The sequence below is a fragment of the Pseudomonas sp. MM211 genome (genome assembly GCF_020386635.1).
Classification (GTDB): domain Bacteria; phylum Pseudomonadota; class Gammaproteobacteria; order Pseudomonadales; family Pseudomonadaceae; genus Aquipseudomonas.
This window is the reverse complement of record NZ_CP081942.1, coordinates 4,629,410-4,860,095: the sequence shown is the minus strand read 5'-3', so window position 1 is coordinate 4,860,095 and position 230,686 is coordinate 4,629,410. Positions and strand designations below refer to the sequence as shown.

Here is a 230,686-nt window from a genome sequence, read left to right as displayed (position 1 = left end):
CAGTCGCGACCACCTGACGCGCAGTGCATTTGCCCGCCCGCACCTGCCCGACGACCGCTCGGTGGACATGTGCATCAGTCGCCTGCGTCAGCACCTCAAACAGGCTGGCGAGCGGCTGCAGATCCTCACCATCCGCAACGAAGGCTACCTGTTCAGCGTCACCGCCAACGACGCGGTGAGCTGATATGCCTGCGCTGCCTGGCGTGGCCCAGCTGAAACGCCTGTGGCCGCAAACCCTGTTCGCTCAGTTGCTGATGATCATGGTGTGCGGCGTGCTGGCCATCCAGTTGCTGTCGAGCAGCATCTGGTTCGACGTGCGCTTCGCCCAGGTACTCGAGGCGCCGGCACGCCTGGCTGCCAGCCGCACGGCAGCATGGGTCGAGCAGGGCTGCAGCACTGACAGGCCCCTGCAGGCGCCTGCGGGTTACCAGGTGCGCTGCGTGCAGGAAGAGCCGGTAGCCGAGGCAGGAGACAAGCGCGGCCGCCGGCGGGTCGAGCTGCTGCTGCGCCAGGCCCTGGCCCATGAGCTCGGCCATGAGCAGGCGGTCAGGTTGCTGGAAGCACGGCTGACCGATGATCAGGGCCAGCCGATTGTCTGGCGCAGCCTGTTCGGCCTCAGCACTGCGCTGGCCCATATTCATTTCGCCATTCCATTGGCCGATGGTCGCTGGCTGGAGGTCGACGGCCACGAGCAACAGGGCTGGAGCGGCGAATCCGCCTGGGCGCTGATCGCCGACTACGTGCTGCGCATCTACGTATTGCGCATCCTCGCGGTGCTCGGTATCTGCTGGTTGGCGGTGCGTCTGTGCCTGCGCCCATTGCAGCGCCTCAGCGAGGCAGCCCGCGGTTTGGGCAACAACCTCGACCAGCCGGCGTTGCCCCTGAACGGCCCGCTGGAGGTGCGCGAGGCGGCGCATACGTTCAACGTGATGCAGCAGCGCCTGATCGCCATGATGCGCGATCAGGCGTATTTCCTCGCCGCTGTTTCTCACGACCTGCGCACCCCGCTGACCCGCATGCGTCTGCGCATCGAGCGCCTTGATGATGAAACCCAGCGTGAGCGCCTGAAGCACAACATCGCCCAGATGGACGCCATGATCGCCCAGGTGCTCGACTTCCAGCATGCCGCCGAACCCGGTGTCGCCGAGCCGGTGGATGTCGAGCAGATGATCGCCTGCTTGTGCAGCGAACTGGCTACGGTAGGCGAGCCGCTGCCCGTTAGCGGCAGCGCAGCACCGATCCTCGGCAGCCCGGTGTTGCTGCAGCGCTGCCTGCAGAATCTGCTGGAAAACGCGCTGCGTTATGCCCGCGATGTAAAGGTTGTGCTGGGCGATACGGAGCAGGGCGTGAGCATCCGTGTCGAAGATCGCGGCCCAGGTATCGATCCCTCGCTGCTCACCTGCATCACCGAACCCTTCGTGCGTGCCGAGGCGTCACGTAATGCACAATCCGGTGGTTACGGCCTGGGCCTGAGTATCGCCAGGCGCATCGCGCAGGGGCATGGCGGCTCGCTGACGTTGGAGAATCGCCAGGGCGGCGGGCTGTTGGTTACTGTATTCCTGCCCAAAGGCGACTGAGGCGCGGGTCGATTTCATGGGCAGGGAGTGGGGCGCTCACTCGGCACGCCGGCTGCCGCGCAGGCGCCACAACAGTGCCTGGCGGGCATGTGCGACGCGCGGCTGGCGCAGGGCGCTGGGCGTCCATAACAGATGGTATTCGCGGGTCGCATGGCCGACTGGCGCCGGTATTTCCTGCAGTTCGCCGCGCTCGATAGCGGCCTTGCACAGGTAGGCCGGCAATGTGCTCCAGCCAAACCCGTCGATCAACAGGGTGCGCAGGGTGCGCAGATCCTGGCCGACCATTGCCGGGACGGCCGACTCCATCTCGATCTTGTTGATGGCCAGCCACGAATCGATCAGGGGTAATTCCAGGCTGTAGGCCAGCACGGGCTCGGCTTGCAGCGCACGGCGAAAATCCTTCGCTGTCGTCAAACGCTGCACCACGGCGGGGGCTGCCACGGCGATAACGTCATCGGTGTACAGCAGTTCATTGCGCAGGCGGCTGTCATTCGGCGCAGACGCCGCCACGCCCAGGTCGCAGTTGCCCTCCAGCAGCATGCGGCAGATCAGTTCGTGATCGCCGTGCTGCATGCGGATACGGATGCCTTCTTCCAGTAGCGGTTTGAGCTGTCGGGAAACCACCTCGGCGAGGAAGTCGGCATGGCCAATGATCTGCAGCGCGCCAGCCAGTTCTATCGAGCGGGCGCGTGCCGAGGCCAGTGCGGCCTCCGCGGAGTCCAGCTTGTCGCCGATGTCGGCCGCCAGTTCCCGTGCTGCAGACGTCGGCTCCACGCCGCGCGCCTGGCGCTCGAACAGGCTTCTGCCAATGGCCGTTTCGAGGCCCGAGATATGCTGTGAAACCGCTGGCTGGGTGAGATTCAGCGTGCGCGCCGCGCCACTGATAGAGCGCTGGCGGTAAACCTCGATGAAGGTCCTCAGGCGAAGCAGAGACATGGCTCATCCATAAAAATATTTATGTGTTGGGTAAAATACCCTGTCTACTCCTGCCTGGGCCAGCCCCCTAACATGGCGTCATTGTTTACAGACGACATCGAGGAGAAGGGCGATGAACGACCAGCTCAATACACAAGACCTGCAGGCCATTCTGCGCAGCATGAAGCGCGCGCACCTGAACGCTGGGCCTGTCGATGCGCAGCTCCGTCAGGATCGACTGCAGCGCAGCGCCAAGCTGATTCGCGACAACCATCAGGCGATCAGCGATGCGATGAGTGCGGATTTCGGCAACCGCAGCATCTACCAGTCGATGGTTGCCGATCTGGTTACCACCATCAAAATGCTTGAGCACTCGGCCGCACAGGTAGAGCAGTGGATGCAGCCCGAGCAGGTAGAGAGCCCCGGCCCCGGCATGCAGGCCTGGATCGAGCAGCAGCCGCTGGGGGTGGTGGGCATCATCAGCCCCTGGAATTTCCCGATCAACCTGGCCTTCGGCCCGCTGGCCGGCGTGTTCGCGGCGGGTAATACCGCGATGCTCAAACCGTCCGAATTGACGCCCCGCACCTCTGAGTTACTCGCCGAACTGGTGGCCCGTTATTTCGACCCGAACGAGCTGACCGTGGTGCTGGGCGATGCTGGCGTCGGCCAGGCATTCAGCGCGCTGCCCTTCGATCACCTGATCTTCACCGGCAGCACCGCGGTGGGCAAACACGTGATGCGTGCAGCGGCGGAAAACCTCGTGCCGGTCACGCTGGAACTGGGCGGCAAGTCACCCGTGGTGGTCGCCGAGGATTTCGACATTCGCACTGCCGTGCAGCGCACGCTAACCATCAAGTCGTTCAATGCCGGGCAAATCTGCCTGTCGCCCGACTACATGATGGTTGCGCAGAACGCTCTGGAACCCTTGGTGCAGGCCAGCAAGGCCTTCGTGGCCGAGAGCTTCCCCAGCCTGATCGGCAACCCCGAATACACCTCGATCATCAATCAGCGCCATTTCGAGCGTCTGGCTGGCTTGCTCGAAGATGCCGAGCGCCAGGGCGCCAGGGTGATCAGCCTGGCTCCAGACGGTGAGCCTTCGCTCGATGTCAGGTCGCGCAAGATCGCGCCGCATCTGGTTCTCGATGTCACCGATGAAATGGCCATCATGCAGGAAGAAATTTTCGGCCCGCTGCTGCCCGTCAAAACTTATGCGCATGTCGATGAGTCCATTGCCTACATCAACGCCAATCCGCGTCCGCTGGCGGCTTACTATTTTGGTGATGATCCGTTGCAGCAGCAGCGCTTCAGCGCTCAAACCACATCGGGAGGCCTAGTGATCAACGATGTCATGACTCACGTCTCCGTGGACAGCTTGCCATTCGGTGGCGTAGGTGCCTCGGGTATGGGCGCTTACCACGGCATACACGGCTTCCGCCGCTTCACCCACGCCAAGCCCGTGGTGGTGCAAAGCCAGGACGGCGCCTCCAACCTGCGACTGCGTGCGCCGTATGCGGGCAAAACTCAGGCACTCGAAGCTTTCCTGAACGACTAATTCAACGTCCTACCGCTATCAGAAGGTATTCAAAATGAAAGTATTGATGGTGCTGACCTCTCACGATCAGCTTGGCAACACCGGCGAGAAAACCGGCTTCTGGCTCGAAGAGTTCGCGGCCCCGTACTACGTGTTCAAGGACGCTGGCGCCGAGGTGGTGCTGGCTTCGCCGGCTGGCGGCCAGCCGCCGCTGGACCCGAAAAGCGACCTGCCGGATTTCCAGACCGAGCACACTCACCGCTTCAAGGCCGACCCTGCCGCACAGCAGGCCCTGGCCAATACCGTCAAGCTGGACACCATCCGTGATGCGGACTTCGACACCGTGTTCTACCCAGGCGGCCACGGTCCACTGTGGGATCTGGCCGAGTCGAAGCTGTCCATCAGCCTTATCGAGGCATTCGAGCGCGCCGGCAAGCCCATCGGTTTCGTCTGCCACGCCCCTGGCGTGCTGCGTCACGTCAAAGCCGCCGACGGCTCGCCGCTGATCAAGGGTCGCCGCGTCACCGGCTTCACCAACGGTGAAGAGGCTGCAGTGGAGCTGACCGACGTGGTGCCGTTCCTGATCGAGGACGAGTTCCAGAAGCTCGGTGGCCTGTACGAAAAAGGTCCGGACTGGGCGCCCTTCGTGATCGAAGACGGCAAGCTGATCACCGGCCAGAACCCTGCCAGTTCGGAAGATGTCGCCAAGGCGCTGCTCGCGCAACTCAAGTAACCGCTGATTGAGGCTGAATCGCCTGTGCAGATGCTGCACGGGGACTCAGCCTTTTCCGGTCAGTGCCCGACTACCGAAGGACCTCCGATGATCACGCTTCACCACCTCAACGCCTCGCGCTCGTTGCGCATCCTCTGGCTGCTGGAGGAAATAGGCGAGCCTTACAGGCTGGTTCGCTATCAGCGAAACCCCGCCACCCATCTGGCCCCGGACTCTCTCAAGCAGATTCACCCGCTGGGAAAATCGCCGGTTATCGAAATCGACGGGCAGTTGCTGAGCGAGTCAGGGGCTATCGTCGAATACCTGATCCGTCGCTTTGCGCCACGGCTGGAGCCGGATTTCAACTCGCCGGCTTATCTTCACTATCTGCAATGGCTGCACTTCTCCGAAAGCTCGGCGATGGTGCCGGTACTGCTGAAGATCTTCACCCGCTTCGAGCAGGATGCCGGCACCACCTTGTCGTTTCTCGGCGGCTATACCCAGACCGAGTTCGACAAGGTGCTGGGTTACCTGGATGAGTTTCTGGCCGACAAGCATTTCGTGCTCGGCGATACGCTTTCCGGCGCGGACTTCATGCTGGCCTTCGTGGCGATCACCGTGGTGGAGCAGTTGGCCCTGGGCGAGCGGTATCCCGACCTCGCCGCCTACTTGCAGCGCCTGACCGCACTGCCAAGCTGGCAGCGAGCAGTGGCACTAGAGGGGCAGCAGGGCTGAGCCATCAGCCGCCAACGCCGCTGGCGGCTACTTCCGAGTGAGCGTGCGGCTGCCAGCCGCCGCCCAGCGCGCGGAATGCCGCTATCGCGGCGCGGGCCGACTCCGTTTGCGCCTGGGCTCGGGCATCGGAGGCCTGAAGCAGCGTCTCGTCGGCGTTGAGCACATCGATCAAGCTGGCCGTGCCGTTTTGGTAAGCGATGAACGAAGACTGCCGGGCCCGCGTCAGCGATGTTTCTCCCGCCATGAGGGTCGAGGCTTGCGCCTCTCGGTTCACCAAGGCAGAGAACGCGTTCTCGACGTCTTCTGTCGCGCGCAGCACGGAGAGGCGATAGCTGGCGAGCGCCTCGGCTTCCTGGCCCTTGGCCTGATCGATCTGGGCATTGATGCGGCCGAAGTCGAAGAGCCTCCAGCGCAACCCCAGAACGCCCGCCGATTGACTGGCTCCGCTGCTGAACAGGTTGCCGCCCGAGGTGGTCGCGCTGCCGATCAGCGCACCGAGTGAAAACTTTGGGTAATACTCGCTGATCGCCACGCCGATGCGCGCATTGGCAGCCTTGAGTTGGCGCTCGGCGGCGATGAGGTCCGGGCGGCGACGCAACAGGTCGGCCGGCGAGCCGGTTTCCGAAATCTGCGGTGCCCGTGGAATTGCGCTGGCTGCAGACAACTCGTCACGGTGCGTGCCTGGCGGTGCGCCGAGCACCACATCCAGCGCGTTCATGGCTGCATCCAGCCCTGCCTGCAGCACCGGCACGCTTGCCCGAACCTGCGACAGTTCGCCCTCGGTCTGATGCATCTGGAACTCAGCGGCAAGGCCTCTGCTGTGCAGCAGGCGAACTTTGTCCAGCAAGTCCTCCTGGGTTTTAACCTGACGCTCGGCAATCTCCAGGCGGGCCTGCAAGCCACGAATGGCCGTATAAACATCCGCAGTCTGTGCGGCGATGGCCAGCCGGGTGGCGACCGCGCCAGCCTCGGATGCCTGGTACTCGGCGACTGCGGCCTCGCGGCCACGACGCAAGCCTCCGAATACATCCAGCTCCCAGCTCGCTTCGAGGTTGGCCTCATAGCTATTACCATAGCGGTCATAGCCAGGCGTGGAGTCGAGCACCTGGCCCAGTGGCGTTTCCACTGACTGGTAGGCGCGCGCCGCTTGTCCGTTGATGCTGCCGGAAGGGAGCAGCGCCGCATTGGCTGCACCGAGCCCGGCGCGTGCCTGGGAAACACGAGCCTGTGCCTGTGCCATATCCAGGTTCTGCTCCAGTGCCTTGGCGACCAGACTGCTCAGCAGCGGGTCACCGAAGCCTTCCCACCACTGTGCAAAGTTGGCGGGCTTGGCGTCTGGCCGTTGCTCGACGGCGGCTTGGCCGAGATAACGATCAGCCAGCGGAGCATCCGCTCGCTGATAGTCCGGGCCGACCGCGCAACCTGCGACCAGGCTGGTGCTCACCACGAGAGCAAGAATACGGAAGGGAGGCATGGCGTTTCTCTCAGGCGAGATATAGGGTGTGACCATATTATAGATTGGTCACTTGCTGTCAATCAGCTCACCATGGAGTTAAGCTGCAGGCATGAATGAAAATATGAATACGCCAGCCCCCCGTGGGCCTTTGGATCACGACGTCCGCGATCAGGTCATCAACGCGGCGACCAAGCATTTCGGCCACTACGGTTACGAGAAGACCACCGTGTCCGACCTGGCCAAGGCCATCGGTTTTTCCAAGGCCTACATCTACAAGTTCTTCGATTCCAAGCAGGCCATCGGTGAGGTGATCTGCTCGAATCGACTGGCCATGATCATGGAGGTCGTCGATGCCGCCATCGTCGATGCGCCCACGGCATCCGAGCGCTTCAGGCGTCTGTTTCGCTCCATTTCAGAGGCAGGCAGCGATCTTTTCTTCCATGATCGCAAGCTTTACGACATCGCCGCCGTGGCCTCGCGTGACCAATGGCCTTCGGTCAAAGGCCACGAAACGCGCATTCGCGGGATCATTCAGCAGATCCTTCTCGACGGTCGCGAGGCCGGCGAATTCGAGCGCAAGACGCCGCTCGACGAGGCCGTCAACGCGATCTATCTGATCATGCGGCCCTACATCAATCCGGCACAGTTGCAGTACAACCTCGACGGGGCTCCCGAGGCTGTCGTGCATCTGCCTGCTTTGATATTGCGTAGCCTGGCGCCGTAGATAATCTTTGTGACCATTGACAATATTGGTCACAAGTCAAAGAATGTGGTTCCCGTATTGCTCTTGAGTAATGGAACCCATGCGCCTCAAGCCCGCCACCTTCGTCGTTTGTTTATTGCCTGTCGTCCTGGTGGCGTGCGGCGATTCTTCCGTCAGCAAAGACCCACGTAACAAGCCGCCCCTGGTCAGGACGGCATCGGTCGAGCGTTCGGCCGATGTCGCTCGCACGTTCACCGGGGTCGTCGTTGCTCGTACCCAGAGCGATCTCGGCTTTCGCGTTTCCGGGAAGATACTCGAGCGTCTGGTCGATACCGGGCAGACGGTCAAGCGCGGCCAACCGCTGATGCGCCTCGACCCGGTCGACCTGAAATTGCAGGCGCGCGCGCAGCAGGAAGCGGTTGCCTCCGCCAAGGCACGAGCCAAGCAGACGGCTGATGACGAGGCGCGCTATCGCGGTCTCGTCGCCGCAGGTGCGGTTTCGGCATCGGCTTACGATCAGATCAAGGCAGCCGCTGATTCCGCGAAGGCGCAGCTCAGTGCGGCTCAAGCCCAGGCCGACGTCGCGCGCAATGCCACGGGCTACGCGGCACTGCTGGCCGACGCCGATGGCGTGGTGATGGAAACACTGGCCGAGCCCGGGCAGGTGGTGAGTGCCGGGCAGCCGGTGGTGCGCCTGGCGCGGGCAGGGCAGCGCGAAGCCATCGTGCACCTTCCCGAGACGCTGCGCCCGGCTCCAGGGTCAAAGGCGCAGGCCACCTTGTATGGCAACAGCGGCAGTGCAGTTCCTGCCAGGCTGCGTCTGCTTTCCGAGGCGGCAGATTCGACCACCCGTACGTTCGAAGCCAGGTACGTGCTTGAGGGCGCGCTGGCGAATGCGCCGCTCGGCTCGACCATAACCTTGGGCATCGCCGAGGGAAAACACCTGAGCAGGTTCTGCAGGTGCCGATTGCCGCCCTTCATGATCCAGGCAACGGCTCGGGTGTATGGGTGATTTCCGGCGAACCGGCGAAAGTGTCCTGGCGTCCCGTTGAGGTGCTGGCCATTGGTGACGATGCTGCGCGTGTCGCCGGCAAGCTGGTATCCGGTGAGCAGGTCGTGGCATTGGGCGCGCACCTGTTGCGCGACGGTGAGGAAGTCAGGGTTGCCCCGACTCAGAACGCCCGTGTAGCCGGGAGTCAGCCATGAGCGAAGGGCGCTTCAACCTTTCTGCACTTGCGGTACGCGAGCGCTCCATCACGCTGTTTCTCATCTTGCTGATCGCCTCGGCCGGGACGCTGGCGTTCTTCCAGCTGGGGCGCGCGGAAGACCCGCCGTTCACGGTCAAGCAGATGACGATCATCTCCGCCTGGCCGGGCGCCACCGCGCAGGAAATGCAGGATCAGGTCGCCGAGCCGCTGGAAAAGCGCATGCAGGAGCTGAAGTGGTACGACCGCACCGAAACCTACACGCGCCCGGGGCTGGCATTCACCATGGTGTCGCTGCTCGACAGCACGCCGCCTTCGCAAGTCCAGGAGGAGTTCTACCAGGCCCGCAAGAAACTCAGTGATGAAGCCAAGACGCTGCCCGCCGGTGTCATCGGGCCCATGGTCAACGACGAGTTTTCGGACGTGACCTTTGCGCTCTTCGCGCTGAAGGCCAAGGGCGAACCCCAGCGGCAACTGGTACGTGACGCCGAATCGATGCGTCAACGCCTGCTGCATGTTCCGGGCGTGAAGAAGGTCAACATCATCGGTGAGCAAGCCGAGCGCATCTTCGTGTCCTTTTCTCACGACCGGCTGGCCACGCTGGGCGTCGCGCCGCAGGACATCTTCGCTGCACTGAACAGCCAGAACGCATTGACGCCTGCCGGCTCCATCGAAACCAGCGGGCCACAGGTGGTGATGCGCCTCGATGGCGCTTTCGACAAGCTGGAGAAGATTCGCGACACGCCGATTAGCGTGCAGGGGCGGACGCTGAAGCTGTCCGATGTCGCCACGGTGGAACGTGGTTACGAAGACCCGGCAACCTTTCTGGTTCGTAACGCCGGTGAGCCTGCGCTGTTGCTGGGCATCGTGATGCGCGAGGGCTGGAACGGTCTCGATCTGGGGCAGGCGCTCGACGCTGAAACGGCATCCATCAACGAAAGCATGCCATTGGGCATGACGCTTACCAAAGTCACCGATCAAGCGGTCAATATCAGCTCGTCCGTCGATGAGTTTATGGTCAAGTTCTTTGTCGCGCTGCTGGTGGTCATGGTGGTCTGCTTCGTCAGCATGGGCTGGCGCGTCGGGGTTGTGGTCGCAGCAGCGGTGCCTTTGACACTGGCCATCGTCTTCGTGGTGATGGCAGCCACGGGCAAGAACTTCGATCGCATTACCCTGGGCTCGCTGATTCTTGCCCTCGGGCTGCTGGTGGACGACGCCATCATCGCCATCGAAATGATGGTGGTGAAAATGGAGGAGGGCTACGACCGCTTCAAGGCGTCGGCCTATGCCTGGAGCCACACGGCCGCGCCGATGCTCTCCGGTACGTTGGTCACCGCTATCGGCTTCATGCCTAACGGTTTCGCACAGTCCACAGCCGGCGAGTACACCAGCAACATGTTCTGGATCGTCGGCATCGCCCTGATCGCCTCCTGGGTGGTCGCGGTGGCGTTCACCCCCTACCTGGGCGTGAAGCTGCTGCCGCAGATCAAGCAGGTCGAAGGCGGCCACGCGGCCATCTATGACACCCGCCACTACAACCGCTTTCGCAAGGTGCTGGCCGTCGTCATCGCTCGCAAGTGGCTGGTGGCGGGCGCAGTGGTGATGTGCTTCGTCGTCGCCGTGGTTGGCATGGGCCTGGTGAAGAAGCAGTTCTTCCCGACCTCCGACCGCCCCGAGGTGCTGGTCGAAGTGCAAATGCCTTACGGCACGTCCATCGAGCAGACCAACGCCACCGCGATCAAGGTCGAGAGCTGGCTGCGAGGACAGGAAGAAGCCAAGATCGTCACCTCTTACATCGGCCAGGGCCCACCACGCTTTTACCTGGCGATGGCGCCCGAGCTGCCTGATCCGTCCTTTGCCAAAATCGTCGTGCTGACGGACAGCCAGGAGGCGCGCGAAACGCTCAAGCAGCGCATACGTGAAGCGGCATCCGAGGGCCTGGCCCCGGAAGCACGGGTGCGCGTCACGCAACTGGTGTTTGGCCCGTACTCGCCATTCCCGGTCGCTTATCGGGTAATGGGGCCTGACCCCGTTCGGCTGCGCGAAATCGCCGCCGAGGTTCAGGGCGTGCTGCAGGCCAGCCCGATGATGAGAACGGTCAATACCGACTGGGGCCCACTGGTGCCGACGCTGCACTTCTCGCTGGATCAGAATCGCTTGCAGGCGGTGGGGCTGACCTCCAACGCGGTTGCGCAGCAGTTGCAGTTCCTGCTGTCGGGCGTGCCGATCACGGCAGTGCGCGAAGACATTCGCTCCGTGCAGGTGGTGGGGCGCGCAGCGGGTGATATCCGCCTCGATCCGGCCAAGATAGAAGGGTTCACGCTGGTCGGGGCTGCCGGTCAGCGCATCCCGCTCTCGCAAATCGGCGAGGTCGATGTGCGCATGGAAGACCCCATCCTGCGCCGCCGCGACCGTACGCCCACCATCACCGTGCGTGGCGACATCTCCGAGGAGCTGCAGCCGCCAGACGTTTCCGCAGCGCTCAGGAAAGACCTGCAGCCGATCATCGACGGACTTCCCGGCGGTTATCGGATCGAGATGGCGGGCTCCATCGAGGAATCGGGCAAGGCCAGCCAGGCGATTCTGCCGCTGCTGCCGATCATGATCGCCCTGACGCTGCTGATCATCATCCTGCAAGTGCGCTCGATCTCGGCCATGGTCATGGTGTTCCTCACCTCGCCGTTGGGGTTGATCGGCGTGGTGCCGGTGCTGCTGCTGTTCCAGCAGCCGTTCGGTATCAATGCCCTGGTTGGCCTGATCGCGCTATCGGGCATTCTGATGCGCAACACGCTGATCCTGATCGGGCAGATCCATCACAACGAAAGCGAGGGGCTCGACCCGTTCAATGCCGTCGTCGAGGCCACGGTACAACGAGCCCGGCCGGTATTGCTGACCGCGCTGGCGGCCATCCTCGCCTTCATTCCGCTGACCCATTCGGTGTTCTGGGGCACGCTGGCGTACACGCTGATCGGCGGGACGTTCGTCGGCACCATCATGACCCTGGTGTTCCTGCCGGCGATGTATTCCATCTGGTTCAAGATTCGCCCCCACACCGCCAATGCCCAAGCGCCAGCCTGATGCCAAACGAGGCGGGCGCATACCGAGCACGAGGAGGCTGTAATGATCGATTTCCAAAGACATACACGCATCGTGGTAACCGGCACCGGTATCGTCGGGCCGCTGGGTTGTGGTGTAGACGAGGTCTGGCGCCGGCTGCTGGCCGGGCGCTCGGGCATTGCCACGCTGCCGACAGAGATAACCGAAGGCACCGGTGTAACCGTGGGCGGGCAAGTGCCGACGCTGGAGGACGATGCCATCGCCGGGTATCAACCCGAGCTGATCATCCCCGGCAAAGAACGCAAGAAGATGGATCGCTTCATCGAGTTCGCCCTCGTCGCCGCGCATGAAGCGCTGCAACAGGCGGGCTGGCACCCGACCAGCGAAGCAGAACAGCAGCGAACGGCGACGATCATCGCCTCGGGTGTGGGTGGCTTCGGTGCCATGGCTGAAGCCGTGCGGATTACCGATTCGCGCGGGCCGCGCCGGCTCTCGCCGTTCACCGCGCCGTCGTTTCTCGCCAACATGGCGGCGGGGCACGTCTCGATCCGTCACGGCTTCAAAGGGCCGCTCGGCGCGCCGGTGACCGCTTGTGCTGCTGGCGTGCAGGCCATTGGCGATGCTGCTCGGCTGATCAGAAGCGGCGAAGCGGATATCGCCATCTGCGGCGGTACGGAAGCGGCCATCGATCGCGTGACCCTTGGCTGCTTCGCGGCGGCCCGTGCGCTTTCGACCGGCTTTGCCGAGCGGCCGCAAGAGGCGTCGCGGCCCTTCGACCGTAACCGCGATGGTTTCGTGATGGCCGAAGGCGCCGGGTTGTTGGTGATCGAGTCGCTCGAGCATGCCCTGGCACGCGGCGCCACGCCGCTGGCCGAACTGGTGGGCTACGGCACCAGCGCCGACGCCTACCACCTGACGGCTGGCCCGGAAGATGGCAGCGGCGCCCGCCGCGCCATGCAGCAAGCGCTCGCCCAGGCAGGCCTGAGCGCCGTCGATGTGCAGCACATCAATGCCCACGCGACATCGACCCAGGTTGGCGACAAGGGTGAACTGGCGGCCATCCGCTCGCTGTTTGGCCATGATTCGTCCGTCGCGATCAGTTCGACCAAGTCCGCCACCGGCCATCTACTGGGCGCGGCAGGTGGTATCGAAGCGATCTTCACGGTGCTGGCATTGCGTGATCAGATCGTGCCGCCGACCTTGAACCTGGGCGAGCCAGATGAGAGCGCTAGAGGGCTCGATCTTGTCGCGCTCAGCGCCCGTAAGATGTCGATCACCCACGCGCTCTCGAATGGCTTCGGGTTTGGCGGCGTCAATGCCAGCGTGCTTTTCCGCCGCTGGGAGGCAACGCCATGAGCGTCGACAGCCAACCGGTAGCAATCGATGCCGCAACGACCCGCGAAGGCAGCCCGGCATTGACGGGCAAAATCGTCGCCTTGCTGGCGAGCCTCTCTGCGATCAGCATCCTCTCCACCAACATTATCCTTCCCGCGTTCCCGGAAATCGGCCAGCAGCTTGGTGTTTCCTCTCGCGAATTGGGGCTGACCCTCTCCAGTTTCTTCATCACCTTCGCATTCGCTCAATTAGTGGTGGGGCCGCTGGCAGATCGGTACGGGCGCAAGCGGCTTGTTCTGGGTGGGCTTGCGCTATTCGTGATCGGCACATTGGTCGCAGGCTTTGCCAGCAGCCTCGACGTGCTGATTGCCGGGCGTGTCGTACAAGCGCTCGGGGTGTGTGCTGCCGCCGTGCTGGCGCGGGCCATTGCCCGTGACCTGTTCGAGGGCGAAACCCTGGGGCGCGCGTTGTCGCTGACAATGATCGCCACCGCGGCAGCACCCGGATTTTCGCCATTGCTCGGCAGCGTGTTGACCACTGCTCTGGGATGGCGGGCGATCTTCTTGATGGTGGGAGTTGCCGCCGTTGTCATCGGATTTTTCTACGCCCGCGGCCTTGGCGAAACGCTGCCCCGTGAACGCCGAGTCGCGCTCTCGGCACCACGCGTGGTCGCCGCTTACGGCAGATTGCTCCGCGACGGCAAATTCATCCTGCCGGCTGCCTCGGTGAGCCTGTTGATGAGCGGCTTGTTCGCCTCCTTCGCTGCCGCACCGGCGATCCTGATGAGCGGGATGGGCCTGTCCTCACTGCAGGCCGGGCTGTACTTCGCCGCCACCGTGTTCGTGGTGTTCGCTGCCGGCATGGCTGCCCCACGCCTGGCCCACCGCTTTGGCGGCCGCACGATCACCACCCTCGGCCTTGCCACCGCATTGGTGGCCGGCAGCCTGCTGCTTATCGGGCCAAACAACCCCGGTTTGGGCTGGTACTCACTATCGATGGTGATCTTTCTCTGGGGCATGGGCCTCGCCAACCCACTGGGCACCGCAATCACCATGGGCCCCTTCGGCAAGGAAGCGGGCCTGGCCTCCGCGCTACTCGGCTTCCTGACCATGGGCGCTGCCGCGATCACCACCTGGCTGGTATCGGTACTGGAGTTCGCGCCGGTAACGACGCTGGGCGCAACCCAAGTGTCGGTTTGCTTTGTTGCTGTGGTGTTGTTCACGCTGAGTAGTAGAGCTGTCAGAGCGTCAAACTAGGAACTTCTGGAGAGAGTGTGGGGGATGTTCTTTGCGAGTTAGCGAGACTTCGGTGGGCTATCGCCACCCTTGAACATCGCCCACAAAAAAGCCCTGTAAAAACAGGGCTTTCATGTTTCTGATCTAGAACGGGCTTAGGGAATCGAACCATTTTCCAGCTCCCGCAAAGCCCCTGCGTTGCTTGCCTGGACGCGACCTCTACACGCTTTAATCCGCTTTTCCTTGAAGTGCTTTCGACACGGAAATTTCCAGATATATGCGCTCCATTTATAACTTACGCAGTATTTTTCCATCTTCTGGCGGGAATGAATACAGGGTATGTGGACTGCCTTCAAGCGCCATAACTAATGCATCTTCATCCTCGGACGTAGCCAAGATAATTTGCCCTTTCCCATTACTGGCAATAGAGGCTGCTTTTAATAAAGCAGTAAAACTTACTTTCTTCGCTTCCTGCTGGCGTGGTTCATCAAAAATCAATATACGCGGATGGTTCGTATTGAATTCGCATCCTACCTGAAATAGTCCTATCAGATAGCTCCAGATGATTCTGATTCCGTCACTTGCTGACGTATCAAAGCCGAGGTCGAAGCCATCCCGAGTGGGTAGGTAGGTTTCTTCAGATATACGAATTAAATCGGGCTTGAAGCTTGAAAAGCCAAAGCTTGATAGTAATGAAACTACATTTGATCGCAGCGTGTTTAGCTTGTGGCTGTCTGTTGTCGAAAGTATATTCTGAGGTAGTTTTCTTCTTTGCTCGATCAGGGACTTGTAGTTCTTTAAGTGAGAGTCCAACTCTAACCTTGCCTGCATGATAGCTGAGATGCCATCGGCATATGTCTTTATGAGGTTTTCAAAGTCTATCTTTTTGCGTAAGTTTTCTTCCATTACTAAGCTATCAAAAGGAAGAATGTTCTTCTGTAATCTATTGATTTCCTCAATGAGTTTTGTGATTTGTATATTTATTTTGTTGCACTCTGCCTCTTTTAAACTTTTTTGTTGTATCAAGCCACTCTTAACGCTCTTGAATACTTTTCCCTGCTCTTTTATGTATTCAAGGCTTTCATCAAGAGACATGAGTGGCGACGTATTACTTAGATTTGCGAGGTTCTCAGAAATGTTTTGGGTGCAAGTTGGACATGTGTTAATTTCTAATTCACTTCCAGCAATTATTTCAAGTTGACCTATTTTTGTAAGGTCTTCGTATTTTCGCTGGTCTTCTTTTAATGTGTTTATTCTGATGTCGGTTGAATTTATTTGCTGATTACAATAGCTGATATCTTCTTCGATGCGATTTGAACTGTAGGAAAGTTCTTTTAGTTCAGCTTTGCAGGTGTCAATTCTATCGTTTATTGCATGGTCTTCTGTTGCTGCGGAAACAGTTTCCTTAAGCTTTTTTATAAAGATGTCGAGCTCGGCCTCAGTTTCACTTTTTAAAAACTGTATTGATCTCCACTTTTCTTTATGTTTAACCCCTATGTCAATCTTAAAAGGGTCGAAGTTCACCTCCGGCGCATCAGGCACGCCGCTGATCTCGCCTCCAATTTTTGCCGCAGCCGTTGATAAACTTTTTTTACAAAATTTCCAGGCGTAGTTAATATCGTCCAATGCAGTCTTTATTTTAAATTTTTTATTTACGATTTCATTCGTTTCTAGACTTAACATGAATTCAATGGAGCGTTTCTTTGCCTCCTTTATTTTTAGGAAAAAAGGCGTTGTGGCTTGTATAGATGTCCACCCTTTTTTTTGCTCAACGAACCATGTTGGAAAAAATACGGCTGGGTATAGGTTTGCCTCTCTACCATCAAGTCTAGGGACTATGGGTAATTCCCAGCCTACGAATTTACTAAGCCAATAGTAAAATCCCAGCGCCCTAGTGGTATCGCCTTCTCTGTGTAGGAATAGTTTCTGGCTTAAGGTTTCATTGATTCTATCCATTTCGGTGGGATATACAAATGCTACATTGTCCTCAGTAACCCCCAGAACCTGCCGCTTAATGGTAGCTATTGAACCTTTGCTGTTCGATATCTCCAGAAATACCATAGATGATATAACTGGCAGCTCAATTCCATTCTCATCTTCTATCTCTTTAGTGAGAGATGGAGGGAATGGTACTTTTGCATCTGCTAATCCCAATGCTCTTTCCATGCCCAATGCATAGGCTATGGCGTTCATGCAAGTTGACTTTCCGTGAGTGTTTTCGACTCTAAGGATAAAGAGACCATTCTTGAATGGAATGTCGACTCCGAAGTCACCAGCCGAAGTCTTTGCGATAATTTTTAATCTTGTTATTTCTAGCATGGCTTAGTACGCCTTAAAAATCCGTTCGACCGCTGCTTCAGAGAGGTGTTTTTTTGAAGCTTTGAGGGCAGTTTTTTCTTGCTCCATTACTTCTTTATCTGCCACCAACTGCTCGAAAAAATCTTTTCCTTTGGGAGTCAACTCAATTTTCCCATCCGATTTACATGCATAACCAGAAGCAGCTATTAGCTCGATAGCTCGGTCGACGAACGGGTCAAGCCTAATATTCGGAGCAAACAATAGTTCCGATTGTGACCAGTCTATGATTTCTTTAAGGTGATATGGAGATTTAGTCAGCCAGTTTGCTGTATGGATTTTCTTTAGCGAGCATCGTTTGTCCCGGCCAACTAGGCCAACGATTAACACTACCAGAGAACATTTCCATAAAGGTCGTGTTTCACATGGAGTGAAAGCTTTCCTTTGCTGGAAAGAGAACGGACTGTTTAGGAGTTCTTCTAGTTTCATTAGAAATCCAACGGGCAGCGGATTAGCCAGTCAGAAACAACTCCCCATTTGATAAGCTCTATATCAGTTCTTTTTAGTGTGCGTATTTCTCTGGATAAGTCGTCGTCGAGCTTCTGTAGTTCCTGCTTTATAACTTCGTTGGGGAGCAAGTCTGGCGAGACCAAGAAGCGAGTTTCTAAATAGTTTTGCCTGTGTTGAACTGAGGTTACGATAATTTCGTATATGTCTGCCCAGTCCTGCAAGAGTCTATTTAAAAGGTTCTGATAGTCTAGATATTTATTGACTAGGTCGTTTTTTATTCTTTTAACCTTTTCTTCATCGCCGATTATTTTTGGCAGTTTTTTGTCCAGCTTGCTCAGGAAAGTGAGATTCGTATCTATCCAGCTCTCTACCTTTTCTGCGCTGTGTTTTTCAAAGTCAATATTAAGCTGATATGCTTGCTTGCTTAAAGCTTCTGCTTCAAGTTTGTAGTCTTCTTCGGTGTGGATTAATACTTGAAAGTCGCTATCAATATAATTCAGGCCTAGGTTTCTTATTTCTAGTGATTTTTGTGCGCAAAATGCCGTTATCTCAGCTGATTTGTGTGCAGATGTCGCGAGTATCCATCTACATATCTTTGTTGAGCCAAAAAGGCGCTCTAGCTTATCTTTTTTGTCTGATAGCTTTTTGGTGTCTTTATTTATTTTTGCTTTCTGAGCAGCAACCAGTTTAGCTATGTCTGTTGTTTGCTCTGGCAGATAACATTGAAATGCATGGCCGGATATCGTGTAGCATTCAATGCCGAAATCTCCACCTTGATTATCAGGCACGTCTCTATAATTGGCAGGCGAATAATGAAGTTTAACGATATCTTTGAAGTATCGTTCAAAGGCTTTCGGATCGGTGTCCTTGCTTTTTATCATCCTTGAGAATCCTAAAGCACTGCTACTAGTTGAAGTGTTAAGAGCACAGTGGGACGAATTGATTTATTTTTATTTCGCCCGCCTGCCTCGGTGTGGGATTTAAAATAAATCTGTCACCTTTTCCTTTTGATATATTCTGGTATCAACTGGCTATCAGTCAACTGCTTGCTTCAATTAAGCGACAGGTACAGTACCTTTTGCTTGGGCTCCGTAGCCCTTTCAGCTACGTCCGGCGCTTTCCTGAGCCTAAGAGCACTTGGTAAAAATTCCTGCTTGAACTGCGGCTACCTATCTAACTGCTAAATTCCAGACACAAAAAAGCCCTGTAAAAACAGGGCTTTAGTGTTTCTGATCTGGAGCGGGCTAGGAAAAGGGGACAGATTTATTTAATTCATGGCGAGTGACGCCTTCAGTTTTTCAGGCCACTGGCCCAGCGAATCTAGCGCATGAGAATCCCAAACACCAGATACAAAAAAGCCCCGCAAGAGCAGGGCTTCGATGTGTGCGATCTGGAGCGGGCTAAGGGAATCGAACCCTCGTCATGAGCTTGGGAAGCTCAGGTAATGCCATTATACGAAGCCCGCTTTTGCGTGCGCCTTTATACCGGAAGTCGCCTGCGAAATGAAGCCCGCGTCGGCCAGAAATCTCCCTGAAGCGGTATGCGGGCTTTGTTTTGTGCTGCTCATACGGCCATGGCGTGCTGCAGATCTGGGTAGCGGGCGTAGCGCCGGCTGCCGGCGGTGCTGCCTTGCAGAAAGCCGAGCAGGGCGTTTTGGGTATGCAGCCAGGCGCCTTTGTGTTCCATGTCGATGAAGTGGCCGGCGTTGTCGACGGTGGCGAACTGGCAGTCGTGGATGTGCCGGGCGAACAGGCGGGCGTCGGTGGTGCTGGTGTATTCGTCGTGTTCGCCGTTGATGAACAGCAGCGGGATGTCGATGCGGCCGAGGCGATCCGTGTGGCAGTGGGCCTGCATGCGTAGTACCTGCCGGATGTGCGCGGTCATCTGCCGGTATTCGTGGTGGCTCAGGCTGCTGATGTGTTTGTGGTTGTAGCGCTTGAACAGCGAGGGCAGGTATTTGCCGATGGTGTCGTTGACCAGGTGGCCGACCTTGTCGCTGTCTTGCTGGTTCAGGCACGCCAGGGCACGGCCCAGGTAACCGAGCATGGGCGCATTGAGCACTGGCGAGAACGAGGCGAACACGGCTTTTTCCAGGCTGCTCGGGCGTTCGCAGAGGGCGAGCATGCTGGCTATGCCGCCCCAGGAAAAGGCCATCAGGTACTGCGCCTGGTAGTGGTCGATGAGGTCCATCAGGATGGCCGCTTCGTCTTCCTTGCTGATGCAGTGGTCGTTGCGGTTGTGTGCTTTGGAGCGGCCCGCGTAGGGCTGATCGAAGAGCACCACGTTGAACTGGGTGCCGAGGTATTTGACCGTTTGCGCGAAGGAGGCCGTCGTCGACAGCGAGCCGTTGACCAGGATGATGGTCTTGCTGGCTGCGGGGTTGGTGTGGAATTCGGTGTGTACCTTGTACGTCCCGTGGACATTGACGACAGCGGTTGCTGGCTTCATGGGGATTCCTCCTGGCGCAAGGATGAATGGGGCTGACGGCGATGCCGTTAGCCGTACACGTCGAATGCATAGGAAAGCGCCACGGCATGACAGGCCGATGTCAGCCAGGAGAATCTTGTTGTTTATAAGCCAGACGGTCAGGACTTGGATTAGCCGTCCCGTCGTTGATCAGACGCTGTCGATTTCCGCCTGAGTGAGTGGCCGGTAGGCGCCCGGCGGCAGGGCAGGGTCGAGTTCGATGGCGCCAAGGCTCTCGCGGTGCAGGCCGATGACTTTGTTCTGGAAGTGCCCGAACATGCGCTTGATCTGGTGGTAGCGACCTTCGTGCAGGGTCAGCCTGGCGCGGTGCGGCGCTTCGATCTCCAGCAAGGCAGGGCGGGTGGTCAGGTCCTCAAAGGCGAAGTACAGGCCGTTGGCGAACACCTCGATGGCTGCCGGGTCGATGACCTGCTCGGTTTCCACCTTATAGACCTTGGCGTGGCTGCCGTCGGGGGCGGTGGCGCGACGCGACCAGAGGCCGTCGTTGGTGATCAGCAGCAGGCCGCTGGTGTTGAGGTCGAGGCGCCCGGCGAGGTGCAGCTCGTGCTTGTCGGGCTCGTCCAGCAGGTCGAGCACGGTGCGGTGTTCCGGGTGGCTGGTGGCGCTGACCACGCCGACCGGTTTGTGCAGCATGAAATAGCGCGCCGCCTTGCCGGCCTGGAGAACCTCGTCATCGAGCTCCACGCGCTGGAAGTCACGTACCTCGGCGCGGCTGTCGCGGCAGACCTGGCCGTCGATCCGAACCCGCCCTTCGGCGAGCAGCAGGCGGGCGTGCTGGCGGTTGAAGCGTGGCAGGTTGCTGAGCAGGCGGTCGATGCGCATGGGCCGCTCAGCTGTTTTCCGCAGGCAGGGCCTGGGCACAACGCGGGCACAGGCAGGCGCGATCCAGTGCTTCGGGCGGCAAGTCGCGCAGCGCCTGCGGTTCGACCTTCACCTCGAAGCACCAGCAGTGGCTGACTTCAGAGTCGCTGTCGGCCTGGGCGCAGCGGTTGAGCTGGCCACAGGCGGGGCAGAGGCTGGTGTTCACTGGGTTTCTTCGCACATGCGGTTGCGCCCGGCCTGTTTGGCCCGATACAGCGCGCGGTCGGCGCGGGCGATCAGTGCCTGCAAGTCGTCGCCTTCCTGCAGGGTCGCCAGGCCGATGCTGGTGGAGGTATGCAGGTGCTGGCCGGCGAATTCGAAGTTGCTGCTGGCGGTCTGCTGGCGGATCTTCTCGCCCAGCTGGCGCGCAGCGTCGAGGGCGGTGTCCTTGAGCAGCAGGATGAATTCCTCGCCGCCCCAGCGGCAGATGATGTCGGATTGGCGCAGGTTCTGCTGCAGGTGGCGAGCGAAGCCGCGCAGCACGGCATCGCCAGCCAGGTGGCCGTGGCTGTCGTTGAGCTGCTTGAAGCCATCGAGGTCGAAGAGCAGGGCGCACAGCGTGCTCTGGCTGCGCCGCGCTTCCTGAATGGCCTGGTTGGCCAACAGTTCGAAGCCGCGGCGGTTGGGCAGTTCGGTCAGCGAGTCGGTGGTCGCCAGTGCGGTGATGCGCGCCTGGTAGCGGCGCAGTACCAGCGTCACCAACACCAGCACGATCAGGGTGACCACGCCGCAGATCAGCAGGTTGAGGTACAGCGACTGACGAATGCCGGCCACGGCGCCGGTCTCGTGTTTGTCGACGAACAGGTACCAGTCCAGCTCGGGAATGAAGCGCACGTTGAGGAAGTGACCGCGGCCATGTTCCTGGTAGAAGAAGTCGCCGCTCTGCGGGTGCGGCAGCTTGCCGTGCAGGTCTTCGAGGCCCTCCACCTCGCTCAGCTGGTCACCGATGCGCGCGCCCATGGGGCCGCCGCTGGCGCCGGTCAGCACGATGCGCCCGTTGGTGTCGACGAAGTACACGCTGCGGTCGTAGCGCTGTTGGTACTGGTCGATCAGTTGCACCACTGCGTCCACGGTCAGGCCGACGCCGGTGGCACCGATGAAACGGTGCTGGTAGTCGAAGACCTTGTAGTTGATGAACACCGTCATGCGGTCCTCGTTGGCCATGTCGATATCGACATTGATCTCGTAGGGCTCCTTCATGTCGCGCAGGCGGTAGTACCAAGCATCACGGCTGGCCTGTTCGTCGATCTGCTTCAGCACGCCTTTGGCCTGGTAGTAGGTCTTGCTGTGTTCGGAGACGAAGAAGCTGGTGACGGTGCCGTAATGGCTTTGCACTTCCTGCAGGTAGCGGGTCATGGGCTCAAGGTTCTGCTCGCCGCCGAGCACCCAGTCACGCAGGAAAGTATCGCGGGACATCATCGAGGAGATGAGGATGGGGCGCACCAGATCCTTCTGGATTTCCGAATAGACGTTGTCCGAGGTCAGCGGCAGCTCGGTGTTGACGATGTTGTCGCGTATCGAATCGAGGGCCGCGTAATAGCTGGCCAGCGAGGTGGCGATGAAACCGCAGCCGAGCAGAACGAGGAGCAGAAACACCAGCGAGCGTGGGCTGGCAGTTTTGGGTGACGGTGATGGCATCGTGCTGGCTTCTTGGTGAGTGCCGCAATGCTAGGCGTGGTGCCGCTCAGGCGCAAGCCAGGAGGAGCGAAGACGGCGCTTTCGCTCCTCCTGGCTTGCGCCTTTACTCAACCCGTATGGGCTGCAGCCTCGATGACCGCCACACGCTGGCCGGCCCGCACGGGCGAGCCGGGTTGTACGTGGATGTCTCTGACCACGCCGGCGAAGGGCGCGAGCAGGGGGATTTCCATTTTCATGGATTCGAGGATGACCAGCACATCGCCCGCCTGGACGTGGGCGCCTTCCTCGACCTGAACTTGCCAGAGATTGCCGGCGATGTGGCTGTCGACGCTGTGCTGGCCGGCGCCCAATGGCGCGTTTTCGCTGGGCTCGGCCACGCCTTCGTCACTTTCGAAGTGCGCCTGGCCGGAGTCGATCCAGCGCTGGCGCTCGGCGGCAAAGGCGCTGCGTTGCTGGTCGCGGAAGGCGGCGATGCCGTCTGCTTCGTCCGTGAGGAAGCGTTGATAGTCGGCCAGGGCCAGCTCGCTGTGTTCGATGCGCAGGTCGAAGCGGCCCAGGGGGAAGTCGCGGCGAATGCGCAGCAGCTCGTCCGGGCTGACCGGGTAGAAGCGGATCTGGTCGAAGAAACGCAGCAGCCAGGGTTTGCCGTCGAAGGCGGCGACTTCACGGTAGCGGTTCCACATCTGCAGGGTACGGCCGACGAACTGGTAACCGCCGGGGCCCTCCATGCCGTACACGCACATGTAGGCGCCGCCGATACCCACCGAGTTTTCGGCCGTCCAGGTACGCGCGGGGTTGTACTTGGTGGTGACCAGGCGGTGGCGCGGGTCGAGCGGCGTGGCCACCGGTGCACCGAGGTAGACGTCGCCCAGGCCCATCACCAGGTAGCTGGCATCGAACACCGTGCGATGCACTTCGTCGAGGTTGGGCAGGTCGTTGATGCGGCGGATGAATTCCAGGTTACTCGGGCACCAGGGCGCGTCCTTGCGTACGGTGGTCATGTACTTGTCGATGGCCAACTGGCAGGCCGGGTCATCCCAGGACAGTGGCAGATGAACGATGCGCGACGGCACCTTGAGGTCGCCGGTGGCGCACACAGCGTCCCACTCGCCAGCGACGGTATCGAGCAGGTGCTGCAACGGCAGAGTTTCCGGCTGGTAGTGCACCTGCAGGGAACGGATGCCGGGCGTCAGGTCGATCACCCCGGCGATGTCCTTGGCCTGCAGTGCCTGCATCAGCGCATGGCCACGGAAACGCAGCACCAGATCCAGCTCGGGCTGGCCGATTTCCAGCAGCAGGTGCGTGTCGCCAGAGAGGCGTGCGACCAGCCGCGTGTCGTCCCGGCCGATATCCAGAATGATGGGAGACGCGAGCTTTTCCGTAGGAGCTGGCTTGCCAGCGATCAGGGGAGACAGTTGATCGCCGGCAAGCCGGCTCCTACCGAGGTCAGCGCACTCCAGATTGGCTGCTTTCGCCAGCTCCCGCGCCGTGGCGATATCCACCGGCACGAAGCGCACCTTGTCGCCGGCCTTGAGTTGGCCGAGCTGCCAGAGGTCGGCTTCGATGATCGTCACCGGGCAGACGAAACCACCAAGGCTGGGGCCGTCGGGGCCGAGGATCACGGGCATGTCGCCGGTGAAATCCACTGCGCCGATGGCGTAGGGATTATCGTGGATGTTGGATGGATGCAGGCCCGCTTCGCCGCCACTCTCGCGTACCCATTCCGGCTTGGGGCCGATCAGCCGCACGCCGGTTCGGCTGGAGTTGAAGTGCACTTCCCAGTCGGTGCCGAGGAAGGTGTCGATGTAGGCTGGGGTGAAGTATTCCGGTGCGCCGTGAGGGCCGTAGATCACACGGATTTCGCGCACGACGGGCAGGACAGTGCAGAGCTCGCCTGGTAGTTTCGCGCCGGCTTGCGTGGTGTCGAGCAGCGGCAGGTGCAGCACGTCTCCGGCACGCAGGGCACGGCCCGCGTGGCCACCGAACTGGCCGAGGGTAAAGGTGCTCTTGCTGCCCAGGTAGTCCGGCACCTGAATACCGCCACGTACGCTCAGGTAGCTGCGCGCACCGGCACCGGCGATGGTGCCCAGGGCGAGGGTGCTGCCGGCGCTGATCAGCAGGGTGGTGTTCAAGGGCTGGGCCACGCCATCGACGCTGAGCGGAATCTGCGCGCCGGTGACCGCCACCAGCGCGTCGATGTTGAAGCGCAGGGTCGGGCCGCTCATGGTGATTTCCAGGCCGGCGGCGCCTTCCGGGTTGCCGAGCAGGCAATTGCCCAGGCGCAGGGCGCGGCTGTCCATCGGCCCGGACGGCGGCACGCCGACTGCCCAGTAGCCGAGGCGACCGGGAAAGTCCTGGACGGTGGTCTGAGTTCCGGCGGAAAGCACCTCGAAGGTGCTGGCCTGATAGATCAGATTTTCCAGGCAACGTGTCCAGGGCGAGCCGCTGGCGAAGGGTGTGTCGGCGAGGATCTGGCGCAGGTAGTCGCGGTTCGACTCCACGCCGTACAGCAGCGATTCGCCCAGGGCGGCGTCAAGTGCACTGCTGGCTTGGTCTCGGGTTGGCGCCCAGGCGATCAGCTTGGCGATCATCGGGTCGAAGTAGGGTGGAATCTCGCAGCCCGCTTCGACCCAAGTGTCGATGCGCAGCGACTGGCCGTCGGCAGGCGGAAACTGCACGGCGGTAAGCAGGCCAGGGCTGGGCTGGAAGTCACGACCGGGATCTTCGGCATACAGCCGCGCCTGGATGGCATGGCCGCGGGGGCTCAGGCCCTCTGCCAGCTCATGCAGAGGCGGCAGATCGCCGGCTGCCAGCTCGATCATCCAGCGCACCAGGTCAACGCCCCATACCTGTTCGGTGACACCGTGCTCGACCTGCAGGCGGGTGTTCACTTCAAGGAAGTAGAAGTGCTCGGCCTCGCTGTCGTAGACGAACTCGACGGTGCCGGCGCTACGGTAGCTGACCGCCTTGGCCAGTTTGATCGCCGCCGCGCAGAGCTCATCGGCCATGCCGGCTGGCAGGTTGGGTGCCGGGGTTTCTTCCAGCACTTTCTGGTTGCGCCGCTGCACCGAGCAGTCGCGCACGCCGAGGGCGAGCACATTGCCCTGGCCATCGCCGAATACCTGCACTTCCAGGTGGCGGGCACGCTGGATGTACTTCTCGATGAACACGCCGCTGTCGCTGAAGTTGTTCTGCCCGAGGCGCCTCACCGTTTCGAAGGCCTCGCTCAGCTCCTCCGCCGAACGGCACACACGCATGCCGATGCCGCCGCCGCCAGCGGTGCTCTTGAGCATCACCGGATAGCCGACCTGCTCGCCGGCTACCAGTGCAGCGGCGAGGTTTTCCAGCAGCTCGGTACCTTCGAGCATGGGCACGCCGTGTTGTTTGGCCAGTGCGCGGGCGGTGTGCTTGAGGCCGAAAACGCGCAGTTGCTCGGGCGTGGGGCCGACGAAGGCGATGCCGGCCGCTTCGCAGGCCTCGGCGAAGGCGGCGTTTTCGGAGAGGAAGCCGTAGCCGGGGTGGATCGCCCTGGCGCCACTGGCCTTGGCGGCCGCGAGGATCTTGTCGACCACCAGATAGGTGTGTGCGGCAGGGCCGTCGCCGAGGGAGAAGGTTTCGTCGGCCTGCTGGATGTGCAGGCTGGCCACGTCCGCTTCGGAGTAGACGGCGACGCCTTTGACGTCGAGCGCGCGCAGGGTACGCAGGATGCGGCAGGCAATGGCGCCGCGGTTGGCGATCAGAAGTTTTTCGAACATATCGGCTCCCGAGGCCGTTCGAAGCTGCTGCGCTCCATCACGCGGCGTTGGCAGCCAGTTCGAAATGCTCATTTGCTACAGCAAACTCCGCTTTCTCACTGGCTGCCGCCTTGCCTGATGTTCGCTCGCGACGCTTCGCTCCGGCCTCGTTGAACGTGGCGGGCCGTCCCGCCGGTATTGGGTCTGCACCACGGTCGTCCGGGGTGGGGAATTCTTTTTGGCCTCACTCGGTTCCCGTGGAAGGGGCTTTAGCCGCGATGTTTTCAAGGTCAAGAGCGTCGCGGCTGAAGCCCCTCCCACAAAGGATTTCGTTTGTTAGGAGGCCGGTGTTTTGTCTCGGGGCGTAGGTTGCAGCACCTGCCCACTCCTGCTCTGGCACAGGGCGAACAACCAGCGTCTGATCATTCCCATACCAGCACCTCCGCAGGCGTCGGGTTCCAGCCGTTGCAGGGGTTGTTGAGCTGCGGGCAGTTGGAGATCAGTACGATCACATCGGTCTCGGCGCGCAGCTCGACGTATTTGCCGGGTGCGGAGATGCCGTCTTCGAAGGTCAGGCCGCCGTCCGGGGTGACCGGCACGTTCATGAAGAAGTTGATGTTGGCGCCGATGTCGCGCTTCTCCAGGCGGCCGTCGTGCAGGCTGGCGCGCAGGAAATTGTCGCGGCAGCTGTGCATGAAGCGCTTGTCCAGGGCGTAGCGCACGGTATTGCTCTCCTGGGCACAGGCGCCGCCGAGGGTGTCGTGGCGGCCACAGGTGTCGGCGACGATGGTCAGCAGCGGGTTGCCGAGGTTGGAATAGAGCACCGTGCCGGCAGTCAGGTAGACGTTGTTCTGCTTGCGCAGGGTGCGCTGCGGGTCGAAGCGCTCACGCGGGTTGCGGGCGCTGTAGAACAGCGTGTCGATGGCCTGGTTGCCTTCCAGGTCGTGCAGGCGCAGGGTCTGCCCGGCCTTGACCTCGAACAGGTAGGGTTCGCCCGCCGCGATGGTATGGCGGAATACGGCGGTCTCGGGATGCAGGTTGCTTTCGATCAGGCTCATGTCGGCACCCTCAGAGGTATTGGCGTTCGGTGTTGTGGAAGGCGCGGCCGTTTTCCGGGCGCGAGGTACGGCAGAGCACGCTGATGCCGTCGCTCTCCACCTTGCTCCAGCTCAGCTGCACCGGCTTGGGCGCGTACTGCGGGTTGGGATCCATCGGGTGTTGCAGGGCGGTGAGCACCACCAGGGTGTCCATGGGTGCATACAGCTCGATGTAGTCACCGGCCTGGCTGTTGTCGCCGTGAAAGCGGAAGGCGCCGTCGGCATCGGCGCTGACCTTGCTGAACAGGTTGAGGGTCATCAACAGGTCTTGCAGGTTGAGGTTCCACTTGCCCATTTCCACCAGCAGGTTGTCCACGCCGTTGCGGAAGAACCCGTTGCGCAGTTCCTGATAGCGCCCCTGGCCGTACTTCTCGCTCACCTCATCAGCCGAGAGCACGCCACCGAAACTGTCATGCCAGCCACAGGTGTCGGCGGTGATCGCCGCGAGCACGCGGCCCATGTCCGAGTACAGGCAGTGACCCGCGGTGAGTTTGGCGGTGTGCTGGCCCTTGAGGGTGTCGGGCAGGTTGAGTCGCTCGCTTTTCTCCATGGCGTTGAACAGCAGCAGGCTGACGTTGGCGCCGCCTTCGAGGTCGGTGATGCGCAGCAACTGGCCGCGCTTGAGCACGAACGAGGTGTGCCCGCCGCCAGGGACGGTTTCCTCGTAGAGGGTAGGGCGAAGGGTGAGGGCAGCAGTCATGGCAGTCTCCTTACAGGGCCGGGGCAAGATGCGCCGGCAGTGACGCGATGGCGCTTTTGCGATCGCTATTCAGGGGGATGTCGTAGGTGATGCGCGCGCCAAAGGCATTCGGTGCGTGCGGGTCGATACGGGTCTTGTCGAACACCATCAGGCGGGTGCCGAGGCTGAAGCCTTCGGCGAGATCGTGGGTGACCATGAACACCGTCAGCCCGGTTTCGCGCCACAGCTCCAGCAGCAGGGCGTGCATGTCCTTGCGGATGCCCGGGTCGAGGGCGCCGAAGGGTTCGTCGAGCAGCAGCACGCGCGGCTTCATGATCAGCGCCTGGGCAATCGCCAGGCGTTGCTGCATGCCGCCGGAGAGCTGGCTGGGGTACTTGCCCAGGGCATGGCTGAGGCCGACCTTGCCGAGGATCGCCGCCGCCTGCTCGCGAGCGTCGCGCTTGGCCGCGCCGAACAGGCGACCGAGGAATGGCGCGCGCGGCAGTTCCAGGCCGATGGCGACGTTGTCTAGCACGCTCAGGTGCGGGAACACCGAATAGCGCTGGAACACCACTCCACGGCTGGCATCCGGCTCGCCCACGAGTGGCTCGCCACCCAGCAGGATCTCGCCCTTGCTCGGCCGCTCCTGGCCCAGCAGCAGACGCAGGAAGGTCGACTTGCCGCAGCCGGACGCGCCGACCAGGGTGCAGAACTCGCCCTCGGCGATGGACAGGTTCAAGCGCTCCAGAACGATCTGGTCGCCATAGGTCTGCCAGACATTTTTCACTTCAATGAAGCTCATGCTTTGGCCCCCTCGTACCAGGGAAAGCACAGCCGCGTCAGCTGACGCAGGCCGAGATCCATCAGCCAGGCGAGTAAGGTGATCCACACCACGTAGGGCAGGATCACGTCCATCGCCATGTAGCGGCGCACGAGGAAGATGCGGTAACCCAGGCCATCGGTACTGGCGATGGCTTCGGCAGCGATCAGGAACAGCCAGGCGGAGCCCAGCACCAGGCGCAGCGCGATCAGCAGGCGCGGCAGCAGCTGTGGCAGCACGACCCGCAGGATCAGCGTCCAGGTGCTGGCGCCGAGGGTCTGGGCCTTGATCAGCAGTTCCTGAGGAATTTCCCGGGCGCGCTGTTCCAGGTCGCGGGCCAGGATCGGGGTGATGCCGATGACGATCAGCATCACCTTGGACAGTTCGCCCAGGCCGAAGACGATGAACAGGATCGGCAATATCGCCAGCGGCGGCACCATCGACAGCACGGTGAGCAGCGGTGATAGCGGCGCCCGCAGCAGTGGCAGGATGCCGGCGGCGATGCCCAGACAAAGACCGACCAGCGCCGCGATGCCGATGCCCATGCCGAGACGCGTCAGGCTCGACGCGGTGTCTTGCCAGAAGGCATAGCCACCGGTGCGCTTGTCTTCGGTGAAGGCCAGGCGGTCGACGGCGGCGATCATCTGGCTGGCGCTGGGTAGCAGCTTGTCGTTGGGGTTCTCCGCCAGGCGCTGCGCCGAGCCCATGAAATAGGCGAACAGCAGCAGTGCGAAGGGCAGCAACACCAGCAGCAATCGGCCGGCCCTGTCGGGATGTCGGTTGATCAGGCGCATAGAAGTCTCGGGGTCTGCGGTCGCGTCTCGAGGTTCGTGCCCACGCCTAGCGAGGGCACGCTCAGTCCTGCTTCAGAGCTGGCCGTCGGCGGCCATCTGCATGTAGGTCGTATCGAAGCGCAGCTTGAGGTTGCCCTGGTCGCCGGTGCTCACGTCGTTGGCGAAGGCCATACCGATCGCATCGGCGCTCTGCGCGCCCTCGCCGAGCAAGCCGTGGTCGAAGGAGAACGCGGCGACCTTGCTCATGGTTTCTGGCAGGCGTGGGCTCTTGGCGAACGCCACGGCATCCTTGGCGCTGTAGAACATCTTGGTGGCGGCGAGCTGTGCTTCGTACCCTTTGAGATCGGTGCCGGACGCCTTGGCCATATGCTCACGGGCAGCCTGCCCAGCCGCGCCACTATCGCTCATGGTTGCCATGATTTCGTACCAGGCGCCGGTCAGCGCCTTGCCGAGGGCAGGGTTGTCCTTGAGGGTGTCGCTGTTGACCACCATCAGGTCGATGATTTCGCCGGGGATCTGGCTGGAGTCGAACACCTTGGTCACGCCGGGCGTGGCTTCGATCTCGGCGAGCAGCGGATTCCAGGTGGTGACGGCAGTGACGTCCGGGGTGGTGAAGGCGGCGACGATGTCGGCGTCCGAGGTGTTCACCACTTTCAGGTCGCGTTCGCTGAGGCCGGCTTTTTCCAGGCCACGGGCGAGCAGGTAGTGCGATACCGAAAGCTCGACCAGATTGACGTTCTGGCCCTTGAGGTCGCCCAGGGTTTTCTTTTCGCCCTTGAGCACCACGCCGTCGTTGCCGTTGGAGAAGTCGCCGACGATCAACGCCGTGCTGTCCACGCCGCCTGCGGCGGGGATGGTCAGGGCGTCCATGTTGGTCATGGTGCAGCCGTCGAATTGGCCGGCGCTGTATTGGTTGATCGATTCGACGTAGTCGTTGATCTGCACGACATCGATGTCGATGCCGTATTTCTTCGCCCACTTGTCGACGATGCCTTGGGTGGCACCGTACTCCCAGGGCATCCAGCCGGCATAGATGGTCCAGCACACGCTGAAGCTGTCCTTCTGGGCAGCCTGGCTGTTGAGGGAAATGGCAGCCGCGAGACCAGCGGCGAGAACGGAGAAAAGACGGGGCTTGCGCATGGAGACCTCCAGTTCGAGAAAGGGCGGAGCAGGAGTGCGCGGCATCTCCCATCGCTGGGGGCGCGTTCTCCCGGGCTTTTGTCCCGCCGTGTAACCCCTCGAGGAGGTCGCCAACTCTCGGACCAGTCATTCGCCTGCTGATTGGCGAACCGGAACCCTAGTCGGCTATTGCAAATTGTGATGCCGCTATCCCGGGCCGCTGCCTGGGACTTTCCTGCACGAAGGTCATTAAGCGAGGATCGTGCCAGGCTGTGGCGAGCCGTCTAGCGTGGGGCTGTGTGCATTTTCAGGAAAATACGTTGCGCGTTGATGGTGCGCGTTCGGTGCTGGCTGCGCGGTTTCGGCGCGCACTTTCAGTGCGTTCACCGAGTGCTGCTGAAATCATTTGTAGCGACTCACCGACGAGCGGAGCGGATTCGGCTGGCGCCGGGTTGTCTGATGGATTGGGAACACTCCCGGCATCGGCAGCCGCCGATGTGCGTTTCGCGGTCGAAGGAGGCCGCCCCATGATCCGTAAATCCATGCTCGTTGCGTTGTTGGGTTTCTCGCTAACCGGTTGTGCCGTCTACGGCGACAGCGGCTATGGCGGTGGTTATCGAGATTATGATCGTCAGTACTACCCCGGTGCTCACGTACAGCGTTCCCAGGTTTATGGGGCGCCGCGTGTGTATGTCTACGAGGATCGTCGCTACGACAGCCGTTATGACCGTCGCTATTCGCCGCCACGGCATTATGCGCCGCCTCCACCGCCGCGCTATTTCAACCAACCCGAGCGCTATGATCCGCGCTACCAGAACCGCCACGACCGCAATCGCGGTGACTACCGCCCGTCACCACGCCCGGGTTGGGAAGGGCAGCGCCATCACTATCAGCAGCAACAGCGGCATCGCTCCGCGCCGCTGCAGTGGCAACAGCGCGAAGCGCCTCAACGTATCCAGCGCATTCAGGGCGGCGGCTGGAACCGCGAACGCTGATTCTCCCTCCACCTGACCTCAACTGATGCGCTCTGCAGCGCATCAGTTGTTCGTTTCCTGTAGTGGCATCTGGCGATTGTTTTTTGCCCTCCTGCACCGCACCATGACGCTGTTGCTTGTCTGGAAGCATTGTCGTGGCCATCGGCGGTTCTGGCTCTCTCTCAATCCGTTACCGCTGGCCCGTGCTGGTGGCGTTTTTGCTCGCCTTGTTTCTGGCGCCTGGCGGGTTGCAAGCGCAGTGGGATTTCCAGCGTATCGCCGCACGTGCCGAGCAACTCTATGGCCCCCTGGGCGCCGGCAAACCCCGCATTGACGCCTGGCAACGTTTGCTCGACGAGCAGCGTAACGCCAGCGAGGCCGAGCAACTCAAGGCCATCAACCGGTTTTTCAATCTGCAACTGCGCTTTCGCGATGACCAGGAAATCTGGGGCGTTGCGGATTATTGGGCGACGCCAGTCGAGGCCCTGATGCGCGGTGCTGGCGATTGCGAAGATTACGCCATCGCCAAGTATTTCAGCCTGCGTGAACTGGGTGTGCCGAGCGAGAAGCTGCGCATCACCTACGTCAAGGCGGTGCGCTTGAACCAGGCGCACATGGTACTGACCTATTACCCGACCCCCACCTCCGTGCCACTGGTGCTGGATAACCTGATCGATGCCATCGACCCGGCGACCGAGCGCCGTGACCTGGTGCCCGTGTATGCCTTCAATGCCGAAGGACTCTGGGTGCCAGGGCCAGCCGGCGGCAAGCAGGTGGGAGACAGCAAGCGCCTTTCGCGCTGGCAGGATTTGTTGAAGAAGATGCGTGCCGAAGGGTTTCCCTGAGGCGTAGCGAGGAGTCGTTCATGTCACTGTTCAAGCAGTTGTGTGTAGCCATCTGCGTACTGATGCTGGTGAGTTTCGCCGGAAGCGTCGTGGTCAACGTAGAGAGCTCGCGCGAGCAGCAGGTCAATCAGTTGCGCGCCCATGCCCAGGACGCCGCGACGGCACTTGGCCTGTCGCTTGGCTCGCATCTGGACGATCCGGCGATGCTGGAGCTGATGGTCAGCTCGATCTTCGACAGTGGCTATTTCGAGAGCATCCGCGTGATCGGTGCCGACGAAAAGGTGCTGACCGAGCGCTCGGGTGCGAACCTCGGCGTGGGTGCGCCACAGTGGTTCGCCAATCTGGTGGATCTGGCTCCAGCCCAGGGTGACGCGATCGTCAGTGATGGCTGGAACCAGGCGGCTCGGGTCGAGGTGATCAGCCATCCTTACTTCGCCATCGCCAAGCTGTGGCAGACCGCCTATGCCACCTTCCTGTGGCTGGCGCTGATCAGCCTGCTGTGCATCGGCCTCGGCGTGTTGCTGCTCAAGCGTCAGTTGCGCCCGCTGGAGTACATGGTCGAGCAGTCCAACGCCATCGCTCGCCGGGAATTTCTCAGTGCACCCAACCTGCCGCGCACGCCGGAGTTTCGCCGGGTAGTCAACGCCATGAACCAGATGGTGGAAAAGCTCAAGGCACTGTTCGACGAAGAGGCTTCGCGCAGCGAGAAGCTGCATGCCGAGGCCTATCAGGACAGCCTGACCGGGCTGGCCAACCGTCGTTATTTCGACCTCGACCTGCACGCCCGCCTGACGGGCGAAGAGCGGGCCAGCAGCGGCGTGCTATTCCTGCTGCGGGTCAATGATCTGATCGGCCTCAATCAGCGCATCGGTGGCCAGCGCACGGATACCAGCTACTCAAGGCCGTGGCCGAGCAGTTGCAGCACGTAAGCCAAGGTCGTTTCCTGCTGGCGCGTAACCGCGGTGGCGAGTTCGCATTGCTGGCCGCCGGCATCGATCGCCAGGAGGCCGAGCAACTGGCCGAACAACTGAGCAATGGCCTGCTCTCGTTGCAGCAGACCGGCGCCAGCGACTGTTTCCCGGTGGCCCATATCGGTATCACCACTTTCGCGGCAGGCGCTTCGAGCAGCGAGCTATACAGCGCGCTGGATACGGCTCTGGCCGAAGCGATCAGCCAGAACCGCGAGCACTGGGCGTTCGTCGAGCATCGTCATCAAGCCACTGTCAGCGACGAGCACAACGATTGGCACAGCCTGCTGGATAACGCTCTCGAGCAGGGGCGCTTCCTGCCGTACGTGCAGCCGGTGGTCAGCGCTGCCGATCCGACTCAGGTGTTGCACAACAAGGTGCTTGCCCGTCTGCAGGACGAGCGGGGTGAAACCATCGCTGCAGGGCGCTTCCTGCCCTGGCTGGAGCGCTTCGGTTGGACCGCGCGCCTGGATCTGGTGATGCTCGACGCCCTGCTGGCGCAATTGCCCGACCACGAAGGCAAGGTGGCGCTGAGCTTATCGGGCATTACCGTGCGCGATCCTCAGGCGTTGCAGCAGGTATACGAGCGCTTGCGGCTCAACCCGGCGGTGAGTGGCCGGCTGATTCTGGAGCTGGACGAGGGGCAGTTGCCGGGCCCGGTAGAGCTCGAAGCGATCACCCGCAAACTACGCAGCCTGGGAGTCGAGCTTGGTTTGCAGCATTTCGGCGGGCGTTTCAGCATGATCGGCAACCTGGCGAAGTTGGGCCTGGCCTACCTCAAGGTGGATGGCAGCTTCATTCGCGGCATCGATCAGGAAAGCGACAAGCGCTTGTTCATCGAAGCCATGCAGCGAGCGGCCAACAGCATCGATCTGCCATTGATCGCCGAACGGGTAGAAACCCGCGGGGAGTGGGACGTGTTGCGGGCGATGGGCGTCAGTGGCGTGCAGGGTCGTCTGTTCAGCGAACCTGCGGCCTGGGCGTGATCAGATCAGGCCCCGTTCCTCTTCGTTGATCAGGCGGTTCGCGCCGCCCAATGCATCGCGCGCACGACTACGGCCCAGCAGTTTACTCTGGGCCGCTTCCGGCAGGTCGGTGATACGCACCACGCCTTTCTTGATCAGCAGATCGATCAAATCCTCGAGTACGCGGATCATGTCCAGGTCGCTCTGCTTGAGCTGCAGCAGGCTGCTTTCCACGTTCTGATTGGAAAACCAGGAACGCGCCTCCTCGCTGTCAGCCGGCAGCTCGCCGTTCATTCCCTCGAACGGCTCTGGCTGCACACGCTGCAGATCGCCTTCGGCGTTACGTTTTATATAGAACACGCACCTTCTCCCGATAAACCTGTGTCTACAGCTTAGCGCCCCGCCACAGAAGTGTGGCGGGGCATTGGGCCTATCATGGATCGACTTTGATCGTGTGGTTGGCGATCAGGGTGTTGATGTCGTAGCTCGGCAGGCTGGCGTGGCCCAGATCGATCTGCACATCGGCTTTGGCGGCAACCTGTTGTGTGGTGGTATCGCCGTTGCTGAACTCGCCTTTGGTGCTGATCAGCAGGGTGGAGCTACCGTTGTCCGTTACCAGTTTCAGGTAGCTGTCCAGGTTGTTGCTGTGATCCTGCAGCAGGGAACTGAGGTCGATGGTGTCGCCCTCGGCCACGCTGAAGTCCTTGATCACATCCTTGCCGAAGTCGCCTTTCTGCCAGACGAAGGTATCGGCACCCGCGCCGCCGAACAGGATATCGTCGCCCGCTCCGCCGATCAGGAAGTCGTTACCGCCCTGGCCGTAGAGGATGTCGTTACCGGCACCGCCGTACAGGTGATCTGATCCGCCACGCGTATCGCCCGCCACGTTGAAGGTCTTGTGGTTGGCACGGATGTAGTCGTACATATCGGAGTTGGTCGGTGCGATGCCGTTCTTCAGCTCCAGGAAAACTTCCAGAGCATGGGTGCCTGCTCCGTTCTGCAACTCGGCCGGCTTGACCGGGTTGCCATTGACTCCCCACGGCAGCGCATCGGTATTGATGACGTCACCGAAGATGATGTCGTTGCCATCGCCTCCGTAGATGGTGTCGCTACCGACCGAGATCGGAATATAGGCATTGGAGCCGCCGTGCAGTGCCACGGTGAGCTCGTCAGCGGTGTTGACGATATCCGCTTTGCCGGCTGGCACCGTGGTGTAGTTGACCTGTGCGATATTGTCGATCCACATGGTCGCGCTGTTGGAGTTGTTGCTCTTGTCGTCGACACTGAACGCCAGGCGATAGGTGCCAGCACCGACGCCAGAGGTCTCCACGGTCGTCCATGTGTTGTTGGTAAAACCACCGCCTGACTGCACGTCGACCCAAGCGCCGTTGACCTGCTGCTGCAGCTTCCAGCTCATGGTGTCGGTGTTGCCGGTGCTGGCAGTGGCGTAGTTGAATTTCAGGCTGTTGTAGCCACCCTCGGCGATAGTGATGCTCGGCGTATAGGCCTTGGTGGCGCTGCCGCCGGTAGTATCGACAATTCTCAGGGCGCCGCCGTTGCTCGTCTGAGTACTGACCGAGCTGCCGCTGCCTGTCCCTTCGGTCGTCCAGGTGTTCAGGTTGTTCCAGCCAGTGGAGCCGCCATTGAAGTTCGCCAGTACCGTTTCCGACGAAGCGAGGCGGGTGGTGCCCATGCTTGCCGTGGTGTTGTCGAACAGGGCGAGGTTCTTCTCGCTGACACCACTGCCGATGCCGATGGCGTGAACGGCGGTCTTGCCAGCCAGCACGTTGTAGGTGTCGAGGGAGCCGAGCAGCACTTCATCGTTGGTCGTCGAGCCATTGCCACTGACGGTGGTGGTATTACCGTTGTAGTAGAAGGTCGGGTCGCCATCGGAGAGGAAGAACGTCAGGTTTTCATAGCCCGCTGCGGTAGTCTTGCCCGCTGCACTCTGGGCGTCGAACCAGGCGGAAGCCTCCTTGAACGAGCTTTCATAGTTGGTGCCGCCGTTGGCGGTGAGTTTCTGAATGTCCGCCAGCAGGCCATCGAGCTTGGCACCGGACTGAAGTTCGGAAACCTTGACGCTCAGGGTCACTTCCCCGGCAAAGCCGACTAGCGCGATATTGATCACACCATCGTGGCCGGCAAGGGTTGTCACGAACTTGGACAGCGCGTCCTTGGTCAGCGTCATGCGGTCGCCCTGCATGCTGCCTGAGGTATCGACCAGCAAGGCGATGTTGTAGTTGGTCGCCGGTTGGATGGTGGTCAGCGTACCGCCAGTGTCGCCAAGCAGCACGTCATTGCCGTTGCCGCCGCGAATGGTGTTGTCACCATTGTCGTTGGCGCCGTCGCCGGCCAGGTGGATCACGTCAGCCGGTTTGGTCACCTTCAGGGTGGCGGTGGCGGTGTCCGAGCCGCCTTTGCCATCGCTGATGGTGTACTGGAAGGTAGCGTCCCCGTAGAAGCCTTCCTTCGGCGTGAAGATGACGTTGCCGTTGCTCAGGCTGACGGTGCCATTGGCAGAGTTCTGCACGCTGATAATGGACAGCGTGTCGCCATTCGGATCGGTGTCGTTGCCGAGCAGGGTGCTGCCGGCGATCGTCCAGGCTATCGCCAGACTCGACCACCAGGCTCGACGTCGCCGGCACATGGTAGAGCATGTCCGAATCGACGACCTTGTAGGTGCCGCCCTGGCCGATTTCGACCTTGAGACGGGCGTCGCCGCCCTGATCCCAGTAGATGATCTCGATTTGCTGGGCGCCGGCCTGGGCCGCAGTGATGGTGAACGAGTTACCGGTAGCGGTACCGGTCGACTGGATGTTGTTGAACTCGGCGACCACCTGGCCATTGATGCGGATACTGTATCCGTCGTCCGCCGTCACCCTGAACTGATAGGTACCGGCCGCCAGGTTGAGGTAGCCGCTCATCTTGATGATGGCATCGGAGGTGTTGCCTGGATCCGTCGATAGTGAGTTGGCCTTGGTGCCATTGCCCGTGGCGGTGTTCACGCCCAGGAAATTCTGCAGGTTGGTGCCATTGCCCAGACCGGACGCATTGCTCAGGTTACCGTAATCCAGCGTGGTGGCGTTGAAGGTCGCCGACGGATTGTGGCCGTCGATGAACTGACGAACCTGGCTGAGGTTGGTCAGGTTAGCGCCGTCATTATTCGCACCGGTGCTCGAGTCGTTATAGCCGTAGTACTCGGCTTTCAGGCCCGTGACCTTGGTGTAGCTGTCGTCCTTCGCATCTGGCGTGCCGTCGATGATGCCGCCGGTTGCGGTTTGCCCGCCGATCTCCAGGCGCACCGTTTCCAGCGGTTCGGCGACCACGTTGTCGGCGAGCGTCTGCACGGTCACCGAGAAGCTGGTGACCCCGGCCGGCACGGTAATCTTCCCGGTGCTGGCGTCGTAGGTCACGCCATTGCTGAAGCTCTGCGCGGTCAGTTTGTAATCGACATTTGCGGTCGCCGTACCCGTGGCGTTGAAGGACAGCGAAGTCGGCGTCGAGCTGGCATTGCTCAGCGTGACGTTGAAGACCAGGTTGTTGCCTTCGATCACGTTGTCATCAGCGGTGCCGGCCTGGCCGACCTCGATGGTTCTGACCGTTGGTACCGCATCGTTGTCGATGATGGTCGCCGTGCCGCTCTTGCCGCCGACGGTCAGGGTGAAGGTCTCGGTCTGCTCGTAGACGGTGTCGTTGATGGTCGGCACCGTGACGGTGAAGCTGGTCACGCCTGCAGGCACAGTGACGGTTCCGTTCGCCGCGTTGTAGGTAACCCCGTTGCTGAAGCTCTGGTTGGTCAGCGCCGCGTTGTAGTCACTGCCCGCCACAGCCGTACCAGGGGTCAGCGCGAGGCTGAGGGTGGTAGCGGTGCTGCTGGCATTGGTCAGGTTGACGGTGAACACGGCGTTGTCGCCTTCATCGACCTGGCCACCCGCGCTATCGACAGCCGAGCTCACGTTGCTGACGGTCGGCACAGCATCGTTGTCGATGATGGTCGCGGTACCGATTTTGCCACCCACGGTGAGGGTGAAGGTTTCTGTCGGCTCGTAGACGGTGTCGTTGATGGTGGGAACCGTGACGGTGAAGCTGGACACCCCAGCCGGAACGGTGACCTGACCGGTGATGGCGTTGTACACCACGCCGTTGCTGAAGCTCTGATTGGTCAGCGCCGCGTTGTAGTCGCTACCAGCGGTCGCGCTGCCCGGATTCAGCGCGATGTTGAAGGTGGTCGGCGTGCTGCTGGCATTGGTCAGGTTGACGGTGAAGACAGCGTTGTCACCTTCATCCACTTGGCCGCCCGCACTGTCGACAGCCGAATTCACGGTGCTGACGGTAGGCGTGGCGTCGTTATCGATGATGGTCGCGGTACCGGTTTTGCCACCTACGGTCAGGCTGAAGGTTTCGGTCGGCTCGGCAACGGTGTCGTTGATGGTCGGCACGGTGACGGTGAAGCTGGTTACCCCAGCCGGCACGGTGACGACGCCGGTGGCCGCGTTGTAAGTGACCCCATTGCTGAAACTCTGGTTGTTTAGCGCGGCGTTGTAATCGAGACCGGCCACGGCCGTGCCAGGGTTTAGCGCCAGGCTGAAGGTCATGGCAGTGCTGCTGGCATTGGTCAGGTTGACGGTGAAGACGGCGTTATCGCCTTCGTCCACTTGGCCACCGGTGCTGTCCACCGCCGCGCTGACGGTGCTGACAGTCGGCACGGCATCGTTGTCGATGATGGTTGCAGTGCCGGTTTTGCCACCCACGTTGAGCGTGAAGGTTTCGGTTGGCTCGCTGACGGTGTCGTTGATGGTCGGTACGGTGACGGTGAAGCTGGTCACCCCAGCCGGTACGGTCACCTCGCCAGTGGTGGCGTTGTAGGTCACGCCATTGCTGAAGCTCTGATTGGTCAGCGCCGCGTTGTAGTCGCTACCCGCCACGGCCGTGCCAGGGTTCAACGCCAGGCTGAACGTGGTCGGCGTGCTGCTGGCATTGGTGAGGTTGACGGTAAATACGGCGTTGTCGCCTTCATCGACCTGGCCACCAGTGCTATCGACGGCAGCGCTGACGGTGCTGACGGTAGGAGCCGCATCGTTGTCGATGATGGTGGCGGTGCCGGTCTGGCCGCCTACGGTCAGGCTGAAGGTTTCAGTTGGCTCGCTGACCGTGTCATTGATGGTTGGAACCGTGACCGTGAAGCTGCTGACGCCAGCCGGTACCGTCACGACGCCGGTGCTTGCGTTATAGGTCACGCCGTTGCTGAAACTCTGGTTGGTCAGCGTACCGTTGTAATCGCTACCCGCCGTCGCGGTACCGGCATTCAGCGCCAGGCTGAAGGTCGTGGCAGTGCTGCTGGCGTTGGTGAGGTTGACGGTGAACACGGCGTTGTCGCCTTCGTCCACTTGGCCACCGGTGCTGTCCACCGCCGCGCTGACGGTGCTAACGGTCGGCACGGCATCGTTGTCGATGATGGTCGCAGTACCGGTTTTCCCGCCAACAGTCAGGCTGAAGTTCTCGGTCGGCTCGCTGACCGTATCGTTGATGGTCGGCACGGTGACGGTGAAGCTGGTGACACCCGCAGGCACGGTGACCTGGCCAGTAGTGGTGTTGTAGGTCACACCATTGCTGAAGCTCTGATTAGTCAGCGTACCGTTGTAATCGCTGCCCGCAATCGCGGTACCGGCATTCAGCGCCAGGCTGAAGGTCGTGGCAGTGCTGCTGGCGTTGCTCAGGTTCACGGTGAACACGGCGTTGTCGCCTTCGTCGACCTGGCCACCGGTGCTATCTACGGCAGCACTTACGGTGCTGACCGTCGGCACGGCATCGTTGTCGATGATGGTCGCAGTACCGGTTTTGCCACCCACGTTGAGCGTGAAGGTTTCGGTTGGCTCGCTGACGGTGTCATTGATGGTCGGCACTGTGATGGTGAAGCTGGTCACGCCAGCCGGTACGGTGACCTCGCCAGTGGTGGCGTTGTAGGTCACGCCGTTGCTGAAACTTTGATTGGTCAGGGTGCCGTTGTAATCGCTGCCCGCGGTCGCAGTACCAGCATTCAGAGCGAGGCTGAACGTGGTCGGCGTACTGCTGGCATTGGTCAGGTTGACGGTAAACACGGCGTTGTCGCCTTCATCGACCTGGCCACCCGTGCTGTCTACAGCAGCGCTGACAGTGCTAACGGTAGGAGCCGCATCGTTGTCGATGATGGTGGCGGTGCCGGTCTGGCCGCCCACGGTCAGGCTAAAGGTTTCGGTTGGCTCGCTGACCGTGTCATTGATGGTCGGTACGGTAACCGTGAAGCTGCTGACGCCAGCTGGCACCGTCACTACGCCGGTGCTTGCGTTATAGGTCACTCCGTTGCTGAAGCTCTGATTAGTCAGCGTACCGTTGTAATCGCTACCTGCAGTCGCAGTACCGGCATTCAGCGCCAGGCTGAAGGTCGTGGCAGTGCTGCTGGCGTTGGTGAGGTTGACGGTGAAGACGGCGTTGTCGCCTTCATCCACTTGGCCACCGGTGCTGTCCACCGCCGCGCTGACGGTGCTGACGGTCGGCACGGCATCGTTGTCGATGATGGTCGCAGTACCGGTTTTCCCGCCAACAGTCAGGCTGAAGTTCTCGGTCGGCTCGCTGACCGTATCGTTGATGGTCGGCACGGTGACGGTGAAGCTGGTGACACCCGCAGGCACGGTGACCTGGCCTGTAGTGGCGTTGTAGGTCACCCCGTTGCTGAAGCTCTGATTAGTCAGCGTGCCGTTGTAATCGCTGCCTGCAGTCGCAGTACCGGCATTCAGCGCAAGGCTGTAGGTCGTGGCAGTGCTGCTGGCATTGGTCAGGTTGACGGTGAAGACGGCGTTATCGCCTTCGTCCACCTGGCCACCGGTGCTATCTACGGCAGCACTTACGGTGCTGACGGTAGGAGCGGCGTCGTTGTCAATGATCGTAGCGGTGCCGGTCTGGCCGCCCACAGTCAGACTGAAGGTTTCGGTCGGTTCACTGACGGTGTCGTTGATGGTCGGCACGGTGACGGTGAAGCTGGTAACGCCTGCCGGTACGGTGACGGTTCCGGTCGCCGCGTTATAGGTCACACCATTACTGAAGCTCTGGTTGGTCAGCGTACCGTTGTAATCGCTACCTGCAGTCGCAGTACCGGCATTCAGCGCCAGGCTGAAGGTAGTCGGCGTGCTGCTGGCGTTAGTCAGGTTGACGGTGAACACGGCGTTATCGCCTTCGTCCACTTGGCCACCGATGCTGTCCACCGCCGCACTTACAGTGCTGACGGTCGGCGCCGCATCGTTGTCGATGATGGTGGCGGTACCGGTCTGGCCACCCACGGTCAGGCTGAAGGTTTCGTTCGGCTCACTGACGGTGTCATTGATGGTCGGTACGGTGACGGTGAAGCTGGTCACGCCTGCCGGCACAGTGACCTGGCCAGTGGTGGCGTTGTAAGTCACCCCGTTGCTGAAGCTCTGGTTGGTCAGCGTACCGTTGTAATCGCTGCCCGCAGTCGCGGTACCGGCATTCAATGCCAGGCTGAAGGTGGTTGGCGTGCTGCTGGCATTGGTCAGGTTGACGGTGAAGACGGCGTTGTCGCCTTCGTCCACTTGGCCACCGGTGCTGTCCACCGCCGCACTTACCGTGCTGATGGTAGGGGCTGCATCGTTGTCGATGATGGTGGCGGTGCCGGTCTGGCCACCCACGGTCAGGCTGAAGGTTTCGTTCGGCTCACTGACGGTGTCGTTGATGGTCGGTACGGTAACCGTGAAGCTGGTCACCCCAGCTGGTACGGTGACCTGGCCGGTGATGACGTTGTAGATCACGCCGTTGCTGAAACTCTGATTGCTTAGAGCCGCGTTGTAATCGCTACCGGCAGTCGCAGTACCTGGGGTCAGCGTCAGGCTAAAGGTGCTTGTCGAGCTACCGGGATTACTGAGGGTGACGGTGAATACTGCACTGTCACCTTCGTCGACCTGGCCGCCAGCGCTATCGACGGCTGCACTGACGGTACTGACAGTCGGAGCTGCATCATTGTCGATGATAGTTGCGGTGCCAGTTTTCCCGCCAACAGTTAGTGAGAAGGTTTCGGTTGGCTCCGCGATGGTGTCGTTGATGGTTGGTACGGTGACAGTGAAGCTAGTCACCCCTGCCGGAACGGTAACGACTCCGGTTAGAGCGTTGTAGGTCACCCCGCTGCTGAAGCTTTGATTGTTCAGTGCAGCGTTGTAATCGAAGCCAGCTAAGGCAGTGCCAGAGTTCAGGGCGAGGCTAAAGGTAGTCGCCGTGCTACTGGCGTTGGTCAGATTGACGGTGAATATGGCGTTGTCGCCTTCATCCACTGGGCCACCGGTGTTATCAACAGCAGAGCTGACGGTGCTGACCGTCGGTACTGCATCGTTGTCGATGATGGCCGCAGTACCCGTCTTCCCACCAACAGTCAGCGTGAAGTTCTCGGTCTGCTCATAGACGGTGTCGTTAACGGTCGGCACGGTCACGGTGAAGCTGGTGACGCCAGCTGGCACGGTGACGGTTCCGGTTGCCGCGTTGTAGGTCACGCCATTGCTAAAGCTCTGGTTGTTCAGCGCCGCGTTGTAGTCGTTGCCTGCAGTTGCTGTTCCAGGATTCAGCGCCAGGCTGAAGGTGGTTGGCGTGCTGCTGGCATTTGTCAGGTTGACGGTGAAGACGGCGTTATCGCCTTCATCGACCGGGCCACCAGCGCTGTCGACGGCTGCACTGACAGTGCTGACGGTCGGCGCGGCATCGTTGTCGATGATAGTTGCGGTACCGGTCTTCCCACCAACGGTCAGTGTGAAGGTCTCGTTCGGTTCACTGACGGTGTCATTGATGGTCGGCACGGTGACCGTGAAGCTGGTAACGCCTGCCGGAACGGTGATAGTTCCGGTCGTTGCGTTGTAAGTCACACCATTACTGAAGCTCTGATTGGCCAGGGCTGCGTTGTAGTCGCTGCCCGCAGTCGCGGTACCGGCATTCAGTGCCAGGCTGAAGGTGGTTGGCGTGCTGCTGGCATTGGTCAGGTTGACGGTGAACACGGCGTTGTCGCCTTCGTCCACTTGACCGCCGGTGCTGTCCACTGCAGCACTGACGGTGCTGACGGTAGGAGCGGCATCGTTGTCGATGATGGTCGCAGTACCCGTCTTGCCGCCCACGGTGAGAGTGAAGTTCTCGTTCTGTTCATGAACGGTGTCATTGATGGTCGGCACGGTGACGGTGAAGCTGGATACGCCAGCCGGCACAGTGACCTGGCCAGTAGAGGCGTTATAGGTCACGCCATTGCTGAAGCTCTGATTGGTCAGCGTGCCGTTGTAATCGCTACCCGCGGTTGCAGTACCGGCATTCAGCGCCAGGCTGAATGTCGTAGTGGTAATGCTGGCATTTGTCAGGTTGACGGTGAAAACAGCATTGTCTCCCTCATCCACCTGACCACCGGTACTGTCGACGGCTGAGCTGACTGCGCCGATGCCGGGAGCAGCGTCGCCGGTGACGTTCACGGTCACAGTTGCTTTGCTGGTTCCTCCGTTGCCATCACTGATCGTGTAGCTGAACGAAGCTGGGCCGTAGTAATTGCTCGCAGGCGTGAAGGTAATCGTGCCGTTGTCGTTAAGCGTAACGGTGCCGTGCTTAGGATTGTCCACGCCGATGATACGCAGGCTATCTCCGTCTGCATCGGTATCGTTGGCGAGCAGAGTGGCCTGCGAAATCGTCAGCGCATTGTCTTCCGCAGTGACCAGGGCAGGGTTGGCCTGCGCCGGAGAGAAACTGCCCAGCTGTTGATACGGGCCGCCACCGAAACTCAATGTTGGTTGCAATACGGCCTGACCACCTTGATCCCAATAGATGATTTCAATGGTGTGCGAGCCCGACTCATTAATGGTGAACGCACCATTGCTGGTACTCGGCGACTGGTTGCCGTCGAACCTGGCAACGATCACACCATCAATCGAGATGCTGTACCCATCATCTGCTTTAACTTGGAATTGATAGCTTCCAGCCTGCAGTTGCAGCGTACCGCTGAGTTTTATGATGGCGTCGCTGCTGTTCTCCGGATCAACATTCAACGATGCGGCGTCAGAGCCGAGGAAAGACTGCAGGTTGTTGTTACCCCCAAGGTCACCACCACTCAGGCTGTAGTTGATGTTCTTCGCTACGAACGCAGCATCGGGTGAGTTAGCGGCGATAAATGCACTTACCTGAGTCAAGGAACTCAGGTTGCCGCCGTCAAGGTTTGCACCTTCGTGATAGGCGTAATACTGACCTGTGAGCCCCGACGCGGTACCTGGGTCATTAACCGCGATTGGATCCTGGTTGGCGATAATGGTGACTTTCTGGGTATCAGTGGCACCTACGTTACCCGCGGTATCGACTACACGAACCTGATAGTTATGATCACCCAGCGAGAGGGTGCGGCCATCTGCGTAATCCCAGCTGCCGTTGCTGACGTTCAGGTCAGTCCAGGTAGTGCCGCCATCCACGCTGATCTGGGCTTTTTCGCCAGAGGCCAGAGCACCGACGGTACCGCTCACGGTCAGTGTGCTGTCACGTGTGATGAAGTCACCAGGTGTTCCGGTGTCGTCAGATATTTTGACGATATCGATTGCCGCTGCAGGCGGCGTGATATCGACGCTGTAGGTTTCGGTGTCCCTGCCAATGCCGATATTGCCGGCGGCATCGCTGGTACTGATGCTGGCGTCGATGGTGCGGTCGCCATCAGCCGCCAAGTCGGCGCCTGGGACGTTGATGCTGAAGGTTTTGTCAGCCAGAACCTGACCAGTGAAGGCCTTGCCATTGATGGTCAATGTGACGGTATCGCCGACCTTGGCGTCGCCGCCGACGGTGCCGGTAACCGGAATCTGCTGACCGGACTCAACGAGGTTGATCACGTCATCAGCGGTGATATTGGCGTCGAGGCTGATGGTCGGCAGTGGAGCGGTGGTGTCGACGCTGTAAGTTTCGGTATCTCTGCCAATGCCGATATTGCCGGCGGCATCGCTGGTGCTGATGCTGGCATCGATGGTGCGGTCGCTATCAGCGGCCAAGTCAGCGCCTGGGACGTTGATGCTGAAGCCCAGGGTGCCGTTGGTGTTGGTCACCAGACCGGTGAAGGTCTTGCCGTTGACGGTCAAAGTGACGGTGTCGCCGACCTTGGCGTCGCCACCGACAGTGCCGGTAACCGGGATCTGCTGGCCGGACTCAACGAGGTTGATCACGTCATCAGCGGTGATATTGGCGTCGAGGCTGATGGTCGGCACTGGTGCAGTGGTGTCGACGCTGTAGGTTTCGGTGTCTCTGCCAATGCCGATATTGCCGGCGGCATCGGTGGTACTGATGCTGGCATCGATGGTGCGGTCGCTATCAGCGGCCAAGTCAGCGCCTGGGACGTTGATGCTGAAGCCCAGGGTGCCGTTGGTGTTGGTCACCAGACCGGTGAAGGTCTTGCCGTTGACGGTCAGGGTGACGGTATCGCCAACTTTGGCGTCGCCGCCGACAGTGCCGGTAACCGGGATTTGCTGACCGGACTCAACGAGGTTGATCACGTCATCGGCGGTGATATTGGCGTCGAGGCTGATGGTCGGCACTGGTGCAGTGGTGTCGACGCTGTAGGTTTCGGTGTCGTTGGCGGTGCCAATGTTACCGGCTGCATCGGTAGTGCTGATGCTGGCAGTGATGGTTTTGCCAGTGTCGGCCACCAGATCCGAACCTGGCACGTTGATGCTGAAGCCCAGCGTACCGTTGGTGTTGGTCACCAAGCCGGTGAAGTTCTTGCCGTTGACGGTCAGGGTGACGGTATCGCCAACTTTGGCGTCGCCGCCAACGGTGCCGGTAACCGGGATTTGCTGACCGGACTCACCGAGGTTGATCACGTCATCGGCGGTGATATTGGCGTCGAGGCTGATGGTCGGCACTGGTGCAGTGGTGTCGACGCTGTAGGTTTCGGTGTCTCTGCCAATGCCGATATTGCCGGCGGCATCGGTGGTACTGATGCTGGCATCGATGGTGCGGTCGCTATCAGCGGCCAAGTCAGCGCCTGGCACATTGATGCTGAAGCCCAGCGTGCCGTTGGTGTCGGTCACCAGACCGGTGAAGGTCTTGCCATTGACGGTCAGGGTGACGGTATCGCCGACCTTGGCGTCGCCGCCTACAGTACCTGTAACCGGAATCTGCTGACCGGACTCAACGAGGTTGATCACGTCATCGGCGGTGATATTGGCGTCGAGGCTGATGGTCGGCACTGGTGCAGTGGTGTCGACGCTATAGCCTTCGGTGTCGTTGGCGGTGCCAATGTTACCGGCTGCATCGGTAGTGCTGATGCTGGCGGTGATGGTTTTGCCAGCTTCGGCCACCAGATCCGAACCGGGCACATTGATGCTGAAGCCCAGCGTGCCGTTGGTGTTGCTCACCAGACCGGTGAAGGTCTTGCCATTGACGGTTAGGGTGACGGTATCGCCAACTTTGGCGTCGCCGCCAACGGTGCCGGTAACCGGGATTTGCTGACCGGACTCACCGAGGTTGATCACGTCATCGGCGGTGATATTGGCGTCGAGGCTGATGGTCGGCACTGGTGCAGTGGTGTCGACGCTGTAGGTTTCGGTGTCGTTGGCGGTGCCAATGTTACCGGCTGCATCGGTAGTGCTGATGCTGGCGGTGATGGTTTTGCCAGCGTCGGCCACCAGATCCGAACCTGGCACGTTGATGCTGAAGCCCAGCGTACCGTTGGTGTCGGTCACCAGACCGGTGAAGTTCTTGCCATTGACGGTCAGGGTGACGGTATCGCCAACTTTGGCGTCGCCGCCAACGGTGCCGGTAACCGGAATTTGCTGACCGGACTCAACGAGGTTGATCACGTCATCAGCGGTGATATTGGCATCGAGGCTGATGGTCGGCAGTGGAGCGGTGGTGTCGACGCTGTAGGTTTCGGTGTCTCTGCCAATGCCGATATTGCCGGCGGCATCGGTGGTACTGATGCTGGCATCGATGGTGCGGTCGCTATCAGCGGCCAAGTCAGCGCCTGGCACATTGATGCTGAAGCCCAGCGTGCCGTTGGTGTTGGTCACCAGACCGGTGAAGGTCTTGCCATTGACGGTCAGGGTGACGGTGTCGCCAACTTTGGCGTCGCCGCCAACGGTGCCGGTAACCGGAATTTGCTGACCGGACTCAACGAGGTTGATCACGTCATCAGCGGTGATATTGGCATCGAGGCTGATGGTCGGCAGTGGAGCGGTGGTGTCGACGCTGTAGGTTTCGGTGTCTCTGCCAATGCCGATATTGCCGGCGGCATCGCTGGTGCTGATGCTGGCATCGATGGTGCGGTCGCTATCAGCGGCCAAGTCAGCGCCTGGGACGTTGATGCTGAAGCCCAGGGTGCCGTTGGTGTTGGTCACCAGACCGGTGAAGTTCTTGCCATTGACGGTCAGGGTGACGGTATCGCCGACCTTGGCGTCGCCGCCAACGGTGCCGGTAACCGGGATTTGCTGACCGGACTCAACGAGGTTGATCACGTCATCGGCGGTGATATTGGCGTCGAGGGTAATGGTTGGTAGCGGTGCCGTGGTGTCGATAGCACCGCTGTCGTTAGCGCTGCCGGTGTTGCCGGCCGGGTCGGTGACAGCAGCATCAACGGTGTACGGGCCTTCAGCCAATGGCTGGGTCAGCTCGACGCTGTAAGTGCCGTCTGCCAATACCGGCGTGGTCACGGTGAAGCTCGTGCCGCCTTGGGTGATGGTCAGCGTCACGATGCTGCCAACCGGTGCATCGGTGGTGCCAGTAATGGTCGGCGTTGTGTCGTTGCTGACGGCCGGGGCTTCGACGGTAATGGTCGGGGCAGTGGTATCGATAGCACCGCTGTCGTTAGCGTTGCCGGTGTTGCCAGCCGGATCGGTGACTGCGGCATCAACGGTGTAAGGGCCTTCTACCAGTGCCTGCGGGATGTCGACGGTATAGGTACCGTCTGCCAGTACCGGCGTGGTCACGGTGAAGCTTGTGCCGCCTTGGGTAATGGTCAGGGTCACGATGCTGCCAACCGGTGCATCGGTGGTGCCGGTGATGGTCGGGGTGGTGTCGTTGCTGACGGCCGGGGCTTCGACGGTGATGGCCGGGGCAGTGGTATCGATAGCACCGCTGTCATTAGCGTTGCCGGTATTGCCAGCCGGATCAGTGACTGCGGCGTCAACGGTGTACGGGCCTTCAGCCAATGGCTGAGTCAGCTCAACGCTGTAAGTACCGCCTGCCAGTACCGGCGTGGTCACGGTGAAGCTCGTGCCGCCTTGGGTAATGGTCAGCGTCACGATGCTGCCGACTGGTGCATCGGTAGTACCAGTGATGGTCGGCGTCGTGTCATTGCTAACTGCCGGGGCATCAACTGTGATGACGGGTGCAGTGGTGTCGATAGCACCGCTGTCGTTAGCGTTGCCAGTGTTGCCAGCCGGATCGGTGACCGCGGCATCAACGGTGTATGGGCCTTCGGCCAGCGCCTGCGGAATATCGACGGTATAGGTGCCGTCTGCCAGTACCGGCGTGGTGACAGTGAAAGTGATCGCGCCCTGGGTAATGGTCAGCGTCACGATGCTGCCGACGGGTGCATCGGTGGTACCGGTGATGGTTGGCGTTGTGTCGTTGCTGACGGCCGGGGCTTCGACGGTAATGGTCGGGGCAGTGGTGTCGATAGCACCGCTGTCGTTAGCGCTGCCGGTGTTGCCGGCCGGGTCGGTGACAGCAGCATCAACGGTGTACGGGCCTTCAGCCAATGGCTGGGTCAGCTCGACGCTGTAAGTGCCGTCTGCCAATACCGGCGTGGTCACGGTGAAGCTCGTGCCGCCTTGGGTGATGGTCAGCGTCACGATGCTGCCAACCGGTGCATCGGTGGTGCCAGTGATGGTCGGCGTTGTGTCGTTGCTGACGGCTGGGGCTTCGACGGTAATGGTTGGTGCTGTGGTGTTGATGGCTCCGCTGTCATTAGCGTTGCCAGTGTTGCCAGCCGGATCAGTGACTGCGGCATCAACGGTGTATGGGCCTTCAGCCAATGGCTGGGTCAACTCGACGCTGTAAGTACCGCCTGCCAATACCGGCGTGGTAACGGTGAAGCTCGTGCCGCCCTGGGTAATGGTCAGCGTGACGATGCTGCCAACCGGCACATCGGTAGTACCGGTGATGGTCGGCGTCGTGTCATTGCTAACTGCCGGGGCATCAACTGTGATGACGGGTGCAGTGGTGTCGATAGCACCGCTGTCGTTAGCGTTGCCAGTGTTGCCAGCCGGATCGGTGACCGCGGCATCAACGGTGTATGGGCCTTCGGCCAGCGCCTGCGGGATATCGACGGTATAGGTACCGCCTGCCAATACCGGCGTGGTCACGGTGAAGCTCGTGCCGCCTTGGGTAATGGTCAGGGTCACGATGCTGCCGACTGGTGCATCGGTAGTACCGGTGATGGTCGGGGTGGTGTCGTTGCTGACGGCCGGAGCATCGACAGTGATTGCCGGAGGCGTAGTGTCGATAGCGCCACTGTCGGTAGCGTTGCCAGTATTGCCAGCCGGATCGGTAACTTGGGCACCGACGGTATAAGGGCCTTCAGCCAAAGCCTGTGGAACGTCCACGGTGTAAGTGCCACCAGCCAAAACCGGTGTGGTGACGGTAATGACGGTGTTGCCCTGAGTGATCGTCAGCGTGACCGTGCTGCCAACTGGCGCATCGGTAGTACCGGTAATGGTCGGCGTCGTGTCGTTACTGACGGCTGGGGCTTCGACGGTAATGGTTGGTGCAGTGGTGTCGATAGCACCGCTGTCGTTAGCGTTGCCAGTGTTGCCAGCCGGATCGGTGACCGCGGCATCAACGGTGTACGGGCCTTCAGCCAATGGCTGGGTCAACTCAACGCTGTAGGTATTGTTGGCCAATACCGGCGTGGTGACAGTGAAGCTTGTGCCGCCCTGAGTAATGGTCAGCGTGACAATGCTGCCGACCGGTGCATCGGTAGTACCGGTGATGGTTGGCGTCGTGTCGTTGCTGACGGCCGGGGCTTCGACGGTGATGGCCGGGGCAGTGGTATCGATAGCACCGCTGTCATTAGCGTTGCCGGTATTGCCAGCCGGATCAGTGACTGCGGCGTCAACGGTGTACGGGCCTTCAGCCAATGGCTGAGTCAGCTCAACGCTGTAAGTACCGCCAGCCAATACCGGCGTGGTGACGGTGAAGCTTGTGCCGCCCTGAGTAATGGTCAGCGTCACGATGCTGCCTACCGGTGCATCGGTGGTACCGGTGATGGTCGGCGTTGTGTCGTTGCTGACGGCCGGGGCTTCGACGGTAATGGTCGGGGCAGTGGTATCGATCGCACCGCTGTCGTTAGCGTTGCCGGTGTTGCCAGCCGGGTCAGTAACCTGAGCACCGACGGTGTAAGGGCCTTCGGCCAGCGCCTGCGGGATATCGACGGTGTAGGTGCCGCCTGCCAATACCGGTGTGGTCACAGTGAAGCTAGTACCGCCCTGGGTAATGGTCAGGGTCACGATGCTGCCGACTGGCGCATCGGTGGTACCGGTGATAGTCGGGGTAGTGTCGTTGCTGACGGCTGGGGCTTCGACGGTAATGGCTGGAGCTGTGGTGTCGATAGCACCGCTGTCATTAGCGTTGCCGGTATTGCCAGCCGGATCAGTGACTGCGGCGTCAACGGTGTACGGGCCTTCAGCCAATGGCTGGGTCAACTCAACGCTGTAAGTACCGCCTGCCAATACCGGCGTGGTCACGGTGAAGCTCGTGCCGCCTTGGGTGATGGTCAGCGTCACGATGCTGCCGACTGGCGCATCGGTGGTGCCAGTGATGGTCGGCGTGGTGTCGTTACTGACGGCTGGGGCTTCGACGGTAATGGCTGGAGCTGTGGTGTCGATAGCACCGCTGTCATTAGCGTTGCCGGTATTGCCAGCCGGATCAGTGACTGCGGCGTCAACGGTGTACGGGCCTTCAGCCAATGGCTGGGTCAACTCAACGCTGTAAGTACCGGCTGCCAATACCGGCGTGGTCACGGTGAAGCTCGTGCCGCCTTGGGTGATGGTCAGGGTCACGATGCTGCCGACTGGCGCATCGGTGGTGCCAGTGATGGTCGGCGTGGTGTCGTTACTGACGGCTGGGGCTTCGACGGTAATGGTCGGGGCAGTGGTATCGATCGCACCGCTGTCGTTAGCGTTGCCAGTGTTGCCAGCCGGATCGGTGACCGCGGCATCAACGGTGTATGGGCCTTCGGCCAGCGCCTGCGGGATATCGACGGTATAGGTACCGCCTGCCAATACCGGCGTGGTCACGGTGAAGCTCGTGCCGCCTTGGGTAATGGTCAGGGTCACGATGCTGCCGACTGGTGCATCGGTAGTACCGGTGATGGTCGGGGTGGTGTCGTTGCTGACGGCCGGAGCATCGACAGTGATTGCCGGAGGCGTAGTGTCGATAGCGCCACTGTCGGTAGCGTTGCCAGTATTGCCAGCCGGATCGGTAACTTGGGCACCGACGGTATAAGGGCCTTCAGCCAAAGCCTGTGGAACGTCCACGGTGTAAGTGCCACCAGCCAAAACCGGTGTGGTGACGGTAATGACGGTGTTGCCCTGAGTGATCGTCAGCGTGACCGTGCTGCCAACTGGCGCATCGGTAGTACCGGTAATGGTCGGCGTCGTGTCATTGCTGATGGCCGGAGCATCGACGGTAATTGCCGGAGCAGTGGTGTCGATGGCACCGCTATCAGTGGCCGAGCCGGTGTTGCCAGCCGGATCAGTAACCTGAGCGCCAACGGTATAAGGGCCTTCAGCCAATGGCTGAGTCAACTCAACGCTGTAAATACCGCCTGCCAGTACCGGCGTGGTCACGGTGAAGCTCGTGCCGCCTTGGGTAATGGTCAGGGTCACGATGCTGCCTACCGGCGCATCAGTCGTACCGGTGATGGTCGGCGTCGTGTCATTGGTGATTGCCGGGGCATTGACGGTGATGACAGGGGCGGTGGTGTCCGGATCGTCAGTGGCAGTCGCTGCCGTGTTGGCAAAGATTGCCGGGTCGTTATCCTCGATCAGGTTGAAGCCCGGTGTACCTGGGCCAGCCGTTTCAAAACCGATCGTCGGATCAACACGCTGAGCAGTTTCATTCAACATAACTGCGCTATGGCCACCACCAGCGCTGCCACCGCCGCCGCCTGCGCCAGGGCCCGCTGCGGTCGGTTCCAAATCTGTCGTCGGGTCGAAGCCAGCAGCCAATGCCTGTTCGAGCTCGCTGCTCGCTGTCTGGTTTGCACCATCGGCAACGTCCTGCGCTTCAGGATTACCCGCTTGCCAGGAGCTATTCGCGCCCAGCGTGACGACTTCGCCGTCTGCCAGTTCCAGAGTAACGGAGCCGCCGTCTGCAGTGGTGATTTGCTCACCCGCGAATACGCGGTCGCCTTCGAAGACCTGGCGTCTGAACCCGTCAACCGACATGACGAATACCTGACCGATCAACGATTTGATGACAGCGGCGAAATTACTCATAAACAGCTCCATGCGCGCATGCGCGAGGTAATCCTGTGAAATACGTCTATACCGGTTATAGCGGATATTGCAAAAAACGGATCGTCATATAATTGGCGGGTATTTATAGTTGAATCAATTTCGCCAGACTATTGACCCTTCGGGTCTGATCATAAACAATCGCACACGGTGATGTCACTTTGATATTTTCAGATTTTTGACGCGCCGTGAATCACTGTAAACCAAGCGGCAATGATAGGCTGTCGGCTGGTCATGCAGCGACTTGATATTTACCGACAAGCTGTCGGCTTTTATAGGGAATTTACAGATCATGCGTTTCATTGCCATTCTTCCTCTTGCCCTCGCGATTTCCGTTTCTGCTCAGGCGCAGACGCTCACCGAGGCCATGCAGAATGCACTTAACGTGCATCCTGAAATCCAGTCGGGTATCAACGCCCGGATGGCGGTCGAAGAGGAAATGAAGGTTGCCAAGGCTGGTTACCTGCCAAGGATTGATGTGCAAGCTGGCTATGGTCGCGAAGGTACTGACAACAATAGTACGCGCGGTGTCGATGATCGCGGCTACCGCACGCTTAACCGCTCGGAGTCCAGCCTCACTGTGCAGCAGATGCTGTTCGACGGGTTCGCTACCCGAGGTGAAGTGGCTCGTCAGCGTGCGACGGTTAATGCTCGTGCCTATGCGCTGCTGGCGAATTCCGAGCGTACCGCGTTGGAAGTGGCCCAGGTCTATCTCGAGGTACTCCAGCGTCAGGATCTGATGCGCCTCGCAGAAGAGAATCTGCGCAGCCACGAGCGAATTTACGACCAGATTTCGTTGCGCAGTGAGCGCGGTGTAGGGCGCATGGCTGACCTGGATCAGGCAGAAGCTCGTCTTGCGCAAGCGCGCAACAACCTGCTTACCGAACAGACCAACCTGGCCGATGCTCAGGTCACCTACTTCAGTGTTGTGGGGCGCGAAGCTGCCGACTTGAGTATGCCTGACAGCATGGGCGTCTATCTGCCTGAAAGCCTGACTGCTGCCCGTGACGAATTGATGGCCAATAACCCCAATATCAGTTCTGCCGAGGCTGATGTTAAGGCAACCGAGGCGCAGTACCAGACTGCCAAGTCGTCGTACTACCCACGTTTTGATGCGGAGCTGTCGACCGGTGCGAACCACAACGTCGATGGCGTTGAGGGGCAGAGCAATGAATGGCAAGCGATGGTACGCATGCGCTACAACCTGTATGCCGGTGGTAGTGACAGCGCCAACGTGCGCTCCAAGGCTTACCTGAGCAACCAGGCAATGGATATCCGCAATAACGCACTGCGGGTGCTCAATGAAGAAGTTGGCCTTGCCTGGAACGCTTTGCAAAATGCCCGCGCGCAGTTGCCTATCGCCCAGCAGTACGTCGATCATAGCTCCCGCGTGCGTGATTCCTACCAGAAGCAGTTCGGCCTGGGCGAGCGTACTTTGCTCGATCTGCTGGACAGTGAGAACGAGTACTTCACTGCCGCTCGTCGCCTGGAAGAAGTGCGCTTCACCGAGCTGTTCACCCACTACCGAATCAAGGCAACCACGGGCACTTTGCTCAAGAGCCAGGGCATCGCGGCGCCAGTCGCATCGGTACCGCTGGATATCATCAAGGCCGATGTGCAACTGCCCAAGTTGAACTAGAGTCAGGTTTTTCAGGTAAAGGGTAATTGTGCAGTGGCAGTAGAACCTGATCCGTCCCAGCCGCGTAACGATCCTCGGGATCGTTACGACGATCCCTTGCTGGATAGTCTGCTGTCCCTGTGCAGTCTTCATCAGAAGTCCGTCAGCAGGGCCATGCTCACCGCTGGACTGCCCCTTCCCAAGCAGCGCCTGAGTGCCGAATTGTTGCCGCGTGCAGCGGCTCGCGCCGGGCTGCAGGGGCGTTGGTTGCGTCGCAGCCTGCAAAAGATCCCTGAGCTGGCGATGCCCGCGCTGTTGCTGTTGCGCGATGGTCGCAGTGCCTTGTTGCTGGGCTGGGAGGCCGATGGCCAAGCGCGAATCATGCCCAGCGAGACCGAAGGGGGCGAGGTTCGGGTCAGCGTTGAGACCCTGGCTGAGGACTACAGCGGGCGTGTGTTTTTCGCCCAGCCCCAGCACAAATTCGACTTCGCCCGTGGCGAGCTGATTCCCCGGGCGGGTTCCTGGTTCCGTGACACGCTTATGCGATCGCGCTGGCTGTATATCGATGCGGTCGCTGCCAGTCTGTTGATCAACCTGATCGGTCTGGTCACTCCCTTGTTCGTGATGAACGTCTACGATCGCGTGGTGCCGAACCAGGCGGAAGCGACCCTGTGGGTGCTGGCCGTTGGTATCTGCGGGGTATTCATCTTCGATCTGCTGCTCAAGACACTGCGAGGCCTGTGTCTGGATCTGGCGGGCAAGAAGACCGACATGATCGTCTCGGCCACTCTGTTCGAGCGGATCATCGGCATGGCAATGAAGCATCGACCGGCGCGGGTCGGCAGCTTCGCCCAGAACATCCACGAATTTCAGAGCCTGCGTGATTTCCTCGCCTCGCTGACGCTGGCCAGCGTTATCGACCTGCCGTTCACCGTCCTGATTCTTGCCGTAATCGCCTATCTCGGCGGGCATCTGGTGTGGATTCCGATCTTGGCGTTCCCGCTGGTCGCCCTGATTGGCTGGGCCCTGCAAAGGCCTCTGGCACAAACCATGGAACGCAGCATGGCGTTGGCTGCCGAGCGCCAGTCCGGGCTTATTGAAAGCCTGGCCGGCCTCGATGCGGTAAAGGTCAACAATGCCGAAAGCGAACGTCAGTACATGTGGGAGCAGACCATCGGCACCCTCGGCCGTTTCGAGCTGAAGGCACGCATGCTGTCTAGCCTGGCGATGAACTCGACGTTGTTGCTGCAGCAACTGGCGGGTGTGGTAGTCATCGTGCTCGGCGTGTACCAAATCATCGCCGGTAACCTGAGCATGGGCGGGCTGATTGCCTGTTACATGCTTAGCTCGCGCGCTTTAGGCCCCTTGGCGCAGGTGTCCGGTTTGCTGATCCGTTATCAGCAGGCCCGCGTGACCCTTGAATCCGTCAATCACATGATGGAGCTGCCCCAGGAACGCCAGGCCGATGAGCGCCCGCTCAAGCGCCAGACGCTGCAGGGTGGGATCGAATTCCGTCAGCTGGATTTCCATTACCCCGATCAACAGCAGGCCGCGCTGCAGGGCATCAATCTGATGATTCGTCCTGGTGAAAAGGTCGGCATCATCGGTCGTAGCGGCTCGGGCAAGAGCTCGCTGGCCAAGCTGATCGTCGGCCTCTACCAGGCCGATGCCGGCAGCTTGCTGGTCGACGGTATCGATGTACGCCAGCTGGATGTCAGCGACGTTCGCTACAACATCGGCTACGTACCTCAGGATATTCAGCTGTTCGCCGGTACGCTGCGGGACAATCTGGTATCCGGTGCACGTTACGCCGAGGATGAGCTGGTGCTGCAGGCGGCCGAGCTTGCTGGTGTCCACGAATTCGCACGGCTGCACCCCAATGGTTACGAATTGCAGGTGGGCGAACGCGGTCAGAACCTCTCCGGTGGCCAGCGCCAAAACGTCGCGCTGGCTCGGGCATTGTTGCTCGATCCGCCAATTCTGCTTCTCGATGAACCCACTAGTGCCATGGACAACACCGGTGAGGAGCGCCTCAAGCAGCGCCTTTCTGCGATCAGCAAGAACAAGACCTTGCTGCTGGTAACCCACCGCGCCTCGATGCTTACCCTGGTCGAGCGTCTGGTCATCGTCGACCGTGGCCGCATCATCGCCGATGGCCCGAAAGAGAGCGTCATGGAGGCGTTGAAGAAGGGGCAGATCAGTGTCAGTTAGGGACTCTTTAAAGCGTTTTTTCCGCGGCGTTTCTTCTTACTTTGGCCCTCGCGACGAATTGGGTGACGAGCCGCTGCCGGAAGTTCGCAAGGCGCTCATCGAGGATGCGCCTCGGGTCATGCGCCTCACTCTCTGGGGCATCATCGCCTTCGTAGTGTTCTGTCTGTTGTGGGCAAACTTCGCTGAGGTCGACGAGGTTACCCGTGGTGATGGCAAGGCCATTCCATCCTCACGGATACAGAAGATCCAGAACCTCGAGGGCGGTATCGTTTCCGAACTGTTCGTTCATGAAGGCCAGGTGGTCGAAGCGGGCACGCCGCTGTTGCGTCTCGACGACACGCGATTTGCCTCGAACGTCGGGGAAACCGAGGCTGACCGTCTGTCGCTGGCCATGCGTGTCGAGCGCCTGAGTGCAGAAGTCGAAGGGCGCGAATTGGCGATCCCGGACGACATCGCCGAAAAGGCGCCAGGCCTGGCACAGAGCGAAAGGCAGTTGTTCATCAGTCGCCAGCAACAGTTGTTGGATGAAGTGGCCGGCTTGCAGGAGCAGTTGACCCAGCGTCGCCAGGAAGTCCGTGAGTTCGCCTCCAAGCAAGGCCAGTTCCGCAACAGTCTGGAGCTGCTGCGTCAGGAAATTCGCATGTCCGAGCCGCTGGTGGCAGAAGGTGCGGTATCGCCGGTGGAAGTCCTGAGGCTAAAGCGTGCGGAAGTCGAGAGCCGTGGTCAGTTGGATGCCACTGGCCTGGCTATCCCCCGTGCGGAAGCGGCAATCAAGGAAGTGGAGCGTAAGATCGATGAAACCCGTGGTCGCTTCCGCAGCGAGGCGTTGACTCAATTAAATGAGGCGCGCACCGACCTGAGCAAGATCCAGTCTACCGGCAAGGCGCTCGAAGACCGGGTTAACCGCACTCTGGTGACGTCGCCCGTACGCGGTATCGTCAAGCAACTCCTGGTCAACACCATTGGCGGTGTAATCCAGCCAGGCAGCGATATGGTCGAGATCGTGCCGATCGATGACACCCTGCTGGTGGAGGCACGCATCCGTCCGCAGGACATCGCTTTCCTGCATCCGGGTCAGGAAGCGGTGGTCAAGTTCACCGCTTATGACTACACCATCTACGGTGGCCTGAAGGCCAAGCTGGAGCAGATTGGCGCGGATACCGTGACCGACGAGGAAGGCAACAGCTTCTACCTGATCAAGCTGCGTACCGAGAAAAGCCACCTCGGCACCGAAGAGCGCCCTTTGCTGATCATTCCCGGCATGGTCACATCGGTGGATATCATCACTGGCAAGAAGAGCGTGCTCAGCTATCTGCTCAAGCCGATCATCCGCGCCCGCGCGGAAGCTTTACGCGAGCGCTGAAACGGCAACAGATCCTAGCCGAGGTGAGTCAGTGGGTGTTCACCGTCGAGCGTGGTGAAATGCGACTCGACCACCTGCGCTGGCACGCTACTTACATCGGGCCAGTGCCAGCTGGGTGCGTGATCCTTGTCGATCAGCCTGGCCCGCACGCCTTCAGCGAATTCCGGAAGTCGGCAGCAGTTCAGGCTCATGCCGTATTCCATTTGAAAGACCTGAGCCAGAGACAGGTGCCGTGTTCGCCGGATTTGCTCCCACACCAGATGGCCCGTCAGCGGGCATCCTCCTAGCAGGGTTCTGGCGGCTTTTGCCAGCAGGGCATCGTCGTCATTCTCCAGAGCCGCTATCGCCTTCCAGCTGAGGGGCAGATTGGACTGGTCGAGTAGCCTGTCGATACGCTCCCTGCGTGGTAGCCACTGGGCCGCTGGCAGCTCGCTACGTGCCTGTTGTTCCAGTGCCTTGAGCAGGCTATGCAGCTGCAGATCCGGCTGCTCACGCCAGTTCAGTTGAATCAACCCGTCGATCAACGCGTCCTGCTGGGTATCGAGCATGAAGCGATCGGCCAGATTCAGGTCGAGAGCATCGTGGGCGTTCATCGGGCTGGCCGTCAGACCGAAGAACAGGCCGAGCTTGCCGGGTAGCCGGGACAGGAAATGGCTGGCACCGACATCCGGGAACAGGCCGATGCTGACCTCGGGCATGGCCAGGCGGCTACTCGGCGTGACGATGCGAATGCTTGCGCCCTGCAACAGCCCCATGCCGCCGCCCAGTACGTGACCGTGCGCCCAGCAGATCAGAGGTTTGCAGTAGGTGTGCAGGTAATGGTCGAGGCGGTATTCATGGGCGAAGAAACGTTGTGCCAGTTCCGGTACTTCGCCAGGGCTGGCCAGGCAGCGCTTGGCCAGTTGCACTACATCTCCCCCGGCACAGAAGGCTTTGCTGCCATTGCCGCGCAGCAGTACGCAGGCGATGCGTGGGTCATCGGCCCAGGCCTGCAGGCGATCCTGCAGGGCGTCGATCATCGGCAGCGACAAGGCGTTGAGGCTGTTGGGAGCGTCCAGGCTGGCGATCCCTATCAGATAACCATGCAGGCTGGAGCGTTCTTCAAAGGTGACATTCATGTCGATTTCCAGAGGCTGTTGCCAATAAACATCAGGTGTTGCGCCACTGCGCCGGGCGCTTCTCCAGGAAGGCGTTGACCCCTTCGCGGGTGTCAGCGGCATCGAACAGGTCGACGAAGCGCTCGCGCTCGGCAGGTAGCCAGGTGTTGGGCGCGCGTTCGCGAGCACCCTGGATCAGTGGTTTGATGGCACGCACTGCCACCGGGCTCTGGCTGGCTACCTTGGACGCCAGCAGTAGGGCGTGGCCGCGAGCCTCGCCTTCGTCCACCACCTGTTCGACCAGACCGATGCGCAGTGCGGTCTGCGCATCTACCCGTTCGCCACACAGAATCATCCGCTTGGCCCAGCCTTCGCCCACCAGCCAAGGCAGATTCTGGGTACCGCCCGCGCAGGGCAGTAGCCCGACGCTGGCCTCAGGCAGTGCCATCAGTGCCTGTCGCTCGGCGATGCGAATGTCGCAGGCCAGCGCGCACTCCAGGCCGCCGCCCATGGCGTAACCATTGATTGCGGCAATCGACACGCCGCGAAAATCGCGAAGTCGCTCGAAGGCTTCGCCGAAACGACTGGCCATTTCGCGAGCGCGGGCCTTGTCACCGTCGGCGAACAGTTTCAGATCCGCACCGGCGGAAAAGAACTTGCTGCCCTGGCCGGTGATCACCAGGGCATAGATATCGTCATCACGATCCAGGTGTTCGATCAGCTGTTTGAGGCCGATCAGCGATTCGCGATCCCAGGTGTTGGCTGGCGGGTTGTTGAGGGTCAGCAGGGCCGTGTGGCCATGCTTCTCCACGGTGAGCGTGTGGGTCAGATCGAAGATACCGGGCTTGTAAGGTTCGATTGCCGTACTCATGGGGCGTCCTCTTCAGTGCCTGCTACTTACTTTAGCGTCAATGGCTGGCCTGCGTTGCGGCGCTCGGTCTGCCAGGTGGCCAGATCGGGCAAGCCGCTACCGCCGTCCAGGCGTTCGACGATGTCGAAATAGTCCTGCTTGAGCGGATCCTTGAGCACCTCGGAGCGGTGTTTCACTTTCACGGCATACACTGTCTGCACGTTCTGGTGGTCGAAGCTGCGCCATTGCTGGCGATCCTTGAGCAGCACATAGCTATGGCCTTCCAATGCCTTGATCAGGGCTTCGCTGTCCAGGCTACCTGCGCGCTTGGCGGCATCTGCCCATTGCTGGACGATGCTGTAGGCCGAGGCAGCAGAGCTGGACGGATACATGGCGTAGCGTTCGCTGTAGGCTTTGACGAAGGCTTTGCCGGGGGCCGAATTTTCCAGCTCCGGGACGCGCCATGTCCATGGCTCGGTGCCGACCACGCCTTCCATCAAACCGGGCCCGGCCTGTTCGACGATGCTCTGCGTGAGGTTGGGAGCGACGATCTGCATGCGTGAGGTGAGGCCGAGATCCTTGGCGATGCGCATCGCTCGTACTAGATCCTCTCCAAACAATACTAGCGCCAGTACCTCGGCATTGCTGGCAGCTGCCTGGGTCAGTGCGTTCTGGTAATCGCCCAGGTTGGCGCCGGGAAAGGGCACCTTGAGACCAGGGTGCTTGGCTGAGTCCTCGGTCTTGGTGGTCTGCCGCAGAGAACTCTCGGTGGTATTACCCCAGGTGTAATCGGCGGTGACATAAAAGTAGCGTTTGTCGGGTAGCTGTTTGTTCAAGTACTGCCCCAGTACCTGGGCGCTCATCCAGGCGTTGTTGCACTCGCGGAACATGTAGCGGTGCCCGTCTTTGCCGGTGGTGTCGTTGGAGTAGGTGAGGGTGCCGAAGTACAGCAGCCCGTGCTGCGCCGCTCGCTTGCCTGCGGCAATGGCCACTGCACTGGAGGCTCCGCCGAAGAGCATCGACGCACCTTCCTTGGCCAGTTTGTCGACATTGCGCTCGGCCTTCTCCGGTCGGGACGCGTCGTCCAGGCTGGACAGGCGCAGGCTTCGACCCAATACGCCACCTCCAGCGTTGAGCTCGTCGATGGCCAGCAAGGCGCCACGCATCTGCGCAAGGCCTTCCTCTTTGTAGCTCCCGGTACGTGGGTAGTTGAGGCCGAGTGTGATGGGGTCGGCGGCCTGCACGCAGGCATTGAATCCGACGCACAGGGCGAGAAAGGCGAGCAATCGTCTCATGATGCGTTCCTTGTTTTTATTGTTGAGTTGGCCGCTCCGTTTTACGCTTTTCTCCGTCGGATGTGTGATTCGCTTTTGGTATAAGAATCGGCTTCTATCGATTGTTTTACCCAGGCCCTGCGGATTGCCAGCCTTGACTTGATCTGTGCGCTTCTCTAGCGTGCCGATTCCATTGATTTACCCGGGAGCAGGCATGTCCGCCGCAGATAAGGTCAAACTGGAAGCCGGCTGGAAACAGGCGCTTTATGATGAGTTCGACAAGCCCTACATGAGTGCGTTGGGCGATTTTTTGCGTCAGGAAAAGGCTGCTGGCAAAGAGATCTATCCGCCGGGCCCGCTGATTTTCAATGCGCTCGACTCCACCCCCCTGGATCAGGTCAAGGTGGTGATCATCGGTCAGGATCCCTATCACGGCCCAGGCCAGGCGCATGGCCTGTGCTTCTCGGTGCAGCCGGGCGTGGCCACGCCGCCGTCGCTGGTGAACATCTACAAAGAACTCAAGCGCGACCTGAACATCGACATTCCCAGCCATGGTTATCTGCAATCCTGGGCCGAGCAGGGCGTGCTGCTGCTCAACACATCGCTGACCGTGGAGCGCGCCAATGCGGGCTCTCACGCCGCCAAGGGCTGGCAGCCATTCACCGACCGGATCATTTCGGTGGTCAGTGAGCAGCGTCCGCGTCTGGTGTTCCTGTTGTGGGGGGCGCATGCGCAGAGCAAGGAGCGGCTGATCGATACCAGCAAGCATCTGGTACTGCGTTCGCCGCATCCGTCACCGCTGTCCGCGCACCGCGGCTTTATCGGTAACGGTCACTTCAGCCGCACCAACAAGTTCCTCGAGCAGCACGGCCAGGCACCTATCGACTGGCGGCTGCCAGCTGCCCAGGGCTGATCAGCCAGTACAGATCTGGCCTGCCAGATCGCTCTGTATGGACGCGAAGCGCTTGGCCGCCTGAGTGCGTTGTTTGTCATCGGCGGCGGCCAGCAGATCACTGAGCAGTGCCGCCATGGCCTGGCGTGATTCTTCGTAGGCCCGCTTTGCCTGCTCGTCGTGGGCGCCGCGGCGGTTCTCCAGTACCTGGGTCATGCGTTCCGGGAAGTCCGCTTCATCGCGTGCGTCCAGCACCGCACGAAACTCGGTCTGCCAACGGGCGCGATTCTCCAGCCACTGGCGATTCTGGTCGCGGCGCTCGCTGGCCCAGGCGCCAATTCGCGCGCGCTGTACGTCATTCAGTTTTCCGAACCAGGGCGTCAGGCGTTTCTCCAGGCGCTCGGCACGTTCGCTGATCTGGGTTTCCAGAGGCGGTTCGAGAAACTCCTCGCGGTCTTCGAGGTTGTCCTTGTCCATGCGTGCATAGAGGCGCTCGACCTGCTCTGGGCGTAGGTCACGGAGCAACGAAACCGCAGTGGTATTGGTCTCTTGCACGATGGCGTGGAATGCCTGCTCGGCGTCGAGCATCTGCGCTTCCAGTCGCCCGGCATCGGGTGCCGGTTCCTGTACCAGCTCCTGGGTGCGTTGCAGCCAGTCCACGTAACGTGGCAGCTCGGTGCTGCAATGCCAGTCGAGGTGCGCTTGCAAGCGCGGCTTGAACCAGGCTTTTTGCTGTGAGTCGAGATCCAGGTACTGATTTACCCGCCATGGAATCACCCAGTCGAGATTGCGATAGGCCAGGCTCGTCTGGCTGCAGGCGCTTACCAGCAAGCCGAGCGATAGCAGCAGGGACAGGCCTTTTAGATAACCAGACATGTATGAACGCCTCCACATGCGTACTCCGGGAGATGAGAGTACTTCAGCGATGTGGACAGTGGGTGGTCTGACATATTTCGCTAAAAAAAGCCCGGTATTCACCGGGCTCTGCTGTTTCAGGGAAGGGGGAATCGCCGCATCCACAAGCGAAACAAGGGTTCCGCCAGAAACATCACCATGAATAGACGCAATGCCTGCAGCGCCGTGACCAGCGCCACCGAGAGATGCAGCGCTTCGGCGGTCAGGCACAGTTCGGTAATGCCGCCGGGCATCATGCCGAGCATCAGCGACACGGGCTCGATACCGGCCAGCCATCCAAAACCGGTGCCGAGCAATGCGGCGCCGGCCATGGCCAGCAAGGTAAACACCACTACGCGAGCCAGAAAGCCCGGCGCACTGCGAAAGAAGGCCCGGTCGAAGTGGCAGCCCAGAGCGCAGCCGATCAACCATTGGCCGACTTGGCCAAGCCACTCTGGTATGCCGATATGCAGGTCGAATGCCACGCTGGCAGCAGCGCACAGCGTCAGCGGGCCGAGCATCCACGGGTTGGGTTGCCCCAGTCGCCCCCAGATCACGGCAAGCAGGGCGCCGGCCGGGAGCAAAATAGCCAGCCAGAACCAGTCCACCGTTACTGCCGGTGGTGGCTCCACGCTGGGCAGGCCCCAGGTGAACAGGGCCGGAATCAGTAGGATCACCATCAGCAGCCGCAGGCTATGGGCCGCGGCGATGCGTGCCGGTTGCGCACCATAGCGCAGCGACAAGTTGACCATTTCACTGGCTCCACCCGGCATGCTGGCAAAGAACGCCGTGGCACGGTCACTACCCGAGCGGCGTAGCCCGACGATGCCGATGACGCTTAGAACCAAGGTGGCGAGCACGCCGACGATGATGATCGCCAGATTGCCCAGCACCTGTTCCAGCACCTCGCTGGTGAAGTGCAGGCCGATGCCTGCCGCGATCAACCATTGACCCACTTGCCGCCCGCCGGGCATTTCCCGACTGAGCACACCGCTACAGCGCAAGGCGATGACGGCCAGCAACGAACCGATGACCCAAGGCAAAGGCCAGCCGATAAGGCTGGCCAGGTAACCACCGAGTGCGCCAACCAGTGGCGTGGGCCACCAGTTGCGCAGGTGCTTCGGGGGGTCGCGAGGGGCGACGCTATCAGGCATTGGCCGCACCGGCCTTGCGCTGACTGCGTTTACGCCAGCTGCGGTAGAAGGGCAGGGCGATCATCGCCACGATCAGTGTCCATACGCCCCAGGTGATCGGGCTGGCGAACAGAATGCCCAGCTCGCCGTTGGAGATCGACAGCGCACGACGCAGGTTCTGCTCCATCAAACCGCCGAGGATGAAGCCGAGCAGGATCGCCGACAGCGGAAAGTCCATCTTGCGCAGGATGTAACCGGCCACACCGATACCGATCATCAGGTAAAGGTCGAACGCGGTGGCGTGTACCGCGTAAACGCCGATCGAGGTAATGATGGCGATGGCCGGCACCAGTGCCCAGTAAGGCACGGCGAGGATCTTGGTGAAGATCTTGATCATCGGCACGTTCATCACGATCAGCATGATGTTGGCGACGAACAGCGAGGCGATCAGGCCCCAGACAATGTCTGGTTGGTCGCGGAACAGCAGTGGGCCAGGGGTAATGTTGTACAGCGTCAGGGCGCCGAGCATTACCGCGGTGGTGCCGGAACCGGGCACGCCGAGGGTCAGCATCGGCACCATGGAGCCGCACGCCGAGGCGCTATTGGCGGTTTCTGGCGCGGCCAGGCCACGCAGGTCACCTTCACCGAACTTGTTGTCCTTGGTGGCCAGGCGTTTTTCGCTCATGTACGCCACGGCACTGGCCAGGGTCGCACCGGCGCCCGGCAGGATGCCCAGACCGAAGCCAATGGCGCCGCTGCGCAGGTTGGTGGCCAGCACCGACAGGCCTTCTTTCATGTTGAACAACATGCGGCCCTTGGCTTCGATGGCTTTCTGGCCATGGTGCGTGCGCTCGAGCAGCACGAGAATCTCGCTGACCGAGAACAGGCCGAGTACCAGCACCACGAACTGGATGCCGTCGGCCAGGCCGAGGCTGCCGAAGGTGAAGCGGTACACGCCACTGTTGGAGTCGATACCGACACAGGACAGGAACAAGCCGATGCAGGCGGCAATCGCGGTCTTCATCGGTTTGTTGCCGGCCATGCCAGCCAGGCAGACGATGGCGAACACCATCAGCACGAAATATTCGGCGGGGCCGAAAGCGACCGCCCATTTGGCCAGCAGCGGGGCGAAGATCACCACGCCGCAGGTTGCCATCAGGCCACCAACGAACGAGCTCCAGGCGGAGATCGACAGGGCCACGCCCGCTTTGCCCTGACGTGCCAGCGGGTAGCCGTCGAGGGTGGTCATCACAGCCGAGGCTTCGCCCGGGATGTTCAGCAGGATCGAGGAAATACGGCCGCCGTATTCGCAGCCCAGGTACACGGCCGCGAGCAGGATCAGCGCGGTTTCCGGTGGCAGGCCAAGGGCGAAGGCGATTGGGATCAGCAGCGCTACGCCGTTGATCGGGCCCAGGCCCGGCAGCAGACCGACGACGGTGCCGATCAGAGTGCCGCACAGGGCAGTGAACAGGTTGTAAGGGCTGAGGGCGACGCCGAAGCCCTGACCCAGGTAGCTAAAAGTATCCACGGATCAGATCTCCAGAGAGGACAGAATGCCCAGTGGCAGGGGAACATCAAGAATCTTGTCGAACAGCAGGTACAGGCCGACCGCCAGCACCACACCGGAAACCACACTGGCGAACCAGGTACCTTCATACAGGCGGGCCATGGCGATGCCGAAGATCAGGCTGGCCGGCACGAAGCCCAGCGGCTCGAACAGCGCGGCGTAGATGGTGAGAATCACCACGCAGCCAACCACCTTGCGGATCACGTGCTTATCCAGTGGAGGCTCATCGCTGTGCGAGGTGCTGCTGGACGGTTTCTTGACCAGCAGATAGATGGCGCCCAGGCCCATGAGGATCAGCAGCAGCAGCGGGTAGGCGCGTGGGCCGACCGGCTCGTAAGAGAACGGCGCGTGATAGCCCCAGGCGACGATGCCCAGCGCGACGCAGGCGAGCAGCAGCACCACGCCGAAAATGCGTTGTGACATGAGGAAGTCCTCGTTTTTTGACAATGGCAAAAGCACCCCCTGGGCAATGCCCAGAGGATGACAAGAGTCGTGTGTGGTTAGCGTCGCAGTGTTACTGCTGGATCAGGCCGAATTCCTGGGCCAGTTCCTTGTACTGGGCGACTTGCTTCTTCACGTAGCCGTCCAGTTCTTCACCGGTCATGGCGAACGGATAGAGCTCGCGATCTTCACGCAGCTTGGCGAAGTCTTCGGACGCCAGCAGTTGGTCGAAGGAGTTCTTCCACCAGGTGTAGGCTTCGTCGCTGACCTTTGGGCCGAGGTAGAAGCCGCGGATTACCGGCCAGACCACATCAAAGCCCTGCTCTTTGGCAGTCGGGATGCTGGACACTACGCTGCCTGGCAGACGCTCTTCGGAGAACACCGCGAGAATGCGCATGTCACCGCTTTCGATGTGCGGAACGGAGTCGGAGATGTCGGTACTGGCAACCTGGATATGGCCGCCGAGCAATGCAGTGGCCAGCTCGCCACCACCTTCCATCGCCACGTAGCGCAGCTCTCGTGGGTCGATGCCGGCAGCGCGGGCGATCAGCGCGGTCTGCATCCAGTCCTGGCTGCCAACGGTGCCGCCGGAACCAATCACTACCTTGCCCGGGTTGTCCTTGAGCGCCTTGACCAGATCGTCCAGGGTTTTGTACGGCGAGTCCTTGCGTACCGCCAGGGCGCCGTAGCTGGTGCCAACACCGGCCAGCCACTTCACGGCGTTTTCGTCGAAACGGCCGAACTTGCCTTGAGCCAGGTTGAGCAGCGAACCGCTGGAGAAGGCCGTGATGGTGCCGGCATCGGCAGGGCGCTGAGCGACCACTGCGTTGTAGGCCACTGCACCCACGCCGCCAGGCATGTAGGTCACGCGCATCGGTGATTTCAGCAGCTTGCTTTCTACCAGGGCGCTTTGCGCCAGTTTGCAGGTCAGGTCGAAGCCACCGCCGGGCGCTGCCGGGGCGATGCACTCGGGGCGACGAGGTTCGTCGGCAAGCAGGGGGCCGGCGAAGGCCATGCAGGCGGCCGTAAGGGCTATACGGGTAAACGCGGTTTTCATGAAAGATCCCTCTGGATTTTTATTGTGAGTTACCAAATCGGCAGTGTGTAGCCGACGATGATTCGATTTTCGTCCGCATCACGGGCGAAGTCGGAGCGGAAGCTGGCATTGCGCAGGCGTACGTAGACGTCTTTCAGGGCGCCGCTCTGCACCACGTACTTGATTTCGGTGTTGCGCTCCCATTCGCCGCCGGTCTGGTCACTGCCAGTGATCTTGGCATCGTCACCGCTGATGTAGCGGGTCATGAAGCTCAGGCCCGGAATGCCGACCTTGGCGAAATCGAAGTCGTAACGAGCCTGCCAGGAGCGCTCGTTGGCGTTGGCGAAGTCGTTGATCTGTACGAAGTTGACCAGGAACGGATCGCTGCCATCAATGTAGGCGAAACCGGTATCGCCGCTCATATCCTGATAGCCGAGGCCGAACTTGTGACCGCTGATGGCGTAACTGACCAGGCCGTTAAGGGCACGGTTATCGATCTTGCCGGCCTTGGCTGCGCCGCTGTCATCGCTCAGCGTCAGACGCAGATCGGAGGACAGGGTGCCGCCGCCCAGCGCGTGGCTGGTCTGCAGGCCGAAGAAATGCTGGCGATAGATATCGTCCAGGTCAGCGAAGTAGTAGCGCCCGGTCACACCTTTGGTAAAGGTGTAATCAAGACCGGCCAGATCCAGGTGATCAGCCGTGATGTTGCCGGCATAACGCCCGTTCTTGGCGTTGAGCACGATGTCTTCAGAGTTGGTGGAGGCGCGGTCGATGACCTTGTCCAGGCGCCCGCCGGTGAAGGTCAGGCCGTCGAGTTCGGACGAGGTGAGCAGGCCACCTTCGAACACTTGCGGCAGCAGGCGGCTGTCGCTGGCCTTGACCACGGGCAACTCGGGAATGTGCGAGCCATAGCGCAGCTCGGTTTCGGAAACCTTGGCCTTGGCTGTCAGGCCCAGGCGGGAGAATTCATCCGGGGTACCGCCGTCGTCCTGAACCGGAAGCAGGTCGGTGCCCGTGCGGCCACCGCCGGAGTCCAGTTTGACGCCCAGCATGCCCATTGCGTCGACACCAAAACCGACAGTGCCTTCGGTGAATCCTGAGCGCAGGTCGAGCAGGAAACCCTGACCCCATTCTTCGCGCTTGTTCTGGCCAGTGCCTTCGCGGAAATCACGGTTCAGGTAGATATTGGTCGTAGTCAGGCTGGCAGAGCTGTCTTCGATGAAGGCGGCATGAGCCATGGGGGCGAGCAGAGCGGTTGGCAGAGCGAGGCTGAGCAGACTCAGAGGCGAGATAGCCTGACGCGGGGCAGTCGGCATGCGTGGTAACTCCATTGTTATTTTTGTCACGACCGCACACCACTGTGCAGGTCGTTCTATGGGCGGATCTAGCCGGCCCTGCGGTGATCCTAGAAGTGCAACCTTTCAGCAACCTTTCAATGTTGAAAGTTGTTGCATACCCGCCGCTATCGCACGCCGTAACTGCCAAGTTCGCGCGCGAGCGGTAAACTCTTGCCACACATGGCGGTCAGTCATGTTTCGGTGTGGAGGTTGCAGTGCGAATTCTGCTGGTCGAGGATCATCCGCAATTGGCGGCGAGCGTTACCCAGGCGCTCAAGAGTGCCGGTTGGACAGTGGATGTTCTGCATGATGGCGTGGCTGCGGATCTGGCGTTGAGCAGCGAGGAATATGCCTTGGCGATCCTCGACGTGGGGCTGCCGCGTATGGACGGCTTCGAAGTGCTAGCGCGCCTGCGGGCGCGAGGTAAAACCGTGCCAGTGCTGATGCTCACCGCTCGCGGCGAGGTCAAGGATCGTGTGCACGGGCTCAATCTAGGGGCCGACGATTACCTGGCCAAGCCGTTCGAGTTGAGCGAACTGGAGGCGCGGGTCAAGGCCCTGCTGCGGCGCAGTATGCTCGGCGGTGAACAGCAACTGCGCTGCGGTGATCTGGTCTACGACCTGGATACTCGGCGTTTCACGTTGCTTGAAGAGAGCCTCAATCTGACGTCCCGTGAGCAGGCCGTGCTCGAGGCGATGATCTCCCGGCCTGGGCGGGTCATGAGCAAGGAGCAGTTGGCATCGCAGGTATTTGGCCTGGATGAAGACGCCAGTGCTGACTCCATCGAGATCTATGTTCACCGCCTGCGCAAGAAACTCGAGGGCGGTTCGGTACGCATCGTCACCTTCCGTGGTCTCGGTTATCTGCTGGAAGCCTCGGGTGGATAGGCCGGGCAGCCTGCGTGGCCGATTGATCCGACGGCTTGCCCTGCTGTTTACGGTGATTCTGCTGGTTAGTAGCCTGACCGCCTACTGGAGTGCTCGGCACGCCGCAGATACGGCTTATGACCGTACCCTGCTGGCCTCCGCCCGGGCGATTTCCGACGGCCTGTATGCCGTGGAAGGCATGTTGAGCGCCAACGTGCCCTACATCGCCCTTGATACCTTCGCCTACGACAGCGCTGGGCGTATCTATTATCAGGTGCTGGGCCCTAAGGGGGAGCTGGTGTCGGGCTACGAAGACCTGCCTGCCGCACCGCCAGATACCCCGCGAACCAATGATTATCCAGCCCTGGCCAAATTCTATGACGGCGACTATCGCGGCCAGGGCGTGCGTGTGGTGAGCTTTCTGCAGCCGGTCAGCGAGCCAGGTTACAGCGGCGTGGCCGAGATTCGCGTAGCGGAGACACAAGGCGCCCGTGAGCGCATGACCCGCGACCTGCTGTTCGGCACGCTATGGCGCATGGGACTGCTCTCCATGAGTGCGCTGCTGTTGGTTTGGCTCGCGGTGAGCGCTGGTCTGCGTCCGCTGGAAAGCCTGCGTCGTACGGTGGCGGCGCGCAGCAGCGACGATCTGCGTCCGTTGCCCGACGGCGACATGCCCCGGGAACTGCGCCCTCTGGTCAATGCGCTGAACCAGTTCAATGACCGCCTGCGCGGGTTGTTCGAGCGCCAGTCACAGTTCATTGCTGATGCTTCCCACGAATTGCGTACGCCATTGGCGGCCCTCAAGGCCCGCGTCGAGCTCGGCCTGCGTGACAGGAAGCCTGAGGTCTGGCATGCGACGCTGGAAGACGCTGCGCTGAACGCCGATCGCCTGACGCATCTGGCTAACCAGTTGCTGTCATTGGCGCGCATCGAAAGTGGCGCTCGGGCAATCGCCGAGGGTGGGGCGCTGCGTCTGGATCTTAGCCAGCTGGCCCGTGAGCTGGGTATGGCACTGGCGCCGTTGGCGCATTCGCGCGGTGTTGCGCTGGCGTTGGAAGCCGAGCAGCCGGTGTGGATTCGCGGCGAACCGACGCTGCTCAACGAGTTGCTCTGCAACCTGGTCGACAATGCAATGGCCTACACCGAGGCTGGCGGCAATGTGATTCTGCGCGTGTTGGAGTCGGGCGTACTGGAGGTTGAGGATGACGGTCCAGGCATTCCCGAAGAGGATCGGGAGCGGGTCTTCGAGCGATTCTATCGGCGTCAGGTGCAGGGCCTGGGCGCAGGGCTCGGCTTGGCCATCGTCGGTGAGATCTGTCGTGCGCACCGCGCCGACATTAGCCTGCATCAGGCCAGCCCGCAGGGCTTACTGGTTCGAGTGACGTTTCATAGCGAAGCGGATTGACCAGCCAGCAGGGGCGAGCAGAGGCTCGCCCCTTGGCCGTTACTGCAGCATGGTCATCGCGGCATCCATGGCGGCGGAAAGATCTTCGTCCGCATGTAGGTCAGTGTCCGGCTTGAGGCCAAGTTTGGCGAACGCCGGTACCTGATTCCAGTCGAGTTGCGTGTAGGGGTGCGGTGTGCCGATGTGGCTTTGCAAGGTGGCTACCTGGACAATATCGACGTAATCGACCTTCGCGCTGTCGCGGCTGAAGTTCAGGTGCTGGCTCGGCACGCAGGCAATCATTTCCGGGAACTCCCAGGTGCGCAGGATCTTGTCACCGATGATCGGGTGAATCTGCTCGATCACATGGTTGAGGCTGATCGAGTCGGCCAGCAGCTCGCTGTGCTCTTCGGCGTAGGTGAGGATCGGCAGCACGCCAATCTGATGCACCAGCCCGGCCAGGGTTGCCTGATCCGGCATCAGGCGGGTGTAGTGGCGGCTCAGTACGTGGCAGATGCCGGCGATCTCGGTGCTCTTGTTCCACACTTCGCGCATCTTGCGGTCGACCACGTCGGTGGTGGCCTGGAACATCTGTTCCATTGCCAGGCCGGTGGCCAGGTTGCAGGTGTAGTTGATGCCGAGGCGGCCGATCGCCATCTGCAGGTCGGTGATTTCCCGGTTGGTGCGCAGCAGCGGGCTATTCACTACCTTGATGATGCGCGCGGTTAGCGCTGCGTCATTGCCGATGACCTTGCTCAGTTCCGGGATGCCAATGTTCGGGTCTTCCGCGGCCTCGCGAACTCTCAGGGCGACCTCGGGAAGGGTTGGCAGAACCAGCTCATCATTGTCGATGGCCCTGATCAGATCCAGCTGGACTTTCTCGGCGAGTTTGCTCATGAAATTCTCGTTGATGGCGTTGTGGTCGCAGACAGAATGCAGTGTACGTCAGCGCTGGATTTCGCGGTTGCTATCCAGCGTGTACGGCAGGTCGAGCAGGTCGAGCGGCAGGCCCTCCGGTGTGCCGAGGAAAACATGCCCAGCATTCGCAGCATCCTCCTGCAGCACAGCCAGCAGTTCCATGCCGCCGGCACTGGGCGCGGCCAATACAACCTCGCCAACCGCGCTGCGGTGTACGGGCGAGAACAGTTCTGTGCCGGGTTGAGGAACGTGATCAGCGGCTGAGGTCAGGCGATAGAGGCGTCGCTTGAGCTTACCCAGGTATTGCATGCGGGCCACGATTTCCTGGCCGGTGTAGCAGCCTTTCTTGAAGCTGACGCCACCGACTGCCTGCAGGTTGATCATCTGCGGGATGAACAGCTCGCGGGTTGCACCGGTCACCTGGCCGATACCGGCGCGGATCTGCGCCAACAGCCAGTCGTTGAGCGTTCCTTGGGGCAGTTGCTCGCTCAGTTGCAGGCGAATGCTTTCGGCCTGGCCGGCCGGCGTCCAGAGTTCTGCGCGGCCATCGCTCAGGCGGATGGCCAACAGACTCTCGGTCGTGGCGACGCTGTCAGTTTCGGCGCCGAGTTCCAGGCCCAGAACCTGCAGCGCGCCTTCGCCACCGCTCAGGCCGAAACGAACCCAGGCCTCGCTTTCATCGCCGAGCTTGGCTTTGGAGAACACCACGTATTTCTGCAGGTCAGCGAGCTGTGCTTCCAGCAAGTCACGATCCATGGCCAGCAAAAAACCTTCGGCTACGCTGACGATGCGGAAACTGGAGAGCATGCGCCCCTTTGGCGTGCAGCGAGCGCCCAGGCTCGAGCCGCTGGCGCCCAGATAGTTGATGTTGCAGGTGATCTGACCCTGCAGGAATTTCCCGGCATCGGGGCCGCGCACGGCGAGGATGCCTTCATGGGTGAGTGGGCAGAAGAAAGCGCTATCGGCCATGGTCGAGGGAATCGCAGGCAGAGAATGAGGCTGCCATGATAAGAGCAGCGACGAGCCGCAAGCTACAGGCAAACGCGTAGCAGGCTCAACGCATCGCTAATGCCAGGTGTTGACGCTGCTGTGACGTGTCGCTGTTGTTATACTGCGGGCCCTTTTCTAGGAGCAGTCCCATGGTTGATGCCACTGAACTCAATCGTCTCTTCTGGCACAGCCGGCGTGGCATGCTGGAGCTGGATGTGCTGCTGGTGCCCTTTGTACGGGAGGTGTACCCCAACCTGAATGAACAGGATCGCGCCCGCTACTGCAAGCTGCTCGAGTGCGAGGATCAGGACATGTTCGGCTGGTTTATGCAGCGCGGCGAACCCGACGACGCGGATTTGCGCTACATCGTTCGCATGATTCTGGATCGTGTCCAGCCCAAGTAAGCGCTTCGAGTGTCACTGGCAGCCGTCGCGGCGGCTGCTGGAGGTCTATCTGTGCGCTCAGGCGCTGGCTCTGCTTACGCTGCTACTGGTCGACATCCCGCTCTGGGCGCGGGTCGGTGGCATAATCATGTGCGCAGCCCATGCCGCCTGGGTGCTGCCTCGGCATGTACTGCTGAGTAGCCCTGGTGTGTCCCGAAGTCTGCGTCATGATGATGAAGGCTGGCAGGCCCGGTGTGAGGAGGGGGACTGGCTGCCGATCACACTGTTGCCTGATAGCGTCGCGCTACCGTGGCTGGTGATCGTACGCTTCCGTCTGCCTGGCCAGCATCGCGTACGCAGCCTGTGTCTCCCGGCAGATGTCATGCTCCGTGACACGCATCGGCGATTGCGTGTGCGCCTGAAATTCAGTCGTCAGCGCTGGCGGGTCGCAGAATAGTGTCTTGAGCAACGGCCAGCAGCTCCGGGTAGTCCAGGGTGTAATGCAGGCCCCGTGATTCTTTGCGTTCCATCGCCGAAAGAATCATCAGCTCGGCCACCTGCGCCAGGTTGCGTAGCTCGATCAGATCCCGGCTGACCTTGTAGTTACTATAGAACTCGTCGATTTCGTCGAGCAGCAGGCGCACGCGATGTTGCGCGCGCTGCAGGCGTTTGGTAGTGCGGACGATGCCGACGTAATCCCACATGAAACGCCGCAGCTCGTCCCAGTTGTGGGCGATGATCACGTCTTCATCCGAGTCGGTGACCTGGCTGGCATCCCAGGAGGGTAGCTCGGCAGGCATGGCCACCTTATCTAGATTGGCGACGATATCGGCGGCGGCTGAGCGCGCATAAACGAAGCATTCGAGCAGGGAGTTGCTAGCCATGCGGTTGGCGCCATGCAGCCCGGTGAAACTGGTTTCGCCGATGGCGTACAGGCCCGGCAGGTCGCTGCGCCCGGCCTGGTCGACGAGCACGCCGCCGCAGGTGTAGTGCGCCGCAGGCACTACGGGGATTGGTTGTCGGGTGATGTCGATGCCGAATTCCAGGCAGCGCTGATAAACAGTAGGGAAGTGGTTTTTAACGAAATCTGCCGGCTTGTGGCTGATATCCAGATAGACGCAGTCGACACCCAGGCGCTTCATCTCATGGTCTATGGCACGGGCGACGATGTCGCGCGGTGCCAGTTCCTCGCGCGTATCGAAGCGCGGCATGAAACGCTCACCATTGGGCAGGCGCAGTAAAGCGCCTTCCCCACGCAAGGCTTCGGTGACCAGGAAGCTCTTGGCCTGAGGGTGATACAGGCAGGTTGGGTGGAACTGGTTGAATTCCAGATTTCCGACCCTGCAGCCGGCACGCCAGGCCATGGCAATACCGTCACCACAAGCGCCGTCCGGGTTGCTGGTATAGAGATAGACCTTGGCCGCGCCACCCGTGGCGAGGATGACGAAGCGTGCATGGTGAGTGTCTACCTCGCCACTGCGCCGATCCAGTACATAGGCCCCGAGGCAGCGCTGTCCCTCTCGCCCTAGCTTGCGCTCAGTGATCAGGTCCACGGCTACGCGCTGCTCGAGCAGTTCGACATTACTGCGTTGGCGTGTGCGCTCAAGCAGGGTATTGAAGATCGCAGCGCCAGTCGCATCGGCGGCGTGGATGATGCGCCGATGGCTATGGCCGCCTTCGCGGGTTAGATGAAACTCGAAGCCGCCGTCCTCGCGATCATGTTCATCATCGCGAGTGAAGGGCACGCCTTGATCTATCAGCCATTGAATGGCTTCGCGGCTGTGCTCCACCGTGAAGCGCACTGCATCTTCACGGCACAGGCCTGCGCCGGCATTCAGGGTGTCATCTACGTGAGAATCGATGGTGTCGCTATCGTCCAGCACTGCTGCCACGCCACCTTGAGCCCAGTAAGTCGAGCCATTGGCCAATTCGCCTTTGCTTAGCACGGCAATGCTCAGGTGCTCTGGGAGCGTCAGGGCCAGGGTCAGACCGGCGGCGCCGCTGCCGATGACCAGGACGTCGTGCTGGAAGTGTTGGCTCATTATTCGAATATCCGCTGGATGCCGCCCACTAGTATATAGAGGGGGGCAACGGCACAATAGCCAGTCCGGTGGGTTGTCTTGAGCAGAAGGTGTATCGTAGATGGCTGGCGATGTGCCTGCTCAAGGTTGTTCGCCGCACGTGGTGCTGGAGCTTCATATGCTCTGCTATAGCCAGGATGAACTTTCTTAGTGGTCAAGGTTCTATAGCGAGTCGCCCCGGAGAGGGATTATGTCTGGTATGCCGAGAGAATGAAGGCCGCGTCAGCGGGATTCGTTTCGGTAAGTCAGGCGATCTAAGACTATTCGCGCAGCAGGGACATGCCCTGGTGCGTTGTTTCGTGCAAAACCAAAATGTTTTGCGGGAAGCTTGTTTGGAGGGGGAGAACTTTTGTACATGGCTCGAGTCTATTTTTGCAGACCGATTCTTTGGCAGACGCTGACCTCCTGCGGACTCAACGAGGAGTATTCATGCTAACCCAGGAAGAGGATCAGCAGCTGGTCGAGCGCGTTCAGCGTGGTGACAAGCGTGCGTTTGATCTGTTGGTGCTGAAGTACCAGCACAAGATTCTCGGGTTGATCGTGCGGTTCGTGCACGACACCCATGAAGCTCAGGATGTGGCGCAGGAAGCTTTTGTAAAAGCTTATCGGGCGCTGGGAAACTTTCGCGGTGATAGCGCGTTCTATACATGGCTTTACCGCATCGCCATCAACACGGCGAAGAATCATCTGGTGTCTCGCGGTCGGCGACCACCGGATAACGATGTAAGCGCAGAGGATGCAGAGTTCTACGACGGCGATCATGCCCTCAAGGACATCGAGTCTCCCGAGCGTGCGCTGTTGCGGGATGAAATCGAAGCCACCGTGCATCGGAGCATCCAGCAACTGCCAGAAGATTTACGAACGGCGCTAACGTTACGTGAATTTGATGGTCTGAGTTATGAAGACATTGCGAGCGTCATGCAGTGTCCTGTTGGCACCGTGCGTTCGCGAATCTTTCGGGCGCGTGAGGCCATCGACAAGTCCCTGCAGCCGCTGTTGCAGGAAACCTGAGACAGCGGCGACAGCCAAGAGAGGAACCGCTATGAGTCGTGAAGCCCTGCAGGAATCGCTGTCCGCGGTGATGGATAACGAAGCGGATGAACTTGAACTTCGGCGTGTGCTCGGTGCGAGCGATGATGCCGAGTTGCGTGCTACCTGGTCGCGTTACCAAGTAGCTCGCGCCGTTATGCACAAGGATCTGCTTGTGCCACGGCTAGACATTGCCGCAGCCGTTTCCGCTGCCCTGGAAGATGATGTGGCGCCAGTTGCGCAGGAGCAGGAGAAAGTCGTGCGTGGCCCTTGGCGTAGCCTTGGACGCGTAGCTGTAGCTGCTACTGTAACCGTCGCAGTTCTGGCCGGTGTGCGCTTCTACAACCAAGATGACGTTGCCGGAGCCCAACTGGCTCAGCAGCAGACTCAGCCTTCTATCACTCTGCCGCAGGCTCAAGGGCCGGCTATTCTGGCGGGTTTTAATACCTCCGATGAGCAGCCGAGCGTTGAGACTGTATCTGCGGAAGGCGAAGGTTGGCACGAACAGCGTCTGCCCGAGTACCTGCGTCAGCATGCTCAGCAGTCTGCTCCTGGTGCTAGCGAAAACGCACTGCCGTTTGCCCGTTCTGCGAGTGTTGAAGAGCGTTAAGAAGGAAGCGCATGCGCCTCATTCCCGCTACTTCCCTGGTGCTCGGCAGCTTTTTGGCGATTCCCGCCATGGCTGCCGACACCCAGGACTGGCTGCAACGGCTGAATCAGGCCGAAACCAGCCAAAGCTTCCAAGGCACCTTCGTTTACGAGCGTAACGGTAACCTCTCCACTCACAATATCTGGCGTCAGGTCGAGCCGGGTGGTGGTGTGCGTGAGCGTCTGCTGCAGCTTGATGGAGCGCCGCGTGAGGTGCTCAGGGTCAATGGACAGGCTCAGTGCGCCAGCGGCTCTTCGAGCGCCGATTTGGTCGACCAGCAGTCGTGGCCAGGCCATGGGTTGAGTGTTGAGCAGCTTAGTGAGTGGTATGACATTCGAGTAACTGGCGAGTCCCGTGTTGCGGGGCGGTCTGCCGTCGTGCTCGGGCTGCTGCCACGCGACCAGCATCGTTACGGTATCGAGCTTCATCTGGATCGACAAACCGGCTTGCCGCTTAAGTCGTTGCTAGTCAATGACAGAGGTATGCTGCTTGAGCGTTTTCAGTTCACTCAATTCGATACCGAGCAAATGCAGTCTGTTGCGGTATTGCAACCTTCCGCCGATTGCGCGCCCGTGCGTATCATCAAAGCCGAAAAGAAGCCGCCCGAGCTCTGGCGCTCTGATTGGTTGCCTCCTGGTTTCAGTCTTAGTGCCGTGACTCAGCGCAGAAGCCCTGTTTCCACGGACGATGTCGACTGTCTCATCTACGATGACGGGCTGGCGCGGTTTTCCGTATTTTTCGAACACTTACATGGCGCTGCAGTGGCTGATGCGCGTAGCCAGCTGGGCCCTACCGTAGCTGTTTCACGGCGCCTGACGACCGATGACGGCGATGTCATGGTTACCGTGGTGGGAGAGATTCCGCTGGGAACCGCTGAGCGCGTCGCTATGTCGATGCGCACCGACGATGTGCATGCAACGCCATAAGGATCGACAATAACGATCTCGGACGCTGTTGCCGCTGTATTGTCATGTTCTGTTTTACCGATGGCCCCCTCAGGGGCTTGTTTGTTCTGGATGGGGAAGAAACTGTAATGTCGATGCCTAGCCTGAAAACCTACGCTGCCGCACTCTTTGCGGTGTTTATGATGGGCCAGTCGGTTGTCGCGCAGGCGCAATTGCCGGACTTCACACCTCTGGTCGAAGCCGCTTCGCCTGCCGTGGTCAATATCAGTACCCGACAGAAAGTGCCTAATGCCGTCGCCAGCAATGGTGGGCTCGCCATTCCTGATCTCGAAGGGCTGCCCCCAATGTTCCGCGAGTTTTTCGAGCGTAACATTCCCCAGACGCCTCGCTCGCCAGGTGGCGGTGGTCGTCAGCGTGAGGCTCAGTCGCTGGGCTCTGGTTTCATCATTTCCAAGGATGGCTACATCCTGACCAACAATCATGTGGTTGCCGATGCTGATGAGATCATCGTGCGTTTGTCCGACCGCAGTGAGTTGGAAGCCAAGCTGGTCGGTACCGATCCGCGCAGCGACGTAGCCTTATTGAAGGTTGATGCTGATGATCTGCCCATTGTGAAGCTGGGTAACTCAGACAATCTCAAGGTAGGCGAGTGGGTGCTGGCTATTGGTTCTCCCTTTGGCTTCGACCATTCGGTGACTGCCGGTATCGTCAGTGCCAAGGGGCGTAGCCTGCCGAACGAGAGCTATGTGCCGTTCATCCAGACTGACGTGGCGATCAACCCCGGTAACTCGGGCGGCCCACTGTTCAATCTGGATGGCGAAGTGGTCGGTATCAACTCGCAGATCTTCACTCGCTCCGGTGGTTTCATGGGGCTGTCCTTCGCCATTCCGATGAGCGTGGCGATGGATGTGGCCGATCAACTGAAGGCCAGCGGCAAGGTCAGCCGTGGCTGGTTGGGCGTGGTCATTCAGGAAGTGAACAAGGATCTCGCAGAGTCCTTCGGTCTGGAAAAACCGGCTGGTGCGTTGGTCGCTCAGGTGCTTGAAGACGGCCCAGCTGCCAAGGGTGGTTTGCAGGTGGGTGATGTGATCCTCAGCTTGGATGGTAAGCCGATCATCATGTCCGCCGATCTGCCACATCTTGTCGGTGCGTTGAAGCCGGGTACCAAAGCCACTCTGGAAATCGTCCGCGAGGGCGCCCGCAAAAACCTGAAGTTGGCCGTTGGGGCCATGCCGGCCGATGATGGCGACGAAGCCACTGAAAGCGCCACTCCGGGTGCCGAGCGCAGCAGTAATCGTCTTGGCGTCAGTGTCGCTGAGCTTACCGATGAGCAGAAGAAAGCCCTGGATCTGAAGGGCGGCGTTGTTATTCGTGAAGTGCAGGACGGTCCTGCGGCCCTGATAGGCCTGCGCCCTGGCGATGTGATTACGCATCTGAACAATCAAGCAATCGGTTCTGCGAAGAACTTCACCGAAGTCGCTCAGTCGCTGCCAAAGAACCGTTCAGTCTCCATGCGCGTGCTGCGTCAGGGGCGTGCCAGTTTCATTACGTTCAAACTGGCTGAGTAAGTCTGGCTAATTAGCCGTGCTTGATCGCGGTTTTCGTTAGGCGTAACAAAGGGGGCGATGAGAGTCGCCCTTTTTTGTGGCCGACTATTTGTGAGGCCACCTGCTGGGCTGTCATTGGCGTGCCGAGAAAATCTCCTTTGCCTATTTTTGTTTCCGGGCGTGCTCATGGGGGCAAATAGCTCGGTCAACGGCTTGTCCCGACGTGACGTAGGGGCAGCCACTCGGTTAAACTTCGCCGCTATTTTCGGCGGGCATTCGCCTGCGGCCTTTTGAGTGTTGTCCTGTGAGTGACCTGAGTCATATCCGCAATTTTTCCATCATTGCCCACATTGACCACGGCAAGTCGACGCTGGCTGACCGGTTCATCCAGATGTGCGGCGGTCTGACCGCGCGTGAGATGGAGGCCCAGGTTCTCGATTCCATGGACCTGGAGCGTGAGCGCGGCATTACTATCAAGGCCCACAGCGTCACCCTGTATTACAAGGCGCAGGACGGCATCACCTACCAGTTGAATTTCATCGACACGCCTGGCCACGTCGACTTCACCTATGAGGTGAGCCGTTCGCTGGCCGCCTGTGAAGGCGCGTTGCTGGTGGTCGATGCCGGTCAGGGCGTGGAAGCGCAGTCGGTCGCCAACTGCTACACCGCCATCGAGCAAGGGCTGGAAGTCATGCCTGTGCTGAATAAGATGGATCTGCCGCAGGCCGACCCGGATCGCGTCAAGGACGAGATCGAGAAGATCATCGGCATCGACGCCACCGATGCCGTCGCCTGTAGTGCCAAGAGCGGTATGGGCGTCGACGAAGTGCTCGAACGTCTGGTTAAGACTATCCCCGCGCCGACTGGCGATATCGAGGCGCCGCTGCAGGCGCTGATCATCGACTCCTGGTTCGACAACTACCTGGGTGTCGTCTCCCTGGTGCGTGTACGTCATGGCCGGGTGAAGAAGGGCGACAAGATTCTGGTCAAGTCCACCGGCAAGGTGCATTTGGTCGACAGCGTTGGGGTGTTCAATCCCAAGCACACCGCAACCGCCGATCTCAAGGCGGGTGAAGTGGGTTTCATCATCGCCAGCATCAAGGACATTCACGGCGCACCGGTCGGCGACACGCTGACCCTCAGCTCGACGCCCGACGTTGATGTGCTGCCGGGCTTCAAGCGTATCCAGCCGCAGGTCTACGCGGGGTTGTTCCCGGTGAGCTCCGAGGATTTCGAAGACTTCCGCGATGCGCTGCAGAAGCTGACCCTCAACGACTCGTCGCTGCAGTACCTGCCAGAAAGCTCCGACGCCCTGGGCTTCGGCTTCCGTTGCGGCTTCCTTGGCATGCTGCACATGGAGATCATTCAAGAGCGCCTGGAGCGTGAGTACGATCTGGATCTGATCACCACGGCGCCGAGCGTAATTTTTGAAGTCGTGCTCAAGACCGGTGAAACGATTTACGTCGATAACCCGTCCAAGTTGCCGGATGTGTCGTCGGTCGAGGATTTCCGCGAGCCGATCGTCACGGCCACCATCCTGGTACCGCAGGAGCACCTGGGTAACGTCATCACCCTGTGTATCGAGAAGCGTGGCGTTCAGCGTGACATGCAGTTCCTCGGCACCCAGGTTCAGGTTCGCTACGACCTGCCGATGAACGAAGTGGTACTCGATTTCTTCGACCGTCTGAAGTCCACCAGCCGTGGCTATGCTTCGCTGGATTACCATTTCGACCGCTACCAGTCGGCCAATCTGGTCAAGCTGGACGTGCTGATCAACGGTGACAAGGTCGATGCCTTGGCGCTGATCGTGCACAAAGATAACGCCCACTACAAAGGGCGTCAGTTGACCGAGAAGATGAAAGAGCTGATCCCTCGGCAGATGTTCGACGTTGCTATCCAGGCTGCCATTGGCGGGCAGATCGTCGCGCGTACCACTGTCAAGGCACTGAGAAAGAACGTTCTGGCCAAGTGCTACGGCGGTGACGTAAGCCGTAAGCGCAAGCTGTTGGAAAAACAGAAGGCCGGTAAGAAGCGCATGAAGCAAGTCGGCAACGTGGAAATTCCACAAGAAGCCTTCCTTGCTGTACTCAAGTTGGATAGTTAGGGCCTATGTCATTTAATTTTCCGCTGTTGCTGGTCATCGCCGTCGCCGTGTGCGGCGCGCTGGCGCTGTTCGACCTGGTATTTCTGGCGCCGCGGCGTCGTGCGGCGATTGCCAGTTACCAGGGCAAGGTCGAGCAAGCCGATGAGGCAGTGGTCGAGAAGCTCAACAAAGAGCCCTTGCTGGTCGAATACGGCAAGTCGTTCTTTCCGGTACTGGCCATCGTGCTGGTGCTGCGCTCCTTTCTGGTCGAGCCGTTCCAGATTCCATCCGGCTCGATGATCCCGACCCTCGAGGTTGGCGATTTCATCCTGGTCAACAAGTTCGCCTACGGCATTCGCCTGCCGGTGCTGGACACCAAGGTGATCGAAGTGGGTGACCCGCAGCGCGGCGACGTTATGGTGTTCCGCTATCCGAGCGACCCTAACGTCAACTACATCAAGCGGGTGATTGGTCTGCCGGGTGATCATGTCCGTTACAGCAGCGACAAGCACCTGTTCGTCAATGGCAAGCCGGTCGCCGAGCAACTGATTGGCGAAGAGCCGGGCAGCCTGGGCAGCGCCACGCTGTACAGTGAGCATCTGGGTGAAGTGGAACACCGCATCCGCAAGGAAATGAGCCGCTACCGCGCCGAACCTGGCAAGGAGTGGACGATTCCTGAGGGACACTACTTCATGATGGGCGACAATCGCGACAACTCTAACGACAGCCGCTACTGGAATGACCCGAACATTCCCAAAGATGTGCTGGGCATGGTTCCTGATCGCAATATTGTCGGCAAGGCGTTCGCCATCTGGATGAGTTGGCCGGATCCGAAGTTCAGCAACCTGCCGAACGTCTCGCGTTTCGGACTTATTCACTGATCTGATGAATATTTGCGGCGCTGTTCAATACGGCGCCGTCAGCTATCTATAGTCTTCTCATGCGCCCGATGCGCATGACTTGAACTACTTGGATATTGGGGAAAAACATGAAATTCGCACGCTCGCAGCAAGGCCTGTCGATTGTGAGTTGGCTGGTGGTACTTGCTGTGGTGGCGTTTCTCGTCAGCACCGCGTTCAAGGTGATCCCGCATTACCTCGACTACATGTCGATGGAAAAGATCATCACCTCGGTAGAAACCGACAAGTTGCAGGAAGTCAGAACCGTGGGCGATTTCTACTCCCACGTCAGCCGTGGCATGACGGTCAACAGCATCCGTGACCTGAACATGCAGGACGTCTTGAAGGTGACCATCGAGAACAACGAGTTTCTCGCCCACCTGAAGTATGAAAAACGTGAATCGCTGATCGAGAACCTCGATCTGGTGGTTAATTTCGATAAAGAATTCCGTGTGCGTATGCCGTGAGTGTTTCGTTGACCCGCCTTGAGCGACAGCTCGGGCACACTTTCAAAGATCAGGATCTGATGATTCTGGCGCTGACCCACCGCAGTTTTGCCGGGCGCAATAACGAGCGCCTGGAGTTCCTCGGTGATGCCATCCTCAATTTCGTTGCCGGTGAAGCGCTCTATGAGCGCTTTCCACTTGCCCGTGAAGGCCAGCTTTCGAGGCTGCGCGCGCGCTTGGTCAAGGGGGAAACCCTGGCCGTACTGGCGCGTGGTTTCGATCTGGGTGAGTACCTGCGATTGGGCTCTGGCGAGCTGAAGAGTGGCGGATTTCGTCGTGATTCGATCCTCGCCGATGCGCTGGAAGCCCTGATCGGTGCCATCTATCTGGATGTCGGCATGGATATCGCCCGTGAGCGAGTATTGGCCTGGCTGACCAATGAATTGGACAGCCTGACTCTGGTCGATACCAACAAGGATCCCAAGACTCGCCTGCAGGAATTTCTGCAGTCACGTGCCTGCGAGCTGCCGCGTTATGAGGTGGTCGACATTCAGGGCGAGCCTCATTGCCGGACGTTCGTGGTCGAGTGTGAGATCAATCTACTCAATGATAAAACCCTGGGCCAAGGCGCCAGTCGCCGTATTGCCGAACAGGTAGCGGCGACGGCAGCGCTGATCGCTCTGGGTGTGGAGAACGGCAATGACTGATACGCCTGTAACGCGCTGTGGCTACGTCGCCATCGTTGGCCGGCCCAACGTGGGCAAGTCGACGCTGCTCAATCACATCCTCGGGCAAAAGCTGGCGATCACGTCGCGCAAGCCGCAGACCACCCGCCATAACATGCTTGGCATCAAGACTGAAGGTGACGTACAGGCTATCTACGTCGATACACCCGGCCTGCACAAGAACAACGAGAAAGCGCTCAACCGCTACATGAACAAGAACGCTTCGTCGGCCCTCAAGGATGTCGACGTAGTGATCTTCGTGGTCGACCGTACCCGCTGGACCGATGAAGACCAGATGGTTCTCGAGCGTGTTCAGTATGTGGAGGGGCCGGTGATCCTGGCGGTCAACAAGACCGACCGCCTGGACGACAAGGCCGACCTGATGCCGCACCTGAAGTGGCTGGCAGAGCAGTTGCCGAATGCCGAGATCGTGCCGGTATCCGCGCAGCAGGGTCACAACCTGGACTCCCTGGAAAAGCTGGTGGGCGATCGTCTGCCCGAAGGCGTGCACTTCTTCCCGGAAGACCAGATCACCGATCGCTCCGGGCGCTTCTTCGCTGCCGAGCTGGTACGCGAGAAGATCATGCGTCAGCTGGGCGCCGAGCTGCCGTACCAGATCACCGTGGAAATCGAAGAGTTCAAGCGCGAAGGACGGATCATGCATATCCACGCGCTGATCTTGGTCGAGCGTGACGGGCAGAAGAAGATCATCATTGGCGATAAGGGCGAGCGCATCAAGCGCATTGGGCAGGACGCGCGCAAGGACATGGAGTTGATGTTCGACACCAAGGTCATGCTCAACCTCTGGGTCAAGGTCAAAAGCGGTTGGTCCGACGACGAGCGCGCGCTGCGTTCCCTGGGCTACGACAATATCTGACCCGGCACCCCGCCGCCTCGCGGCTGGCACCGACAGCGAGTGATTCAGCATGCTTGCGCTCAGCCAGCCCGCCTATGTCCTGCACAGCCGTGCGTACCGTGAAAGCAGTGCGCTGGTCGACTTCCTCACGCCCCAGGGGCGTTTACGTGCCGTGTTGCGCGGCGCGCGGGGCAAGGCTGGCAGCCTGGCCAGGCCGTTCATCCCTCTCGAACTGGAAACCCGCGGCCGCGGTGAGCTGAAGAACGTCGGCCGTCTTGAGGCGGCCGGTATTCCCAATCTGCTCTCGGGCGATGCGCTGTTCAGCGGCCTGTACCTGAACGAGCTGCTGATCCGCGTGCTGCCGGCCGAGGATCCCCATCCGATCATTTTCGAGCAGTACGCCATGACCGTGTTAGCGCTGGCCCAGGGGCGTGCGCTGGAGCCGCTGTTGCGTGCCTTCGAATGGCGGCTGCTCGACGAGCTGGGCTATGGTTTTGCCCTCGATCGCGATGTACAGGGCGAGGCTGTCGTCGCAAACGGTCTGTACCGGTTACAGGCAGACAGTGGTTTTTTGCCCATCGGCCATTGGCAGCCTGGCGCATTCTTGGGTAGCGAGCTGCTGGCCATGGCCGAGGCGGACTGGACTGCGCCGGGCGCCCTCGCTGCTGCCAAGCGCCTGATGCGCCAGGCGCTGGCCCTCATCTGGGCGGTCGACCTCTGGTCAGCCGCGAATTGTTCATGACGCTCAAGGAGCCGACCCGTGACTGAAGCCAACCGTGTTTTGCTGGGCGTGAATATCGACCACGTCGCTACGCTGCGCCAGGCGCGCGGCACGCGCTATCCCGACCCCGTCAAGGCGGCGCTGGACGCCGAGGAGGCCGGTGCCGATGGCATCACCGTGCACCTGCGCGAGGATCGTCGGCACATTCAGGAGCGCGATGTGCGCCTGCTCAAGGACGTGTTGCAGACGCGCATGAACTTCGAGATGGGGGTGACCGACTTCATGCTCGATTTCGCCGAAGAGATCCGCCCCGAGCACGTCTGCCTGGTGCCTGAAACCCGGCAGGAACTGACGACCGAAGGCGGCCTGGACGTAGCTGGGCAGGAGGCGCGAATCGCCGCTGCGGTGCAGCGTCTGGCTGCCGCCGGTAGCGAAGTCTCGCTGTTCATCGATGCCGATCCGCGGCAGATCGAGGCGAGCAAGCGGGTCGGCGCTCCGGCCATCGAGCTGCACACCGGGCGCTATGCCGATGCCCATGATCCGCAGCAGGCCGCTGTCGAGCTGCAGCGTATTCGTGAGGGTGTCGCGCTGGGCGTTTCGCTGGGGCTGATCGTCAATGCCGGTCATGGCCTGCATTACCACAACGTTGAGCCGGTGGCGGCGATCCCTGGTATCAACGAGCTGAACATCGGCCACGCCTTGGTCAGCCATGCGCTGTTCGTTGGCTTCAAGGATGCGGTGCGGGAAATGAAGCAGCTGATCGAGAGCGCTGCTGCGCGCTAACGGCGCGCTCCGTAGGCCACTGCCACCTGCGCCGCCAGCGCTTCCGCAGCCGCGCCACGGTTGCTGCCGCGCAGCAGTTTGATGTGATAGTCGCCCAAGGGTGGCAGCCCGTGCTCCTGTTGAGGAAGGCGGCGTAGCGGCGGTTTGACCAGGCTGGCAGGGAAGGCCGCGATGGCCAGATCGGCAAGCAGCGCCGCTTCCTGGCCAGCGCACTGCTCGCTGGAATAGGCGATGCGGTAGCTACGCCCCAGCCTGTCCAGGCCATCCATGGCGGCACGTCGCCAGGCGCAGCCGCGGCTGGCCACGGCCAGCGGCAGGGGATTGCGCTTGACCGCCAGCCCGCCATCACGGCCTGCCCATACCAGCGATTCGCTGCAGATGATCTCCCCCCGCGAGTCGTCGGCATCGCCATTGCCGGTGTTCAGCAAGGTAAGGTCAAGCTCTCCGGCATCCAGACGCTCGATCAGCTCGCAACTGCGGCCTACCGATACGTCGACCTGAACCGCGGGGTGGCTAAGGGCGAACTGCGACAGCAGGTCGGGGAGGGCGCCTACGCCGATGTCGAATGGCGTGCCGAAACGAACGGTGCCCGCCAGGTTCGGAACCAGAAAATGCGAGACCGCTTCCTCGTTGAGCTTGAGCAGGCGCCGGGCATAGCCGAGCAGAATCTCGCCATCCGAAGTGAGTCGCACGCGGCGGCTCTCGCGTAGAAACAGCGTGCGCCCGAGGGTTTCCTCCAGGCGTTTGATCTGTTGGCTGACGGCAGCCGTGGTACGGAATACCTGCGCGGCGGTGCGGGTGAAGCTGCCACTCTCGGCGATGCCGACGAACGTCTTCAGCACATCGCTTTCCAGTAGTGGCAGCGCAGCGGGCAGGTTAGTGAGCAGTGTGCTGTTCATGGCTTGGTTAATATTTTCTTAATAGATGGTTAGGTATTACTCGTTTGTCTTAACGGTAGGCGCAACTCAATCTGTCGGCAAGCGGTCACCGATAACCGGTGACCACAGGCTGTCGAGGAGAGTTGTCATGACGTCGAACGAACAGCATGCCGCCAATCACGAGCGCACCCCCCAGGCAAGGTCGTCGGGCCTTATTGCGAATGAGCTGGCCCAGTGGCTGGGCGACTGGTACTTCGCCTGGTGTTGGAGGCGCAAGATGCGCCGCCTGCTAAGGCTCGAAAGCGTCGGGCAGGTGCGTCTGGGAAGTGCCCAGGAGCGAGTCAGCGCAGGGGCGCAGATGCCCCTCGCACTGATCGCCGCGCGGCAGGCCGAATGGCGCCGTAAAGGTGATGTGGCTGGTTGACCCTGCTGTCAGGGTTTACGCGCAACCAGCACCGCGCGGCGCGGGGCCGGCAGGCCTTCGAGGGTGCGGCGATGATCCAGTGGGTCGAGGAATTCGGGCAGCGACTGGTAGCGCATCCACTCGGTGCTGCGCTGTTCCTCGATCGAGGTGACGCTGACATCCACGCAGCGCACGTCGACGAAGCCGGCGCGGCGTAGCCACAGTTCCAGCGCCGGTACCGAGGGCAGGAACCACACGTTGCGCATTTGCGCGTAACGGTCTTCGGGCACCAGCACTTGGTTGGCATCGCCTTCTACCACCAGCGTTTCCAGTACCAGTTCGCCGCCCTTGAGCAGGCAGTCTTTCAGTTCCAGCAGGTGGTCGATGGGCGAGCGCCGGTGGTACAGCACGCCCATGGAGAACACGGTATCGAAACCCTGCAGCTTTGCTGGCAGTTCCTCGATGCCCAGAGGCAGATGCCAGGCTGGCATCTCTGGCAAGTAATTTTTCATGGCCAGGAACTGGCAGAGGAACAGCCAGTTCGGATCGATGCCGACTACGCTCTTGGCCCCGTCGCCGAGCATTCGCCACATGTAGTAGCCATTGCCGCAGCCGACGTCGAGCACCCGCTTGCCGGACAGATCCAGGTGTGGAGAGACGCGCTGCCATTTCCAGTCGGAACGCCATTCGGTATCCACGTGAACGCCGAACAGATGAAAAGGGCCTTGCGCCACGGGATCAGGCCACGCAGGGCGCTATCCAGGGCAGCCTGAGTGGTTTCGTCACGAGAACCATCGAGTTTGAAATCCCGGGTCAGGTCGATCTGCTCAATATTCAGTGCCGGCAATGCTTCGACAGCCGCGTACCAGCGTTGCAGATCACCGTGACCGATGGCCAGTTTGGCGTCGATCTGCCCCGGCAGGTCGGCGCTCCACTCCTGCAGGGGAGTGCCGGCGAGTTGCGCCTGCAGAGCGTCGAGATCCATGCGGCGCATCATGGCAGGGCCACCAGGGAAGCGAAGTTCAGGCACTGGAACCAGGGCACCACTTTGCTGAAACCGGCTGCCAGTAGCCGCTCGCGGTGCTGCTCGAGGCTGTCGGGCAGCATGACGTTTTCGATGGCGCTGCGCTTCTGGGCGATTTCCAGTTCGCTGTAACCGTTGGCACGCTTGAACGCCACATGCAGGTCGGTGAGCAGGGCGTGCTGCTGGTCGTCTTCGAAGCGCAGCTTTTCCGACAGGATCAGTGCGCCGCCCGGCAGCAACGCCTGGCGGATACGCGCCAGTAACGGCTGGCGCTGAGCCGGCTCGATGAATTGCAGGGTGAAGTTCAGCGCTACCAATGAGGTCGGCTGGAACTGCATGGCGAGAATATCCGCCTCGATAACCTCGACCGGCAGCAGCTCCTGGAACATCGAGTCCTGGGCGTGCAGGTATTCGCGGCAGCGTTCGACCATGGCGCTGGAGTTGTCCACGGCGACCACTCGGCAGTCTTCCAACTGAACGTGACGGCGCAGCGCCTGGGTCACGGCGCCCAGCGAGCTGCCCAGGTCGTAGAGCACGCTGTGCGGCTGAGCGAACTGGCCGGCCAGCACGCCGATGTTCTCGACGATGGTCGGGTAACCGGGCACCGAGCGCTTGATCATGTCCGGGAACACACGCGCCACGTCTTCGTTGAACACGAAGTCCGGCACCTGGTCCAGTGGCTGGGCGAAAAGTTGGTCGGGCTGTCTGGTCACGGTCGGTCTGCGCGGAGCTGGAAAGGCGCGCATTTTAGCCAAGTCCGGCGATTAGCCAAACCTTGTCGCAGGTATTAGTGCAACGCGAGTGCTGAGGCCCGCTGGAAGGCGGGCTTCGAAGACTTGATTGGAGCGTCTGCGGTAATTGGCGGCGACAACGTTCAGCGCACGCGAATCTGGCAATCGAAGGTCTCGGCAGGCTCCGCGCTGGCATCCCAGGGTTGCGCGTAGGTCAGCAGCAGCCGTGCCTCACCGCTTTCGGTGGCCTGGAAGCGCCAAGTAGAATGGCCATCGCCGCCGACCAGATCGGAGTTTTCAGCGCTGCTATAGACTTCCGGGCCGAGGCTCTTGAGTACCTTGGCGGCATCTTCACGAACTGCCCAGCGATAGCCGGTCGTCGGGTTGCTTGGCAGGCTGAGGATCAACTGTTGGCCTGCCTGCAGGCTGATCGGGCATTGCGTCTGTTTCTGAACCTGCACGCTCTTGGACGGGCTGGCGCAGGCGCCCAGCAGGACGAGACTGGCGATGAGAGGCAGACGGTAGACGTTGATCATGGTGTGCTCCAGACGCAGAAATCGATTGCCAGCATAGCGGCAGAACGGCGTGGTGTAACCCGCCCTGCATCCGCTGCACATGCGGTTTGGCTCAGTCGACGATAAACAGCCGCGCGCCGATGCTCGTCGAACTGCGGTGCGCCTCGGCCTGATCGGCGACCTGATAGCTCATGCCCGCAGTCATCACGAAGCGGCGGCCATCTTCCAGTTCGGTATGCAGTTCGCCCTCGAGGCACAGCAGGATATGGCCCTTGCTGCACCAGTGGTCGGCCAGGTAACCGGGCGAATAGTCAACCATACGCACCCGCACTGCGCCGAACTGGCGAGTTCGCCAGTGGGCCATGCCGGTTTCGCCGGGATGCTCGGTGGCTTCCACCTGGCTCCAGTCGGTAATGCCAAAAGGGATATCGGCGATGTTCATGAGCGTTTCCTGATGGGGGGTGAATCATGGCGCGGCGGTGATGCCGATCAAGGGGCTGTCAGTCCTGCTGCGCCTGGAGAAACAGCGCGAACAGCTCGGATTGCGACTTTATCCCCAGCTTGCCGTAGATGTGCTTGCGGTGCACCTTGACCGTCTCCGTCGAGATGCACAATTTGCGGGCGATCTCCTTGCCCGAGCAGCCGCTGAGCATCAGCCGGGCGACGTCCAGCTCCCGCGCCGTAAGGGTGTTTTCCATCCAGTGCCCGGCGCTGCCTTGGGGGTGCGGGCGAGCCGGGGCGGGCGTGGTGGTGCCGAGCAGGTGCTGATCGAAGGCCAGGCGCTGGCGCATCAGGCCGCTTACCCAAGGCTGCACCAGGCCAAGCAACGCGAGGTTCTCGGGGCTGAAGCGGTGGCGTGCACCCAGCGACAGGCACAAGGTTCGGCCATTCTGCAGCGGGACGTTGAACTGCACTTCGTCGACCACCACGTTGAGGCGGAAATAGCGCTGGTAGTAGTCGGTTTGCTCGAAGCGTTCCGGTGCCACGTCTGCCAGATGCAGCAGGCCACCCATGCTGCGTTCTCGACTGTCGATGTAGAACGGGTCGAGCTGGTAGAGACCCTTGAGGTAGTCCAGGAACAGAGTGTCGGGGCCACCGTCCAGCCCGGGGCACTCGGCGAGAACCTGGGGGCGTGCGTCGCTGAAGATCAGCACCACCCAGCTGTCGAACGCTACGTACTGCTCCAGAACGCGCACCAGCGCGGTCCAGAAAGCGGGACGATCCAGCCCCTCGATGAGTTTGCCAACCGACTGGTGCCAGGCGATGTGCTGCAACGAAAGTCCCACTTCCTACCCCCAATGGGTTAACCCGCCCGCGTGATTACCGGCGTCGATGCTTGCCGCCATACTCGGGGTACGGCATCGGCAGGTCAGCGAGGCAATTCGAACGACCTGTCAGGCAAAGAAATACCAGGCCGATTCTGACGCTTTTTATCGGCCTGGGACAAAACAACAGGAAATCGAGATGAAGATCGAACTCGTACAAATGCGTGGCCGTGATGGCGACACCGCATACAACCTGAGCCGCGCATTGCAGGCGATCGACGACAGCGCCGAGGGTACCGATCTACTGGTGTTTGCGGAAACCCACCTGATGGGTTTCCCGACCGCGCTCAACATCGCCGAGCTGGCCGAGCCGATCGACGGCCCGACGATTCAGGCCGTGCAGCAAGCGGTTCGCGAGCGCAACGTCTCGGTGGCCATTGGCATGGCCGAAAACGACGCCGGGGTGTTCTACAACACGACGCTGCTGATCACCCCGGCGGGGATCGCCATGCGCTACCGCAAGACCCATCTGTGGTCGTCCGACCGCGGCATCTTCACGCCGGGTGACCGCTACGTGACGGTGCCCTGGCAGGGTATTCGGGTCGGCATTCTGATCTGCTTCGATATCGAGTTTCCGGAAAGCGCCCGGGCGCTGGCGCAGCTCGGTGCCGACCTGATCATCGTCACCAACGGCAACATGGATCCCTACGGCCCTACCCACCGCACGGCGATCATGGCGCGCGCCATGGAGAATCAGGCATTCGCGGTGATGGTCAATCGTGTGGGCAGTGGCGATGGCGATCTGGTGTTCGCTGGCGGCAGCAGTGCCGTCGATCCGTTCGGCCAGTTGCTGTGCGAGGCCGGTCGCGAAGAGTGTCGGCAGATCGTCGAACTCGACCTCGATCAACTGCAGGCTGCCTGCAGCGATTACCGCTACCTCGACGAGCGGCGCCTGACGCTGCCTGGCGAGCGCATCGACTACCCGGACGGGCGTCGAGAACTACTGATTCCACGTTAAGACGGAGGCCCACCTCCGCATTGCCGCCGGGCCAGTGCCCGGTGGGCGCTGCTGTGTTCGCCGACTTCGGCTCTGCCATAAAAATCATAATCTCGGAGTAGCAGTAATGGCCAATCTCAAACGTACCCTGTCACTGGGTTCGGTGGTGCTGTTCGGCATCGCCTACATGACCCCGATCATCGTGCTCGGTACCTTCGGCATTCTTGCCGACGTGACCAACGGGCAGGTGCCCGCCGCCTACCTGGCCGCCACACTGGCCATGCTGTTCACCGCGCTGAGCTACGCAAAAATGGCCGCGGCCTTTCCGGTGGCCGGTTCCGCCTATACCTATGTGCGCAAGTCGATCAACGCCAAGCTGGGGTTTCTCGCCGGTTGGGCGGTGCTGCTCGATTATCTGTTCCTGCCCATGGCCATCTGGCTTATCGGCGCAGCCTACCTGGGTTCGGCGTTTCCGGATGTGCCGCAGGCAGTCTGGGTACTTGGGTTCATCGTGGTGACCTCGCTGATCAACGTGGTAGGCCTGCAACTGGCCAAGACGGTCAACGGCCTGTTGATGGTGGTGCAGCTTCTGGTGCTGGCGGCCTTCGTTGCCCTGTGCGTGCATTACGTGGCAGGGGATGGCAGCAAACCGCTGTGGAGCCTGAAGCCGTTCTTCGACGGTAGTTTCAGCCTGCCGCTGGTGATGGGCGGCGCTGCCATCGCCTGCTATTCGTTTCTCGGCTTCGATGCGGTCAGCACGCTGACCGAGGAAACCCGCGATCCGCAGAAGACCATTCCCAGAGCGATTCTGCTGATCACCCTGTTCGGCGGGCTGATCTTCATCGTCACCTCCTACTTCGTGCAGCTCGCTCACCCCGGCGCCGTGTTCACCAGTACCGATTCCGCCGCCTATGAAATCGCCCGCAATATCGGCGGCGATCTGTTCGTGTCGATATTCCTGATCGGTCTGATCGTCGGCCAGTTCACTTCAGGCCTGTCGGCCCAGGCCAGTGCCTCGCGTCTGCTGTTCGCCATGGGCCGTGACGGCGTGCTGCCCAAGCGCCTGTTCGGTACCTTGAGCAAACGTTTCGGAACGCCGTTGGGAAGCATCCTGTTGTGTGCGGTGGTGGCCCTGCTGGCGCTGAAACTGGACGTGACCACCTCGACCTCGTTCATCAACTTCGGGGCTTTCCTGGCGTTCTCGCTGGTCAACCTGTCGGTCATCTTCCACTACTGGATCGGCGGCGCCCGTCGCGGTGCCAGGGAGCTGCTGCAGCACCTGCTGTTCCCGCTGCTCGGAATGTTCGCGACGCTGTGGCTGATGGTCAGCCTGGATCACCTGGCGATCACCCTCGGCCTGTGCTGGCTGGCGCTGGGCGTCGTCTACCTTGCGTGGCTGACGGCGGGCTTCCGTCGCCAGCCGCCGGAGATACAGTTCGACGCAGCCTGAGCCGTCACTGCCGGGCGACGCTCACCCCTTCGAGGTTGGCGAAGGAGGTGTCCTTGGCGGTAAGCAGGAAATCACGCATGAAGGGCGCATCGAGCATGTCCGTGCGGATGCCCGCGTAAAGCGTGGCGAACAGCCCCTTGTCGCCCAGGCGCTTGGCGGTCACATAGCCACGCGAGCTGTACTCGTGCAGCGCCCAGTTGGGCAGGCCGCAAACGCCGCGGCCGCTGGCCACCAGTTGCATCATCATCACCGTCAGTTCCGAGGTGCGCACCTGGGCCGGCTCGATGTCGGCGGGCTCTAGAAAGCGGGTGAAGATATCCAGTCGATCCCGTTCCACCGGGTAGGTGATCAGGGTTTCCTTGATCAGGTCTTCGGGGCGGATGAAGGGGCGATTGGCCAGCGCGTGCTGGTTGGCCACAGCCAGCATCGCTTCATAGGTGAACAGCGGCACGTAGGTGATGCCGGACAGCTCCAGCGGATCGGAGGTCACCACCAGGTCGAGGTCGCCGCGGGCCAGGGCGGGCAGTGGCGCGAAGGAGAATCCCGACGCCAGATCCAGCTCCACTTCCGGCCAGGCATCGCGAAACTGGTCGATGGTCGGCATCAGCCATTGAAAGCAGCTGTGGCATTCGATTGCCATGTGCAGACGACCCGCGGTGCCGCCGGCAAGCCGTGACAGATCCCGTTCGGCGCTGCGCAGCAAGGGCAGCACGTTGTCGCACAGCTGCAGCAGGCGTAGCCCGGCGCTGGTGAACCGCACCGGCTTGGTCTTGCGCACGAAAAGCTGCATGCCCAGGCGCTCCTCCAGCTCCTTGAACTGGTGCGACAGCGCCGACTGGGTCAGGTGCAGACGTTCTGCGGCTTCGACCAGGCTATCGGTCTCGCGCAGCGCGTGAAGGGTTTTCAGGTGACGGATTTCGAGCATGGCAGGCCTGCGAGATATTCAACTTAACGCTCTGGAAGATGAGCGTTTTTCATGGAGGGAGTTTCTCTCAGCGCCGGCTCACTGTCGAGGCATCTATCGATTATCCCGCCTGGCGGATTTCATCAAACTGTCACCATTGTGTGGCAGCGCGCTTTTGCCAATCACTGCGACACTTCTCGGCTATCCGGTTTTTCGCCTATGGAATGAATGATGCGCGTCGTGGTTTTTCTGGCTGCCTTGTTGTGCAGCCTGTCGTCCCTGGCGACTGAAATATGCAAGGTCGATTCGGGCATCGAACGCGTATCGCTGGGCGAGGTGAGCCTGGCTTATCAGAGCATCGGGCGCAGCAGCGACCCGGCGCTGCTGTTGGTCATGGGCTTGGGTGGGCAACTGATCCACTGGCCGGACGACGTGGTCGAGCAGCTGTGCGAGCAGGGCTTTCGGGTCATCCGCTTCGACAACCGTGATGTCGGCCTGAGCCGCTGGAACGGCGAGGCACCTACCGCCAACCTTGCCTACGAAGTGCTGCGTTATCGCCTCGGGTTATCCATCGGCGCGCCTTATGGGCTGCGTGATATGGCCGGCGATGCGCTGGGCCTGATGGATGCGCTGGGCATCCGCGAGTTTCATCTGCTCGGTGCCAGCATGGGTGGGATGATCGCTCAGCACGTGGCCGATATGGCGCCGCAGCGGGTGCGCAGCCTGACGCTGGTGATGACCAGCTCTGGCGCTCAGGGCCTGCCGGCGCCAAGCCCGGCACTGCTAAGGCTGTTGTCGCGACGTGACGCGCCCAGCCGCGAAGCGGCGCTTGAACAGCAGGCGGATCTGCTGGCCGCGCTAGGCAGCCCGGCGGTCGTGGATGATCGCGCGATGTTGCTGCACCAGGCCGAGGTCGCCTACGACCGCGCCTTCAATCCCGCTGGGGTAGAGCGGCAGTTGCTGGCGATTCTCGCAGAAAGCAGCCGAGTCGATCTGCTCAACCGTCTGCAGGTGCCGACTCTGGTGGTGCATGGCACCGCCGATCCACTGCTGCCGGTCATGCACGGTGTGCACGTGGCGGCGCATGTGCGCGGTAGCGAGCTGCGGCTGATCCCCGGGCTCGCTCACCGCTTTCAGGAGCGTTTCAAGGCGCCGTTGCTGGCGGCCGTACTGCCGCATCTGCGAGCTCACCGGCAGGATGTACAACTGGTGCAGATGTAGCCACCGGCGTGTGCACTGCAGGGGTGATGTAGCGCTCTAGCTTGCTGCGCTGTGTCGCGGATAGGAACAGGCCAAGCTTGCTGCGGCGCCAGAGGATGTCATCCACTTCCGTGGCCCATTCGTGCTGGCGCAGGTAATCCACCTCGCGGGCATACAGGCCGTGGCCGAAGTCTTCGCCCAACTGCTCCAGGCTCTCGACGTTGTCGAGCAACTGCCAGGTGCGGCTGCCATAGCTGGCGGCCCAGCGGCGCGCCAACGCCGTATCCAGCCAGCCATGGCGCGCACAGAGTGCGTCGACCAGGCTCTGCCGGCTCTGCATCTGCTCACCACCGGGCAGCGGCGCCTCGGCTGTCCAGCGTGCGCCCAGCTTGGGAAAGAAGGGGGCCAATTGCGCCAGTGCCGACTCCGCCAGCTTGCGGTAGGTAGTCAGCTTACCGCCGAATACCGAGAGCAGCGGAGGCTCGTTTTCCTGGGCTGACAACGACAGGGTGTAGTCGCGGGTAATGGCCGAAGGTTCGTCTGACTCGTCATCGCAGAGCGGGCGTACGCCAGCGTAGCTGTGCAGGATGTCTTCACGGCTGACCGACTTGCGGAAGTGAGCGTTGACCACTTGCAGCAGGTAATCGGTTTCCTCGTCGCTGATGCTGACCGTGGCCGGATCACCGTTGTATTCGCGGTCGGTGGTGCCGATCAGGGTGAAGCGGTCGAGGTAGGGAATGGCGAAGACGATACGACGATCTTCGTTTTGCAGAATGTAGGCCTGCTCACCATCGAACAGCTTTGGCACGATGATGTGGCTGCCCTGGATCAGGCGAATGCCGTAGGGCGATTGCTGCTTCAGGTCGTCACGGATGAAGCGCGCCACCCAGGGGCCTGCCGCGTTGACCAGCGCCTTGGCGCGAATCGAGAACAGGCTGCCATCGGCGCGCTCCAGGTGGATGTGCCACAGCCCCTTGCTGCGTCGTGCGCTGACACAGCGCGTGTGGGTGTGCACATGGGCACCGTGTTCGCGTGCGGCCATGGCGTTGAGCACCACCAGCCGCGCGTCATCCACCCAGCAATCCGAATATTCGAAGCCCTTGGTGATTTCCGCCTTGAGCGGGCTGCCTGCGCCAAAACGCAAGCCACGGGAGCGCGGCAGGGCTTTGCGCTTGCCGAGGTTGTCGTAGAGAAACAGCCCGGCACGGATCAGCCAGGCAGGGCGCAGGTGCGGGCGGTGGGGCAGGATGAAGCGCATTGGGCTGACAATGTGTGGTGCCTTGGCCAACAGCACTTCGCGTTCTGCCAGCGCCTCGCGCACCAGGCGGAATTCGTGGTGCTCGAGGTAACGCAGCCCGCCGTGAATCAGCTTGCTGCTCGCCGACGAGGTATGCCGGGCGAGGTCGTCTTTCTCGCAAAGGAACACGGACAGGCCACGACCGGCTGCATCACAGGCGATGCCAGTACCGTTGATGCCACCGCCGACAACGGCGATATCGTAGATCTCGGACAGCGGGCTGGTGGACAAGCTGGATGTGGGCATCGTCAGGCCTCATGTTGCTTTGATATTTGAATTCGAACATTTATGTTCATTTTCGAAAATACTAACCCATGAAGAGTCACGTATCCAGCAGGATTCGATTGAAAAAACTCATAGCCATGGGTTGGAATGAAAATACGTGAACATTTCTACAGATAACTGTAGCGGCCGAAGGTTCGGGCTGCGTTCGAATGAACGTCTTGAAAGGCGAGGTGTGTTGCCCGGCCGACAGTCATCAGCTGTCTGTCGTTCGGGCAACGTTGGGAGAGGCGTGTGGGGTCAGACCACTTCGAGGCGGATCTTGTGTTGGTCGAGCAACTGAGCGAGTGCTGGCACCGGCTGCTGGTCGGTCACCAGGCAGTCGATCAGGCTGATGGGGCCGAGGCGGATCATGGCGTTGCGGCCGAATTTGCTCGAGTCGGCAGCTAGGATCACCTTGCGGGCATTGGCGATGATCGCCTGGGAAACCCGTACTTCCTGATAGTCGAAGTCCAGCAGGCTGCCGTCTTCGTCGATGCCACTGATGCCCACCAGGGCGAAGTCGACCTTGAACTGGTTGATGAAGTCGACGCTGGCCTGACCCACCAGGCCACCGTCGCGGCGCACGTTGCCGCCGGTGAGCAGCACGTCGAAATCATCCTTGGCACTGAGCATCGAAGCCACGTTGAGGTTGTTGGTGATGATCTTCAGGTGGTTGTGATTGAGCAGGGCGCGGGCGATGGATTCGGTGGTGGTGCCGATGTTGATGAACAGCGAGGCGTGATCGGGGATCTGCGCAGCGACAGCTTCACCGATGCGTTGCTTCTCATGGCGCATCTGGTCGGCGCGCATGGCGTAAGCGGTGTTCTCGACACTGGAGTCATAGGCGGCGCCGCCATGGTAGCGGCGCAGCAGATTGGCGTCCGCCAGTTGGTTGATGTCGCGGCGGATGGTTTGCGGGGTGACGACGAACACAGTGGCCAGCTCCTCGATGCTGACATAGCCGCGTTCGCGGATCAGATCGAGGATTTGCTGCTGACGGGGAGGCAGATTCATGGGGGATCCTTGGGGCTGCCGCACGGAATTTGCTCATGATGCCGCACGAATCTGCTCACTGCCAGTTACAGCCGGGTGTAAACCCGGCTGCTGCCTTACTGGGCCTCTTCGTGGGGCTCCCAGTCGCGGGTGCGGCTGACCGCTTTCTTCCAGCCCGCATAGAGTTTTTCTTTTTCCGGTTCTGCCAGCTGTGGCTCGAACTCACGCTCGATCACTGCCTTGCCGCGCAGTTCGTCCAGGCTGCTCCAGAAGCCACATGCCAGGCCCGCCAGGTAGGCTGCGCCGAGGGCTGTGGTTTCGCGCATTTCCGGGCGCTCCACGTGAGTGCCGAGAATATCGGCCTGGAACTGCATGAGGAAGTTGTTGGCCACTGCGCCGCCGTCTACCCGCAGGGATTTCAGGCGCTCGCCGGAGTCCTGCTGCATGGCGTCGAGTACATCGCGTGTCTGATAGGCGATGGACTCCAGCGCCGCGCGGATGATGTGGTCGACTCGCACGCCACGGGTCAGGCCGAACAGCGCGCCGCGTGCATAGGGGTCCCAGTAGGGTGCGCCCAGGCCGGTGAACGCCGGCACCAGGTACACGCCATTGCTGTCCTTGACCTTGTTGGCGAAGTATTCGGTGTCGTAGGCGTCATTGACGACCTTCAGCTCGTCGCGCAGCCACTGGATGGTAGAGCCGCCATTGAAGATCGCGCCTTCGAGGGCATACGTCACTTCGCCGCGCGGGCCGCAGGCAATGGTGGTGAGCATGCCGTGCTGGGATTTAACCGCCTTGTCGCCAGTGTTCATCAGCAGGAAGCAGCCCGTGCCGTAGGTGTTCTTGGCTTGGCCAGGTTCGACGCACATCTGGCCGAACAGTGCGGCCTGTTGATCGCCGGCGATACCGGCGATGGCGATGCCGCTCTTGGTGTGGCCGTAAATTTCCGAGGAGGACTTCACTTCCGGGAGCATTTCCCGTGGGATATCCAGCACCTCGAGCATCTTCGCATCCCACTCCAGGGTGTGGATGTTGAAGAGCATGGTACGGGCGGCGTTGGTGTAGTCGGTGATGTGCACCTTGCCGCCAGTGAATTTCCAGATCAGCCAGCTATCGATGGTGCCGAACAGCAGTTCGCCGTTACGGGCGCGTTCGCGGCTGCCTTCTACATGGTCGAGAATCCACTTCAGCTTGGTGCCGGAGAAGTAGGGGTCAGTGACCAGGCCGGTGGTTTGCTGAATGTATTCTTCCAGGCCATCACGCTTGAGCTGCTGGCAGATCTCGGTACTGCGGCGGCACTGCCAGACCACGGCGTTGTGGATCGGCCGGCCGGTATTCTTATCCCATACAACGGTTGTTTCACGCTGGTTGGTGATACCGATTGCCGCTACCTGATCGTGATGGAGGCCAGCCTGCGCCAGCGCTTCGACCATCACCGCGCTCTGCGTGGCGAAAATTTCCATGGGGTCATGCTCGACCCAGCCGCTCTGCGGGTAGTGCTGGGTGAACTCGCGCTGGGCGATGCACACCACGTTGGCGTCGCGGTCGAAGATGATCGCGCGGGAGCTGGTCGTACCCTGATCGAGGGCAATGATGTAGTTCTTGTTGGTGTCAGTCATGTCGATTGCCTTGGACGGATGAACGGATAGTGAAATGCCGCATGATCGGTTCGAGCGCAATCACGCAGCGTTTAATTCAGGAAGCTTTGACGTCGCGGTTTGCCGACTGTTCTATTTCCGGCTCGATCGCACTGGGCAGATGCCGAGCGATCATGCCGCGATAAACCGCTGCGCCGATGCAGGCGCCAAGGATTGGGGCGAAGATCGGCACCAGGAAATAAGGAATGTCGCGGCCCCCGGTAAGTGCGATCTCCCCCCAGCCGGTGAAGAAGGTCATCAGCTTGGGGCCGAAGTCGCGAGCGGGGTTCATCGCGAACCCGGTCAGCGGGCCCATGGCACTGCCGATCACGGCGATCAGCAGGCCGATCAGCAGGGGCGCCATCGGGCCGCGAGGCAGGCCGTTGTTGTCATCGGTCAGGGACATGATCACGCCCATCAGGATGGCGGTGATCACCACTTCGACCATGAACGCCTGGCCGGTGGACAGCACTGGATTGGGGAAGGTGGAGAACACCGAGGCCAGTTCCAGGCTGGCCTGGGAGCCACGAACCATCTGGTTGGCCTGTTCGAATTCGAGGAACAGGCTGCTGTATAGGGTGTAGACCAGCAGGGCGCCGCAGAAGGCGCCAGCGATCTGGGCAAGGATGTAGAACGGCAGCTTGCCTTTCTCGAAGCCGGCGAACAGCCACAAGGCGATACTCACTGCAGGGTTCAGGTGCGCACCGGAAACACCGGCGGTCAGGTAGATCGCCATGCTGACGCCGACGCCCCAGATGATGCTGATCTCCCAGAGCCCGAAGCTCGCTCCAGCGACCTTGAGCGCGGCAACGCAGCCGGTACCGAAGAAGATGAGCAGCGCAGTACCCAGGAACTCGGCCATGCATTGGCCCGAGAGTGAAGGTTGTCGTAGAGCAGCGGTCATGATGAACCTCGATTTTTGTTGTTGTATGGCGCCGCTGCAAAGCGGGTTGGCGAGGCCTCCAGGGAGTCGCCGTTTGCAAAGTCGCCATGGCTGATGTGGATGACGTTGTCACTACTGCAAATGTTCGTAATCGAAAAAAACATATACGGAGAACACGTGTTGTCAAAAAGTGAACGTTAGAAGAGGCTCATTTTTTCGATATCAATCGTGTGCATAGTTCAATAGGTCAGCGAAGTGCGCGATAGGTTCCCTCGTCAAGCAATATTCGATGTCTGCTTTTCGAGGCTGAAGCAGAGCCTTTTACTGATCGGCGGCGCTAGAATCGCTGCAACCTGCTTTGCTCTTACCTTTTGCCTGGAGCTGTCATGACCCCCGCACTGGATCTGCTGAAAAAGGTTCGCGCCGAACATCGAATCCACAGTTATGAACATGATCCGAAGGCGGCGTCCTACGGCCTGGAGGCAGCGGAGAAGCTCGGCCTCGATCCCGCGCAGGTGTTCAAAACGCTGCTGGCCAGCAGTGAAAAGGGCGAGTTGCTGGTAGCCGTGGTACCGGTCGTCGGAACCCTGGATCTGAAAGCGCTGGCCCAGGCCGCGGGCGTGAAAAAGGTCGACATGGCGGCAATCGATGCCGCGCAGCGGGCAACCGGTTATCTGGTCGGCGGTATCAGCCCGCTGGGGCAGAAGAAGCGTCTGCGTACCTTCATCGACAGCAGTGCGCTGAACTACCCCAGCATCCATGTCAGTGCCGGGCGCCGTGGCCTCGAAGTCGAGCTGAGTGCCGAAGTTCTGGCGCAGCATACGCAGGCGAAGTTTGCGGCAATCGGTCGATAGCCCGCCTGAGCGCCTTTTGTGAATGCACGATCCCCCCGCATGCATGGGCGAGAATTGCGCGCCCCTGTATGATCGGAGCCTGTCTGCATAAAGCCGCTGATTAAGAGGCTGGATGCATTGGAAGGAGTCGCAGCGGAGGTAGGTCGCGCGGCAACAAGAGCAGGAGGCTTGGCGGGTGATTAAAGGGTTTCGGTGGGTGGCAGGTAGCCTGTTGACGGCTGCGATGTTGGGCAGTGCTTGCGTCAGGGCCGAAACCCTGGTCATGGAGGCGGACGTATGGTGTCCGGTCAACTGTGCTGAAGGTGCCGAGCAGCCTGGCATTTTCGTCGAGCTGGCCAGGGAAATCTTCGCCGAGGCGGGTATCGACGTGGAGTACCGCGTTACCAACTGGGCGCGTGCGATGCAGGATGTGCGCAACGGCCGTGTCAATGCGCTGGTAGGGGCTGGTCGTCGTGATGCGCCGGACTTCGTGTTTGGTGATGCAGCTCCCGGCATTTCCCGTAACTGTTTCTATGCCCGTGCCGACAGCACTTGGCGCTATACCGGCCTGGCATCCCTTGAGCAGATCCGCCTGGGCGTGATCAATGGCTATAGCTATGGTGAAGCGCTCGACGACTATATCCGTCGCAACCAGAAGAATCTGGATCGCCTGCAGCAAGCCGCTGGCGAGCAGGCGTTGGCGCTGAACATACGCAAGGTCGAACTGGGCCGGGTCGATGCCACACTGGAGAACACCTGGGTGATGTCCATGTACCTCGATCAGCACAGGAATGCCGATGAGTTGATCGAGGTCGGTTGCCGTATGCCGGACGTGCCCATCTACATCGCCTTTTCGCCGGTACTGTCTTCCAGCCCCCGCTACCGCGACATCTTCGACGACGGCGTACGTCGCTATCGCCAGGACGGTCGCCTGGATGCCCTGCTGCAGCGCTACGGAATTGGCCGCGAGCGTTGATCTCCTGACTGTTATGCCATGTTGACGTCGTGCTGTATCGCAGCGGGCGATGCGGATGTAGGCATGCTGACCTTTTTCACTCGCTCACAGGAATCACCCCATGCCCCTCGAGTTTCATCAGGTCGATGCGTTTAGCGACAAGCCTTTTGCGGGCAATCCTGCGATGGTCTATCGCCTGGAACAGTGGCTCGACGATGCACTGATGCAGCAGATCGCCGCCGAGCACAACCTGGCCGAAACCGCGTTCGTGGTGAAGGAGGGGCTGCTTGGCGCATTCGCTGGTTCACGCCGACGACCGAGGCAGCACTGTGCGGCCATGCGACATTGGCTAGCGCCCATGTGTTATTCGAGTGCTATCAAGAACCGGGTGAGCGTATCGACTTTATCTACGCAGACGGCAGCCTGGCAGTGAGCCGCGACAAAGATCGTCTGGAACTTGACTTCCCCTGCCATCGGCCTGCCCCCATCGCCGGGCCCGAAGGGCTGGCCGAGATGCTTGGGCAAACGCCGCTCGCCGTGCTGGATGCCCCGCAGTTGCTGGTGCTGCTTGAGTCGCAAGCCGCAGTGCGCGCTTGCACTCCTGATCTGCGGGCATTGGCCAGGTTGCCCTGGGATGCCGTCATCATCACTGCGGCGGGTGAGGCGGTGGATTTCGTGTCACGCAACTTCGCGCCGGCAGTGGGAATCGACGAGGATCCGGTCACCGGCTCTGCCCATTGCATCCTCACGCCGTACTGGGCGCAAAAGTTGGGCAAGAACGAACTGACTGCCTACCAGGGCGGCGCGCGCGGTGGGTTTCTCTGGTGCCGTCTGGATGGGGAGCGGGTGAAGATCGCCGGCCATGCTCGTTTGGTGAGCAGTGGCCGGCTTCATCTCGAGACCTAGTCTGTTCGTTCCAGTGTCGAAGGCGCCGCGACGCTGCCAGCTGCGGCGAATGCCACCAGGTGATCCGCAGCGATTCGAATTCCGACCTGTTCACCTGGCTGGTGATCGGCATGGCTGGGGAACAAGGCCTCCAGCTGACTGCCGGTAGGCAGCTGCAGGCGATACAGGGTCGCGGCGCCGAGGAAGCTCTTGCCGACTATCACGGCCTTCTGCGAGCTCTGTGGGTCGTGGACGATATCGTCCGGGCGCAGCAGCACGTCCACGGCACTGCCGATTGGCCATGCATAGGCACGATTGCCGCGAATGCTGCCCAGTTCGGTCTGCACCTCATCCGGCGCCAGTAACTGGCCACGAATGAAGTAACCCTGGCCGATAAAGCTGGCAACGAAGGGCGTCTGCGGTTCGTGGTAGAGGTTGAACGGCGTGTCCCACTGCTCCAGATGCCCGGCCTTGAATACACCGACCTGATCGCTGACGGCGAAGGCTTCTTCCTGATCGTGCGTCACCAGAATGGCGCTGGTGCCGCGGCTCTTGAGGATGTCGCGTACCTCATGGCTGAGGCGTCGGCGCAGCTCTCCATCGAGGTTGGAAAACGGTTCGTCGAGCAGCAACAGTTGCGGATTGGTAGCCAGTGCCCGAGCCAGCGCCACGCGCTGTTGCTGACCACCAGACAGCTCATTGGGATGGCGCTTGCTCAGGTGGTCGAGCTTCACCAGCTCCAGCAACTCACGGGTGACCTGCTCGCAGTCGGGCTGCTTGCGGATGCCGAAGGACACGTTCTGCGCCACGCTCAGGTGCGGGAACAAGGCGTAATCCTGAAACACCATGCCGATGCGACGCTTCTCGGGTGCCAGGGTAAAGCCTGGTCGGGAGATCACCTCGCCAGCCAAGCTGATTTCACCCTCCAGCACCGGCTCGAAGCCGGCGATGGCCCGCAGGGTGGTGGTCTTGCCGCAGCCGGACGGGCCGAGCAAACAACCGATATCACCCGGATTCAGGTGCAGGTTGAGGTTTTGCACGATGCGCTGCTCACCGTAGCCGCAACCCAGGTTACGCAGGCTCAACAGCATGGGCTGGCTCATGCGTGGTGATACGCCGGATCGACCAGGAATTCGAGCAGCGCCTTCTGCGCATGCAGGCGGTTTTCTGCCTGATCCCAGGCGGCCGAGCGTGGGTCGTCGAGGAGATCCTCGCTGATCTCCTCGCCACGGTGGGCGGGCAGGCAGTGCAGGAACAGCACGTTTTCGTCAGCTGCATCGAGCAGGGCGCGGTTCACCTGATAGGGCGCGAACAGCTTGTGGCGCTCGGCGATTTCCTCTTCCTGGCCCATGGAAGCCCACACATCGGTACTCACCAGGTGAACGCCGGCAACGGCCTCGCGCGGGTCACGGAAAATCTTCACGCGATCGCCGGCTTCGGCCAGTAACGCGGCGTCAGGCTCGTACCCTTCAGGGCAGGCGACGTGCAGGTTGAAGTCGAACTGGATGGCCGCTTCTATATAGGAGTTGCACATGTTGTTGCCGTCGCCGATCCAGGCAGCCGTCTTGCCGACGATGCTGCCGCGCTGCTCATGGAAGGTCTGCATATCGGCCAGTAACTGGCACGGGTGCAGATCGTCCGACAGGCCGTTGATCACCGGCACCCGGGAGTTGGCGGCGAATTCGGTCAGGGTACTGTGGGCGAAGGTACGGATCATCACCGCATCGAGCATGCGCGACATGACGATGGCCGAGTCGCTGATCGGTTCGCCGCGGCCCAGTTGGGTATCACGGGGCGACAGGAAGATGGCCTGGCCACCGAGTTGGATCATGCCCGCTTCAAAAGACAGGCGGGTACGGGTCGAGGCTTTCTCGAAGATCATGCCCAGCACGCGATTCTTCAGCGGTTCGAACAGCACGCCGCTGTTGCGCAAGCCTTTCAGCTCCATTCCGCGTCGGATCAGGCCCACCAGTTCATCCGGTGTGCAGTCCTTCAGCGAGAGAAAGTGTCTTGCGCTCATCGTTAACTACCTTTTGACAACAGGGCGTAGGTTCGTTTTTCACGGAAAAACGGAAGAACCTACGGCTGGGGGCCGCACAGTGCGACGAAACGGGGAAGCCGCCGATCTTATAAGTAAATGACGCCTACGCGCAAATCCGCCCAGATTGCCAAGTGTAACGCCCTGAACGGCTGGCCAGAGCCGCCTGATGCACCGCCCTGATGGTCGGGGATTCACGACGAATAGGCTGCTGGTGTGGCGACCCTGAGGCGCCCATGATGGCTTCTCGAACAAGAAGACGAGGCTGGCCATGACCACGACCCTCCATCACCGTGCGTGCCATCTGTGTGAGGCCATCTGTGGGCTGACCCTTGAGGTCGAGCACGCCGCCGGCGGTAAGCCGCAGATACGTTCCATCAAGGGTGATCGTGATGATCCGTTCAGTCGCGGCCATATCTGCCCAAAGGCGGTGGCGCTGCAGGACATCCAGAGCGATCCCGATCGCCTGCGCCAGCCGATGCGGCGTATCGGCGATCGCTGGCAGGCGATCGGCTGGGGCGAAGCCTTCACTCTGGCGGCCGAGCGTCTGGCTGCGGTGCAGACCGAATATGGGCAGAACGCGGTAGCGGTCTATCAGGGCAACCCCAGCGTGCACAATTACGGGTTGATGACCCACAGCAACTACTTTCTCGGCCTGCTCAAGACCCGCAATCGATATTCCGCCACCTCGGTTGATCAGTTGCCGCACCACTTGACCAGCCACCTGATGTACGGCCATGGCTTTCTGATCCCTGTGCCCGATATCGATCACACCGATTTCATGCTGATCCTCGGCGGCAATCCGCTGGCCTCCAATGGCAGCATCATGACCGTGCCCGACGTAGAGAAACGCCTCAAGGCGATCCAGGCACGTGGCGGCCGTCTGGTGGTGGTCGACCCACGACGCAGCGAGACCGCTGCCATCGCCGATCAGCATCTGTTCATTCGTCCCGGGCAGGACGCGGCCTTACTGCTGGCGCTGCTCAGCACCCTGTTCGAGGAGGGGCTGTGCCGAACCAGCCATCTGCCGGTCTCCGGCCTCGATGAGGTAGAGCAGGCTGTGCTGCCCTTTACCGCCGAGCTGATGGCGCCGCGCTGCGGTGTGCCAGCGTCGGTGATACGCCAGTTGGCACGGGATTTCGCGGCAGCGGATAGGGCGGTGTGCTATGGCCGCATGGGCGTATCTACCCAGGCATTCGGCACGCTTTGTCAGTGGCTGGTGCAGGTGATCAACCTGGTGACCGGCAATCTCGACCGGGTGGGTGGGGTGTTGTGCACCGAGCCGGCGGTGGATCTGGTCGGCGCGACGTCCGGCGGGCATTTCGATCGCTGGCAGAGCAGGGTTTCCGGTTTGCCCGAATATGGCGGCGAGTTGCCGGTCAGTGCTTTGGCCGAGGAAATGCTTACCGCCGGAGACGGCCAGGTGCGCGCTCTGATTACCGTCGCAGGCAATCCGGTGCTGTCGACGCCTAACGGGCGGCAACTGGAGCAGGGGCTTGAAGGCCTGGATTTCATGCTCAGCGTGGATCTGTACATCAATGAAACCACCCGCCATGCCGACCTGATCCTGCCATCCACGGCGCCGCTGGAACACGACCATTACGACACCACATTCAATCTGTTCGCGGTGCGCAACGTCACCCGCTTCAACGAGGCGGTGCTGCCGAAGCCCGAAGGCGCGCTGGACGACTGGGAGATTTTCATCGGCCTGGCCAAGGCCTTCGCCGCACAGACCGGCGCCGTGCTGAAGCCCACGCAGACACCGCAGCAGATGATCGACCTGGGGCTGCGTTTCGGCCCCTATGGTGATCAGTCGCCACTCAAGCTTTCGCTGCAGACCCTGCGGCAACACCCCCATGGCCTGGATATCGGCCCGCTTGGCCCGAACCTGGCGGCACGCCTGAAAACCGCCGATGGCCGGGTGCAGGCGGTACCGGCGCTGTTGCTCGGCGATGTACAGCGTTTCGCCACGCAAGCTGCAGTCGATCCCGGGCAGTTGCTGCTGATCGGCCGCCGGCATGTGCGCAGCAACAACTCATGGATGCACAACTATCACCGGCTGGTGAAGGGTAAACCGCGTCATCAGTTGTTGATGAGCGTCCAGGACATGCAGCAGCGCGGGCTCAGCGATGGCCAGCGTGTCAGCGTCAGTTCACGGGTTGGCGTGGTTGAGGTCGAAGTGCTCGCCAGCGATGAGATGATGCCGGGCGTGGTCAGCCTGCCCCATGGTTGGGGTCATGGGCGGCCAGGTGTGCAGATGAGCATCGCCAGTGCCACGCCGGGGGCCAGCGCCAACGACCTGACCGATGAACGCCAGCTGGATCGGCTGTCGGGCAATGCGGTACTCAATGGGGTGCCGGTGCAGGTGGTCGCGGCTTGAGCGGTGCCTTGTTCGCGTATGCAGCATGGCCGAGCATTGCGCTCGGCTTTTGGTTACAATGCGTGCACCGTATCGACCCGTGAGTCGGATAGTCCAGTTCTGAGGTGCCCCCATGGAAATCATCGAAACGATCAAAGAGCAGATCGCCAGCAACACCGTTCTGCTGTACATGAAAGGCGCTCCGAACGCGCCACAGTGCGGTTTTTCCGCTCGCGCTGCGCAGGCTCTGATGGGCTGCGGCGAAAAATTCGCCTACGTCGACATCCTGCAAAACCCGGAAATTCGCACCAACCTGCCCAAGTACGCTAACTGGCCGACCTTCCCGCAACTGTGGGTCGGTGGTGAACTGGTCGGCGGCAGCGACATCATCAGCGAGATGTACGAAAAGGGTGAGCTGCAGACCCTGATCAAGGACGCCGTCGAGAAAGCCGGCGCCTGATCGTCTGACCTTCCCGAAATCCGCAGCCAGCGATGGCTGCGGATTTTTTTTGCCTGCACGAAGGTCAGGCGGCAGGCCGTGGCGAAAACCCGCGTTCGATCTGGTGGGCTAAAGCCCACCCTACAGCTCGCGCGCGCCCACGCTTTGCGTCCGATGACGATGTCGCCGCGCTGCAGGACTAGGGTAGGGTGGGCTTGAGCCCACCAATTGGATCAGCTGCCCGTCTACGCCACCGTTACGTCCAGCACGCGAATGCAGCCGGATTGTGGATAGTGCCAATGTACCTCGACATCCCACAGGCGTACGCCGTAGCGGCGTTCCGGCTGGGGTTGCTGGTAGGCGGGGCGTGGATCCTGCGCCAGGCACTGCTCTATCAGCTCGACCAGCGGCTCGTTCAAGCGCAGGCCGTGTTCGCGGGCCTGAGCCAATGCGCTGTCCTGCCACTGCACCTCGATCCGCACGGGAGCATCCGCAGCGATATGGTTGTGGGCGTCAGGCACGCTGTCGGCGTAGGGCACGTAGGGTTTGACGTCGAGTACTGGCGTGCCGTCGAGCAGGTCGATACCTGACAACCACAAGCGCCCGCTTTCGACGCGATCCAGGCGTACCACTGATTGGCCGATCCCGTTGGGACGATGAGTCGCTCGGGTCGCGAAAACGCCGATGGCGCGGTTACCGCCCAAGCGCGGCGGGCGCACCTTGAGCCTGGGCTTGTCTTCCAGCGCCTGGTGGAAGAGAAACAGCAGCCAGACATGGCTGACCTGCTCCAGGCCCTGCACTGCATCGCCCTGATCGAACGGCGCGCATAGCTCGAGTACGCCACGCGCGGCGGGCGCCAGTTGTGGCTGGCGGGGGATGGCGAACTTCTCCTTGAAGCAGGAGCGCACATAACCGATGGGCGAAACCTGGTAGCTCATGGCGTATCAGGCGCGCAGACGCTGGGTCAGGCCCTTGAGGAAGTTACGCAGGAATTGATCGCCGCAAATACGGTAGTTGCTGGTGCCTTGCTTGCGAAACAGTGCGCTCATTTCCGGCTTCGAGACGGGGCAGTCGACGCTGCGCATGATGGCGTGCACATCGTCTTCTTTCAGCTCGAAGGCCACACGGAGTTTTTTCAGCACCTGATTGTTGGTCACCGGCAGTTCCAAGGCCGGTGCGGCGCGACTGTCATCCTTGCCGCGCTTGAAATACACCAGGCCATCGAGTGCGTGGGCCAGCAGTTCGTCGTCACAATCCTGGTAACCGGGTTCGTCATCCTTCTTCAGTACCGCAGTGATCTCTTCAACGGTCACCGGCTTACCACCCAGCTGAACGATTTCGGTCAGTTGGGCGTCGCTGACATCGAGCATATAGCGCAGGCTGCGCAGCACATCATTATTGAGCATGAAAATTCCTGATTGGAGAGGCCCACGTTAAAGGGGAGGCCGGAAGAATAGAGGTTAGAAACGTTCTTTGACGCCCAGATAGCGCCACTGTCCGGGCTGCACCTTGGACATCGGTACGCCGCCGACTCGGATGCGTTTCATGCCCAGCACCTTGAGGCCCACGGCGTTACACATGAACACCAATTGGCCGGGCAGTGGATTTTTCAGGGCGAAGCGCAGGCGGGTTTCGTTCTGCCAACTGACCTTGCAGGGCGCCAATGCGGTGCCGTTGAACACCAAGCCATGGTTGAGGCGTTTGAGGTCACGATCCGACAGCTCACCGCTGACCTCGACCACGTATTCCTGCTCCAGCTTGCTCTGGTCGTCCTTGAGCTTGCGCTCGATACGCCAGTCCTGCGTCAGCACATGCAGACCGTCGGCGCCTGCCTGCAGGGGAATGCAGGGTGTCAGGTTGCTGAAGTGGCCCTTCAGCGTGCGCTGCTCGGAGCGGTCTTCCGGCCAGCGATTGTCCGGGCCGATTTCTTCTGCTGCGCGTTCTGGAAAGCGCCCGCTGGGAATGTGCAGCAGCAGGGTAATCGGTACCAGAGGTTCGGCGACGGCATCCGGAAGCAGGGCGACAGTTTCGTCAGTCACCTTGCGCTGAGGTTCGTCGATCACTTCGCCATTGACCGTGACCCAGCCGCCCTCGATATACAGTTCGGCCTCGCGGCGTGAGCAGCCGGTCAGTTCGATCAGGCGTTTGGAGAGGCGTAAGGGTTCGGTCATGGCAAGACATCGTCAGCGAATAGATGCCCATTGTACCGCCGTGAGACGCGTCATGCGCGTGGCATGAAGTAAAGCCGGGCAGGGCGCCCGGCTCACAGCTTCTGCCAATCAGAAAATCAGCGAGAAGATGCCGATCACGACCAGCAGGCCGATAAGGAAGATGATACCGATGGTGCTGCCGAGGAACTTCAGCATGGGGGCTACTCCTGTTTTCGTCCGTTCAGTATTGGGACTGGAGTGGCGCTGGCATCGTTCAGGGTAAATCTGCCCTGCGGCCATTGCGGCCGCAGGGGAGAGCGGGCTAGCCGCCGAGGTAGGCGTCACGCACCTTGGGATCATTCAGCAGATCATGGCCACTGCCTTGCATGACGATCCGGCCGTTCTCCAGTACATAGCCGCGGTCGGCCAGCTTGAGCGCCTGGTTGGCGTTCTGCTCGACCAGGAACACGGTCACACCGTCCTTGCGCAGCTGTTCGATGATGTCGAAGATTTGCTGGATGATGATCGGTGCCAGACCCAGAGACGGCTCGTCGAGCAGCAGCAGCTTGGGCTTGCTCATCAGCGCACGGCCGATGGCGAGCATCTGCTGTTCACCGCCGGACATGGTGCCGGCACGTTGTACCAGGCGCTCTTTCAGGCGCGGGAACAGGTGCAGCACCTTGTCCAGTTGCTCCTGATTGTCCGCCTTGCTGCCGAAGAAGCCGCCCATGGCGAGGTTTTCCTCGACGGTCAGGCGAGCGAACACGCGGCGGCCTTCCGGCACCACGGCGATGCTCTTGCGCATGATCAGCGGGGTTTCCATGCCGACCAGCTCTTCACCCTGGTAGCGGATGCTGCCGCTGGTGGCCTGCGGAGTGCCGCACAGAGTCATCAGCAACGTGGACTTGCCGGCGCCGTTGGCACCGATCAGGGTGACGATCTCACCCTGGCGCACTTCCACACTGACCCCGTGCAGCGCCTGAATCTTGCCGTAGAAGGTGGAAACGTTGTCGAAATACAGCATTACGCTTCCCCCAGGTAGGCTTTGATCACGTCCGGATTGTCGCGGATCTGCTCCGGCGTGCCGTCGGCCAGGGGCGTGCCCTGGTTGATCACGAAGATGTGGTCGGAAATGCTCATGACCAGCTTCATGTCGTGCTCGATCAGCAGCACGGTCACGTTGTGCTCGTCACGCAGCACGCCGATCAGCGCTTTCAGGTCGTCGGTTTCCCGTGGGTTGAGGCCCGCGGCCGGCTCGTCGAGCATGAGGATGCTCGGCCGGGTCATCATGCAGCGGGCGATTTCCAGGCGGCGCTGCTGACCGTAGGCCAGAGTGCCGGCGGTGCGGTTGGCGAATTCAGTCAGGTTGACCTGTTCCAGCCAATGCGCCGCGTAATCCATGGCCTCGCGCTCACTGCGGCGAAACGCCGGGGTCTTGAACAGACCGGACAGGAAGTTGGTGTTGATGTGGCGGTGCTGGGCGACCAGCAGGTTTTCCACTGCGGTCATTTCCTTGAACAGGCGAACGTTCTGGAAGGTACGCACCACACCCTTGCGAGCGATCTTGTGGCCCGGCAGGCCTTCGATCTGTTCGCCGTTGAGGCGGATGCTGCCCGAGGTCGGTTTGTAGAAACCGGTCAGGCAGTTGAATACGGTGGTCTTGCCGGCACCGTTCGGGCCGATCATCGACACAACCTGTTTTTCATTGACCGAGAGGCTGACCCCGTTGACGGCCAGCAGGCCGCCAAAACGCATGGACAGGCCGCTCACTTCTAGAATCGGGCGGCTCATCGTTGTTTCAACTCCAGGTGTGGGCGCTGCATGGGCATGAGGCCCTGCGGACGCCAGATCATCATCACGATCATGGTCAGACCGAATATCAGCATGCGGTACTCGTTGAAGTCGCGCATCTCCTGCAACAGGGTCATCACGATGGCCGCGAATATGATGCCGAGCTGCGAGCCCATGCCACCCAACACGACGATGGCGAGGATCATCGCCGACTCGATGAAGGTGAACGACTCCGGCGTCACCAGCCCCTGGCGAGCAGCGAAGAAGCTACCGGCGAAACCGGCGAAGCTGGCGCCGATGGTGAAGGCCGAGAGCTTGACCGTGGTCGGGTTGAGGCCCAGGGCACGGCAGGCGATTTCATCTTCGCGCAAGGCTTCCCAAGCGCGGCCGATCGGCATGCGCATCAGGCGGTTGATCACGAAGATGGCCAGCAGCACCAAGAGCAGGGCGATCAGATAGAGGAAGATCACCTTGTAGGTGGAGTTGTAGGCGATGCCGAGGAAGTCATGCAGGGTCTGGCCGCCATCCGGCGCGCGACGATCCAGCGACAGGCCGAACAGTTCCGGTTTGGGGATCGAGCTGATGCCGTTCGGGCCGCCGGTGATGTCGGTGAGGTTACGCAGCATGATGCGGATGATTTCGCCGAAACCCAGGGTCACGATGGCCAGATAGTCGCCGCGTAGCCTGAGTACCGGGAAGCCCAGCAGACAGCCGAAGGTGGCCGCCATCAGGCCGGCTATCGGCAATGCCGTCCAGAAGCCGAAGCCTGCGTACTCGGCAAGCAGCGCGTAGGTGTAGGCACCCACCGCGTAGAAGCCGACGTAACCCAGGTCGAGCAGCCCGGCGAGGCCGACCACGATGTTCAGGCCGATACCCAGCATCACGTAGATGAGGATCAGCGTGGCGATGTCCACCGCCGCGCGGGAGCCGAAGAACGGCCAGGCCAGCGCCACGACGAACAATGCCAGCATGATCCAGCGCTGCACGCTGGGCAGGGTCAGCGAGTTCTTCAGGTTCTGCGGCACGCCCGGCAAAACGCCTTTGAGTTTGTCACCGCCGAGCAGGAGATCACGCAGCACCAGGTGCCAGACGAACAGCAGCGCGGCGGCGATGCCGATGGTCCACAGGGTCTTGGCGCTGGCGCCTTGTACCTGCAGGCTGATGCCGACGACGCTGAGCTTGAGGCCGAGGATCGGGTAGGAGATCAGCAGCAGAAGGATGCTGCTGAACAGGGCGGTCTTGAGGTTCTTGCTCATACCTTTTCAACCTCCGGACGGCCGAGGATGCCGGTCGGGCGGAACAGCAGCACCAGCACCAGCAGGCTGAAAGCCACCACGTCCTTGTATTGGTCACCGAAAATATCGGCGCCGAAGGCTTCCGCTACACCCAGTACCAGGCCACCAAGCACGGCACCCGGAATGCTGCCGATGCCGCCGAGCACCGCGGCGGTGAATGCCTTGATGCCGGCTAGGAAGCCCAGATGCGGGTTGATCACGCCGTATTGCATGCCCAGCAGCACGGCGGCGACGGCTGCCAGCGCGGCGCCGATGACGAAGGTCAGGGCGATGATGTTGTTGGTGTTGATGCCGAGCAGGTTGGCCATCTTCAGGTCTTCGGCGCAGGCGCGGCAGGCGCGACCCAGGCGTGAGCGCGAGATGAACAGGGTGAGGCCGATCATGGTCAGGAAGGTGACCACGAAGATCAGCACCTGCATGTAGGAAATCACCACACCATTCATGGCGCTTTCGCCAAACACGAAGTTGCCGGGCAGCGGGTTGGTGATGGCTTTGTCCTTGGAATCCTGAGAAAGCATCACGGCGTTCTGCAGGAAAATCGACATGCCAATCGCGGAAATCAGTGGGATCAGCCGGTTACCACCGCGTAGCGGCCGGTAGGCGACCCGTTCGATGCTGTAGCCGAGGGCACTGGTGACGATGATGCTCGCCGCAAAGGCGCAGATCATGATGAGTGGCAGGCTATCGAGCCCCATCATGGCCAGCAGGGTGATGGCGATGAAGGCGACGTAAGAGCCGATCATGTACACCTCGCCGTGGGCGAAGTTGATCATGCCAATAATGCCGTAGACCATCGTGTAGCCGATGGCGATCAGGGCATAGGTACTGCCGACGGTCAGACCGTTGAGCAGCTGTTGCAGGTAGTGGTAAAGATCAGGCATTGCCTAACTCCTGGGTTGTCGCGCACGGCAGCGCTTGTGGCGCAGCGCGAAACCGGAATTCTTTCAATAAACAAAGCCCACTGCAGCAGTGGGCTCTTGGTTCAGAGTCTGCTCATGATTCGCTGCGCGTCGGCCCTGCTGCGTCAAGAGCAGGCTCGGAATGCTCATGTACAAAAGTACACTCCGCTTCCTCGCCTGTTCTTGCCTTGCATGGCGCTAGCTCGCTAGCTCATGAATCAGCTTCTTCGGCGGGGTGACTTACTTGGCTTCGGACTTGGTGCCGTCCTGGTGCCATTCGTAAACCACGAAGTTGAAGTCCTTCAGGTCGCCTTTCTCGTCGAAGCTGAGGGCGCCGGTCGGGGTGTCGAAGGTGTTGGCGCGCAGGGCGGCCGCTACTTCTGCAGTATCGGTGCTACCGGCTTTCTCGATGCCGCCGGCAATTACTTGAACGGCAGCGTAGGCCGGGAACACGAACGGCCCGCTGGAGTCTTGGTTCTTGGCCTTGAACGCATCAACCAGCGCCTTGTTCTTCGGATCCTGGTCGAAGGATTGCGGCAGGGTCACCAGCATGCCTTCGGAAGCCGGGCCAGCGATGGCGGAGATTTCCTTGTTGCCGACGCCTTCCGGACCCATGAAGCGAACGTCCAGGCCTTTTTCCTTGGATTGACGCAGCAGCAGGCCTAGTTCTGGGTGGTAGCCGCCGTAGTAGACGAAGTCCACGCCTTGTTGCTTGAGTTTGGCGATCAGCGAGGAGAAGTCCTTGTCACCGGCGTTGATGCCTTCGAACAGGCCGACTTTGACGCCTTTGGATTCCAGGGTCTGCTTGACCGCTGTGGCGATGCCTTCACCGTACTGTTGCTTGTCATGGATGACAGCGACGTTTTTCGGCTTGACGTGGTCGGCAATGAAGTTGCCGGCGGTCGGGCCTTGCAGGCTGTCCAGGCCGATGGTGCGGAAGATCAGCTCGTAGCCACGTGCGGTGATTTCCGGGCTGGTAGCGGCCGCGGTGATCATCAGGATGCCTTCGTCTTCGTAGATGTCCGAAGCTGGCTGAGTGGAGCTGGAGCACAGGTGGCCAACGACGAACTTGATGCCATCGTTGACGATCTTGTTGGCAACGGCTACGGCTTGCTTGGGATCGCAGGCGTCGTCATAGGTCACGCCTTCGAGCTGAGCACCGTTCACGCCACCGGCCTTGTTGATCTGCTCGATGGCCATCTGGGCACCGATGAACTGCATTTCGCCGTACTGGGCAACAGCACCGGTCACCGGGCCAGCCATGGCGATCTTGATGGTGTCGGCGGCGACCGAGTAGCTGGCAGCGCCAGCCAGGGCCATAGCGGCGAACAGCTTGGAAATCTGCTTAGTAGCGTTGTTCATTAGTGCTCCACTCGTTGTGTTCATTGTTGTAGTTCTGGCAGCCAAAGCAGCAGAACCGGAGTCGACTTTCCCGGCCATACCCCCGGCAACTGTACCGATACAGTGTAGAGCGCTGATTTGCGCCTTGGAAAGTCGGCAGTCGAGGAAGAAGGGTAGGAATGTCGCCTAATTGCAAGAAATGTATAGAAAAACGGCGGATTCCTGACTGACGGGTGGTTGACATGGCTTGCCTGCCCGCCACCCATCGTTATCATGGCGGCCGTCGAAAAACCGGCTCTTCAAGATGGAACCTGCCATGAACGAACAACCAAGCACCCTCTATGCCAAATTGCTCGGCGAAACTGCACCTATCAGTTGGCAGGAACTGCAGCCGTTCTTCGCCCGGGGCGCGCTGCTGTGGGTCGATAGCCATGAAGACCTTATCGCCGTCGCCGAGGCAGTTGCCGAAAATCATCGCGATACGGTCGCAGCATGGCTGGATTCGGGGCAGGTCGCGGTATTGAACGATGTGCGTGCCGAGGATCTGTTGGATCGAAATCCTTCGCTCTGGGCAGTGGTCGTCGCGCCCTGGGTTCTGGTGCAGGAGCGCGCTGAAAAGTAGCGTCTACTTCGAACGCCTGTTTCAAATGCTCTAGCGCGCGGCTCTCGCAGGTATGTCGCGTGATTTTAGTGCTTTGTTTTGATGCGAATAACGATCTGTTTTGGTGCGCTCAGGGATTGGGATCATCGTCGACGTCAGGTGTCTATGCTCAGGAACCCGGAGGCGAATTTGCGTTTCGGGGAATCCCTCAGCACAGGAGACTGCTTATGTTCGAGCCCGGCCATCTATTTCGCGGCAACAGCCTGGCGGCGGGTGAGATACCCACCTATGCCATCGACCTGCATTACGACGTGCGCCAGGATGCGGCCGAAGGGCCGATGCTGCACGTGTCCCTCAAGGGGGAAATCGCAGGGGCGGCGTTCGAAGAGTCGTTCGAATTGCACCGTGATACCGCCTTCAACTTCGCCAGCGTGGTCAGCCGCCTGGCTCACAAGCATGGCTTGCCAACCAGTGTTGTGCTGATCAGTCACGAGCACGAAGAGTTCGACCAGATGTTCGAGGATATTCGTCAGCGTCTGGGCGCTCATAGCGGCGAGCCGGTTGATCTCGATCATCTTGAGAAAGATGGCCTGTAAGTGTTGTCGAGAGGCGAGCAGGTTCAATTCACTTCAAAGGCTCGGTCGGCGCTTCGGCCCGCGACAGCCTGGAGTCATGCATGAAAATATCTGCCAACCTGACCATGTTGTTCACCGAGCGGCCGTTGCTAGAGCGTATCGTCGCAGCCGCTGCGGCGGGCTTCGATGGCGTGGAAATCCAGTTTCCCTATGAAGTACCGGCGCTTCGTCTGAGGGACGAACTGGCGCGGGCGGGCATGCCGCTGGCGCTGATGAACTTTCCAGGCGGTGACTTCATCGCTGGCGGGCCTGGGCTGGCTGCGGTGCCCGCACGCCAGGCAGCATTCGACCAGGCTTTACAGGAGGCGCTGACCTACGCGGCCATGGTGCGCCCGCAATTTATCAACGTGCTGCCGGGACGGCTGGCCGAAGGTCTTGAGCGGGAGCAGGCGCTTGGCACCTTGAGCGACAACATCCGCAAGGCGGCTGAGGCGTTCCAGGCCTTGGGTATCGGTGTGGTCAGCGAGGCGATCAACCCCATCGACATGCCGGGGTTTCTGATCAATACGCCGGAGCACCTGCAGGCGTTGCTGGCCCAGGTCGATCATGACAATTTCCAGGCTCAGCTGGATATTTATCACATGGCGCGGCAGGGGATAGATCCCGTCGAGGCTGTCGAGGCGCTGGCCGGGAAGGTCGGCCATGTGCAATTCGCCGACTGTCCGGGGCGCGGTGCTCCGGGGAGTGGGAATATTGATTTCGCTGCCTTGCGGCTGGCGCTGGAGAACAGTGGTTACCGGGGCTGGCTGGGTGCCGAGTACCGCCCCGAAGAGGGCGATACCCGTGCCAGACTGGGCTGGTTGAACGCGTGGCGGGCGCCTGCGATCAATTGACCAGAGGAGTGGTTACGCCAACCGCGGGCAGCTTGAGCGCCAGGTTGCCGCGATCTGCCTGGGTTGGTGTGCTCTGGTTGTAAGCGTGGCGCCACAGCGGGTGCTGTTCGGCCTGTTGCCACAACTGCGTGTGCAGGCGAGCGAGCAGTACCGGGTCACTGAGCAGTGCCAGCTTGCTCTTGCCATCGAGCTTCTTGGGGCCCAGCTCTAGCGCTTCGCCCAGCGAACGTTGCCGCGCCTGTTCGATCAACGCTGCATCACCGTGACGAGCGGTGGCCATGGCGCATGCCAGTGCGTTGGGGAAGGGTCGCAGCACGGCTTCGATAAAGCCGTTTTCCATGGCGTGCTCACGGTTATGACGGGTGTAGGCATAGGTGGAGAGCAGCGCCTGAGGCGGGTTCGATTCCTCTGGAATCAGGAACAGGTTGCCCTTCTTGCTGCGCAAACCGAGGCTCAGGCGGCTGGAGAACACCGATACCGGAATCGACAGCATCAGCGACACCACGATCGGCGATAGCCACCACAGGAAGTTCGGGTCGAGCCAGGCCACACCCGCTGTCCAGCCGACACCCAGCAAAGCCTGCCAGCCGTGGCGGCGCGTTGCGTCACCCCAGGTGGTGATGCCGTTGTCGCGCTGCGGAGAATTCCAAGTGGCGACCAGCCCAGGAAGGCGGCGCTGACGAACATGGTGTGGAACAGCATGCGCACCGGTGCCAGCAGCACCGAGAAGAGCATCTCCAGCAGCATGCTCAGGGTCGCCTTGAACGCCCCGCCGTAAGCTTTGGCGCCCTTGATCCAGATGAGGATCACGGCGAGCAGCTTGGGCAGGAACAGCAGGGTCAGGGTGGTGGAGAACAGCGCGATGGCTTTTTCCGGGTTCCACCTTGGCCACACCGGGAACAACTGGCCGGGCACCAGGAAGTACTGCGGCTCCATCAGCGTATGAATGGCCAGCAGGGCAGTGGAAAGCAGCAGGAACATGAACCACAGCGGTGCCGACAGGTAAGACATCACCCCGGTCAGGAACACCGCACGGTGTACCGGGTGCATGCCCTTGACCAAAAACAGGCGGAAGTTCATCAGGTTGCCGTGGCACCAGCGACGGTCGCGCTGCAACTCGTCGATCAGGTTGGGCGGTAACTCTTCGTAGCTGCCTTCCAGGTCGTAGGCGATCCATACGCCCCAGCCGGCACGGCGCATCAGCGACGCCTCGACGAAGTCGTGGGACATGATGGCGCCGGCAAACGAGCCGGTGCCTGGCAGCGGAGCCAGGGCGCAGTGCTCGATGAACGGCTGCATGCGGATGATCGCGTTATGGCCCCAGTAATGGGATTCACCGAGCTGCCAGTAATGCAGGCCGGCGGTGAAAAGCGGGCCGTAGGCGCGGGTGGCGAACTGCTGCAGGCGCGCGTACAAGGTGTTCATGCCCGCCGCCTTGGGCGAGCTCTGGATGATGCCGGCCTGAGGATTGGCCTCCATCAGCCGTACCAGCTTGGTCAGGCATTCGCCGCTCATCACGCTGTCGGCATCGAGCACGATCATGTAGCGGTAATCGCCGCCCCAGCGACGGCAGAAATCGTCGATGTTGCCGCTCTTGCGCTTCACGCGACGACGGCGACGGCGGTAGAAAATATTGCCGAAACCCTTGGTCTCCTGGCACAGCTCCAACCAGGCGCGCTGTTCGGCCACGGCGATGTCGGCATCGCCAGTATCGCTGAGCACGTAGAAGTCGAACTGATCGAGTTCGCCGGAGGCCGCCACCGATTCGTAGGTGGCACGCAGGCCGGCAAAGACCCGTGGCACGTCCTCGTTGCAGATCGGCATGATGATCGCGGTGCGGGCTTTGGCGTCGATCGGTTCGTTACCGGCACTGCTGCCGGAAATACCGTAGCGGTCATACCCGCGCAGCAACTCCCAGAAGCCCATCAGGGCCGTCCAGAAACCTGCCGACACCCAACAGAACAACAGTGAAAACAGGGCCAGAATACTGCCCTGCACCACGTAGGGCAGTACCTGCAGCAGGCTTTCCTGCCAGCCTTGCTCCATGACTTCCTGCAGGTTGATCAGCGACCAGCCCTGATAGGGCAGGATGCTGTTCATGTACCAGGTAGCGACGGCGGTCTGGCCCAGCATCAGTATCAACAACACATAGCGGCGCAGCGAACCGACCCGGCGCCAGCGTGCCGGCTCGAGTTCGCGTTTGGGCGGGCGAGGCGGGTTGGACTTGCCGAGCAGAGCGCGCCAGCCGCGGGTCAGCAGGTTGGTGCGCCACGGCTCGGGGGTCATCTTGGTGCGGTTGAGGGGCGGTGCAGCGCGCAGAATTGGCCGCCCGGCCGCATCCAGCGACAGCAGACCGGTGGCTTCCAGCGGCTCTCCGGCGCCCAGTTCGATACGTCGGGCAGCCGATTTATGCACAGCCTCTTCGGCGCTTGCCGCCTGCGTGCTGCCGAGGCGGCTGTGCAGTTCGGTGAAGTCGCGGCAGTCAGCCAAGGCTTCACGCTCGGTTGCACTCAGCGGCAGGCTGTCCAGGTACTCGTCCAGGGCGGACTGCTCGGTGGTTTTCATGGGGCGGTAACCGTATTGGGTGGCAGTTGATAGCTCCAGGTTTCGCTGAGGGTCTTGTCACCCTCGACCAGAGCCGCGCGCATTTCCACCGCTTGCTTGGGATCCTTGACCTTGAAGCGCAGCGTCAGGCGCCAGCCCTTGGTCGCTGGGTTGTACTGCAGGTTGTTTTCCAGCAACTCGGCGTTGTCATTGACGCTGAAGTTGGACGTTACCGCTGCATCGGACTTGAGTTTGGCCAGCGCCGGGCCTTCGAAGTCCACCAGCAGGGCGGTACTGCCATCGAGCTTGCGGGTCAGATTGGGCTGTTTGACTTCGCCAGCACTACGCATGGTCTGCTTGACCCAGGCGGTGTCCGCGCCGAGCTGGGCGCGTTCGTCCTTGGTCCAGTGCATGCGGTAATCGAACTCCATCGGCTCGCCCGGCTTGGGCTGCTCGTCAGGTGTCCAGAACGCCACGATGTTGTCGTTGGTTTCGTCCGGGGTGGGGATTTCCACCAGCTCGACCTTGCCCTTGCCCCATTCGCCCTTGGGCTCGATCCAGGCGCTTGGGCGCTGCTCGTAGCGGTCTTCCAGGTCTTCATATTGAGCGAAGTCGCGACCACGTTGGAGCAGGCCGAAACCTTTCGGGTTCTCCACTTCGAAAGTACTTACCGCAAGGTTCTGCGGATTGTTCAGTGGGCGCCAGATGTGCTCATCGTTACCGGTATGAATCGCCAGGCCATTGGAATCGTGCAGGGCTGGGCGGTAGTTGGGTTTGCTGGAACGCTGGCTGGAGCCGTACAGGAACATGCTGGTGAGCGGGGCGATGCCCAGCTTGTTGACGTTGTCACGCAGGAATACCCGCGACTGTACGTCGACCACCGAGTCCTTGCCTGGGCGCAGGATGAAACGATAGGCACCGGTGGCGCGTGGCGAGTCGAGCAGTGCAAAGATCACCAAGTGCTTGTCTTCCGGCTTCGGGCGCTCGATCCAGAACTCGCGGAAGTAAGGAAACTCTTCGCCGCTCGGCAGTGCGGTGTCGATGGCCAGACCACGGGCCGAGGCGCCGTACACCTGGTCCTTGCCGATCACCCGGAAATAGCTGGCGCCAAGCAGGCTCATGATCTCGTCGGACTTGCCCTTGGCGTTGATCGGGTACATCACCCGAAAGCCGGCGTAGCCGAGACTCTTGATGGCATCGCCATCCTTGTCGATCTTCAGGTCACCGAAGTCAAAACGCGCAGGGTCGTACTTGATTTCATTGACGCTGGTGGAGGTCACTTCGTTGATTCTCACCGGGCTGTCGAAGTGCATACCCTGATGATAGAAACTCAGTTTGAACGGCGTTTTGCTGTCGGCCCATTCGTACTTGTCTTCGAGCGATTTGATCTTCTGGTAATCGGCGAACTGCAGGGTGCGCAGTTCGCTAGGCAGGTTGGCGGCTGGAGCAGCGTAAGGCTTGTCCAACAATTCCTTGGCTTCAGACGCCACGTCATCGAGTGAAAAGGCCAGTACATGGGTACTGAGCAATGAAGTGGTGCAGGCCAGGCACAGCGCGGCTGGAAGCATGCTGTGACGGACAGATGCCTTGACGGTTTTGAGGATCACGGATCCCTCCAGAAAACAGTAAGAAACAGCGGCACGGTCGGCCGAACATCTCCTTCCGACCGTTATCGTTGCAGATGATTCCTGTGAATTTCCCGCCGCTTCGCTCTGAGCCTGTTCACGACCTCGCGAGCTAGAGCCATACAGGGCTAGGCGCCCCCGCAAGAACAGGCGAGGACGCGGAGTTTACGAGCTGTAAATGAGCAGGCCGAGCCTGTTTTTAACGCAGTAGGGCAGACGCGCAGCAGGTTGTGAACAGGTTCTCAGCGTGTGCTGCGCTTCACAGGCAGAAACTTCAAGAGCTGCTTGCGGGTCGGCACCACGGCGTTCTCCTGGGCCCAGACGCAGAGGATCACGGTGAGCAGCAGGAACAGCGGGTAGAAGGCGATCGACAGGGTTTGCTCACCAGCCTGGACGGCGCATTGCGCCCAGTTGGAGAAGCACTCGGTCGACGCCACGCTGAGCACCTTCTCCGAGCGTGAGAACAGCGTGAAGGCCGGCACGTGCAATACGAACAGCGGTAGCGAGGCTGCCCCCAGACGCTGCGACCAGCGCCGCACCGGTTCACTGGTTGGCGAAGGCGCCAGGGCGCACAGGTAGATCAGCATCATTTGCGACGGCAGGAGCAGGCCGTTGTGCAGCAGGTAGTACCAGTACTGCTCGCCCTCGACCAGCCAGGCCGCGCCGAAGAAGCAGGTCAGCACCGTGACGATCATCAGACCGATGCCTGCGCCGCCCGGCGAGCGACCAGCGTCGCGCATGTCACGGAACAGGCCGTAGGCGAGAATGCCAGCAAGGAACTCCGGCAGGCGTACCAGCGGGTTGCGGTGCAGGATGCCGGTGAACGGCATGCCGTAGTCACCATTGAGAATCACCAGGGCTGGCGGAATCATGTAGATCAGGGTGAGTACGCCCAGCCACAGCACCTTGTGCTTCAGGCGCGCCAGGCGTGGGGCCACGAAGGGAAAGGTGAGGTAGAAGAAGAACAGGGTGGAAATCGACCACAGTGGCGGGTTGAAGGTCAGGTAGAACGGGTTCCAGGCCTGCAGCATGAACAGCTGCAGCACGGTATTGAGTGCCAGTTCGCCGTTGCCCATGAAATGTTCGAGGGTGGTGCGCGAAATTCCGGTCATGTCTTCGTTGGTGTCGTACACCACGAAACGGATGGTGGCCTTGGTCTCGTCCGGCGGGATGCCCAGATTGCTGATGATGAAGATGACCGTGATGGTCAGCAGCAGGGAAAAGATGTGCAGCGGGTAGAGGTTGGCGAAACGCCTGCTCCAAAAACTCACCGCCGGCTCGCGCAACTCACCGCGCTTGCAGTAGACGTGGGCGAGCAGAAAGCCGGACAGCACGAAGAACGTACTGGTGGCGAAGAAGCCGACACCGCTGAGCTGCTTGATGATCGGCAGCTTCTGTTCCGCGTAGTTGTGCAGGGTATGGAAGACCACGATGTACAGGCCGAGTATGAAGCGCAGCCATTCGAGCCCGATGAAGTGTTCCTTGTCGGTTCGGGTCATCCCCGTTCTCCTTATATCGACCATCTCCCGAGCACCAATCGACCTGCGCAGAGGTATTCGCTGCGCAGCCTTGCGGCAGCGGGGTCAGTTTCTGACAGCGGCAATCGCGTTTCGATCTATCTGATTTGCCGGTGGCGGCCAGGGCGGAGAGCGTGAGCGCCCCGCAGGAGCAAGCTTGATCGCGACCGCGATGGTGAAATTCACACCGGTGTTGCGTGGGGAATCGCTTCGCCGGCAAGCCGGCTCCTACGGAGATGGGGTGGGCCGGAAGGCTGAGGTTGTACGGCAAATCCGGGCTGTAGGAGCAAGCTTGCTCGCGATGGCGATGGCGAAATTCACACCGGTGTTGCGTGGGGAATCGCATCGCCGGCAAGCCGGCTCCTACGGAGGTGGGGTAGGCCGGAAGGCTGAGGTTGTACGGAAAATCCGGGCTGTAGGAGCAAGCTTGCTCGCGACGGCGATGGCGAAATTCACACCGGTGTTGCGTGGGGAATCGCATCGCCGGCAAGCCGGCTCCTACGGAGGTGGGGTGGGCCGGAAGGCTGAGGTTGTAAGGCAAATCCGGGCTGTAGGAGCAAGCTTGCTCGCGATGGCGATGGTGAAATTCACACCGGTGTTGCGTGGGGAATCGCATCGCCGGCAAGCCGGCTCCTACGGAAGTGGGGTGGGCCGGAAGGCTGGGGGTGTGCGGTAAATCCGGGCTGTAGGAGCAAGCTTGCTCGCGACGGCGATGGTGAAATTCACACCGGTGTTGCGTGGGGAATCGCATCGCCGGCAAGCCGGCTCCTACCTTGAGTGGCGTAGCGTGATCAGTCGAACAGCACCTTGGCGACATCACTGTAGCGTTTAGCGAAATGCACGGTGATGCCTTCCTTGAGATAGTCCGGCAGTTCCTGGTAGGAGCCGCGGTTGGCCTCCGGCAATATCAGCTCGTAGATTTTCTGCCGGCGTGCCGCAATGACTTTCTCGCGTACACCGCCGATGGCCAGCACCTGGCCGGTGAGGGTCAGTTCGCCGGTCATGGCCACGCCTTTTTTCGGTGCCTTGTTGCGAGCCAGAGAGAGCAGGGCGCTGGCGATAGTGACGCCGGCGCTCGGGCCGTCCTTGGGCGTGGCGCCTTCGGGGACGTGCATGTGCACGAAGGCCTCATCGAAGAAGGTCGGGTCGCCCTTGTAGGTCTTCAGGTTGGAGCTGACGTAGCTGTAGGCGATCTCCGCCGACTCCTTCATTACCTCGCCCAACTGGCCGGTCAGTTTGAAACCACGGTTGAGGGTGTGAATCCGTGTTGCTTCGATCGGCAGCGTGGCGCCACCCATGCTGGTCCAGGCCAGGCCGGTGATCACACCGATGCCCGACAACACCTGCTCGCTGCGGAACACCGGCATGCCCAGGTACTGCTCGAGATCCTTGGCGGCGATCTTGACCTTGCTCTGTGGGTCATCGAGCAGCTTCACTACGGCTTTGCGCACCAGTTTGCCGAGCTGCTTCTCCAGTTGCCGCACACCGGCCTCACGGGCATAACCTTCGATCAGCGCGCGCAGGGCGCTGTCGCTGATCGTCAGTTGCTTGCTCGATACGCCGGCCTTGTCCAACTGCTTAGGCCACAGGTGGCGTTTGGCGATGGCCAGTTTTTCTTCGGTGATATAGCCGGAAAGGCGAATCACTTCCATGCGGTCGAGCAGCGGGCCGGGAATCGAATCCAGCGTGTTGGCTGTGCACACGAACAGCACCTTGGACAGATCCAGGCGCAGATCCAGGTAGTGGTCGAGAAACTCGACATTCTGTTCGGGGTCGAGGGTTTCCAGCAGTGCCGAGGCTGGGTCGCCCTGGAAGCTGTTGCCCATCTTGTCGATCTCGTCGAGCATGATCACCGGGTTCATCACCTCGACATCCTTGAGCGCCTGTACCAGCTTGCCGGGCAGGGCGCCTATATAAGTGCGACGGTGGCCCTTGATCTCCGCTTCATCGCGCATGCCACCGACCGAGAAACGATAGAAAGGGCGACCCAGGGATTCGGCGATGGATTTGCCGATACTGGTTTTGCCGACGCCGGGCGGGCCGACCAGCAAGACGATAGAGCCGGCGATCTCGCCCTTGAAGGCGCCTACAGCCAGGAACTCGGTGATGCGTTCTTTGATGTCGTCCATGCCCGCATGGTGGTCGTCGAGCACCTTGCGCGCATGCTTGAGGTCGAGTTTGTCCTTGCCAAACACGCCCCATGGCACGTTGGTGGCCCAGTCCAGATAATTACGCGTAACCGCATATTCGGGAGAGCCGGTTTCCAGTACCGACAGTTTGTTCATCTCCTCGTCGATGCGTTTGCGGGCCTGATCGGGCAAGGTCTTGCCTTCCAGGCGCTGGCTGAACTGCTCGGTATCGGCGCTGCGGTCGTCCTTGGTGATGCCCAGTTCCTGCTGGATGATCTTCAGCTGTTCCTTGAGGAAAAACTCACGCTGATGCTCGCCTACCGAGCGGTTCACCTCGGCAGACAGCTCGTTCTGCAGACGCGCCACTTCCACTTCCTTGCGCAGCAGGGGCAGCACTTTTTCCATGCGTTTGAGGATCGGCACGGTATCGAGCACTTCCTGCAGCACCTTCGCTTGTGCGGTGGTCAGCGCGGCAGCGAAGTCGGTCAGTGGCGATGGATCGTTGGGGCTGAAGCGATTGAGGTAATTCTTCAGTTCCTCGTTGTACAGCGGGTTGAGCGGCAGCAGCTCCTTGATCACGTTGATCAGCGCCATGCCGTAGGCTTTCACCTCATCGCGCGAATCATTGTCGTTGCGTGGGTACTCGACCTCGGCCAGATAAGGCGGGCGATGGTGTTTGAGCCAGCCGCGGATACGCACACGGGTCAGGCCCTGGGCGACGAATTGCATTTTGCCGTCGTCGCCGCTGATGTGGTGCACACGCACCACGGTGCCATGCTCGGGCAGGGTGGAGGTGTCGAAGTGGCGCGGGTCGGTGACCGGCTGATCGACGTAGAACAGGGCCAGAGTGCGGTGCTCGGTCTTGCTGACCAGCTCCAGGGTTTCTGCCCAGTGCTCCTCGTTGACGATCACCGGCAGCACTTGCGCCGGGAAGAACGGCCGATTGTGGATCGGAATCACATAGAGTTTGTCCGGCAGGTTCTGGCCGGGCAGCATCAGGCTATGGCTGATCTGCTCCGAAGCGATCTCGATATCTTGCGTCTCGTTCATGCGGCACCTGTCTTTTCACGTTGAGTGTTAGATGGGGGGCCGTCGGCTTTTTTCAATATTTATTCGCTTATCTGCCCACAACTCTGAGCGCCATTGGGCTCCTGGAATGCTTGCAGGGTGTTTCGTGCAACGACCGTCATTCCACCGGTCGTGGCCCATACAGTTTTTCCATGCAACGCGGTAGAGTGCGCGCTTCGCCCATCGAGTTGCGAATCATGCTCAACGCCCGCCTCATGCGCCTGGACGACCAGGCCCACGAACACACTCACGACCATCATCAGTTGGTGATGTCGGTGTCGGGGCGTGCCGAGTTCGAGGTGGTCGGGCGTGGTGGCGAGGTGTGCCGAATGCGCGCCTGCCTGGTGCCGGGCGATGCCGACCACCAGTTCGCAGGCATCGGCGACAATCGCATGCTGATCGTCGATCTCAACGAGCAGGATATGTCCGCCGAGGATCTGCAACTGCTCGGCCACCTGTTCGATACGCCGCGTTATCCGCAGTTGGATGCCGACTTCCAGCACCTGCTCTGTTATGCCGGTGCCGAACTGGAACGCTACGGCAGTGATCACTTGCTGGCTCGTTCCCTTGGCGGTGTGCTGTTGCGTGCTCTGCATCTACGCCTGTTTGGCGAGTCGGCGGGGCGCAGCCATGGCTCGATGGATGTACAGCGCCTGGATGTCTATATCGCCAACAACCTGGCCCGGCGGATCAGTGTTGCTGAATTGGCCCATGTTGCTTGCCTGAGCCCTAGCCACTTTCATGCCCAGTTCAAGGATAGTGTTGGCCTCACCCCGCACCAGTACCTGCTCAAGGCGCGCCTCGACCGTGCCACACGGCTGCTGCGCGAGAGCGGTTTGCCGCTGATCCGCATCGCCGAGGAGTGCGGTTTTTCCAGCCAGAGCGCCTTGACCACTGCCATGCGCCGCTACCTCGGCCTTACACCCAAGCGGCTACGCGGCTGCGAATAAAGCTCTTCAGGCAAACGGTTCACGACCTGCCGTCGGTTACTTTTCGGATGCTGGCCTTTTGCCTTTGGTCAATCCGATAAAACGTGAACTTCTTCACGCATCCGGCTAATCTTTCCAGCAGCCCCTTCAGATTGCCGGAGAGGCCTGTGTGGCGACCTTGGTACGAGGTTGGCGTGTTCTGGACGAGTTCATCATGACCAAACGTTTTCTCCTCGCATTACCTCTGTGGTTACTCGCTTCGCTGGCCGTTGCCCAGGCTGCCAGCTTGCAGGGTGAACTGGTCGACGCCAAGGGTGCGCCGCTGGCCAACGCGGTGGTTACCCTGCAGGGCCCCGCGAATGGTGCCGCGGCACCAGGCAAAGCGGTGATTGATCAGCAGGACATGCGCTTCGTGCCCTCCGTACTGGCTGTACGTACCGGTACAGCGGTGACCTTCCCGAACCGCGACGACATCCGCCACCATGTCTATTCGTTCTCGGCGCCCAAGCGTTTCGAGCTACGCCTGTACCAGGGCACACCCAGTGCGCCAATCGTGTTCGATAAGCCAGGGCTAGTGGTGTTGGGCTGCAATATCCACGACTGGATGGTTGGTTACGTGTACATCACCGACGACCCCTGGTTCGCCGTCAGCGACGCCCAGGGCAAGGTGGTCATCGACAATCTGCCCGCGGGAGACTACCGCGTAACTCTGTGGCACTCCGCCTTGCCGGACATGATGCCGCAACAGGCCGGTGCCCTGAAGGTCGAGGCTGGCGCAGTGCAACAGCGCTTCCAGTTGCCGGTTGAAGCACCGAGCGAAACCGAGCCGCCTGGCGCGCCGCCAAGCGCTTTCGGGGACGCCTTCAAGAAAGCCGTGGAACATGGTTCGCACTAGTTTCCAGGCACGCATCGCCAGCGTTCTGATCCTGCTACTGCTTGTGGTGATCGGCGCGCTGTATTTCGCCGTGCAGGCGGCGACCAACGCATCGATTCGCACTCAGGCACGTGAGCAACTGGATGTCGGTACCGGCGTGTTCGGGCAGTTGCTCGATGTGCACTCTCGACAGCTCAGAGACGCAGTGCAGGTGCTGACCACCGATTTTGGTTTCCGCGAAGCGGTGGCCAGTGGCGACGAGGCGACCATTCGCTCGGCGCTGTTCAATCATGGCGCACGCATCAATGCGGGCGTGGTGATGATGTTCGACATGGACGGCAAGTTGACCGCCAGTACCCTGGCGCCCTTGTCTACTGCACGTGCAGAGCAGATCAACACTCAGTTGGGCAGCCAGGGACAGAGCTTTCTGATGCCTTTCGATGGCAACATCTACCTGCTGGTACAGGCTACCGTCAGCGCCCCATTGCCCATCGCCCGCCTGGTGATGGGCTTCGCCATCGATGAAAGCTTCGCCCGCGAGTTGAACCAGTTGACCCACCTTGAGCTGACCCTGACCGGCAGCATGGAGGGGCAACCGGACGTTCGCTTGAGTACGCTCGACGACATGCCGATGATTGCTTTCGAGGGCGACAGCGGCGAGGTGCGACACGGCGGTGAGCCATTTCTGGTGCAGCGTCTGGTGCTCGCCAGTGGTGAGGGCTTCCGCGTGCAGGCATTGCTGCAGCGTTCACTCGAGCAAGCCCGTGGTTCGGTCGCGGCGCTCAATCAAAAAATTCTCATGATCGCTGTTGCTGCATTGCTGGCTTCGCTGGTCGGTGCGCTGTTGTTGGCGCGCAGCCTTTCGAGGCCGATCCGTCGTCTCGCGAGTGCCGCAGAGCGCGTCGGGCAGGGTGATTACGAGGTGCCGCTGGCGCTCGACCGGGCGGATGAGTTGGGTAGCCTGGCCAAGGCCTTTCAGAGCATGCAGCAGGGGGTTGCCGAACGTGAGCGACAACTGGCTCATAACGCCCTGCACGATCCTTTGACGGGCCTGCCCAACCGCAATCTGGCGCTTGAGCGACTGGGCAGTGCGATCTCTGCGCAGCGGCACATCGCGCTGCTATATCTGGGTATCGGCAACTTTCGCACGGTCAGCGAGAGCTGCGAGGCCGGCGGCGCCGATCGGGTCATGCAGCAACTCGCCAATCGCCTGAAGGTGGCGCTGCGCCCGGCCGACAGCCTGGCGCGGTTGGTTGGCGACGAATTCGTGCTGCTCCTTGAAGGCAGTGACATTGAGGGGGCAGTCGCCACCGCCGACCGGGTTCAGCAGCTGTCCATGAAGCCGTTTCGGGTCGACAACGTGGACATCGCCCTGGATTGCCGCATCGGCATCGCCGCCTATCCTGCCGATGGCTCTACGCCCGAAGAACTGCTGCGCCGTGCTGCCATCGCCATGCAGGATGCAGGGCATCTGGCCGGGCGGATTCAGGTTTACGAACGTGGCCGCGATGTTGCCCAGCAGCGTCAGATGCAACTGATCCGTGATCTGCGTCGCGCCGCTCAGCAGGACGAATTACTGCTTCATTACCAGCCCAAACTGGATCTGCGCGACCCGAAGAAGATTCAGGCCGAGGGCCTGCTTCGCTGGCAACATCCGCAGTTCGGCATGGTCTCGCCGGGTGAATTCATTCCGTTGGCGGAGCGCACCGGCAGCATTCAGACGCTGACCGCCTGGGTGATCGAAGAGGGGGTGCGGCAGTTGCAGGAGTGGCGTCAGCGCGGGCAGGTGGTGCAACTCTCGCTGAACATCTCCACCGAGGATCTGATCGATGCCGAATTGCCCGCGCGAGTCGGCCGTCTCCTGACGCACTACAAGGTACCGGCCGCGCAGTTGATCTTCGAAATTACTGAAAGCGGGGTGATGCTCAATCCTGCCGTAGCGCTACAGGTATTGCATGGCCTGCGCGAGAAGGGCATCGGCCTGTCGGTGGATGATTTCGGCACCGGCTATTCTTCCCTGGCGCAGCTCAAGCGCATGCCGGTGCAGGAACTGAAGATCGACCAGACCTTCATTCGCGATCTGCACGACACCAGCGAGGATGCGGTAATCGTGCGTTCGACCATCGAGATGAGCCACAGCCTGGGCCTCAAGGTGGTGGCCGAAGGCGTCGAGCTGCAGCGCAGCCTGGATCTGCTCGACCGTTGGCACTGCGACAGCGTGCAGGGCTACCTGATCAGCCGGCCATTGGCCGCACAGGCCTTCGAGGCCTGGATGCAGCGGCCGTTAAGTTCTCCCGTTTCCCTGGTGTATTGATCATGTCCTTCTCCCAACTGACCGGCGCTCTCCTGCTTGGAATGTTTACCACGGCCGCTGTCGCCAGCGAAGGTCGGCTGCTCGCCACGGGCGGTGCCAGCAGCCTCGAAGGCGCTGCGGGTGGCGGTATCACGCCCTGGGCGGTGCTGGCCGGCTATGGCGAGCAGGGCGAGTGGGGCGCGGACGTGTTCGCCACACGGGTGGAAACCGGTGACTACCGCCTCGACGTGGCCGGTGTGGCGGCCGCATACGGCAATCGCATCGAGCTTTCCTATGCTCGCCAGCGCTTCGACCTGGGTAACCTGGCACGCAACCTGAGCCTGCCGGAAAACAGCCTCAGCCAGGACATCTTCGGTCTCAAGGTGCGGCTGTTCGGCGACCTGATCTATGACCAGCTCCCCCAGGTGTCTTTGGGCATTCAGCACAAGCGCCAGAAGGACTTCCTCATCCCCAGTCTGATTGGCGCCCAGCGTGACGAAGACACCGAAGGTTACTTGACCGCCAGCCGGCTGATTCTCGGTGGTGCCTTCGGCTACAACCTGCTGCTCAATGGCGGCGTGCGCTACAGCCGTGCCAACGAGCTGGGCCTGCTCGGTTTCGGCGGCGACCGTCGCGACCGCCATTCGGTGCTGAAGGAAGGCTCCGTGGCGGTGCTGCTCAACCGCCAGTGGGCAGTGGGTGTGGAATATCGGGAGAAGCCCGACAACCTCAACTTCGCTGGGGAAAGCGACTGGGCCGACCTGTTCATCGGCTACTTCCCCAACAAGCACCTGGCCGTGGTGCTGGCTTACGCGCGTCTGGGCGAGATCGCCACGCTGGATAATCAGAACGGTGCCTATCTGTCCGTGCAGGGGAGTTTCTGAGCATGCTGCGTTCATTCTGCGTTGCGGCACTGTCGCTGCTGTTGCTGATCGGCTGCGCGCAGCAGCCGGCCAAGGACGACAGCCTGTACCGCGAGCTGGGCGAGAAGCCCGGTATTACTCGCATCGTCGAGGGCATGCTGCTCAACGTGGCACGTGATGAGCGCATTGTGCACTTCTTCGCCAAGGTCGATATCGCCGGCCTGCGCGACAAGCTGGTCGACAAATTCTGTGTGATCGCTGGCGGGCCGTGCGTCTACACCGGCGACACCCTCGAAGAAAGCCACAAAGGCCAGAAGCTGACGCCCAGCCACTTCAACGCCCTGGTCGAGAACCTGCAGGTGGCGATGGAAAGCGAAGGCGTGCCAACGCCGGCGCAGAACCGACTGCTGGCGCGGCTGGCTGCTCTGCGTGGGCAGATCATCGAGCAGTAGCCACTGTTTTATCCATGACGAAATAGGCTTAAAGTTCGGCCCCGTCTTTCAGCCTATTTTCGCGAGCCGATCATGTCCGTCACCTGGCACCTCAAGCCTCACTCCGAGCTAAGCAAAACCGAGCTGTACGCGGCTCTGGCGCTGCGTACCCAGGTATTCGTGGTCGAGCAGAACTGCCCCTATCTGGAAGTCGATGGTCGCGATCTGGAGGGCGATACCTGCCACCTGCTGGGCTGGCAGGGCGATGAGCTGGTGGCGTACCTGCGCCTGCTCGACCCGGCACTCAATGATGGCGAGGTGGTGATCGGCAGGGTGGTAACCGCCGCCAGCGCACGCGGCACTGGCCTTGGTCACGGCATGATGGAGCAGGCGCTACAGGCCTGCTCCCAGCGCTGGCCCGGCGTGCCGGTGCAGATGTCCGCCCAGGCGCACCTGCAGAGTTACTACGGCCGCTACGGTTTCGTCGCAGTGACCGACGAATATCTGGAAGATGACATTCCGCATATCGGTATGCGTCGGGAAGGCTGAACACCCACCTGATTGCAGCCGGCCACCCCCCTACTGCGGTTGGTCGTCATGCCAAAGCATCTCAAGCAATTGAAACCAAGCGAAAAAAATCACTCAGTGGGCTTCGCCAAACCGATTTCTGCTGATATCATGCGCGCCGCCTGGGAAGATGCCGGAGTGGCCGAACGGGACGGATTCGAAATCCGTTGTATCAGCGATGGTACCTAGGGTTCAAATCCCTATCTTCCCGCCATATCTCAAGCCTAAGCCCCTGAAATTCCTAGAGTTTCGGGGGCTTTTGCTATCTGCGACATGCAAAGTGTCGAAGAAGTGTCGAAACCGCCGAACTGTTGATATCGATCTGTGACCGAATAGGCAGCCGCTGTGCGCAAATCGGTTGGCAGGCAAGCTGCCGAGTATTAGATTTGCACGGTGAAAAATCGCATATCAAAGGAACTGAAAAAATGCTCGGTCGCAGGATGCTTCCGCTATCACTACTGCTCTTAGTCGCCGTCGCCAATGCACAGGTTTATACCTGGGTCGACGAAAAAGGGCAGAAGCATTTCAGTAGCCAGCCACCCGTTGCCCAACCAGTAAAACCCGTGGAAATCCATCATGGATACATCGGAGAAGGTACGGCTGTGGCACCACAAACTCCCTACGCAACGCCCAGCTCCTCATCAAAAGTAGACAAGCCCTCGAAAAGGCAAATGTGTACCAGCGCCATCCGCTGGGCTACCGAGGAAGTTAAGGATCTTAAGGAGCTGTCTGTAGCTTTATTGAAATCCAAACAGATATCCGAAGCCGAGAACGCTCAGGTGCTTAGAAAGCTTGAGAAAGGCAGTGCAGAACTCAACATGCAGAACTGCCTTGCGAGTTCTGGAGTGAATGAAAAACACTATCAATGTCTCTCAGTGGGGCTTGGTGTGTCGGCTTGTACTGGGGCAGCTGAGGACGCGATGAAAAAGGGTGCAAGTAGGGCTCAGAAGCGATAGTCACGCCCATTTGCTGAAGAAGATCTCAAAATCAGTGATCGGCCCGAACCGCACAGCATCCTGCAGGTGATCCGGTGTGAGGTGCGAGGTGCGAGGTGCGCATAGCGCATGGTCATAGCCAACGATTGATGGCCTAGGATTTTCTGCAGGGTCAGGATGTTTCCACCGTTCATCACGAAGCGACTAGCGAACGTGTGACGCAGAACGTGGGAAGCCTGACCTGCAGGCAAGACCAGCTTGGTAGCGTCCAGGGTTTTGTCGAAGCTGTTGAGGCAGTTCGAGAAGGTGCCGTGCTGTTTGAAGTGCCGGTGGATCTGTTGTTCCAGGAGCGGATCGATTGGGATCGAGCGGACACGCTTCCCCTTGGTATTAACGAAGGTCACCAGTCCGCCGCGTACCCGTTCCGGTGTCAGTGCCTGTGCCTCACCCCATCGAGCACCCGTAGCGAGGCAGATCGCGGCGACCATGGCGACATGGGGCGTCCTGCAGCGTTCTTGAATCACTTCAAATAGGTGATCGACCTGGGCGTCGGTCAGGTAAGCCAGTTCCTTTTCCTGCAGGCGTAGCGGCTTCACCTTGGCCAGTGGGTTGGTGTAGTCGATTTCGTCGAGCTGGTGCAGCACGTTGAAGACTGAACGCAGGGTTGTTCAAGGTCTTTGGATTGGCACCCTGAACCAGTTGCTGTGCACGATATTCAGCGTATTGCTTGCCCGACAGTTTGATCGCTACAGGGTCGCCAAGATCCTTGGCCATAGCGTCCAGCAGTCGGCGGCGTGCATCACCATCAGTCAGAGTGTGCGCGTGCAAAGTTGCCCAGCGGTCGATCAGCGCTGAAAGCCGGCGTGTGTCCTTGATCCTGGGTGACCAGCCTGGCGTTTCCACGATCTTGGAACGGCACGTAGCCTCAAACCGCATGGCCTCAGCTTTGGTCTTGAAGGTCTTGCGGAAGCGCTTGCCTTTGGCCGGTTCGATATCGGCCTTCCAGCGACCGTCAGGGAGCTTTTCGATTGCCATCAGACGGCACGCCCCCATCGCACATGCCTTTCCGTTAGCAGATCCCTGATATGACGATAGAGATCATCCTGGGTCATATCCTTAGCGGCGTAGTGATCGCGAATGACCGGCCAGCAGTCCCATTGCTGGAGGGTCTTAAACGCCTTTTTTGCACCCACCTTTTCCCTTGCCAGCAGGCTGACGAAGTTGCCCAGGAACAGCTCGACGTTCTTGCCAGAGAATCCGCGAGAGGTCTTGTAATAGCGCTTGTACTCAGTGTCATCGAGCAGCGAATCCACCGGCAGATCTACGCGAACGTCTTCACGGATCAGCGTCCAGATGGGCTCAAAATAGCCAGGGCGGCAGAGCAGCTTGAATTGGAGCAGACCATAGCGCCACAGGCCGTCCAGATGAACAGCGAAGGCAGCAAACGAGCTGGTATCGATCACAGCATGGGTTTTCAGATCGAACGAGCCACTAGCGAATTGCTGGATGACCGAATGGTGATAGCGCAGCTCTACGCGCCATACATCGGCGTCAGGATCGTAGTTGTCCGGGTCTTGCGGATCGAAGCTGTCGCGGCGCTTCCAGACGCTTTCCCAGTAGTCGAGCTTATCGGTAGCGCGGGCCTGTTCGGTCTTGTTGTAGATCGCCAGCTGTACGCCACTGGCCGAACCGAACATGAAGGTTTCACCGCGACCGTAGGTGCTGGATTTAGTCGTCCAGTTGATTTCGTTGATGCCGGAAATGTCGCGTTGAGTACGTGCACGACAGTGCATACGGGCGACCAGATCCACAGGCGGTTTCCAGCCCTGCAGGTCTAGAGCAAGGTGGACGGCGCACTGGTTGATTTCGCGATGGCTCAGGACTGCTGCAGCGTAGTAGTCCATGTGTTCCTGCAGGCGCTCAGGCGACAGGGCGTCGATGGCATGGGGCGAGACTTCGATTTTCAGGTGGGCGCCGATGGCGTCGATCTTGGCGTTGAAGTTCTTCACCAGGAGGATGATGCCGAGGTCGGAATTCTGCAGCTTGTACTGATAACCAGAGTCTTTGCTAACACGGCCTGAGTGCCAAATCTGGCCAGCGAATTCGACCATGGTGCCGGGTTTCTCGAACAGGCTCATTACGTCAGGCCGGATCATGCCCCGGTACAACTGGCGCACGGTATCCACGCCACAGCGGAGCAAGCGGACGTTAGTCAGGTCAGTGATAACGGTTGTATGGGAATCAAAAAAGACACGCCCATTAGGTGTTTCTTTGAATTCGCGATTAACCCTGAGTGGCGATCAGGCGGGAGAAGGCGCCCAGGGTTTCTTCCAGAGGGGTGTCGGCATCGTCCTGATGGGCCTGATACAGGTCGATGTAGTCGGTCTGCAGGCGTTTGAGCGAGTCCTCCACGGCTTTCTGGATGTAGTCCGCCTTGAGGCCTTTGCCGCCGTGGCCCATTTCCATTCCGACCTTGGTCGCCAGCACGATACGTTCGCGCTTGCCGCTGCGTTTCAACCATTTGCCGATGATGCTTTCCGACTCGCCGCCCTGATGGCCTGGGGCCCAGGCCGAGTACATGTCGGCGGTGTCGATGAAGTCCAGGCCGTTGTCGACGATGGCGTCGAGCATGGCGAAGGACTGCGCTTCGTCCAGCGTCCAGCCGAATACGTTGCCACCGAAGGCGATGGGCGAAACCTGCAGGCCGGACTGACCGAGAGTGCGTTTGGACATCGAATGCTCCTCGAGTTGATGGGGCGTCAGCGTGTGAGCGCCCAACGGCTTGCGAGGTTCGCCTGGTAAACGCCTTGGCCGCGCGCAGGCATGCCGCAGAAACGACACCGGCCCGGTTCGCGAGGGCGAAACCGGGCCGGTGGCGGGGGGACGATTGGCCAGGCTTACGCGGCGTGCTCGTCCTTGGCCAGGGAGGCCATGTCGATCACGAAGCGGTACTTTACGTCACTCTTGAGCATGCGCTCGTAGGCTTCGTTGATGTTCTGGATATCGATCATCTCGATTTCCGAAACGATGCCGTGCTCGGCGCAGAAATCCAGCATCTCCTGCGTCTCGGCGATGCCGCCGATCAGCGAGCCGGCCAGGCGGCGGCGCTTGAAGATCAGCCCGAACACCTCTGGCGACGGGTGCGGTGAGTCCGGTGCGCCGACCAGGGTCATGGTGGCATCGCGCTTGAGCAGCCCGAGGAAGGCATCCAGGTTGTGCGGCGCGGCAACGGTGTTGAGGATGAAGTCGAAGCTGTTGGCGTGGGCGGCCATCTCGTCGGCGTTCTTCGACACCACCACTTCGGCCGCGCCGAGGCGTAGGGCGTCTTCACGTTTGTTCGGCGAGGTGGTGAACAGCACCACATGAGCGCCCATGGCGGCGGCGATCTTCACGCCCATGTGGCCAAGGCCTCCGAGGCCGACCACGCCGACCTTGTCGCCGGGCTGGACGTTCCACTGGCGCAGCGGCGAGTAGGTGGTGATGCCCGCGCACAGCAGCGGTGCGACGGCGGCCAGGTTGTCGGTGTGGCTGATGCGCAGGACGAATTTCTGGTCGACGACGATGTTGTCGGAGTAGCCACCAAAGGTGTTTTCGCCACCGAATACCGGGCCGTTGTAGGTGCCGGTGAAGCCGCTCTCGCAATACTGCTCCAGCCCTTCCGAGCAGGACGGGCAGCTCTGGCAGCTGTCGACCATGCAGCCGACGCCAGCCAGATCACCGACCTTGAAGGTCGTTACCGCGCTGCCCACTGCGGTGACCTTGCCGACGATCTCGTGGCCCGGTACCGACGGGTAGAGGGTGTTCTTCCACTCGTTGCGCGCGGTGTGCAGGTCGGAATGGCAGACGCCGCAGTAGAGGATGTCGATCTGCACGTCGTGGGTACCGACGGCGCGACGCTGAAAGCGATGAGGCGCGAGAGGTTTGCTGGGGTCCCTGGGCGGCGTAGCCGAGAATGGTGGTCATGGGCAATTCCTATCGTTTGCAATGCGGCTGCGTATGCCGCGGGGGGTGACAAGCGTAGCGCTGGACGCTCGAATGTCGATTGCACAATCCTGCTGCGCTCTGTCCTGATCCTCCACCGATACTTCCTTGCACTCTGCGTGAGAATACCTTGGCAGGACGCTCTGCGTGCGGTTCTCCGGCAGGCGTCCAGGGCGCGTAGCGTCCGTGTCTGGTTACCACACGGAGCGTGGGAGCGAGCAAGCAGGCATGTAGTTTAGTCGCCTGGGTCGAGCGTATCGGCACCCAGGTTTTCCCGGATATCGCTGCGCTTAACCCGGGCTACGGATGCGGGCTTATCGGCTATTGAGGCGGGCGCGCAGCAACGGCGTGAGTTCATCGAACAGCGTTTGTACCGAGCGCAGGGCCAGGCAATCGGGGCGAGTCAGTAGCCACAGGTCAGTATTGCAATCGACCAACGCGTCGCTCAGACGCTCCACGCCATCCAGGCTGCGGGCCATGAAGTCGGGCAGGGCGGCAACGCCGAGGCCGGCTTGCACCAATGTGGCCAGCGCCGACATGCTGCTACAGCGGTAGCGCGGCATCAGGCTGGGGTGAGCCTGATGCCGCCAAGCCACGGTGATGTGGTCGGACATGGAGTCGTCCGGGGTGATCCACGGCAGCGCAGTGGGCGCTTGCAGGAAGAGTTCGCGGTATTCGGGGCGACCGCAGATGTAGTAGGCGGTGTGCCCTAGATGTCGGCCGACCAGGTGCTCGGGTGGAGTGTTGGACAGGCGCAGGGCAATGTCGGCGTCGCGGCGGCTGAGGTTGGCGAAGGTGTTGGTGGTCGTCAGCTCCACAGACAACGCCGGGTAGCGCGGCATCAGTTCGGCCAGGCTGTGCAGTAGTAGATTTTGCAGCACAGCGTCGGTGCAGGTCAGGCGCACGGTGCCACTGATGACTTTCTCACCGTGTTGCAAGGCGATGCGCGCCGCATCCAGAGCTTGTTCAGCGCGCTCGGCCTGCTCGGCCAGCGCCTGAGCGCTTTGTGTCGGCATATAACCACGGCGGCTTTTTTCGAACAGTGCAACCCCGAGGCTGGCCTCCAATTTACGGATGGCGCGAAACACCGTGGAAACGTCCACATGCAATTGTTCTGCGGCCCGCGCTAGAGAGCGCCCGCGTATCAGAGCGAGTACCAGGGCAAGATCGGCATGGCTGATCTCATATTGCGTTGATGCAATCATGAATTGTCTAAATGCCAGTATCGGTTGCGTAATCGCCCACTTATACTCAGACCGTTGCCTTGAATCAAATCCGCGCTGCGGATACTCAGAATAAAGAGGCGCCAGGCTCGTGAGATATCTTCCGCGGGCGCGCCGAGCCAAAAGGAATGCGTCCCATGACTTCGGTTACCCCCCGTGTCGTCCAGCTCAACGAGGCGAACACCTTTCTCAAGGATCACCCGGAGATCCAGTACGTCGACCTGCTGATCACCGACATGAATGGCATCGTGCGCGGCAAGCGTGTTGAGCGCGCCAGCCTGCACAAGGTCTATGAAAAGGGCATCAATCTGCCCGCGTCGCTGTTCGCGCTGGACATCAACGGCTCGACCGTAGAAAGCACCGGCCTTGGTCTGGATATCGGCGACTCCGACCGCATCTGCTACCCAATCCCCGACACCCTATGCAAAGAGCCTTGGCAGAAGCGCCCAACCGCGCAATTGCTGATGACCATGCACGAGCTGGATGGCAAGCCGTTCTTCGCTGACCCTCGCGAAGTGCTGCGCCAGGTGGTGGAGAAGTTCGACGAGCTGGGCCTGACCATCTGCGCCGCCTTCGAACTGGAGTTCTACCTGATCGACCAGGAGAACGTGAACGGCCGTCCGCAGCCGCCGCGTTCGCCAATCTCCGGCAAGCGCCCGATCTCCACGCAGGTCTACCTGATCGACGATCTCGACGAGTACGTCGACTGCCTGCAGGACATGCTCGAAGCCGCCAAGGAGCAAGACCTGCCGGCCGACGCCATCGTCAAGGAAAGTGCCCCAGCGCAGTTCGAGGTCAACCTGCACCACGTCGAAGATGCCATCAAGGCCTGTGACTACGCTGTGCTGCTCAAGCGCCTGATCAAGAACATCGCCTACGACCACGAGATGGACTCGACCTTCATGGCCAAGCCCTATCCGGGCCAGGCGGGCAATGGTCTGCACGTGCACATCTCGCTGCTGGACAAGAAGACCGGCCAGAACATCTTCGCCACCGAAGACCCGGAGCAGCACGCCCCGCTGCGCCATGCCATCGCCGGTATCCTGGAAACCATGCCTGCTTCGATGGCCTTCCTGTGCCCGAACGTCAACTCGTACCGCCGTTTTGGCGCGCAGTTCTATGTGCCAAACGCGCCGAGCTGGGGCCTGGACAACCGTACCGTGGCGGTACGCGTGCCGACCGGCAGCAGTGATGCCATCCGTATCGAGCACCGCGTAGCCGGCGCTGATGCCAACCCGTACCTGATGATGGCGTCGATCCTCGCCGGTATTCACCACGGCCTGACCAACCAGTTGGAGCCGGGTGAGCCGATCGAGGGCAACTCCTATGAGCAGTTGGAACAGAGCCTGCCGAATAACCTGCGTGACGCCTTGCGCCAGCTCGACGACAGCGAAGTGATGAACAAGTACATCCGCCCGGAGTACATCGACATTTTCGTCGCCTGTAAGGAAGCGGAAATGCACGAGTTCGAGACGACCATTTCCGATCTCGAATACAACTGGTACCTGCATACGGTCTGACGGAGCGGCGCAGCCTCACCGGCATAGCCCTGCTAACGTCGCGCCGCCTGTATGCCCAGCCCCGGCCTTTGTCGGCGGGGCTTGCACGATGCTGACGGCTGCGCGGCCTTAGCCAAGTACACCGAACTAGAAACCGCTTGTCTCTTGCCGATGCTAGCGCGGCAGGCCGGCAGCCGGCTTCATCACGATTGCGCGCTTTGATGGTTTTAGGGAGTTTCGCATGACTCAACACGTCGATAGTTACTACGCCGCCTCGCGCAATCCGCGAGTCGATTACCCCACGCTTGGCGAATCCGTCGAGACCGATGTCTGCGTCATCGGCGCCGGTTATACCGGGCTGTCCACGGCGCTGTTCCTGCTCGAGCATGGCTTTCGCGTTACCGTGCTGGAAGCTGCCAAGGTCGGCTTCGGCGCCTCGGGGCGCAACGGCGGGCAGATCGTCAACAGCTACAGTCGCGACATCGACGTCATCGAACGTCAGGTCGGCGCGCGTCAGGCACAACTGCTCGGCGAGATGGCTTTCGAAGGCGGGCGCATCATTCGTGAGCGGGTCGCCAAGTACAACATCCAGTGCGATCTGAAGGACGGTGGCGTATTCGCTGCCATCACTCCGAAGCAGCTGGGCCACCTCGAGTCTCAGAAGAAGCTGTGGGAGCGCTACGGCCATACCCAACTGGAGCTGATGGACGAGCGGCGCATCCGCGAAGTGGTCGGCACCGACCGTTATGTCGGCGGCATGCTGGACATGAGCGGCGGTCATATCCATCCGCTCAACCTGGCTCTAGGGGAAGCCGCTGCGGTGGCCTCCCTGGGTGGCGCGATCTATGAGCAGAGCCCGGCGACCCGCATCGACCGTGGCCCACAGCCAGTGGTGCACACGCCGAACGGGCAGGTGAAGGCCAAGTTCGTGGTGGTGGCGGGTAACGCCTACCTCGGCGGTCTGATGCCGGAACTGGCAGCCAAATCGATGCCCTGCGGCACTCAGGTACTGACCACCGAGCCGCTGTCGGACGATCTGGCCCACAGCCTGTTGCCGCAGGATTACTGCGTGGAAGACTGCAACTACCTGCTCGACTACTACCGCCTCAGTGCCGACAAGCGCCTGATCTACGGCGGCGGCGTGGTCTACGGCGCCCGCGACCCGGCGGACATCGAAGCGATCATCCGACCCAAGCTGCTCAAGACCTTCCCGCAGCTCAAGGACGTGAAGATCGATTACACCTGGACCGGCAACTTCCTGCTGACCCTGTCGCGCCTGCCACAGGTCGGTCGCATCGGCGACAACATCTACTACTCCCAGGGTTGCAGTGGCCATGGCGTGACCTACACGCACCTGGCCGGCAAGGTGCTGGCCGAAGCACTGCGCGGCCAGGCCGAGCGCTTCGATGCGTTCGCCGGCTTGCCGCATTACCCGTTCCCTGGCGGGCAGTTGCTGCGGGTGCCGTTCACGGCCCTGGGCGCCGTTTATTACCAGTTGCGTGATCGCCTCGGTATCTGATGCTGCGCCTGCCGGCGTGATCCGTCGGCAGGCTTTTCCGGAGAGAACAACATGACCCGCATGCCCCTGATCGGCGTTACTGCCTGCCGGCAGCAACTTGGCAAGTACGATTCGCACACCGTCGGCGACAAATACGTCGAGGCCGCGGCTTACGCTGGCCTGCCACTGGTACTGCCGGCGCGTAGCACGCCGAGTGATCCGCATCAGTTGCTCGATCAGTTGGATGGCATCCTGTTCACCGGTTCGCCCTCCAACGTCGAGCCCCGCCATTACCAGGGCACGCCTAGCCTCGAAGGCACTCAACACGATCCGCGTCGCGACGCCAATACCTTGCCGCTGCTGCGTCTGGCGATCGAGAAGGGCGTACCGGTGTTCTGCATCTGCCGCGGCTTCCAGGAACTCAACGTGACCCTTGGCGGCACCCTGTATCAGCGGGTTCAGGAACTGCCGGGTTATCTGGACCATCGCGAGCCGCAGAGCGAGTCGGTCGCCGAGCAGTACGCGCCGCAGCATGCGGTCACCGTGCAGCCGGGCGGAGCGTTCGAGCGCATCGGCCTGCCGCCGCAGTTTCAGGTCAACTCCCTGCACAGCCAGGGTATCGACCGCCTGGCCGACCGCCTGCGCATCGAAGCGCAGGCACCGGATGGCCTGGTGGAAGCAGTCTCGATAGCAGATTCGCCAGGTTTCCTGATCGGCGTGCAGTGGCACCCGGAATGGCGGTTCAGCGAAAACCCCGAGTCGCTGAAGCTGTTCCAGGCCTTCCGCGATGCGTGCCAGGCGTATGCACAAACACGCTGAACCCTGCTGGGTTCAGGGCGCTCTGACGAATAATTCCAAAATGCTGGCAGAGGCTTATGAGTGAATCATCGACCGTCCAGGGAACACCTGTAGCCGGGGCTTCCGCCAAGGGGCTGGCGCAGGGCAAGGTTGGGCTGCTGGCCTGCGTGGTGTTGGGCATTTCCACCATTGCGCCGGTCTATACACTGACCGGCGCCCTTGGCCCGACCGTCCGCGAAGTCGGTGTCTACTTGCCTGCGGTATTCATCGTCGGTTTCCTGCCGATGCTGCTGGTGGCGCTTGGTTACCGGGAGCTCAACGCGGCCGAACCGGACAGCGGCACCTCGTTCACCTGGTCGGCACGGGCATTCGGGCCGATGATCGGCTGGATCGGTGGTTGGGGGCTGGTCACCGCCACGACCATCGTGCTCTCCAACCTGGCGGGCATCGCGGTGGATTTCTTCTACCTGTTTCTTGCCCAGTTGACCGGGCTGGATTGGCTGGCGGGTCTTGCCCAGAACCTGCTGGTGAACATCGTCACCTGCTGCATCTTCATCGCCATGGCGGTGTGGGTCTGTTGCCGAGGCATCGGCATGACCATGGGCGTGCAGTACACGCTGGTGGCCCTGCAACTGGTGGTGCTGATCGGTTTCGCGCTGGCCGCCTTCGCCGCTGCGCCGGACAGCTCGCCGGTGGTCTTCCATCCCGAGTGGTTCAACCCGTTCAACATCGACTCGTTCTCTGCGTTCGCGGCGGGTCTGTCGCTGTCGATCTTCATCTTCTGGGGCTGGGATGTCTGCCTGACGGTCAGCGAAGAGTCGGTGGGTAGCGAGAAAGTGCCTGGGCGAGCGGCTACCATCACCGTGCTGCTGATTCTCGCTCTCTACCTGTTCACTGCGGCGGCTACCCTGCAGTTCGCCGGCACCGGCGATACCGGCCTGGGCTTGGGCAATGCGCAGATCCAGGAAAACGTCTTCGCCCACCTGGCTGGCCCGGTCATGGGGCCGCTGGCGATCCTGATGTCCATCGCGGTATTGGCGAGCACGGCGGCATCCCTGCAATCCACCTTCATTTCGCCGGCGCGTACGCTGTTGGCGATGGGGTATTACCGCGCTGTGCCGAAGCGCTTCGCCAGCGTGCATCCGCTTTCGCAGACGCCACGTTATGCCACCATCGCTGCGGGCATCGCCACGGCGGTGTTCTACGTGACCATGCGCACCCTGAGCGAGAACGTGCTGGCCGACACCATCACCGCCTTGGGCATGATGATCTGCTTCTACTACGCGCTGACTGCATTCGCCTGCGTGTGGTATTTCCGCCACAGCCTGTTCGACAGCGTGCGGCACTTCTTCATGCGTGGCCTGTGCCCGTTGGTAGGGGCGGTGATGCTGTCGATCATCTTCTGGCAGACCACCTTCGACAGCATGTCACCAGACTTTGGTAGCGGCTCGCACATCGGCGGGCTCGGCCTGGTGTTCGTCATCGCCGTGGTGATTCTGCTGCTGGGCCTGGTGCTGATGTTCATCGCCCGCTGGCAGTCCCCGGCATTCTTCCTCGGCAACACCCTGCAGCGGCAGGTGAAGCCCGTGAAAGAGCCTGCTGGTAGCCTGGGTTGAGCACTAACAGACCGTAGCCTGGCGTTGAGCGCAGCGATACCCAGGAGATTTCCCCGGGTGTCGCTGCGCTCGACCCAGGCTACAGAACCATCGCTCCAGCCATCGCTTCAGAAACGACAAAGGGACGCCGAGGCGTCCCTTTGTGCGTTACCGGCTAATGGTCAGGCTGCCTGGGTTTTCCCGTCGGCTTGGCGAATGGCGCGGTTGAGTGCGCTGAACAGGGCGCGGAAGCTTGCGGTGGTGATGTTCTCGTCGATGCCGATGCCGTGCAGCGGGCGTTGGCCGTCGAGGCGGATCTCGATGTAGCAGGCCGCCTTGGCGTTGGCGCCAGCGCCGATAGCGTGCTCGTGGTAATCCATGATCTCCACCGACAGCGGTACGCTCGATACCAACGCTTCCAGTGCACCCTTGCCAGCACCGCTCCAGCGTTGCACGGCGCCGTCTACCTGCACTTGCACCTCGACGTTGCTGTCGCCGTTCTCTTCCTGCAGGCGGTGACCTTTCAACTCGTAAGGTGCCTTGGCTTGCAGGTATTCACGCTCGAGCAAACCGTGAATCTGCCCGGCAGTCATTTCCAGGCCAAGGCGATCGGTTTCGCCCTGAACCACCTGGCTGAACTCGATCTGCATGCGACGCGGCAGGTTGATGCCGTACTCCTGCTCGAGCAGGAAGGTGATGCCACCCTTGCCGGACTGGCTGTTGACACGAATCACTGCCTCGTAATCGCGGCCGATGTCGGCCGGGTCGATTGGCAGGTAGGGCACTTCCCAGACCTGGCCTTCCTTCTGCTGGGCGAAGCCCTTGCGGATGGCGTCCTGGTGCGAGCCGGAGAAGGCGGTGTGTACCAGGTCACCGACATAGGGGTGACGCGGGTGCACCGGAATCTGGTTGCAGTCTTCGACCACCTTGCGCACGGCGTCGATGTCGGAGAAGTCCAACTGCGGGTCGATGCCTTGGGTGTAGAGGTTCAGCGCCACGGTCACCAGGCACACGTTGCCGGTGCGCTCGCCGTTGCCGAACAGGCAGCCTTCGACACGGTCGGCGCCCGCCATCAGGCCCAGCTCGGTAGCCGCCACGCCGGTGCCACGGTCGTTGTGGGTGTGCAGGCTGATCAGCACGCTGTCGCGCTTGTCGACGTGCCGGCCGAACCACTCGATCTGGTCGGCGTAGTTGTTCGGCGTGGCGTTCTCGATGGTGGCCGGCAGGTTGAGGATCAGCTTGTTCGCCGGGGTCGGCTGGAACACCCCGATCACCGCGTTGCACACCTCGACGGCGAAATCGATTTCGGTGGAGCTGAACACTTCAGGCGAGTACTCGAAGCCCCATGCGGTTTCCGGTGCGGCTTCGGCCAGGCGCTTGATGGTGGTGCCTGCGGAAACGGCAATGGCTTTGACGCCAGCCTTGTCCTGGTTGAAGACGATCTTGCGGAAGCTCGGCGCGCAGGCGTTGTAGTAATGAACGATGGCCTTCTTGGCGCCCTTGAGCGATTCGAAGGTGCGCTCGATAAGGTCGTCGCGAGCCTGGGTCAGTACCTGGATGGTGACGTCATCCGGGATGTGGCCGCCTTCGATCAGTTCGCGCACGAAGTCGAAATCGGTCTGCGAGGCGGACGGAAAGCCCACTTCGATTTCTTTCAGGCCCACGGCGAGCAGGCACTTGAAGAAGCGCATCTTCTTCTCGGCATCCATCGGCTCGATCAGCGACTGATTGCCATCACGCAGGTCAGTGGACAGCCAGATCGGCGCCTGGTCGATGATCTTGTCCGGCCAGGTGCGATCCGGGATGTTGATCGGGGTGAAGGCGCGGTACTTGTTCGATGGGTCTTTGAGCATGCTCATGGAAAATTCCTGAAGACGAAGGCCGGCAACGGCCGAACTGAAAACAAAAAGATGAAGAAGGGATAAGCGGGGAGCGGGTTTGCCGACGTGCCTGGGCGCCAACAGACCCTAGCGCAGTCGCTGAGCGACCAGGCATAGATTGGCGTGTTGCCGGAGGAGAATGAGGGTTTGCGAGACGTTCATGTGGCCAACCCTACCCAGTGAGGGGAAAGCTGGCAAGCCTGTCTTGAAAATTGGTGAAAACCACCAAGGTGTGTTTCTTGGTGGTTTTTTATTGCGCTATATCCGCCGTTTAAGCTGCTGCATTGCGCGCCGAGAACCGGTGCTTATGGCTGCTCAACTCCGGCATTGAGCATCGGGCGCAGCTCGCGCATATCCGCACCGCTCGGGTGCTGGAACACGCGCAGACCGAATTCCGGGAGTATCGCGAACAGGTGGTCGAAGATGTCCGACTGGTAGCCCTCATAGGGCACCCACGCCACGGTGTTGGTGAAGCAGTACAGCTCCAGCGGCAGGCCATCGGCGGTCGGCTGCAGTTGGCGAACCATCTGCGTCATTTCCTGATTGATGCCCGGATGCTGGCGCAGGTAATGCTCCACATAGGCGCGGAAGGTGCCAAGGTTGGTGACCCGACGGGTGTTGGCCGGCTCTTGGGCGGCCTCGGCCAGTTCGGTGTTCCAGCTCAGCAGCTCGCTCTGCTTGTTGCTCAGGTACTGGCCGAGCAGCAGAAAGCGTTGCAGGTGAGCGATCTCTTCCGGGCTGAGAAAGCGCACGCTGGTCTGATCCAGATACAGGGCGCGTTTGATCCGCCGGCCGCCAGACTCCTGCATGCCGCGCCAGTTCTTGAACGGGTCGCTGATTAGGCGTTTGGTCGGAATGGTGGTGATGGTCTTGTCCCAGTTCTGCACCTTGACTGTGTGCAGGGCGATATCGATCACGGCGCCGTCTGCGCTGAGTTGCGGCATCTCGATCCAGTCGCCGACGCGCAGGATGTCGCTGGAGGAAATCTGCACGCTGGCGACCAGCGACAGCAGGGTGTCCTGGAAAATCAGCATCAGCACCGCCGCCATGGCGCCCAGGCCCGACAGCAGTATCAGCGGCGAGCGGTCGATCAGGGTGGCGATCATCAGGATGGTGGCGATGGCGTAGATGACGATGGTCACCACCTGGATGTAGCCCTTGATCGGCTTCAGGTACGCATTGGGGCGGCGCTGGTAGAAGGTGTTGACCAGGTTCAGCACGCCGCCGATGGCCAGAGCAATGGTCAGGATGATGAACGCGCTGCAGACATTGTCCACCACCGTGATCACGGCAGGGGGCAGGTGCGGGACGATCTTGATACCGCTGGTGAGGATCAGCGCCGGCACGATGTTGGCCAGGCGGCGTACCACGTGGGAATCGGCCAGGGCTTTGTCCTGGCCCATGGTGGTCGACCGCAGGGCACGGTAAAGGCCGCGCACCAGAATGCGTTTGACGATCCAGTTGGCCAGCCAGGCGCCAATGAGCAGCAGACAGAGGCTGATCAATGTGTGCAGTTCGGGGTATTGCTGCAGCCACTCGAGGGTGGACTGGTAGTGCTCTTTCATCGCGTCTCTCGCTTGTTTCATGACTGCCCGCGGCGAGGCTTGGATCGCGGCGGGCGCGTACCATAACAAACGCGGGCTGCAGGCGGGTAAGTGCGCACCTTTGGTTACCATTCAGGTCTAGGATTTAAGGTGCTTCGAGGAGCAGAGCGATGAAGTGTGGATACACAGCTTTGGTGGTCGTCGGTCTGGCACTGGCGGCCTGCTCGCAGTCACCGTTACGTGACGAGAGCCTGCCGTTACCTGAGCGCCTGGCGCACCTGGGCTATCAACAGGGCGAGCCAGTAAATAGTATCCAGGGCTATCGGATCGACGGCTGGCAGTATGTGGACAAGACCCACATCATTCTCGATGACGGCCCGGGGCGCGCTCATCTGGTGACCTTTTCACGACCCTGTCGCAACCTGAATTTCAGCAACACACTGGGCTTCAGCACCACGGTGGGGACGCTGACACGTCTGGATCGCATCATATCGAGCGACAGCAGCGGCTTTCCCGAGCATTGCCTGATCGGCGAACTGTATCGCCTGGAGAAGGTGCCCAAACCGGGCAAGTGACACCGTGAGTACGACACGAAGGGCCGCTCCCGCGCATGAGCACGGGAGTGGCAGGGCGATCAGAACTCGCCGCGCAGGGTGAGGGCGAGGTTGCGGGGTTCGCCGTAGTAGTAATTCACGCCGGTGGCGCCAATCTTCTCGTAGTAGTGCTTATCGAAAAGGTTATTGGCATTCAGCTGCATTGAATAATGATCGTTGAAGCGATAACCGACGACTGCGTTGTACACCGCATAACCACCTTGCTGAGCGCGTACTGCACGACCATTGGATGTTCCTTCGGCATAGATGTCACTCTGCGCCTGAACGCCACCGCCGACCGTCCAGGCCGAAAGCGTGTCGGGCAGACGATAGGTCGTGAAGAGTCGCAGCATGTGCTTGGGGTCAGTAGTGCGCAGCGCGTTACCCTGGTTGGCCGCGGTGTCCTTGAGGTACTTGGTGGTGGTGTAGGTGTAACCAGCGCCGATCTGCCAGCCACTCAGTAGTTCGCCGGAAACCTCGAGCTCGACGCCTTCACTGCGGCTCTTGCCTGACGCGAGATAACAGGCGCCCAAGGCATTGTTGGGCAAACAGCGGATGTTGTTGTCGGTAGCCGCTGCATCCTGCAGCGCTTTGCCAACCAGATTGGTGCGGAATACCGCCATGGAACTGTTCAACCGCCCTTCGTAGAATTCGCCCTTGAGGCCCAGCTCATAGACTTCACCGGTCATTGGGTCGAGCAGGCCGCCCGAGGTGTCGTATCTGCTCTGTGGAGAGAATATCTCGGTGTAGCTGGCGTAAGCGCTGATCGCGTCGGTCAGGTCATAGATCAGGGCGCCATAGGGCACAACTTCGCGGTTGATGCTGTAGTCGGCGCTCTTCGAGTCTTGCAGGTCGTAGTCGTACCAGTTAAGGCGTGCGCCGATGATGGCGGTCAGCGGGTCGGCCAGCGGGATGCTCCAGTTGGCATAGACCGCTTCCTGGGTGGTAATGCTGTGAGTCTGCGGAATGGCGGTGGTTGGCCCTGCTATCCAGTTGATGTTGGAGGGATTCCAGTTACGAATGTCGACCACCAGGTTTTGACCGTTGGCGTCGACATAGTTACCCCATACCGAGTCGATTCCGATGGAGTCGGTCACGTTACGTTCGGCACCCAGAGTCAGGTGGTGCTCGCGGCCTAGCAGGTCGAAATTACCATCCAGTACCGCGCCTAGATTGGTGTAATTGGTGCGGCCACCACCATCGCTACTGTTATAGGACACGTTCCAAAGATAAGGGTTAGTGGAGCCGCTTGGGCGAGCCAGATTGGTTTGCTGGAAGCCATGATCCTTGTAAGCGAAGCGACTACGGCTGCCGGTCAGTTTGAGATTCCAGTCATTGGCGAAGGCATGTTCCAGCTCGCCGAAGAAGTTCACGTTGGTACGATCCCAGCGTGCCCAGTTGGCGCCGAAGAACGTATCGCGGTCGAACGGCAAGGGTGAGCCGTCCAGATCCGCTGGGAGGTTGCCCCAGGCACCGGTAGCGTCCAGTTCGGTATATTCCAGCCCGCCAGTGAGCACGGTGCGGTCGCTGAGATCAGCGGACAACACGGTGTACACGACATTTTTGCGCTCCATGCGCGTGTCCTGGAAAAAATCCTTGTCGTCGTGCACGGCAATCACACGGCCGCGAATCGCACCGCCTTCTACCAGTGGGCCGGAGATATCTGCGACGTAGCGATTGGCATCCCAGGAGCCTGCTGTGTAGCTGGCGGAGCCTTGGAATTCTCGGGTTGGCCGCTTGCGCACCAGGTTCGCTGTTCCTGAGGGATTGCCCGAGCCGCGCAGCATGCCGCTGGCACCACGCAGCACCTCTACGTGATCCAGAGTGGCTGCGTCCGGTTGGATGAAGTTGCCGCCGCCGGCCCCTTGGGCAACGGTCGCGCCATCGAACTGGATGGCGTCGATGGAGAAGCCGCGCGAGTAGTAATTGACCCGCTCACTGTCGGTGTAGTCGACCACCACGCCAGGCGTCTGCTCGAGCATCTCCTTGAGGTTGGTGAGGTTCTGATCCTTCATGCGCTGTTCGGTCAGCACCGTCACCGACTGCGGCGTGCGGCGCAGCGATTGTGGCGTCTTGCCGATGCTGACCGCGCCGGTGGTGTACGAACCACTGCCTTCGGTGGTGCCGCCCAGCCCGGTGCTGCTGATTGCCGTTGCACCCAACTCCATGGCGCTGCCCACGTCCAGGCGTTCGCTGAGGATAAAGCTGCCGTTACCCTGGTTCAGGGCTTCCATATCGCTGCCTTGCAGCAACTGGTTCAGCCCCTCGTGAACCTCGTACTCACCTTGCAGGCCGAGGGAGTTCTTGCCGGCTGTTTGCTGAGGGGTAGCGGCGAGGGTGATCCCGGCGGTGCGGGCGAACTGGTTGAGGGCATCGGCCAGCGGGCCGGCAGTAATCGAGTAACGTTTAACGCTGGAAGTGCTACCAGGCTCGTCCGCCAGCAGGCTTGCAGGGGCGGTAGCGAAACCCAAGGCTGCACCGAACAGGGCGTAGCGCAGGGCGCGATTGAGTGGGGTGAGGCGGGCGGCGTCTAAGCGTGGTTGCATGGGGCTCACTGTCGACAGAACGGCGATGAATAGGAATGGTTCTGATTCCTTGCCGAACCTTGTCGGAAAAGCCGACAGTTTTTTTCAAACTTTTTTCAGCGTGATAAAGGCGTGCTTTCAGCTTTGCATGCAGATGGGGGCGGTTGGCGTCAGGCTGCTTCCACTCGAACCCACCAGCGCGTCATGTACTGCACGCGAATGGGCAGGGTCTGCGCCATGACCCGCAACAGCTCATCCGTATCGTTGAGACGGAACACGCCGGACAGGCGCAGATCGGCAACGCCCTTGGCGTAGCCGAGATGACCCTTGCGGTAACGGCCGACTTCGTCGAGAAAATCCTCCAGGCGCATGTCGCGGGTGACAATCAGCCTTTCGCGCCAAGCGGAGGGATCCATATCGTCACGTTCGTACAGTGAAGCGCTGCCATCGGCGACCTGATAATGATTGCCACCGGTGGCTTGAAAAGCGGGTATGCCGGCCACTGCGACCTGACCTTGCTCGACGTTCAGGCTGATGCCGCCATCACGTATGCGCAGGCCGAAGCGGGTGGCTGGTTCTGCCCCTGCCTTAGCCTCGAACAATCCCTGCGGCGTACTGACTCGCAATGGGCGCTGGCTGTCGGCGGTGCAGCTTACGAACAGCTCGCCCTGGCGCAGCACGATCAGGCGCTGCCTGGCGTCGAAGCGCACATCCACGGCGGTATCGGTATTGAGGTCGAGTTCGTCGCCGTTGCCGAGCGCCAGGTGGCGATGCTCGCCCACGGCGGTTGCCTGGTCTGCCAGTAGTGGCTGGACGATGGACAGATCCTTGGCCAGCCAGGCACTGCCGCCAGCAACGGCCGTCAGCGACAGCAGCTTGAGCGCCTGTCGGCGGCGCAGGCGCAAAGCCGAGTTCTCCAGCGTATCGACGGTACCTGCGGGCAGGGTGCGCAGATCCTGGCTCATTTCCGCATGCATACCGCTGACCCGTTGCCAGGCCCGTTCGTGGCCGGCGTCCTCGCGGCGCCACTGCTCACACTGGCGACGCAGCGCCGGGGCGTCGTTCTGCTGCAGGCGCATCAGCCAGCCGATCGCCTGTTTGACCCGACGGGCTTCGGCATCCTTGTTGGCGAGGTTGCTCATGCGTCTTCGTCGCCGTAGCGCAGCAGGTAGCAGTGATACAGCGCGTCGGCGATATAGCGCTCTACGGAACGAACCGATACGCCCAGACGTTCGGCGATTTCCCGGTACGACAGGCCTTCGCACTGGGCAAGCAGAAAGGCGGTGCGAACCCGAGGTTTCAGACCGTCGAGCATCAGTGCGATGCGTTCGAGCAATTCCAGCACCAGCTCCCGGGATTCCGGCGAGGGGGCTTCTGCGTCCGAGAGGTGAGCGATGCTCTCCAGCCAGGCGCGCTGCAGCTCCTCGCGGCGCCAGTGGTCGATCACCAGGCCGCGGGCGACGGTACGCAGAAACGCGCGGGGCGTGTCGATGGCACTCAGGTCGCAGCGCTGGATCACCCGCAGGAAAGTGTCATGGGCGAAATCCGCTGCATCGCTGGCATTGCCCAGGCGGCCGCGCAGCCACGCCTTCAGCCAGCCGTGATGGTCGCTGTAGAGCGTGTGGATGACAGTGCGTTGGGGTGAGTCGAGGGCGGACATGAATAACTAGGAGTGAGTCTGATAATTCCTCGCATTGTCATTCCCGCGCTTATTCTTTGCAATGCCGTAGACTGGCGGATGATAAGTGGCAGCCACGGATTTCACTGGCTGACACGCGAGAAGTGGCGGCGCGCCCAATCACCGCCCTGGTCAGCGCCTCAATTGGCGTAGGCGTATTCCCCACCTCTTTCCAGGGCGCGCTGGTAGGCGGGGCGGGCATGGATACGTTCCAGGAAGGCCTTCAGCCGAGGGCGGCTGGCATCCAGACCGCCTCGCGAAGTGGCTGCCTCCAGTGGGAAGCTCATCTGAATATCGGCAACGCTGAATTGCTCACCGGCGAACCAGGTGCTCTTGCCCAGCTCGCCTTCCAGATAGTCCAGATGCAGCTGCAGTTGTGGGGTCACAAATGCCTTCTTGACCTTCTGTGCAATGCCGCGGGCGATGGGTTTGACGAAGAAGGGCATCGGGCTGCTTTCCACCTTGTCGAACACCAGCTTGAGCAGCAGCGGTGGCATCGCCGAGCCTTCCGCGTAATGCAGCCAGTAGTTGCAGCGCAGGCGCTCGGGGCTGTCTGCGGGCGGCAGCAGGGCCGGGCCATAGCGGTTGGCAAGGTAGTCGATGATGGCGCCGGACTCGGCCACCGTTAGGTCACCGTCGGTAATCACCGGCGACTTGCCCAGCGGATGCACGGCGCGCAATTCCGGCGGGGCGAGCATGGTCTTCGGGTCGCGCTCGTAACGCTGGATCTGGTACTCCACGCCCAGTTCTTCGAGCAGCCAGAGGATGCGCTGCGAGCGCGAGTTGTTCAGGTGATGGACGGTGATCATCATGGCTCCCGGTCGGTGAGGACGCCGATAGCCATCTGCAGCGCTGCATGCAGGCGATCAGCGAGTAGTCGTCACTCTACACGCCAACGCCCCGCGCGGGTTAAGGCTTGAAAGCGCCAATGAAGATCGCCGGGTCGACCCGTGCGTCGTTGAGGCTGACGTTCCAGTGCAGGTGCGGCCCGGTCGCGCGGCCCGTAGCACCGACCTTGCCAAGCACGCCGCCGCGCGGCAGCTCGTCGCCGACCTTCACGCCGATCTCCGACAGGTGACAGAACATGCTGATCAGGCCCTGGCCGTGGTCGACGAAAACGGTCTTGCCGTTGAAGAAGTAGTCGCCCACCAGGATTACCTTGCCGGCCGCCGGTGCCTTGATCGGCGTACCGCGATTGGCGGCGAAATCCAGCCCGGAGTGCGGGTTGCGTTCCTCGCCATTGAAGAAGCGGCGCAGCCCGAAGGGGCTCGACAGCGGGCCGTTGACCGGCTTGTCGAACATCAGGTTGCTCGGTTGCCGGGGGCTGAACTGCTGGTAGGCGCGGGTCTGTTCGGCCAGTTCCCGCTCGATGCGCGCGAGGTTCTTGGCGTTGGGATTGACCTGCTGCTGGTTCTTGATGGTGATGCGCTGCTCGACGTAGGTCTTGCTGCCTACCTGAAAACTCATGCGCTGGCCGCCCGATTCGATCTGCTGGGTGCCGGGTTTGACGCTCAGTGGTATCCCGACGATGGCGATCCAGCGCTGCTGATCTTCGTGTACCACCAGCACCGGTTTGCCCTGGTAGGTAGCGCTGGGCGCACTGGCCGAGGCGCCGAGGTCGACCACGGCAACGCCACCGGGCACCGGCTTGTTCAACAGGCGGCTGATGAAGCCTTCGGCGTGAGCGGGCAGGGCGAGGCAGAGGGTGAGCAGCAACAGCAGGGAGCGCATTGATTTTCCTTTTATCGAGGCTTTAGAGCGGCTCTCTCAGGGAGACGGTGGACATTCTGCGGGCCACTAATCGTCGGGAAGAGCGCGGCTCCTATATGGGGGCGTGAGTTCTGTAGGAGCCCGCTTGCGGGCGATGCGAGCGTGGCCATGATTCTCAATCCAACAGCGAAAGTGTTACCGGTGCAACGTGGTTGTCTTCGACGCGTACATCCAGCTCGCCTTCGCCCAGGCGCGCCTTGAGGCGTTGCCCTGGTTGGGTGGCGGCGGCGCTGCGGATAGCCCGGCCACGGTCGTCGAGCAGGATGCTGTAACCGCGCCCAAGGGTTGCCAGGGGGCTGACCACGTGCAGCGTCTGCATCTGGCTCTGCAGCAGCAGGCGGCGCGCCTTGAGCCCTTCTTTCATGGCCCTTGGCAGACGCTCGGCGAGGCTGTCGAGGCGCTGGCGCAGCAGCTTGAGGTGACGCCCCGGATGCTGCCCGGCCAGGCGAGCCTGCAGCTGCGCGAGCTTGTGTGCGCGCCCATTGACCTGCTGCACATAGGCGCGGCGCAGGCGCATGTCGAGATCGTCGAGGCGCTGGGCCTGTTGCCGCAGCCGCTCGCCGGGGTGTCGCATACGCCGGGTAAGGCCCTCGAGGCGCATGCGTTCACGGGCCAGGCGGCCATTGATGGCCAGGGTGAGACGGCGTTGCAGCACCGTGACCCGCTGCACCAGATCATCGCTATGGGGCGCCAGCAGCTCGGCCGCGGCTGACGGCGTAGGGGCGCGTACGTCCGCGACGAAATCGCTGATCGATACATCGGTTTCATGACCGACCGCGCTGACGATGGGCGTGACGCAGGCATCCACGGCACGTGCCACGGCCTCTTCGTTGAAGCACCAGAGATCCTCCAGCGAGCCACCGCCACGAGCGAGGATCAGCGCATCGAAGCCCTGGGCATCCGCCAGCTTCAAGGCGCGGACGATCTGCGCCGTGGCCTCGCGGCCCTGCACAGCGGTAGGGATCAGACTCAGTTCGACCTGCGGTGCACGGCGGCGAAACACGCTGATGATGTCGCGGATCACTGCGCCGGTGGGCGAGCTGATGATGCCGATGCGCCGGGGGTGAGCGGGCAGGGGGCTTTTGCGCTCGGCGGCGAACAGCCCTTCGGCGCCTAGCTTCTCCTTCAAGGCCTCGAAGGCCAGGCGCAGGGCACCGTCACCGGCCGGCTCCACGGAGTCGAGAATCAGCTGATAGTCGCCACGGCCCTCGAACAGCGAAACCTTGCCGCACACCTTGACCGCCAGGCCGTCACGCAGTGCCTGGCGTACCCGCGCAGCGTTCTGTCGGAACAGCGCACAGCGCACCTGGGCCTGGCTGTCCTTGAGGGTGAAATAGATATGCCCGGAGGCCGGCCGTGCGAGGTTGGAAATTTCTCCCTCGACCCAGATGCCACCGAAGACATCTTCGAGCAGCAGGCGTGCGCGGTTGTTTAGCTGGCTGACGCTGAGTACCTCGCGGTCGAGGTTCAGGCGTTGGAACGGGTCTTTGATCATGGGCGGCATCATAAGCCGAGGCGCGTGTGGCCGAAACCGTGCGTCATCAAATGAAGCAGATACGTTGCCTGCGACGCGACGCCGCTGCAGTTGCAGCGGGCTCTGGCGTATCATCGGCATGCAAATGATAATCCTCTGCATAGGCAGCCCAGATCACCCAGGCTGCGACTGCCCCGAGCCACCATGAATCCGACTGCTCCGCTCTCTGCACCGCGCGTTCTGGTGGTCGACGACCATCGCAAGATTCGCGAGCCGCTGGCCGTTTATCTGCGCAAGCACGCGTTCGATGTGCGTACCGCGGAAAGCGCCGAGGGCATGTGGCAGTTGCTCGACGGTCAGCCGTTCGACGTGGTGGTGTTGGATGTGATGCTCCCTGACGGCGATGGCTTCGAGCTATGCAGCCGTTTGCACCGGCGCAATGGCGTGCCGGTGATTCTGCTGACCGCTCGCGATACCATCAGCGACCGCATCCGTGGGCTGGATCTGGGCGCCGATGATTACCTGACCAAGCCCTTCGAACCACGGGAGCTGGTGGCACGCATCAACAGCGTGCTGCGCCGGCGCGGCGCGGTCAGCGCCGAGCCTGCGCCGGTCGAATCGGCGCCGCAGCCGCTGGTGCGCCATTACCAGTTCGCCGGCCTGGCCTTCTCCAGCGGCAGTGGCAGCCTGAGTGACAGCAATGGGCAGGCGACCCGTCTGAGCACGGCGGAAGGGCGCTTGCTGCAGGTTTTTCTCGACCACCCCAACCAGGTACTGGATCGCGCCCGGCTGATCGACCTGACGGCTCGCCCGGACAGCGATGTGTTCGATCGCACCATCGACCGCCAGGTCAGCCGCCTGCGCCGCAAGCTGACCGACAGCGCCGGCTGTGACGACCTGCTGCGCACCGTGTGGGGCGGCGGTTACATGTTGGTCGCGGAGGTGACGCGCTCATGAGGTTGCTGGCGCGCCTGTGGCCGCAGCGGCTGGTTCATCAGTTGGCGGTGTTGCTGATCGTCGCGTTGCTGGCATCCCATGCTATTGCCGTCCTGCTGCTGCAGCGCACCGGCGCGCTGGTGCATCCGCTGTCCCGTGCCCAAGTACTGGAGCGTCTGGGTACCGCTTACCACGCGGCCGTGGAATTGAATCACGGCGATGGCGAGCGCCTGTTGATATCGATGGGCGGCGTCGAGGCGCGTTTCTGGATCGCCGCCGAGGCGGATGTTCCGGGCTTCGAGATGCACCCGGAAGAGTTACGCCTGACCGCCGAGTTGGCCAATGAGCTGCAGGCTCCTGCAGACCTGATCCACATGCAGCTCGAACGCATCGGCGGCGGGCCCGCTCGCGAAGATGTGCTGAGCCCCGCCGGCTGGGAGCCGTTGCGCCTGCGCAGCAGTATCAGGCTGCCGTCGGGGCAGTACCTCAATGCGTTGCAGCATCCATCCGGCGCCTATGAATGGAGCCGCCTGCTGGCGTACGCCTTGCCGGTGAGCATCGTGCCGATTCTGTTGATCCTGCTGTTCTTCATGGCCCGAGTGGTGCGCCCGTTCAGGACGCTGGCCGCGGCCACCGAGCGCATCAGCCGGGGTGAGCGCATCGCACCGCTGTCGCTGTTCGGCCCGCGCGAGGCTCAGGAGCTGAGCCAGGCCTTCAACCTGATGCAGGAGCGGCTGGCGCGGCACGTGGAAGGGCGTACGCGGATGCTCGCGGCGCTCAGCCATGACCTCAACACGCCCTTGACCGAGCTGCGCCTGCAGCTCGAGTTGCTCGATGACGGCCCCTTGCGCGAGGACTTGCTCGACAGCCTCGACGAGCTGCGTGCGATGGTCGCCGAGACCTTGGACTTCATCCGCGACGATGCCGTGCAGGAGCCTACGGTGCGCCTGTCATTGACCGTGTTGCTCGATGACTTGGCGCGGCGTTATCGCACCCTGGGTCAGCCGGTCAGTTGGCAGGCGGGGCCCGAGGTTTTCTGTCGTTGCCGACCGCTGGCGCTCAAGCGCGCGCTCACCAACCTGATCGACAACGCCCTGCAACACGGCGGCGATGCGGTGATCAGCCTGGAGCGCACGGCTGCGGGCGAGATAGGCCTGGAGATTCTCGACCACGGGCCGGGTATCGATCCCGCGCGACTGGAACAGGTGTTCGAGCCGTTCGTGCAGCTCAATGCCGAGAAAAGCGCGAGGGGGCTGGGCCTCGGTCTGGCCATCGCCCGCGCGTGCGTGCAGGCCCACGGTGGCGAACTGACCCTGGAAAACCGCCCGCCCGCCGGTCTGTGCGCGGTGGTGCGTCTACCGGCGGAGGGTCATTGAGTTGCGCCGCCCGGCAGTGCTCCGATCGTTCCTCACGCTCCGCGTGGGGATGCCTCCGCAGGACGCTCAGTGTCCGACCCAGATGCAATAGCAGGCGCGGAGCGCCCAGGGCTGAACGCCCACGCGGAGCGTGGGAACGATCAATCCAAAACGTGCGCCCGTAGGGTGGGCTTCAGCCCACCAAATCCAAGTGCTCAACCCTCGGGTCGTTCCTCACGCTCCGCGTGGGAACGCCTGCGCAGGACGCTCAGTGTCCGACCCAGGTGCAGTGGCGGGCGCGGAGCGCCCAGGGCCGAATTCCCACGCGGAGCGTGGGAACGATCAAACTGTTTCGGCCTTGAGAAAATCTACAAATGCCCTGAGCGGCGAGGGCACGTGGCGGCGGTCGTTGTAATACAGGTAGGGGCCATCGAATGCCTGCCACCAGTCTTCCAGTACCGGCAATAGCGTTCCCTGCTCGAACAGTGGCCCGAGGTATTCCTCGAAGGTGTACATGATGCCCACGCCACCGATAGCGGCGCCCACTTCAAGATCCTGGGACGATGAGAGCAGCGGCCCTTGCGGCGGAACACGCACGACGGCACCGTCTTTTTCGAACTCCCACACGCCCAGCTTGCCGCTCTCGAAACGATGACCGATCAAACGGTGGTTGAGCAGGTCTCTGGGGTGCAGCGGTGTGCCGTATTTTTGCAGGTAAGCGGGCGATGCGGCCGCCACGAAGCGTTGCCGCCTTGGTCCGATGGGCACGGCGATCATGTCCTTGGCGACACGTTCCTCATAGCGCACCCCCGCGTCGTAGCCGGCAGCGATGACGTCGATGAAGGTGTTGTCCATCGTCACTTCCACGCTCACACCGGGATAGCGTTCAAGAAAGGTGGGGATCAGCTGCGGCAGCACGAAGCGGGCAATCGGCACCGGGACGTTGAGGCGCAGCGTACCGACCGGGTGCAGCGCATCGTCATCGAGGTCGCTGAAGGCTGCGCCGATTTCGTCGAGGGCAGGGCGCAGCCGCTCCAGCAGCCGAGCCCCCACATCCGTCGGAACTACGCTGCGCGTGGTGCGGTTGAGCAAGCGCACACCCAGGTCGCTTTCCAGTCGGCGGACGCAATCGCTGATCGATGACGCCGACATACCACGCTTTTGCGCCGCTACCCGAAAGCCGCCGGCCTCCACGACGGCTGCAAACAGTGCGACATCTGTGAGGTTGGGCTGGCGCATGGCTGTGCTGCTCCGGGGATAAAAAAGGATTGTACGATTGGGCGTACATAGCGTCCATTTTTATACGGCTTATCGCCGGTAATCCAAGGGTGAACAATGCCTCACGTCGACGCACCGCCTTGTCGCGGCTCGTCAGATCATTACCAACGTGAGGATCGAACAATGACAAACACAACCCTACAGATGGATCCCATAAGCGCCCCAATCGCCCTCTGGCGCAAAGGCCTGGCGACCATTGGCCTAGCCTTGAGTTGCATGCTTGAAGCCGGCATTGCCAGTGCCCAGAGTCAGCCAAAACCAGAGTGGAGCCTGGCCGACATGCCCTCGCAGAGCGGGCGTATTTTCCTCGTCACCGGCGGTACCAGCGGCATGGGCTATGAAGATGCCAAGGCTCTGGCAGCGGCTGGCGCCGAGGTGGTGATTGCCGCACGCAACCCAGAGCGCGGCAAGGAAGCCATTGCCCGCATCAAGCAGGAAGTTCGGGGTGCCCAGGTGCAGTTTGAGGCGGTCGATCTGGCCGACCTGGCATCGGTCAAGGCGCTCGGGGAACGCCTCAACGCAACCTTGCCGCGCCTCGATGGGCTGATCAACAACGCGGCCGTGATGGCGCCCCCAGAGCGAGCCACTTCAGCAGATGGCTTCGAGCTGCAATTGGCCACCAACTATCTGGGGCATTTTGCCCTGACTGGCCATGTGCTACCGCTGTTGCGCAAGAGCGACGCCCCTCGTGTCGTTACGCTGTCCAGCATTGCGGTCGGGCGCGGCAGCATCAACTTCGCGGACCTGCAGTCCGAACAGGCCTACAACCCTTACTCATCCTATGCCCAGTCCAAACTGGCCGTTCTGATGTGGGCCTTCGAGTTGCAACGCCGCAGCGAGGCGCAAGGTTGGGGCATCCAGAGCATCGCCGCGCACCCGGGTGTTGCCGTGACCGAGCTGATCAAGCGTGGGCCTGGCCTGGATAGCGATTTTGGGCGCGAATGGGCCAAGGATCGCGAGCGCTATCACTCCGCTGCTCAAGGCGCATTACCGACCCTGTATGCGGCCACTGCGCCGGACGCACAGCCCGGCGCTTACTACGGGCCGATCGGTGAGGAGGAGAAACGCGGGCCGCTGGGGCTGGCTACCGTGCCAGCTGCGGCGAAGGACGCCGAAGCAGCGGCTCGCCTGTGGCAGGTTGCTGAACAACTGACCGGCGTCAGCTACCGCTGAACCAACGCCAGGAGCGCCGATCATGTTTTCAGCAAATCTGGTGCGGCGCTTCGGCGTCGCCATCAACGCCGAACGCCACGAACTGAGTCCCGCACTTGCGGGGTTCGCCCTGTTTTTCTGCCTGTTCTCCGGCTATTTCATGCTGCGGCCCATTCGCGAGTCGATGGGCATCATGGCCGGTATCGAGAACCTGCAATGGCTGTTCACCGCCACCTTCGTGGTCATGCTGGTGGCGGTGCCGTCGTTCGCCTGGCTCAGCTCCCGGGTGCCGCGTATCCACTTCGTCGACTGGGTCTACGGGTTCTTCTGTCTGAACCTGCTGGCCTTTGCCGGGCTGTTTCAGCTCAGTGATGAAAACGTCTGGCTGGCAAGGGTGTTCTACGTGTGGATCTCGGTCTACAACCTGTTCGTGGTCTCGGTAGCCTGGAGCCTGATGGCCGATGTGTTCGACGGGCGGCAGGCCAAACGACTGTTCGCGTTCATCGCGGCTGGCGCCAGTGTTGGCGGCCTGGTCGGGCCGGCCATGAGTGCGCTGCTGGTCGGCGTTATCGGCGAGTCCGGGTTGATGCTACTGGCGGCCATGCTGCTAGGCGCCGCGCTGGCGCTCAAGGCACCGCTGATGCGCTGGCGGGAAGTGGGTGGCGCCGGCAGACCGGGCGCGGCACCTACGGAGAGCACCCGCAAGCCGCTGACGGGCAATCCATTCAGCGGCCTGACGCGGGTGCTGCAATCGCCTTATCTGCTGGCGATTGCCGGATTCGTGGTGCTGCTCGCGACCGTGACGACCTTTTTGTATTTCGAGCAGGCGCGCCTGGTGGCTGAGCGCTTCCCTGACCGCGAGTCGCAGATCCGGGTATTCGGCATCATCGATGTGATCGTGCAGGCCGGCGCCTTGCTGTCGCAGTTGTTCATTACCGGGCGCATCGCTCAGAAACTGGGCGTGCGCATGTTGTTGGCGATCGTGCCGATATTGGTCTGCGTGGGCTTTATCGGGCTTGCCCTGGCGCCGACGTTCGCCATGCTGGCGGGGCTGATGATCGTCAGACGCATTGGTGAGTACGCCTTCGTCAGGCCTGGACGGGAAATGCTCTTCGCGCCGCTGGATGCCGAGAGCAAATACAAGGCGAAGGGCTTTATCGACACCGTCGTCTACCGGGCCGGCGATGCGATCAGTGGCTGGTTGAAGAGTGGCCTGGATATGCTCAGCCAGGGTGCGGTGCTGGTGGCAATCGTGGGTGCGCTCTGCGCATTGGTCTGGGGAGCACTCGGCTGGTACCTGGGCAGGCAGGCCGACGAGATGAGCAAGCGCGCCACGCCGGAGGCGAAAGAGGGGACGAGGGAGGTGCTTGCCAGTCACTAGTGATCGTTCCTCACGCTCTGCGTGGGAATGACTTTGCAGGACGCGCTGCGTCCGACTCAGGTGCGGTAACGGGCGCGGAGCGCCCGGGGTTGCGTTGCGTTCCCACGCGGAGCGTGGGAACGATCAAATAGCCAGCCACCATCGGCGTTGAATGGCTTTGGTGGGCTAAAGCCCCACCCTACGGTTCATGCTTCTGGGGAGTAGGGTGGGCTTTAGCCCACCACATTGATCGTTCCTCACGCTCCGCGTGGGAATGCCCTTGCAGGACTCTACGCGTCCGACTCGGGTGCAGTAGCGGGTGCGGAGCGCTCAGGGCATCAGAAGTCCAGCGACGCGCCCAGCCAGTAGGTACGGCCATAATTGACCGTGCCGTCGTCCTCGTCGTTGAGGCGTTTGTTACCCAGGTTGTAGATGGCCGAGTTGAGCGTCAGGTTCTGCGTCAGCTTGTACGAGCCACCGATGTCGGCAGTGGTGTAGGCGCGGGACGATTGGCCGGTCAGCGTGGCGCCATATTCCTCGCCGCTGTAGTTGGTGGCAGCCCAGGCCAGGGTTCGTTCGTTGATGTCCCAGTCGGCACGCAGGCTCGCCTTGCGCTTGGGAGTCAGCGACAGCGGCCGGCCCTTGTCGACGCCGCTTTTCTGCTCGGAATCCAGATAGGTGAAGTTACCTTTGATCGCCACGTTGGCCAGTGCCTGCCAGCTGCCGCTCAACTCCAGACCGCGGATCACCGCTTTGTCCACGTTGACTCGCTCCATCACCGTCAGGCCCTGCCACTGTTCGGCGGTGGTGACGGTGGACAGCTTGTCCTTGAAGTCGTTGTAGAACAGCGTGGCACCGGCCGACAGGTCGTCACGGTTCGACCACATCGCGCTCAGCTCGTAGTTGGTGCTGCTCTCGGGCTTGAGGTTGGAGTTACCGAACTGCACGAAGCGGTTGCGGCGCACCACGGCGTAGTCATCGATCACCGCGCGCAGTTCGGGCGCCTTGAAGCCGCGGGCCACACCGCCTTTCAGCGTCCATTCGTTATTCAGGTGCCAGACGCCGTAGACGCGCGGGTTGACGTGGCTGCCGTACTGCTCGTGATGATCCAGACGTACGCCGGTGGTAAGGGCGAAGTCGTCGGTGATCGACCACTCGTCTTCGGCGAACAGGGCCTTCTGCACCACCGAGTATTCCTCGTTCTCACGCTCGCGGGAGGTGCCGCGGTTGGCCTGGTTCCAGTCGGTCAGCGTGGCTTCGTTCCACTGCACGCCGGTGGTGGTGACGTGGTAGTCGGTGGGGATCACCAGTTTGCCGTCCAGCACGCGGTTGCGGATCTCCGGCTTGCGCCCGAACACATCGGTCTGCGCCGGTGTCGCCTTGCCCTCGCGGCTGGTGGTTTCTTCGGCGAAAGACAGCGTCGAATCCGCCCAGCCCCAGCGGCCGTCGTGGGTCAGCGACCAGTGATCACGGTTGTTCTTCTGTTCGCGGGTCGACCAGTTGGCGCTGAGACCATCGCCGTTCTTCAGGCGCGAGGCGCCCGCTTCGAGCAGGAAGTCATGATTCTCGGTCGGCGTAAGGGCCAGTCGAGCGGTCAGGCTCTTGTTGTCGGACTTGGCGAAGCCTTCGTTGGCTTCGACGTCGTCATCGGCCTGGCGGTCGAGGTAGCTGCCCCATACCTGCAGGCCGAGCACTTCGTTGATCAGCGGGCCATTGAGATAGAACTGGGTGTTGCGGGCATTGCCCTGATCGCTATTCGGGCGCGCCGAGTAATCGTAGGAAATGTTGCCGCCCCACTCGGGCGATACCTTGCGGGTGATGATGTTGATCACCCCACCGATGGCATCCGAACCGTACAGCGATGACATCGGCCCGCGCACCACCTCGATACGCTCGATGGCTGCCGTCGGCGGCACGAAGCTTTGCTCATAACCACGGTTGCCATTGACCCGCGAATCGCGCCCGCTCTGGCGTTTGCCGTCTACCAGAATCAGCGTGTAGTCGCCAGGCATGCCGCGGATCTGGATATCGGTCTCGTTGGCGCCGCCGTTGACCACTACACCTTCCACATCACGCACCGCATCACCCAGGTTCTGCACCGAGCGCTTGCGCAGATCATCACCGCTGATCACGGTGACCGACGCCGGGGCGTCTTCAAGATTCTGGGCAAAACCGGAGGCGGTCACCACCATGTCGTCCAGCTCGACGGTGTCGGCATAGGCGAAGGTGCTGCCAGTGGCCAGGCAGAAAGTCGCCAGGCGAATCAGGGTGCCGATACGGCGGCGAGGGAAGGGCGCGTGCATGGAATATTCCTTACGAATCGTTTGCAGGCGCGAATCGTATGCATCCATGGGCGTAAAGGTTGGACAAAGTGTGACAGCGAGCTGGCCTGGGGTGGGAACTTGGGTGGGGTAATTGTGCTGATAAAGCAGTTAGAGGCGCGTACAAGAGAGGTGGACAAGCTTCGCGTTGGCTACGCGCCCCGATCCACCCTACGTGTTCGGGCTATTTAGTCACTGCACGGGCACCGTGTACCACTGCCTGGCTCTAACTATTATCGTTCGCTCCGGGATTTCGACGTCTGTATCGCCGATGGTCACTTTGCCCAAGTGCAAGGTCCAGCGTGATCCAGCCTCTGGTGGCGATGTCTCGAAACGCACATCAACGCCGCCATGCACTCCGCCGCTATCGTTGGGATTGACTGCTGCTTCGCGTACGGCGATATCAGGGATTTTCCCTGCCCACGGCAGGCCCGGCGATATGTTTTCTGCATTTGGGCTGGTGATATAAAGCGTTGGCGTGATGCGTTCGCCGTTTTCCTTTGCTATGTAGGCACCTTTGGCCGAATAACTTATTGGGGCTGAGCCTCTTTTGAAGTCATTCACATACAGGTAGATCCAGGTGCTGGACGTGTCTACATAGTGGATTTTCGTGGCGATTTCGAAGGGCTGTGGTTTTCCGTCAGTAGTCACTTCAAACCTGTGAATACTCGGCCATGCGGCCTCGCCCTCGAACCAGGGTTGAGGCGGTGTTGAACCGATGCAGGCACTGAGCAAAAAACAAAGCGCATAAACAGTGCTGATCTTCCATGGTTTGCACATGACTACCTCTGCGGCCGACGTTTGGTTGAGGCACTTTAGCCCGCGCCAAAAAGCAGTATGGCGTATTAGCCACAGGCGCCAGTGAGTACTCAGCTCTCAGGCAAAACGGCAGGTGCCTCAGTCGCCTCATTGGCCAGCTTCAGCCTGTCGGCTTTGCAGATGTATTTAGGCTTGTTCTTAGGCGCCAGTTTGGCATTGGCCTTTTTGGCGTGGGCCTCTAACAGCTGCTTTATCTTCTTGCGGCGATTCATGGTCTACCTGCTTTAAGGCCAGAGGGCCTGATACAAAAACGCCCATTGAACCAGGCTGACGCTGTGCGTCATTCCCGACCCAATGGGCGTTTGTCGTGAGGGTAGGGGTTAAACCCGCTCAGCCCACATATCGTATTCATCGGCGTCGACGATACGCACGCGCACCTTGTCGCCCGGCTGGAAGTCGGTGCCTTCGATGAAGACGCTGCCGTCGATTTCCGGGGCATCGGCGCAGGAGCGGGCTACGGCGCCTTGGTCGTCGACTTCGTCGATCAGCACGTCCATTTCGCGGCCGGTCTTCATCTGCAGGCGTGCAGTGCTGATGGCCTGTTGGTGGGCCATGAAGCGATCCCAGCGATCCTGTTTGACGTCATCCGGGACGATATCCACATCCAGATCGTTGGCCGGCGCGCCTTCTACCGGCGAGTACTGGAAGCAGCCGACGCGGTCGAGCTGGGCTTCGGTCAGCCAGTCGAGCAGGTACTGGAAGTCTTCTTCGGTTTCGCCGGGGAAGCCGACGATGAAGGTCGAACGGATGGTCAGATCCGGGCACTGCTCGCGCCACGACTTGATGCGCGCCAGGGTGCGGTCTTCGAAGGCCGGGCGCTTCATCAGTTTGAGTACGCGCGGGCTGGCGTGCTGGAAGGGGATGTCCAGGTACGGCAGGATCTTGCCGGCGGCCATCAGCGGGATGATGTCGTCGACATTGGGGTACGGGTACACGTAGTGCAGGCGCACCCACACGCCCATGCTGGAGAGCGCTTCGCAGAGCTCTTTCATGCGCGTCTTCACCGGCTGGCCGTTCCAGAAATCGGTCTTGTACTTGAGGTCGACGCCGTAGGCGCTGGTGTCCTGGCTGATCACCAGCAACTCCTTGACGCCGGCCTTGACCAGGCGCTCGGCCTCGCCCAGCACGTCGCCTACCGGGCGGCTGACCAGCTTGCCGCGCATCGACGGGATGATGCAGAAGCTGCAACTGTGGTTACACCCTTCGGAAATCTTCAGGTAGGCGTAATGGCGCGGGGTGAGTTTTACGCCTTGCGGTGGGATCAGGTCGATCAATGGGTTGTGATCCTGGCGTGGCGGCACCACGTCATGAACGGCGTTGACCACCTGCTCGTATTGCTGCGGGCCGGTGACCGACAGCACGCTGGGGTGCACTTTACGGATCGCGCCTTCTTCTACGCCCATGCAGCCGGTGACGATGACCTTGCCATTTTCCTTGATCGCTTCACCGATCACTTCCAGCGACTCGGCCTTGGCGCTGTCGATGAAGCCGCAGGTGTTGACCACCACCACGTCGGCGTCCTGGTAGGTCGGCACGACTTCATAACCTTCCATGCGCAGCTGGGTGAGAATGCGCTCGGAATCGACGAGTGCTTTCGGGCAGCCGAGCGAAACGAAGCCGACTTTCGGCGTGGCGGTGGTGGTCATGCGGGCGAACCTCAGGCTGGGGTGATGCGGGCGCTGGGGCGCCTCTGATCAAAAAGTGCGCAATTCTAGCGGCATGGCTGCGCTAACACCAGCGTCGTACGTCGATTGCGTGCGCGTGCCGCTATTCGTTTGGCCGCAGTCAGTGAGTGCCGCCCTGGCGTTTTTGGATTGCCGTGATAAGCCGCTGGGCCAGCGCCGGGTAATCCTTGTCATAGTGGTGGCCACCGGGCAGCTGCAGGTTCTCGCCGACGGCGTCGGGTTGAGTGCAGCCGCTCTCGGGCGCTTCTTCTGTGCCGTAGACGCAAAGCACCTTTTCCGCCGGTAGCTTGGCCAGCTCCGGCCCGGTGGCCGCTTCGCTGGCGTCTTTGCCGAGCCAGCCCTGAACGCGAATTTCGAAAGCACCGCTGCGCGCCAGGGCTAGCAGCAGAACGGCGTCGACCTGGCTCTTGTCGCTGTCCGGCAGACGGTTGTAGAGCGCTGGCATCACGTCAGCGCCGAAGGAGTAGCCGATCAGCACGAAGCGTTTGGCGTGCCATTTTTCCCGGTACTCGCGCATCAATTCAGAGAGGTCGCTGGCGGCTTGTTCGGGGCTCTTGCGCTGCCAGAAATAGCGCAGGGTGTCGACGCCGACCACCGGGTAGCCACGCTCAGCCATCTGTTCGGCGACTGCTTTGTCCAGGTCACGCCAGCCGCCATCACCGGAGTAGAACAGGCTTACGGTATCGCCGGGCAGGGTTGCCGGCACTTCGACCACCGGCAGGGCATCGCTGGCGCCTTGCAGCAGGCGACGCAGTTGCGCCGTGAGCAACGCCTTGGGCGCGGTCTGGTAGTCGCCGATCAGGGTTTCGGCATTGCTCTGCTGGCGTACGAAGCGGGCGCTGGCGTCATCCGGGTTGTCGTTCCACACGGCCAGCCAGTGGCCGTGGGCACTGCTGGCCGGGGGAGGTGTGTCGCAATCGGGCTTGGAGAGCGAGAAGCCGACTGACAGGGCCTGAGCCTTGTCGTCGGTCTGGGCGGCAAGCCAGCGCCAGGCGAGCATGGCGGCGTTGTCGCTGCCAGCGAACAGGTTCACTGGGCCGTCCATCTGTGCAGTGGCTTCTTGCAGACGTTTGGCCTGTGCCTCACAGCTCTGCTGGGTGGCCTGGTACTGACCGATCATGGCGTGATTGGATTGCGCGAGCTCCAACAGCTCGGCATCGCTGAGTTGCTGGTCGGTGGGCAGGGCCAGGAGCACGCGACGTTGCACCCTATCACCCGGCGTGGCGAGCACCAGATCGCCGCCGGAGGCCAGTGGTTGGCGTGCCAGGCTGGCTTCGGCGGGCGGCCGCAGCCAGTAGTAGAGGCCGCCAGCGACCAGCAAGAGCAGGAGGATCAGTATCGGTATCAGGCGTTTGGCAGTACGGGTCATCAACGTTTCACCAGTCCGGTAAAACCACCGGCGATCAGCGCGGCGGTATCGGTCAGCGCCACCAGCGGGTCGAGCCCGGCAGGTACGGCCATGTAGCGGGGTTCCCAGTCCGGCTGGAACTTGTCCTTGAAGCGGCGCAGGCCCTGGAAGTTGTAGAACGCCTCACCGCGCTGGAACACCAGAGCGCCAAGACGCTGTGCCAGCGGCGCACCGCGACGTGGCTGCAGCCCGGAAAGCGGCACCATACCGAGGCTGAAGCGGGCGAAGCCGGCCGCTTTGAAATGCAGGATCAGACCGAGCATAAGAAATTCCATGGTCAGCTTTGGCGCATCCGGCAGCACGCGCATGAGATCGAGAGTGGCGAGGTCGCGGCTGTCGGTCTCCAGCAGATTGGCGAAGGCCACGGCGCGGCCTTCGACTCGCGCGACGACGATGCGGAAGTGGCGCAGGTAGGCTGGGTCGAAACGGCCGAGGGAAAAGCCTTTCTCGCGCATTTGCTTGCCGTTCAACCAGGCATCCGAGATGCCGCGCAGTTCGTCGAGAGGTGCTTGGCCCGGCTCGAAGAATTCCAGCACCAGACCATCGCGCTGCCCGCGGTTCCAGGTGTAGCGCAGATCTTTCATGGTCTTGCCGGTGCTTTCCAGGTCGAAGCGATTCAGGTCGACTCGGGCTTCTTCACCCAGCTTGATGGCGGTCAGACCGATGTCCATGTACAGCGGCAGGTTCTCGGCGCGCACCTGGTAAAACACCGGGCGGGTGTGATGGCGGTCGCACAGGTCGCGGAACTGCCAGACCAGCTCGGCACGTCGCTGCGCCGTACCGATCGGATCGAATAGGGCGACCATGCTGCGGGCGCGGCGCGAGTACATCAGAAAGGCGTCGCCTTGCGTATGTACCAGCAGGGCCTTGTCGCCGGTCAGCGCCAAGCCGCCATCGGCTTGGCCAGAGGCCTTGACGATCTGCGCTGCGCGATCCAGCTCTTCGCTGCTCGGCAGAGTGATGGCCGGTGGTGCGGCGCGCAGCAGCCAGGCGAGGAACACCACGCCGAGCAGCAACACACAGCCGAGCGCTGCACGCAGGCCACGTGGTGCGTCAGCGTTGACCGCGAACTGCCACCACAGCTGGTGTTCGTAGGGCACGTCCTGATAGGCGAAGAACAGCAGCCAGATGGAGGCGCCGAGCACGCAGGCACTGGCCGCCAGGTGCCAGGGCGAGAAGGGCAGTTCCATGATGCGGCTGGGGCGATAGAAGTAGGGGCGGAACAAGGCCAGCAGGCCAGCGGTGATGCTCAGCAGCAACGCTTCCTCCCAGTCGAAGCCCTTGAGCAGCGACAGCACCGCGCCGGTGATCAACAGCCCGAGGGTCATCGCCCAGGCCGCAGATAGACGCCGCCGCAGCCCCTGGGCCAGCAGCAGGCAGAGCAGGCCGATCAAGCTGGCGCCGAAGTGCGAGGCATCGATCAGCCGGTGGGGGATGAGGAAGTCGAGAATCTCCAGGCGTTCATCCAGGCTCGGCGTCGCGCCAGAGAACAGCAGCACCATCCCCGAGATGAATACCAGCAGCGCCAGGACTGGAGCGGCAAGACCGCTGGCGGCACGAATCGCCTGGCGCGCATCGACCAGGCGGCGCAGCTCCATGGCCAGCAGCAGCAGGCACGCCACCAGCAACGGCAGCACGATATAGATGAGGCGATACAGCAGCAGCGCCGCAGCCAATGGAGCGGCGCCGAGCTCGTTGGCGAAAGCCGCCAGCAGCACCGCCTCGAACACGCCCACACCGCCGGGTACGTGGCTGAGGACGCCAGCGGCCAGAGCCAGCAGGTAGACGAGCAGAAAGGTAGTGAAGGGCGGCGCTTCGGGCAGCAGCAGATACAGCACACCCGCAGCGGCGCTGACATCTATAAGGGTGATCAGTACCTGAAGCAGGGTCAGGCGTGTGTCGGGCAGGCGCAGCAGGTGCCTGTGCAGGCGCACGGTCACGCAGTCCGGGGCTGGTCTTTCCGCCAGGCGAGCGCGATGCAGAGCCAGAAGCAGCGATGCGCCGAGGGCCAGAAGTACCAGGCAGAGGCCGATCAATACCGGGGTTGGTAGGTGCAGGGCGGCGGCCGCTGCGCCAGGATCAGCCAGGGCCGCAAGGGCTGCCAGCAGGGGTAGCGCGCAGCCGAGTGACAGGCTGGCGAATACCGTCATGCGCGCCACATCGCCAGCGCCGATGCCGTGGCGGGCATACAGACGATAGCGAATCGAGCCACCGGAAAGCATCGACAGGCCGACCGCATTGCCGATGGCGAACGCGCAGAAGCCACCGGTAGCCAGTGTGCGAGCAGGCAGGCTGACGGCTGCATAGCGGCTGGCTGACCATTCATAACCGAGCAGGGCGATGAAACCCAGAACGGTCAAGCCAATGGCGCCGAACAGGTTTACGGCCGGCACAGCCAGGATGGATTGGTGCAGAGCGCTGGGGTCGAGCTCATTGAGCAGATGCCGGCAGGCGAGTAGCGCGACCACGAACAGCAGCAGCGCGGCACTCAGCCCCAGCGGCTGGCGGTATCGATCCAGGCGTTGGCGCCAGAGCAGGAGTTGAGATTTGGGCAGAGAAGGCGGGGCAGTAGCGTCGGAGCTGGCGCGCATCGGATACCTCTTGGGTAGTGCGGCTCAGATTGAAAGGCGGAAGCCAAGTTTCTTTGTGTGACAAATAATGTATGGGTACAGGCGTGCCGCTTCAAGGTGTCCATGCCTGACGCCGTGAAAGATTTATCTGCAGAAGAGGATAGTGCTTCAGATAGGGTTGTGCAGGAGGAGGGCGGGGCTTTTCAGGCGCCCATAAAACAAAAGCCCCGACAGCTAGGCTGTCAGGGCTTTCGTTTCGAAGGTGGTTGCGGGAGCCGGATTTGAACCGACGACCTTCGGGTTATGAGCCCGACGAGCTACCAGACTGCTCCATCCCGCGCCGGCAATTCTATACAAAAGCGGACTTCTGTCAATCGATTTGTGCTTTTCAATCAATAAGTTAAATCGGCAGAGCAGAAAAACAAAAAGGCCACTCGATTGAGTGGCCTTTTTGAGTATCTGGTTGCGGGAGCCGGATTTGAACCGACGACCTTCGGGTTATGAGCCCGACGAGCTACCAGACTGCTCCATCCCGCGCCGGCAATTCTATACAAAAGCGGACTTCTGTCAATCGATTTATGCTTTTCAATCAATAAGTTAAATCGACAGAGCGGAAAAACAAAAAGGCCACTCGATTGAGTGGCCTTTTTGAGTATCTGGTTGCGGGAGCCGGATTTGAACCGACGACCTTCGGGTTATGAGCCCGACGAGCTACCAGACTGCTCCATCCCGCGGTCGCCATTCTATTCATCTGAGGCATGCTGTCAACGCTTATCTCGGAAAAAACTGTTTTCCGTTCAATCAGTTAGCGGCGCTGCGCAACTGCCAGGAGTCGCCCAGGCCCTGCCATGCGGGCCTTTCAGGCGGTTTTATGGCGCCAGCGCGTCGGGCGCGGGTAGTTCATAAATGCGTAACGTCGAACTGGAAGCCTGTTCTTATATACAGTAAGGTTCCCATCCACCTTTGCTCGACCCTGTTCGTGGTCGGCCAGCTCTCTTGTTTTCAGGTCTATGGCGCAGCGAAAGATCATCCATATCGACTGTGACGCCTTCTACGCCTCTGTCGAAATGCGCGACAACCCGTCTCTGGCCGACAAGCCTATGGCGGTGGGCGGCTCGGCGGATCGGCGTGGGGTGATCGCCACCTGCAACTATGAGGCGCGTGCCTACGGGGTGCGCTCGGCCATGGCCTCGGGGCATGCGCTGAAGCTGTGCCCGGATCTGCTGATCGTCAAACCACGCTTCGACGTCTACCGCGCTGTGTCCCGTGACATTCACGCGATCTTTCGCGACTACACCGATCAGATTGAGCCGCTGTCCCTGGATGAGGCCTTTCTCGACGTGTCCAACTGCGAGCACTTTGGTGGCAGCGCCACACGTATCGCCCAGGACATCCGTCGCCGGGTATCCAGCGACCTGCACATCACCGTGTCGGCGGGGGTGGCGCCGAACAAGTTCCTGGCCAAGATCGCCAGCGACTGGCGCAAACCCAACGGCATCTTCGTGATTACCCCCGATCAGGTCGAGGACTTCGTCGCCGAGTTGCCGGTCACCAAACTGCATGGCGTAGGCAAGGTGACCGCCGACAAGCTGACCCGCCTGGGCATACGCACCTGCAGTGACTTGCGCCAGTGGAACAAGCTGCGGCTGGTGCGCGAGTTCGGCAGTTTCGGCGAACGCCTGTGGAGCCTGGCCCATGGTATCGACGAGCGTGTGGTGCAGACGGACAGCCGCCGTCAGTCGATGAGCGTGGAAAACACCTACGATCAGGATTTGCCAGACTTGGATGCCTGCCTGGCGCAACTACCGACGCTGCTGGAGGAGCTGGAGCGGCGCATGACCCGCCTTGATGGCAGCTATCGGGTGGGCAAGCCCTTCGTCAAGGTCAAGTTCCACGACTTTACCCAGACCACCCTCGAGCAGGCCGGCGCTGCCCGTGATCTGGACAGCTATCGAGTCCTGCTCAGCAACGCCCATGCGCGGGGCAATCGCCCGGTACGCTTGCTGGGCGTGGGTGTGCGTTTGCAGGATTTGCGTGGCAAGCATGAGCAGTTGGATCTGTTCACGCCGCGTGAGCCGTAAATAGGCGGAGCTGCGTCAGTAGTCCCCAAAGCGCATCGCCGGCAAGCCAGCTCCTACAGCAGCGATGTGCTTGCGAGATGGGGGGGCAACGCCAATCCGGTAGGAGCGTCGACCCGGCGCGAATGCGGTGGTGGCCATTCTGAATATCTGCGGAGTGGCCAGCATTCGCCGCGGGGTCGCGGCTTGTGGTCTGTGCCGAACCGGCAAGGGCTAAGCGCCCCCACGGCTCCTACGGTTCAGTATGCGTGCACAACAGTTACCAGACACCGCACCGCGTAGGAGCCCGCTTGCGGGCGATCAGGGTTTCCCGCCGATCGCCACTTTGACCACGGCTCTTACTCGTCAGGCCAAAGCCGGATCGGTTTGCCGCTGGCCGGCCACAGGCGCAGTTGCTCGATCGGCGAGATATCCCAGCGTTCGATGGTGCTCAGGCTCTGCAGGAAGCGGCTTTCCTGTTCCATCAGTGCCGGTGCGCACATCTTACGAGTGCTGCCGGCTTCGCTGAAGGTCAGCTTGTTGCCGTCACGCTGGTAACTGGCGAACCAGTGGTTGCAGCCGGCGTTGCCGTAGGCGCGACCGTCGTCACCCAGGGTGATGGTCAGGTGGCTGTTGTCGATCAGCGGACGTTCGCCAATCCATTCGACGCGGTAGACGCGCTCGGTTTCCAGTTGCATCGGTTTGCCGGCGCAGCCAGCCAGGGCAGCGGCAGCCAAGCCCAGGGCGAGAAGCGGTTTCATCAGGCCTCCTTTTTCAGACACGCAGGGCACAGGTGTTTGTCCTGCTGTTTACGCCAGCCAAGCTCCACAAGGCGAGCATCGGCAGCGGGCGTCTGGGCTTTCTTGCCCAGTGCACTATCGACCGCGAATTCGAAGTCCAGTTGCTTGCCGCAACCGTCGCAGGTGACTTGCCAGTTGAAGATCGACAGTTCGGTAAAGGCAGGCCCGTGGGCGACCGCGACCCACTGGCCGGGAGGATTGATCAGGTGGCGAACCTTGTCGACTTGCAAACGCATGCTCAGGTCACGGCTGCCCTTGAGGCTGACCACCAGGGCATCGTTGCTCTTGATCGAGCCGCCGTTACCGGTGACCTGATAACGGCCGGGAGCCAGCGCGCGGCACTCGATCAGGGTGTGTTCGGGGTTGAGCAGGTTGTAGCGGAAATCGTGTTCGGCCATGGTTCCTCCGGGTGAGGAGGGTATTCTAGCAGGCCACGATTGGGGAAGGCGGGGCGGCGAAACGTTGTTTGATCACGTTTCGCCGCTGGATCTTCAGGCTGCAGGGAAGATTTCGCGTAGCGCGGCGCGATAGAAGTCGAACGCCGCAACGGCACCGCTGACTGCTTCTTCGCGCTGATCCTCGGTCAGTTCCAAGCCATCGAGCAGAGCGACGAACTGGCGCCAGTGCAGGCCGCGACCATCCGGGTGGGCTGCCAGGTGGCGGGCACCGTTGTCGGCATCGAGGCCGATCTGCTGGGTTTCCTTGAACAGAAAGGCGGCGCCCAGGTTGGAGCCTTCACTGCAGTACAGCCAGCCCAGAGCCGCATGTGTGCTGGTGGGCACCACCGCTGGCGGGGCAGGTGGCACCAGCAGATCCAGATCGGCCAGATCCGCGCACACCGCTTCGAAACGCGGCAGCTCACTCAGGCCCGGCAGCAGGCGATTGAGTTCGATATCGTCGTACAGCGCATCAATGGAGCCATGGAAACGGTGCTGTAGGCGCAGGAAGTAGCCATAGCGCAGCAGGCTTTCGAATGGACGTGCCTGCATGACCAGTGTGTCGACGCTGTCATGGTCGCGGCTGGTGCCGGCTTTCAGGCGTTTGGTCAGCGGCAGTTGCGCGGTGGGGTGGGCGATGGCTGTCATCGTTGGGCTTCCGGTGCAAGATTCTCAATGCGGTCGATGATGGCGAGAACCCGGGTGCAGGGCAATCTGCGGATCATTAAGAACACTTAACCGTTCAAAACGCCGATTCGCGTATCAGAATAGTCAGCACGCGACGCCACGCTTGCATCAGCGGGCTGCGGGCATCACCACTGATTGAGGCATTGCCACGCAGGGTGATCGGCATCGCTTCGCTGTGGCTGTCCAGGGGGCGCAGTTGCACACGATACAGCGCCTGTTCGGGAATCGGTACACGCTGCTCATCGAGTTGCGCCGCCAGTGTTCCCTTATAGACCGATGCCAGTTCGGGGGCAGAGGTAAGCTGGCGTACTGCGGTCTGGCCAATGTCCTCGACCTGCAGCAGGCGGCGCGGGCGACCCGGGTCTTCCGGCAGGAACCAGGCCTGAGCGCCGACCTGCAGGCGCTCGCGATCCGCCTCGCCGACGAAGGCTTCGACCCGTTCGCTGCCTGTATTGGCGACCGTGCCCAGCCATTCGCCGGCCGGCAGCCATTCGCCTTCGGCCAGCGGAGCGGCGCTATCGACCAGCACACCATCGAATGGTGCCTTGACCTGCAGCTGCGCCATTCGCTCCTGCAGGGCAAGGCGCCGCTCGAGCGCCACCTGTAATTCTTCCCGGGCAATCGACTGGCGGGCGGATCCTTCACTGGCGCGAACCTGCAGGCTGCTTTGCTGGCGCAGTTGCTCGATTTCTCGCTCGAGGCCTTGCAGGTCGTGCTGTAGCTGCGCCGAGTGCAGGCGGAACAGCGTTTGCCCGGCACGTACGGGTTCGCCCGGCTGCACCTCTATACGTTCCAGCCTGGCGCCCGCCGGTGTGAGCAGAATCGCCTGTTGCTGCGCGCGTAACAGGGCTGGCGCCTCGATCCGGTTGCGCCACGGCCAGGCCAGCAGAAACAGTGCGACCAGCAACACGCTGGCGCAGATCAGGGTGTTGCGGTTCATGCGGTAGTCCTTGCGGCGTTGGTGCCAGTGGCGCAGCTCGCCGATGATCGGGCGGAGAATGAAATGCACGATCTCGACGATGAACAGCAGCACGCCGAGCAGCTTGAAGGCGAAGTGATAGACCAGCAGGGCGATGCCGAGAAACAGGAAGAAGCGGTACACCCAGGTGGCGAATGCGTAGCCCAGCAGCACGCGCCGCAGCGCCGGTGCGAAGTGTTCGGGAGGCGCATCGCCGAAGCCGAACAGGGTTTCGCGCATGCGCCAGCGGGCGAGGGCGAAGGCGCGCTCCTGCAGGTTGGGTACGTCGAGCAGGTCGGAGAACAGGAAGTAGCCGTCGAAGCGCATCAGCGGATTGAGATTCACCGCGAGGGTGAGTATCCAGGTGGTGCTGGCCAGCATGAATGCCGCGCTGCGCAGCATGCCATCCGGTAGAAAGCTCCAGGCCAGTGTCGCCCAAGCGGCCAGGCATAGCTCCACGCCCATGCCGGCAGCGCCGATGGCCATCCGTTGGCGTCGTGAGGTGAGCCGCCAGGCGCCGCTGGCGTCGGTGTAGAGCACCGGCCACATGACCAGGAAGGCCACGCCCATGGTCGGCACTCGGCAGCCATAACGCTTGCAAGTGTAGGCATGCCCGAACTCGTGGAGCACCTTGGTCAGGCTCAGTGTTACGGCTGCTAGCAGCGCGCCTTCAATGCTGAAGAAATGCAGGAAGGTGTGTATGAAACTGTCCCACTGGCGCGCCGCCAGATACAGACCAAGCAGCGCTGCCGTGAGCGTGGCGAGTGCGAAGCTGCGGCTGAACAACGGGGCAACATAGCGATAGCTACGCGACAGGAACCGATCCGGACGAAGCAGCGGAATGCGGATCGACAGGTAGTTGCTTAGCAACCAGGCGCTCCAGCTACTGCTCTTGCCCGCTTCGCCGCGTTTGCGCAGATCGTCCAGGGCGGCGTCCCCGCTGACTTCGACCAGTTGCATGCTGCGCAGAAACTGGCTGAAAGCGTCAACGTCCTCACTGCTCAGGGCCAGGGTAGTTTCCCTGCTGACCGCTTCGGCGATTGCCTGGGCACTGCCCATCTGCCAGCGGGCGAGGATTTCTGCTTCGGCCCAGCCGATCCGGTAGAAACGCCCGCGGGCAGCGTCTTCGAGTGTCCAGCTTGGCGCGCCGTCTCGCGAGCGAGGGCCCGGATGTAGGCGCAGGGTACGGCGCAGATCGGGCAGGCGTGGTGCCCGATTCGGGGTGGGCAGAGCGAGTGGTGCGTTCATCTACCAGCCCAGGTGGACGCGCAGCGCGGCAAGGGGACGGCGCAGCAGGTAGTGAATCAGCAGGGTACGTTCGCCATACAGTTTGGCCGTGCCCTTGAGGCCGACGCGCAGGCGCGGGTCGGCCTCGCTGAAACCCGCTTGCAGGCGGTAAGCCATGCCGCCGTCCGCACTCGGTGAGGCACGATAGCCATAGCGCTCGAGGCTAGCGGGGAGGGGGCTGCCCGGTTGGCTGTTGAGAAACAGCAGCACCTCGGCACCCGGCTCCAGGGCGATGGCATCTGCCACCGGTAGCTGGATTTCCAGGCGCGCGTCGTGGGGATCGGCGACCTGCATGATGCGCTCGCCAAGGGTGACTGGCCGGCCGATCCAGTCGCTGGGATCGTCGAAGATCGCCACGCCGTCACGGGGAGCGAGGATCAGGCTGCGCTGCAGGTTCTCTTCAATGAAGGCCAGTTCGGCGCGGGCCTGGTCGCGACGGGTGATCAGTTCGGCCAGGGCGGCCTTGGCACGTTCGTCGAACAGTGCCTGCTGGCGAGTCTGGCGCAACTGGGCGTCGGCAGCCGCGAAGGTTTGCCGGGACGATTCCAGGCGGCTTTCCAGCTCGCGCTTGTCCAGCTGCACCAGCGCTTCTCCGCTTTTCACCACCTGATTGGGTTGCACCAGAATGCGCTCGACCACCGCTTGCAGCGGCGCACGCAGCACCGCCGGGTTGCGCGGCATGATTTCGGCGGGTGCCAGTACCGTCTGATGCACTGGTAGCAGGGCGATCACCAGCGCCAGCGCGCAAGCGACCAGCGCGATCCGCCGTGGTCGCTTGCGCAGTTGGCTGAGCAGCGTGCGTTTCTTGCCGCGCATGAGGCTGGCCCAGGCATGCCCGCAGGCGTCCTGCAGCAGTTCCAGCAGCGCCCGTTCCGGACGTGCCAGCGCGGGTTCGCGGCTCAGCAGCAGGCTGCCGAGCAACTGGCCGTCGCGGTCTTTCAGGGGCAGGCGCAACAGGCTGGGCGCCAGGTACTCCGACCATTCGGCCTGCAGAGCGGCGGGGGCATCGGTGGCGCTTAGGTCACGCAACTCGGCTGCCCAGGGCTGGCTATCCCAGCCCGCACAAAGGCGGCCGAGAAACAGCATCAGGGGGGCATTGGCCTCTACCTGGGCGAGCCCGGAGCAGGCACTGATACGCGCTTTGTCGGCATCCCACAGAAAGGCCTCCTGGTAGTCGAGTAACTGGCGCGTATCGTTGACCATCAGGAAGCCTAGGCCGGCTACGTCGCTCTGGGCGCGGGCGCGACGCTCGATTTGCAGCAACAGCGCCATACGCTCGGCGCGTTTGTCGGGCAGGGTGGTGACACTGGCGTTCATGAACCGTCTGCCGGCGGTTGCAGCAGCGCGACACCGCTCATTCCCGGAAGCAGCCCAGCGCTGTCGCCGGTGATGCGCGCGAACACCTTGAGCGATTGGCTGAGTGGGTCGATGGCCGCGCCGAGGCGTTCGATCTGAGCGGGATAGCGCTGGCCGGTTTCGTCCAGCTGCACTTCGAACTCGACGCCGGGCTTGAGCCAGGACATCCAGGCCGAGGGGGCGATCAGCTCCAGTTGGTAGGCACTGTCGTCATAGATCGCCAGTAACTCGGTGCCTTCGGCGACGTGCTGGAAGCGCTGCGCCATGCGCTGCGAGACGCGCCCGGCAAAGGGCGCATCCAGGTTGCAGCGTTTCAGCATGGCGCGGCCCACGCCGCTTTCCGCCTGGGCCACGGCCATGTCGGCCTGGGCCTGGGCGACCTCGGCCTGGCTGATGGATTCCAGGGCATCGAGGCGCTTGGCAACGTCGAGCTTCTTCTGCGCTCCGCGCTGCACCGCTTCACTGCGGTTGAGCTGGGCGCGCTGCACCGAACAATCGAAGGCGGCCAGGCGCTGACCTTCCTTGAAGCGATCGCCTTCCTTGACGGCCAACTCGGTGAGCTTGCCGCTGAGCTCGCTGGACAGCACCGTCTGGCGGATCGGGCTGAGCTGCACACGCAGCTCGTTGCTCGCCTCATCGGCATGGGCGAGGTTGGCTGCCGTGGCGATCAGGATCGCCAGCACGCCGGGCCAGAAACGCTCCGTTGCAAGCGGCTGGTCAGCGGGCATTGGCCTGCTCCACCGGAACCAGCTCGGCGCCCCGCAACGAGCCGAGGCTTTCCCACATATCCAGGCGCAGGGTCTTGGCGGGTGGCTGTGCACGCTGGGCGACCAGTGGCGCGCTCGGTGCCGCAGCCGTCACCAACGGCGTGGAGGTGCCGTAAGGAACCTGCTGCGCGGCGGCGATGCCGGCCGGCACGGCGCCCTGGCCCTGGTTGAGGCGCATGGAGTTGCCTGCGATGGCGCGGGTCAGCTCATCGACGCTGCTGCCAGCGATGCGTTCGGGCAGCGGATCGAGGCCGGCGGCCTGGTAAACAGCGCCGTGAGCGACCTGCAGTTCGGCGAAGGCACGGTCACGGGTACGGGTCGCCAGTACCGTTTCGGTGGCCGTGCGCACGCGCTCCAGACGGCTCTGCGCCTGGCTGGAGAAGGAGTTCTCGCTCTGGCGCAGGATGCCGCGTTGCACCTGTTGCAGTTCGCTGGAGCGGGCGAACACCTGGCTCGAACGCTCATATTCGCGCCAGGCCACGTTGACCTGGGTGAGCACCGCCATGCGCATGGCCTGGCGGCGCAGCTCGGCAACCTGCAGGCGGGTTTCGCCGGTTTTCTTGATGGCCGGGTAAGCCAATACATTGAATAGGTTCCAGCTCACCTGCATGCCGGCGTCGGCCCAGTTGTCGTTGACCAGATAACTGTTGCTGTCGTAGTTGGCGCCGACGAACAGGTTGGCTCCCGGCAGCAACTTGAGCATCGCAGCACGGGTTTCCAGCACGGCATTGCGTGCCTGATAGCTCTCGCTGCGGATCTCCGGGCGCTCGGTCATGGCGGTCACTTCAAGATCCGCCAGGTTGTAGGCCAGGGCCGGTTGGGCGTAGCTGGAGTCGTCTGGCAGTACCAGGCTGAAAGCCGTCGCCGGCGGCAGGTTCATCAGGCTGGCCAGGCGCGCCTTGGACACCGCCAGTTCACCTTCCACCACTTCCAGTTGGCGGATCATTTCCAGCAGGCTTTTCTGGTAGCGCAGCGATTCCAGTGGCGCGACCAGGCGCTGGCGTTCGGTCTGCCGGGCCTGCTCCAGGGCGCCGCGGGCGTCACTCAGCGCGCGTTGCACTTCCGGCTGCAGGCGCTCGGCGCTGGCGGCCTGCCAATAGGCGTCACGTACCTGCTGAACGATATCGGCGACCACCTTGCGGCGCGCCTCTTCAGCGGCCAGCACCTTGTTGGCCTGGGCCTTGGCGCTGAAGTAGCTGACGCCGAAGTCGAGCATGTTCCACGACAGGCGCAGGTTGGCGTCGCGGCTGGAGCGGTCGCTGCTGGTCGATGGTTCCAGGGATTGCCGCCCGGTGGTGACCGATTCGCTGGATGACCCGGCGATATTATCGCGCCCCTTCCAGCCTGCGCTGGCTGCCAGTTGGGGCAGCAGGCCGAGGTTGGCGACGCTCAGGCTGTTGTCTTCCAGGGCGCGCTGCATCAGGCCCAGGCGCTGTTGCAGGTTGTACTTCACGGCGCGGGCCATGGCTTCGTCCAGGCTGATGGCGCGCGTCACCGGCTCCTGATTGTCAAACATGGCGCTGCGGTCTTTCTGGGCGTCGGCCAGTTGCTGCTCGGGTGTCAGCACTTGCGGGGTGACGGCGCAGGCACTCAGGCCCAGCGCGGCACAGACAATGGCCAGACGCAGGGTGGAACGGTCGAAGGTTTTGCGGTTCATTGATCGATGATCCTTGGCAGTGTTCAGGCGATGTGGCGTGTGGTGACAGCGACCGGCTCCCCAGCCAGGTCGCTCAATTGGTCGAGCAGCTCGAGCGCGTCGCTGAGCAAGGCGCTGGAGGTGTCCTGGCGCATGCGCTCCGGCAGCGACTCTGCTACGGGAGCGGATTGCTGCAGCGCTTCAACGGCCTTTAGCGGTGATGCGCCCTCGGCACGAATTTCCATTGGCGTACGCTGTTCGCGGCCCTCGCCATCGCGGCTGATCAGGGTCAGGCGCAGCACCCCATCGCGCTGTAGGCGCTCACGATCGATGCGCAGCTCACCGCTGCGCGCATCGAACGATGCCCAGCTCGGCAACGGCAGGCCGTTGGCCAGGGTGACCCGCTGCGGTGCGCTGCCATCGGGCAATTGGCTTGGCAGTTCGAGGGTGATGCTGCGGGCATCGCCTGTGCTCAGATCGACGCTTGCGCTCAGGCGCGAACCCTCGACGCTGAAACTGCCTGCGCTGTGCTGGCGGCCCGTATCGGTGAGCACCGTGTCGGCGTTGGCCAGTTGCTCGGCAAGGCTGCCTGGATTGCTGAAACCCGTTCTACCGTCATGCAGCAGAGTGAGAACAACCGGACGCGATGTTGCAGGTGCTGCCTCTTGCTGCGGGGCGAAATCGGTGTTGTCGATCTGGAAGTTTTCGTTGCTGGCGGAAAGATCCTGCGTACTGGTGAGCACGCTCTCACGAGGGCTAATGGTGAATAGTGTTGGCAGTACAGGGTCGCCGTTAGCGGGGAGTTCCGGCGTGCCCGGGTTACCGGGATTTTCCGGCGTGGTACTGGCCTCGGTCACCGACATGGTGACCTGACGGCTGGCTTCGAGATTGCCATCACTGGCTTTCAGGGTGAGCGCAAAGGTACCGGCTTCGGTCGGCATGCCCTGGATAGTTCGTGTCACTGCGTCGAACTGCAGGCCTGCGGGCAGACCGATGACGCTCCAGGTCAGGTTATCGCCGTCAGCATCGATGAACAGATTGGCCGGAAGGGCGTAGCTGTAGGCTGTACCGAACGTCGGGTTGCCAAGGTTCAGGGAGATTCCGCTATCGATTGGAGGCTGATTATTTTCGGCTGAATGGCTGACGCTAACGCTTGCGCTGATGTTCAGGCTGGCATCGTCGTAGTCGCTGATACCGGTCAGGGTGACGACCACGTTGCCATCGGCGACCGTATTGGCCAGTACCTTGTAGCTCATGCCGTCGACCAGGCGCTCGACGTCGGCAGGTGCATTGGCGTTGCTGGAGTCGAGGTTGATCTTGATGGTGGCGCTGCCGTCGGCGTTGATCGTCACGGAATAGGCGTAGCCATTGGCACCGGTCTGGGCCATGTCGGTGGCTTGCAGCTTGATCTCATGGCCGTCTATGACCAGTGCCTGATCGGCGCTGCTGCGATTGACCGTGATATAGAGCGCGGTCAGCGGCTGGTTGTCATTGCCAGACCGTATGATGACGTCGCTGAACAGGTCGACGGCCTCGGGCAGACCGCTGTTGCGGATTTCCAGCTGGGTCTGCGTGCCTGTTGCGCTGAGTTCAGGAAGTGGCGTGTTGGAGACTGGGCGTGCGCCTTCCAGGGTGACGGTGGTCTGCTCGGTAAAGGTGCTACGGGTGCTGTAGTCATCCTCGACAAGTCCCAGGCTCACGGTACGGGTGCCACTGCTTTCGCTACCGGTGTGGCTGTAGGTCAGACTGTTGATGATCTGTGCCGTCTCAGCGCCATCACGTGCAGGGCCTGCCTCGCGGCCCATATAGAGGGTTACCGTGGCCACACCATTGCTGACTCTGACGCGGTACTCGATGCGATCCTCGCCTTCGCCGGCATATGCCTGCCAGTCGACAGTCGAGTTGAGAACGATCTGGCTGCCCGCCACATTTATCACATCACCTGCGGTAACGCCGCTGACGGTGATTTCTACACGATGGATCTTCTGGCCGGATTCGATGGTATCGATCTGGGTGTCCTTGAACAGCCCGACCGGATCGCCACCTGTGGTGAAGGTTGGGTTCAGCGGTGTGGTGTCCACGACGGCTGCATCGTTGATGTCTACCAAGCCAACGTTGGCGTCCAGGCTGGCGCTGTTGCCGTCGCCGTCGTTGAACACCAGGTTGAAACTGGCAGTGCCGCCGTTGCGGGTCGGGTGGTTGCTGCTGGACGTATAGGCCACCTGGCGTAGCACGTGCTGCGCATCCGCCTGGCTGACACCGGCGAGGAAGGCGATGGTCAGCTTGCCATTGGCGCCGATCACGAACTCGGCAATTGCGGTTGCGCCTTTCCAGATCTTGCCGTCGTCCTTCAGCTCCAGGCCGTTATCGTTCAGGAAGCTGAAGGCATCGCCGTCCCCGGCGCCGCCGCTGCGTTCGATCACCAGGCTGGAGCCTTGATAGTCGTCCGCTGCATCCAGTTGTGGGTCGGCCAGCGTGCCACCGGGGAGCAGGGCGACAGGTTCGCCATGCTCGGTAAAGGTCACGGCGGCTGGTTTCAGGTCGATGACCAGTAAGCCTTCATTCCAGCCTGAGCCTTGAAATACACCGGTGAGGTAGAGCTGCTTGCCATCGGCGCTGAACGCTGCATGGCGCACTTCGTTAAAGGTGGTGCCCGCGAAGTTGGCATAGTCGCCGAAGCCTTCAACTTTCTGAGCGAGAGTGAGAGAGCCATCTTCTGCGCGGCTGTATAGGAAAATGCCGTAGGTGTTGTAGCGACCACTCGTACCCAGGGCACCGATCACCGCCACGCTCTTGCCGTCTGGAGAAACAATGACACCCTTGGCGGTGATACTGCCGCTTTCTCCCAGTTCAAAAGTGGCTACAGCGCTCAGGTTGCCGTCTGCTGCGACGTTGAGCACGTGCAGCAGCGAGTTACCGTCGATGACATACAGTGTCTTGCCATCGGCTGACAGATTGAGTTCAGAGGCGTAGTAACCGAACTCGGCAGCGTTGGAACCGGCGACCGCTTGCTTGAACGTTAGCGAGCCATCGGCTGCGATGCTGAAAGCGCTGACCAGCGTGTCGCCACCAGAGGTGGCGACGTACAAAGTCTTGCCATCGGGCGACAGGCTGATGGCGTTGGCACCATCGAGTTGTATGCCTGTAGCGCCGGCATCTTCGAGCGTCTGCTCCAGCGTCAGGGTGGCGCCGCTGCGGCTGAACACCAGCAGCTTGTCATTGGCCGTCACATAGACAGTGTCGCCTTGGGCCACGACAGCGCTCACCAGGCCGAGGTCATTCCCGAACGTGCCGAGTTGCTGCAGATCGGCCGCGTTGAACAATGCCACGCCATCGGCACCGATCAGGTAAAGAGTGCTTCCGTCTTTCGAGGCATGCAGCGTCGCGGCACCGGTCAGCCCATTGGCTTCCTTGCTCTCGAGCAGTTGCAGCGAGCCATCCGCGCCAAGCTGGTAGACGGAAATCGTGTTGTAGAAGACGTCCGAGCCGGTCGCGGTTTCTTCGTCATACACATAGTTGGTTGCCGAACGCACGACGTAGACCTTGTCGCCGATAACCGTGATGCCCTGAATACCCTGCAACTGGTTGTTGCCATTCGCATCGAGCTGAGTGAGCAGATCTGCGTAGTCGAGCGATCCGGTTTCCGCGCCCAGGGTGGGCAACTGACGCTGGTCACGCACGATAACGCTGGCGCTGATGCCCGGTTCGATCTGGTCGCTCGAATCACTCAGGCTGGCCAGGGTGATGGTGACTGTGCCGGTAGCGGCAGTATCGGCCAGCACCTTGTAGGCGATGCCATCGATCAGGGTGGCGGTGGCTTCCGGGGTGGCGGCGTTGCTCGAGGAATCGATGCTGACGCGGATACTGGTCACGCCATTGTTGACCTCGACCACGTACTGGTAGCCGTTGGCGCTGGTCTGGCCGCTGCCACCTTGCAGGGTGATTTCCTCGCCATCGATGACCAGGGCCTGGTCGGCGCCGCTGCGATCGACGGTGATCACCAGGTCGGTCAGTGGCTCGCCACCGTCATCGAGGGAAACCGTTACCTGTTGGAACAGATCGACCGGGCCTGGAAGAGGGCCTGTGCCAATGGTAAGCGAAGCCTGTTGGCCGTTGGCTGCGAGCGTGGGGTCTGGAGTGGCTGTAGCACGCAGCAATGCCAGTGTCATATCGGCGGATTTGCCACCGTCGCCCACGGTCAGTTTTAGCTCGACTCGCGCAGGTGGCTCGGCACTGTCGTTGTGGTAGGTGACCTGTTGTAGCACCTGGTTGGCGGTGGCCTTGTCGACATCGGCGATAAAACGGATGGTCAGTGTGCCGTTTACCGAGACGAATTCGGCAATTGCCGTGGAGCCTTGCATGATCTGGTTGTCGACCAGCTCCAGGACTGCGCCTTTCTGGAAACCGAACAGATCGTTCGCCGATGCGGTACCGCTGCGGCTGATGGTCAGTTCGGCGCCTTGGTAGTTGTTCGCCGCCTCGAAGTCCGGGTCGGAAAAACTGATTCCATCGCTAAATGGTGTGCTGGGCCGGCTGGCCACATAGGTGCTGTTGGGCAGGGCGGAGAGAATGACCACGCCGCTGGTGAACTGGCTACGACCGGTATAGATGTTCAGGCCATCAGCACTGACTGCAATCTGGTTGGAGCGTGCTCCTGTATTGAGGCTACTGACGAAGGCCACGGCCCCGGTAACGCTGTCACGGCTAAGCACTGCCAGCGGCCCACCGTTGAAGCCGACGTAGAGGGCGGAGCCGTCGCTCGACATGGCTATCTCGCGGATCGACAGAGAGGTCACGTGCGCATAGAGCGACAGGGTGCTGACATAGGTCAGGCTGCCGTCTGCGGCATCACGGCTGAAAACCGTAAGGGTCGCTTGCTGTCCCGAGCCGACATAGACGTACTTGCCGTCCGGGGAGATGACGATGTCTTGCAGTTCTTCCAGGTAGTTGTTGCTCGGTTGGACACCACTGTCGCTATCGGCGGCAATCGTGGTTCTGTTGATGAAACCGCTGTAGGTCAGCACGCCCGTCTGAGTGTCGCGGATGAATACCGTGATCATGCTGTTGCTGCGGTTTGCCACGTAAACCGACTTGCCATCGGAGGACACGACGATGCCGCTTGGCGCATTCATCCCCAGGTCGGCTGAGCCGCCCTGATAGGCGCCAAGGTAGGTGAGTGCGCCGGATTGCGAGTCGATGGAAAACTGTGCCAGTAAGGATTTGCCGGTCGCGCCATCGATGGTCGAAATACCGTTGATGGTGTAGAGCGATTTGCCATCCGCCGAGATCACGATCTCGGCTATCTGTGCATCCAGGCCGGTTACGGCGCTGACACCCTGGGTGGCGGCAATGCCGGCATAGCTGTATTGGCCCGTGCTGGCGTCGTAGGTGAAACGCACCAGGGAGTAGACAGCGGCATCGCCCGTATTGCCGGCGAGGTAAAGGTTGTTGCCGTGCATGGCCATGCTGGTGATCGCGTTGAGGCCGTTGACCTCGATGGCCTCGATGGCTGGGTTGTCGCTGGCGCCTTGGGTGAAGGTTTGTAGCAGGGTCAGCTCACCGGTTGCGGTATCGCGCGAATAGATTCGCAGGTAGCTGGTGCCGGCAGCGTTCTCACCTGTACTGCCGCTGATGACCAATGTCTTGCCGTCTGCAGACAACACGATGTCGGTGACGCGATCGGCGTAGCCGTTCAATGTCCCGTCGGCGTAATACAGGGTGCGGTCAGGGTCGCTGACGTCGCTCTGCCATTGCGGCGCATTGTTGATCGCCAGGGCGATGCTGGCGCTGATGGCCGGCTCGCCAGTGTCGTCGCCACCACCGCCGCTGCCGCCGTTGTCTTGAATGCTCGCCAGGGTGAACGTGCGGATACCGGTGATGGCCTGGGTGGTGTCGTTGACGTAGGCGATGCCGTTAACCAGTGTCTGCGCGGTTGCCGCGTTGATGCCACTGCTGGTGATTACCAGCGTGGCGCTGTCGCCAGTGCGTGTATAGGTGTAGCTGTAAGCGCCAGCGTTGCCACTGCCGGACTGCGACAGGTCGATACGCGTTCCAGCGACGATGATGAATTCGTTGGCGACGTTGTTCAGCCCGTCGATGTTCAGAGTGAGCTGGATGATCGACTGGCCGACTTCCCCCGTGCTGATGGTGGTGTCCTTGAACAGGGCGGTGACCGTGCCGGTGGTGTCATAGCCGGCGTTGCTGACTGGGGTGGTCGTGAGCTCCGGTGCGGTGTTGTTGGTCAACAGTACATCCAGGCTGACGGTCGGGCTGTCCACCTGGCCATCGTTGGCGCGCAGTGCCAGTGTCACCACGCTGCCGTTGGCATCTGCCGAGCTATCGTTGCTGTAGGTCACCTGACGCAGGACGGCGTTGGCGTCATCGCGGCTGGTGCCCGCGAGGAAGGTGATGGTCAGGCTGCCGCCGCTCTGGCTGAACGTGGCGATGGCCTGGCCATCCTTGAGCACGTCGCCATTCTCCAGACGCAGGCTGCTGCTGTTGGCGAAGCCGAATACGTCGTTGCTGGAGGCACCGCCTTCACGGCTGATCAGCAGTTTGCCGCCGCTGTAGTCGCCGGAACCGCTGGCCAGTCTGTCGAAGTTGGCGTCGCCCAGTGTCAGGCCGTTGGCCAGGGCGATTTCCTCACCCCGGATCAGCGTCTGAATCGAGGAAAAACGGCTCAGGCCGTTGCCGGAAATCAGCACCGATTGGCCATCGGCGGAGACGGTGATTTCCTGGCCATTGGAGGTGCTGGTTACCGTGCTCAGTTTGGTCAGGCTGCCATTGTCCGCCACGCTGTAGATGTGCACGGTACCGTTGGTGGCTGCGGCGTAGAGACGGCTGCCCTCTGTGTTGAGCGACAGGCTACCAACCGGGATATTGCTGATGACATTGGCCTGGGTCAGCCTGTTGTCGGCACCCAGGTGGTAGGTAGTGATGCCATTGCCGTTACCGACGTATAGGTAACGGCCGTCTTCGGAGGCCACCAAATCGGTACCAGCGGCACTGATGTTGATGCTGTCGACCAATGTCAGCGCGCCGGTGCCCGAGGCGCTGCGCTGGTAAACCGACAGGCTGGGAGGCGTCACGATGCCAGCCCCTGCGTAGGTCACGTAGACGTAGTCGCCGGAGGTGGTCACCACCCCGTTACGGCCTTCAGGGCGGTTAAGCAGTGTCAGGGCACCGGTATCGACATCGCGGTTAAATACATACAGGCCGTTCCACTGGCTACCAACGAACAGCTGCTTGCCATCGTCGGAGATGGCGATGCTACCGGTCACGGTATCGCCAACCGCAATGCTTGCGTTACGGCTCAACGTACCATCGGCATTGACGTTGAACAGTACGAGTGTGCCGCTGTTGGATGCGGTGTAGACCGACTTGTCGTCAGCGCTCACGACCATGTGCTTGACCGTACCTAGATCCTGAATGCCTGTCAGGGTCTGCTTCAGTACCAGGCTGCCGGTGCCGCTGACCTCGAACACGCTGATGCTGCTGTTCGAGCCAGCGGCGTAGACGTACTTGCCGTCGGCCGAGTAGGCCACCTCGGTGGAACCAGCCAGCACGCCGGCGTTGAGGGCTTCTGCCTCTTTCAGAATGTCGCCTGAAATCACCGGCGGCACATTGACCCGGCTGTCGATCTCGACCGTGGTCTTGATCGCGCTCAGGTCGGTGGTCTGGCCGCCGTCATCGCTCAGGCTTTTCAGGGTGACAGCAACGGTGCCGCTGGCGACGGATTTGTCGAGCGCCTGGTAGGACATAGTGTCGATCAGGGTGCTTACGTTCTGTGGCTCGGGGTCGAATGAGTTAAGCGATAGGGTAATGGTTGTGGTCGTGCCGGAAACGCTCACGTTGTAGACGTAGCCCGTGTCGTTGGCCCGCGTTGTGCCACTGCCGGCAACCAGTTCGATGCTCTTGCCATCGATCACCAGCGCCTGGTTGCTGCCGGTACGATCGATGGTAATGACCAGGTCGGCCAGTTCATTGAAGCCGCCACCTGTCTCCAGGGAAACACTGACGTCCTTGAACAGATCCACCGGCGGGAAGCTGGTGGTGCTGTCGGTGATGGTGATGGTGCTCTGGATTGGCGTTGCTTCCACGCCCGGCGCATCGGCAGTGGCCGGCGCATCGACCTGAGCGGCTACTTCCGCGGCAGTGGTGACGGCTGCGGCATCGAGGAGGATGCGCGGCTCCAGGGCCAGGGCATGGAAATAGCGTTGCGAGGGCTTGCGTGTGGTCATGGCAGTCTTCCAGGACAATGAACAGCGAAAATAAAAGGGACGGCGCGGAGGCAGGGGCTACTCGACCAGGCGTACGTAGGAGCCCTGCCGGCGGATGTCGTCGAGAATTGCGTCGAGCCGGCTTTGCAATTGGCCTTCGGCGGCGGCGAAGTCGAAACCCTTGAGGTAGGTGATGTCGCCAGCCTGTTCGGCGCAGCGGGCCAGGCCCGGCCCGGCAAGGCGTCGGAAATCCGAAGCGCCGTCGATCGTGCTGTCTTCGGCACCCAGGTCGTTGTTCTCTATCTCGTCCTGGCCGATGGCTATCAGGTAGAAGCGCAGCTTGCGTTCGCGAAAGCTGTCGCACAGCCGGGCGAAGCGTCGTGTTCGTAAACTCTGATTTTCGCCATCCGTGCCGGTCTCGCCATCGATGGCCTGAGCGGTGTCCGCGTTGTAGCTGTCGCTGTCGAACCAGCGTTGGCCGGTGGTGTTGACCAGCATGACGATGGCCTTGTAGCTGTCGCCGCCATCTTCCTTGAAGTCCTTGGGCAGTTCGTCCTGCAGGTTCCAGCCACTGCTGCCACGAAAGGCCGGGGCCAGGGCCATGGCGCTCCAGCCCATGGCGATGGCGTAGTTGACGTTGAAGCGCGTGGACATCTGATCGAGGCGTTCCTCGATCTTGTCCATGTCGTTGCTCAGTGGCAGCAGAGGGGCAGATGGGCAGCCACTGTCGGCAACCATCCAGCGGGTGTCGTTGATGCCGGTGGCTTGACCGAACATCGGGTTGGGGCCGATCCAGCGGATCGGCGTGGCGCCGGGACTGCCGTTCTCAGGCAGGTCGTGGCGGTAGTAGATGTGGAATTGCCCGCTCGGGGCGTCATCCCAGAAGTAGTTATCACCCCGGTTCAGGCCACGGTACATGCACAGCAGGTTGGCGCGCCGATCCGGAATACGGCGGTCATGTAGGCCGGCGTAGCCAGTGCGGAACAGCGAGGTCAGTTCGATCGGGCGTAGAGCGCTGGCCATCGCCCAGCTGTTCAAACGTTGCGCATGATTGGCGCTGGGGCCTGCGGGGGCACGGGACTCTGGGTTGGTGTAGTCGGGCGAGACGTTCACCGATTGGCTGTAGGGCACCAATGCCAGCCAGGCGTCATCGCGACCCTTCACCAGGTTCTCGGCGAAGTGTTTACCCAGGCGGCGCAGCACGGCCAGATTGGCGGCATTCTCAGAAAGGGTGTTGGGCAGGGCCAGCGCCACTTCGAGGGCGCTGGGCTGTACTTCGACGGTGGAGTGAATGTGGATGTCTCGAGTTTCGGTGCCCAGCATTTCGGCATCGGCCTGCAAGGTCACCGCGACCTTGTAGCGGGTGCGGCCTTGGTCGTCCTTTTGCTCGCTGAGGGTAAGGGTTTCTTCGTCGATCTGGGCGGCGAGGGTGCTGTCCAGGCCGAGGTTGTTGATGACGTAGCCGTAGGCCAGCTTCTTGAAGTCTTCCAGCGGTTTTTCGCCCTTCGCCAGGCGCTCCTGGCCGACCGCGAGGGCCGCCAGGTCAGTGGCGCGCTTGACCTGCGAAGCGCTGTTGACCATGCGGCTGGTATCGATCGCGTAAGCGGTGGCGAGCAGGGCGCCGCCGAGGGCCAGCACCATGAAGGGCGCGATACTGCCGCGCTGACGGCGAGCGCTGATCATGACCGTTGCCCGTCGTGGCTGCCTGGCTGCACGGCATGAGTCGATGACACTCCCGGATGGCGAAGCTGGGGGGCGAAGGGGAGTGCATGCATCGGAAATCTTGCCTTTCAGTGGACGCCCGGAAGAGATCAGGCGCGGAGTGTGAAAGATAAGAATAATTCCCAACCGCAAGCAATCATCGTTTCATTAAGAATGCTTAAGGGAGTGGCTGGGGACGTGGAGCAGCGGGCGGTTTGGCAGGCGTTGCTCGGTGCTGCAACTGTCCGATCACGGCTGTTCGAACGCCGCTTGTGGGAGGCGCTTTAGCGGCGAGGGTTGAGTAGAGCTGTCGCGGCTAAAGCCCCTCCCACGGGGGGGATAATCCAGGCAATGGAATTCAGACGGTCGCGCTTTCCACTGGCAACGATTCGGGCCGCGACCAGATCCAGCAAGCGCCGCAGAACATGCCGCCACCGGCGGTGAGCTGCAGCCACAGCGGTGGGGTGTGCCACAGCAGCAAGGCGAAGCACAGCAGCATGCTGACGCTGGCATACAGCTTGTGGCGACGGGCGATCACGCCACCATTGGCCCAGTTGTTGAGGATGGGCCCGAATACGCGGTGTTCATGCAGCCAGCGGTTCAGGCGCGGTGAGCTTTTGCTCGAGGCCCAGGCGGCCAGCAGGACGAACTCGGTGGTGGGCAACCCCGGCAGGAGAGCGCCGAGTATGGCGCACCCCAGGCTCAGGTAGGCCAGTACCAGGTAGCAGAGCCGTTTGGCCCGGCTGGTGGCGGGTACGTAAAGGGACGGTGTAGGCATTTCGAGTCGAATCCGCACAGCAACAAGCTGACAAGTAAAAGGTGCTGGCCGGCGCGAGACAAGTTAAGAGGCCTTCATCTTTGTCGCTGCGCTTGAGCACCTGTGTTCAGCGCCGCGCGCGAAGGCCAGGCAGGTGAAAGCAGTGCACAGGCTGGAACACCCGCGCAGCGTTTTCCAGCCGCCGTGAGCGATCCGAGTGCGCTTATGCGCCATCGAAAGGCCGGGCGAAGCGTCATCTGCGGGTGCGCATATGTGGCGGGTTAAGGATCAGCTGTCCTCGTCCTTGATCCCGACTTCTTCGCTGAGAGGTTCGTCCAGTTCGATGTCGTTGTAGCTCATGCGCGCGAAGGAGATGGTCTGGATATCCTTCTCGGCGATCAGGGCGCTGGTGAGGGCCAGGTTGTCGCTGTTGCGGCACAGTTGCACGACCACCAGGGAGGTGTTCGGCGGTGCTTCGTCGTCCTCTGTGGCGGGAGCCTCTTCGGGTAGCTCGCCGTTGTAGTGACCATCGGTGTAGAGCTCCGGGCAGATGCCTTCGACATTGCCGCGATACAGCGGCTTCCAGGGCATGCTGCGGTCGAGCATGACCCGGCTGATGACCAGTTCGTACTCGCCCAGCGCGCCAGGGGCTGCGCTCTGCTCGGTGAGCGCCTGCAGGCTGTCCTTGTCCAGGCGGTTCTGCATGGCCAAGGTGCTGGCGACGGTATGGGCCGACTGCTCCATGTAAGCGCGGGCCTGATTGATGTTGTAGAGGTCGGCGATGATGACCGCGCTACCGATCAGCAGCGGCAGGATCAACGCGGTTTCCACCAGGGCATTGCCGCGTTGCTTACGGCGTGAGGCGATCATTGCGCGTCCTCCTCCTTTTCCCGGTCGCTGGTCAGGCTGCCGAGCAGTTGCCGGTACTGGTACTGGAAGGCATCACCGAGGCCGAACAGGGCCGGCAGCGGGGTCATGAACGCCTGAGTCAGGTCGACGGTGACGCTGAGTACGGGAGGCGAGCGGTCAGTGGCGTCCTGTTCTTCATCCGCTTCGCCACCGCCGAAGCGGCGCAGGTTGTCGAAGGCCAGTACATCGACCTCGAAGTTGTCTTCGGTAAGGAAGCCGTAGGACGAATCGATCAAGCGCTGCTCGATGGCTTCCTGCAGCACTTCTGGTGTTTGCGTGTAAAAGGCGCGTTCCTGGCGAAAGTCCTGCAGGGCACGCTCCAGTGACAGGCTGCCGACGCCGATCATCAGGCTGATGCGCGACAGTTCGAAGAGCATCATCACACCAAACAGCAGCACCGGCAGGATCAGTGCGGTCTCTATCGCGGTGACGCCTTGCTGGTCGCGCAGCAGGGCGCGCAGGGTAGCCCGGCGCATGCTTAGTTCTGCTCGCTCAGGGCCAGGGGTTGCTGGCTGGCAGCCAGCAGTTCACTGGCCAGGGGCGCACCCGCATTCACCCGGGCACGGGCGGTACGGAACTGCTCGAGAATGGTGCCGGCATAGTCCGCTTCCAGGCTTTCCAGCAGCACGGCCTTGGCGGTGTCTTCATGTCCGGAGAAGACATAGGCCAGCGCCAGGTTGAGTTGCAGGGAAATGTCGCCCTGGCCGCGGGCCTGATTGAGCAGGCCGATGGCGCGGCTGCTGTCGCCGCTGGCCAGCCAGGACAGTGCCAGGTTGTTCAGTGCGGGGCTGTAGCCGGGGTCGATGGCCAGCGCCTTTTCGAATTGCTGACGGGCGTCCTCGTCGCGCTTTTGCAGGTTGTAGGCGACGCCGAGGCCGTTGAGCGCCTGCAGGTTATTCGGCTGCGCGTCGGTGGCGCAGCGGAAGTCGCCTTCGGCCAGCGCAGCCTGGCCCAAGGCTAGGCGGGCGCGGCCCAGGCCAGAGCAGAGCGCTACGCTTTGCGATGCCGGCAGGGCACTGGCATCGCCGCCGAGTTCGTCACGGGCGCGCAGGTACAGCGGCAGGGCTTCTTTGGCGGGGCGCACGTTGGCGGCAACGCTGGCGTACTCGAGCACATAGCTGCCCTTGAGCTGACCGCGTTCATCCATGCGTGCATACACCTCGTCGGCGGCCTGGAAACGCTGGTTGTCGCGCAGGGTGTGAGCCAGGCGCAGGGCCTCGCCGGCCTCTTTGTCTAGCGCCGGTTGCGAGAGCGACGTGAGGCTGGCGCAGCCGCTCAGGGTCAGGGTGAGCAGCAGTGGCAGCAGGGCGGTGTGGTACGAAGGCATGACGGGTTCTCGCATCATTGGCTGAGCAGGCGGATGACGCGCACCATGGCGGGTGCGCCCATCATCGCCACGATGGGGGGCAGGATCAGCGTCATCAACGGCACGCTGAGCTGGGCCGGCAGTTTGCCGGCGCGTTCTTCCAGGGTGAGGATCAGCGTTTTGCGGCTTTCCTCGGAAATCGTGCGCAGTGCCTGGGACAGCGGCGTGCCGTAGCGCTCGGCCTGGATCAGGGTCGCCACCATGCTCTCGATACCGCTGACCCCGGTGCGTTCGGCGAGGTTCAGCAGCGCCCGTGGGCGGTCGCTGAGAATCTGCAGTTCGGCATAGGTGTAGCGCAGCTCGTCGGCCAGCTCCGGCGCCGACAGCACCAGTTCCTTGGCCACCACTTGCAGCACGCGGCCCAGCGGCAGACCGGCTTCGGCGCAGATCACCATCAGGTCGAGGCCGTCGGGCAGGTTGCGCTCCAGGCGTTCGCCGCGTTGTGCGCTGCGCATCTTCAGGCCGACTTCCGGCAGGGTGGTGCCGGCGAACAGGGCGAGCAAGCCGCCGGCCAGGCCGTTGAGGCCCATCCGCGAGCCGGGCTCGAGGATGCCGAACAGCACCACCAGCGCCAGCAGCAGACCCAATGCATACTTGCCCGCCATCAGCAGGCCGAGTGCTTCCTGGCTGCGGAACCCGGCCATGATCAGCAGACGCCGCAGCTTCTGCCGGTCGTTGGCGGTGCCGGCCAGGCTTTCGCCGAAACGTGCCACTGGCAACAGCAAGGCCAGCAGGCGTGGCGGCAGTTGCAGCCCCTGGCCGCGCAGAATGTCATCGGCCTGGCGCGGTGCCTGTTCGGCCTGTGCGGTGCCGAGCAGGCGATCACGCAGCGGCGTAAGTTGCCGACGATGGTGCAGACCGATCAGCAGCAAGCCGATACCGGCCAGCAGAATGGCCATCGCTGCGGTGGCCAGCGGGTCGTTGAACAGCGCGTTCATGACACCCTCCGAACCATGAAGTGGGTGAGAGTCAGGCCCAGGGCAACACTGCCGAAGGCGTAGAACAGCACGCTGTTACCGGTTGGGTCGCCGAGCAGGAAGTGAAAGTCGCGCGGCGAGTTCAGGTACATGTAACCGAGTGCCAGCGGCACCAGCGAGGCGACGATTTTCGCCGAGGCGCGTGCCTCCGAGGTTTTTGCCTGGATCTTCAGGTGCAGCTCATGGCGGTCACGCAGAGTCGCCGAGAGGCGGTCGAGGGTTTCCCCGAGGCGGCCACCGGCTTCTTGGTTGATGATCAGGATCACCGCGAAGAAACGGTATTCGTTGAGCGGGATGCGCTGGGCCGAGTCCTGCATGGCCTGGCGCAGCGGCACGCCGATACGCAGCCAGTTGTCGATCAGGGCGAACTCCAGGGCCAGCGGGCCGGCCAGGTTGGGGGCGACCAGGGCGAAGGCATTGCTCACCGGCACGCCAGCGCGGGCGGTGCGGGTAATCGCATCGATGGCTTCCGGCAGGCTCTGCTTGAGTTCGTTCAGGTGTTTAGCCAGGCCGCTGCGGTAGCCCAGGGTGGCCAGCACGCTGAAGAACAGCAGCGTCAGCAGCAGGCTGGCGAGCACCGGGAACGGCGTTTCGCGGCCCAGCAGCACGCCACCGATGAGGCTGAGCAACGCAGTCAGGGCCACGCGCATCGGCAGGCTCTCGCGCCAGCCGAGCACGCTGAGGCCGAGCCACAGGCGGGCGAGACGCGGGCCGATCACGGGCAGGTCGGCGAACGGTGCTTGCTGCATTTCGCGCAGGATGCCGTCGAGTGAAACCTGGGGCTTGGCCTCGCGCGCCTGCCCATCCAGCTCGCCCTTGAGCTTTTCCAGATGCTGAACCGTCGCCTTGTCGCGCAGGTTACGGGAGGACAGGCTGCGGGCTGCCAGTACGGCGAGGATCACCCCGGCGAACACCAGCAGCGTTAGCAGATCGAGTACGGCGTCCATCAGACCTGACCTTCGAACAGGTGCGCATGGGCGCTGTAGAAGTGCGGGCGTTGACCACTCGAGGCGTACTGGCCGGTGAGGCGGCCCTTGGCGTCGACGCTGCTGGTCTTGAAACTGAACAGTTCCTGGGTCTGGATCACGTCGTTTTCCATCCCGCAGATTTCGGTGATGGATACCACACGGCGGGCGCCATCGCGCATCCGCTCGATCTGCACGATGAGGTTGACGGCACTGGCGATCTGCCGGCGAATGGCTTCCAGCGGCAACTGCATGCTGGCCATCATCACCATGTTTTCCAGGCGCATGATGGCGTCGCGCGGGGTGTTGGAGTGCACGGTACACAGCGAACCGTCGTGCCCGGTATTCATCGCCTGGAGCATGTCGAAACACTCGCCGCCGCGCACCTCGCCGAGGATGATGCGGTCGGGGCGCATGCGCAGGGCGTTGCGCACCAGATCGCGCTGGTCGACCTTGCCGGTGCCTTCGGCGCTCACCGGACGGGTTTCCAGGCGTACCACGTGGATCTGCTGCAGTTGCAGTTCGGCGGCGTCTTCGATGGTGATGATGCGGTCGTCTTCACTGATCTTCTGTGACAGCGCGTTGAGCATCGTGGTCTTGCCCGCGCCGGTACCGCCGGAGACGATGATGTTGAGCTTGGCCTGCATCGCGCGTTGCAGCACCAGGGCCATCTCCATGGACATCGCGCCGCGCTCGGCGAGGATTTCCAGGGACATGTTGCGACGCATGAACTTACGGATGGAGATGGTGGTGCCGTCGATCGCCAACGGATAGGTGATGACGTTGACCCGGCTGCCATCGGCCAGGCGCGCATCGACCATCGGGTGGCTTTCGTCGATGCGTCGGCCGACCGCTGCGGCGATGCGCTGGGCGGTGTTGAGCACGTGCTCTTCATCGACGAAGGTGATCGATGACAGCTCCAGCTTGCCGAAGCGTTCGACGAATACCTGGCCGGCACCGTTGACCAGAATATCGTTCACTGAGTCGTCGGCCAGCAACGGCTGGATCGGCCCGATGCCGACCATCTCGTTGAGCATCTCCTCGGCGATGGCTTCCTCTTCCTGGCGCGACAGCTGCAGGCGGTTGTCGTCGCAGATGCGGCGGATCATCGACTCGATCTGCACGCGCAACTTGTCGCGGCCCATGGCAGCGGCCTTGAGCGGGTCGATCTGGTCGTACAGGTAGCCGCGGATCAGCTTGCGATTGTGCGTGCTGTGGCTATCGGCGGGCTTGCCCTGGGCGCTGCGTTGTACGCTGGTGGCGCGTACGTCCTGGGGCTCGGCCGTGGTGGGCTGTTGCACGGCCACCGGCTTGCGGTTGTTTTGTGGGTGACGAATGAGCATGCGCGTAGTCCTCTCAAGCCGCTGAAGGCTGGCGGTTCAGCACGCGTTTGAGGCGCGTCAGCAGGTTGTCCGGTGCGACCGTGGCGCGCTTTGGCGTATGCCCGGTGGCCAGGTCAGCGAGGTCTTGCAGGGCCAGTTGCAGCGCGGGTGCTGCGTCCAGGCGTAGCGAGCCGGTGAGCAGGCTGCTGGCCAGGGCCGGGCCGGCATAGGGCAGTTGCAGGTCGATGCGCCGCTCGACGAACTCCTCGAACTGGCTGCGCTCGACGATGCCGGCGTGGTTGCCACGCGTGGCGTTGGCCACCAGCAGCAGGTGCTGGCCGTCGCTCTCGTCGCCGATCTCGCGCAGCAGGCGGTGCAGGTTGCGCGCGTCCTGCACGGTCAGGTCGGTGAGCAGAATGCGCGTCTGCGCATGCGCTAGCACATCGAGGCTGCCATGCGGGCGGCCGGCGGGCAGATCCCAGATCACCTGGTTGAACATGTGGCAGAGGTTGGCGCCCAGGTGTAGCAGGTGCTCGCTGCTGAAGTTCTGCTCGGGGCGCAGGTTCGGCGTCTGCGCCAGCAGGTGCAGGCGCTCGTTGATCTGGCCCATGGCGCGTTGCAGCAGGCGGCTGTCGATCTCGCCGCTGCTCAGGGCACCGGCCAGGCCGGCCTCGCCGTCATAACCGAGGAGCAGATTCTGATCGCCATTGCTGCGGTCGAAATCCACCACGGCGGTGGCCATATGGCGTTCCTGCGACAGCAGTTGGGCTAGGCTGGCGGCGACCGTACTGACACCGCAACCGCCGGAGGCACCGCTGATGGCGATGGTGCGACCGCTACGGGCGCCGTGGCCAGTGGCATGCCCGGCGCGGGCGCGGCCCAGGGTCGCAGCCAGCAGATCGAGGGGCACCGGCTTGATCAGGTAATCGAACACGCCGCTGTGTAGCAGGGTGCGGTACAGGTCGACATCCTGTTTGCTGCCGATGACCACGATATGGCAGGCCGGATCGCAGAGCTCACCCAGTTCAGCCAGTGACTGCAGCGGTAGCGGGTCGCCGTCGATATCCACGATCAGCACTTGCGGTGGTGCGTTGTCGCGGCTCCAGGTGATGGCGGCGGCGATGCCGCCCGCACGGGCCAGCCCGGCATCCAGGCCAAGGCGCAGCAACTGCTCGCCGAAACGGCCGGCATCTTCGGCGCTGGCGGCGAACAGCATCAGCGTGGATGAATCGGTGTGCGAGGAAAGCGTGGTGTCGTTCATGTCGCGGATCTCTTGGCGGCGGGCCTGGTGGCTCAGTCCTGGAAGTCGATGTCGAGCAGTTCGCGGACTTCGTCGTCGTGGTAGCGGCCAACGGCATTCACCGCGGCCCTGCCATCGCCGCCGTCCAGTGCTTGTGGGCGTATCAGGTCACGCGGCTCGGAGACCATTGCGGCGATGTTGGCGCGGTTGCTGCAACCGAGTGGGCCGACCGCCTGATAGGGCTTTACCGTCCAGGCCTTGGCATCAGCGATAGAGCAGTCCGGTACCTTGACCACCAGGGCCTCAGAGACCACCTGCAGATCCCATTCCTTGGCCTCGGGAGCCTCCAGGCGTGAAGGCATGACGGTGACCTGCTCGGCGACGGCGCCCTGTTCGCGCAGTACGCTGGCCAGGCGCTGGGCCAGGCGTTCGCCGCTTGGCGTGTAGGGCTGCAGCGTCAGTGTTTGCTGGCGCAGACGGCCCTGCACGCGCAGCAGGGTGTTGAGGTTTTCCAGCGAGTCGGCGGTGAGGCTGCCATTGCCGCTGGCCTTTAGCGAGGCGACCAGCGCCGACGGTGCGACCGTTGGCGCTTGTGCGGTCTTGAACGGGGTAAAGCGGTTTTCGCGCATCTGGTTGAGTTGGTGGTCGCAGCCGACGAGCAGGGCGGAGAGCGCCAACAGGGAAAGCAGGGGGCGAACGGGCATGACGATTCTCCTTAGAACAGGTAGCCGGCGGCGGCCTGGGTCGGCAGCATGTTGTCCAGGGCGCGAATGCCGCGGCCGGGCGTCTGCAAGGCGCCGGGCGTGGTTGGCTCGACCACGTAGGCGGTGGCGATGATCACCAGTTCGTTGTCGCTTTGTTCGCTGGTCTCGGTTTCGAAGAAGCGACCGAGCACCGGAATGCTCTTCAGGCCCGGCACGCTGGTGACCTGCTGGGTGATGCTGCTGCGCAGCATGCCGGCCAGGGCGAAGCTCTGACCACTGGCCAGCTCAACCGTGGTGTCGGCACGGCGTACCTTGAAGGCCGGGATGGTGAAGCCGTCGAGCTCCACGGCGCCGTCGTCGGACAGGTCGCTGACTTCCGGGGCCACGTGCAGGCTGATGCGGTTGGGCGACAGCAGGGTCGGGGTCATGCGCATGATCACGCCGTACTGCTTGAAGTCGATGTTCACGCTGTTGTTGACGAAGGTGACGATGGGCACTTCACCACCGGCTGCGAAACCGGCGGTTTCACCGGACATGGCGGTCAGGTTGGGCTCGGCCAGGATGGTCGCCAGACCGTCTTCGGACAGCGCGGTCAGAATCGCCGAAACGCTGGAGCGGCCACGGGTACGACCACCGCCAAGCACCGCACCGGTACCGGCACCTGTCGCATCGGTGACGGTGTCGGCCAGCCGGTTGGTGGCAGCATCGAAGATATTGCCGCCGGTACGGAACAGGGAATCACCGCGGGCGCTGGTGAAGGTCGATTCCCAGTTCAGCCCCAGCGACGTGGTCAGGCTGCGCGAGACCTCGACGATACGCACGCTGATGTTGATCTGCGCCGACAGCTCGACCTTGAGCTGGTTGATCACGCGCGGCGCGGGCGCCTGGCCATTGGCGCCGGCCTGGGCGGGAGCTTGACCGCCGCCACCGCCAGCCTGGCTGGAGCGGGCACCGAGGTTGGCCTCGACACTGTCCATGACCTGCTTGGCCTGCTGCGGTGTGCGCACACTGCCGCGCACGATCAGGCTGCTGCCGGACGGCACGAATTCGACCTTGGCGCCGGGGATCTCATTGGCGATCTGTTCGCCCAGACGCGTCAGCGCGACGATGTTCGGCTTGGCGACAAGCTGGACAGCGGCGACCACTTCGTCGTTGCCGTCCAGCGCATAGAGGGTGGTGGTGCCGGGAATCTTGGCAAAGACGAACACGCTGCCGGGCGAGGCGACCTGGAAGCTGGCGACGCTCGGGTTGGCCACCATGACGTTGGTGGCTTCCCGTGGCAGTTGCAGCAGGCGGCCCTGATTGACCACCAACTGCACGGTGTCGGTTTCTTCGACGGCCTTGAGCGATTTGCGCAGTTGGCGCACGACAGGTGCCTTCACCTCCGCGCTCTGGCCCATCTGCTCGTAGTAGTCGCGGGCGAAGGCCATGTCGAGGTCGGGGTTGTAGCTGTCGGATTCGGCGACAGGCAGCTCTGCCTCATCTTGGGATTCGGCATGCGCCAGCCCCGGGGTGGCGAGCAGGCAGGCCAGCGGCAGGGCAAGGTGTTTGAGCGCGAACTTCATGTATCGGTTTCTCTGTTGGCAGAAGAGGGCTGACCGCTCGGGCGCGTCACTGGTAGTCGAATTGCACGACGTTGCTGGTATCGCCATGGAAGGTTTTCACCAGCGGCCGCTGGTTGGCGAAGGGCGCCGAAGCGCTGTAGACGCCGGTGGTCTGCGCCAGGGTGGTGACGCGGCCGTTACCCGGTCTGACCTGCCCATCACCGACTTCCTGGCTGCTGCGCAGGGCTAACTGCAGCGTGCCGATCTGGCTGGCCAGCGCCAGGCGCTCGGCATACGCGGGTGGCACTTCCAGGGTGACGGTCTGTGGCGCGGAGCGCGGATAGGCATCCGGATTCTTCTTGGCGTTCGGTTCATCTTCCGGGCGTGGTTGCAGAGGGCTGCGCACCAGGTTGTTGATCGACAGTACGCGCACGTTCTGCAGCAGGGTCTGGGAGGCCAGGCGTGGCACCTGATTCTGCGCCTGGATGCTGAGCACCTGATTCACCATGCGTTGGCGCTGCTCATCCGTGCGGTTGGGAAGATCCGCGCCGAACATCGTTGCCAGGTCACTGCTTTGCACGCTGCCGGTGTCCTGCTCGGTTTCACGCTGCAGGTTGACCACCACGTCCACCCGATCGCCCGAGGTCAGCATGCTGTACTGACTGGCCGTCTGGTCGGTGGGCACGGTGATGGCGCGCATGCCAGGGGTGATCACCGTGGCGATGAACCCAGGCTCGTTGGACTTGACCACCAGGGCACTGGTCAGCGGCACACCGGCGGCGACCGACCGGCGAACGCTGGCGCCGGTCAGGTGGGTGAGGTCTGCTTGATTGCGCGTGTAGTACAGGCGTTCGTCATGGGCGCTGTCGCTCGCTTGCCACTCCACCGCGCTGGCATCGATAAAGTCGCCAGGGCGCAGGTCACGGGCGGCGACCAGAATGGCCGGATGCGTTGGCTTGGGCTCTTCGACGATGGGTGCAGCTGCGACCACTGGAGGCGGCGGTGCCAGCAGCACTCGAGCCAGTAGCGCGGCGCTGCCGGCAACCAACAGGGTGCCTGCCAGAAGCAGGACAGATGGGGTTTTCATGGCGTGAACCGCTTTAAGAATGGATGGGGACAAACAAGGTGTAGAACGCACCGATGGCAATGGCCACTCCATAAGGAAGGCCTTGCGGTCGCTGGTCGGTGAGCACTACCGGGACGGGAATGTTGAGCCGCGGGAAGGCCATGCCCAGCCGCTGCCAGCGCAGCGCCAGGTGATACTCGATCTGGTTTAGCAAGGGCAGTGCGAGTGCCAGCAGGCCGCCTGCGAGCGCGGTGACGATCAGAAACGCCATCTGATCGGTCTGACACATCCACAGGCTGACAGCCGCTACCAGTTTGACGTCGCCCGCACCCACACGGCCCAGGCAGAACAGCCCGTAGCCGATGACCAGTACCAGCGCCGCGCCGAGCAAGCCGTAAACCACCTGGTCGAACAGCTCGCCGCTGGACATTTCGCCCCAAGGGCCAACGCCGAAAGCGGCAGTGACTGGCAAAACCAGCCAGAGCGATAGCAGCACCAGAATCAGCAAATTGTGGATGCGCCGGTAGAGCAGGTCGGTGCCGATCACGAACAGCAGAGCGGGCATTAGGACGATGACGATGAATGTGTTGTCCACACCGTGCTCCAGGCTGCGCCCGCTTACTTGCTGCTGCCAGGATTGTTGGTATTGGTGATCTGGTCGGCGATCGACGAGAAACGCTCCTTGAGGGCGGTCACGAATACGCCGTCGGAGCCGAAGATCACGCCGATGGCAGCAGCCATGGCGGCCGCGAGAATGCCGTATTCGATGGCGGTGACACCGCTTTCATCGGCCAGGAATTTCTTCAGATTGTTCGCCATGGTCAGCTCCTTGAAGCAGGGATAGAGGGATCGAAAACTTGACGATATTAGGATTCATTATCAATTGGCCGGCAAGCAGCGGTTCATTAAGAATGCTTAAGGAACCCGGTTTGCCTGTGCTCTGCTCAAGTCGCCACCGACAGCGCCACACCTGCCTGGGCAGCGGTGTCAGGCACGGCCAGTGGTTTGGCCTTCAGGCGCAGTACCGCACGCAAGCCAGGGTTGTTGTCTTCAAGCAGCAGCTCCCCACCATGCAGTTCGGCGATGGCTTTGGTCAGCGTCAGCCCTAGACCGTTGCCGGGAATGGCGCCGCTGGTGTCCAGGCGCTGGAAGCGCTCTGTGGCCTTGTGGTTCAGTGCGCTGGGGATGCCGGGGCCGCTATCGGCAACGCTCAGGCACAGCCAGGTGCCTTGAACCTGGGCGCTCAGCAGAATCGGTTGCCCGGCGGGGGCGTACTTGAGGGCGTTGTCGATCAGGTTGGCCAGCGCCTGGAACAACAGGGCTTGGTCGCCGTAAAGCTGTAACCCGCGATCCTCGATGAGCAGGGTGCTGGCGCGCTCCTCGGCCAGGGGCAGGTAATAGTCGCTGATGTCTTCGAGTAACTGGCGGGCGGACAGCGTGCTGAACTGGTGGGCGCAGCGTCCGGTTTCCACCTCGGCCACCCGCATCACGGCGCGGAACAGGTTCTGGATGCGCTCGCTGTCCTGAACCGCGCGCAGCAGTTCTTCGCGCGGTTCGCCTTCGAGCATGTCGGCGGCGTTGAGCAGGCGGTTCTGCAGGCGAGTCAGTGGTGTGCGCAGTTCGTGGGCGATATGGCTGGTGATGTTCTGCACTTCGTCCATCAGCCGGTTGATGCGCTGCAGGCTCTGGTTGACGGCCTCACCGAGGTGGTCGAACTCATCACCGCGGTCGTCGTACGGCACCATCACGCCATGATCGCCGCTGGCATAGCGGGCCAGCACATCGCGGATGCGGTTGATTCGGTACAGGTTACGGAGGCTGAACGGGAGGCTGATGATCAGGATCGACAGCAGAATGATCAGCAGCCCAGCGCCCGCCATCAGCGGGATGATGCGTGTGCGCTCGAGCATCGGCCGCAGGTCGTAGGCGCTGAAATACTGACCGCCATCCGGCAACTGAACCACCAGCCCAAGCATTTCGCTCGGGTTGCCTTGAGCGTCGAGTCGTTCTGCATGGCGCCAGTTGGTGTTGCACGGGGCGGGGCAGTCATCGGGAAACAGCTTGCCGTCGCCGTAGAGCACCTGGCCTGTGCTGTCGATGACGATGGAGTGGCGATCCTTGCGGATTTCCAGCGGATGACGGTAACGCAGCGCTGTGGCCACTTGCTGGGCATCGTTCAGGCGGCCATGCATCTGCTGGGTGCGGATGTCGATGAGGATCATGTCGCGCACATGGTTGCGCATGATGATCTCGAGCAGGTGGTTGCTGAGAATGATCGAGGCGAGGGCGATCAGCAGGCAAATGAACGCCACCGTCGCGGCCTGCCGAAAGCTGCTGGTATTGAGCAGTTGGGCGATGGCATGTTTTCTAGCCAAGGACATAGCCGATGGCTCGAATGGTGCGCAGTAATGCCGGAGTGAAATCCTTGTCGATCTTGTTGCGCAATTTCGACAGGTGCACGTCGATCAGGTTGGTCTGCGGATCGAAGTGGTAGCCCCAGACCTTTTCCAGCAGCATGCTGCGCGTCACCGTCTGGCCACGGTTCTCGGCCAGTACCTGAAGCAGCTTGAATTCCTTGTCGGTGAGGTCGATGCGTTGCCCCGAGCGCGAGACTTCGCGGCGGCCCAGATCAATGCTCAGATCCTCGATGTGCACGCTTTCGCCCGCTTGCGCCTGTGGCCGGCGGCGGATCAGCAGCTCGAGGCGCAGCAGCAGTTCGGTGAAGTCGAAGGGTTTACCCAGGTAATCGTCGGCACCGGCGCGCAAGCCTTCGATGCGATCCGCGGTCTGGTCGTTGGCCGAGAGAATCAGGATCGGCGGATGGCTGCGGCCGTTCAGGCGGGTCAGTACTTCGATCCCATCCATCTTCGGCAGGATGCGGTCGAGTACCACCACATCGAAGGCCTCGGTCTGGATGATCTGTAATGCACCTTCGCCATTGTCGACCATTTTGCAGTTATGGCCGGATGCGTGAAGTTTGCTGCTGATCCAGTGGCTGACGGCCACATCGTCTTCGACTACGAGCACACGCATGAACAGTTCCTCGTCCCGACTCCTTCTCGCGAGGCGCCTTTCTAACAAGCGAGCCAGGGAGAGGGGGAGTTAAGAATTCTTAATTTTAGTGTTAATGATTCTCATTATGTATCAGGCCTGAACTAAATGGGTAGGGTTTTGTCGCGCCAGGTCGCGTACTGGCGATGCGCTCATGGCGGGCGGCAGGTTTGCTGGCAGGGGGAGGCCGCTCGCAGGCGCGAGCCGGACATTCAGGACAGGGGGAAGGGCTTTGCAGATGCACCTGAGCGGATGCCTGGGCGGCACCCGCTCGTACAGGCGCTCGGGCTATTCGCGAGTGGAGGTCGCTTGGGTACGTGCCTGCTGTTCAAGGCGATTGATGGCTTGTTCGAGCTCATCCAGCCCGCTATTGCGGATGGGCTGATCCTGCTTGAGCTGGGTTTCGCTGTGCTGGCAGGCGGCGCGCAGTTGCGGTACGCCACAATAGCGAGTGGCGCCATGCAGGCGGTGGATGCGTTCGATCAAGGCGTTGCGGTCGCCTTCGGCGCGGGCCTGACGAATGGCTTGCAGGTCGCCTGGCAGCCCGGCCAGCAACATGCTCAGCATCTCGGCGGCCAGGTCGGCCTTGCCGGCTGCCAGGCGCAGACCTTCTTCGTTATCCAGTACGGCTGTCGGTGGTGCTTCGCTGGCTGGGGCGTGATCCTGATTGCTGCCCTGCAGCGGCAGGCCTGTCCATTTGAGTACCACCTGGGCCAGTTGTCGCTCGCTGATCGGCTTGGTGAGGTAATCGTCCATGCCGCTCTGCAGCAACGTACGTTTCTCGTTGGCCAGCGCGTGGGCGGTCAGCGCGACGATGGGCATCGGCGTGCGGGCGCTGTCGTGCTCCCACTGGCGGATGGCCTCGGTGGTCTGTCGGCCATCCATGCCGGGCATCTGCACGTCCATGAATACCAGATCGAAATCCTGTTCCCGAGTGATTGCCAGGGCGTCAAAACCGCTGCTGGAAACCGTGACCTTGGCCCCCATGCCGTCGAGCAGGGTTTGCACCAGTAGCAGGTTGGCGGCGTTGTCATCGACACACAGAATGGCTGGCGAGCGCGTGGTGCTGTGGCGCACCGGCTGGCGTATTTGCTTGGGAACGATCAGCTCGGTCAGCGTGCGTTGCAGCTTGCGCGTGCAGGCAGGTTTGGCCTGCAACTGGCTGTGCCAGTCAGGCACGCTGTCCTGATACTGCGCGTGTTCGGTGGTAGGGCAGAGCACCACGGTTTTGCAACCCAGGTTCTCGATATCCCAGATGCGTTTGCCGAGTTGTTCCGCAGGCAGATGTTTGGCCGTTACGCCGAGCACCGCGCAATTGAATGGCTGCGCCGAACGACTGGCTGCGCTGACCGCCTCGCACAAGGCGTTCAGGTCGTTGAATACGCTGACCTGCAGCCCGCAATCTTCCAGCTGGTGCTGCAGCGCCTGGCATGCCAGTTCGTGGGCTTCGAGGACGGCAACCCGACGCCCCGAGAGGGCGCGGGGCTGATCTTCAGCATCGCTGCGGGCCTTGGGCAGGCTGAGGCTGACCCAGAACTCGGAGCCTTCGCCTGGCGTACTGTCCACCCCGATTTCGCCGCCCATCTGCTCAATCAGTCGCTTGGAAATCACCAGGCCCAGCCCGGTGCCGCCTGCCTGGCGCGAGATGGAGTTGTCCGCCTGGCTAAAGGCCTGGAACAGCGCGCGCAGGTCTTCTTCGGCGAGGCCAATACCGGTGTCGCGCACGCTGATGCGTAGTTGCGCGCGATCCGCCGTCTCTTCTTCGAGCATGGCGCGGATGACGATGCTGCCTTCGCGGGTGAACTTGATCGCATTGCTCACCAGGTTGGTGAGCACCTGCTTGAGGCGCAGCGGGTCACCCGATAGTGACACCGGCGTATCGCGATAGACCAGTGAGAGTAGTTCCAGCTGCTTTTCATGGGCGGCGGGAGCAAGGATGGTGAGAGTGTCCTGCAACACGTCGCGCAGGTTGAACGGAATGTTCTCCAGCACCAGTTTGCCGGCCTCGATCTTGGAGAAATCGAGCACCTCGTTGATGATGCCCAGCAGGCTGTCGGCGGATTTTTCGATGGTGCTCAGGTAGTCCTGCTGGCGCGGGCTCAGCTCGCTTTTCTGCAGCAGGTTGGTGAACCCGAGAATGCCGTTGAGCGGTGTGCGAATCTCGTGGCTCATGTTGGCCAGGAACTCCGACTTGATGCGGCTCGCTTCCAGGGCTTCCTTGCGGGCGAAGTCCAGCTCGATGTTTTGGATCTCGATGGTTTCCAGGTTCTGGCGCAGGTCTTCGGTGACCTGATCGATGCTGTGCTGCATTTCTTCCTGGGCATTTTGCAGGGACTCGGCCATTCGGTTGATGCCCGAGGCGAGTTCGTCCAGCTCGTGGCTGCCCAGTGGCGGCAGACGGGTTTCCAGGTGGCCGTCCTTGAGCAGGGCGACGCCACTCTTGATGCGCAGCAGCGGGTCGTTGATGCTGCGGCTCATGCGCAGCGCCAGCAAACCGGTGATGATCAGCCCGGTGACCACCAACAGCAAGCTGGTCAGCAGGCTGCGATAGCCGCTGAGTAGCGTGTTGTGGTGCGACAGCTCCAGCTCCACCCAGCCGATCGGGTCGCTGCCCGGGCTGGACTCTTCACCGCTGAGGGTCAGGTGCTGGGCCATTACCGGTAGCAGAAAGCGGGTCGCGTCCTGGCTGCTTTGCTGGGCGACATCCACGGTGTCGCTGTCGATGGTGGGCCGCTCGTTGAGCATGCTGGGGCCGGAGTGGGCCAAGCGCTCACTCTGCGTGGTGAGGAAGCTCACCGCGCGTACGTCTGGCTGTTCCAGGGCTTCGGTGGCGATGCGCTGCAGCAGCGATTTGTTGCTGTGCAGCAGTGCTGGCGCGGCCAGAGGCGCCAGTTGCTCGGCGATCATGTGCCCGCGCTGCAGCAGTTGCGCCTGCAGCCCGGAGAGTTGCATCCAGATGAAATAGCCACCCAGCACCAGCGCCAGCAGGCTGGTAGGTAGCAGGGTAAGCATCAGTACCCGGCCCTTGATGCCGATATCCTTGAACACGCGACGTCCCCTTTCCACGATGCCAGGCAGTGTAGCGACTCCGCCGCGCAGGCGCTTGCCTGGCGTTCGACTGCTTACCGGGTATGCCGCTAATAGGTAGAATCGTTCACATTTGCTTTCAGAGCGCTTTCGCCATGACGTCCCCAACCACCAGCGCCATTCGTATTCTCGCGGTCGAAGATGACCCGGCTCTCGCGTCTCATCTGCAGGCTCATCTGCAGGGGTGCGGTTTTGCCGTTACCGTCAGCCACGATGGTAGCGAAGGGCTGCGCCTGGCTCAGGAGCAGGACTTCGACTTGATCCTGATGGACATTCTGCTGCCCGGCAGCAATGGCCTGGATGTATTGCAGCGCCTGCGTGAGCGGCGCCATGTGCCGGTGATCCTGATGTCTGCGCTGGGCGCCGAACAGGATCGCATCGCAGGGTTCAGCAAGGGCGCTGACGATTACCTGCCCAAACCATTCAGCCTGGGCGAGCTCAGCGTGCGTATCGAGGCGATCCTGCGCCGGGTGGCCTACGAGCGTCGTGAGCAGCCGCCTCCCTTGCAGGAGGGCGCGCTGAAATATGACGAAGACCGCTCCGATGTCTGCCACGACGGTCACTGGGCGTTGCTGACGCCTACCGAGTACCGTCTGTTGGAAACCTTTTCCCGACATGCCGAAGAGGTGCTCAGCAAGGCCTTCCTCTATCAGCACGTGTTGCACCGCGGTTATGCCCAGCATGACCGTAGCCTGGACATGCACGTCAGCAACGTGCGCCGCAAACTCAAACACATCGGCTATACCGGCATGCGCCTGGAGTCGGTCTGGGGCAAAGGCTACGTGCTGACCGGCCGGGAATCCTGAGATGCCAGGCCGGCACTCGCTGTTCTGGAAACTGGTCGTCGGGCTGGCGCTGTTCTGCCTGCTGATCATCAGCCTGCATGTGGATCTGGACAAGCGCGTCTACGATTCGATGTCCGTTTTGTCCGAGTCCAGCCAGCGAGCGTTGAGGGACTTTGCGCAAGAGGCCGAAAGCGCCTGGAAAGAACGAGGAACCCCTGGGCTGGACGACTTTCTTCATGAGCTGCGCGAGCGTGAGGAGGTCTGGGCCATGGTGGTGAATGACGATCACCTGTCGCTGTCCTCACAGGCGCTTACTAAAGAGGAAGTGTTGCGCCTGGACTTCGTGCGTGCTCTCGGCCAGAAGGTCGGCCGGCCAGGCGGCAGACCGACCTTTTATGTGCCCTTCAGCGACGGTCACACTCGTTTGGTGATGGAACTGCCTCCGCGACTGGATCCACGTTATTACCAGCCGCTGTGGGAGTTTCTCCTGCGCAAGGTGCTGCCGGCATCGCTCGCGATACTGCTTGGCACGTTGCTGTACCGCCTGTTCATCGCGCCACTGGTGATTCTCCGCCGACAGGCCACCACCCTGAGCGCCGGTGACCTGAGCGCCCGCGTCGGGCCACCGGTAGCTGCCCGCAAGGACGAGCTGGGCGAGTTGGGACGCGCGTTCGATCATATGGCCGAGCGCCTGCAGGGTACCGTCGCCTACCAGCGACGCCTGCTGCGCGACCTGTCCCACGAACTGCGAACGCCACTGAGCCGACTGCGGGTGGCCGCTGATGGCGAGAGCGATCCGCAGGTGTTGCGCCAGCGGCTGGACCGTGAAATCACCATCATGCAGCGCCTGGTGGAAAACTCTTTGGAGCTGGCCTGGCTGGATTCCGAGCGCCCGCAGTTCGCCCGTGAACCGATTCGCTTGGTGCAGCTCTGGGACATGCTGGTCGAGGATGCCTGTTTCGAAACGGGCTGGTCGAGCGACCAGTTACTGTTCCAGGTGGATGAAAGCTGCCTGGTCGCCGCCAATCTGACCAGTCTCGCCCAGGCCCTGGAGAACCTGCTGCGTAATGCCATCCGACACTCACCAGCCGATGGCAGCGTACGTCTGCTGGGAGAACAGAAAGGGGATAACTGGCACCTGCGCCTGGTCGACAGCGGGCCAGGCATCGATGTCCGTTACCTGGAAACCATTTTTGAACCCTTCGCGCGCCTGGACAGCGCGCGTCCTGGTGATGGTGGTTTTGGCCTTGGCCTGAGCATCGCTCGCAGCGCCATTGCCTTGCAGGGCGGCCGCCTGTGGGCCGAAAGCCCGCCTGGGAGCGGCCTGCAAATGCACCTGCTGCTGCCGGCCGCCGAGCTTCGCGAGCAAAGTGTATAGAGTGTAAATGACGTTTACTCTCATATGATATTTACTATCATTTGCGCCGTTGTGACGGCGGGGACGCCTCTAGAATGGCTGCCTGAGTAATCAGTTCCGACATCCCCGTCCGCCGATTTCTGCCCACTTGGGCGTGACGCGTATGGGGTTGAAGGGACGTCTATGAATCCGAAATACAAACCGAACCTGCTGGCCACGGCCATCATGCTGGCGTTCAGTGCGCCAGCTGCGACTGCGCAAACTACCGGAAATGATCTCGTTGACGACGCATCCATTTTGCATGTTGCCGAGAACCATGATTCTGCGATGGAGCTCGGTTCCACGGTGGTGACCGCCGCAGGTACGGAAGTGGATCTGCGTGATGCCCCGGCCAGTATCAGCGTGGTCACGCGCGAAGACATCGAGCGTAAGCCGATGGCCAGCATTGCCGAAGTGCTCGGCACGCTGCCTGGTGTCACTGGCGGTTACTCGGCAACCGGCGCGGGTTCGAAGATTTCCTTTCGTGGCATGCCGGATCGATACACCCTCATTCTGATCGACGGCAAGCGCATCGGCAGCTCGCAACTGTTGGGCCACCGCCCTGATACCATTCCTCAGGATCTGGACTGGCTGTCGCCCGAGTCCATCGAGCGTATCGAGGTGGTACGTGGCGCCATGTCGTCGTTGTACGGTTCGGAGGCGATGGGTGGGGTGATCAACATCATCACACGTAAGGTCTCGCCTGAGTGGGGTGGTTCGATCACCTCCAACTACAGCCGGCCGCAGCCCAGCGACTCGGGCGATACATCGCAGATCGGCGTCAACGTCAGTGGCCCGCTGACCGATAGTCTCGGGCTGCGCCTTGGTGGCAGCTTCAGTGATCGTGAGTCAGATTCGAACTCCACGGGATCGACCGGCGCATTGTCGAAGAACGTCAATGCCAAGCTCAATTGGCAGGCCTCGGAGAACCACAGTTTCAGTGTCGATGCATCTGCTGGTGAGGAGCGTGCCCGCTCGTTCGATGACGTGGAGGCGCGCGCAGCCGCAGGCGATACCAATGAGACGTTCGGGTCTTCGAAAATGATCAGCCGCGGTTTCGGCATCGGCCACGAAGGCCGTTTTGGCGAGGTGGGTACCAAGCTCGATCTCTACGTCAACACCTTCGAGAACAAAGCTGATGAGCTCGAAAGTGCCAATGGCGGCGCCAAGTCGAAGGAAGCCGTCGCCGACTTCAAGTTCGACGTGCCTTTCGAGCTGGGCTTCAGCCAATGGCTGACCGCAGGCCTGCAATACAAGGAGGAGGAGGTCGAGAACCCTGGCAACATCGGCAACATCGCTGCGTTCATCCCTCCAGGCCAGGCCGAGGCATTGACTGCCGACAAGAACCCGGAAGGATGGGCCTGGGCAGTGTTCGCCGAGGATCAGATTTTCCTGCGTGATGACCTGACGCTGACGCTGGGTCTGCGCACTGATCGCACCGATGGTTTCAGTGCCCACACCAGTCCTCGTGCTTATCTGGTTTATCACCCTGCCGAGGCCTGGACGATCAAGGGCGGGGTTTCCAAAGGCTTTCGCGCACCGAATCTCAAAGAGCGTTCCTTGAGCTCGGGCACTTCATCGATGGGGATGGGGTGTACGTCGCTGGCACCGCTCGGTTACATGGGCGGTCAGTGCTTCATGGTTGGTAACCCGGATCTGGAGCCCGAAATCAGCACCAACTATGAGCTGGGTGTGGCCTTCGACGAAAACGAATACCGTTTCGAAGCGACCTATTTCACCAGCAAAATCAAGGACATGATGCAGAACGGCTTCCTGGGCCAGGTCAATGGAATCTGGTACACCCAGCAGTACAACATCGAGGAAGCCAAGACCAGTGGCGTTGAGATGTCGTTCGGCGTGCCGATCAGCACCACAGTGTCGTTCAGCGGTAACGCGACCTACATGATCGAGTCGGAGAACACCACGACAGGCGAAGCGTTGTTGATGACTCCCGAGTGGACTGCCAATGCGCTGCTCGAGTGGCAGGTCAACAACCAGCTCTCCACCTACGTATCGACTCAATATCTTGGCAAGCAGTTATACCGGCCTTCCGCGACTGGGGCCGACAGCTTCGCTGAAGCTAATACCACGGTGGATCTGGGTGGCAACTATGCCGTCAACAAGAACCTGACGCTGCGCGCTGGCGTACAGAACGTCTTCAATGATGCCGTGGAAACCGACGACGACTACGGTGACGGCGATCCGCGTACGTTCTACGTCGGGTTTACCAGCCGTTTCTGATCGGGCTGTATGAACCGTACATCCAGCCTCCTCGTACGCCGAGCGTATGAGGAGGCTGGATTTTGGCGTTTTGATGCGTTTGCTTTACCCAAGACTGGAGATTGCCAATGAGCCGCCGAGAGGGCTATGTGATCGACGTTCCCTATCCGCTGCATTTTCACAAGGAAATGCAGCCGGTGTGGATGAGCTACATAGCGACCAGCCTGGCGTGTAGAGCTCCGGATATCGGTCGCCCGTATCGATACTGCGAGCTTGGCTGTGGCGCAGGCATCAACCTGTTGGTGGCGGCTGCGAGCAACCCTCTAGGGGAGTTCGTGGGTGTCGACTTCAATGCTGGGCATATTGCACTGGCCCGGCAGGCTGCGCAGAGCATTGGGCTGACGAACGTAGAGTTCATCGAAGCCAGCTTTGCTGACTTCACCAAGCAGGATCAGCAGCCGTTCGACTTCATCGCCTGCCATGGCACCTGGTCGTGGTTGCCGCCTCAGGCTCAGGCCAGCATCTTGAAGGCACTGCACCGCTACCTGAAACCGGGCGGCCTCTTTTATCTGCACTATATGTGTTACCCCGGTGCGACACGGCTGACCGCCATTCAGAAGGTGCTGCATGAGGTCTCCTTGGCCATGCCCGGGGATTCGGCAGAGGCTGTTCGTCACGGCGTGGAGCTTCTTCGCAGCCTGGCGGATAACGGCGCAGGGGCGTTCGAAGACAACCCGGGCCTCAAGGATGAGTTGGCTGCCCTGGAAAAAGAGCACCTGACCTATCTGGCCCATGACTTCCTGACCGATTTCTGGCGACCACAACATTCTGCCGACGTGCATCGGATCGTGGCGCAGGCCGAGCTGACCTATATCGGTAGCGCAGACTGCTTCGAGAATATGGATAGCCTATCCATTCCAGGCAATATTCAGCCGATTCTTGCCGGCCTGCCGTCGACCGCTCTGCGCGAAACGGTCAAGGACACCGCCCGCAATCAGCATCAGCGTTTGGATGTGTTTCAACGACAAGCTCAGGCCATCGGCGCCGAGCAACATCTCGCCGAACTGGATCGCCTCCAGTTCATGGCATTGCCATCGATGCCGCCAGCAGGCGGGTTGGTTTTTGCCACGCCGATCGGGTCGATTCCGGGGCCGGAAGCGATTTTCGATCCGCTGCTGCGGGCGCTTGGCTCGGGGCCAAAATCATTTTTCGACTTGCGTCACTTGCCGGCGTTTTCCGCAGAACCCGGTGTCTTGTTGCAGGCGTTACAGATGTTGATGTGGGGCAGTTATGTGCACCCGTTACGTGCGGATAAAACCACTGCCACGGCGTCTGCCAGGTTCGATGAGTGGCTGGCGTCCGAGTCGATAGGCCTGAGCCTGGTGGCGACCTGCGGAACGGCTGTGATGCATAAAAGGTGAGTGCCTTTCTCGCTACCCATCTGGCAACAACCCGGCGCGGTGGGCTCATGAAGATGCCCGGCTTTACATGTGTAAATGAAAATACCGAGCATTTTTGCCGCAGTATTGCCGCTGCCGCCAAACCACAACCATCGTCATTGCACTGCGGCCGGCTGCCAGGTTGCAGCCGTTCGTTTCACCGTAAAGAAAGGATATTCCGATGATTGCTAGCCTATCCCGACGCTCACGCCTGCTGGCGTTTTCCGGCTTGGTTGCGCTGCTGCCACTGGGCACTGCGCTGGCCGAGTCGCGCAGCCTTGATACCGCCTATGGTGAGATCAAACTGGAGGGCACGCCGCAGCGAGTGGTTACCTTGGGCGAGAATGCGCTGGATGTGGCGCTCTCGGTTGGCGTCAAGCCGCTGGGCAGCGTCGCCACGCGTGGCGGCAGTGACGTATCGCAATACCTGAAGGGCAGGGCGGGCGACGTCAAGATCGTCGGCACTGCCCGAGAAACCAATCTGGAGTCGGTGTTCGCCCTGCAACCGGATCTGATTCTGGCTTCGCCGGAACTCACCAAGGATCAGTACCAGAAACTCAGCCTGATCGCGCCGACCGTGGTACCCAAGGGCAACTCGTTCCAGGCCTGGCGCAACAATGTCGAGTTCTACGGCAAGGCGCTGGGCAAGGCTGCTGAAGCCAAAGCCGCCATCGCCGCGGTCGATACGCGTATCGAGAGCATCAAGAGCAAGATCAAACCGGGGCAGGTCGCTTCCGTGGTGCGCTGGAGCCCGCAGGGGCCGGGCGTGATGTCCCAGCACCTGTTCGTGGGCCAGTTGCTGAGCCAGCTTGGCTTCAAGGGCACGGCGATGGCCGCGGAGCTGACGAAGAAGCCCCATAGCGATGCCCTGAGCCTGGAGAATCTGTCGCGTATCGACGGTGACTGGCTGTTCCTCGCCACCCTCAACGCCGATGGCGACAAGGCGCTGGAGCAGGCGCGTCAGCAGCCGGCATTCGCCCGTCTGAAGGCGGTCAGCAGCGGCCATGTGCAGAGCGTCGACGGGCAGATCTGGAGCAGCGGCAGCGGGCCGCTGGCTGCCAACGTGATTCTCGATGACGTGGAGAAGGCCGTCGCCTCGCAATGACCGCCGATGTGAAGGGCGGTCGCCTGTCGCTGGCCAATGCGTTGGTGTGGGTGGCTGCGTCGTTGGGATCGTTGTGCGTTGCCAGCCTGCTGATCGGAGCGGGTGAGGTAGGCATCGCACAGAGCCTGTGGGCGCTGTTTGGCGCTGCGGATGACGAAGCGCGCTTCGTGCTGTTCGAGCTGCGCCTGCCACGTACGCTGCTAGGCGTGCTGGTCGGGGTCGCGCTGGGTGCCGCCGGCGTGGTGCTGCAGTCGGCCACCCGCAACCCGCTGGCTGAACCCGGTCTGCTGGGTGTCAGTGCCGGGGCGTCCTTCGCCGTGGTGGTGGCGATCAGCCTGGGCGCCAGTGCGGCCACCCTGAATCTCGGCGTAGCCATCGGCGGCGCCATGGCCGGTTGTCTGCTGGTGTTGCTGGTCACTCAGGTGCGCGGTGTTGGTGACGATCCGGTGCGTCTGGTGCTGGCCGGCGCAGCCTTCTCGGGAATTCTCACCGCCATCAGCACCTTGATTCTGCTTCATGACCAGCGTAGCGCCGACGAGATTCGTTTCTGGATCATCGGTGCCCTGGCCGGTCGTCCTCAGGACGTATTGACCTGGAGTGCGCCCGGCCTGCTGCTGGGCTTGCTGCTGCTCGTGCCGTTGATCCGCCCGCTGGCTGCCCTGGCCCTCGGCGAGAAGATGGCCACCGGCCTCGGCCATCACCCCGGCCTGACCCGCCTAGGCGCCTTGCTGGGCGTCGCCGTATTGGTCGGTACCGCCACGGCGGCGGCAGGGCCCATGGCGTTCGTCGGCCTGGTGGTGCCATTCGTGGCGCGCCGCCTGGTAGGGCCGGACATTCGCCGCACCATCGGTTTGTCGCTGTTGCTCGGGCCGATCATCGTGTTGTTCGCCGATATCCTTTCGCGCCTGCTGGTCAGCCCCTACGAGCTGCCGATTGGCGTGGTGACCGCATTGATCGGTGCACCGGTGCTGATCGCCGTGGTGCGCAGCCACAGGTTGCCGACCTTATGAACAGCCCTCTGTCGTCAATGCCCAAGGCACCGAGCGGATACTGGCTGCTGGCACTTGGCTCGCTGCGGGTGCTGTTGAACCGGCGCGGTGTGTTCGCCGCGCTGGGGCTCTCCGCTGCGATCGTGCTCATCACCGGCGTCAGCCTGGCATCCGGCGCCGCTGGCCTGTCGCCGTGGACGGCTCTGGCGGCTGCGTTCGGCCAGGGCGAGCCGATGCACGTGTTTCTGGTTCAGGAGCTGCGCTTGCAGCGCCTGGTCGCCGGCCTGCTTACCGGCGCGGCATTCGGGATCGGTGGCTGCCTGCTGCAGACCCTGGCGCGTAACCGTCTGGCTACTCCGGGAGTGATCGGTATCGACGACGGCGCCACGGCCTTCGCCGTGGCCTCGATCGTTGCAGTACCCACGACCCTGGCACCTTCCGCGCTGGCGCTCACCGGCGCCACTACGGCGGCGGTGCTGGCTTTCGGCCTGAGTGCTGGTGCGGGCGCCCGTGGCTATCGCTTCATCGTGGTGGGAATCGCGGTGGGGGCGGTGTTCGGTGCGCTGACCAATTTGATGCTGGCGCGCGCCGATATCGATGCCGCCAACGTGGCCTATCCCTGGACGGTCGGCAGCCTCAACGCGCGGCCAGCGCAGGCCATCTGGCTGCTCGGCATCGGCCTGATCCTCTGTCTGCCGCTGGTCAAATACCTGGCTCAGCGTCTGGAACTGATGCGTTTTTCCGACAGCGTGGCGGTGGGCCTTGGCGTGCGTCTTAGAACCATGCGCCTGCTGACGTTGATCACCACCGTGCTGCTCACCGCGCTGGCCGTGGCAGTGGCCGGCCCGGTTGGGCTGGTCGCCCTCGCCGCGCCAGAGATGGCCCGCTACCTGAGTGGCCATCGCGGCGTGCCCGTACTCTGTTCGGCGTTGGCCGGCGCGTTGTTGATGACGTCTGCGGACTGGATCGGGCGCACCTGGCTGGCGCCCATTGAAATTCCCGTCGGGGTGATCACCGCCGTGGTTGGCGGGCCCTATTTGTTGTGGATCCTGTTGCGCCAGCCGTCGCGCAGACTGACATGAAAGGCTGCTTCTATTCGAAGGCCGCTGCGGAGTTGAGCCGATGACTACGTCCAACCTGTTCGCCACCCGGCCCGAGGCCGAGGTCACCCTTCAGGCCGAGAACCTGAGCCTGGGGTATCCCCATGCGTCGATCATCGAGGGGCTGTCGCTGCGCATTCCGTCAGCGCAGGTGACCGCCATCGTCGATCCCAATGGCTGCGGCAAGTCGACATTGCTGGCCGGTCTGTCGCGCCTGCACAAACCCAGTGCGGGTGCGGTGCTGCTCAATGGCCGGGCCATCGGCAGCCTGCCGTCGAAGCAGGTGGCGCGGCAACTGGCGCTATTGCCCCAGGACGCCAATGCGCCCGACGGCCTGACCGTCTCCGAGCTGATCCGCTTTGGTCGCCAGCCGCACCAGAGCCTGCTGCGCCAGTGGTCGGCGGACGATCAGGCCATCGTCGAAGAAGCGTTGCGTGTGGCCGACCTGCAAGCGCTGGCCGAGCGCCCGCTGGAGTCGATGTCCGGTGGCCAGCGCCAGCGCGCCTGGATTGCCATGGCAGTGGCGCAACAGACGCCATTGCTGTTGCTCGACGAACCTACCTCGGCCCTTGATCTTGGCCACCAGATCGAAGTCTTCGAGCTGATTCGTGATCTGGCTTCGGTAGGCAAGACCGTGGTCATGGTGGTGCATGACCTGTCCAGTGCCTGCCGCTACGCCGACCATCTGGTGGCGATGAAGGCTGGGCGGATCATCGCCGAGGGTGCGCCCACCGAGATCGTCACGCCGGCACTCGTCGAGGAGCTCTACGACGTACGTTGCACGCTGATGCGCGATCCGGTCAGCGGCACACCAGTGATCGCGGGTGTCACCAGGCGCTAGATCAATCCGTTATTAGCTTAGACCCGCTTGTTTGCAAGCCTTTTCCCGTGTGCCTGCGAGGCAGGGAACAAGGGCTCCAGCACTATTAGGCAATCGCCGCGGGCCGGTCGATGTCGATGCAGCTGATAGTAGGGCTCGAGCCCTTTTGCCGGTATCATTACGGCCCCCTGCAGCCGTCTGGACTCGATCGACGCTATGACCCCGCAATACCCCACGATCGCCGAATGCGTCGGCAATACGCCTCTGGTTCGCCTGCAACGACTGGCTGGCACTACCAGCAACACCCTGCTGGTGAAACTCGAAGGCAACAACCCGGCCGGCTCGGTGAAAGATCGCCCGGCGTTGTCGATGATCACCCGTGCCGAACTGCGCGGTGATATCCAACCCGGCGATACGTTGATCGAAGCGACCTCGGGCAATACCGGCATCGCGCTGGCCATGGCTGCGGCGATCAAGGGTTACAAGATGATCTTGATCATGCCGGATAACTCCAGCGCCGAGCGCAAGGCGGCGATGACCGCCTACGGCGCCGAGTTGATTCTGGTGAGCAAGGAGGAGGGCATGGAAGGTGCCCGTGACCTGGCTCTCGCCATGCAGGCCGACGGCCGCGGCAAGGTGCTCGATCAGTTCGCCAACGGCGACAACCCGGTCGCCCACTACACCGGTACCGGCCCGGAAATCTGGCGCCAGACGGGCGGGCAGATCACCCATTTCATCAGCTCCATGGGCACCACCGGCACCATCATGGGCGTGTCGCGCTACCTCAAAGAGCAAAACCCAGGCGTGCAGATCGTCGGTCTGCAGCCGATGGAAGGCTCGGCGATTCCGGGCATCCGTCGCTGGCCTGAAGAGTACCTGCCGAAGATCTTCGAATCCGAGCGTGTCGACCACATCGTCGACATGGCGCAGACCGAGGCCGAGGACGTGATGCGCCGTATGGCGCGCGAGGAAGGCATCTTTTGCGGCGTTTCCTCCGGTGGCGCGGTCGCGGCCATGCTGCGCCTGTCCAAGCAACTGGAGAACGCGGTGCTGGTTGCTATCATCTGTGATCGCGGTGACCGCTATCTCTCCACTGGCGTGTACGACGCTACGGAGAACTGATGGCCGGCAAGAATGGCGGCCTGCGCTTCCAGCCGAGCGGCGGCACGCGTGCCGCTCAGGTGCCGGTCGGCAAGAAACAGCGCCTGAAGATCGAGCGCCTGGCCAACGACGGCCGCGGTATCGCGTTCATCGAAGGCCGAACCTGGTTCGTCAGCGGTGCGTTGCCCGGTGAAGAGGTCGAAGCCCGCGTGCTCGGCGCTCGCAGTAAGGTGGTGGAGGCGCGCACCGAGCGGGTCTTCCAGGCCAGCCCCGACAGGCGCGATGAGCCGTGCGTACACGCCCGCGTGTGTGGCGGCTGCAGCGTGCAGCACATTCCCCACGGCGAACAGCTTGCTCTCAAACAACGGATGCTTGCCGAACAGCTCGAGCGTCTTGGCGGGCTGCAACCCGAAACCTGGGCTGAGCCGCTGACCAGCCCCGAATTCGCCTACCGCCGTCGCGCGCGTATCGCCGTGCGTTGGGATATGCGCAGCAAGCGACTGGAAGTCGGCTTTCGTGCAGCATCCAGCCAGGACATCGTCGCCGTTGGTGAATGCCCCGTGCTGGTCGAGCCGCTGCAGCCCATCTTGCTCGCGTTGCCAGCGCTGCTGAGCGGGCTGCAGGCGCCTCGGGCCATTGGCCATATCGAGCTGTTCCAGGGCACCGCTAGCGCTGTTCTGGTGCGCCATACCGAAGCATTGAGTGAAGTGGATCTGGCCCGTTTGCAGGCATTCTGCTCGGTGCATCGTGCCCAACTGTGGCTGCAGGGTGAGGGTGAGCCGCAGCCAGTAGATGCCACACAGCAACTGGGCTATCGCCTTGACACCTGGAACCTGCAACTGGCCTATCGCCCTGGCGACTTCGTGCAGGTTAATGCCGCCGTTAACGAGGCGATGGTGGCCCAGGCCTTGCAGTGGTTGGCGCCGCGTAGCGATGAGCGGGTGCTGGATCTGTTCTGCGGGCTGGGCAACTTCGCTTTGCCGCTGGCCCAGCAGGCACGTGAAGTGATTGCCGTGGAAGGTGTGCAGGCCATGGTCGAGCGCGCGGCAGACAATGCCCGCGCCAACGGCCTGAGCAATGCGCACTTTTATCAGGCGGATCTGTCAAATCGGCTGACCGAGGCCGCGTGGGCAGCGGGTGGTTTCGACGCCATTCTGCTCGACCCGCCGCGTGATGGCGCGTTGCAGGTGGTTCAGCAGATCGCCGGTCTCGGGGCCAAACGACTGGTTTACGTATCCTGTAACCCGACGACCCTGGCGCGGGACAGTGGCGAATTGTTGCGGCAGGGTTATCGTCTGAAAAAAGCCGGTATTCTGGACATGTTTCCGCAAACGGCACATGTTGAGGCAATGGCGCTGTTCGAGCGTTGAGAGTCTGCAGCGTTTACTGAACATCGCTCATCGGCTGGCTTGCCAGCTTGTGAGCAGGTTTCAGAATGTAGAGAGATACTAAGTGCAATGGCGCACAGGGATTGCGCCGATGTGGTCAAACCGACCGGCTCGCAGAAGCTTGGCGACATTTAGCGGGGCACGCCCCGCTGTAGGGAAGGTAGAGATGGTTCAGGTTAGAGCGCACCAGCCCACCAACGATGATGGCAGTATCAATCTCGAGGCTTGGCTGGAGCACGTCACGAGTGTCGATCCGGCACTCGATCGCGATGCCCTGCGTGACGCCTGCGAGTTCGCTCGAGCGGCCGAGCAGCAGGCCAATGCGGCGCAGAACCTGTGGACTGAAGGTGCGTCCAGTTTCAGTGCCGGGCTGGAGATCGCGGAGATCCTCGCCGATCTCAAACTCGATCAGGATTCCCTGGTCGCAGGCGTCATTTATCGCGGTGTGCGCGAAGGCAAGATTCCCCTGGCTGATGTTCGTCAGCGTTTTGGTCTGGTCGTCGGCAAGCTGATCGAAGGTGTGCTGCGTATGGCCGCCATCAGCGCCAGCCTCAATCCACGCGGCGAGTCTCTGGTACTGGGTTCCCAGGCCCAGGTCGACAACCTGCGCAAGATGCTGGTGGCGATGGTCGACGACGTGCGTGTCGCACTGATCAAGCTGGCCGAGCGAACCTGCGCGATCCGCGCGGTGAAGGACACCGACGAAGAGCGTCGCCAGCGCGTCGCCCGTGAAGTATTCGATATCTACGCACCGTTGGCCCACCGCCTGGGTATCGGCCATATCAAGTGGGAGCTGGAGGATCTGTCCTTCCGCTACCTCGAGCCCGAGCAGTACAAGCAGATCGCCAACCTGCTGCACGAGCGTCGGCTGGATCGCGAGCACTACATCAACGAAGTGATGGAACAGCTGCGCGAGGAGCTGGAAGCCACCGGCATTCAGGCCGATATCAGCGGTCGGGCGAAACACATCTATTCGATCTGGCGCAAAATGCAGCGCAAAGGCCTGCAGTTCAGTCAGATCTACGACGTGCGTGCAGTACGCGTGCTGGTGCCGGCCGTACGTGATTGCTACACCGCGCTGGGTATCGTGCATACCTTGTGGCGGCACATCCCCAAGGAGTTCGACGACTATATCGCCAACCCCAAGGAGAATGGCTACCGCTCGCTGCACACTGCAGTGCTGGGCCCCGAGGGCAAGGTGTTGGAGGTGCAGATCCGCACCTCCAACATGCATGAAGAGGCCGAACTTGGCGTCTGCGCCCACTGGCGCTACAAGGGCACCGACGTCAAATCGGGCGCCAGCAGCCATTACGAAGAAAAGATCTCCTGGTTGCGTCAGGTGCTCGAGTGGCACGAAGAGCTGGGCGATATCGGTGGCCTGGCCGAGCAGTTGCGTGTCGATATCGAGCCGGATCGGGTGTACGTATTCACCCCCGACGGCCATGCCATCGACCTGCCCAAGGGCTCTACGCCTTTGGATTTCGCCTACCGTGTGCACACCGAGATCGGCCACAACTGCCGCGGCGCCAAGATCAATGGCCGCATCGTGCCGCTGACCTACAGCCTGCAGACCGGCGAGCAGGTGGAGATCATCACCAGCAAGCAGGGCACGCCGAGTCGTGACTGGCTGAACTCCAACCTCGGTTACATCACTACCTCCAGGGCGCGGGCGAAAATCGTTCACTGGTTCAAGTTGCAGGATCGCGACCAGAACGTTGCGGCCGGCAAGGCGATGCTCGAGCGCGAGCTGGCGCGGGTGGCGTTGTCGCCGGTGGACTTCGAAAAACTCGCCGAGAAAGCCAATCTGCGTACCGCCGAGGATCTGTTCGCCTCCCTCGGTGCCGGCGACTTGCGCCTGGCTCAGCTGGTCAACCTGGCGCAGCAGTTGGTCGAGCCCGAGCGCGGGCATGAGCAGCTCGAACTGATTCCGCGCAAGGCCCAAGGCTTCAAACCGGGCAAGCGCGGCGATATCCAGATTCAGGGCGTAGGCAACCTGATGACGCAGATGGCCGGCTGCTGCCAGCCACTGCCGGGCGATCCCATCGTCGGCTACATCACGCTGGGGCGCGGTGTCAGCATCCACCGGCAGGATTGCGCGGCGGTGCTGCAACTGGGCGGGCGCGAGCCGGAAAGGATCATCCAGGTCAGCTGGGGGCCGGTGCCGGTACAAACCTACCCGGTGGACATCATCATTCGCGCCTACGACCGCTCCGGTCTGTTGCGTGACGTGACCCAGCTGCTGCTCAACGAGAGACTCAACGTGCTTGCGGTCAACACCCGCTCCAACAAGGAAGACAACACGGCGTCGATGTCGCTGACCGTTGAAATTCCTGGGCTGGATGCGCTAGGTCGTTTGCTGGGCCGCCTGTCGCAACTGCCCAACATCATCGAGGCGCGTCGCCACCGAGCGCCTTGAGCCGCCAGACAGGCGTGAGGCGTTCCCGCGCCTCACGCCTGCATCGACTGGAAAACTCCATGTACCAACTTACCGACCTGCTCAACCTGATGGCCCGCCTGCGCGACCCGCAGTACGGTTGCCCCTGGGATCTGCGCCAGTCCTACGCCAGCATCGTGCCGCACACCCTCGAAGAAGCCTATGAAGTGGCGGATGCCATTGAGCGTGAGGCGTTTTCCGAACTACCCGGTGAACTCGGCGACCTGCTGTTTCAGGTGGTTTACTACAGCCAGTTGGCCAGGGAAGAAGGGCGTTTCGAGTTCGCCGATGTGGTCGATGGCATCACCCGCAAGCTGGTGCGCCGCCATCCCCATGTATTTCCTGATGGTGATCTGTATGGACCTGTGGATCAGCCGCGGTTGAGCGAGGCCGAGGTCAAACAGCGCTGGGAGACCATCAAGGCCGAAGAGCGGGCGGAACGCTCAGCGGCCCCCCAGCAACTGTCATTGCTCGATGACGTGCCCAATGGATTGCCAGCCCTGAGCCGAGCCAAGAAGCTGCAGGGCCGTGCTGCGCTGGTCGGTTTCGACTGGCCCGATGCACTGCCGGTGCTCGATAAGGTGCGCGAAGAGCTGGATGAAGTGCTCGAAGCGATCAGCGAAAACGATCCGCAAGCTATTGCCGAGGAAATCGGTGACCTGTTGTTCAGTGCCACCAATCTGGCGCGGCACCTGAAGGTCGACCCGGAAGCGGCGCTGCGGGCAGCCAATGAAAAATTCGAGCGGCGCTTCCGTTTTATCGAGCAGGCATTGCGCGAAGCGGGGCGGCCCATCGAGAATTGCACACTGGATGAGCTCGATGCCCTGTGGGGCGAGGCCAAGAAAAACGAGAAGCTGCGAGGCTGCTGACTCAGGGCGGCACAGCCACCTTGATGGAAATCCGATGGGCGTGTCCCATCTCATTAAATTGTCTGCGGATAGGAAGGTTATGGCGATTTCATTACGTGACCAGTTGCTCAAGGCCGGGTTGGTCAACGAGAAGCAGGTCAAGCAGGCCAGTAAGCAACAGCACAAGCAGCAGCGGCTGGTGAAGAAAGGGCAGGCCGAAGAAGACAATTCTGGCCAGTTGGCCGCCCAGCAGGCCAAGGCCGAGAAAGCAGCGCGAGATCAGGAACTCAATCGTCAGCAGCAGGAAAAGACCGAGCAGAAAGCTCGCGCGGCGCAGATCAAGCAATTGATCGAGGTTTCCCGGTTGCCCAAGCTGACCACCGAGGATTACTACAACTTCGCCGATGACAAGAAGGTCAAGCGCCTGTCAGTCAATGCGCTGATGCGCGACAAGCTCAGCCGCGGTTCGCTGGCCATCGTCCGCCATGGTGGCGGTTACGAAGTGATTCCTCGCGAGGCGGCGCTGAAGATTCAGGAGCGCGACCCGCAGCGCATCCTGTTGCTCAACACGCCAACCGAAGCGCCGGACGAGGATGATCCGTACGCCGCGTATCAGGTACCTGACGACCTGATGTGGTGAGTGCCTGACATTGAAAAGCCCGCGATCTGCGGGCTTTTTATTGCGATTCCGGTAAGTGCTAGTGGGCGACTTCGGAGGATTCCAGTTCCGCCTGGTAGGCGACTGCCTCTTCTTCAGAGGGGAATATGCCGACCAGCTGGTCGTTCTGGTGGACGTCCCAGATGCGTTTGCCTTCGGCCTGGGCTTCATGAGACATGTGGTGTTCGTCACGCTCGGTCACTACTACTACGCTCATTCTTGTTTCTCCAGTTTTGCCGGATAGATGCGGCGCAAAGCCTTTACGGTCGTGCTTAGGCTGCTAAGCAACGACACAATTACGACTGTAGTAATTAGTTACAAGTTCCGCAAGCGCTTCGTTCGAGGATTTGCAGCGGCTCTGTAATAGGTCGGCCTGGCTACGTTTTGCAGGCGTAAAAAAACCGGGACATGCCCGGTTTTTTCTCTGTTGCGGCTCGACCTCAGTCGCGACGACCTTCGACCGTCTTGCCGTCGACCGTGCCCGACTTGAGCATGATCTGGTATTCCTTACCGTCCTTTTCTACCTGATGCAGGCGCACCAGCAGGTAGTCCCAGTCCTTGGCGAACCAGAGGATGGTCTTGCGGCTGCTCTGCGTCGGGTCACGCACGCGTTCGACCTTGATCGCATCGATCAGGCCGGCGCTGGTACGCACCACTTCTTCGCCGAGCACACGGAAGTCGTAGGTTTCGATTTCGTCACCATCGACCACCTGGTAGCTCATGCTCTTCTCGCCGGCGGCAACGTCATGCTGCAGGACGAGCTGGTAGGTCGATTTGTCTTGCATGCCGCGGTTCAGCGGGAAGCGCACAGGGTCGCCACGATCGCTGCCGATCACCTGTTTTTGCGACCAGTCGAAATCGAATTCGACATCCTTGCTCTTGCCCAGGCCGCTGCGTTCGAACTTGTAGCTCTGCGGCAGGAAGGCATCGTCCTCGACCGTGAAGGTGCTCTGCTCGGTTAGGCCGGCGACCAGCATGGAGGCCTTGAAGACCAGTTGCCAGCGACCATCATCGAGCTTCTGTAGGCTGCGTTCGGCCGAACCGCTGACCGGAACCTGTTTCCAGTCGGCGGTGTAGTTGGCGGAGAAGGGCTTGGGCTCTTCGGCGAGGGCAGGCAGGCTGAACAACGCCAGGGCTAACATTAGGGCGCGGCGCATGGAGTCTCCTTGCTGTTGATGAGGTAGCCGGTGGCCGGCAACGCATTACCGTCGAGCAGCGGGCCCGAATCACCGAGCCGTAAACGGCCTTCGGCGAACCAGCGCACGGCGAGCGGATAGATCTGGTGCTCTTGCACGTGAACCCGCTGCGCTAGGCTGGCGGCAGTGTCTTGCGACTGTACCGGGATTACTGCCTGTACGACCAGAGGGCCACCATCGAGTTCCTCCGTGACGAAGTGCACGCTACAGCCATGTTCGGCATCTCCGGCCTCCAGAGCGCGTCGATGGGTGTGCAAGCCTTTGTGGCGAGGGAGCAGCGAGGGGTGAATGTTCAGCAGGCGTCCGTGGTAGTGACGCACGAACGCAGGCGTGAGGATACGCATGAAGCCCGCCAGCACCACCAGTTGTGGCGCGAAGGCGTCGATGGACTGCATCAGCGCCTGATCGAAGGCATCGCGCCCGTCGTACTCGGCATGTTCGAGAACGCGGGTCGCGATGCCCGCGTCCCGCGCTCGCTGCAGACCGAAGGCATCACTGCGATTGGCGATCACCGCGACGACGCGCGCCGGGTTTTCGCCCTGGTCGATGCTGTCGATCAGCGCCTGAAGATTGCTACCGGTGCCGGACAGCAGCACCACCACGTTGCAGGGTCGCGGCATCAGTGGCTTTTCAGGTTGTTCAGCACGACGCGCTCGGCACCTTCGGCGGCAGCGGCGATCTGGCCGATGACCCACGGCTGCTCACCCGCGGCACGCAGGGCCTGCAGGGCAACTTCGACGTGCTCCTGGGCTACGCAGATGACCATGCCCACGCCGCAGTTCAGCACGCGGTGCATTTCGTGCTCGTCGACGTTGCCTTTTTCCTGCAGAAAGTCGAACACCACCGGACGTTGCCAGCTGGCCACGTCGATCACCGCCTGAGCGTTGTCCGGCAGTACGCGTGGGATGTTGTCGAGCAGGCCACCACCCGTGATGTGGGCCATGGCCTTGACCGCGCCGGTGTCCTTGATCAGCTTGAGCAGCGGTTTGACGTAGATGCGCGTCGGTGCCATCAGCAGATCGGCCAACGGCTTGCCGTCGAGCTCGGTCTTCTCGATATCGGTGCCGGATACTTCGAGGATCTTGCGGATCAGCGAATAGCCGTTGGAGTGCGGGCCGGAGGAGGGCAGCGCGATCAGTGCGTCGCCAGTGGCGACTTTGGAACCGTCGATGATTTCGGCTTTTTCCACGACGCCAACGCAGAAACCGGCCAGGTCGTAGTCTTCGCCTTCGTACATACCAGGCATCTCGGCGGTTTCACCACCAACCAGCGAGCAGCCGGCCAGTTCGCAGCCAGCGCCGATACCGGTAACCACGGTAGCCGCTACGTCGACGTTGAGCTTGCCGGTGGCGTAGTAATCGAGGAAGAACAGCGGCTCGGCACCGCAGACCACCAGATCGTTCACGCACATGGCGACCAGATCCTGGCCGATGCTGTCGTGCTTGTTCAGGTTCAGGGCCAGGCGCAGCTTGGTGCCAACGCCGTCGGTGCCGGAGACCAGTACGGGTTGCTTGTAGCCGGCCGGGATCTCGCACAGGGCGCCGAAGCCACCCAGGCCACCCATGACTTCAGGACGGGCGGTGCGCTTGGCTACGCCCTTGATGCGCTCGACCAGGGCTTCGCCTGCGTCGATATCTACACCTGCGTCCTTGTAGCTGATGGAGGGTTGCTTGCTCATAGATCCAGGCCTTTGGAAGGGGGAAAGTCGGAATAGCACCGGCCCCTCGGGGCCGTTCTGCGAAGGCGCGCGATTTTATCAGGCTTGCCCGGCAGCGGCCAGCCACAGCGCCGTGCGGAGGCTGATCGATGTGTCTGCGAGGCTTGAAAATGAAACCCATGCTCTGGGCGCAGGTCACAAACGGACACGGCGCCAGCGTCTCACGTGGCAACGCGGCTTGCGATGCGATGGCAACAGCCCCTAAGGTATAACGCCTCGGCTTCTGCCGTGCGCCGCCTTCTTTTCGTCGAGAGTCCCAATTCATGCGCCCGACCTTCCGCCCGCTGCTTCTTTGCCTGTCGCTCCTCAGCCTGCCGACCTTGGCGGCTACGGTCAGTGACCTCTATCAGGTGAAGGAGCCGGTCGCCAGCCAGCAGCCCGAAGAGCGTGATGCTGCCTTGCAGCGCGCCGTGGAGACGCTGGTGCTGCGCCTGACCGGCAAGCCTGAGGCGGTCAAGGGCAATGCGCTCGCGGAGCTGCGCAAGGATCCTCAGCAGATCGTCAGTCAGTATGGTTACGAGGGTGATCATCTGGTGGTCGATTTCGATGCCGTGTCCACGGATCGCTCGCTACGCCAGGCAGGGCTACCGCTGTGGGGCGTCAATCGTCCTGCCATTCTGGCTTGGTGGCTGAACGATACGGCCAATGGATCGAACATGGTCGGTGATGGTCAAGCCAGTGCCGAACCCCTGCGCCAGGCCGCGCAACATCGTGGCCTGCCGCTGCGCTTGCCGCTGGCTGATCTTAGCGAGCAGTTACTGGCGACCAGCGAGAATCTTGGCGCGAAGGATCCGGATTCCTTGCGCTCGGCCTCCGAGCGCTACGGCGCCGATGCGTTGCTGGCGGTTCGTGCCAGCGAGGCCGACGGCAAGTGGCAGGCCAGCTGGCAACTATGGTTGGGCGAAGAGCGCGAGCAGGGCAAGGCCGAAGGCGCCGATCAGGCTGCTCTGGCCGATGCTGTGCTGCTGGCCGTCAGCGAGCGCCTAGCGACGAAATTCGTGGTCGCGCCGGGAGCGACCAGCACCCAGACCGTGGAAATAATCGGTGCCGACCTGTCGCGCTACGCCGAGCTGCAGCGCGTGCTCGAGCCCTTCGGTGCGCAGTTGCAGTCCGTACAGGCTGATCGCCTGACCTACAAGGTCAGCGCCAGCGTCGAGCAACTGCGTACCCAGCTGGCGTTGCTACAGTTGCGTGAAGTCTCCGCCGCCGAACTGGCTGCCGAGGCGCCCGCCGAGGCCGAAGCGCCAGTGCCCGTGGATGCCGGCCAGGTGCCTGTCGAGCCACCGGCGTTGCCTACTGAGCCCACTATCGTGCCGCGTGACGATGTCCTGCGTTTTCGCTGGTAGACTTCCGCTAATCTGAACCGAACCGTTTCGCTGTCGACTGCTCCGGACTGGCTGCCGCCTGCCCGGATAGCGGTCAGTGCGCCGTGACCCGTTACTTCCCCCCTGAGGATTGAGCATGCCCCTTTCGTCTCGCTGGCTATGGATAGCTGCATTGCTGGTGCTGGGTGGCTTCCTGTACGTGCTGCATCCGATCCTTTCGCCTTTTCTGATCGGCATACTGATCGCCTATCTCGGCGATCCGCTGGTGGATCGTCTGGAGCGTCTGAAACTGTCGCGCACCTGGGGCGTGATCGTGGTGTTCGCGCTGTTCACGCTGCTGATCGCCCTGGCGATGCTGGTGCTCATCCCGATGCTCGGCAAGCAGCTGGCGCGCCTCTACGAACTGCTCCCGCAAATGCTCGACTGGGCGCAGAACCAGGCGTTGCCGTGGGTTCAGGTCAAGCTGGGGCTCAATGAGGGGTTCTGGCGTTTCGATCAGCTCAAGGCGGCGATCTCTGGCCATCTGGGGCAGACCACCGATATCGCCGGGCTGATTCTTTCCCAGGTGACGGCGTCGAGCCTGGCGCTGATGGCCTGGGTTGCCAACCTGCTGTTGATTCCAGTGGTCAGCTTTTACCTGATGCGTGACTGGGATCTGCTGGTAGCCAAGCTGCGCGGCCTGGTGCCGCGCGACAACGAGGGCGTTGTGGTGAAGCTGTTCGCTGAGTGCCATGAGGTGCTGGGCGCCTTCCTGCGTGGGCAGTTGTTGGTGATGCTCGCGCTGGGGGTGATGTATTCGGTCGGCCTGATGGCCATCGGCCTGGAGTTGGGCCTGTTGATCGGCCTGCTGGCGGGTCTCGCCAGCATCGTGCCTTATCTCGGTGTGGTGGTCGGTATCGGTGCGGCGCTGGTGGCGGGTCTATTCCAGTTCGGCGGTGATCCCTATCCGTTGCTGGCCATTGCCGGTGTATTCGTCGTGGGGCAGATGCTCGAGGGCATGCTGCTGACGCCGCTGCTGGTCGGTGATCGTATTGGTCTGCATCCGGTGGCAGTGATTTTCGCCATCATGGCGGGCGGGCAGTTGTTCGGTTTCACCGGCATTCTGCTGGCGTTGCCGGTGGCGGCGGTGATCATGGTGCTGCTGCGTCATGCGCATGACCTGTACAAACAGTCCGAGGCTTACAGCGGAGAGAAGCCCAGCGTCTGAAATCCTCGGCATGGCCGTTGCCAGGTTGCTAGCGCTTTGCGGGCAACTTGGTGCGGCACCGCTCTGGTTGCGTAAACCCTTGTATTGCCTTGGAAAGTACGGCAATGACAGGGCGCCTCCAAGGGTATAAACTTTGCCACCTTTATCCAGAGCCTCGATCTGGCTCCGACGAGCCCTGCCCCCAGCATGAAGCCGATTCAGTTGCCCTTGGGTGTGCGTCTGCGTGACGACGCCACCTTTGCCAATTACTACCCGGGCGCCAATGCCGCAGCTCTGGGGTATGTCGAGCGCCTGTGCGAAGCAGATGCTGGCTGGACGGAGAGCCTGATTTATCTGTGGGGCGGTGAGGGCGTCGGTCGCAGCCATCTGTTGCAGGCCGCCTGCCTGCGTTTCGAGCAGCTCGGTGAACGCGCCGTTTACCTGCCGCTGGCCGAGGTGGTGCAGTACGGCCCGGAGATTCTCGATAATCTCGAGCAGTTCGAGCTGGTTTGTCTGGACGACCTCGAAGCGGCAGCTGGGCAGCGTATCTGGGAAGAAGCCCTGTTCCATCTGTTCAACCGCCTGCGTGACAGCGGCCGCCGCCTGCTGCTGGCGGCCAACGCCTCGCCTCGCGAGTTGCCGATCAAACTCCCCGACCTGAAATCACGCCTGACCCTGGCACTGGTATTCCAGCTACAGTCGCTGTCCGACGAAGACAAGCTGCGCGCGCTGCAATTGCGTGCGTCGCGTCGCGGGCTGCATATGAGCGATGACGTCGGACGCTTCATTCTCACCCGTGGCGAGCGCAGCATGAGCGCCTTGTTCGAGTTGCTCGAACGCCTCGATCAGGCCTCACTGCAGGCCCAGCGCAAGCTGACCATTCCCTTCCTGAAAGAAACGTTGGGCTGGTAGTCGGCGCCCAGGCTCTGGTTCGCTTGCTGAGCTGACGCTACCGGCTCTTACAGGGCTAGTGCTAATTGTAGGAGCCCGCTTGCGGGCGATGCGATGGCAGGCATCCAGCCGATCCACTGCATGATGACCAATCGCCGGCAAGCCGGCTCCTACACGGCTTAATCGGCGCCAGTCATGTAGGAGCCCGCTTGCGGGCGATCCTATTCCTCCGCAGCGCCGCTGCTTGCGCCAATGCGCTGATATTGCGCGCACCAGCGGGTGTAGAATAGCGCGCTGGTGAACAGACTCAGGCTGAGGAGAATTTCCAGCCAGCCGAACAACTGCTTCGACGGGTCGAAGGCGGCGAGCACGCCCTGGATGAAGTACAGGTTGACCACGAAGCAGGCCCAGGAATGCGTCCGCGGGTGGCCGCCGATGATGCCTGGGGCGAGCAGCAGCAGGGGCAGCATCTGGAAGGCCAGCACCGCCCACAGCAATGAGCTGGGTACCGCTGCGTAGCCCAGGTTCCAGATCAACAGCAAGGCCGCCAGGCCCAGAAAACTGGCCAGGCTCAGGTAGCGGCACAGGCGCAGGCGTGGCAGTAGCCAGTCGATGCTGGGAAGCGGCTTAGCGGTTCTGCCCACGGTCATTTCCATTTCCCAGTTTGAGAGCGATAGTCGCCAGGCGTTGGCCGAGGGCACGGCACAGTGTGGTTTCGTGCTCGTCCAGCGCGCGTTTACCATCAGCCCCTGCGTGATGGCTGGCGCCATAAGGCGTGCCGCCGCCGCGTGTCTCGACCAGTGCCGATTCGCTGTAGGGCAGGCCGGTGATCAGCATGCCGTGGTGCAACAGCGGCAGCAGCATCGACAGCAGCGTGCTTTCCTGGCCGCCATGCAGGCTGGCGGTGGAGGTGAATACGCCGGCCGGCTTGCCGACCAGACTGCCGGTCAGCCACAGATTGCTGGTGCCGTCGAGGAAGTACTTCAGTGGTGCTGCCATGTTACCGAAGCGAGTCGGGCTACCCATGGCCAGGCCGGCGCAGTTCTTCAGGTCATCGAGGCTGGCATACGGGGCACCCTCGGCCGGAATCGCAGCGCTTACCGCTTCGCACTCGGCAGACACTGCCGGTACGGTACGCAGGCGCGCTTCCAGGCCTTGCATCTCCACGCCGCGGGCGATGTGGCGGGCCATCTCGGCGGTGGCGCCATGTCGGCTGTAATACAGCACGAGGATGTAGTCATTGCTCATGGCAGCAGATCCAGAA

Annotated in this window: 175 protein-coding genes, 5 tRNA genes, 10 pseudogenes and 1 riboswitch (2 of these 191 cut by a window edge); of the genes and pseudogenes, 78 read left to right on the top strand and 112 right to left on the bottom strand. The window is 61.6% G+C overall.

The window, feature by feature from the left end:
* Together K5Q02_RS22295 and K5Q02_RS22290 are read left to right on the top strand one after the other, a co-directional pair.
* Positions 1-184 carry the 3' end of a response regulator gene (locus K5Q02_RS22295; RefSeq protein WP_225834396.1) on the top strand. The gene continues 587 nt to the left of window position 1, outside the view, so the window shows 184 of its 771 coding nt (coding positions 588-771); its start codon lies beyond the left edge, outside the window; its stop codon occupies positions 182-184.
* 1 nt (position 185) lies between these two features.
* Positions 186-1,577 (top strand): ATP-binding protein, encoded by a 1,392-nt coding sequence (locus K5Q02_RS22290; RefSeq protein ID WP_225834395.1) that lies wholly within the window; start codon positions 186-188, stop codon positions 1,575-1,577.
* Between the two features lie 36 nt (positions 1,578-1,613).
* Here the strand turns inward: K5Q02_RS22290 and K5Q02_RS22285 are convergent, their stop codons facing one another.
* Positions 1,614-2,513, bottom strand: coding sequence for a LysR family transcriptional regulator (locus K5Q02_RS22285; RefSeq protein WP_225834394.1), 900 nt, complete (start codon positions 2,511-2,513; stop codon positions 1,614-1,616).
* Positions 2,514-2,625: 112 nt separating this feature from the next.
* On the opposite strand from K5Q02_RS22285, the gene K5Q02_RS22280 reads away from it, so the two are divergent.
* The 3 genes from K5Q02_RS22280 (at position 2,626) to K5Q02_RS22270 (ending at position 5,470) form a co-directional block, all read left to right on the top strand.
* Complete coding sequence (locus K5Q02_RS22280) at positions 2,626-4,044, top strand: coniferyl aldehyde dehydrogenase (protein ID WP_225834393.1); 1,419 nt, start codon at positions 2,626-2,628, stop codon at positions 4,042-4,044.
* Positions 4,045-4,078: 34 nt separating this feature from the next.
* Entirely contained in the window at positions 4,079-4,756 is a 678-nt protein-coding gene (locus K5Q02_RS22275; protein ID WP_225834392.1) for a type 1 glutamine amidotransferase domain-containing protein, read from the top strand.
* An 87-nt stretch (positions 4,757-4,843) separates the two neighbouring features.
* Positions 4,844-5,470 carry a glutathione S-transferase family protein gene (locus K5Q02_RS22270; RefSeq protein WP_225834391.1) on the top strand — a complete coding sequence of 209 codons (627 nt, stop codon included), beginning with the start codon at positions 4,844-4,846 and terminating at the stop codon, positions 5,468-5,470.
* Positions 5,471-5,474: 4 nt separating this feature from the next.
* On the opposite strand, the gene K5Q02_RS22265 is transcribed toward K5Q02_RS22270, so the two are convergent.
* Positions 5,475-6,944, bottom strand: a complete 1,470-nt coding sequence (locus K5Q02_RS22265) for an efflux transporter outer membrane subunit (RefSeq protein WP_225834390.1) — start codon at positions 6,942-6,944, stop codon at positions 5,475-5,477.
* Positions 6,945-7,035: 91 nt separating this feature from the next.
* Here K5Q02_RS22265 and K5Q02_RS22260 point away from each other — a divergent pair, with 91 nt between their 5' ends.
* From K5Q02_RS22260 to K5Q02_RS22240, 5 genes and pseudogenes are all read left to right on the top strand, one after another.
* Positions 7,036-7,650 carry a TetR/AcrR family transcriptional regulator gene (locus K5Q02_RS22260; protein ID WP_442963943.1) on the top strand — a complete coding sequence of 205 codons (615 nt, stop codon included), beginning with the start codon at positions 7,036-7,038 and terminating at the stop codon, positions 7,648-7,650.
* A gap of 79 nt (positions 7,651-7,729) precedes the next feature.
* Positions 7,730-8,835 (top strand): annotated as a pseudogene (locus K5Q02_RS22255) (efflux RND transporter periplasmic adaptor subunit).
* Entirely contained in the window at positions 8,832-11,912 is a 3,081-nt protein-coding gene (locus tag K5Q02_RS22250; RefSeq protein WP_225834388.1) for an efflux RND transporter permease subunit, read from the top strand. Before K5Q02_RS22255 ends, K5Q02_RS22250 begins: the two are co-directional and overlap by 4 nt.
* A 42-nt stretch (positions 11,913-11,954) precedes the next feature.
* Positions 11,955-13,247, top strand: a complete 1,293-nt coding sequence (fabF, locus tag K5Q02_RS22245; protein WP_225834387.1) for a beta-ketoacyl-ACP synthase II — start codon at positions 11,955-11,957, stop codon at positions 13,245-13,247.
* Positions 13,244-14,482 carry a multidrug effflux MFS transporter gene (locus K5Q02_RS22240; RefSeq protein WP_225834380.1) on the top strand — a complete coding sequence of 413 codons (1,239 nt, stop codon included), beginning with the start codon at positions 13,244-13,246 and terminating at the stop codon, positions 14,480-14,482. The genes fabF and K5Q02_RS22240 overlap by 4 nt, the downstream gene beginning before the upstream one ends.
* Positions 14,483-14,749: 267 nt before the next feature.
* On the opposite strand, the gene K5Q02_RS22235 is transcribed toward K5Q02_RS22240, so the two are convergent.
* From K5Q02_RS22235 to K5Q02_RS22170, 14 genes are all read right to left on the bottom strand, one after another.
* A complete protein-coding gene (locus K5Q02_RS22235; RefSeq protein ID WP_225834378.1) occupies positions 14,750-16,780 on the bottom strand; it encodes a hypothetical protein in 2,031 nt (676 codons plus the stop codon).
* Positions 16,781-16,783: 3 nt separating this feature from the next.
* A complete protein-coding gene (locus K5Q02_RS22230; protein WP_225834376.1) occupies positions 16,784-17,245 on the bottom strand; it encodes a hypothetical protein in 462 nt (153 codons plus the stop codon).
* Entirely contained in the window at positions 17,245-18,147 is a 903-nt protein-coding gene (locus K5Q02_RS22225) for a hypothetical protein (protein WP_225834374.1), read from the bottom strand. Before K5Q02_RS22225 ends, K5Q02_RS22230 begins: the two co-directional genes overlap by 1 nt.
* 510 nt (positions 18,148-18,657) lie before the next feature.
* Positions 18,658-18,731: transfer RNA gene (locus tag K5Q02_RS22220), tRNA-Gly, on the bottom strand.
* Positions 18,732-18,829: 98 nt separating this feature from the next.
* Positions 18,830-19,714, bottom strand: coding sequence for an alpha/beta fold hydrolase (locus K5Q02_RS22215; protein ID WP_225834372.1), 885 nt, complete (start codon positions 19,712-19,714; stop codon positions 18,830-18,832).
* 168 nt (positions 19,715-19,882) lie between these two features.
* The gene (locus K5Q02_RS22210) at positions 19,883-20,575 is read right to left on the bottom strand and encodes a pseudouridine synthase (protein WP_225834370.1); all 693 of its coding nucleotides are present in this window, start codon (positions 20,573-20,575) and stop codon (positions 19,883-19,885) included.
* Positions 20,576-20,582: 7 nt separating this feature from the next.
* On the bottom strand, positions 20,583-20,780 hold the full coding sequence (locus K5Q02_RS22205) for a cysteine-rich CWC family protein (RefSeq protein WP_225834369.1): 198 nt from the start codon (positions 20,778-20,780) through the stop codon (positions 20,583-20,585).
* Complete coding sequence (locus tag K5Q02_RS22200; protein WP_225834367.1) at positions 20,777-22,252, bottom strand: sensor domain-containing diguanylate cyclase; 1,476 nt, start codon at positions 22,250-22,252, stop codon at positions 20,777-20,779. The genes K5Q02_RS22205 and K5Q02_RS22200 overlap by 4 nt, the downstream gene beginning before the upstream one ends.
* Positions 22,253-22,359: 107 nt before the next feature.
* A complete protein-coding gene (gene uca / locus K5Q02_RS22195; protein ID WP_225834365.1) occupies positions 22,360-26,007 on the bottom strand; it encodes an urea carboxylase in 3,648 nt (1,215 codons plus the stop codon).
* 401 nt (positions 26,008-26,408) lie between these two features.
* Entirely contained in the window at positions 26,409-27,044 is a 636-nt protein-coding gene (locus tag K5Q02_RS22190) for an urea amidolyase associated protein UAAP2 (RefSeq protein ID WP_225834363.1), read from the bottom strand.
* A 10-nt stretch (positions 27,045-27,054) separates the two neighbouring features.
* On the bottom strand, positions 27,055-27,783 hold the full coding sequence (locus K5Q02_RS22185) for an urea amidolyase associated protein UAAP1 (RefSeq protein WP_225834362.1): 729 nt from the start codon (positions 27,781-27,783) through the stop codon (positions 27,055-27,057).
* Between the two features lie 10 nt (positions 27,784-27,793).
* On the bottom strand, positions 27,794-28,564 hold the full coding sequence (locus K5Q02_RS22180) for an ABC transporter ATP-binding protein (protein ID WP_225834354.1): 771 nt from the start codon (positions 28,562-28,564) through the stop codon (positions 27,794-27,796).
* Positions 28,561-29,376: an ABC transporter permease gene (locus K5Q02_RS22175; RefSeq protein ID WP_042555334.1), complete on the bottom strand. Its 816-nt coding sequence runs from the start codon at positions 29,374-29,376 to the stop codon at positions 28,561-28,563. The genes K5Q02_RS22180 and K5Q02_RS22175 overlap by 4 nt, the downstream gene beginning before the upstream one ends.
* A 72-nt stretch (positions 29,377-29,448) precedes the next feature.
* Positions 29,449-30,516: a putative urea ABC transporter substrate-binding protein gene (locus K5Q02_RS22170; protein WP_225834352.1), complete on the bottom strand. Its 1,068-nt coding sequence runs from the start codon at positions 30,514-30,516 to the stop codon at positions 29,449-29,451.
* A 65-nt stretch (positions 30,517-30,581) separates the two neighbouring features.
* A riboswitch (guanidine-I (ykkC/yxkD leader) is annotated at positions 30,582-30,688 on the bottom strand.
* Positions 30,689-31,022: 334 nt separating this feature from the next.
* Here K5Q02_RS22170 and K5Q02_RS22165 point away from each other — a divergent pair.
* The 3 genes and pseudogenes from K5Q02_RS22165 (at position 31,023) to lapD (ending at position 34,268) form a co-directional block, all read left to right on the top strand.
* Positions 31,023-31,490, top strand: a complete 468-nt coding sequence (locus tag K5Q02_RS22165) for a hypothetical protein (RefSeq protein WP_225834351.1) — start codon at positions 31,023-31,025, stop codon at positions 31,488-31,490.
* Between the two features lie 188 nt (positions 31,491-31,678).
* Entirely contained in the window at positions 31,679-32,314 is a 636-nt protein-coding gene (lapG, locus tag K5Q02_RS22160; protein WP_442964023.1) for a cysteine protease LapG, read from the top strand.
* A gap of 20 nt (positions 32,315-32,334) precedes the next feature.
* Positions 32,335-34,268 (top strand): annotated as a pseudogene (gene lapD, locus K5Q02_RS22155) (cyclic di-GMP receptor LapD).
* Here lapD and K5Q02_RS22150 read toward each other — a convergent pair.
* From K5Q02_RS22150 to K5Q02_RS22140, 3 genes and pseudogenes are all read right to left on the bottom strand, one after another.
* Positions 34,269-34,607 (bottom strand): tryptophan synthase subunit beta, encoded by a 339-nt coding sequence (locus tag K5Q02_RS22150; RefSeq protein WP_225834349.1) that lies wholly within the window; start codon positions 34,605-34,607, stop codon positions 34,269-34,271.
* Positions 34,608-34,680: 73 nt separating this feature from the next.
* Positions 34,681-36,894, bottom strand: coding sequence for a cadherin-like domain-containing protein (locus tag K5Q02_RS22145; RefSeq protein ID WP_225834347.1), 2,214 nt, complete (start codon positions 36,892-36,894; stop codon positions 34,681-34,683).
* Positions 36,895-37,945: 1,051 nt separating this feature from the next.
* Positions 37,946-52,351, bottom strand: a pseudogene (locus tag K5Q02_RS22140) (Ig-like domain-containing protein); the annotation flags it as partial.
* Positions 52,352-53,033: 682 nt separating this feature from the next.
* Between K5Q02_RS22140 and K5Q02_RS22135 the strand changes: the two are divergent.
* Genes K5Q02_RS22135 through K5Q02_RS22125 form a run of 3 tightly spaced genes read left to right on the top strand, consistent with a single transcriptional unit; the run spans position 53,034 to position 57,933 of the window.
* The gene (locus K5Q02_RS22135; RefSeq protein WP_225834345.1) at positions 53,034-54,380 is read left to right on the top strand and encodes a TolC family outer membrane protein; all 1,347 of its coding nucleotides are present in this window, start codon (positions 53,034-53,036) and stop codon (positions 54,378-54,380) included.
* Positions 54,381-54,413: 33 nt separating this feature from the next.
* Positions 54,414-56,570: a type I secretion system permease/ATPase gene (locus K5Q02_RS22130; protein ID WP_225834343.1), complete on the top strand. Its 2,157-nt coding sequence runs from the start codon at positions 54,414-54,416 to the stop codon at positions 56,568-56,570.
* A gap of 58 nt (positions 56,571-56,628) precedes the next feature.
* A complete protein-coding gene (locus K5Q02_RS22125) occupies positions 56,629-57,933 on the top strand; it encodes an HlyD family type I secretion periplasmic adaptor subunit (RefSeq protein WP_442963942.1) in 1,305 nt (434 codons plus the stop codon).
* A 14-nt stretch (positions 57,934-57,947) separates the two neighbouring features.
* Here the strand turns inward: K5Q02_RS22125 and K5Q02_RS22120 are convergent, their stop codons facing one another.
* Genes K5Q02_RS22120 through K5Q02_RS22110 form a run of 3 tightly spaced genes read right to left on the bottom strand, consistent with a single transcriptional unit; the run spans position 57,948 to position 61,175 of the window.
* Positions 57,948-59,051 carry an enoyl-CoA hydratase/isomerase family protein gene (locus K5Q02_RS22120; protein WP_225834339.1) on the bottom strand — a complete coding sequence of 368 codons (1,104 nt, stop codon included), beginning with the start codon at positions 59,049-59,051 and terminating at the stop codon, positions 57,948-57,950.
* A gap of 31 nt (positions 59,052-59,082) precedes the next feature.
* The gene (locus K5Q02_RS22115; RefSeq protein ID WP_225834337.1) at positions 59,083-59,901 is read right to left on the bottom strand and encodes an enoyl-CoA hydratase; all 819 of its coding nucleotides are present in this window, start codon (positions 59,899-59,901) and stop codon (positions 59,083-59,085) included.
* A gap of 26 nt (positions 59,902-59,927) precedes the next feature.
* Entirely contained in the window at positions 59,928-61,175 is a 1,248-nt protein-coding gene (locus tag K5Q02_RS22110) for an ABC transporter substrate-binding protein (RefSeq protein WP_225834335.1), read from the bottom strand.
* 193 nt (positions 61,176-61,368) lie between these two features.
* On the opposite strand from K5Q02_RS22110, the gene ung reads away from it, so the two are divergent.
* Entirely contained in the window at positions 61,369-62,067 is a 699-nt protein-coding gene (gene ung, locus K5Q02_RS22105; RefSeq protein ID WP_225834333.1) for a uracil-DNA glycosylase, read from the top strand.
* Here ung and K5Q02_RS22100 read toward each other — a convergent pair whose 3' ends face one another.
* From K5Q02_RS22100 to K5Q02_RS22075, 6 genes are all read right to left on the bottom strand, one after another.
* Positions 62,068-62,922: a DUF6279 family lipoprotein gene (locus K5Q02_RS22100; RefSeq protein ID WP_225834331.1), complete on the bottom strand. Its 855-nt coding sequence runs from the start codon at positions 62,920-62,922 to the stop codon at positions 62,068-62,070.
* A 116-nt stretch (positions 62,923-63,038) separates the two neighbouring features.
* A complete protein-coding gene (locus K5Q02_RS22095) occupies positions 63,039-64,094 on the bottom strand; it encodes an AbrB family transcriptional regulator (protein ID WP_225834329.1) in 1,056 nt (351 codons plus the stop codon).
* Positions 64,087-65,601, bottom strand: a complete 1,515-nt coding sequence (locus K5Q02_RS22090) for a tripartite tricarboxylate transporter permease (protein ID WP_225834327.1) — start codon at positions 65,599-65,601, stop codon at positions 64,087-64,089. The genes K5Q02_RS22095 and K5Q02_RS22090 overlap by 8 nt, the downstream gene beginning before the upstream one ends.
* A gap of 3 nt (positions 65,602-65,604) precedes the next feature.
* Positions 65,605-66,063 (bottom strand): tripartite tricarboxylate transporter TctB family protein, encoded by a 459-nt coding sequence (locus K5Q02_RS22085; RefSeq protein ID WP_225834325.1) that lies wholly within the window; start codon positions 66,061-66,063, stop codon positions 65,605-65,607.
* Between the two features lie 91 nt (positions 66,064-66,154).
* Positions 66,155-67,138 carry a Bug family tripartite tricarboxylate transporter substrate binding protein gene (locus K5Q02_RS22080; protein WP_225834323.1) on the bottom strand — a complete coding sequence of 328 codons (984 nt, stop codon included), beginning with the start codon at positions 67,136-67,138 and terminating at the stop codon, positions 66,155-66,157.
* A gap of 29 nt (positions 67,139-67,167) precedes the next feature.
* Positions 67,168-68,433, bottom strand: a complete 1,266-nt coding sequence (locus tag K5Q02_RS22075; RefSeq protein WP_225834322.1) for an OprD family porin — start codon at positions 68,431-68,433, stop codon at positions 67,168-67,170.
* Positions 68,434-68,669: 236 nt separating this feature from the next.
* Between K5Q02_RS22075 and K5Q02_RS22070 the strand changes: the two genes are divergently transcribed.
* Complete coding sequence (locus K5Q02_RS22070) at positions 68,670-69,341, top strand: response regulator (protein WP_225834320.1); 672 nt, start codon at positions 68,670-68,672, stop codon at positions 69,339-69,341.
* On the top strand, positions 69,334-70,725 hold the full coding sequence (locus K5Q02_RS22065) for a sensor histidine kinase (RefSeq protein ID WP_225834318.1): 1,392 nt from the start codon (positions 69,334-69,336) through the stop codon (positions 70,723-70,725). The genes K5Q02_RS22070 and K5Q02_RS22065 overlap by 8 nt, the downstream gene beginning before the upstream one ends.
* A 39-nt stretch (positions 70,726-70,764) precedes the next feature.
* Here K5Q02_RS22065 and K5Q02_RS22060 read toward each other — a convergent pair whose 3' ends face one another.
* Both K5Q02_RS22060 and ygfZ read right to left on the bottom strand, forming a co-directional pair.
* Complete coding sequence (locus K5Q02_RS22060; RefSeq protein WP_225834316.1) at positions 70,765-71,601, bottom strand: HDOD domain-containing protein; 837 nt, start codon at positions 71,599-71,601, stop codon at positions 70,765-70,767.
* Positions 71,602-71,649: 48 nt separating this feature from the next.
* The gene (ygfZ, locus tag K5Q02_RS22055; protein WP_225834315.1) at positions 71,650-72,591 is read right to left on the bottom strand and encodes a CAF17-like 4Fe-4S cluster assembly/insertion protein YgfZ; all 942 of its coding nucleotides are present in this window, start codon (positions 72,589-72,591) and stop codon (positions 71,650-71,652) included.
* A 170-nt stretch (positions 72,592-72,761) separates the two neighbouring features.
* Here ygfZ and K5Q02_RS22050 point away from each other — a divergent pair, with 170 nt between their 5' ends.
* Both K5Q02_RS22050 and K5Q02_RS22045 read left to right on the top strand, forming a co-directional pair.
* Positions 72,762-73,016, top strand: coding sequence for an FAD assembly factor SdhE (locus tag K5Q02_RS22050; protein ID WP_225834314.1), 255 nt, complete (start codon positions 72,762-72,764; stop codon positions 73,014-73,016).
* On the top strand, positions 73,000-73,452 hold the full coding sequence (locus K5Q02_RS22045; protein ID WP_225834312.1) for a protein YgfX: 453 nt from the start codon (positions 73,000-73,002) through the stop codon (positions 73,450-73,452). The genes K5Q02_RS22050 and K5Q02_RS22045 overlap by 17 nt, the downstream gene beginning before the upstream one ends.
* Here K5Q02_RS22045 and nadB read toward each other — a convergent pair.
* Entirely contained in the window at positions 73,421-75,037 is a 1,617-nt protein-coding gene (nadB, locus tag K5Q02_RS22040; RefSeq protein WP_225834310.1) for an L-aspartate oxidase, read from the bottom strand. The two genes, K5Q02_RS22045 and nadB, sit on opposite strands and share 32 nt — an antisense overlap.
* 468 nt (positions 75,038-75,505) lie before the next feature.
* On the opposite strand from nadB, the gene rpoE reads away from it, so the two are divergent.
* The 11 genes and pseudogenes from rpoE (at position 75,506) to pdxJ (ending at position 85,719) form a co-directional block, all read left to right on the top strand.
* Positions 75,506-76,087, top strand: a complete 582-nt coding sequence (rpoE, locus tag K5Q02_RS22035) for an RNA polymerase sigma factor RpoE (RefSeq protein WP_225834308.1) — start codon at positions 75,506-75,508, stop codon at positions 76,085-76,087.
* A 31-nt stretch (positions 76,088-76,118) separates the two neighbouring features.
* Positions 76,119-76,715 (top strand): sigma-E factor negative regulatory protein, encoded by a 597-nt coding sequence (locus tag K5Q02_RS22030; RefSeq protein WP_225834306.1) that lies wholly within the window; start codon positions 76,119-76,121, stop codon positions 76,713-76,715.
* A gap of 11 nt (positions 76,716-76,726) precedes the next feature.
* Complete coding sequence (locus K5Q02_RS22025; protein ID WP_329959546.1) at positions 76,727-77,680, top strand: MucB/RseB C-terminal domain-containing protein; 954 nt, start codon at positions 76,727-76,729, stop codon at positions 77,678-77,680.
* 113 nt (positions 77,681-77,793) lie between these two features.
* Complete coding sequence (locus tag K5Q02_RS22020; RefSeq protein ID WP_225839822.1) at positions 77,794-79,227, top strand: DegQ family serine endoprotease; 1,434 nt, start codon at positions 77,794-77,796, stop codon at positions 79,225-79,227.
* A 283-nt stretch (positions 79,228-79,510) separates the two neighbouring features.
* Positions 79,511-81,310, top strand: a complete 1,800-nt coding sequence (lepA, locus tag K5Q02_RS22015) for a translation elongation factor 4 (RefSeq protein ID WP_225834305.1) — start codon at positions 79,511-79,513, stop codon at positions 81,308-81,310.
* Between the two features lie 5 nt (positions 81,311-81,315).
* Positions 81,316-82,170, top strand: coding sequence for a signal peptidase I (lepB, locus tag K5Q02_RS22010; RefSeq protein ID WP_225834303.1), 855 nt, complete (start codon positions 81,316-81,318; stop codon positions 82,168-82,170).
* A 107-nt stretch (positions 82,171-82,277) separates the two neighbouring features.
* Positions 82,278-82,655 (top strand): DUF4845 domain-containing protein, encoded by a 378-nt coding sequence (locus K5Q02_RS22005; RefSeq protein WP_225834302.1) that lies wholly within the window; start codon positions 82,278-82,280, stop codon positions 82,653-82,655.
* On the top strand, positions 82,652-83,341 hold the full coding sequence (gene rnc / locus K5Q02_RS22000) for a ribonuclease III (RefSeq protein WP_225834300.1): 690 nt from the start codon (positions 82,652-82,654) through the stop codon (positions 83,339-83,341). Before K5Q02_RS22005 ends, rnc begins: the two co-directional genes overlap by 4 nt.
* Positions 83,334-84,236 (top strand): GTPase Era, encoded by a 903-nt coding sequence (era, locus tag K5Q02_RS21995; RefSeq protein WP_225834298.1) that lies wholly within the window; start codon positions 83,334-83,336, stop codon positions 84,234-84,236. Before rnc ends, era begins: the two co-directional genes overlap by 8 nt.
* Before the next feature lie 49 nt (positions 84,237-84,285).
* Positions 84,286-84,983, top strand: a pseudogene (gene recO / locus K5Q02_RS21990) (DNA repair protein RecO).
* Positions 84,976-85,719 carry a pyridoxine 5'-phosphate synthase gene (gene pdxJ, locus K5Q02_RS21985; RefSeq protein WP_225834296.1) on the top strand — a complete coding sequence of 248 codons (744 nt, stop codon included), beginning with the start codon at positions 84,976-84,978 and terminating at the stop codon, positions 85,717-85,719. Before recO ends, pdxJ begins: the two are co-directional and overlap by 8 nt.
* On the opposite strand, the gene K5Q02_RS21980 is transcribed toward pdxJ, so the two are convergent.
* Positions 85,716-86,618 carry a LysR substrate-binding domain-containing protein gene (locus K5Q02_RS21980; RefSeq protein WP_225834293.1) on the bottom strand — a complete coding sequence of 301 codons (903 nt, stop codon included), beginning with the start codon at positions 86,616-86,618 and terminating at the stop codon, positions 85,716-85,718. The two genes, pdxJ and K5Q02_RS21980, sit on opposite strands and share 4 nt — an antisense overlap.
* 127 nt (positions 86,619-86,745) lie before the next feature.
* Between K5Q02_RS21980 and K5Q02_RS21975 the strand changes: the two genes are divergently transcribed.
* Positions 86,746-87,021, top strand: coding sequence for a hypothetical protein (locus tag K5Q02_RS21975; RefSeq protein WP_225834291.1), 276 nt, complete (start codon positions 86,746-86,748; stop codon positions 87,019-87,021).
* Between the two features lie 8 nt (positions 87,022-87,029).
* Here K5Q02_RS21975 and cmoB read toward each other — a convergent pair.
* The 5 genes and pseudogenes from cmoB to K5Q02_RS21950 form a co-directional block, all read right to left on the bottom strand.
* Positions 87,030-87,997 (bottom strand): annotated as a pseudogene (cmoB, locus tag K5Q02_RS21970) (tRNA 5-methoxyuridine(34)/uridine 5-oxyacetic acid(34) synthase CmoB).
* Positions 87,994-88,770, bottom strand: coding sequence for a carboxy-S-adenosyl-L-methionine synthase CmoA (gene cmoA / locus K5Q02_RS21965; protein ID WP_225834289.1), 777 nt, complete (start codon positions 88,768-88,770; stop codon positions 87,994-87,996). The pseudogene cmoB and the gene cmoA overlap by 4 nt, the downstream one beginning before the upstream one ends.
* Before the next feature lie 128 nt (positions 88,771-88,898).
* Entirely contained in the window at positions 88,899-89,291 is a 393-nt protein-coding gene (locus K5Q02_RS21960; RefSeq protein ID WP_225834287.1) for a protease inhibitor I42 family protein, read from the bottom strand.
* Positions 89,292-89,382: 91 nt separating this feature from the next.
* Entirely contained in the window at positions 89,383-89,712 is a 330-nt protein-coding gene (locus K5Q02_RS21955; protein ID WP_225834286.1) for a DHCW motif cupin fold protein, read from the bottom strand.
* Between the two features lie 58 nt (positions 89,713-89,770).
* Positions 89,771-90,556, bottom strand: coding sequence for a helix-turn-helix transcriptional regulator (locus K5Q02_RS21950; protein WP_225834284.1), 786 nt, complete (start codon positions 90,554-90,556; stop codon positions 89,771-89,773).
* Between the two features lie 178 nt (positions 90,557-90,734).
* Between K5Q02_RS21950 and K5Q02_RS21945 the strand changes: the two genes are divergently transcribed.
* Together K5Q02_RS21945 and K5Q02_RS21940 are read left to right on the top strand one after the other, a co-directional pair.
* A complete protein-coding gene (locus K5Q02_RS21945) occupies positions 90,735-91,553 on the top strand; it encodes a carbon-nitrogen hydrolase family protein (RefSeq protein WP_225834282.1) in 819 nt (272 codons plus the stop codon).
* Positions 91,554-91,659: 106 nt separating this feature from the next.
* The gene (locus tag K5Q02_RS21940; protein WP_225834281.1) at positions 91,660-92,982 is read left to right on the top strand and encodes an APC family permease; all 1,323 of its coding nucleotides are present in this window, start codon (positions 91,660-91,662) and stop codon (positions 92,980-92,982) included.
* Between the two features lie 4 nt (positions 92,983-92,986).
* Here the strand turns inward: K5Q02_RS21940 and metR are convergent, their stop codons facing one another.
* Positions 92,987-93,907 (bottom strand): transcriptional regulator MetR, encoded by a 921-nt coding sequence (metR, locus tag K5Q02_RS21935; RefSeq protein WP_225834279.1) that lies wholly within the window; start codon positions 93,905-93,907, stop codon positions 92,987-92,989.
* 210 nt (positions 93,908-94,117) lie between these two features.
* On the opposite strand from metR, the gene K5Q02_RS21930 reads away from it, so the two are divergent.
* Entirely contained in the window at positions 94,118-95,107 is a 990-nt protein-coding gene (locus K5Q02_RS21930; RefSeq protein ID WP_225834277.1) for an alpha/beta fold hydrolase, read from the top strand.
* Here K5Q02_RS21930 and glpD read toward each other — a convergent pair.
* From glpD to K5Q02_RS21910, 4 genes are all read right to left on the bottom strand, one after another.
* Positions 95,031-96,629 (bottom strand): glycerol-3-phosphate dehydrogenase, encoded by a 1,599-nt coding sequence (gene glpD, locus K5Q02_RS21925; RefSeq protein ID WP_225834275.1) that lies wholly within the window; start codon positions 96,627-96,629, stop codon positions 95,031-95,033. The two genes, K5Q02_RS21930 and glpD, sit on opposite strands and share 77 nt — an antisense overlap.
* A 276-nt stretch (positions 96,630-96,905) precedes the next feature.
* Entirely contained in the window at positions 96,906-97,661 is a 756-nt protein-coding gene (locus K5Q02_RS21920; protein ID WP_225834273.1) for a DeoR/GlpR family transcriptional regulator, read from the bottom strand.
* A 95-nt stretch (positions 97,662-97,756) separates the two neighbouring features.
* Positions 97,757-99,259 carry a glycerol kinase GlpK gene (glpK, locus tag K5Q02_RS21915; RefSeq protein ID WP_225834272.1) on the bottom strand — a complete coding sequence of 501 codons (1,503 nt, stop codon included), beginning with the start codon at positions 99,257-99,259 and terminating at the stop codon, positions 97,757-97,759.
* A gap of 76 nt (positions 99,260-99,335) precedes the next feature.
* On the bottom strand, positions 99,336-100,181 hold the full coding sequence (locus K5Q02_RS21910) for an MIP/aquaporin family protein (RefSeq protein ID WP_225834270.1): 846 nt from the start codon (positions 100,179-100,181) through the stop codon (positions 99,336-99,338).
* A 365-nt stretch (positions 100,182-100,546) separates the two neighbouring features.
* On the opposite strand from K5Q02_RS21910, the gene ybaK reads away from it, so the two are divergent.
* The 3 genes and pseudogenes from ybaK (at position 100,547) to K5Q02_RS21895 (ending at position 102,854) form a co-directional block, all read left to right on the top strand.
* On the top strand, positions 100,547-101,014 hold the full coding sequence (ybaK, locus tag K5Q02_RS21905) for a Cys-tRNA(Pro) deacylase (RefSeq protein ID WP_225834268.1): 468 nt from the start codon (positions 100,547-100,549) through the stop codon (positions 101,012-101,014).
* Positions 101,015-101,237: 223 nt separating this feature from the next.
* Complete coding sequence (locus K5Q02_RS21900; RefSeq protein ID WP_225834266.1) at positions 101,238-101,969, top strand: substrate-binding periplasmic protein; 732 nt, start codon at positions 101,238-101,240, stop codon at positions 101,967-101,969.
* Positions 101,970-102,069: 100 nt separating this feature from the next.
* Positions 102,070-102,854 (top strand): annotated as a pseudogene (locus K5Q02_RS21895) (PhzF family phenazine biosynthesis protein).
* Here the strand turns inward: K5Q02_RS21895 and K5Q02_RS21890 are convergent.
* Positions 102,851-103,936 (bottom strand): ABC transporter ATP-binding protein, encoded by a 1,086-nt coding sequence (locus K5Q02_RS21890; RefSeq protein ID WP_225834264.1) that lies wholly within the window; start codon positions 103,934-103,936, stop codon positions 102,851-102,853. The pseudogene K5Q02_RS21895 and the gene K5Q02_RS21890 sit on opposite strands and share 4 nt — an antisense overlap.
* Positions 103,933-104,853: an ornithine carbamoyltransferase gene (argF, locus tag K5Q02_RS21885; RefSeq protein ID WP_225834262.1), complete on the bottom strand. Its 921-nt coding sequence runs from the start codon at positions 104,851-104,853 to the stop codon at positions 103,933-103,935. The genes K5Q02_RS21890 and argF overlap by 4 nt, the downstream gene beginning before the upstream one ends.
* 289 nt (positions 104,854-105,142) lie before the next feature.
* On the opposite strand from argF, the gene K5Q02_RS21880 reads away from it, so the two are divergent.
* Together K5Q02_RS21880 and grxD are read left to right on the top strand one after the other, a co-directional pair.
* A complete protein-coding gene (locus tag K5Q02_RS21880; protein WP_225834260.1) occupies positions 105,143-107,251 on the top strand; it encodes a molybdopterin-dependent oxidoreductase in 2,109 nt (702 codons plus the stop codon).
* A gap of 112 nt (positions 107,252-107,363) precedes the next feature.
* A complete protein-coding gene (grxD, locus tag K5Q02_RS21875) occupies positions 107,364-107,690 on the top strand; it encodes a Grx4 family monothiol glutaredoxin (RefSeq protein WP_070883229.1) in 327 nt (108 codons plus the stop codon).
* 224 nt (positions 107,691-107,914) lie between these two features.
* On the opposite strand, the gene tsaA is transcribed toward grxD, so the two are convergent.
* The 9 genes from tsaA to K5Q02_RS21830 all read right to left on the bottom strand — a co-directional run bounded on the left by tsaA (position 107,915) and on the right by K5Q02_RS21830 (position 115,166).
* Entirely contained in the window at positions 107,915-108,607 is a 693-nt protein-coding gene (gene tsaA, locus K5Q02_RS21870; RefSeq protein WP_225834258.1) for a tRNA (N6-threonylcarbamoyladenosine(37)-N6)-methyltransferase TrmO, read from the bottom strand.
* Positions 108,608-108,613: 6 nt separating this feature from the next.
* On the bottom strand, positions 108,614-109,075 hold the full coding sequence (locus K5Q02_RS21865) for a DUF1456 family protein (protein WP_225834254.1): 462 nt from the start codon (positions 109,073-109,075) through the stop codon (positions 108,614-108,616).
* Between the two features lie 54 nt (positions 109,076-109,129).
* Complete coding sequence (locus K5Q02_RS21860) at positions 109,130-109,840, bottom strand: rRNA pseudouridine synthase (RefSeq protein ID WP_225834251.1); 711 nt, start codon at positions 109,838-109,840, stop codon at positions 109,130-109,132.
* A 108-nt stretch (positions 109,841-109,948) separates the two neighbouring features.
* Positions 109,949-110,119, bottom strand: a complete 171-nt coding sequence (locus tag K5Q02_RS21855) for a hypothetical protein (RefSeq protein ID WP_225834250.1) — start codon at positions 110,117-110,119, stop codon at positions 109,949-109,951.
* Between the two features lie 22 nt (positions 110,120-110,141).
* Entirely contained in the window at positions 110,142-110,843 is a 702-nt protein-coding gene (locus K5Q02_RS21850; RefSeq protein WP_042556484.1) for an ABC transporter ATP-binding protein, read from the bottom strand.
* Positions 110,843-111,610 carry a high-affinity branched-chain amino acid ABC transporter ATP-binding protein LivG gene (gene livG, locus K5Q02_RS21845; RefSeq protein ID WP_042556483.1) on the bottom strand — a complete coding sequence of 256 codons (768 nt, stop codon included), beginning with the start codon at positions 111,608-111,610 and terminating at the stop codon, positions 110,843-110,845. Before livG ends, K5Q02_RS21850 begins: the two co-directional genes overlap by 1 nt.
* Positions 111,607-112,866 (bottom strand): high-affinity branched-chain amino acid ABC transporter permease LivM, encoded by a 1,260-nt coding sequence (locus tag K5Q02_RS21840; protein WP_225834248.1) that lies wholly within the window; start codon positions 112,864-112,866, stop codon positions 111,607-111,609. The genes livG and K5Q02_RS21840 overlap by 4 nt, the downstream gene beginning before the upstream one ends.
* On the bottom strand, positions 112,863-113,786 hold the full coding sequence (gene livH / locus K5Q02_RS21835; RefSeq protein WP_225834246.1) for a high-affinity branched-chain amino acid ABC transporter permease LivH: 924 nt from the start codon (positions 113,784-113,786) through the stop codon (positions 112,863-112,865). The genes K5Q02_RS21840 and livH overlap by 4 nt, the downstream gene beginning before the upstream one ends.
* Positions 113,787-114,044: 258 nt before the next feature.
* Positions 114,045-115,166 (bottom strand): branched-chain amino acid ABC transporter substrate-binding protein, encoded by a 1,122-nt coding sequence (locus tag K5Q02_RS21830; protein WP_225834244.1) that lies wholly within the window; start codon positions 115,164-115,166, stop codon positions 114,045-114,047.
* Between the two features lie 295 nt (positions 115,167-115,461).
* Between K5Q02_RS21830 and K5Q02_RS21825 the strand changes: the two genes are divergently transcribed.
* From K5Q02_RS21825 to K5Q02_RS21815, 3 genes are all read left to right on the top strand, one after another.
* Entirely contained in the window at positions 115,462-115,767 is a 306-nt protein-coding gene (locus K5Q02_RS21825; protein ID WP_225834243.1) for a DUF2288 domain-containing protein, read from the top strand.
* Positions 115,768-115,973: 206 nt separating this feature from the next.
* Entirely contained in the window at positions 115,974-116,342 is a 369-nt protein-coding gene (locus K5Q02_RS21820) for a DUF5064 family protein (protein ID WP_225834241.1), read from the top strand.
* Between the two features lie 80 nt (positions 116,343-116,422).
* Positions 116,423-117,214, top strand: coding sequence for a hydroxypyruvate isomerase family protein (locus K5Q02_RS21815; RefSeq protein WP_225834239.1), 792 nt, complete (start codon positions 116,423-116,425; stop codon positions 117,212-117,214).
* Here K5Q02_RS21815 and mdoH read toward each other — a convergent pair.
* The 4 genes and pseudogenes from mdoH to lon form a co-directional block, all read right to left on the bottom strand.
* A pseudogene (mdoH, locus tag K5Q02_RS21810) lies at positions 117,207-119,779 on the bottom strand (glucans biosynthesis glucosyltransferase MdoH). The gene K5Q02_RS21815 and the pseudogene mdoH overlap by 8 nt on opposite strands.
* The gene (locus K5Q02_RS21805; RefSeq protein ID WP_225839821.1) at positions 119,776-121,326 is read right to left on the bottom strand and encodes a glucan biosynthesis protein G; all 1,551 of its coding nucleotides are present in this window, start codon (positions 121,324-121,326) and stop codon (positions 119,776-119,778) included. The pseudogene mdoH and the gene K5Q02_RS21805 overlap by 4 nt, the downstream one beginning before the upstream one ends.
* A gap of 299 nt (positions 121,327-121,625) precedes the next feature.
* Positions 121,626-122,882 carry an acyltransferase family protein gene (locus tag K5Q02_RS21800; protein ID WP_225834237.1) on the bottom strand — a complete coding sequence of 419 codons (1,257 nt, stop codon included), beginning with the start codon at positions 122,880-122,882 and terminating at the stop codon, positions 121,626-121,628.
* A gap of 809 nt (positions 122,883-123,691) precedes the next feature.
* Entirely contained in the window at positions 123,692-126,079 is a 2,388-nt protein-coding gene (gene lon, locus K5Q02_RS21795) for an endopeptidase La (protein ID WP_225834235.1), read from the bottom strand.
* A gap of 215 nt (positions 126,080-126,294) precedes the next feature.
* Between lon and K5Q02_RS21790 the strand changes: the two genes are divergently transcribed.
* From K5Q02_RS21790 to K5Q02_RS21755, 8 genes are all read left to right on the top strand, one after another.
* The gene (locus K5Q02_RS21790) at positions 126,295-127,047 is read left to right on the top strand and encodes an AraC family transcriptional regulator (protein WP_225839819.1); all 753 of its coding nucleotides are present in this window, start codon (positions 126,295-126,297) and stop codon (positions 127,045-127,047) included.
* 193 nt (positions 127,048-127,240) lie between these two features.
* Positions 127,241-127,921, top strand: a complete 681-nt coding sequence (locus K5Q02_RS21785; RefSeq protein WP_225834233.1) for a methylamine utilization protein — start codon at positions 127,241-127,243, stop codon at positions 127,919-127,921.
* A complete protein-coding gene (locus tag K5Q02_RS21780; RefSeq protein ID WP_225834231.1) occupies positions 127,908-130,214 on the top strand; it encodes a bifunctional diguanylate cyclase/phosphodiesterase in 2,307 nt (768 codons plus the stop codon). Before K5Q02_RS21785 ends, K5Q02_RS21780 begins: the two co-directional genes overlap by 14 nt.
* Positions 130,215-130,216: 2 nt before the next feature.
* Positions 130,217-131,077 (top strand): DUF3034 family protein, encoded by an 861-nt coding sequence (locus tag K5Q02_RS21775; RefSeq protein ID WP_225834229.1) that lies wholly within the window; start codon positions 130,217-130,219, stop codon positions 131,075-131,077.
* 2 nt (positions 131,078-131,079) lie between these two features.
* A complete protein-coding gene (locus K5Q02_RS21770; RefSeq protein ID WP_225834228.1) occupies positions 131,080-131,508 on the top strand; it encodes a group I truncated hemoglobin in 429 nt (142 codons plus the stop codon).
* Positions 131,509-131,580: 72 nt separating this feature from the next.
* A complete protein-coding gene (locus K5Q02_RS21765) occupies positions 131,581-132,036 on the top strand; it encodes a GNAT family N-acetyltransferase (RefSeq protein WP_225834226.1) in 456 nt (151 codons plus the stop codon).
* A gap of 142 nt (positions 132,037-132,178) precedes the next feature.
* A tRNA-Ser gene (locus tag K5Q02_RS21760) sits at positions 132,179-132,268 on the top strand.
* A 172-nt stretch (positions 132,269-132,440) separates the two neighbouring features.
* A complete protein-coding gene (locus K5Q02_RS21755) occupies positions 132,441-133,010 on the top strand; it encodes a DUF4124 domain-containing protein (RefSeq protein WP_225834224.1) in 570 nt (189 codons plus the stop codon).
* On the opposite strand, the pseudogene K5Q02_RS21750 reads toward K5Q02_RS21755, so the two are convergent.
* The 5 genes and pseudogenes from K5Q02_RS21750 to K5Q02_RS21730 all read right to left on the bottom strand — a co-directional run bounded on the left by K5Q02_RS21750 (position 133,011) and on the right by K5Q02_RS21730 (position 138,175).
* Positions 133,011-134,024, bottom strand: a pseudogene (locus K5Q02_RS21750) (phage integrase).
* The gene (locus K5Q02_RS21745; RefSeq protein WP_225839818.1) at positions 134,024-135,214 is read right to left on the bottom strand and encodes a hypothetical protein; all 1,191 of its coding nucleotides are present in this window, start codon (positions 135,212-135,214) and stop codon (positions 134,024-134,026) included. The pseudogene K5Q02_RS21750 and the gene K5Q02_RS21745 overlap by 1 nt, the downstream one beginning before the upstream one ends.
* A 73-nt stretch (positions 135,215-135,287) precedes the next feature.
* Positions 135,288-135,722, bottom strand: a pseudogene (locus K5Q02_RS21740) (aldo/keto reductase); the annotation flags it as partial.
* Between the two features lie 164 nt (positions 135,723-135,886).
* Positions 135,887-136,952: pseudogene (locus tag K5Q02_RS21735) on the bottom strand (NAD(P)-dependent alcohol dehydrogenase).
* 332 nt (positions 136,953-137,284) lie between these two features.
* Positions 137,285-138,175, bottom strand: coding sequence for a LysR family transcriptional regulator (locus K5Q02_RS21730; RefSeq protein ID WP_225834222.1), 891 nt, complete (start codon positions 138,173-138,175; stop codon positions 137,285-137,287).
* Between the two features lie 155 nt (positions 138,176-138,330).
* Here K5Q02_RS21730 and K5Q02_RS21725 point away from each other — a divergent pair, with 155 nt between their 5' ends.
* The 4 genes from K5Q02_RS21725 (at position 138,331) to K5Q02_RS21710 (ending at position 143,604) form a co-directional block, all read left to right on the top strand.
* Positions 138,331-139,713, top strand: a complete 1,383-nt coding sequence (locus tag K5Q02_RS21725) for a glutamine synthetase family protein (protein WP_225834220.1) — start codon at positions 138,331-138,333, stop codon at positions 139,711-139,713.
* Positions 139,714-139,933: 220 nt separating this feature from the next.
* On the top strand, positions 139,934-141,211 hold the full coding sequence (locus K5Q02_RS21720) for an NAD(P)/FAD-dependent oxidoreductase (protein ID WP_225834218.1): 1,278 nt from the start codon (positions 139,934-139,936) through the stop codon (positions 141,209-141,211).
* Positions 141,212-141,262: 51 nt separating this feature from the next.
* Complete coding sequence (locus K5Q02_RS21715; RefSeq protein ID WP_225834217.1) at positions 141,263-142,009, top strand: gamma-glutamyl-gamma-aminobutyrate hydrolase family protein; 747 nt, start codon at positions 141,263-141,265, stop codon at positions 142,007-142,009.
* Between the two features lie 56 nt (positions 142,010-142,065).
* Entirely contained in the window at positions 142,066-143,604 is a 1,539-nt protein-coding gene (locus K5Q02_RS21710; protein WP_225834215.1) for an APC family permease, read from the top strand.
* Between the two features lie 161 nt (positions 143,605-143,765).
* Here K5Q02_RS21710 and leuA read toward each other — a convergent pair whose 3' ends face one another.
* Together leuA and K5Q02_RS21700 are read right to left on the bottom strand one after the other, a co-directional pair.
* Complete coding sequence (gene leuA, locus K5Q02_RS21705) at positions 143,766-145,442, bottom strand: 2-isopropylmalate synthase (RefSeq protein WP_225834213.1); 1,677 nt, start codon at positions 145,440-145,442, stop codon at positions 143,766-143,768.
* Between the two features lie 326 nt (positions 145,443-145,768).
* Positions 145,769-147,028 (bottom strand): mechanosensitive ion channel family protein, encoded by a 1,260-nt coding sequence (locus K5Q02_RS21700; RefSeq protein ID WP_225834211.1) that lies wholly within the window; start codon positions 147,026-147,028, stop codon positions 145,769-145,771.
* Between the two features lie 149 nt (positions 147,029-147,177).
* Between K5Q02_RS21700 and K5Q02_RS21695 the strand changes: the two genes are divergently transcribed.
* Positions 147,178-147,582, top strand: a complete 405-nt coding sequence (locus K5Q02_RS21695; RefSeq protein ID WP_225834209.1) for a DUF6491 family protein — start codon at positions 147,178-147,180, stop codon at positions 147,580-147,582.
* Between the two features lie 59 nt (positions 147,583-147,641).
* Here the strand turns inward: K5Q02_RS21695 and K5Q02_RS21690 are convergent, their stop codons facing one another.
* The 6 genes from K5Q02_RS21690 to xseA form a co-directional block, all read right to left on the bottom strand.
* Positions 147,642-150,146 carry a TonB-dependent siderophore receptor gene (locus tag K5Q02_RS21690; RefSeq protein ID WP_225834207.1) on the bottom strand — a complete coding sequence of 835 codons (2,505 nt, stop codon included), beginning with the start codon at positions 150,144-150,146 and terminating at the stop codon, positions 147,642-147,644.
* A gap of 149 nt (positions 150,147-150,295) precedes the next feature.
* Entirely contained in the window at positions 150,296-151,267 is a 972-nt protein-coding gene (locus tag K5Q02_RS21685) for a FecR domain-containing protein (protein WP_225834205.1), read from the bottom strand.
* Positions 151,264-151,785, bottom strand: coding sequence for a sigma-70 family RNA polymerase sigma factor (locus K5Q02_RS21680; protein WP_225834203.1), 522 nt, complete (start codon positions 151,783-151,785; stop codon positions 151,264-151,266). The genes K5Q02_RS21685 and K5Q02_RS21680 overlap by 4 nt, the downstream gene beginning before the upstream one ends.
* Before the next feature lie 158 nt (positions 151,786-151,943).
* Positions 151,944-152,612 carry a glutathione S-transferase gene (locus tag K5Q02_RS21675; RefSeq protein WP_225834201.1) on the bottom strand — a complete coding sequence of 223 codons (669 nt, stop codon included), beginning with the start codon at positions 152,610-152,612 and terminating at the stop codon, positions 151,944-151,946.
* A gap of 100 nt (positions 152,613-152,712) precedes the next feature.
* The gene (locus K5Q02_RS21670) at positions 152,713-153,534 is read right to left on the bottom strand and encodes a M23 family metallopeptidase (RefSeq protein ID WP_225834199.1); all 822 of its coding nucleotides are present in this window, start codon (positions 153,532-153,534) and stop codon (positions 152,713-152,715) included.
* Between the two features lie 154 nt (positions 153,535-153,688).
* Positions 153,689-155,068 (bottom strand): exodeoxyribonuclease VII large subunit, encoded by a 1,380-nt coding sequence (xseA, locus tag K5Q02_RS21665; RefSeq protein WP_225834197.1) that lies wholly within the window; start codon positions 155,066-155,068, stop codon positions 153,689-153,691.
* Between the two features lie 183 nt (positions 155,069-155,251).
* On the opposite strand from xseA, the gene K5Q02_RS21660 reads away from it, so the two are divergent.
* Positions 155,252-156,004 (top strand): response regulator transcription factor, encoded by a 753-nt coding sequence (locus K5Q02_RS21660; protein ID WP_225834195.1) that lies wholly within the window; start codon positions 155,252-155,254, stop codon positions 156,002-156,004.
* A 29-nt stretch (positions 156,005-156,033) separates the two neighbouring features.
* Positions 156,034-157,359 (top strand): sensor histidine kinase, encoded by a 1,326-nt coding sequence (locus K5Q02_RS21655; protein ID WP_225839817.1) that lies wholly within the window; start codon positions 156,034-156,036, stop codon positions 157,357-157,359.
* A gap of 321 nt (positions 157,360-157,680) precedes the next feature.
* On the opposite strand, the gene K5Q02_RS21650 is transcribed toward K5Q02_RS21655, so the two are convergent.
* Positions 157,681-158,577: a LysR family transcriptional regulator gene (locus K5Q02_RS21650; RefSeq protein ID WP_225834193.1), complete on the bottom strand. Its 897-nt coding sequence runs from the start codon at positions 158,575-158,577 to the stop codon at positions 157,681-157,683.
* A 255-nt stretch (positions 158,578-158,832) separates the two neighbouring features.
* On the opposite strand from K5Q02_RS21650, the gene K5Q02_RS21645 reads away from it, so the two are divergent.
* Entirely contained in the window at positions 158,833-159,789 is a 957-nt protein-coding gene (locus tag K5Q02_RS21645) for an SDR family oxidoreductase (RefSeq protein ID WP_225839815.1), read from the top strand.
* A gap of 22 nt (positions 159,790-159,811) precedes the next feature.
* Positions 159,812-161,149 carry an NTP/NDP exchange transporter gene (locus K5Q02_RS21640; protein WP_225834191.1) on the top strand — a complete coding sequence of 446 codons (1,338 nt, stop codon included), beginning with the start codon at positions 159,812-159,814 and terminating at the stop codon, positions 161,147-161,149.
* Between the two features lie 317 nt (positions 161,150-161,466).
* Here K5Q02_RS21640 and K5Q02_RS21635 read toward each other — a convergent pair whose 3' ends face one another.
* The 9 genes from K5Q02_RS21635 to K5Q02_RS21595 all read right to left on the bottom strand — a co-directional run bounded on the left by K5Q02_RS21635 (position 161,467) and on the right by K5Q02_RS21595 (position 170,665).
* The gene (locus K5Q02_RS21635; protein WP_225834189.1) at positions 161,467-163,431 is read right to left on the bottom strand and encodes a TonB-dependent receptor domain-containing protein; all 1,965 of its coding nucleotides are present in this window, start codon (positions 163,429-163,431) and stop codon (positions 161,467-161,469) included.
* 210 nt (positions 163,432-163,641) lie between these two features.
* Entirely contained in the window at positions 163,642-164,229 is a 588-nt protein-coding gene (locus K5Q02_RS21630; RefSeq protein WP_225834188.1) for a hypothetical protein, read from the bottom strand.
* Positions 164,230-164,318: 89 nt separating this feature from the next.
* Positions 164,319-164,480, bottom strand: a complete 162-nt coding sequence (locus K5Q02_RS21625; protein WP_225834186.1) for a DUF2986 domain-containing protein — start codon at positions 164,478-164,480, stop codon at positions 164,319-164,321.
* 108 nt (positions 164,481-164,588) lie between these two features.
* Positions 164,589-165,914, bottom strand: a complete 1,326-nt coding sequence (gene rimO / locus K5Q02_RS21620) for a 30S ribosomal protein S12 methylthiotransferase RimO (RefSeq protein ID WP_225834177.1) — start codon at positions 165,912-165,914, stop codon at positions 164,589-164,591.
* Positions 165,915-166,053: 139 nt separating this feature from the next.
* Positions 166,054-167,322: a virulence factor family protein gene (locus K5Q02_RS21615; RefSeq protein ID WP_225834175.1), complete on the bottom strand. Its 1,269-nt coding sequence runs from the start codon at positions 167,320-167,322 to the stop codon at positions 166,054-166,056.
* Positions 167,322-169,952 (bottom strand): bifunctional lysylphosphatidylglycerol flippase/synthetase MprF, encoded by a 2,631-nt coding sequence (gene mprF, locus K5Q02_RS21610; protein ID WP_225834174.1) that lies wholly within the window; start codon positions 169,950-169,952, stop codon positions 167,322-167,324. Before mprF ends, K5Q02_RS21615 begins: the two co-directional genes overlap by 1 nt.
* A 242-nt stretch (positions 169,953-170,194) precedes the next feature.
* A tRNA-Met gene (locus K5Q02_RS21605) sits at positions 170,195-170,271 on the bottom strand.
* 120 nt (positions 170,272-170,391) lie between these two features.
* Positions 170,392-170,468, bottom strand: a tRNA-Met gene (locus tag K5Q02_RS21600).
* 120 nt (positions 170,469-170,588) lie between these two features.
* Positions 170,589-170,665: transfer RNA gene (locus tag K5Q02_RS21595), tRNA-Met, on the bottom strand.
* Positions 170,666-170,941: 276 nt separating this feature from the next.
* Between K5Q02_RS21595 and dinB the strand changes: the two genes are divergently transcribed.
* Complete coding sequence (gene dinB, locus K5Q02_RS21590; RefSeq protein ID WP_225834172.1) at positions 170,942-172,012, top strand: DNA polymerase IV; 1,071 nt, start codon at positions 170,942-170,944, stop codon at positions 172,010-172,012.
* Between the two features lie 335 nt (positions 172,013-172,347).
* Here the strand turns inward: dinB and K5Q02_RS21585 are convergent, their stop codons facing one another.
* The 25 genes from K5Q02_RS21585 to K5Q02_RS21465 all read right to left on the bottom strand — a co-directional run bounded on the left by K5Q02_RS21585 (position 172,348) and on the right by K5Q02_RS21465 (position 206,785).
* Complete coding sequence (locus K5Q02_RS21585; protein ID WP_225834163.1) at positions 172,348-172,749, bottom strand: META domain-containing protein; 402 nt, start codon at positions 172,747-172,749, stop codon at positions 172,348-172,350.
* Entirely contained in the window at positions 172,749-173,186 is a 438-nt protein-coding gene (locus K5Q02_RS21580; RefSeq protein WP_179538750.1) for a hypothetical protein, read from the bottom strand. Before K5Q02_RS21580 ends, K5Q02_RS21585 begins: the two co-directional genes overlap by 1 nt.
* A gap of 93 nt (positions 173,187-173,279) precedes the next feature.
* Positions 173,280-173,873 carry a biliverdin-producing heme oxygenase gene (locus K5Q02_RS21575; RefSeq protein ID WP_225834161.1) on the bottom strand — a complete coding sequence of 198 codons (594 nt, stop codon included), beginning with the start codon at positions 173,871-173,873 and terminating at the stop codon, positions 173,280-173,282.
* 94 nt (positions 173,874-173,967) lie between these two features.
* Positions 173,968-176,118, bottom strand: coding sequence for an HlyD family efflux transporter periplasmic adaptor subunit (locus tag K5Q02_RS21570; RefSeq protein ID WP_225834159.1), 2,151 nt, complete (start codon positions 176,116-176,118; stop codon positions 173,968-173,970).
* Positions 176,119-177,474, bottom strand: a complete 1,356-nt coding sequence (locus tag K5Q02_RS21565) for an efflux RND transporter periplasmic adaptor subunit (RefSeq protein ID WP_225834155.1) — start codon at positions 177,472-177,474, stop codon at positions 176,119-176,121.
* Positions 177,471-178,241, bottom strand: coding sequence for an efflux RND transporter periplasmic adaptor subunit (locus K5Q02_RS21560; RefSeq protein WP_225834153.1), 771 nt, complete (start codon positions 178,239-178,241; stop codon positions 177,471-177,473). Before K5Q02_RS21560 ends, K5Q02_RS21565 begins: the two co-directional genes overlap by 4 nt.
* Positions 178,231-179,937: a TolC family protein gene (locus K5Q02_RS21555; RefSeq protein ID WP_225834151.1), complete on the bottom strand. Its 1,707-nt coding sequence runs from the start codon at positions 179,935-179,937 to the stop codon at positions 178,231-178,233. The genes K5Q02_RS21560 and K5Q02_RS21555 overlap by 11 nt, the downstream gene beginning before the upstream one ends.
* A gap of 23 nt (positions 179,938-179,960) precedes the next feature.
* A complete protein-coding gene (locus K5Q02_RS21550) occupies positions 179,961-188,156 on the bottom strand; it encodes a beta-propeller fold lactonase family protein (protein ID WP_225834141.1) in 8,196 nt (2,731 codons plus the stop codon).
* Positions 188,157-188,213: 57 nt separating this feature from the next.
* Entirely contained in the window at positions 188,214-189,818 is a 1,605-nt protein-coding gene (locus tag K5Q02_RS21545) for a pilus assembly protein TadG-related protein (protein WP_225834139.1), read from the bottom strand.
* A 376-nt stretch (positions 189,819-190,194) separates the two neighbouring features.
* Positions 190,195-190,614, bottom strand: a complete 420-nt coding sequence (locus K5Q02_RS21540; RefSeq protein ID WP_225834137.1) for a YbaN family protein — start codon at positions 190,612-190,614, stop codon at positions 190,195-190,197.
* 267 nt (positions 190,615-190,881) lie between these two features.
* A complete protein-coding gene (locus K5Q02_RS21535) occupies positions 190,882-191,463 on the bottom strand; it encodes a TadE/TadG family type IV pilus assembly protein (protein WP_225834135.1) in 582 nt (193 codons plus the stop codon).
* The gene (locus K5Q02_RS21530; protein WP_225834134.1) at positions 191,460-191,978 is read right to left on the bottom strand and encodes a TadE/TadG family type IV pilus assembly protein; all 519 of its coding nucleotides are present in this window, start codon (positions 191,976-191,978) and stop codon (positions 191,460-191,462) included. The genes K5Q02_RS21535 and K5Q02_RS21530 overlap by 4 nt, the downstream gene beginning before the upstream one ends.
* 2 nt (positions 191,979-191,980) lie before the next feature.
* Positions 191,981-192,829, bottom strand: a complete 849-nt coding sequence (locus K5Q02_RS21525; RefSeq protein ID WP_225834132.1) for a tetratricopeptide repeat protein — start codon at positions 192,827-192,829, stop codon at positions 191,981-191,983.
* Positions 192,830-192,843: 14 nt separating this feature from the next.
* Complete coding sequence (locus K5Q02_RS21520; RefSeq protein ID WP_225834130.1) at positions 192,844-193,806, bottom strand: type II secretion system F family protein; 963 nt, start codon at positions 193,804-193,806, stop codon at positions 192,844-192,846.
* A complete protein-coding gene (locus K5Q02_RS21515) occupies positions 193,803-194,792 on the bottom strand; it encodes a type II secretion system F family protein (protein ID WP_225834128.1) in 990 nt (329 codons plus the stop codon). Before K5Q02_RS21515 ends, K5Q02_RS21520 begins: the two co-directional genes overlap by 4 nt.
* The gene (locus K5Q02_RS21510) at positions 194,792-196,153 is read right to left on the bottom strand and encodes a CpaF family protein (protein ID WP_225834126.1); all 1,362 of its coding nucleotides are present in this window, start codon (positions 196,151-196,153) and stop codon (positions 194,792-194,794) included. The genes K5Q02_RS21515 and K5Q02_RS21510 overlap by 1 nt, the downstream gene beginning before the upstream one ends.
* A gap of 13 nt (positions 196,154-196,166) precedes the next feature.
* Complete coding sequence (locus K5Q02_RS21505; RefSeq protein ID WP_225834124.1) at positions 196,167-197,393, bottom strand: hypothetical protein; 1,227 nt, start codon at positions 197,391-197,393, stop codon at positions 196,167-196,169.
* Positions 197,394-197,425: 32 nt separating this feature from the next.
* A complete protein-coding gene (locus K5Q02_RS21500) occupies positions 197,426-198,076 on the bottom strand; it encodes a CpaD family pilus assembly lipoprotein (RefSeq protein ID WP_225834122.1) in 651 nt (216 codons plus the stop codon).
* Positions 198,077-198,087: 11 nt separating this feature from the next.
* Positions 198,088-199,641, bottom strand: a complete 1,554-nt coding sequence (locus K5Q02_RS21495; protein ID WP_225834120.1) for a type II and III secretion system protein family protein — start codon at positions 199,639-199,641, stop codon at positions 198,088-198,090.
* A 46-nt stretch (positions 199,642-199,687) separates the two neighbouring features.
* A complete protein-coding gene (cpaB, locus tag K5Q02_RS21490; protein WP_225834118.1) occupies positions 199,688-200,707 on the bottom strand; it encodes a Flp pilus assembly protein CpaB in 1,020 nt (339 codons plus the stop codon).
* 13 nt (positions 200,708-200,720) lie between these two features.
* Positions 200,721-201,281: an A24 family peptidase gene (locus tag K5Q02_RS21485; RefSeq protein WP_225834116.1), complete on the bottom strand. Its 561-nt coding sequence runs from the start codon at positions 201,279-201,281 to the stop codon at positions 200,721-200,723.
* A 23-nt stretch (positions 201,282-201,304) separates the two neighbouring features.
* Positions 201,305-201,505 carry a Flp family type IVb pilin gene (locus K5Q02_RS21480; RefSeq protein ID WP_225834106.1) on the bottom strand — a complete coding sequence of 67 codons (201 nt, stop codon included), beginning with the start codon at positions 201,503-201,505 and terminating at the stop codon, positions 201,305-201,307.
* Between the two features lie 125 nt (positions 201,506-201,630).
* Positions 201,631-203,061 (bottom strand): sensor histidine kinase, encoded by a 1,431-nt coding sequence (locus tag K5Q02_RS21475; RefSeq protein ID WP_225834104.1) that lies wholly within the window; start codon positions 203,059-203,061, stop codon positions 201,631-201,633.
* On the bottom strand, positions 203,054-203,719 hold the full coding sequence (locus tag K5Q02_RS21470) for a response regulator transcription factor (protein ID WP_225834102.1): 666 nt from the start codon (positions 203,717-203,719) through the stop codon (positions 203,054-203,056). The genes K5Q02_RS21475 and K5Q02_RS21470 overlap by 8 nt, the downstream gene beginning before the upstream one ends.
* Before the next feature lie 306 nt (positions 203,720-204,025).
* Positions 204,026-206,785: an ATP-binding protein gene (locus K5Q02_RS21465; protein ID WP_225834100.1), complete on the bottom strand. Its 2,760-nt coding sequence runs from the start codon at positions 206,783-206,785 to the stop codon at positions 204,026-204,028.
* 134 nt (positions 206,786-206,919) lie between these two features.
* Here K5Q02_RS21465 and K5Q02_RS21460 point away from each other — a divergent pair, with 134 nt between their 5' ends.
* The 13 genes from K5Q02_RS21460 (at position 206,920) to K5Q02_RS21400 (ending at position 223,089) form a co-directional block, all read left to right on the top strand.
* On the top strand, positions 206,920-207,630 hold the full coding sequence (locus K5Q02_RS21460) for a response regulator transcription factor (protein WP_225834098.1): 711 nt from the start codon (positions 206,920-206,922) through the stop codon (positions 207,628-207,630).
* A 1-nt stretch (position 207,631) separates the two neighbouring features.
* Positions 207,632-208,987 (top strand): HAMP domain-containing sensor histidine kinase, encoded by a 1,356-nt coding sequence (locus K5Q02_RS21455; protein WP_225834096.1) that lies wholly within the window; start codon positions 207,632-207,634, stop codon positions 208,985-208,987.
* Positions 208,988-209,149: 162 nt separating this feature from the next.
* Entirely contained in the window at positions 209,150-211,246 is a 2,097-nt protein-coding gene (locus K5Q02_RS21450; RefSeq protein ID WP_225834094.1) for a TonB-dependent receptor domain-containing protein, read from the top strand.
* A gap of 107 nt (positions 211,247-211,353) precedes the next feature.
* The gene (locus tag K5Q02_RS21445) at positions 211,354-212,646 is read left to right on the top strand and encodes a class I SAM-dependent methyltransferase (RefSeq protein ID WP_225834092.1); all 1,293 of its coding nucleotides are present in this window, start codon (positions 211,354-211,356) and stop codon (positions 212,644-212,646) included.
* Positions 212,647-212,845: 199 nt separating this feature from the next.
* The gene (locus tag K5Q02_RS21440) at positions 212,846-213,769 is read left to right on the top strand and encodes an ABC transporter substrate-binding protein (RefSeq protein WP_225834090.1); all 924 of its coding nucleotides are present in this window, start codon (positions 212,846-212,848) and stop codon (positions 213,767-213,769) included.
* Positions 213,766-214,779: a FecCD family ABC transporter permease gene (locus K5Q02_RS21435; protein ID WP_225834089.1), complete on the top strand. Its 1,014-nt coding sequence runs from the start codon at positions 213,766-213,768 to the stop codon at positions 214,777-214,779. The genes K5Q02_RS21440 and K5Q02_RS21435 overlap by 4 nt, the downstream gene beginning before the upstream one ends.
* Complete coding sequence (locus K5Q02_RS21430) at positions 214,776-215,840, top strand: FecCD family ABC transporter permease (RefSeq protein ID WP_225834087.1); 1,065 nt, start codon at positions 214,776-214,778, stop codon at positions 215,838-215,840. Before K5Q02_RS21435 ends, K5Q02_RS21430 begins: the two co-directional genes overlap by 4 nt.
* 40 nt (positions 215,841-215,880) lie before the next feature.
* A complete protein-coding gene (locus K5Q02_RS21425; protein WP_225834078.1) occupies positions 215,881-216,699 on the top strand; it encodes an ABC transporter ATP-binding protein in 819 nt (272 codons plus the stop codon).
* Between the two features lie 195 nt (positions 216,700-216,894).
* Complete coding sequence (cysM, locus tag K5Q02_RS21420; RefSeq protein WP_225834076.1) at positions 216,895-217,800, top strand: cysteine synthase CysM; 906 nt, start codon at positions 216,895-216,897, stop codon at positions 217,798-217,800.
* Positions 217,800-219,149 (top strand): 23S rRNA (uracil(1939)-C(5))-methyltransferase RlmD, encoded by a 1,350-nt coding sequence (gene rlmD, locus K5Q02_RS21415; RefSeq protein ID WP_225834067.1) that lies wholly within the window; start codon positions 217,800-217,802, stop codon positions 219,147-219,149. Before cysM ends, rlmD begins: the two co-directional genes overlap by 1 nt.
* Positions 219,150-219,333: 184 nt before the next feature.
* On the top strand, positions 219,334-221,583 hold the full coding sequence (gene relA, locus K5Q02_RS21410; protein ID WP_225834045.1) for a GTP diphosphokinase: 2,250 nt from the start codon (positions 219,334-219,336) through the stop codon (positions 221,581-221,583).
* A 59-nt stretch (positions 221,584-221,642) separates the two neighbouring features.
* Positions 221,643-222,470: a nucleoside triphosphate pyrophosphohydrolase gene (mazG, locus tag K5Q02_RS21405; RefSeq protein WP_225834043.1), complete on the top strand. Its 828-nt coding sequence runs from the start codon at positions 221,643-221,645 to the stop codon at positions 222,468-222,470.
* Positions 222,471-222,549: 79 nt separating this feature from the next.
* The gene (locus tag K5Q02_RS21400; RefSeq protein WP_225834042.1) at positions 222,550-223,089 is read left to right on the top strand and encodes a DUF2058 domain-containing protein; all 540 of its coding nucleotides are present in this window, start codon (positions 222,550-222,552) and stop codon (positions 223,087-223,089) included.
* A 58-nt stretch (positions 223,090-223,147) separates the two neighbouring features.
* Here K5Q02_RS21400 and K5Q02_RS21395 read toward each other — a convergent pair whose 3' ends face one another.
* From K5Q02_RS21395 to purM, 4 genes are all read right to left on the bottom strand, one after another.
* Positions 223,148-223,324 (bottom strand): hypothetical protein, encoded by a 177-nt coding sequence (locus K5Q02_RS21395; protein WP_225834040.1) that lies wholly within the window; start codon positions 223,322-223,324, stop codon positions 223,148-223,150.
* Positions 223,325-223,547: 223 nt separating this feature from the next.
* Positions 223,548-224,264, bottom strand: a complete 717-nt coding sequence (locus K5Q02_RS21390) for a DUF3108 domain-containing protein (RefSeq protein ID WP_225834038.1) — start codon at positions 224,262-224,264, stop codon at positions 223,548-223,550.
* The gene (gene purN, locus K5Q02_RS21385) at positions 224,249-224,923 is read right to left on the bottom strand and encodes a phosphoribosylglycinamide formyltransferase (protein ID WP_225834036.1); all 675 of its coding nucleotides are present in this window, start codon (positions 224,921-224,923) and stop codon (positions 224,249-224,251) included. Before purN ends, K5Q02_RS21390 begins: the two co-directional genes overlap by 16 nt.
* Positions 224,923-225,981 (bottom strand): phosphoribosylformylglycinamidine cyclo-ligase, encoded by a 1,059-nt coding sequence (gene purM / locus K5Q02_RS21380; protein WP_225834028.1) that lies wholly within the window; start codon positions 225,979-225,981, stop codon positions 224,923-224,925. The genes purN and purM overlap by 1 nt, the downstream gene beginning before the upstream one ends.
* 302 nt (positions 225,982-226,283) lie before the next feature.
* Here purM and K5Q02_RS21375 point away from each other — a divergent pair, with 302 nt between their 5' ends.
* From K5Q02_RS21375 to hda, 3 genes are all read left to right on the top strand, one after another.
* Positions 226,284-227,366: a DUF2066 domain-containing protein gene (locus K5Q02_RS21375; RefSeq protein ID WP_225834026.1), complete on the top strand. Its 1,083-nt coding sequence runs from the start codon at positions 226,284-226,286 to the stop codon at positions 227,364-227,366.
* Between the two features lie 115 nt (positions 227,367-227,481).
* Positions 227,482-228,552 (top strand): AI-2E family transporter, encoded by a 1,071-nt coding sequence (locus K5Q02_RS21370; protein ID WP_225834018.1) that lies wholly within the window; start codon positions 227,482-227,484, stop codon positions 228,550-228,552.
* 186 nt (positions 228,553-228,738) lie between these two features.
* Complete coding sequence (hda, locus tag K5Q02_RS21365) at positions 228,739-229,443, top strand: DnaA regulatory inactivator Hda (protein WP_225834016.1); 705 nt, start codon at positions 228,739-228,741, stop codon at positions 229,441-229,443.
* A 200-nt stretch (positions 229,444-229,643) separates the two neighbouring features.
* On the opposite strand, the gene K5Q02_RS21360 is transcribed toward hda, so the two are convergent.
* The 3 genes in view from K5Q02_RS21360 to arsC are tightly spaced (each overlapping or abutting the next) and all read right to left on the bottom strand, a layout consistent with a single transcriptional unit that may run on beyond the window.
* Positions 229,644-230,066, bottom strand: coding sequence for a DUF2069 domain-containing protein (locus K5Q02_RS21360; RefSeq protein WP_225834015.1), 423 nt, complete (start codon positions 230,064-230,066; stop codon positions 229,644-229,646).
* Positions 230,050-230,670 (bottom strand): NAD(P)H:quinone oxidoreductase, encoded by a 621-nt coding sequence (gene wrbA / locus K5Q02_RS21355; protein WP_225834013.1) that lies wholly within the window; start codon positions 230,668-230,670, stop codon positions 230,050-230,052. The genes K5Q02_RS21360 and wrbA overlap by 17 nt, the downstream gene beginning before the upstream one ends.
* A protein-coding gene (gene arsC / locus K5Q02_RS21350) for an arsenate reductase (glutaredoxin) (protein ID WP_225834011.1) crosses the window boundary here: on the bottom strand, positions 230,667-230,686 show its final stretch. It continues 334 nt past the right edge of the window; 20 of the gene's 354 nt are visible here — the last part of the coding sequence; its start codon lies off the right edge, out of view; it ends in the stop codon at positions 230,667-230,669. The genes wrbA and arsC overlap by 4 nt, the downstream gene beginning before the upstream one ends.

What these genes read in the sequence shown, in the direction of transcription:
- K5Q02_RS22290 (WP_225834395.1), top strand. Translation starts at nt 186, where the DNA reads ATGCCTGCGCTGCCTGGCGTGGCCCAGCTGAAACGCCTGTGGCCGCAA.
- K5Q02_RS22285 (WP_225834394.1), bottom strand. Translation starts at nt 2,513, where the DNA reads ATGTCTCTGCTTCGCCTGAGGACCTTCATCGAGGTTTACCGCCAGCGC.
- K5Q02_RS22280 (WP_225834393.1), top strand. Translation starts at nt 2,626, where the DNA reads ATGAACGACCAGCTCAATACACAAGACCTGCAGGCCATTCTGCGCAGC.
- K5Q02_RS22275 (WP_225834392.1), top strand. Translation starts at nt 4,079, where the DNA reads ATGAAAGTATTGATGGTGCTGACCTCTCACGATCAGCTTGGCAACACC.
- K5Q02_RS22270 (WP_225834391.1), top strand. Translation starts at nt 4,844, where the DNA reads ATGATCACGCTTCACCACCTCAACGCCTCGCGCTCGTTGCGCATCCTC.
- K5Q02_RS22265 (WP_225834390.1), bottom strand. Translation starts at nt 6,944, where the DNA reads ATGCCTCCCTTCCGTATTCTTGCTCTCGTGGTGAGCACCAGCCTGGTC.
- K5Q02_RS22260 (WP_442963943.1), top strand. Translation starts at nt 7,036, where the DNA reads ATGAATGAAAATATGAATACGCCAGCCCCCCGTGGGCCTTTGGATCAC.
- K5Q02_RS22250 (WP_225834388.1), top strand. Translation starts at nt 8,832, where the DNA reads ATGAGCGAAGGGCGCTTCAACCTTTCTGCACTTGCGGTACGCGAGCGC.
- fabF (WP_225834387.1), top strand. Translation starts at nt 11,955, where the DNA reads ATGATCGATTTCCAAAGACATACACGCATCGTGGTAACCGGCACCGGT.
- K5Q02_RS22240 (WP_225834380.1), top strand. Translation starts at nt 13,244, where the DNA reads ATGAGCGTCGACAGCCAACCGGTAGCAATCGATGCCGCAACGACCCGC.
- K5Q02_RS22235 (WP_225834378.1), bottom strand. Translation starts at nt 16,780, where the DNA reads ATGCTAGAAATAACAAGATTAAAAATTATCGCAAAGACTTCGGCTGGT.
- K5Q02_RS22230 (WP_225834376.1), bottom strand. Translation starts at nt 17,245, where the DNA reads ATGAAACTAGAAGAACTCCTAAACAGTCCGTTCTCTTTCCAGCAAAGG.
- K5Q02_RS22225 (WP_225834374.1), bottom strand. Translation starts at nt 18,147, where the DNA reads ATGATAAAAAGCAAGGACACCGATCCGAAAGCCTTTGAACGATACTTC.
- K5Q02_RS22215 (WP_225834372.1), bottom strand. Translation starts at nt 19,714, where the DNA reads ATGAAGCCAGCAACCGCTGTCGTCAATGTCCACGGGACGTACAAGGTA.
- K5Q02_RS22210 (WP_225834370.1), bottom strand. Translation starts at nt 20,575, where the DNA reads ATGCGCATCGACCGCCTGCTCAGCAACCTGCCACGCTTCAACCGCCAG.
- K5Q02_RS22200 (WP_225834367.1), bottom strand. Translation starts at nt 22,252, where the DNA reads ATGCCATCACCGTCACCCAAAACTGCCAGCCCACGCTCGCTGGTGTTT.
- uca (WP_225834365.1), bottom strand. Translation starts at nt 26,007, where the DNA reads ATGTTCGAAAAACTTCTGATCGCCAACCGCGGCGCCATTGCCTGCCGC.
- K5Q02_RS22190 (WP_225834363.1), bottom strand. Translation starts at nt 27,044, where the DNA reads ATGAGCCTGATCGAAAGCAACCTGCATCCCGAGACCGCCGTATTCCGC.
- K5Q02_RS22185 (WP_225834362.1), bottom strand. Translation starts at nt 27,783, where the DNA reads ATGACTGCTGCCCTCACCCTTCGCCCTACCCTCTACGAGGAAACCGTC.
- K5Q02_RS22180 (WP_225834354.1), bottom strand. Translation starts at nt 28,564, where the DNA reads ATGAGCTTCATTGAAGTGAAAAATGTCTGGCAGACCTATGGCGACCAG.
- K5Q02_RS22175 (WP_042555334.1), bottom strand. Translation starts at nt 29,376, where the DNA reads ATGCGCCTGATCAACCGACATCCCGACAGGGCCGGCCGATTGCTGCTG.
- K5Q02_RS22170 (WP_225834352.1), bottom strand. Translation starts at nt 30,516, where the DNA reads ATGCGCAAGCCCCGTCTTTTCTCCGTTCTCGCCGCTGGTCTCGCGGCT.
- K5Q02_RS22165 (WP_225834351.1), top strand. Translation starts at nt 31,023, where the DNA reads ATGATCCGTAAATCCATGCTCGTTGCGTTGTTGGGTTTCTCGCTAACC.
- K5Q02_RS22145 (WP_225834347.1), bottom strand. Translation starts at nt 36,894, where the DNA reads ATGTGCCGGCGACGTCGAGCCTGGTGGTCGAGTCTGGCGATAGCCTGG.
- K5Q02_RS22135 (WP_225834345.1), top strand. Translation starts at nt 53,034, where the DNA reads ATGCGTTTCATTGCCATTCTTCCTCTTGCCCTCGCGATTTCCGTTTCT.
- K5Q02_RS22120 (WP_225834339.1), bottom strand. Translation starts at nt 59,051, where the DNA reads ATGAATGTCACCTTTGAAGAACGCTCCAGCCTGCATGGTTATCTGATA.
- K5Q02_RS22115 (WP_225834337.1), bottom strand. Translation starts at nt 59,901, where the DNA reads ATGAGTACGGCAATCGAACCTTACAAGCCCGGTATCTTCGATCTGACC.
- K5Q02_RS22110 (WP_225834335.1), bottom strand. Translation starts at nt 61,175, where the DNA reads ATGAGACGATTGCTCGCCTTTCTCGCCCTGTGCGTCGGATTCAATGCC.
- ung (WP_225834333.1), top strand. Translation starts at nt 61,369, where the DNA reads ATGTCCGCCGCAGATAAGGTCAAACTGGAAGCCGGCTGGAAACAGGCG.
- K5Q02_RS22100 (WP_225834331.1), bottom strand. Translation starts at nt 62,922, where the DNA reads ATGTCTGGTTATCTAAAAGGCCTGTCCCTGCTGCTATCGCTCGGCTTG.
- K5Q02_RS22095 (WP_225834329.1), bottom strand. Translation starts at nt 64,094, where the DNA reads ATGCCTGATAGCGTCGCCCCTCGCGACCCCCCGAAGCACCTGCGCAAC.
- K5Q02_RS22085 (WP_225834325.1), bottom strand. Translation starts at nt 66,063, where the DNA reads ATGTCACAACGCATTTTCGGCGTGGTGCTGCTGCTCGCCTGCGTCGCG.
- K5Q02_RS22080 (WP_225834323.1), bottom strand. Translation starts at nt 67,138, where the DNA reads ATGAAAACCGCGTTTACCCGTATAGCCCTTACGGCCGCCTGCATGGCC.
- K5Q02_RS22075 (WP_225834322.1), bottom strand. Translation starts at nt 68,433, where the DNA reads ATGCCGACTGCCCCGCGTCAGGCTATCTCGCCTCTGAGTCTGCTCAGC.
- K5Q02_RS22060 (WP_225834316.1), bottom strand. Translation starts at nt 71,601, where the DNA reads ATGAGCAAACTCGCCGAGAAAGTCCAGCTGGATCTGATCAGGGCCATC.
- ygfZ (WP_225834315.1), bottom strand. Translation starts at nt 72,591, where the DNA reads ATGGCCGATAGCGCTTTCTTCTGCCCACTCACCCATGAAGGCATCCTC.
- K5Q02_RS22050 (WP_225834314.1), top strand. Translation starts at nt 72,762, where the DNA reads ATGGTTGATGCCACTGAACTCAATCGTCTCTTCTGGCACAGCCGGCGT.
- nadB (WP_225834310.1), bottom strand. Translation starts at nt 75,037, where the DNA reads ATGAGCCAACACTTCCAGCACGACGTCCTGGTCATCGGCAGCGGCGCC.
- rpoE (WP_225834308.1), top strand. Translation starts at nt 75,506, where the DNA reads ATGCTAACCCAGGAAGAGGATCAGCAGCTGGTCGAGCGCGTTCAGCGT.
- K5Q02_RS22030 (WP_225834306.1), top strand. Translation starts at nt 76,119, where the DNA reads ATGAGTCGTGAAGCCCTGCAGGAATCGCTGTCCGCGGTGATGGATAAC.
- K5Q02_RS22025 (WP_329959546.1), top strand. Translation starts at nt 76,727, where the DNA reads ATGCGCCTCATTCCCGCTACTTCCCTGGTGCTCGGCAGCTTTTTGGCG.
- K5Q02_RS22020 (WP_225839822.1), top strand. Translation starts at nt 77,794, where the DNA reads ATGCCTAGCCTGAAAACCTACGCTGCCGCACTCTTTGCGGTGTTTATG.
- lepB (WP_225834303.1), top strand. Translation starts at nt 81,316, where the DNA reads ATGTCATTTAATTTTCCGCTGTTGCTGGTCATCGCCGTCGCCGTGTGC.
- K5Q02_RS22005 (WP_225834302.1), top strand. Translation starts at nt 82,278, where the DNA reads ATGAAATTCGCACGCTCGCAGCAAGGCCTGTCGATTGTGAGTTGGCTG.
- era (WP_225834298.1), top strand. Translation starts at nt 83,334, where the DNA reads ATGACTGATACGCCTGTAACGCGCTGTGGCTACGTCGCCATCGTTGGC.
- K5Q02_RS21980 (WP_225834293.1), bottom strand. Translation starts at nt 86,618, where the DNA reads ATGAACAGCACACTGCTCACTAACCTGCCCGCTGCGCTGCCACTACTG.
- K5Q02_RS21975 (WP_225834291.1), top strand. Translation starts at nt 86,746, where the DNA reads ATGACGTCGAACGAACAGCATGCCGCCAATCACGAGCGCACCCCCCAG.
- cmoA (WP_225834289.1), bottom strand. Translation starts at nt 88,770, where the DNA reads ATGCGCGCCTTTCCAGCTCCGCGCAGACCGACCGTGACCAGACAGCCC.
- K5Q02_RS21960 (WP_225834287.1), bottom strand. Translation starts at nt 89,291, where the DNA reads ATGATCAACGTCTACCGTCTGCCTCTCATCGCCAGTCTCGTCCTGCTG.
- K5Q02_RS21955 (WP_225834286.1), bottom strand. Translation starts at nt 89,712, where the DNA reads ATGAACATCGCCGATATCCCTTTTGGCATTACCGACTGGAGCCAGGTG.
- K5Q02_RS21945 (WP_225834282.1), top strand. Translation starts at nt 90,735, where the DNA reads ATGAAGATCGAACTCGTACAAATGCGTGGCCGTGATGGCGACACCGCA.
- K5Q02_RS21940 (WP_225834281.1), top strand. Translation starts at nt 91,660, where the DNA reads ATGGCCAATCTCAAACGTACCCTGTCACTGGGTTCGGTGGTGCTGTTC.
- metR (WP_225834279.1), bottom strand. Translation starts at nt 93,907, where the DNA reads ATGCTCGAAATCCGTCACCTGAAAACCCTTCACGCGCTGCGCGAGACC.
- K5Q02_RS21930 (WP_225834277.1), top strand. Translation starts at nt 94,118, where the DNA reads ATGCGCGTCGTGGTTTTTCTGGCTGCCTTGTTGTGCAGCCTGTCGTCC.
- glpD (WP_225834275.1), bottom strand. Translation starts at nt 96,629, where the DNA reads ATGCCCACATCCAGCTTGTCCACCAGCCCGCTGTCCGAGATCTACGAT.
- K5Q02_RS21920 (WP_225834273.1), bottom strand. Translation starts at nt 97,661, where the DNA reads ATGAATCTGCCTCCCCGTCAGCAGCAAATCCTCGATCTGATCCGCGAA.
- glpK (WP_225834272.1), bottom strand. Translation starts at nt 99,259, where the DNA reads ATGACTGACACCAACAAGAACTACATCATTGCCCTCGATCAGGGTACG.
- K5Q02_RS21910 (WP_225834270.1), bottom strand. Translation starts at nt 100,181, where the DNA reads ATGACCGCTGCTCTACGACAACCTTCACTCTCGGGCCAATGCATGGCC.
- ybaK (WP_225834268.1), top strand. Translation starts at nt 100,547, where the DNA reads ATGACCCCCGCACTGGATCTGCTGAAAAAGGTTCGCGCCGAACATCGA.
- K5Q02_RS21900 (WP_225834266.1), top strand. Translation starts at nt 101,238, where the DNA reads ATGTTGGGCAGTGCTTGCGTCAGGGCCGAAACCCTGGTCATGGAGGCG.
- K5Q02_RS21890 (WP_225834264.1), bottom strand. Translation starts at nt 103,936, where the DNA reads ATGAGCCAGCCCATGCTGTTGAGCCTGCGTAACCTGGGTTGCGGCTAC.
- argF (WP_225834262.1), bottom strand. Translation starts at nt 104,853, where the DNA reads ATGAGCGCAAGACACTTTCTCTCGCTGAAGGACTGCACACCGGATGAA.
- K5Q02_RS21880 (WP_225834260.1), top strand. Translation starts at nt 105,143, where the DNA reads ATGACCACGACCCTCCATCACCGTGCGTGCCATCTGTGTGAGGCCATC.
- grxD (WP_070883229.1), top strand. Translation starts at nt 107,364, where the DNA reads ATGGAAATCATCGAAACGATCAAAGAGCAGATCGCCAGCAACACCGTT.
- tsaA (WP_225834258.1), bottom strand. Translation starts at nt 108,607, where the DNA reads ATGAGCTACCAGGTTTCGCCCATCGGTTATGTGCGCTCCTGCTTCAAG.
- K5Q02_RS21865 (WP_225834254.1), bottom strand. Translation starts at nt 109,075, where the DNA reads ATGCTCAATAATGATGTGCTGCGCAGCCTGCGCTATATGCTCGATGTC.
- K5Q02_RS21860 (WP_225834251.1), bottom strand. Translation starts at nt 109,840, where the DNA reads ATGACCGAACCCTTACGCCTCTCCAAACGCCTGATCGAACTGACCGGC.
- K5Q02_RS21855 (WP_225834250.1), bottom strand. Translation starts at nt 110,119, where the DNA reads ATGGCCGCAGGGCAGATTTACCCTGAACGATGCCAGCGCCACTCCAGT.
- K5Q02_RS21850 (WP_042556484.1), bottom strand. Translation starts at nt 110,843, where the DNA reads ATGCTGTATTTCGACAACGTTTCCACCTTCTACGGCAAGATTCAGGCG.
- livG (WP_042556483.1), bottom strand. Translation starts at nt 111,610, where the DNA reads ATGAGCCGCCCGATTCTAGAAGTGAGCGGCCTGTCCATGCGTTTTGGC.
- K5Q02_RS21840 (WP_225834248.1), bottom strand. Translation starts at nt 112,866, where the DNA reads ATGAGCAAGAACCTCAAGACCGCCCTGTTCAGCAGCATCCTTCTGCTG.
- livH (WP_225834246.1), bottom strand. Translation starts at nt 113,786, where the DNA reads ATGCCTGATCTTTACCACTACCTGCAACAGCTGCTCAACGGTCTGACC.
- K5Q02_RS21830 (WP_225834244.1), bottom strand. Translation starts at nt 115,166, where the DNA reads ATGAACAACGCTACTAAGCAGATTTCCAAGCTGTTCGCCGCTATGGCC.
- K5Q02_RS21825 (WP_225834243.1), top strand. Translation starts at nt 115,462, where the DNA reads ATGAACGAACAACCAAGCACCCTCTATGCCAAATTGCTCGGCGAAACT.
- K5Q02_RS21820 (WP_225834241.1), top strand. Translation starts at nt 115,974, where the DNA reads ATGTTCGAGCCCGGCCATCTATTTCGCGGCAACAGCCTGGCGGCGGGT.
- K5Q02_RS21815 (WP_225834239.1), top strand. Translation starts at nt 116,423, where the DNA reads ATGAAAATATCTGCCAACCTGACCATGTTGTTCACCGAGCGGCCGTTG.
- K5Q02_RS21805 (WP_225839821.1), bottom strand. Translation starts at nt 121,326, where the DNA reads ATGCTTCCAGCCGCGCTGTGCCTGGCCTGCACCACTTCATTGCTCAGT.
- K5Q02_RS21800 (WP_225834237.1), bottom strand. Translation starts at nt 122,882, where the DNA reads ATGACCCGAACCGACAAGGAACACTTCATCGGGCTCGAATGGCTGCGC.
- lon (WP_225834235.1), bottom strand. Translation starts at nt 126,079, where the DNA reads ATGAACGAGACGCAAGATATCGAGATCGCTTCGGAGCAGATCAGCCAT.
- K5Q02_RS21790 (WP_225839819.1), top strand. Translation starts at nt 126,295, where the DNA reads ATGCTCAACGCCCGCCTCATGCGCCTGGACGACCAGGCCCACGAACAC.
- K5Q02_RS21785 (WP_225834233.1), top strand. Translation starts at nt 127,241, where the DNA reads ATGACCAAACGTTTTCTCCTCGCATTACCTCTGTGGTTACTCGCTTCG.
- K5Q02_RS21780 (WP_225834231.1), top strand. Translation starts at nt 127,908, where the DNA reads ATGGTTCGCACTAGTTTCCAGGCACGCATCGCCAGCGTTCTGATCCTG.
- K5Q02_RS21775 (WP_225834229.1), top strand. Translation starts at nt 130,217, where the DNA reads ATGTCCTTCTCCCAACTGACCGGCGCTCTCCTGCTTGGAATGTTTACC.
- K5Q02_RS21770 (WP_225834228.1), top strand. Translation starts at nt 131,080, where the DNA reads ATGCTGCGTTCATTCTGCGTTGCGGCACTGTCGCTGCTGTTGCTGATC.
- K5Q02_RS21765 (WP_225834226.1), top strand. Translation starts at nt 131,581, where the DNA reads ATGTCCGTCACCTGGCACCTCAAGCCTCACTCCGAGCTAAGCAAAACC.
- K5Q02_RS21730 (WP_225834222.1), bottom strand. Translation starts at nt 138,175, where the DNA reads ATGATTGCATCAACGCAATATGAGATCAGCCATGCCGATCTTGCCCTG.
- K5Q02_RS21725 (WP_225834220.1), top strand. Translation starts at nt 138,331, where the DNA reads ATGACTTCGGTTACCCCCCGTGTCGTCCAGCTCAACGAGGCGAACACC.
- K5Q02_RS21720 (WP_225834218.1), top strand. Translation starts at nt 139,934, where the DNA reads ATGACTCAACACGTCGATAGTTACTACGCCGCCTCGCGCAATCCGCGA.
- K5Q02_RS21715 (WP_225834217.1), top strand. Translation starts at nt 141,263, where the DNA reads ATGACCCGCATGCCCCTGATCGGCGTTACTGCCTGCCGGCAGCAACTT.
- K5Q02_RS21710 (WP_225834215.1), top strand. Translation starts at nt 142,066, where the DNA reads ATGAGTGAATCATCGACCGTCCAGGGAACACCTGTAGCCGGGGCTTCC.
- leuA (WP_225834213.1), bottom strand. Translation starts at nt 145,442, where the DNA reads ATGAGCATGCTCAAAGACCCATCGAACAAGTACCGCGCCTTCACCCCG.
- K5Q02_RS21700 (WP_225834211.1), bottom strand. Translation starts at nt 147,028, where the DNA reads ATGAAAGAGCACTACCAGTCCACCCTCGAGTGGCTGCAGCAATACCCC.
- K5Q02_RS21695 (WP_225834209.1), top strand. Translation starts at nt 147,178, where the DNA reads ATGAAGTGTGGATACACAGCTTTGGTGGTCGTCGGTCTGGCACTGGCG.
- K5Q02_RS21690 (WP_225834207.1), bottom strand. Translation starts at nt 150,146, where the DNA reads ATGCAACCACGCTTAGACGCCGCCCGCCTCACCCCACTCAATCGCGCC.
- K5Q02_RS21685 (WP_225834205.1), bottom strand. Translation starts at nt 151,267, where the DNA reads ATGAGCAACCTCGCCAACAAGGATGCCGAAGCCCGTCGGGTCAAACAG.
- K5Q02_RS21680 (WP_225834203.1), bottom strand. Translation starts at nt 151,785, where the DNA reads ATGTCCGCCCTCGACTCACCCCAACGCACTGTCATCCACACGCTCTAC.
- K5Q02_RS21675 (WP_225834201.1), bottom strand. Translation starts at nt 152,612, where the DNA reads ATGATCACCGTCCATCACCTGAACAACTCGCGCTCGCAGCGCATCCTC.
- K5Q02_RS21670 (WP_225834199.1), bottom strand. Translation starts at nt 153,534, where the DNA reads ATGCGCTCCCTGCTGTTGCTGCTCACCCTCTGCCTCGCCCTGCCCGCT.
- xseA (WP_225834197.1), bottom strand. Translation starts at nt 155,068, where the DNA reads ATGATCAAAGACCCGTTCCAACGCCTGAACCTCGACCGCGAGGTACTC.
- K5Q02_RS21660 (WP_225834195.1), top strand. Translation starts at nt 155,252, where the DNA reads ATGAATCCGACTGCTCCGCTCTCTGCACCGCGCGTTCTGGTGGTCGAC.
- K5Q02_RS21650 (WP_225834193.1), bottom strand. Translation starts at nt 158,577, where the DNA reads ATGCGCCAGCCCAACCTCACAGATGTCGCACTGTTTGCAGCCGTCGTG.
- K5Q02_RS21645 (WP_225839815.1), top strand. Translation starts at nt 158,833, where the DNA reads ATGCTTGAAGCCGGCATTGCCAGTGCCCAGAGTCAGCCAAAACCAGAG.
- K5Q02_RS21640 (WP_225834191.1), top strand. Translation starts at nt 159,812, where the DNA reads ATGTTTTCAGCAAATCTGGTGCGGCGCTTCGGCGTCGCCATCAACGCC.
- K5Q02_RS21635 (WP_225834189.1), bottom strand. Translation starts at nt 163,431, where the DNA reads ATGCACGCGCCCTTCCCTCGCCGCCGTATCGGCACCCTGATTCGCCTG.
- K5Q02_RS21630 (WP_225834188.1), bottom strand. Translation starts at nt 164,229, where the DNA reads ATGTGCAAACCATGGAAGATCAGCACTGTTTATGCGCTTTGTTTTTTG.
- K5Q02_RS21625 (WP_225834186.1), bottom strand. Translation starts at nt 164,480, where the DNA reads ATGAATCGCCGCAAGAAGATAAAGCAGCTGTTAGAGGCCCACGCCAAA.
- rimO (WP_225834177.1), bottom strand. Translation starts at nt 165,914, where the DNA reads ATGACCACCACCGCCACGCCGAAAGTCGGCTTCGTTTCGCTCGGCTGC.
- K5Q02_RS21615 (WP_225834175.1), bottom strand. Translation starts at nt 167,322, where the DNA reads ATGACCCGTACTGCCAAACGCCTGATACCGATACTGATCCTCCTGCTC.
- mprF (WP_225834174.1), bottom strand. Translation starts at nt 169,952, where the DNA reads ATGCGCGCCAGCTCCGACGCTACTGCCCCGCCTTCTCTGCCCAAATCT.
- dinB (WP_225834172.1), top strand. Translation starts at nt 170,942, where the DNA reads ATGGCGCAGCGAAAGATCATCCATATCGACTGTGACGCCTTCTACGCC.
- K5Q02_RS21585 (WP_225834163.1), bottom strand. Translation starts at nt 172,749, where the DNA reads ATGAAACCGCTTCTCGCCCTGGGCTTGGCTGCCGCTGCCCTGGCTGGC.
- K5Q02_RS21580 (WP_179538750.1), bottom strand. Translation starts at nt 173,186, where the DNA reads ATGGCCGAACACGATTTCCGCTACAACCTGCTCAACCCCGAACACACC.
- K5Q02_RS21575 (WP_225834161.1), bottom strand. Translation starts at nt 173,873, where the DNA reads ATGACAGCCATCGCCCACCCCACCGCGCAACTGCCGCTGACCAAACGC.
- K5Q02_RS21570 (WP_225834159.1), bottom strand. Translation starts at nt 176,118, where the DNA reads ATGAACGCACCACTCGCTCTGCCCACCCCGAATCGGGCACCACGCCTG.
- K5Q02_RS21565 (WP_225834155.1), bottom strand. Translation starts at nt 177,474, where the DNA reads ATGAACGCCAGTGTCACCACCCTGCCCGACAAACGCGCCGAGCGTATG.
- K5Q02_RS21560 (WP_225834153.1), bottom strand. Translation starts at nt 178,241, where the DNA reads ATGCCCGCTGACCAGCCGCTTGCAACGGAGCGTTTCTGGCCCGGCGTG.
- K5Q02_RS21555 (WP_225834151.1), bottom strand. Translation starts at nt 179,937, where the DNA reads ATGAACCGCAAAACCTTCGACCGTTCCACCCTGCGTCTGGCCATTGTC.
- K5Q02_RS21550 (WP_225834141.1), bottom strand. Translation starts at nt 188,156, where the DNA reads ATGACCACACGCAAGCCCTCGCAACGCTATTTCCATGCCCTGGCCCTG.
- K5Q02_RS21545 (WP_225834139.1), bottom strand. Translation starts at nt 189,818, where the DNA reads ATGATCAGCGCTCGCCGTCAGCGCGGCAGTATCGCGCCCTTCATGGTG.
- K5Q02_RS21540 (WP_225834137.1), bottom strand. Translation starts at nt 190,614, where the DNA reads ATGCCTACACCGTCCCTTTACGTACCCGCCACCAGCCGGGCCAAACGG.
- K5Q02_RS21535 (WP_225834135.1), bottom strand. Translation starts at nt 191,463, where the DNA reads ATGATCGCCTCACGCCGTAAGCAACGCGGCAATGCCCTGGTGGAAACC.
- K5Q02_RS21530 (WP_225834134.1), bottom strand. Translation starts at nt 191,978, where the DNA reads ATGCGCCGGGCTACCCTGCGCGCCCTGCTGCGCGACCAGCAAGGCGTC.
- K5Q02_RS21525 (WP_225834132.1), bottom strand. Translation starts at nt 192,829, where the DNA reads ATGCCTTCGTACCACACCGCCCTGCTGCCACTGCTGCTCACCCTGACC.
- K5Q02_RS21520 (WP_225834130.1), bottom strand. Translation starts at nt 193,806, where the DNA reads ATGAACGCGCTGTTCAACGACCCGCTGGCCACCGCAGCGATGGCCATT.
- K5Q02_RS21515 (WP_225834128.1), bottom strand. Translation starts at nt 194,792, where the DNA reads ATGGACGCCGTACTCGATCTGCTAACGCTGCTGGTGTTCGCCGGGGTG.
- K5Q02_RS21510 (WP_225834126.1), bottom strand. Translation starts at nt 196,153, where the DNA reads ATGCTCATTCGTCACCCACAAAACAACCGCAAGCCGGTGGCCGTGCAA.
- K5Q02_RS21505 (WP_225834124.1), bottom strand. Translation starts at nt 197,393, where the DNA reads ATGAACGACACCACGCTTTCCTCGCACACCGATTCATCCACGCTGATG.
- K5Q02_RS21500 (WP_225834122.1), bottom strand. Translation starts at nt 198,076, where the DNA reads ATGCCCGTTCGCCCCCTGCTTTCCCTGTTGGCGCTCTCCGCCCTGCTC.
- K5Q02_RS21495 (WP_225834120.1), bottom strand. Translation starts at nt 199,641, where the DNA reads ATGAAGTTCGCGCTCAAACACCTTGCCCTGCCGCTGGCCTGCCTGCTC.
- cpaB (WP_225834118.1), bottom strand. Translation starts at nt 200,707, where the DNA reads ATGAAAACCCCATCTGTCCTGCTTCTGGCAGGCACCCTGTTGGTTGCC.
- K5Q02_RS21480 (WP_225834106.1), bottom strand. Translation starts at nt 201,505, where the DNA reads ATGGCGAACAATCTGAAGAAATTCCTGGCCGATGAAAGCGGTGTCACC.
- K5Q02_RS21470 (WP_225834102.1), bottom strand. Translation starts at nt 203,719, where the DNA reads ATGCGTGTGCTCGTAGTCGAAGACGATGTGGCCGTCAGCCACTGGATC.
- K5Q02_RS21460 (WP_225834098.1), top strand. Translation starts at nt 206,920, where the DNA reads ATGACGTCCCCAACCACCAGCGCCATTCGTATTCTCGCGGTCGAAGAT.
- K5Q02_RS21455 (WP_225834096.1), top strand. Translation starts at nt 207,632, where the DNA reads ATGCCAGGCCGGCACTCGCTGTTCTGGAAACTGGTCGTCGGGCTGGCG.
- K5Q02_RS21450 (WP_225834094.1), top strand. Translation starts at nt 209,150, where the DNA reads ATGAATCCGAAATACAAACCGAACCTGCTGGCCACGGCCATCATGCTG.
- K5Q02_RS21445 (WP_225834092.1), top strand. Translation starts at nt 211,354, where the DNA reads ATGAGCCGCCGAGAGGGCTATGTGATCGACGTTCCCTATCCGCTGCAT.
- K5Q02_RS21440 (WP_225834090.1), top strand. Translation starts at nt 212,846, where the DNA reads ATGATTGCTAGCCTATCCCGACGCTCACGCCTGCTGGCGTTTTCCGGC.
- K5Q02_RS21435 (WP_225834089.1), top strand. Translation starts at nt 213,766, where the DNA reads ATGACCGCCGATGTGAAGGGCGGTCGCCTGTCGCTGGCCAATGCGTTG.
- K5Q02_RS21430 (WP_225834087.1), top strand. Translation starts at nt 214,776, where the DNA reads ATGAACAGCCCTCTGTCGTCAATGCCCAAGGCACCGAGCGGATACTGG.
- K5Q02_RS21425 (WP_225834078.1), top strand. Translation starts at nt 215,881, where the DNA reads ATGACTACGTCCAACCTGTTCGCCACCCGGCCCGAGGCCGAGGTCACC.
- cysM (WP_225834076.1), top strand. Translation starts at nt 216,895, where the DNA reads ATGACCCCGCAATACCCCACGATCGCCGAATGCGTCGGCAATACGCCT.
- rlmD (WP_225834067.1), top strand. Translation starts at nt 217,800, where the DNA reads ATGGCCGGCAAGAATGGCGGCCTGCGCTTCCAGCCGAGCGGCGGCACG.
- relA (WP_225834045.1), top strand. Translation starts at nt 219,334, where the DNA reads ATGGTTCAGGTTAGAGCGCACCAGCCCACCAACGATGATGGCAGTATC.
- mazG (WP_225834043.1), top strand. Translation starts at nt 221,643, where the DNA reads ATGTACCAACTTACCGACCTGCTCAACCTGATGGCCCGCCTGCGCGAC.
- K5Q02_RS21400 (WP_225834042.1), top strand. Translation starts at nt 222,550, where the DNA reads ATGGCGATTTCATTACGTGACCAGTTGCTCAAGGCCGGGTTGGTCAAC.
- K5Q02_RS21395 (WP_225834040.1), bottom strand. Translation starts at nt 223,324, where the DNA reads ATGAGCGTAGTAGTAGTGACCGAGCGTGACGAACACCACATGTCTCAT.
- K5Q02_RS21390 (WP_225834038.1), bottom strand. Translation starts at nt 224,264, where the DNA reads ATGCGCCGCGCCCTAATGTTAGCCCTGGCGTTGTTCAGCCTGCCTGCC.
- purN (WP_225834036.1), bottom strand. Translation starts at nt 224,923, where the DNA reads ATGCCGCGACCCTGCAACGTGGTGGTGCTGCTGTCCGGCACCGGTAGC.
- purM (WP_225834028.1), bottom strand. Translation starts at nt 225,981, where the DNA reads ATGAGCAAGCAACCCTCCATCAGCTACAAGGACGCAGGTGTAGATATC.
- K5Q02_RS21375 (WP_225834026.1), top strand. Translation starts at nt 226,284, where the DNA reads ATGCGCCCGACCTTCCGCCCGCTGCTTCTTTGCCTGTCGCTCCTCAGC.
- K5Q02_RS21370 (WP_225834018.1), top strand. Translation starts at nt 227,482, where the DNA reads ATGCCCCTTTCGTCTCGCTGGCTATGGATAGCTGCATTGCTGGTGCTG.
- hda (WP_225834016.1), top strand. Translation starts at nt 228,739, where the DNA reads ATGAAGCCGATTCAGTTGCCCTTGGGTGTGCGTCTGCGTGACGACGCC.
- wrbA (WP_225834013.1), bottom strand. Translation starts at nt 230,670, where the DNA reads ATGAGCAATGACTACATCCTCGTGCTGTATTACAGCCGACATGGCGCC.